The organism is Priestia sp. Y58 (assembly GCF_029522095.1).
GTDB lineage: Bacteria > Bacillota > Bacilli > Bacillales > Bacillaceae_H > Priestia > Priestia megaterium_E.
Genome location: NZ_JAKWFL010000005.1, coordinates 173,015 through 403,700 on the forward strand (window position 1 = coordinate 173,015; position 230,686 = coordinate 403,700).

At 38.1% G+C, this 230,686-nt stretch carries 222 protein-coding genes, 1 tRNA gene, 2 riboswitches and 1 other annotated feature (2 of these 226 cut by a window edge); of the genes, 74 read left to right on the forward strand and 149 right to left on the reverse strand.

What is annotated here, in order from left to right; all coding sequences use genetic code 11:
* The 7 genes from MMB68_RS16745 to pdxR all read right to left on the reverse strand — a co-directional run.
* On the reverse strand, positions 1–1,196 hold the 5' portion of the coding sequence (locus MMB68_RS16745; RefSeq protein ID WP_221813039.1) for an ATP-binding protein. The gene continues 394 nt to the left of window position 1, outside the view; only the first 1,196 of its 1,590 coding nucleotides appear in the window; it begins with the start codon at positions 1,194–1,196; its stop codon lies beyond the left edge, outside the window.
* Positions 1,197–1,349: 153 nt separating this feature from the next.
* Positions 1,350–2,654: a CitMHS family transporter gene (locus tag MMB68_RS16750; RefSeq protein ID WP_028407583.1), complete on the reverse strand. Its 1,305-nt coding sequence runs from the start codon at positions 2,652–2,654 to the stop codon at positions 1,350–1,352.
* 328 nt (positions 2,655–2,982) lie between these two features.
* Positions 2,983–3,546, reverse strand: coding sequence for an ImmA/IrrE family metallo-endopeptidase (locus MMB68_RS16755; protein WP_074679049.1), 564 nt, complete (start codon positions 3,544–3,546; stop codon positions 2,983–2,985).
* A 228-nt stretch (positions 3,547–3,774) separates the two neighbouring features.
* Positions 3,775–4,281, reverse strand: a complete 507-nt coding sequence (locus MMB68_RS27545; RefSeq protein WP_014461445.1) for a CBO0543 family protein — start codon at positions 4,279–4,281, stop codon at positions 3,775–3,777.
* A gap of 144 nt (positions 4,282–4,425) precedes the next feature.
* Complete coding sequence (locus tag MMB68_RS16760; RefSeq protein WP_221813063.1) at positions 4,426–5,058, reverse strand: fumarylacetoacetate hydrolase family protein; 633 nt, start codon at positions 5,056–5,058, stop codon at positions 4,426–4,428.
* Between the two features lie 99 nt (positions 5,059–5,157).
* Positions 5,158–6,093 (reverse strand): homocysteine S-methyltransferase, encoded by a 936-nt coding sequence (gene mmuM, locus MMB68_RS16765; RefSeq protein WP_028412120.1) that lies wholly within the window; start codon positions 6,091–6,093, stop codon positions 5,158–5,160.
* Between the two features lie 134 nt (positions 6,094–6,227).
* The gene (gene pdxR, locus MMB68_RS16770) at positions 6,228–7,625 is read right to left on the reverse strand and encodes a MocR-like pyridoxine biosynthesis transcription factor PdxR (RefSeq protein ID WP_277549208.1); all 1,398 of its coding nucleotides are present in this window, start codon (positions 7,623–7,625) and stop codon (positions 6,228–6,230) included.
* Positions 7,626–7,736: 111 nt separating this feature from the next.
* Between pdxR and MMB68_RS16775 the strand changes: the two genes are divergently transcribed.
* Together MMB68_RS16775 and MMB68_RS16780 are read left to right on the forward strand one after the other, a co-directional pair.
* Positions 7,737–8,207 (forward strand): GNAT family N-acetyltransferase, encoded by a 471-nt coding sequence (locus MMB68_RS16775; RefSeq protein ID WP_028412118.1) that lies wholly within the window; start codon positions 7,737–7,739, stop codon positions 8,205–8,207.
* Between the two features lie 229 nt (positions 8,208–8,436).
* Positions 8,437–8,637: a YolD-like family protein gene (locus MMB68_RS16780; RefSeq protein ID WP_074893948.1), complete on the forward strand. Its 201-nt coding sequence runs from the start codon at positions 8,437–8,439 to the stop codon at positions 8,635–8,637.
* 76 nt (positions 8,638–8,713) lie between these two features.
* Here the strand turns inward: MMB68_RS16780 and ltaS are convergent, their stop codons facing one another.
* The gene (ltaS, locus tag MMB68_RS16785; protein ID WP_033578131.1) at positions 8,714–10,642 is read right to left on the reverse strand and encodes a lipoteichoic acid synthase; all 1,929 of its coding nucleotides are present in this window, start codon (positions 10,640–10,642) and stop codon (positions 8,714–8,716) included.
* 393 nt (positions 10,643–11,035) lie between these two features.
* Here ltaS and MMB68_RS16790 point away from each other — a divergent pair, with 393 nt between their 5' ends.
* The 6 genes from MMB68_RS16790 (at position 11,036) to MMB68_RS16815 (ending at position 14,172) form a co-directional block, all read left to right on the forward strand.
* Positions 11,036–11,218, forward strand: a complete 183-nt coding sequence (locus MMB68_RS16790) for a YolD-like family protein (protein WP_013081871.1) — start codon at positions 11,036–11,038, stop codon at positions 11,216–11,218.
* 148 nt (positions 11,219–11,366) lie between these two features.
* The gene (locus tag MMB68_RS16795) at positions 11,367–11,585 is read left to right on the forward strand and encodes a helix-turn-helix transcriptional regulator (protein WP_013081870.1); all 219 of its coding nucleotides are present in this window, start codon (positions 11,367–11,369) and stop codon (positions 11,583–11,585) included.
* On the forward strand, positions 11,575–12,045 hold the full coding sequence (locus tag MMB68_RS16800) for a DUF2178 domain-containing protein (RefSeq protein WP_033578130.1): 471 nt from the start codon (positions 11,575–11,577) through the stop codon (positions 12,043–12,045). Before MMB68_RS16795 ends, MMB68_RS16800 begins: the two co-directional genes overlap by 11 nt.
* Positions 12,046–12,257: 212 nt before the next feature.
* A complete protein-coding gene (locus tag MMB68_RS16805) occupies positions 12,258–12,680 on the forward strand; it encodes a hypothetical protein (protein WP_221813065.1) in 423 nt (140 codons plus the stop codon).
* A gap of 12 nt (positions 12,681–12,692) precedes the next feature.
* On the forward strand, positions 12,693–13,616 hold the full coding sequence (locus MMB68_RS16810; RefSeq protein ID WP_221813044.1) for an FAD:protein FMN transferase: 924 nt from the start codon (positions 12,693–12,695) through the stop codon (positions 13,614–13,616).
* Positions 13,591–14,172, forward strand: coding sequence for a ferric reductase-like transmembrane domain-containing protein (locus MMB68_RS16815; RefSeq protein ID WP_221813045.1), 582 nt, complete (start codon positions 13,591–13,593; stop codon positions 14,170–14,172). Before MMB68_RS16810 ends, MMB68_RS16815 begins: the two co-directional genes overlap by 26 nt.
* Before the next feature lie 32 nt (positions 14,173–14,204).
* Here the strand turns inward: MMB68_RS16815 and gdh are convergent, their stop codons facing one another.
* The 4 genes from gdh to MMB68_RS16835 all read right to left on the reverse strand — a co-directional run bounded on the left by gdh (position 14,205) and on the right by MMB68_RS16835 (position 18,355).
* Positions 14,205–14,990: a glucose 1-dehydrogenase gene (gene gdh, locus MMB68_RS16820; protein WP_013055546.1), complete on the reverse strand. Its 786-nt coding sequence runs from the start codon at positions 14,988–14,990 to the stop codon at positions 14,205–14,207.
* A 17-nt stretch (positions 14,991–15,007) separates the two neighbouring features.
* Complete coding sequence (locus MMB68_RS16825; RefSeq protein WP_098113702.1) at positions 15,008–15,868, reverse strand: RhaT/GlcU family sugar-proton symporter; 861 nt, start codon at positions 15,866–15,868, stop codon at positions 15,008–15,010.
* A gap of 219 nt (positions 15,869–16,087) precedes the next feature.
* Positions 16,088–16,774: a response regulator gene (locus tag MMB68_RS16830; RefSeq protein ID WP_115653111.1), complete on the reverse strand. Its 687-nt coding sequence runs from the start codon at positions 16,772–16,774 to the stop codon at positions 16,088–16,090.
* A 12-nt stretch (positions 16,775–16,786) separates the two neighbouring features.
* Complete coding sequence (locus tag MMB68_RS16835; protein ID WP_221785287.1) at positions 16,787–18,355, reverse strand: ATP-binding protein; 1,569 nt, start codon at positions 18,353–18,355, stop codon at positions 16,787–16,789.
* A gap of 108 nt (positions 18,356–18,463) precedes the next feature.
* Between MMB68_RS16835 and MMB68_RS16840 the strand changes: the two genes are divergently transcribed.
* A complete protein-coding gene (locus MMB68_RS16840; RefSeq protein WP_260507818.1) occupies positions 18,464–19,522 on the forward strand; it encodes a DctP family TRAP transporter solute-binding subunit in 1,059 nt (352 codons plus the stop codon).
* Between the two features lie 146 nt (positions 19,523–19,668).
* Positions 19,669–20,937 carry a dicarboxylate/amino acid:cation symporter gene (locus MMB68_RS16845; RefSeq protein ID WP_013055541.1) on the forward strand — a complete coding sequence of 423 codons (1,269 nt, stop codon included), beginning with the start codon at positions 19,669–19,671 and terminating at the stop codon, positions 20,935–20,937.
* Here the strand turns inward: MMB68_RS16845 and MMB68_RS16850 are convergent.
* Entirely contained in the window at positions 20,930–21,151 is a 222-nt protein-coding gene (locus MMB68_RS16850; protein WP_221813046.1) for a hypothetical protein, read from the reverse strand. The genes MMB68_RS16845 and MMB68_RS16850 overlap by 8 nt on opposite strands.
* 136 nt (positions 21,152–21,287) lie before the next feature.
* Positions 21,288–21,953, reverse strand: a complete 666-nt coding sequence (locus tag MMB68_RS16855; RefSeq protein WP_028412106.1) for a TerC family protein — start codon at positions 21,951–21,953, stop codon at positions 21,288–21,290.
* Positions 21,954–22,329: 376 nt separating this feature from the next.
* Here MMB68_RS16855 and MMB68_RS16860 point away from each other — a divergent pair, with 376 nt between their 5' ends.
* On the forward strand, positions 22,330–22,512 hold the full coding sequence (locus tag MMB68_RS16860) for a YolD-like family protein (protein WP_221785288.1): 183 nt from the start codon (positions 22,330–22,332) through the stop codon (positions 22,510–22,512).
* A gap of 79 nt (positions 22,513–22,591) precedes the next feature.
* Here the strand turns inward: MMB68_RS16860 and bioA are convergent, their stop codons facing one another.
* The 5 genes from bioA to MMB68_RS16885 form a co-directional block, all read right to left on the reverse strand.
* Positions 22,592–23,965: an adenosylmethionine--8-amino-7-oxononanoate transaminase gene (gene bioA, locus MMB68_RS16865; RefSeq protein ID WP_221813047.1), complete on the reverse strand. Its 1,374-nt coding sequence runs from the start codon at positions 23,963–23,965 to the stop codon at positions 22,592–22,594.
* Positions 23,946–24,668 (reverse strand): dethiobiotin synthase, encoded by a 723-nt coding sequence (gene bioD / locus MMB68_RS16870; protein ID WP_221785290.1) that lies wholly within the window; start codon positions 24,666–24,668, stop codon positions 23,946–23,948. The genes bioA and bioD overlap by 20 nt, the downstream gene beginning before the upstream one ends.
* Before the next feature lie 32 nt (positions 24,669–24,700).
* Entirely contained in the window at positions 24,701–25,264 is a 564-nt protein-coding gene (locus tag MMB68_RS16875; RefSeq protein WP_269870480.1) for a biotin transporter BioY, read from the reverse strand.
* A gap of 137 nt (positions 25,265–25,401) precedes the next feature.
* Positions 25,402–26,838 (reverse strand): amino acid permease, encoded by a 1,437-nt coding sequence (locus MMB68_RS16880; RefSeq protein ID WP_013055535.1) that lies wholly within the window; start codon positions 26,836–26,838, stop codon positions 25,402–25,404.
* A gap of 314 nt (positions 26,839–27,152) precedes the next feature.
* Entirely contained in the window at positions 27,153–28,346 is a 1,194-nt protein-coding gene (locus MMB68_RS16885; RefSeq protein WP_028412102.1) for a NupC/NupG family nucleoside CNT transporter, read from the reverse strand.
* A 138-nt stretch (positions 28,347–28,484) separates the two neighbouring features.
* Positions 28,485–28,586, reverse strand: a riboswitch (purine riboswitch).
* Between the two features lie 389 nt (positions 28,587–28,975).
* Here MMB68_RS16885 and liaG point away from each other — a divergent pair.
* Positions 28,976–29,845 (forward strand): LiaG family protein, encoded by an 870-nt coding sequence (gene liaG, locus MMB68_RS16890; protein WP_269870479.1) that lies wholly within the window; start codon positions 28,976–28,978, stop codon positions 29,843–29,845.
* A gap of 332 nt (positions 29,846–30,177) precedes the next feature.
* Here the strand turns inward: liaG and MMB68_RS16895 are convergent, their stop codons facing one another.
* The 3 genes from MMB68_RS16895 to folP form a co-directional block, all read right to left on the reverse strand.
* Positions 30,178–30,372, reverse strand: a complete 195-nt coding sequence (locus MMB68_RS16895) for a hypothetical protein (protein ID WP_013055532.1) — start codon at positions 30,370–30,372, stop codon at positions 30,178–30,180.
* A 241-nt stretch (positions 30,373–30,613) separates the two neighbouring features.
* Positions 30,614–31,747 carry a zinc-dependent alcohol dehydrogenase gene (locus MMB68_RS16900; RefSeq protein WP_269870478.1) on the reverse strand — a complete coding sequence of 378 codons (1,134 nt, stop codon included), beginning with the start codon at positions 31,745–31,747 and terminating at the stop codon, positions 30,614–30,616.
* A gap of 118 nt (positions 31,748–31,865) precedes the next feature.
* Positions 31,866–32,714, reverse strand: a complete 849-nt coding sequence (gene folP / locus MMB68_RS16905) for a dihydropteroate synthase (RefSeq protein ID WP_277448124.1) — start codon at positions 32,712–32,714, stop codon at positions 31,866–31,868.
* Between the two features lie 353 nt (positions 32,715–33,067).
* Between folP and MMB68_RS16910 the strand changes: the two genes are divergently transcribed.
* Positions 33,068–34,054, forward strand: coding sequence for a S8 family peptidase (locus MMB68_RS16910; RefSeq protein WP_277448123.1), 987 nt, complete (start codon positions 33,068–33,070; stop codon positions 34,052–34,054).
* Between the two features lie 97 nt (positions 34,055–34,151).
* On the opposite strand, the gene MMB68_RS16915 is transcribed toward MMB68_RS16910, so the two are convergent.
* From MMB68_RS16915 to yknW, 4 genes are read right to left on the reverse strand one after another with little or no spacing between them, the layout of a single operon-like run.
* A complete protein-coding gene (locus MMB68_RS16915; RefSeq protein WP_277448122.1) occupies positions 34,152–35,348 on the reverse strand; it encodes an ABC transporter permease in 1,197 nt (398 codons plus the stop codon).
* Positions 35,345–36,034, reverse strand: a complete 690-nt coding sequence (locus tag MMB68_RS16920) for an ABC transporter ATP-binding protein (protein WP_277549209.1) — start codon at positions 36,032–36,034, stop codon at positions 35,345–35,347. The genes MMB68_RS16915 and MMB68_RS16920 overlap by 4 nt, the downstream gene beginning before the upstream one ends.
* The gene (locus MMB68_RS16925; protein ID WP_221813054.1) at positions 36,031–37,161 is read right to left on the reverse strand and encodes an efflux RND transporter periplasmic adaptor subunit; all 1,131 of its coding nucleotides are present in this window, start codon (positions 37,159–37,161) and stop codon (positions 36,031–36,033) included. The genes MMB68_RS16920 and MMB68_RS16925 overlap by 4 nt, the downstream gene beginning before the upstream one ends.
* Positions 37,162–37,848: a YknW family membrane protein gene (yknW, locus tag MMB68_RS16930; protein WP_277448120.1), complete on the reverse strand. Its 687-nt coding sequence runs from the start codon at positions 37,846–37,848 to the stop codon at positions 37,162–37,164.
* Between the two features lie 344 nt (positions 37,849–38,192).
* Here yknW and MMB68_RS16935 point away from each other — a divergent pair, with 344 nt between their 5' ends.
* The 3 genes from MMB68_RS16935 (at position 38,193) to MMB68_RS16945 (ending at position 41,087) form a co-directional block, all read left to right on the forward strand.
* Complete coding sequence (locus MMB68_RS16935) at positions 38,193–39,500, forward strand: homocysteine synthase (RefSeq protein ID WP_221786078.1); 1,308 nt, start codon at positions 38,193–38,195, stop codon at positions 39,498–39,500.
* A 97-nt stretch (positions 39,501–39,597) separates the two neighbouring features.
* Positions 39,598–40,335 carry an ABC transporter ATP-binding protein gene (locus MMB68_RS16940; protein WP_221786079.1) on the forward strand — a complete coding sequence of 246 codons (738 nt, stop codon included), beginning with the start codon at positions 39,598–39,600 and terminating at the stop codon, positions 40,333–40,335.
* Positions 40,332–41,087 (forward strand): ABC transporter permease, encoded by a 756-nt coding sequence (locus MMB68_RS16945; protein WP_221786080.1) that lies wholly within the window; start codon positions 40,332–40,334, stop codon positions 41,085–41,087. The genes MMB68_RS16940 and MMB68_RS16945 overlap by 4 nt, the downstream gene beginning before the upstream one ends.
* Before the next feature lie 30 nt (positions 41,088–41,117).
* On the opposite strand, the gene MMB68_RS16950 is transcribed toward MMB68_RS16945, so the two are convergent.
* From MMB68_RS16950 to MMB68_RS16975, 6 genes are all read right to left on the reverse strand, one after another.
* Positions 41,118–42,125, reverse strand: coding sequence for an aromatic ring-hydroxylating dioxygenase subunit alpha (locus tag MMB68_RS16950; protein WP_221786081.1), 1,008 nt, complete (start codon positions 42,123–42,125; stop codon positions 41,118–41,120).
* 392 nt (positions 42,126–42,517) lie between these two features.
* The gene (locus MMB68_RS16955) at positions 42,518–42,961 is read right to left on the reverse strand and encodes a hypothetical protein (RefSeq protein ID WP_221786082.1); all 444 of its coding nucleotides are present in this window, start codon (positions 42,959–42,961) and stop codon (positions 42,518–42,520) included.
* 217 nt (positions 42,962–43,178) lie between these two features.
* Positions 43,179–45,947, reverse strand: a complete 2,769-nt coding sequence (gene ppc / locus MMB68_RS16960; protein WP_221786083.1) for a phosphoenolpyruvate carboxylase — start codon at positions 45,945–45,947, stop codon at positions 43,179–43,181.
* A gap of 459 nt (positions 45,948–46,406) precedes the next feature.
* Complete coding sequence (locus MMB68_RS16965) at positions 46,407–46,916, reverse strand: acyl-CoA thioesterase (RefSeq protein ID WP_013055518.1); 510 nt, start codon at positions 46,914–46,916, stop codon at positions 46,407–46,409.
* 151 nt (positions 46,917–47,067) lie between these two features.
* Positions 47,068–48,114, reverse strand: a complete 1,047-nt coding sequence (locus MMB68_RS16970) for a DUF5105 domain-containing protein (protein WP_277549233.1) — start codon at positions 48,112–48,114, stop codon at positions 47,068–47,070.
* Between the two features lie 182 nt (positions 48,115–48,296).
* Complete coding sequence (locus MMB68_RS16975; RefSeq protein WP_221813061.1) at positions 48,297–49,892, reverse strand: APC family permease; 1,596 nt, start codon at positions 49,890–49,892, stop codon at positions 48,297–48,299.
* Between the two features lie 56 nt (positions 49,893–49,948).
* Positions 49,949–50,027: riboswitch (ZMP/ZTP riboswitch) on the reverse strand.
* 385 nt (positions 50,028–50,412) lie between these two features.
* Here MMB68_RS16975 and MMB68_RS16980 point away from each other — a divergent pair.
* The 3 genes from MMB68_RS16980 (at position 50,413) to MMB68_RS16990 (ending at position 53,092) form a co-directional block, all read left to right on the forward strand.
* Positions 50,413–51,012: a cupin domain-containing protein gene (locus MMB68_RS16980; protein WP_081085187.1), complete on the forward strand. Its 600-nt coding sequence runs from the start codon at positions 50,413–50,415 to the stop codon at positions 51,010–51,012.
* A gap of 377 nt (positions 51,013–51,389) precedes the next feature.
* Entirely contained in the window at positions 51,390–51,593 is a 204-nt protein-coding gene (locus MMB68_RS16985) for a DUF3311 domain-containing protein (protein ID WP_013055514.1), read from the forward strand.
* On the forward strand, positions 51,593–53,092 hold the full coding sequence (locus MMB68_RS16990; protein WP_221786086.1) for a sodium:solute symporter family protein: 1,500 nt from the start codon (positions 51,593–51,595) through the stop codon (positions 53,090–53,092). Before MMB68_RS16985 ends, MMB68_RS16990 begins: the two co-directional genes overlap by 1 nt.
* 30 nt (positions 53,093–53,122) lie before the next feature.
* Here MMB68_RS16990 and MMB68_RS16995 read toward each other — a convergent pair whose 3' ends face one another.
* Together MMB68_RS16995 and MMB68_RS17000 are read right to left on the reverse strand one after the other, a co-directional pair.
* A complete protein-coding gene (locus MMB68_RS16995) occupies positions 53,123–54,553 on the reverse strand; it encodes an alanine/glycine:cation symporter family protein (RefSeq protein ID WP_221786087.1) in 1,431 nt (476 codons plus the stop codon).
* Between the two features lie 103 nt (positions 54,554–54,656).
* Positions 54,657–55,646 (reverse strand): glutaminase, encoded by a 990-nt coding sequence (locus MMB68_RS17000; protein ID WP_221786088.1) that lies wholly within the window; start codon positions 55,644–55,646, stop codon positions 54,657–54,659.
* A gap of 266 nt (positions 55,647–55,912) precedes the next feature.
* On the opposite strand from MMB68_RS17000, the gene MMB68_RS17005 reads away from it, so the two are divergent.
* Both MMB68_RS17005 and MMB68_RS17010 read left to right on the forward strand, forming a co-directional pair.
* Positions 55,913–57,163, forward strand: a complete 1,251-nt coding sequence (locus MMB68_RS17005; RefSeq protein WP_269870626.1) for an ATP-binding protein — start codon at positions 55,913–55,915, stop codon at positions 57,161–57,163.
* 4 nt (positions 57,164–57,167) lie between these two features.
* On the forward strand, positions 57,168–58,106 hold the full coding sequence (locus MMB68_RS17010; protein WP_164797132.1) for a response regulator: 939 nt from the start codon (positions 57,168–57,170) through the stop codon (positions 58,104–58,106).
* 39 nt (positions 58,107–58,145) lie between these two features.
* Here the strand turns inward: MMB68_RS17010 and MMB68_RS17015 are convergent, their stop codons facing one another.
* The 8 genes from MMB68_RS17015 to MMB68_RS17050 form a co-directional block, all read right to left on the reverse strand.
* On the reverse strand, positions 58,146–58,754 hold the full coding sequence (locus MMB68_RS17015) for a malonate decarboxylase holo-ACP synthase (protein ID WP_269870472.1): 609 nt from the start codon (positions 58,752–58,754) through the stop codon (positions 58,146–58,148).
* Entirely contained in the window at positions 58,742–60,442 is a 1,701-nt protein-coding gene (gene mdcD, locus MMB68_RS17020) for a biotin-independent malonate decarboxylase subunit beta (protein ID WP_277549210.1), read from the reverse strand. The genes MMB68_RS17015 and mdcD overlap by 13 nt, the downstream gene beginning before the upstream one ends.
* Positions 60,429–60,731, reverse strand: coding sequence for a malonate decarboxylase subunit delta (locus MMB68_RS17025; RefSeq protein ID WP_269870470.1), 303 nt, complete (start codon positions 60,729–60,731; stop codon positions 60,429–60,431). Before MMB68_RS17025 ends, mdcD begins: the two co-directional genes overlap by 14 nt.
* Positions 60,732–60,754: 23 nt before the next feature.
* Positions 60,755–61,612: a triphosphoribosyl-dephospho-CoA synthase gene (locus tag MMB68_RS17030; RefSeq protein WP_269870469.1), complete on the reverse strand. Its 858-nt coding sequence runs from the start codon at positions 61,610–61,612 to the stop codon at positions 60,755–60,757.
* A gap of 5 nt (positions 61,613–61,617) precedes the next feature.
* Positions 61,618–63,270, reverse strand: a complete 1,653-nt coding sequence (gene mdcA, locus MMB68_RS17035) for a malonate decarboxylase subunit alpha (protein ID WP_269870468.1) — start codon at positions 63,268–63,270, stop codon at positions 61,618–61,620.
* Positions 63,271–63,307: 37 nt separating this feature from the next.
* Complete coding sequence (gene mdcH, locus MMB68_RS17040) at positions 63,308–64,234, reverse strand: malonate decarboxylase subunit epsilon (protein ID WP_221786095.1); 927 nt, start codon at positions 64,232–64,234, stop codon at positions 63,308–63,310.
* A gap of 458 nt (positions 64,235–64,692) precedes the next feature.
* Positions 64,693–65,649, reverse strand: coding sequence for an LLM class oxidoreductase (locus MMB68_RS17045; RefSeq protein ID WP_221786096.1), 957 nt, complete (start codon positions 65,647–65,649; stop codon positions 64,693–64,695).
* A 57-nt stretch (positions 65,650–65,706) separates the two neighbouring features.
* Positions 65,707–66,906: an MFS transporter gene (locus MMB68_RS17050; RefSeq protein WP_014461498.1), complete on the reverse strand. Its 1,200-nt coding sequence runs from the start codon at positions 66,904–66,906 to the stop codon at positions 65,707–65,709.
* Between the two features lie 329 nt (positions 66,907–67,235).
* Between MMB68_RS17050 and MMB68_RS17055 the strand changes: the two genes are divergently transcribed.
* The 6 genes from MMB68_RS17055 (at position 67,236) to budA (ending at position 71,737) form a co-directional block, all read left to right on the forward strand.
* On the forward strand, positions 67,236–67,604 hold the full coding sequence (locus MMB68_RS17055) for a winged helix-turn-helix transcriptional regulator (protein ID WP_013055500.1): 369 nt from the start codon (positions 67,236–67,238) through the stop codon (positions 67,602–67,604).
* Positions 67,605–67,688: 84 nt separating this feature from the next.
* Positions 67,689–67,868 carry a hypothetical protein gene (locus tag MMB68_RS17060; protein WP_013055499.1) on the forward strand — a complete coding sequence of 60 codons (180 nt, stop codon included), beginning with the start codon at positions 67,689–67,691 and terminating at the stop codon, positions 67,866–67,868.
* Positions 67,868–68,065 carry a YwbE family protein gene (locus MMB68_RS17065; protein WP_013055498.1) on the forward strand — a complete coding sequence of 66 codons (198 nt, stop codon included), beginning with the start codon at positions 67,868–67,870 and terminating at the stop codon, positions 68,063–68,065. Before MMB68_RS17060 ends, MMB68_RS17065 begins: the two co-directional genes overlap by 1 nt.
* Positions 68,066–68,936: 871 nt before the next feature.
* Positions 68,937–69,101, forward strand: a complete 165-nt coding sequence (locus MMB68_RS17070) for an aspartyl-phosphate phosphatase Spo0E family protein (RefSeq protein WP_081731992.1) — start codon at positions 68,937–68,939, stop codon at positions 69,099–69,101.
* 226 nt (positions 69,102–69,327) lie between these two features.
* Positions 69,328–71,007 (forward strand): acetolactate synthase AlsS, encoded by a 1,680-nt coding sequence (gene alsS, locus MMB68_RS17075; protein ID WP_416234866.1) that lies wholly within the window; start codon positions 69,328–69,330, stop codon positions 71,005–71,007.
* 16 nt (positions 71,008–71,023) lie between these two features.
* A complete protein-coding gene (gene budA, locus MMB68_RS17080) occupies positions 71,024–71,737 on the forward strand; it encodes an acetolactate decarboxylase (RefSeq protein WP_221786098.1) in 714 nt (237 codons plus the stop codon).
* A gap of 111 nt (positions 71,738–71,848) precedes the next feature.
* On the opposite strand, the gene MMB68_RS17085 is transcribed toward budA, so the two are convergent.
* From MMB68_RS17085 to MMB68_RS17110, 6 genes are read right to left on the reverse strand one after another with little or no spacing between them, the layout of a single operon-like run.
* Positions 71,849–72,271, reverse strand: coding sequence for an NUDIX hydrolase (locus tag MMB68_RS17085; protein WP_264408893.1), 423 nt, complete (start codon positions 72,269–72,271; stop codon positions 71,849–71,851).
* Positions 72,272–72,278: 7 nt separating this feature from the next.
* A complete protein-coding gene (locus MMB68_RS17090; RefSeq protein WP_221785476.1) occupies positions 72,279–74,120 on the reverse strand; it encodes a 2-aminoethylphosphonate aminotransferase in 1,842 nt (613 codons plus the stop codon).
* Positions 74,113–75,243: a phosphonopyruvate decarboxylase gene (gene aepY / locus MMB68_RS17095; RefSeq protein WP_221785477.1), complete on the reverse strand. Its 1,131-nt coding sequence runs from the start codon at positions 75,241–75,243 to the stop codon at positions 74,113–74,115. The genes MMB68_RS17090 and aepY overlap by 8 nt, the downstream gene beginning before the upstream one ends.
* Entirely contained in the window at positions 75,236–76,753 is a 1,518-nt protein-coding gene (aepX, locus tag MMB68_RS17100) for a phosphoenolpyruvate mutase (protein ID WP_221785478.1), read from the reverse strand. The genes aepY and aepX overlap by 8 nt, the downstream gene beginning before the upstream one ends.
* Positions 76,754–76,766: 13 nt before the next feature.
* Positions 76,767–78,176, reverse strand: coding sequence for a Mur ligase family protein (locus MMB68_RS17105; RefSeq protein ID WP_221785479.1), 1,410 nt, complete (start codon positions 78,174–78,176; stop codon positions 76,767–76,769).
* Positions 78,173–80,794 carry a putative amidoligase domain-containing protein gene (locus MMB68_RS17110; protein ID WP_221785480.1) on the reverse strand — a complete coding sequence of 874 codons (2,622 nt, stop codon included), beginning with the start codon at positions 80,792–80,794 and terminating at the stop codon, positions 78,173–78,175. Before MMB68_RS17110 ends, MMB68_RS17105 begins: the two co-directional genes overlap by 4 nt.
* A gap of 245 nt (positions 80,795–81,039) precedes the next feature.
* On the opposite strand from MMB68_RS17110, the gene MMB68_RS17115 reads away from it, so the two are divergent.
* Positions 81,040–81,714 (forward strand): hypothetical protein, encoded by a 675-nt coding sequence (locus tag MMB68_RS17115; RefSeq protein ID WP_221785481.1) that lies wholly within the window; start codon positions 81,040–81,042, stop codon positions 81,712–81,714.
* A 3-nt stretch (positions 81,715–81,717) separates the two neighbouring features.
* On the opposite strand, the gene speE is transcribed toward MMB68_RS17115, so the two are convergent.
* Complete coding sequence (gene speE / locus MMB68_RS17120; RefSeq protein WP_071276775.1) at positions 81,718–82,605, reverse strand: polyamine aminopropyltransferase; 888 nt, start codon at positions 82,603–82,605, stop codon at positions 81,718–81,720.
* Positions 82,606–82,974: 369 nt separating this feature from the next.
* Here speE and MMB68_RS17125 point away from each other — a divergent pair, with 369 nt between their 5' ends.
* Positions 82,975–84,156: an MFS transporter gene (locus MMB68_RS17125; RefSeq protein ID WP_221785482.1), complete on the forward strand. Its 1,182-nt coding sequence runs from the start codon at positions 82,975–82,977 to the stop codon at positions 84,154–84,156.
* 49 nt (positions 84,157–84,205) lie between these two features.
* Here the strand turns inward: MMB68_RS17125 and nasC are convergent, their stop codons facing one another.
* Both nasC and nirB read right to left on the reverse strand, forming a co-directional pair.
* On the reverse strand, positions 84,206–86,356 hold the full coding sequence (nasC, locus tag MMB68_RS17130; protein WP_277549211.1) for an assimilatory nitrate reductase catalytic subunit NasC: 2,151 nt from the start codon (positions 86,354–86,356) through the stop codon (positions 84,206–84,208).
* 19 nt (positions 86,357–86,375) lie between these two features.
* A complete protein-coding gene (gene nirB, locus MMB68_RS17135) occupies positions 86,376–88,721 on the reverse strand; it encodes a nitrite reductase large subunit NirB (protein WP_277549212.1) in 2,346 nt (781 codons plus the stop codon).
* 348 nt (positions 88,722–89,069) lie between these two features.
* Between nirB and MMB68_RS17140 the strand changes: the two genes are divergently transcribed.
* A complete protein-coding gene (locus MMB68_RS17140) occupies positions 89,070–89,504 on the forward strand; it encodes a hypothetical protein (protein ID WP_153254193.1) in 435 nt (144 codons plus the stop codon).
* A 55-nt stretch (positions 89,505–89,559) separates the two neighbouring features.
* Here the strand turns inward: MMB68_RS17140 and lrgB are convergent, their stop codons facing one another.
* The 12 genes from lrgB to MMB68_RS17200 all read right to left on the reverse strand — a co-directional run bounded on the left by lrgB (position 89,560) and on the right by MMB68_RS17200 (position 101,127).
* Positions 89,560–90,240, reverse strand: a complete 681-nt coding sequence (lrgB, locus tag MMB68_RS17145; RefSeq protein ID WP_050689329.1) for an antiholin-like protein LrgB — start codon at positions 90,238–90,240, stop codon at positions 89,560–89,562.
* Positions 90,241–90,273: 33 nt separating this feature from the next.
* Positions 90,274–90,708, reverse strand: coding sequence for an antiholin-like murein hydrolase modulator LrgA (gene lrgA, locus MMB68_RS17150; RefSeq protein WP_028412310.1), 435 nt, complete (start codon positions 90,706–90,708; stop codon positions 90,274–90,276).
* 162 nt (positions 90,709–90,870) lie between these two features.
* The gene (locus tag MMB68_RS17155) at positions 90,871–91,611 is read right to left on the reverse strand and encodes a LytR/AlgR family response regulator transcription factor (RefSeq protein ID WP_221785485.1); all 741 of its coding nucleotides are present in this window, start codon (positions 91,609–91,611) and stop codon (positions 90,871–90,873) included.
* Between the two features lies 1 nt (position 91,612).
* Positions 91,613–93,364 carry a sensor histidine kinase gene (locus MMB68_RS17160; protein WP_221785486.1) on the reverse strand — a complete coding sequence of 584 codons (1,752 nt, stop codon included), beginning with the start codon at positions 93,362–93,364 and terminating at the stop codon, positions 91,613–91,615.
* Positions 93,365–93,484: 120 nt separating this feature from the next.
* On the reverse strand, positions 93,485–94,813 hold the full coding sequence (locus tag MMB68_RS17165; RefSeq protein WP_221785487.1) for a 6-phospho-beta-glucosidase: 1,329 nt from the start codon (positions 94,811–94,813) through the stop codon (positions 93,485–93,487).
* Positions 94,810–95,139, reverse strand: a complete 330-nt coding sequence (locus MMB68_RS17170; RefSeq protein WP_221785488.1) for a PTS lactose/cellobiose transporter subunit IIA — start codon at positions 95,137–95,139, stop codon at positions 94,810–94,812. Before MMB68_RS17170 ends, MMB68_RS17165 begins: the two co-directional genes overlap by 4 nt.
* Positions 95,140–95,152: 13 nt before the next feature.
* Complete coding sequence (gene celB / locus MMB68_RS17175) at positions 95,153–96,511, reverse strand: PTS cellobiose transporter subunit IIC (RefSeq protein ID WP_221785489.1); 1,359 nt, start codon at positions 96,509–96,511, stop codon at positions 95,153–95,155.
* 13 nt (positions 96,512–96,524) lie between these two features.
* Positions 96,525–96,830, reverse strand: coding sequence for a PTS sugar transporter subunit IIB (locus MMB68_RS17180; protein ID WP_013055477.1), 306 nt, complete (start codon positions 96,828–96,830; stop codon positions 96,525–96,527).
* Between the two features lie 160 nt (positions 96,831–96,990).
* Positions 96,991–98,940 (reverse strand): BglG family transcription antiterminator, encoded by a 1,950-nt coding sequence (locus MMB68_RS17185; RefSeq protein WP_221785490.1) that lies wholly within the window; start codon positions 98,938–98,940, stop codon positions 96,991–96,993.
* Between the two features lie 260 nt (positions 98,941–99,200).
* Positions 99,201–99,779, reverse strand: coding sequence for a TetR/AcrR family transcriptional regulator (locus tag MMB68_RS17190; protein ID WP_221785491.1), 579 nt, complete (start codon positions 99,777–99,779; stop codon positions 99,201–99,203).
* 4 nt (positions 99,780–99,783) lie between these two features.
* The gene (locus MMB68_RS17195; RefSeq protein ID WP_221785492.1) at positions 99,784–100,506 is read right to left on the reverse strand and encodes an MBL fold metallo-hydrolase; all 723 of its coding nucleotides are present in this window, start codon (positions 100,504–100,506) and stop codon (positions 99,784–99,786) included.
* Positions 100,507–100,788: 282 nt separating this feature from the next.
* On the reverse strand, positions 100,789–101,127 hold the full coding sequence (locus MMB68_RS17200) for a YflT domain-containing protein (protein WP_045291863.1): 339 nt from the start codon (positions 101,125–101,127) through the stop codon (positions 100,789–100,791).
* A 445-nt stretch (positions 101,128–101,572) separates the two neighbouring features.
* Here MMB68_RS17200 and MMB68_RS17205 point away from each other — a divergent pair, with 445 nt between their 5' ends.
* The gene (locus MMB68_RS17205; RefSeq protein ID WP_221785493.1) at positions 101,573–102,964 is read left to right on the forward strand and encodes an amino acid permease; all 1,392 of its coding nucleotides are present in this window, start codon (positions 101,573–101,575) and stop codon (positions 102,962–102,964) included.
* Positions 102,965–102,996: 32 nt separating this feature from the next.
* Here the strand turns inward: MMB68_RS17205 and MMB68_RS17210 are convergent, their stop codons facing one another.
* From MMB68_RS17210 to MMB68_RS17220, 3 genes are all read right to left on the reverse strand, one after another.
* Positions 102,997–103,626: a copper homeostasis protein CutC gene (locus tag MMB68_RS17210; RefSeq protein ID WP_221785494.1), complete on the reverse strand. Its 630-nt coding sequence runs from the start codon at positions 103,624–103,626 to the stop codon at positions 102,997–102,999.
* A 64-nt stretch (positions 103,627–103,690) separates the two neighbouring features.
* Complete coding sequence (locus MMB68_RS17215) at positions 103,691–105,136, reverse strand: DEAD/DEAH box helicase (RefSeq protein WP_221785495.1); 1,446 nt, start codon at positions 105,134–105,136, stop codon at positions 103,691–103,693.
* Between the two features lie 168 nt (positions 105,137–105,304).
* Positions 105,305–105,376: transfer RNA gene (locus tag MMB68_RS17220), tRNA-Val, on the reverse strand.
* Between the two features lie 270 nt (positions 105,377–105,646).
* Between MMB68_RS17220 and MMB68_RS17225 the strand changes: the two genes are divergently transcribed.
* Positions 105,647–106,402, forward strand: a complete 756-nt coding sequence (locus tag MMB68_RS17225; protein WP_221785496.1) for an arylamine N-acetyltransferase family protein — start codon at positions 105,647–105,649, stop codon at positions 106,400–106,402.
* Between the two features lie 27 nt (positions 106,403–106,429).
* Here MMB68_RS17225 and MMB68_RS17230 read toward each other — a convergent pair whose 3' ends face one another.
* Positions 106,430–106,879 (reverse strand): Lrp/AsnC family transcriptional regulator, encoded by a 450-nt coding sequence (locus MMB68_RS17230; protein WP_013055467.1) that lies wholly within the window; start codon positions 106,877–106,879, stop codon positions 106,430–106,432.
* A 172-nt stretch (positions 106,880–107,051) separates the two neighbouring features.
* Between MMB68_RS17230 and MMB68_RS17235 the strand changes: the two genes are divergently transcribed.
* Positions 107,052–107,672, forward strand: a complete 621-nt coding sequence (locus MMB68_RS17235) for a YitT family protein (protein WP_221812982.1) — start codon at positions 107,052–107,054, stop codon at positions 107,670–107,672.
* A 38-nt stretch (positions 107,673–107,710) separates the two neighbouring features.
* Here the strand turns inward: MMB68_RS17235 and MMB68_RS17240 are convergent, their stop codons facing one another.
* The 5 genes from MMB68_RS17240 to gnd form a co-directional block, all read right to left on the reverse strand.
* On the reverse strand, positions 107,711–108,322 hold the full coding sequence (locus MMB68_RS17240; RefSeq protein ID WP_221812983.1) for a DUF1349 domain-containing protein: 612 nt from the start codon (positions 108,320–108,322) through the stop codon (positions 107,711–107,713).
* A 154-nt stretch (positions 108,323–108,476) separates the two neighbouring features.
* Positions 108,477–109,805, reverse strand: coding sequence for a GntT/GntP/DsdX family permease (locus tag MMB68_RS17245; RefSeq protein WP_116076673.1), 1,329 nt, complete (start codon positions 109,803–109,805; stop codon positions 108,477–108,479).
* 268 nt (positions 109,806–110,073) lie between these two features.
* Positions 110,074–111,600 (reverse strand): NCS1 family nucleobase:cation symporter-1, encoded by a 1,527-nt coding sequence (locus MMB68_RS17250; protein ID WP_057239434.1) that lies wholly within the window; start codon positions 111,598–111,600, stop codon positions 110,074–110,076.
* 278 nt (positions 111,601–111,878) lie between these two features.
* Positions 111,879–113,420, reverse strand: a complete 1,542-nt coding sequence (gntK, locus tag MMB68_RS17255) for a gluconokinase (protein WP_269870460.1) — start codon at positions 113,418–113,420, stop codon at positions 111,879–111,881.
* Positions 113,421–113,445: 25 nt separating this feature from the next.
* Positions 113,446–114,345, reverse strand: coding sequence for a phosphogluconate dehydrogenase (NAD(+)-dependent, decarboxylating) (gene gnd / locus MMB68_RS17260; RefSeq protein ID WP_269870459.1), 900 nt, complete (start codon positions 114,343–114,345; stop codon positions 113,446–113,448).
* Positions 114,346–114,495: 150 nt separating this feature from the next.
* Between gnd and MMB68_RS17265 the strand changes: the two genes are divergently transcribed.
* Positions 114,496–115,341 (forward strand): MurR/RpiR family transcriptional regulator, encoded by an 846-nt coding sequence (locus MMB68_RS17265; protein ID WP_013055460.1) that lies wholly within the window; start codon positions 114,496–114,498, stop codon positions 115,339–115,341.
* A gap of 169 nt (positions 115,342–115,510) precedes the next feature.
* The gene (locus MMB68_RS17270; protein WP_025749861.1) at positions 115,511–115,990 is read left to right on the forward strand and encodes a GNAT family N-acetyltransferase; all 480 of its coding nucleotides are present in this window, start codon (positions 115,511–115,513) and stop codon (positions 115,988–115,990) included.
* 125 nt (positions 115,991–116,115) lie between these two features.
* On the opposite strand, the gene MMB68_RS17275 is transcribed toward MMB68_RS17270, so the two are convergent.
* Positions 116,116–116,652: a phosphatidylglycerophosphatase A family protein gene (locus MMB68_RS17275; RefSeq protein WP_013055458.1), complete on the reverse strand. Its 537-nt coding sequence runs from the start codon at positions 116,650–116,652 to the stop codon at positions 116,116–116,118.
* Between the two features lie 173 nt (positions 116,653–116,825).
* Between MMB68_RS17275 and MMB68_RS17280 the strand changes: the two genes are divergently transcribed.
* From MMB68_RS17280 to MMB68_RS17305, 6 genes are all read left to right on the forward strand, one after another.
* Positions 116,826–117,212 (forward strand): hypothetical protein, encoded by a 387-nt coding sequence (locus tag MMB68_RS17280; RefSeq protein WP_269870458.1) that lies wholly within the window; start codon positions 116,826–116,828, stop codon positions 117,210–117,212.
* 129 nt (positions 117,213–117,341) lie between these two features.
* Positions 117,342–117,554, forward strand: coding sequence for a hypothetical protein (locus MMB68_RS17285; RefSeq protein ID WP_269870457.1), 213 nt, complete (start codon positions 117,342–117,344; stop codon positions 117,552–117,554).
* A 124-nt stretch (positions 117,555–117,678) separates the two neighbouring features.
* Positions 117,679–118,404: an alpha/beta hydrolase gene (locus tag MMB68_RS17290; protein ID WP_028412337.1), complete on the forward strand. Its 726-nt coding sequence runs from the start codon at positions 117,679–117,681 to the stop codon at positions 118,402–118,404.
* 82 nt (positions 118,405–118,486) lie between these two features.
* A complete protein-coding gene (locus MMB68_RS17295; RefSeq protein WP_013055455.1) occupies positions 118,487–118,999 on the forward strand; it encodes a YjcG family protein in 513 nt (170 codons plus the stop codon).
* Between the two features lie 5 nt (positions 119,000–119,004).
* The gene (locus MMB68_RS17300) at positions 119,005–119,439 is read left to right on the forward strand and encodes a GNAT family N-acetyltransferase (RefSeq protein WP_013055454.1); all 435 of its coding nucleotides are present in this window, start codon (positions 119,005–119,007) and stop codon (positions 119,437–119,439) included.
* An 89-nt stretch (positions 119,440–119,528) separates the two neighbouring features.
* A complete protein-coding gene (locus MMB68_RS17305; RefSeq protein ID WP_221785504.1) occupies positions 119,529–120,206 on the forward strand; it encodes a DUF421 domain-containing protein in 678 nt (225 codons plus the stop codon).
* 77 nt (positions 120,207–120,283) lie between these two features.
* On the opposite strand, the gene MMB68_RS17310 is transcribed toward MMB68_RS17305, so the two are convergent.
* Positions 120,284–120,535 (reverse strand): hypothetical protein, encoded by a 252-nt coding sequence (locus tag MMB68_RS17310; RefSeq protein ID WP_221785505.1) that lies wholly within the window; start codon positions 120,533–120,535, stop codon positions 120,284–120,286.
* Positions 120,536–120,912: 377 nt separating this feature from the next.
* Here MMB68_RS17310 and MMB68_RS17315 point away from each other — a divergent pair, with 377 nt between their 5' ends.
* From MMB68_RS17315 to MMB68_RS17325, 3 genes are all read left to right on the forward strand, one after another.
* Complete coding sequence (locus MMB68_RS17315) at positions 120,913–123,231, forward strand: ATP-dependent helicase (RefSeq protein ID WP_277448104.1); 2,319 nt, start codon at positions 120,913–120,915, stop codon at positions 123,229–123,231.
* Between the two features lie 150 nt (positions 123,232–123,381).
* The gene (locus MMB68_RS17320) at positions 123,382–123,555 is read left to right on the forward strand and encodes a hypothetical protein (protein ID WP_260506937.1); all 174 of its coding nucleotides are present in this window, start codon (positions 123,382–123,384) and stop codon (positions 123,553–123,555) included.
* A gap of 175 nt (positions 123,556–123,730) precedes the next feature.
* Positions 123,731–124,519, forward strand: a complete 789-nt coding sequence (locus tag MMB68_RS17325; RefSeq protein ID WP_260506938.1) for a M48 family metallopeptidase — start codon at positions 123,731–123,733, stop codon at positions 124,517–124,519.
* Positions 124,520–124,566: 47 nt separating this feature from the next.
* Here MMB68_RS17325 and spoVIF read toward each other — a convergent pair whose 3' ends face one another.
* The 5 genes from spoVIF to MMB68_RS17350 all read right to left on the reverse strand — a co-directional run bounded on the left by spoVIF (position 124,567) and on the right by MMB68_RS17350 (position 126,040).
* The gene (gene spoVIF, locus MMB68_RS17330; RefSeq protein WP_013055449.1) at positions 124,567–124,824 is read right to left on the reverse strand and encodes a sporulation-specific transcription regulator SpoVIF; all 258 of its coding nucleotides are present in this window, start codon (positions 124,822–124,824) and stop codon (positions 124,567–124,569) included.
* A gap of 133 nt (positions 124,825–124,957) precedes the next feature.
* Complete coding sequence (locus MMB68_RS17335; RefSeq protein WP_013055448.1) at positions 124,958–125,080, reverse strand: YjcZ family sporulation protein; 123 nt, start codon at positions 125,078–125,080, stop codon at positions 124,958–124,960.
* A gap of 87 nt (positions 125,081–125,167) precedes the next feature.
* Positions 125,168–125,347 (reverse strand): hypothetical protein, encoded by a 180-nt coding sequence (locus tag MMB68_RS17340; protein WP_221785507.1) that lies wholly within the window; start codon positions 125,345–125,347, stop codon positions 125,168–125,170.
* A gap of 61 nt (positions 125,348–125,408) precedes the next feature.
* A complete protein-coding gene (locus MMB68_RS17345) occupies positions 125,409–125,585 on the reverse strand; it encodes a hypothetical protein (protein ID WP_164797097.1) in 177 nt (58 codons plus the stop codon).
* A 68-nt stretch (positions 125,586–125,653) separates the two neighbouring features.
* The gene (locus MMB68_RS17350; RefSeq protein WP_221785508.1) at positions 125,654–126,040 is read right to left on the reverse strand and encodes a hypothetical protein; all 387 of its coding nucleotides are present in this window, start codon (positions 126,038–126,040) and stop codon (positions 125,654–125,656) included.
* Between the two features lie 261 nt (positions 126,041–126,301).
* Between MMB68_RS17350 and MMB68_RS17355 the strand changes: the two genes are divergently transcribed.
* Together MMB68_RS17355 and MMB68_RS17360 are read left to right on the forward strand one after the other, a co-directional pair.
* Complete coding sequence (locus MMB68_RS17355) at positions 126,302–127,042, forward strand: BMQ_0737 family morphogenetic spore coat protein (RefSeq protein WP_221785509.1); 741 nt, start codon at positions 126,302–126,304, stop codon at positions 127,040–127,042.
* A gap of 140 nt (positions 127,043–127,182) precedes the next feature.
* A complete protein-coding gene (locus MMB68_RS17360) occupies positions 127,183–128,016 on the forward strand; it encodes an OmpH family outer membrane protein (RefSeq protein WP_221785510.1) in 834 nt (277 codons plus the stop codon).
* 47 nt (positions 128,017–128,063) lie between these two features.
* Here MMB68_RS17360 and MMB68_RS17365 read toward each other — a convergent pair whose 3' ends face one another.
* The 5 genes from MMB68_RS17365 to mgtE form a co-directional block, all read right to left on the reverse strand.
* A complete protein-coding gene (locus tag MMB68_RS17365; RefSeq protein ID WP_035334808.1) occupies positions 128,064–128,399 on the reverse strand; it encodes a DUF1360 domain-containing protein in 336 nt (111 codons plus the stop codon).
* A 77-nt stretch (positions 128,400–128,476) separates the two neighbouring features.
* Positions 128,477–128,989 (reverse strand): CotO family spore coat protein, encoded by a 513-nt coding sequence (locus MMB68_RS17370; protein ID WP_221812995.1) that lies wholly within the window; start codon positions 128,987–128,989, stop codon positions 128,477–128,479.
* Between the two features lie 217 nt (positions 128,990–129,206).
* Complete coding sequence (locus MMB68_RS17375) at positions 129,207–129,341, reverse strand: hypothetical protein (protein WP_255219837.1); 135 nt, start codon at positions 129,339–129,341, stop codon at positions 129,207–129,209.
* Positions 129,342–129,512: 171 nt separating this feature from the next.
* Entirely contained in the window at positions 129,513–131,372 is a 1,860-nt protein-coding gene (locus MMB68_RS17380; RefSeq protein WP_050689363.1) for a monovalent cation:proton antiporter family protein, read from the reverse strand.
* A gap of 158 nt (positions 131,373–131,530) precedes the next feature.
* Positions 131,531–132,907, reverse strand: coding sequence for a magnesium transporter (mgtE, locus tag MMB68_RS17385; RefSeq protein WP_014461563.1), 1,377 nt, complete (start codon positions 132,905–132,907; stop codon positions 131,531–131,533).
* A gap of 177 nt (positions 132,908–133,084) precedes the next feature.
* Between mgtE and prpE the strand changes: the two genes are divergently transcribed.
* Positions 133,085–133,825 carry a bis(5'-nucleosyl)-tetraphosphatase PrpE gene (gene prpE / locus MMB68_RS17390; protein WP_221812996.1) on the forward strand — a complete coding sequence of 247 codons (741 nt, stop codon included), beginning with the start codon at positions 133,085–133,087 and terminating at the stop codon, positions 133,823–133,825.
* Between the two features lie 18 nt (positions 133,826–133,843).
* On the opposite strand, the gene MMB68_RS17395 is transcribed toward prpE, so the two are convergent.
* The 4 genes from MMB68_RS17395 to MMB68_RS17410 form a co-directional block, all read right to left on the reverse strand.
* The gene (locus MMB68_RS17395; RefSeq protein WP_221785513.1) at positions 133,844–134,752 is read right to left on the reverse strand and encodes an RluA family pseudouridine synthase; all 909 of its coding nucleotides are present in this window, start codon (positions 134,750–134,752) and stop codon (positions 133,844–133,846) included.
* A 14-nt stretch (positions 134,753–134,766) separates the two neighbouring features.
* Positions 134,767–135,564: an NAD kinase gene (locus tag MMB68_RS17400; protein ID WP_025749877.1), complete on the reverse strand. Its 798-nt coding sequence runs from the start codon at positions 135,562–135,564 to the stop codon at positions 134,767–134,769.
* Between the two features lie 61 nt (positions 135,565–135,625).
* Positions 135,626–136,261, reverse strand: coding sequence for a GTP diphosphokinase (gene yjbM / locus MMB68_RS17405; RefSeq protein ID WP_014461566.1), 636 nt, complete (start codon positions 136,259–136,261; stop codon positions 135,626–135,628).
* 27 nt (positions 136,262–136,288) lie between these two features.
* The gene (locus MMB68_RS17410) at positions 136,289–136,675 is read right to left on the reverse strand and encodes a UPF0738 family protein (protein ID WP_028407485.1); all 387 of its coding nucleotides are present in this window, start codon (positions 136,673–136,675) and stop codon (positions 136,289–136,291) included.
* A gap of 216 nt (positions 136,676–136,891) precedes the next feature.
* Between MMB68_RS17410 and MMB68_RS17415 the strand changes: the two genes are divergently transcribed.
* The 4 genes from MMB68_RS17415 (at position 136,892) to MMB68_RS17430 (ending at position 139,742) form a co-directional block, all read left to right on the forward strand.
* Positions 136,892–137,482 carry a CYTH domain-containing protein gene (locus MMB68_RS17415; RefSeq protein WP_221785514.1) on the forward strand — a complete coding sequence of 197 codons (591 nt, stop codon included), beginning with the start codon at positions 136,892–136,894 and terminating at the stop codon, positions 137,480–137,482.
* Positions 137,483–137,486: 4 nt separating this feature from the next.
* Positions 137,487–138,167 (forward strand): lytic transglycosylase domain-containing protein, encoded by a 681-nt coding sequence (locus MMB68_RS17420; RefSeq protein ID WP_221785515.1) that lies wholly within the window; start codon positions 137,487–137,489, stop codon positions 138,165–138,167.
* Positions 138,168–138,453: 286 nt separating this feature from the next.
* Positions 138,454–138,864, forward strand: coding sequence for a globin domain-containing protein (locus MMB68_RS17425; protein WP_013055433.1), 411 nt, complete (start codon positions 138,454–138,456; stop codon positions 138,862–138,864).
* A gap of 26 nt (positions 138,865–138,890) precedes the next feature.
* A complete protein-coding gene (locus MMB68_RS17430) occupies positions 138,891–139,742 on the forward strand; it encodes a ClpXP adapter SpxH family protein (RefSeq protein WP_013055432.1) in 852 nt (283 codons plus the stop codon).
* 505 nt (positions 139,743–140,247) lie between these two features.
* On the opposite strand, the gene pepF is transcribed toward MMB68_RS17430, so the two are convergent.
* The 4 genes from pepF to mecA form a co-directional block, all read right to left on the reverse strand.
* Positions 140,248–142,065 (reverse strand): oligoendopeptidase F, encoded by a 1,818-nt coding sequence (pepF, locus tag MMB68_RS17435; protein ID WP_221785517.1) that lies wholly within the window; start codon positions 142,063–142,065, stop codon positions 140,248–140,250.
* Positions 142,066–142,228: 163 nt separating this feature from the next.
* A complete protein-coding gene (locus MMB68_RS17440) occupies positions 142,229–143,410 on the reverse strand; it encodes a competence protein CoiA (RefSeq protein WP_221785518.1) in 1,182 nt (393 codons plus the stop codon).
* A 119-nt stretch (positions 143,411–143,529) separates the two neighbouring features.
* Positions 143,530–145,047, reverse strand: coding sequence for a cardiolipin synthase (gene cls, locus MMB68_RS17445; RefSeq protein WP_221785519.1), 1,518 nt, complete (start codon positions 145,045–145,047; stop codon positions 143,530–143,532).
* A gap of 216 nt (positions 145,048–145,263) precedes the next feature.
* The gene (mecA, locus tag MMB68_RS17450) at positions 145,264–145,944 is read right to left on the reverse strand and encodes an adaptor protein MecA (protein WP_013055427.1); all 681 of its coding nucleotides are present in this window, start codon (positions 145,942–145,944) and stop codon (positions 145,264–145,266) included.
* A 360-nt stretch (positions 145,945–146,304) separates the two neighbouring features.
* Here mecA and MMB68_RS17455 point away from each other — a divergent pair, with 360 nt between their 5' ends.
* Positions 146,305–146,970 (forward strand): TerC family protein, encoded by a 666-nt coding sequence (locus tag MMB68_RS17455; RefSeq protein WP_277549213.1) that lies wholly within the window; start codon positions 146,305–146,307, stop codon positions 146,968–146,970.
* A gap of 96 nt (positions 146,971–147,066) precedes the next feature.
* Here the strand turns inward: MMB68_RS17455 and madM are convergent, their stop codons facing one another.
* The 6 genes from madM to MMB68_RS17485 all read right to left on the reverse strand — a co-directional run bounded on the left by madM (position 147,067) and on the right by MMB68_RS17485 (position 153,616).
* Entirely contained in the window at positions 147,067–147,828 is a 762-nt protein-coding gene (gene madM, locus MMB68_RS17460; protein WP_028407477.1) for a malonate transporter subunit MadM, read from the reverse strand.
* On the reverse strand, positions 147,825–148,238 hold the full coding sequence (gene madL, locus MMB68_RS17465) for a malonate transporter subunit MadL (RefSeq protein ID WP_013055424.1): 414 nt from the start codon (positions 148,236–148,238) through the stop codon (positions 147,825–147,827). The genes madM and madL overlap by 4 nt, the downstream gene beginning before the upstream one ends.
* A gap of 195 nt (positions 148,239–148,433) precedes the next feature.
* Positions 148,434–149,330 carry a LysR family transcriptional regulator gene (locus MMB68_RS17470; RefSeq protein WP_221785520.1) on the reverse strand — a complete coding sequence of 299 codons (897 nt, stop codon included), beginning with the start codon at positions 149,328–149,330 and terminating at the stop codon, positions 148,434–148,436.
* A gap of 201 nt (positions 149,331–149,531) precedes the next feature.
* Complete coding sequence (gene spxA / locus MMB68_RS17475) at positions 149,532–149,930, reverse strand: transcriptional regulator SpxA (RefSeq protein WP_013055422.1); 399 nt, start codon at positions 149,928–149,930, stop codon at positions 149,532–149,534.
* A gap of 418 nt (positions 149,931–150,348) precedes the next feature.
* On the reverse strand, positions 150,349–151,752 hold the full coding sequence (locus tag MMB68_RS17480) for an amino acid permease (RefSeq protein WP_013081760.1): 1,404 nt from the start codon (positions 151,750–151,752) through the stop codon (positions 150,349–150,351).
* Positions 151,753–152,251: 499 nt separating this feature from the next.
* On the reverse strand, positions 152,252–153,616 hold the full coding sequence (locus MMB68_RS17485; protein ID WP_221785521.1) for an amino acid permease: 1,365 nt from the start codon (positions 153,614–153,616) through the stop codon (positions 152,252–152,254).
* 445 nt (positions 153,617–154,061) lie between these two features.
* Between MMB68_RS17485 and MMB68_RS17490 the strand changes: the two genes are divergently transcribed.
* Positions 154,062–154,637: a GNAT family N-acetyltransferase gene (locus MMB68_RS17490; protein ID WP_277549214.1), complete on the forward strand. Its 576-nt coding sequence runs from the start codon at positions 154,062–154,064 to the stop codon at positions 154,635–154,637.
* Between the two features lie 281 nt (positions 154,638–154,918).
* Here MMB68_RS17490 and MMB68_RS17495 read toward each other — a convergent pair whose 3' ends face one another.
* The 5 genes from MMB68_RS17495 to MMB68_RS17515 form a co-directional block, all read right to left on the reverse strand.
* Positions 154,919–155,836 carry an ABC transporter ATP-binding protein gene (locus MMB68_RS17495; protein WP_074679255.1) on the reverse strand — a complete coding sequence of 306 codons (918 nt, stop codon included), beginning with the start codon at positions 155,834–155,836 and terminating at the stop codon, positions 154,919–154,921.
* A 1-nt stretch (position 155,837) separates the two neighbouring features.
* Entirely contained in the window at positions 155,838–156,908 is a 1,071-nt protein-coding gene (locus MMB68_RS17500) for an ABC transporter ATP-binding protein (protein ID WP_014461584.1), read from the reverse strand.
* A 14-nt stretch (positions 156,909–156,922) separates the two neighbouring features.
* Positions 156,923–157,849 carry an ABC transporter permease gene (locus tag MMB68_RS17505; protein WP_013055416.1) on the reverse strand — a complete coding sequence of 309 codons (927 nt, stop codon included), beginning with the start codon at positions 157,847–157,849 and terminating at the stop codon, positions 156,923–156,925.
* Between the two features lie 2 nt (positions 157,850–157,851).
* The gene (locus MMB68_RS17510; RefSeq protein WP_013055415.1) at positions 157,852–158,787 is read right to left on the reverse strand and encodes an ABC transporter permease; all 936 of its coding nucleotides are present in this window, start codon (positions 158,785–158,787) and stop codon (positions 157,852–157,854) included.
* 97 nt (positions 158,788–158,884) lie between these two features.
* The gene (locus MMB68_RS17515) at positions 158,885–160,531 is read right to left on the reverse strand and encodes a peptide ABC transporter substrate-binding protein (protein ID WP_277549215.1); all 1,647 of its coding nucleotides are present in this window, start codon (positions 160,529–160,531) and stop codon (positions 158,885–158,887) included.
* A gap of 666 nt (positions 160,532–161,197) precedes the next feature.
* Positions 161,198–161,402 (forward strand) — a binding site (T-box leader).
* A 79-nt stretch (positions 161,403–161,481) separates the two neighbouring features.
* Between MMB68_RS17515 and trpS the strand changes: the two genes are divergently transcribed.
* Positions 161,482–162,468, forward strand: coding sequence for a tryptophan--tRNA ligase (gene trpS, locus MMB68_RS17520; protein WP_042992329.1), 987 nt, complete (start codon positions 161,482–161,484; stop codon positions 162,466–162,468).
* 29 nt (positions 162,469–162,497) lie between these two features.
* On the opposite strand, the gene MMB68_RS17525 is transcribed toward trpS, so the two are convergent.
* The 9 genes from MMB68_RS17525 to MMB68_RS17565 all read right to left on the reverse strand — a co-directional run bounded on the left by MMB68_RS17525 (position 162,498) and on the right by MMB68_RS17565 (position 172,575).
* Complete coding sequence (locus MMB68_RS17525) at positions 162,498–163,247, reverse strand: YjbA family protein (protein ID WP_050689374.1); 750 nt, start codon at positions 163,245–163,247, stop codon at positions 162,498–162,500.
* 300 nt (positions 163,248–163,547) lie between these two features.
* Positions 163,548–164,462, reverse strand: coding sequence for an oligopeptide ABC transporter permease (gene opp4C / locus MMB68_RS17530; protein WP_277549216.1), 915 nt, complete (start codon positions 164,460–164,462; stop codon positions 163,548–163,550).
* A gap of 11 nt (positions 164,463–164,473) precedes the next feature.
* Positions 164,474–165,439, reverse strand: a complete 966-nt coding sequence (gene opp4B, locus MMB68_RS17535) for an oligopeptide ABC transporter permease (RefSeq protein ID WP_016763044.1) — start codon at positions 165,437–165,439, stop codon at positions 164,474–164,476.
* Between the two features lie 21 nt (positions 165,440–165,460).
* Positions 165,461–167,200: an oligopeptide ABC transporter substrate-binding protein gene (gene opp4A / locus MMB68_RS17540; protein ID WP_221785525.1), complete on the reverse strand. Its 1,740-nt coding sequence runs from the start codon at positions 167,198–167,200 to the stop codon at positions 165,461–165,463.
* A 43-nt stretch (positions 167,201–167,243) separates the two neighbouring features.
* The gene (locus tag MMB68_RS17545; protein ID WP_221785526.1) at positions 167,244–168,227 is read right to left on the reverse strand and encodes an ABC transporter ATP-binding protein; all 984 of its coding nucleotides are present in this window, start codon (positions 168,225–168,227) and stop codon (positions 167,244–167,246) included.
* Positions 168,227–169,249, reverse strand: coding sequence for an ABC transporter ATP-binding protein (locus MMB68_RS17550; RefSeq protein ID WP_221785527.1), 1,023 nt, complete (start codon positions 169,247–169,249; stop codon positions 168,227–168,229). Before MMB68_RS17550 ends, MMB68_RS17545 begins: the two co-directional genes overlap by 1 nt.
* A gap of 226 nt (positions 169,250–169,475) precedes the next feature.
* Complete coding sequence (locus MMB68_RS17555) at positions 169,476–170,249, reverse strand: DUF2268 domain-containing putative Zn-dependent protease (RefSeq protein ID WP_221785528.1); 774 nt, start codon at positions 170,247–170,249, stop codon at positions 169,476–169,478.
* A 106-nt stretch (positions 170,250–170,355) separates the two neighbouring features.
* On the reverse strand, positions 170,356–171,597 hold the full coding sequence (fabF, locus tag MMB68_RS17560; RefSeq protein WP_013055405.1) for a beta-ketoacyl-ACP synthase II: 1,242 nt from the start codon (positions 171,595–171,597) through the stop codon (positions 170,356–170,358).
* 39 nt (positions 171,598–171,636) lie between these two features.
* Positions 171,637–172,575 (reverse strand): beta-ketoacyl-ACP synthase III, encoded by a 939-nt coding sequence (locus MMB68_RS17565; protein ID WP_028407464.1) that lies wholly within the window; start codon positions 172,573–172,575, stop codon positions 171,637–171,639.
* A 258-nt stretch (positions 172,576–172,833) separates the two neighbouring features.
* Between MMB68_RS17565 and MMB68_RS17570 the strand changes: the two genes are divergently transcribed.
* Complete coding sequence (locus tag MMB68_RS17570) at positions 172,834–173,034, forward strand: hypothetical protein (RefSeq protein WP_221785529.1); 201 nt, start codon at positions 172,834–172,836, stop codon at positions 173,032–173,034.
* 28 nt (positions 173,035–173,062) lie between these two features.
* Here the strand turns inward: MMB68_RS17570 and MMB68_RS17575 are convergent, their stop codons facing one another.
* The 3 genes from MMB68_RS17575 to MMB68_RS17585 all read right to left on the reverse strand — a co-directional run bounded on the left by MMB68_RS17575 (position 173,063) and on the right by MMB68_RS17585 (position 175,141).
* Positions 173,063–173,257 carry a ComZ family protein gene (locus MMB68_RS17575; protein WP_013081746.1) on the reverse strand — a complete coding sequence of 65 codons (195 nt, stop codon included), beginning with the start codon at positions 173,255–173,257 and terminating at the stop codon, positions 173,063–173,065.
* 77 nt (positions 173,258–173,334) lie between these two features.
* Complete coding sequence (locus MMB68_RS17580; RefSeq protein ID WP_221785530.1) at positions 173,335–174,219, reverse strand: NAD-dependent epimerase/dehydratase family protein; 885 nt, start codon at positions 174,217–174,219, stop codon at positions 173,335–173,337.
* A gap of 181 nt (positions 174,220–174,400) precedes the next feature.
* Positions 174,401–175,141, reverse strand: coding sequence for a hypothetical protein (locus tag MMB68_RS17585; RefSeq protein WP_013081744.1), 741 nt, complete (start codon positions 175,139–175,141; stop codon positions 174,401–174,403).
* 209 nt (positions 175,142–175,350) lie between these two features.
* Between MMB68_RS17585 and MMB68_RS17590 the strand changes: the two genes are divergently transcribed.
* The gene (locus MMB68_RS17590; RefSeq protein WP_013055400.1) at positions 175,351–175,539 is read left to right on the forward strand and encodes a YjzD family protein; all 189 of its coding nucleotides are present in this window, start codon (positions 175,351–175,353) and stop codon (positions 175,537–175,539) included.
* A 204-nt stretch (positions 175,540–175,743) separates the two neighbouring features.
* Positions 175,744–176,628, forward strand: a complete 885-nt coding sequence (locus MMB68_RS17595) for an NAD(P)-dependent oxidoreductase (protein ID WP_221785531.1) — start codon at positions 175,744–175,746, stop codon at positions 176,626–176,628.
* A 42-nt stretch (positions 176,629–176,670) separates the two neighbouring features.
* On the opposite strand, the gene galT is transcribed toward MMB68_RS17595, so the two are convergent.
* Together galT and MMB68_RS17605 are read right to left on the reverse strand one after the other, a co-directional pair.
* Positions 176,671–178,194 (reverse strand): UDP-glucose--hexose-1-phosphate uridylyltransferase, encoded by a 1,524-nt coding sequence (gene galT / locus MMB68_RS17600; RefSeq protein WP_221785532.1) that lies wholly within the window; start codon positions 178,192–178,194, stop codon positions 176,671–176,673.
* A 30-nt stretch (positions 178,195–178,224) separates the two neighbouring features.
* Entirely contained in the window at positions 178,225–179,403 is a 1,179-nt protein-coding gene (locus MMB68_RS17605; RefSeq protein ID WP_221785533.1) for a galactokinase, read from the reverse strand.
* Between the two features lie 338 nt (positions 179,404–179,741).
* Between MMB68_RS17605 and MMB68_RS17610 the strand changes: the two genes are divergently transcribed.
* Complete coding sequence (locus MMB68_RS17610; RefSeq protein WP_013081740.1) at positions 179,742–180,635, forward strand: helix-turn-helix domain-containing protein; 894 nt, start codon at positions 179,742–179,744, stop codon at positions 180,633–180,635.
* 28 nt (positions 180,636–180,663) lie between these two features.
* Here MMB68_RS17610 and MMB68_RS17615 read toward each other — a convergent pair whose 3' ends face one another.
* The 11 genes from MMB68_RS17615 to argC form a co-directional block, all read right to left on the reverse strand.
* Positions 180,664–180,915, reverse strand: a complete 252-nt coding sequence (locus tag MMB68_RS17615; RefSeq protein ID WP_014461601.1) for a hypothetical protein — start codon at positions 180,913–180,915, stop codon at positions 180,664–180,666.
* Between the two features lie 201 nt (positions 180,916–181,116).
* The gene (gene clpB, locus MMB68_RS17620) at positions 181,117–183,720 is read right to left on the reverse strand and encodes an ATP-dependent chaperone ClpB (RefSeq protein ID WP_221785534.1); all 2,604 of its coding nucleotides are present in this window, start codon (positions 183,718–183,720) and stop codon (positions 181,117–181,119) included.
* Between the two features lie 114 nt (positions 183,721–183,834).
* A complete protein-coding gene (locus tag MMB68_RS17625) occupies positions 183,835–184,014 on the reverse strand; it encodes a YjzC family protein (protein WP_013055394.1) in 180 nt (59 codons plus the stop codon).
* Between the two features lie 129 nt (positions 184,015–184,143).
* The gene (locus MMB68_RS17630; protein ID WP_221785569.1) at positions 184,144–184,788 is read right to left on the reverse strand and encodes an SDR family oxidoreductase; all 645 of its coding nucleotides are present in this window, start codon (positions 184,786–184,788) and stop codon (positions 184,144–184,146) included.
* A gap of 102 nt (positions 184,789–184,890) precedes the next feature.
* Positions 184,891–185,841: an ornithine carbamoyltransferase gene (gene argF / locus MMB68_RS17635; RefSeq protein ID WP_221785535.1), complete on the reverse strand. Its 951-nt coding sequence runs from the start codon at positions 185,839–185,841 to the stop codon at positions 184,891–184,893.
* Entirely contained in the window at positions 185,838–188,948 is a 3,111-nt protein-coding gene (locus tag MMB68_RS17640; protein WP_277549217.1) for a carbamoyl phosphate synthase large subunit, read from the reverse strand. Before MMB68_RS17640 ends, argF begins: the two co-directional genes overlap by 4 nt.
* Positions 188,941–190,014: a carbamoyl phosphate synthase small subunit gene (locus tag MMB68_RS17645; protein ID WP_277549218.1), complete on the reverse strand. Its 1,074-nt coding sequence runs from the start codon at positions 190,012–190,014 to the stop codon at positions 188,941–188,943. Before MMB68_RS17645 ends, MMB68_RS17640 begins: the two co-directional genes overlap by 8 nt.
* 70 nt (positions 190,015–190,084) lie before the next feature.
* Positions 190,085–191,239: an acetylornithine transaminase gene (locus tag MMB68_RS17650; protein WP_277448086.1), complete on the reverse strand. Its 1,155-nt coding sequence runs from the start codon at positions 191,237–191,239 to the stop codon at positions 190,085–190,087.
* Positions 191,205–192,029, reverse strand: a complete 825-nt coding sequence (gene argB / locus MMB68_RS17655; protein WP_269870445.1) for an acetylglutamate kinase — start codon at positions 192,027–192,029, stop codon at positions 191,205–191,207. Before argB ends, MMB68_RS17650 begins: the two co-directional genes overlap by 35 nt.
* 12 nt (positions 192,030–192,041) lie before the next feature.
* Complete coding sequence (gene argJ, locus MMB68_RS17660) at positions 192,042–193,274, reverse strand: bifunctional ornithine acetyltransferase/N-acetylglutamate synthase (protein WP_416234867.1); 1,233 nt, start codon at positions 193,272–193,274, stop codon at positions 192,042–192,044.
* A 49-nt stretch (positions 193,275–193,323) separates the two neighbouring features.
* Entirely contained in the window at positions 193,324–194,367 is a 1,044-nt protein-coding gene (gene argC / locus MMB68_RS17665) for an N-acetyl-gamma-glutamyl-phosphate reductase (RefSeq protein WP_277549219.1), read from the reverse strand.
* A gap of 352 nt (positions 194,368–194,719) precedes the next feature.
* Between argC and MMB68_RS17670 the strand changes: the two genes are divergently transcribed.
* The gene (locus MMB68_RS17670; RefSeq protein WP_264408882.1) at positions 194,720–195,418 is read left to right on the forward strand and encodes a Crp/Fnr family transcriptional regulator; all 699 of its coding nucleotides are present in this window, start codon (positions 194,720–194,722) and stop codon (positions 195,416–195,418) included.
* A gap of 29 nt (positions 195,419–195,447) precedes the next feature.
* Here the strand turns inward: MMB68_RS17670 and MMB68_RS17675 are convergent, their stop codons facing one another.
* Positions 195,448–195,756, reverse strand: a complete 309-nt coding sequence (locus MMB68_RS17675) for a metal-sulfur cluster assembly factor (RefSeq protein ID WP_013055384.1) — start codon at positions 195,754–195,756, stop codon at positions 195,448–195,450.
* Between the two features lie 235 nt (positions 195,757–195,991).
* Here MMB68_RS17675 and MMB68_RS17680 point away from each other — a divergent pair, with 235 nt between their 5' ends.
* From MMB68_RS17680 to MMB68_RS17690, 3 genes are all read left to right on the forward strand, one after another.
* The gene (locus tag MMB68_RS17680; protein WP_277549220.1) at positions 195,992–196,804 is read left to right on the forward strand and encodes a Cof-type HAD-IIB family hydrolase; all 813 of its coding nucleotides are present in this window, start codon (positions 195,992–195,994) and stop codon (positions 196,802–196,804) included.
* 118 nt (positions 196,805–196,922) lie between these two features.
* Entirely contained in the window at positions 196,923–197,075 is a 153-nt protein-coding gene (locus MMB68_RS17685; RefSeq protein WP_013055382.1) for a hypothetical protein, read from the forward strand.
* Positions 197,076–197,078: 3 nt separating this feature from the next.
* Positions 197,079–197,840 (forward strand): DUF3813 family protein, encoded by a 762-nt coding sequence (locus MMB68_RS17690; RefSeq protein WP_277549221.1) that lies wholly within the window; start codon positions 197,079–197,081, stop codon positions 197,838–197,840.
* Between the two features lie 36 nt (positions 197,841–197,876).
* Here the strand turns inward: MMB68_RS17690 and MMB68_RS17695 are convergent, their stop codons facing one another.
* Positions 197,877–198,716: a YitT family protein gene (locus tag MMB68_RS17695; RefSeq protein WP_042992588.1), complete on the reverse strand. Its 840-nt coding sequence runs from the start codon at positions 198,714–198,716 to the stop codon at positions 197,877–197,879.
* Positions 198,717–198,971: 255 nt separating this feature from the next.
* Here MMB68_RS17695 and MMB68_RS17700 point away from each other — a divergent pair, with 255 nt between their 5' ends.
* Positions 198,972–199,832 (forward strand): DegV family protein, encoded by an 861-nt coding sequence (locus MMB68_RS17700; RefSeq protein ID WP_277549222.1) that lies wholly within the window; start codon positions 198,972–198,974, stop codon positions 199,830–199,832.
* 52 nt (positions 199,833–199,884) lie between these two features.
* Positions 199,885–200,016 carry a DUF3941 domain-containing protein gene (locus MMB68_RS17705; RefSeq protein ID WP_221785546.1) on the forward strand — a complete coding sequence of 44 codons (132 nt, stop codon included), beginning with the start codon at positions 199,885–199,887 and terminating at the stop codon, positions 200,014–200,016.
* Between the two features lie 34 nt (positions 200,017–200,050).
* On the opposite strand, the gene MMB68_RS17710 is transcribed toward MMB68_RS17705, so the two are convergent.
* Complete coding sequence (locus MMB68_RS17710; protein WP_013055377.1) at positions 200,051–200,914, reverse strand: CvfB family protein; 864 nt, start codon at positions 200,912–200,914, stop codon at positions 200,051–200,053.
* 255 nt (positions 200,915–201,169) lie between these two features.
* Between MMB68_RS17710 and MMB68_RS17715 the strand changes: the two genes are divergently transcribed.
* The 3 genes from MMB68_RS17715 to MMB68_RS17725 all read left to right on the forward strand — a co-directional run bounded on the left by MMB68_RS17715 (position 201,170) and on the right by MMB68_RS17725 (position 204,181).
* On the forward strand, positions 201,170–201,661 hold the full coding sequence (locus MMB68_RS17715; RefSeq protein WP_014461618.1) for a YajQ family cyclic di-GMP-binding protein: 492 nt from the start codon (positions 201,170–201,172) through the stop codon (positions 201,659–201,661).
* 139 nt (positions 201,662–201,800) lie between these two features.
* Positions 201,801–202,664, forward strand: coding sequence for an SDR family oxidoreductase (locus MMB68_RS17720; protein WP_221785547.1), 864 nt, complete (start codon positions 201,801–201,803; stop codon positions 202,662–202,664).
* Positions 202,665–202,768: 104 nt separating this feature from the next.
* Positions 202,769–204,181 (forward strand): sigma-54 interaction domain-containing protein, encoded by a 1,413-nt coding sequence (locus MMB68_RS17725; RefSeq protein WP_028407442.1) that lies wholly within the window; start codon positions 202,769–202,771, stop codon positions 204,179–204,181.
* A 27-nt stretch (positions 204,182–204,208) separates the two neighbouring features.
* On the opposite strand, the gene MMB68_RS17730 is transcribed toward MMB68_RS17725, so the two are convergent.
* From MMB68_RS17730 to asnB, 13 genes are all read right to left on the reverse strand, one after another.
* Positions 204,209–205,627, reverse strand: coding sequence for an amino acid permease (locus tag MMB68_RS17730; RefSeq protein WP_277549223.1), 1,419 nt, complete (start codon positions 205,625–205,627; stop codon positions 204,209–204,211).
* 23 nt (positions 205,628–205,650) lie between these two features.
* On the reverse strand, positions 205,651–207,330 hold the full coding sequence (locus tag MMB68_RS17735; protein WP_277549224.1) for a M20/M25/M40 family metallo-hydrolase: 1,680 nt from the start codon (positions 207,328–207,330) through the stop codon (positions 205,651–205,653).
* Between the two features lie 103 nt (positions 207,331–207,433).
* On the reverse strand, positions 207,434–208,639 hold the full coding sequence (locus MMB68_RS17740) for an ornithine--oxo-acid transaminase (RefSeq protein ID WP_013055371.1): 1,206 nt from the start codon (positions 208,637–208,639) through the stop codon (positions 207,434–207,436).
* A 23-nt stretch (positions 208,640–208,662) separates the two neighbouring features.
* Entirely contained in the window at positions 208,663–210,210 is a 1,548-nt protein-coding gene (pruA, locus tag MMB68_RS17745) for an L-glutamate gamma-semialdehyde dehydrogenase (RefSeq protein ID WP_269870439.1), read from the reverse strand.
* Between the two features lie 173 nt (positions 210,211–210,383).
* On the reverse strand, positions 210,384–210,512 hold the full coding sequence (locus MMB68_RS17750; RefSeq protein WP_269870438.1) for a hypothetical protein: 129 nt from the start codon (positions 210,510–210,512) through the stop codon (positions 210,384–210,386).
* A gap of 76 nt (positions 210,513–210,588) precedes the next feature.
* Positions 210,589–211,623, reverse strand: coding sequence for a LacI family DNA-binding transcriptional regulator (locus tag MMB68_RS17755; protein WP_050691051.1), 1,035 nt, complete (start codon positions 211,621–211,623; stop codon positions 210,589–210,591).
* A gap of 58 nt (positions 211,624–211,681) precedes the next feature.
* On the reverse strand, positions 211,682–213,196 hold the full coding sequence (locus MMB68_RS17760) for an alpha-amylase family glycosyl hydrolase (protein ID WP_098433395.1): 1,515 nt from the start codon (positions 213,194–213,196) through the stop codon (positions 211,682–211,684).
* A gap of 150 nt (positions 213,197–213,346) precedes the next feature.
* Positions 213,347–214,747: an ammonium transporter gene (locus MMB68_RS17765; RefSeq protein ID WP_277549225.1), complete on the reverse strand. Its 1,401-nt coding sequence runs from the start codon at positions 214,745–214,747 to the stop codon at positions 213,347–213,349.
* Between the two features lie 37 nt (positions 214,748–214,784).
* The gene (locus MMB68_RS17770; RefSeq protein WP_028412404.1) at positions 214,785–215,126 is read right to left on the reverse strand and encodes a P-II family nitrogen regulator; all 342 of its coding nucleotides are present in this window, start codon (positions 215,124–215,126) and stop codon (positions 214,785–214,787) included.
* Between the two features lie 185 nt (positions 215,127–215,311).
* Entirely contained in the window at positions 215,312–216,160 is an 849-nt protein-coding gene (locus MMB68_RS17775; RefSeq protein WP_221785554.1) for a phytoene/squalene synthase family protein, read from the reverse strand.
* 58 nt (positions 216,161–216,218) lie between these two features.
* Positions 216,219–217,676, reverse strand: a complete 1,458-nt coding sequence (locus MMB68_RS17780; protein ID WP_221813009.1) for a phytoene desaturase family protein — start codon at positions 217,674–217,676, stop codon at positions 216,219–216,221.
* Complete coding sequence (locus MMB68_RS17785; RefSeq protein WP_221785556.1) at positions 217,673–219,205, reverse strand: phytoene desaturase family protein; 1,533 nt, start codon at positions 219,203–219,205, stop codon at positions 217,673–217,675. Before MMB68_RS17785 ends, MMB68_RS17780 begins: the two co-directional genes overlap by 4 nt.
* Before the next feature lie 316 nt (positions 219,206–219,521).
* On the reverse strand, positions 219,522–221,369 hold the full coding sequence (asnB, locus tag MMB68_RS17790; protein WP_221785557.1) for an asparagine synthase (glutamine-hydrolyzing): 1,848 nt from the start codon (positions 221,367–221,369) through the stop codon (positions 219,522–219,524).
* A 171-nt stretch (positions 221,370–221,540) separates the two neighbouring features.
* On the opposite strand from asnB, the gene MMB68_RS17795 reads away from it, so the two are divergent.
* Entirely contained in the window at positions 221,541–222,101 is a 561-nt protein-coding gene (locus tag MMB68_RS17795) for a DUF2777 domain-containing protein (protein ID WP_013055361.1), read from the forward strand.
* 41 nt (positions 222,102–222,142) lie between these two features.
* Here MMB68_RS17795 and MMB68_RS17800 read toward each other — a convergent pair whose 3' ends face one another.
* Positions 222,143–222,490 (reverse strand): DUF1516 family protein, encoded by a 348-nt coding sequence (locus MMB68_RS17800; protein WP_013055360.1) that lies wholly within the window; start codon positions 222,488–222,490, stop codon positions 222,143–222,145.
* Positions 222,491–222,568: 78 nt separating this feature from the next.
* Positions 222,569–223,741, reverse strand: coding sequence for a DUF418 domain-containing protein (locus MMB68_RS17805; RefSeq protein ID WP_221785558.1), 1,173 nt, complete (start codon positions 223,739–223,741; stop codon positions 222,569–222,571).
* Positions 223,742–223,939: 198 nt separating this feature from the next.
* Here MMB68_RS17805 and MMB68_RS17810 point away from each other — a divergent pair, with 198 nt between their 5' ends.
* From MMB68_RS17810 to MMB68_RS17835, 6 genes are all read left to right on the forward strand, one after another.
* Positions 223,940–224,161, forward strand: coding sequence for a spore germination protein (locus tag MMB68_RS17810; protein WP_013055358.1), 222 nt, complete (start codon positions 223,940–223,942; stop codon positions 224,159–224,161).
* Between the two features lie 30 nt (positions 224,162–224,191).
* Positions 224,192–224,467: a spore germination protein GerPB gene (locus tag MMB68_RS17815; RefSeq protein WP_221785559.1), complete on the forward strand. Its 276-nt coding sequence runs from the start codon at positions 224,192–224,194 to the stop codon at positions 224,465–224,467.
* 89 nt (positions 224,468–224,556) lie between these two features.
* The gene (gerPC, locus tag MMB68_RS17820) at positions 224,557–225,273 is read left to right on the forward strand and encodes a spore germination protein GerPC (protein ID WP_025749933.1); all 717 of its coding nucleotides are present in this window, start codon (positions 224,557–224,559) and stop codon (positions 225,271–225,273) included.
* Complete coding sequence (locus MMB68_RS17825; RefSeq protein ID WP_013055355.1) at positions 225,270–225,446, forward strand: hypothetical protein; 177 nt, start codon at positions 225,270–225,272, stop codon at positions 225,444–225,446. The genes gerPC and MMB68_RS17825 overlap by 4 nt, the downstream gene beginning before the upstream one ends.
* A 12-nt stretch (positions 225,447–225,458) precedes the next feature.
* Entirely contained in the window at positions 225,459–225,890 is a 432-nt protein-coding gene (locus tag MMB68_RS17830) for a spore germination protein GerPE (RefSeq protein WP_221785560.1), read from the forward strand.
* A 60-nt stretch (positions 225,891–225,950) separates the two neighbouring features.
* A complete protein-coding gene (locus tag MMB68_RS17835; protein ID WP_013055353.1) occupies positions 225,951–226,169 on the forward strand; it encodes a spore germination protein in 219 nt (72 codons plus the stop codon).
* A 46-nt stretch (positions 226,170–226,215) separates the two neighbouring features.
* Here the strand turns inward: MMB68_RS17835 and MMB68_RS17840 are convergent, their stop codons facing one another.
* The 3 genes in view from MMB68_RS17840 to MMB68_RS17850 are tightly spaced (at most 14 nt apart) and all read right to left on the reverse strand, a layout consistent with a single transcriptional unit that may run on beyond the window.
* On the reverse strand, positions 226,216–226,521 hold the full coding sequence (locus MMB68_RS17840) for an HNH endonuclease (RefSeq protein ID WP_221785561.1): 306 nt from the start codon (positions 226,519–226,521) through the stop codon (positions 226,216–226,218).
* A gap of 14 nt (positions 226,522–226,535) precedes the next feature.
* Positions 226,536–229,928: an SbcC/MukB-like Walker B domain-containing protein gene (locus MMB68_RS17845; protein ID WP_277549226.1), complete on the reverse strand. Its 3,393-nt coding sequence runs from the start codon at positions 229,926–229,928 to the stop codon at positions 226,536–226,538.
* Positions 229,925–230,686 carry the 3' portion of an exonuclease SbcCD subunit D gene (locus tag MMB68_RS17850; RefSeq protein ID WP_221785563.1) on the reverse strand. Its footprint extends 423 nt past the window's final position, so 762 of the gene's 1,185 nt are visible here — the last part of the coding sequence; the start codon falls outside the window, past its right edge; its stop codon occupies positions 229,925–229,927. The genes MMB68_RS17845 and MMB68_RS17850 overlap by 4 nt, the downstream gene beginning before the upstream one ends.

The window sequence follows — 230,686 nt, forward strand, 5'->3', positions numbered from 1 at the left end:
TTTCCAATCTTCCCAAGCAATATTGCTTGGACTTTGGAATCTAATATCTGATCAAATAGAATACGGTTTTGTGTTTGGTGTACGGCTGATTCTTTTTGAATAAACTCAAATGCATCTTTGTACTGCCCTAACTGCAGCAAACCCGACAAAACATACAGCTTATTCGTAAACTCATGCGTTTGAGCTCGTAAATCCTCTGAATATTTTCGTACTTCTGAAATCGTATTGATTAAGCTTTTTAATTCTGTCTTATCACGAAAACTAGCGACCACTCCTACAATTCGCTGATGTTCAATAATGGGTGTTAAGTTTAAGATAAACGTTTTTTCATTCAAAAAAATCTCTTGGTCGCTTCGGGCTATTCCGGTATCTAGCACTTCAATCATATTCGTATAAGGAAATACTTCAATGATATGATGATGTAAATATTCCGTCTGTAGTCCTAGCATATTTTTAGCTGATGTATTCATCATCGTAATAAAGCCTTGATGATCAATAGCAATAATTCCTTCTTTTATCGAAAGTAAAATCGCATTTCGTTCACGGTATAAAGAAGCAATTTCATGAGGCTCAAGACCAAGAGTATCTTTTTTAATACTTTTAGCTAAAAAAATACCCCCAATCATACCAAGCAATAAAACAGCTAGTGAAAATAGGATAATTTGCTGAATACGCGTAATGAGCTGAGCATGAACATGTGACTTTAAAAACTCAACCGTCACCACTCCCACGACCTCCGTATACTTTCCGTGACTGATGACAATAGGCGCTTTGCCCATAATTGCAGGACCTGTGGTTCCCTCTCCGTCAAGCGTATAATATCCGCCGAATAATAGTGCTCTATCGTTAACCGCCTCTTTGTTTTTCTTTCCTATCCATTTTTGATCAGAATGAGAATAGATGATTTGCTCACGGTTTTGAACCACAATACTTGCTGCTCCGATTTGTTCCCTCACTTGCTCGGCAAGCGGCTGAATATAGCGACTCGGCTGTTTTTTTTGAAAAGCAGCTTTGACTTCCGGCATAAATGATATTGATTTGGCTGCTTGAAGAGCCAGCTGCTCGGCTTGCCTTTTAGATTCTACAAACTGCATGTAAGAGAAAATACTCGCTAAAAGAACAATAACAGTTATGATTAATGCTGCGGATAAACCTACGATTTTTGTTTGCAGCGATACTTGAAACCATTTTTTCATTTCATCGCACCTTTAGCCTTTACCTTATAGTTCTATTCTTCTTTTATTTTATCAAAATTTTTTGTATATCCGCTCCTTATTCCAAAAGCTTTTTAGACAAAAAAACTTATCAATCCCCAAAGCGGAATTGATAAGTTTTTAGGTTCATGATCTTTACAGCGTAATAACTCCTGTAATAATAGCTACTAAAAGCATCACCATCGCTGTTCCAATCGTCCACTTTAAAGTAAAGCGCTGGAATTCACCAAGCTCGACTTTTGCCATACCGACCAATAGATACGTAGAAGCAACTAAAGGACTTAGTAAGTGAACAGGTTGACCAATCAATGAAGCACGGCCAATTTCTGCAGCATCAATACCGTATGCTGAAGCTGCTTGAGCAATAATTGGTAAAATCCCATAGTAGTAAGCATCATTTGACATAAAGAACGTAAATGGCATACTTGTGATGGCTGTAATCACAGACATGTAAGGCCCTAACGCATCTGGAATTAATCCTACTAAACTATTACCCATTGCATCTACCATTTTTGTACCTGATAAAATGCCTGTGAATACGCCTGCTGCGAATACAAGAGATACAACAGCAAGTACATTACCAGCATGTGCTGTGATACGCTCTTTTTGAACTTCTAAATTTGGATAGTTAATCATGATAGCGATTGCAAATCCAATCATAAATAGAATTTGAAGCGGCATAACTGCTGTGATAAGTCCTACTAATAATAAAGCTGTTAAAGCAAAGTTTACCCATAAAAGCTTCGGACGCTTGTACTCGATTCCTTCAGCGGCTGCTGCTTCTGCAAAAGCTACTTGAGCATTTGTGACGTCTTGAATATCAATAACACCTAAGCGCTGGCGCTCTTTTTTTCCGAAATAGTAAGCTGTGAATAATAACCAAACAGCTCCACCAATCATGGCTGGAATCAGTGGTGTAAACACCTGTGAAGCATCTAACTTCAATGCACTCATCACACGAGCAGTAGGTCCACCCCAAGGTGTTAAGTTCATAACTCCACTACCCATAATAGCGATACAGGCTAAAATCATCGGCTTCATGTTTAGCTTTTTATAAAGCGGAAGCATCGCTGAGAGTGTAATCATATATGTTGTTGTTCCGTCTCCGTCTAATGAGATAATAAGAACTAAAATAGCTGTACCAATTGTGATTTTTAGTGGATCACCTTTTACGATTTTCAAAATTCTTCCTACAACTGGATCAAACAAACCAGCATCAATCATAATTCCAAAATATAAAATAGCAAACATTAACATAACGCCTGTAGGCGCTAATTCTTTTACACCATTTAAAGCCATTTCTCCAATATCACTTGTGAATCCCCCTATGATTGCAAACAATACTGGAATAACCATTAAAGCAATAAGCGGCGTTAATCGTTTTGTCATAATCAGAAACATAAATGTACAAACCATCAAAAACCCAAGAATAGCTAACATTATTACCCCTCCTATTTTTGAATCCGCTTTCATAACAGTGGAAGCGATTCGTTTGTATGTACGACCCGCATATGTATGCCAGTTTGTCTATACGATTACAACATCGCTTGTTCACTATTAAGTTGTACCTTAAAACTTTAAAATTTTCTGTTTTTTCTTAAAATAATCATAATTTACAGGAGGGTATAGTGTAAATAATTCGTACTATAAAAACTTTTAAAACTTTATGGGTAATTAAATCCTTTTTGTTCATTGAAAGGATAAAAGAAAGGAAGAGGAAAAAAGATAGGAAAATAAAAAACGGAGAGAGAGGAACTATTCTCATGAATTATTCAATTTGAACTCTAAGAGAATAAGCTCCAGGATGAGGAGTTTTATTCCATTGAGTAAGAGATTCCTCTAAAAATGGAATGTTTTTCAACTTCTTTGTTTGGAACTTTTCTATTTTTGAATATTTCTCTAAAGCATACGTATTAGCAAACATTTCTTGCGTTCTATTTCCTTCTTTTAAAAGTGTTCCATTTGTCATACGATCCACATGATGGCCTAATTCATGCAGAATGATAAAAGCAAATTGATGAGGCTTTTTATTTTTTGTTGTATCGATAAAGACAATCGGACATTCCGTTACTGTATATTTAATATAGTCAATTTCAAACTGAAGTTTGCGCTTCTCTTTTGGAAGGTTATCATTAAATTGGCCATAGTACACGCCTAGCACATCTTTTCCTTGCACCTTTACACTGCCTAAGCAATACACACCTTTTAGCCCATCCCAGTCTTTTTCGTCTGTTACATTAGCAATTTCCTGCAGGGCGGCTTTTTGCTTCGCACTCATGACTCCATGAAACGTTACGCCATGAATTTGGATTTTTTCACTACGCTTAAACATCTTCTTGCCTCCTTTACTAAATTCCTTCTACAACATATTATTTATTAATAAGTATATTCATTCACAATACATGGTTAAAAACATGAAGTTAATGTCAAGATTCCCGTTTTGATGTTTTTTAACCCTGCTTATATGCTGCTTCATTTATTTTCTATTTTTACTATATTACATATGTAGCCATTAATAAAATATCATTTTTTTATGATTTATCATTACTTTTTTTTATTTCTATTTTTGCTTATCGATAACCTGGAGCCTTCGTATCATTTTTAAATTTAAAACCATTGCTATATAAAGAAACGGATAGCAAAAAAACGAGTATAGAATCTTCCATCCATTATAATAAAACACTTCCGTTTGGGTAGAAATGTACTCAAACAATGTCGTAAGAATTACCCACACTGTAATATATAAAGCTTTTCTAAACAGGCTCTTGCCTTGTGGATAAAAATTCAAAAATACACTATTTGTCGCAGGATAAATAAAAATAAAAATTAAAAGATATTCAAAATCTACTCCTTTTGTAAAGAATCCATAAAGATCATATTTAACATCAAGATATATATCTGCTACCGATCCTAAAAACATGACAAACAAAGACGTTGTGTATATTTCTATCCAGCTGATGCGCTTTGGCATAACTAGTACACTCAGAATAGAAATCACCGTTGTAAGGATTAAGAGCACCATAATGAGGACCTCGTTTCCTATAGGAGATAAAAACAGCTTTCCCATTGGTTATTAAATTCATTCCGAAGCCTACATTCACCATCGCAATAAAAAATCCGAACAGGTTGGATTCTCTATCAAGAATCTCGATTCACCGTTCGGATTTTCCTTCAATTAAAACTACAAACTACTTTTTCTCAGCCTCTTTTTTTAACGAAAGGAAATGATGCAAGAACCAAGCTCTTGCTCTCCCCATTTAAGTGAAAGATGATCCTGATGTGAAAGCGGACCTACTCCTTCAGGTGTACCTGTAAAAATAAGATCTCCTTTATCAAGACCAAAATGTTTTCCTGTAAAATCAATAATCGTTTGTAAATCAAAAATCAAATCTTTGATATTTCCCAGCTGCACGCGTTTATTGTTTTTCACTAACGAAAAGTCTTTCTCCTTAGATGCTTCTACTCCTTCAAACGGCAGAAAATTTCCCACGACCGCTGAATGTTTAAATCCTTTTGCAAGCAGCCAAGGGTGCTTTTTTTGTTTTAATTTGCTCTGTACACCTCGAAGCGTCAAGTCTAATCCAATCGTCATCTCGTCAACAAGTTCATCCACTGCTATGCCTTCTTTGTAAGATTGTCCAATATGAAGAATCAGTTCGGTTTCAAAGTGCACCTCTCCTTGGTCGCTAGGAAGAGTGATTGATTGTCCAGCTGCTTCAACGAGAGCGTGAGTAGGTTTGGAAAATAAAAAAGGTGATGTTGGAATATCATTATGTAATTCTTTTGCATGCAGTGCGTAGTTTCGGCCTACACAATAAATATTTTTAATATCTTTCACTTTCATCATCCCTTCTTTCGTTAAAATAAACCCTTTTCAACTTTTCTTCTTTTATTTTACAAGAAGAAAAGAAGATTACAATGAATCTTCTTTTCTTTCAATCCGTTATTTTCTAGCCCATTTTGTAATGCCTTTGATATCATCTGGAGTTGTGCGACAGCACCCTCCGATTAACTGAGCACCTGCTTCATACCAGCTGTGAGCGCTGCAGCCATACGTTTCGCCTGCAGATGTCCCGTTCCATGTTTTAGATTCAGCATCATAATGCTCTCCTGAATTTGGATACACAATGACTGGCTTATCCGTTTGAGATTTAATTTCTTTAATAAGTGAAGAAATATATTGAGGCGGCGTACAGTTAACTCCAATAGCTGCTACTTGCTCATAGGAATCCAGATAGCGTGCACACTCCGAGATTAATGTTCCGCTGCTAATGTGCAGGTCATCTTTTGCGCTGAACGTAATCCATGCGTACGCTCCTTCAAATTCTTCTAGCAGCCTCGCAATGGCTCTTGCTTCCATTAGATTAGGAATGGTTTCACAAGCTAACACATCTGCTCCTGCTTCAATTAATGCTTTCATACGAGGACGATGAAATTCCATTAACTCTTCTTCTGTTACGTCATACTGTCCAGTATATTCCGATCCGTTTGCTAAAAATGCTCCGTAAGGACCTACCGAAGCGGCGACAATTGGTTTTGGGCGATTAAGACAATTCTCTTCTTGCTGCCAAAATTCATCTCTTGCTTCAGCCGCAATTTTTACAGATGCTTGAATTAACTCGCGCGCCTCTGCTTCACTTAAACCACGTTTTGCAAAACCTTCAAACGTGCTTTGATAGCTTGCAGTAATTGCACAGTCAGCTCCTGCTGCAAAGTAATCTTGATGCACTCTCTTAATCAATTCCGGCTGCTCCATAAGCACTTTTGCAGACCATAAGCTGTCATTTAAATCACAGCCATATCTCTCCAGTTCAGTTGCCATTGCACCATCTAGTACAATCACAGGAAATGTATGTAAAATTTGTTGGATAGGATTCATTGTTTAATCTAGGGTTGTCCACTAGCAGTTAGCTTCGATTACCCTATCCTCCTTTCAGATAATTTAAAATATATGCAAAAAAGTCTAAAGGACTAGGAAGCTTTTGTCAAGAAACCGAAGAAATGAGGAGAGGCTTATAACCAAGCATTTTTCAACCGCCTTATTCCTTCTTCTATTTCTTCTCTCTCCAAACTTCCAAAACCTAATAATAGATGAGTCTTTTGTTGAGGTGATTCCGTAAGCCAATAACGAGAAGTGCCGTAGACAGAGACATCTTGCTTTTGAGCTGCGTTAATTAACTGCTGTTCGTTCATATCGTTGTGCACGCGGACAAGGATATGCAAACCTGCATATTCACCTGATATCGTAATGTTTTTGTTAAACTCCTTCTGTAAAGCTGCTAAAAGAGTACCGTGTTTGAGTTGATAAGCAGTTCTCACTCTTCTTAAATGCTTACTCCACTCTCCGTTTTTCATCATCAGTCCGAGCGTCCACTGATGAAGGGCTGGAACAGCTTGCTCGTATAAAGAGAAACGTTCATGATATTCCTTTAGAAGCACTTTCGGTAATACAAGGTAGCTGATTCTTAAAGAAGGCATAAAAGATTTTGAAAATGTCCCTGTATAAATGACGCGCCCTTTAGTATCCAAGCTTTGCAATGAAGGAATGGGACTTCCTTTATAACGAAATTCTCCGTCATAATCATCTTCAATAACAAATCCATTGCAGTCATTCGCCCATGTAAGAAGCTCTATTCTTCTTGAAACAGGCATGATCATTCCGTATGGAAACTGATGAGATGGTGTGACATAAACAGCGCGTGCTTGGCTATCATAAAGCTCTTGAATGTTTATGCCTCTGTTATTAAGTGACACAGGTTTTAAGGAGAATCCATGCTGCTTAAATACAAAGCTAGCCCCGTCATAGCAAGGATTTTCAAAGGCAATATCTCTGATGCTTGGCTTTAACATCTGCGCTAGCAAACTGAGTGATTGCTGAGTACCTGTTCCGATAATAATTTGATGTTTCGAACAAACCACTCCTCTTGACTGATAAAGGTACGTCGCAATTTCTTCTCGCAGTGATTCTTCTCCTTGAGTTTCTTGGTACGTGAACAGCGCTTCTTTATAAGTTTGAAGACTTTCATTGTATCGTTTTTTCCACTCATTCAAGGGAAACAAACGGCTATCAACTTTTCCATACCGAAAATCATAGGTACACGACTTTGTTTCTGAGTGAGGTTGTAAAAATACAGTCGGCTTTCTATCTGTTTGCAGTAAATCAAACTGTGTATTCGTTACGTACAGTCCACTTTTGGGCTTGCTTTCTACATATCCTTCAGCTAAAAGCTGCTGATAGGCCATATCTACAGTATTTCGACTTACGTTTAAGTAATCAGCAAGAGATCGGATAGAAGGCAGTTTGTCATTTACTTTCACCCTGCCGGATACAATTTCTTTTTTTATATATTCATATAGCTGGTGATATAAAGGCATATCATTCCTTCGGTTTAATAATGGTGTGAACTTCACGCTAGCTCCTTTCATCTGTCCCTATCTTATTTTTTAAATCTGGCTCTTTTAGAGGGGATACATTTCTTTTACTATAAGTGTAGATCATCTAATTAAAAAGGAGAAGATTTAATGACTACTATTACAATTCGTCAAGCTAATGCTGCTGACATGGAAGCACTTATTTCATTAATGAACGAATACATTGTTGATTTTTACAAGCGCCCTCAGCCTGCCAAAAAACAGCTGAGAAATTTAATTGATCACTTGTTTCAACGTCCCGATACTGGCGTTCAGTTTATCGCGACTCAAAATGACGAGGCAGTAGGTTTTTCAACGCTTTATTTTACATTTAGCACCACGCGTGTAAAGCCTGTAGCGATTTTAAATGACTTGTACGTTACTGAAAAAGCAAGAGGTCAAAAAATTGGGGAAAAGTTATTTTCGATTAGTCACCAGTATACAAAAGAACATCAGTATGCAGCTATGTCTTGGGAAACGGCTTATGATAATACAAGAGCTCAAACGCTTTACAGAAAAATGGGAGGAAATGTAACGAACGGTGAATGGATTCACTACGACATTTCAAACGACATCTTATAATATTTTTCCATCCATAAAGTTTTAACACGTTCTTAACACTCCTTTCATAAATGTGTTTTATGATGAATACGACAAATAAATCAGTTTCTGTATGTATTTGTCACATTCTCTGTTAAAGTTTTCACAAAGTGTTCAAACTTTTAGTGAAAACGCTTTCTATTTTTGTGTATAATAAAAATATGCAAATGAAAATGAATGTTACAGCTCGTTAATCATACACATTTTAAATATGGAAGGAGTTTTGAAAATGATTTTAAAAGCATTAAGAAAAAACGGGGCCGTTACAATTAACTATTATAAAAACGGTTTGCTTCAAACGTTTAAAGGAAAAGTACAGCGCCTAGATTTAACAGACCAAACGCTTTCATTAAAAGATGAACAGCAAAATACTTTCTCTATTCGCTTATCGGGAATTAAAGAAATTTATTGATGAATAGTTTACAGTAAAAAAGAACATGATGCTCATTCTGCTTTGCAGAAGTCATCATGTTCTTTTGATTTTAGCTTTATTTAGCTGATGTTTCTGTTTCTTCTTTCCCGTACATATATTTCGAAGGGTCGACTGTTTGGAAATCCTTTAGCTTGTGGAAACGAAGTAAGTCTCCATAAAGCACTTGATCAGATAACTCCAGTTCTTTCGCTACCTTCTGTTTATAAGCTTTCATTTGATTATTTTCTTTAAGCGCTTGACCTGTCTTAGAATCATAATACGTTCCATCCACTAGTGTATATTTCGGAGATACATAGTTGCCATTGCGGAACGCTACTACATCATCATGACCTTTAGAAAATAAATCTGTACCAAATTGGATAAACTCTTTGCTGTCAATCCCTACTAAATGAAGAAGAGTTGGCACAACATCAATTTCTCCACCGTACGTATGATTAACTCCGCCTTTTACTCCAGGAACGTGAATGAATAGAGGTACACGCTGCAGCTGAGCATTTTCATAAGGTGTAATTTCTTTTCCCATTACTTTTTCCATTGCCGCATTATGATTTTCAGAAATACCGTAGTGATCTCCATAAATCATAATCACAGAATTATCATAAAGCCCAGAAGCTTTCAGTTCTTGGAAGAAAGATTGCAATGATTCGTCTAAATAACGAGCCGTTTGGAAATAGCGGTCAACTGTCGCATCGCCCGTGTTAGCTGGCTGTATGCTTGCCTCATTGTTTCCAAGTAAAAATGGAAAATGGTTTGTTAACGTAATTAAATGCGCATAAAACGGCTGTGGTAAAGACTGCAGCATTGGAACAGATTCTTTAAAGAACGGTTTGTCTTTTAAGCCATAATTAATTTTATTTTCACCCGTCATATTGTAATAACTTGCATCAAAAAACTTATCCACACCGAACTGCTTGTAAATTTCGTTACGGTTCCAAAACGTCTTATAGTCTCCGTGCAGTACAGCGCTCGTATAGCCAGCTTTTTGATCTAAAATAGCTGGTGCTGCCTGATACGTATTGCTTCCTTTTAGTACAAAGGCAGAACCTTGAGGAAGGCCGTATAGAGAGTTGTCCATCATCAGCTCAGCATCTGATGTTTTTCCTTGTCCTGTTTGATGAAAGAAGTTATCAAAATACGTAAAGTCATTTCCATGGGCCAACGAATTTAAGAACGGTGTCACTTCCTGGCCATTTAATTTGTAATCAATTAAAAAAGACTGAAATGATTCCAAATGAATTTTAATAATATTTTTCCCTTTAGCTTTTCCGAAGTAAACGGAATTAGGCTCCGCATAGTGACTGTTTTTAAAATTAACGACGTTCGTTAAGTCATTGCTGCTTGCAAAAGCTCGCTGTTTAGAGTTTTGAGCAGTCTGAACACCGTCATACATCGTATAATTATAGGCACCTAAATACTTTACTAGATAATTGCGGTCAAAAGTTCGAGATAGAAGCTGCGGGCGATCAATTTCTGCTAATGTTAAGTTTACAGAAAAAACCATGAATCCTAAAGAAAGAATGGTTACAGCATTCTTAACCGATACTTTTTCATTATGCCAGTCAATTTTTTTACTAAAAAAGAAAAAAAGATAAATAATAAAATCAACAAAATAAAAAACATCATGTGCTTTTAATAAATCCATAATGCTTCCGCCCATACTTCCTGCATTACTTGTCTGCAACAGTGTGGGAAGAGTTACAAAATCGTTAAAAAAACGATAATAGAGAATGTTGCTGTACAACAGCAGCGTCATAATGAAACTGCCTGCAAGAATCCAAGCTCCTGCTTTCTTTCCTTTAAAAAATAAGCCGATTCCTAAAAAAATCAGCACTGAACTTACAGGGTTTATAAACAGCAGCATTTGCTGCATTACGCCACTTACGCCTAAGTTAAATTCAGTTTTATAAGCCACATACGACTTTATCCACATTAAAACAGCGGCTAATATGAAATAGTGCAGCGGCTTAGAAACGATTCGCTTCATTTTGATTTTCCTTTCTCGATTAGTTTATGAGTAGATTCACAAAGAACATATAGAAAACCTTTATCATTATACTCATAGAAAATGAAAATTAAATGAAATCCTAGCCTTCACAACTATAGATAGATTCTTTAAATTCATCTACTAGTTTACCTAATACCCACAAATAAATAAACTAAAATCACCTTTTTTATCATAAAACCCCTCCTCTCCTCATATACTGTATTCTGTTGCAACACCCGCACTGCAAACTTGTGCATTTTTTCACAATTTATCTACAAACTATTCTCATCTTGCTGTATAATAATAATTCTGCCTTGAGCATTCTCCAAATTCTTATGCTTAAGCCACAGCTTTCTTTTCATAACAGATGCACACATGAAAGGAGATGAATAAATGATTTTAAAAGCGTTAAAGAAAAACAAACATGTAACCGTGAATTATTACGAAAATGGCCTGCTTCAAACCTTCAAAGGAAAAATCCAAAATTTAAACCTAACCGACCAAACCCTCTCCCTACGAGATGAAAAACAAAACATTTTTTCCATTCGTTTGTCTGGCATTAAAGAAATTTATTAACAAAAAAGATCCTGAAGAATTCTTCTAGGATCTTTTTTGTATTTTTTATCCATTATATATTGAAAAATCATCCAATTGATGTTAAATTAACTTTACATAATGTTAAATCAACTTAACAAATTTATTAAAAAGGCAGCGGGTGATCATATTGACTCTTATTAATCACGTAAAAGAGCTTAGAGCTAAACATGGATATACGCAAGGAGATTTAGCTGAAAAAGTTGGAGCCACTCGCCAAACCATTGCAGCTATTGAAAAGGGAAATTACGTTCCTTCCCTACTACTTGGTTTAACAATTTGTGATGTCTTTCAATTAAAAATGGAAGATGTTTTTACACTTCAAAAGGAGGAGAAAAATGTTGAGTAATGTTATTAAATCTTATTTGTTGAATGTAGTGTCTCTGCTATGCGTAGGTTGGTTTTTATATGATTTTTTAAGCCTAAATATTCAATTTAGTGAAGTTATGAACCACCCTGAACCCCCGTGGGAAATTACCATGTCTATAGGCTCTTTCGCTTCTTTAATTGTGCTTTTAATCGTGTCCTTTTTTTACTACCGAGCGCGTAAAAAGACGAAGAACGTTTCGCCTTTATTATTTCCTTTTGAATTTGCAGAGGAAGATGAACGTGAAAAGATGATAACAGCAGAAGCTTGTAAAAAAGCCTTTGTTTTTCTCCTATTTTCTATTCCTATAGGTGCTATATTAATAGCTTTTTATCCGCTGCTACCTAATTCTTTTAGCTTCTATCCCATTGCCGTTCTTTTGCTTCTTTCTCTTGTGCAGTTAACGGTTTATTACGTATCAATTAGTAAGATTTATCGCTGATTAAAAAAGGTTGTTCTAAAAAGAACAACCTTTTTTAATCTAATAATTTACTGAATTCCCTACAAAAATAATCCAACCTACATCTATTTCACTATTTTTTCATTTTCTCTGTCTATATTGAACTATAACAATTGAACGATGTGTGTTACCTTCTACTGCAGTTTTTCTTCAGTGTTCAGTTGCAAAATATGAAAGATAAAAGGAGCATATCAATGGCAGCTAATAAATGGACAAAATGGATGGTTGGTTTATCGAGCGTTGCTGCATTTACCACTTTTATAGGACTTTCTCAAAAATATGATCAAACAAATTCAACAACTACAGCACTAAATAACGATACATCAGCCGATAATTCATCTCAAACTCAAACGGAAGATGAGACGGACCTATTTCCAGATTCAGGATCCGGCTCCAATACGGACAATGGAACTAACGGGCAAGATCAATGGTCAAATGATAACTCTAATGAACAGGGCGATCAATGGTCAGACGATAATTCAAGCAGTCAAGATGATCAGTGGTCAGACGATGATTCGAGTAATCAGCAAGGTCAGTGGTCAAATGATGATTCCGGAAATAGTCAGGATAATTGGGGCAATAACGATGATTCTTCTATGCAATCAAGACCTTCTTAAGGATGTGATGTAATGAGCTACTCATTTAAAGCAATGAATACCGAATTTAACGTATATCAGCTTGAAACGCCTGTCAGCAAAAAAGTGGAGAGCTGGTGTTATCTTGTAGAAGAAACCCTAAGCCGCTTTCTTCCAACAAGCGAACTTTCACAGCTTAATTCGCTGAACGGAAGATTATTTTTACCGTCAAAAATGTTGTATGAAGCTGTAAAAACAGCCTCTTACTATTACAATGAGACAAACGGAATTTTCAACCCATTTCTGTATCATTCTATTCAAACTCTAGGATATGGCCAAAGTTTTGAGCAGTTGCCTACCGATCAGCTTCCTCAAAAAGTAGCAGCTTTTGATGCTGTTAACCCTATTATGATTCATAAAGGAATGAGAAGTATTCAACTTGCTTCTAATGTCGGTCTGGATTTAGGCGGAATCGCAAAAGGTTGGAGCATTCAGCAAATGGCTAATCAATTAAAGAAAAAAGGAACTTCACTTGGGGCAATCGATGGAGGCGGTGATATTGTAACATGGGGGCCTGCTAGCAAGCACTGGTCCATTGCGCTCTCTCATCCATTTGATTTATCAAAAAATCTCATGAGTATTAAAGTAAAGAGCAACAGTGGCATTGCCACAAGCAGTGTAGGCAAGCGATTGTGGAAAGTAAACGGACACACTCACCATCATATTATTGACGGCAGAATCAGCAAGCCTAGTTCATCAGAGCTTCTGCAAGCAACGGTTGTTTCAGAAGACTTGACCGTTTCTGAAGTCTATGCAAAATGCATGCTTATTCTCGGATGGGACGCCGGATTAAGATTAGCTAAAATGCATCACCCTTCTTTAGAGGTCATTGCGGTTACAAAAGAAGGCAAGGTGTTAATCGAAAAAAATGTGAAAGGTCAGGTATACCATTATGGCTACTCTCCTCGCGCAATTTAGTGCCCACTTTCCCGTTTGGAATACCATTCGGGCAGCCGGCTTAACCTCTTATTTACTCATGTTTGTATCGGTTGCCGCTGGCATTTCTCACAGCTTTTCATTTTTTAAACCAAAACGAAAAAAACAGCTTTTGCTGGTTCATCAATCATCAGGGTGGTTCGGGTTATTATTTGGTATGATTCACGGACTTGTTTTATCATTTGATCAATCTATTCATTTTTCACTTTCTGACATTTTAATTCCGTTCACTTCCGATTACAAACCAATTAGCACAGGTCTTGGTACTATTTCACTCTACATTTTATTCGTACTGATCATCACATCCGATTTTATAAAACAGCTGGGGAGAAAAACATGGAAAGCCATTCATTTTCTTGCTTTTCCAGGCTATTTGCTTGCACTGTATCACGGCATTACTTCTGGAACAGATACACAGCAGCCGCTTATTCTTGGGATGTACAGCATCACTGGCTGCACCGTTTTGATTTTGCTTTTTTTACGAATTCAACACCAGTCATCAGCTCCTAAGAATTCCAAAAAAGCTCAGGAAAACTAAAAAACGCACTCTATCATAGAGTGCGTTTTTTCTTATCCGCGTCCTGCTTGGAATGATGGGTACTGCGTCATACCGCCGTCAGCAAAGAGCGTAATTCCTGTTACATAACTTGCCTCTGAAGAAGCTAGCCATGCAGCAACCGCTGCAATTTCTTCCGGCTCTCCGATGTATCCCATTGGAATCATGCTTTCTACATCTGCACGCTGCTCAGGATCAGCAAATTTCTCAGCGTTAATCGGTGTATTAATCGCTCCCGGTCCAATGTTATTTACACGAATACCTTTTGGAGCGTATTCTAATGCAAGTGTTTCAGTCATGAGCTTCATTCCGCCTTTACTTGCTGCATAATGAACAAATAATGGCCAAGGAATTTTCTCGTGAACACTCGACATGTTAATAACTGTTCCCTTAATATCATTTTCCACAAAATATTTAATCGCTTCACGGCTGCCTAAAAATGCTCCCGTTAAGTTCGTATCAATGACTTTATTCCAATCGCTTAAAGACATTTCATGAGATGAAACCGGATTTTCCATTCCTGCGTTATTAATCATAACGTCTAACTTTCCAAATTCTTTAATAGCAGATTGAACTAAATTGATCACGTCAGACTCAACTGTTACGTCACCTTTAACCGCAATTGCCTCTCCGCCGACTTTTTTAATTTCTTCTAAAACGCTGTTAGCTTCTTCTTCTTTCGAACGATAATTCACAACTACTTTAGCTTTTTCTGTCGCAAAACGAATCGCCATTGCTTTTCCTAAACCGGTAGATGAACCTGTTATGACAACTACTTTTCCTTCTAAATCTTTATACATTGTTAATACCCTCCTAGTTAGCTTTTGGCGAGCCCTAACATGACTCCTGCTATGATGATCAGTATAATTCCAATAATAATCCCAACTAACTGACGCTTCGTTTTCTTCTCACCTAAAATAATGATCCCGCCTAATGTTGAAATGACGATTCCCATTTGGGAAAGCGAAAAGCTTGTCGCTACGCCTACTTTAGGTTGTGAGATGAATAAAAACATATTACCAGCGGCCCAAATAAGACCTGGGATAATGTTGCGAATTGCATATTTATTAAATGGCTTATGCTTAAATGTCAGCAATACTCCTCCAATAACCATACCAATTGCTTGAGGTAATAAAGCCGACCATCCGTCTACATTAAATAGACGGGCTACTACAACATAAACTAAATAACCAACGGTTGAAATTAATAAAATAACAATTCCTTTTTTGAAGTTTCCTTTTCCTTCTTCAGCCTCTTTCTCTTCTTTGCTTTGAAGTGATGTTAAAACAATCCCTACAATAATAAAGATAAGAGCGAGCACACCAAGAATGATTGAAGTTTTTGTAGACCACTCGTGAAACACAATTACTCCAAATAATGAAGTGGAAACTAACTGAAGCCCAGTTGAAATAGGCATCGTTTTAGAAACTCCAATTAAATCAATACTTTTCAGCTGATTACTTTGTCCAACTGCCCAAAATAACCCGGATACAACTCCAACGCCAAAGATTAAAGGTGTAAGCGTAGGGTGTACAAAAATATAAATACCGATGGAGAAAATCAAAGCTCCCAATGTAGTTCCAAGCGTTTGACTATAAGGTCCTCCGCCTAGTTTCACATTGAAAAGCACAATGCTTCCCCAAAATATGGCTGGTAAGACGGCTAAAAATATGTCCATGTTTCAAAACCTTCCTGTGCTAAAATTAAATGTCAAAGTGCATATTCCCCAATTTTTCCGCCATTAATCCTTTTTCAGGGACATTCTATGAATTAATGACCGCACGAAATATTCTTCGGATAGCGAAAACTGTATACCTTAATTTGTTCTAGGAGAGAAAAAGATATACTTTCTAACGCAAAAAAACAGCTTTTCCAAATAAAAGCTGTTCTGTATGATTTAATTTATTTTTAACATATAGCGATTAATAGGTCTCCCCACTCTGCCGTATTCAACTGATAATTTCAGCTCGTTTTCCTGTTCTAAAAACTCTAAATACCTTCTTGCTGTAACACGCGCAATTCCTACACCGTCCGCCACTTCTTCAGCAGAAATTGGATGATTTTGTTCGGAAAGATATTGTTGTATCCTCCTTAACGTAACCGCATTTAGCCCTTTTGGAAGCAAATCGGCTTTTTCTTCGAATTGCTGAAACAGCATAGAATCTAATTCAGACTGAGTAATATGTTCTTTTTGACTTATTTTAACTTGAAAAGAACGATACTGCTCAAGCGCTTGCTTCATTCGCTCAAACTTGAACGGCTTCATAATATAATCCACCGCGCCGTATTGAAGAACTTTCCGTACCGTTTCAATATCGCTTGCAGCCGTAACTGCAATGACGTCTGTTTTATAGCCATTTGCTCGAATTTGCTGTAAGGTGGTTAAGCCATCTTGACTAGGCATATACATATCAATGATTGTTAAATCAGGCTGATGCTGTTTAATGAGCTGTATACCCTCTAAACCATTCGAAGCTGCAGCGATAACGATGAACCCTTCAACTTGTTCAATAAATTGGCGGTTCACTTCTTGTACCATAGGATCGTCTTCTATGAGAAGCACCGTCCATTCTTTTTTATTCATTTCCCACTCCCCCTATAAAAAGAATGTAATGATAAAAGTCGTTCCAACATCTAATTCTGACTCTACTTCGATCTGACCGTTTCCTTTTTCAACAATTTGTTTTACTAAATGCAAACCAATTCCTCTATTTTCCTTTGCTTTGGTTGAAAATCCTTCCTCAAAGATTCTCTCTACTTGATCCTCATTCATGCCACATCCGTTATCTTCAACTAATATAGAAAGAATGCCGTCATTTTGTTCCATACTTATATAGATCTTCCGTTCACGACGCTCTATATGCTGATACGAATCAAAAGCATTCTCAATTAAGTTACCAATAATAATCACAAAATCATGATGATCTAAGTATGGAGGAAATGAGTGAAGCTCGCTGTGGCGATCGATAGCTAACTCAATTCCAAGTTCTTTAGCACGGCTGACTTTACTCAACAGCAATCCCGATATACTTTCATCTTTAATATGCTTATGAAGAAATTGCGTGAGCTCTTCTTGCTGTTCAGACACTTGAAAAACGTACTGAAGAGCCTTGTCTTTATTTCCAAGCTGGATAAGCCCTGCAATCGTATGAAGTTTATTCATGTATTCATGGTTTTGAACTCTAAGAGCGCTTACAAATGATTTAACTCCTGTTAACTCTTCAGCTAATTTTTTAACTTCTGTTCTGTCTTGAAAAATAGCGACCGCACCGACTGTGTGATTATTAACCTTAATCGGCACACGATTGCTTAAAATATTCAAATTCCGAACTTGAAGCTCTCTATTATAAACAGGCTGATTAAGCTTCAGAATTTCTGGAAGCCTTGTATCTGGAATCACATCATAGATCTTTTTTCCAATTACCTCATCGGGTACATCCATCATAACTTTCGCTTTATGATTAAAAATAGTGATGTTCTCCTCTTTATCAATGGCAATGACTCCTTCATGCATGGCATTAAAAGTCTCCGTTCGTTCTACGAACAAACGAGCAATTTCATGAGGTTCAAGCTCAAACATCTCTTTTTTAATACGAGATGCAAGCGCCCACGCTCCCCATCCTCCAAAAAAAAGAGCAAGACCTGAGATAAGAAAAATTTCTTTTTTTAAACTTAAAATAACCTCTGTAAATTTCGGAAGAAGGTAACCTGAGACAACGACTCCTACTTGTTCATGCTGATCGTTCACAACGGGCACAAAAGAGCGAATGACCATTCCACCTTCTCCTTTTGCTTTATCAGTATAGGTATGTTCTGCAAACGCCTGGCCCTCGTCCTCTCCTTTAGAAATTTTCCCAATCATGCTTTGCAAAGGGTGAGACAAACGTTCGTGATTCATATTCATAACTACTACATAATAAGCACCGTGAATAATGCGAATCGGCTCTACAATTTGATTAATGTTCTTGCTATCTTTTTCAATTTTTTCTCGAATTTCAGGCATTTCAGCAACTGTTCTCGAAGTGATCAAAGCCCTTTGCTCTAAATCATTTTCTTTTGACTGCACAAAATTATTAATCACCACGATACTTGCTAAAAACAACGAAAAGACCACGATAAAAAAGATTAACCCCGTCATTTTCGTTTGCATCGATAAGCGCATCATAGCGGAACACCTACTGCTGATTGAAGTTTATTTTAATTTTACCACGTTGAGAAATTGCGTGTTAGAATATTTGTAGAGAAAAATTATTGAATGGCGGGGTTGGACATTTTGAAGATGTTTATAGGGGCAAGTATAATTGTCAGCGTTTTCTTGATGATCTATGTTTTTTTGCAGTATACGGTTATAAATCAGGATAATGTGTATCATGACGATGAGCAAAAAGGATTAAATAAGCAAATTGTGATTAATTTTAGCCACGTTGTAGCTGAAAACACTCCAAAAGGATTAGCCGCTCAAAAATTTGCTGAAATCGTTAATCAAAAATCGGATGGTAAAGTTAAAATTGAAGTATATTCAAACGGTGTATTGTATTCTGACGACGAAGAACTTGCCGCCCTTCGCCGAAATGATGTACAAATGATTGCACCTTCCATTTCAAAGCTAAGCGACCTCTCCCCTACGTGGCAACTTTTTGATCTTCCCTTCATTTTCGATGATTACAGCGAGGCAAAACAAGTGTTTACCGGGAAAATCGGACAGGATTTGTTGAGTACGCTGCAAGAGAAAAATATTAAAGGGCTTGCTTTATGGAGCAACGGCTTTAAACAAATGACTAGCAATACGAAACCTTTGCTCCATCCAGCAGATTTTCAAGATCAAACGTTTCGGATTATGCCAAGTGAAGTAATCAAAAAACAATTCGAACTTCTTGGAGCTAAGCCCCAGGCTGTCTCGTTTAATAAAGTATATCAATCCCTTGAACGACAGGAATTTGATGGACAGGAAAATACGATTTCTAATATTTATTCAAAACGTTTGTACGAGCTGCAAAAATATATGACCATCAGCAACCATGGATACTTGGGCTATGCTGTTTTGATGGATCAAAAATATTGGGACAGCCTCCCTGAAGATGTAAAACAACTATTAAGTGATGCAATGGTAGAGACAACTAACTGGATTTGGACTCAATCAAAAATGATGAACGATGAACAGCTGCAGAAAATAAAAAATAAATCTGGCATGCGCGTTTATTACTTAAATGATACACAGAAAGCCGAATGGAAAAAGCAGTTTAACTCTCTTTATCAATCGTTTGAAAACAATGCAACAAAACAAACGCTTGACATCATTCAGCAAATAAAAAATATCGAAAGCAAAAAGTGATGACTATATGTTCATCACTTTTTTTGACCAAAATGACCAAAAAGAACATTATCACCAGAAATATAAATAGTTAAAATTATCAGTTAATATAAGGATAAGAATAATGTAAGCGTTAACAAAAAACATTCTCGAAAGGAGCATTACATATGAAATTAAGTTTTAAAAACCTAACTGTTCAAGTTGTCATTGGTATCCTTCTTGGTATTGCAATTGGCTTCATGTTTCCTGAATTTGGAGCTAAATTAAAAGTATTGGCTGATATCTTCATTAAACTAATTAAGATGGTGATTGCCCCAATTATTTTCTTAACAGTGGTCATCGGTATCGGAAGCATGGGAGATTTAAAGAAAGTGGGACGAATTGGAGGTAAAGCTCTTTTATACTTTGAGATTGTCACTACTTTTGCCTTAGCAATTGGAATTATTGTTGTAAACTTTATCAAACCTGGGGCTGGCTTTAATATCAATGGCGCAAGCGGAGCTGATGTTACTCAATATACGCAGCAAGCAGCTGAAGCGGAGCATGGCTTTATGGAGTTTATCATGGGAATTATTCCAGACAGCGTATTTGGCGCAATGGCAAATGGTGAATTATTGCCAATCTTATTCTTTGCCGTACTATTTGGGATGGCTACAGCTACACTCGGCGAAAAAGCGGCTCCTGTCATTACATTCTTTGAACGCTGTACAGATATTTTCTTTGGCATTGTTAATATGATTATGAAACTTTCACCTATTGCGGCTTTCGGAGCGATGGCTTATACGATCGGTAACTTTGGAATAGGCTCTCTTCAAAAACTCGGTTTCTTAATGGGATCTGTTTACATTACTATGTTCTTATTTATTGTATTTGTACTTGGAACCATTGCTAAGATTTATGGATTTAATATTTTTAAATTCATTGCTTTTATTAAAGAAGAAATTCTACTTGTATTAGGTACGTCTTCTTCGGAATCTGCACTGCCAAAAATGATGGACAAAATGGAGAAGTACGGATGTTCAAAATCTGTGGTAGGACTTGTCATTCCAACTGGTTACTCATTTAACCTAGATGGAACAGCAATCTACTTATCCATGGCTGCTATCTTTATCGCTCAAGCGTATGGAGTCGACCTGTCGTTAATGCAAGAGATTACGCTACTTGGTATTTTAATGCTAACGTCTAAAGGAGCTGCCGGAGTTACTGGCTCTGGATTTATTACACTAGCCGCTACGCTTGCTGCATTCCCGATGATTCCAGTTGAAGGAATCGCGCTGTTAATTGGGGTAGACCGCTTCATGTCGGAAGCTCGTGCCATTACAAACTTAATTGGAAATGGTGTAGCAACTGTAGTTGTATCAAAAATGGAAAATGAATTTCATCCTCCTGTAGAGACGATACAAGACGTTAATTCCGCACCTCCATTAGCTAAGTAATAAAAAAAAGAGGTTGAGACATAGCGAAATGAATCCAATCTAAAGACGAATAAATGGAATACATGAGCTGAACCGCTTGTGACACCGCAGTTGATTTCCATGCAAGGCTTCGCTTTCCGCGGGCGGCCGCTGAGCCTCCTCGTCGCTTGCGCTCCTGCGGGGTCTCATCCCTTCCGCTTTTCCCGCAGGAGTCTTCGCCTTGTCCTCCAATCAACTGCTAGAAGGATCTAAACAAATTAAGCCTACGTTCACCACAACAAAAAAAAAACGAACCACTAATCAAACATGTTGATTAGTGGTTCGTTTTTCACTTCTTCTTAAATACTTTTGTCCCAACCTCTTTTTTAGAATTAATGCGTTTCTTTTTTAGAACGTCCGCTAAGTTTCCCAACAACCACAACTAAAATAGCTAACAAAATAGGAACAATCGTATGCAAATGCGGATTCAATCCTTCTAATACATGTCCTACCGCTTTGTCTTTAAAGATCATTTCACCAGCAGTATAGCCAAGAAGCGCTGCTCCGGCAATGATGATAATCGGAAATTTCTCCATAATTTTCATTAAAAGCTGACTTCCCCAAATGATTAACGGAATGCTGATAACAAGACCAAGGATAATGAGTAGAATACTGCCGTTAGCCGCACCTGCAACCGCTACTACGTTATCTAAACTCATAACAAGATCCGCTATAATAATTGTTTTAATAGCACCTGCTAGAGTTGAATTCGCTTTAATATCTCCGTCATCTTCACCTTTTAAAAGACTAATCGCAATCCATAGAAGCAGCAGGCCTCCGATGAAATTTAAAAATGGAATTGTTAATAAATATACAGCGACAAACGTTAGCCCTACACGTAATACAACCGCTCCTAATGTACCGAAAACAACCGCTTTGTTTCGATGCTCGTCCGGAAGATTCCGACAAGCTAAAGCAATCACGACTGCGTTATCGCCACTCAGTACAATGTTAATCAGTAAAATTTCTAAAAGATTTAAAATAAAACTCTGATCCATAAAAAAACTCCTTGATTGATTTTTATTAGTCTATTTCTCTATCTCTTATTTCATTACTAGAAATAGAGAACTAAAACTCTATCAATATAACCAGTTCTTACCCTTTAATGAAAAGAAGTAGTTATTTCGCTAACAGTATTTTATCACTAAAAAGAAATTTGAAATAGGTATTTGTATAGGAAAAGTCAGTTCATTACAATAAATCAAACCTTATTCTTTATCTTTCATCTGTTTTTCACCATCATCCTCTACTATTAGTAGCAGGAGAGCATTTATAAAAAATAGAGTAATTTTTATAAATAATACAAGCCTCCAATGCTTCTTCATTATTTTGTAGTTTTTCGTCAGCTACGATATAAGAAGGGAGAAAATAGGTATGATTTTAAAAGCATTAAAAACGAATAAATTATTAACTATTAACTATCAAAACAACGGTTTTGTTCAAACGGTCAAAGGTTATATTCAAAACTTAAACTTGCTCGAACAAACTCTTCTATTAAAAGATGAAAATCAGCATGTGCGATCACTTCGACTATCAAGTATTCAAAACATTTATTGATTGAAAAAAGATCCGAACGATAAATCGTTCGGATCTTTTTTCAATTAAATAAAATATTTTTGTCTTACCATCTTTTTATTTAGCTCACTGTATAGCGTGCGATTACTTCTTTAATCGATTCATATACAATTTCAACCATTGTTTTTAATTCTTCGTCTGTCATTGAAAGAATAGGCATCATCGTAATCACAGGACCTAGCTCTCTAATGATTAAACCTTTTTGGCGAGCCGCTAAAATAATGTCTCCCATCACTTTTTTATCTTCAAAAATAGACTTTGTTTGGCGGTTTTTCACAACTTCGATTCCTGCCATTAATCCTCTTTGTCTAATGTCTCCCACGTTAGGCAGTTCATAAAGCTTTAATAGATAACGTTTAAAAACTTTTTCCTTTTCTTTTACGCTACGGATTAACTCTCTTTCTTCTATCAGTTCGATATTTCTAAGCGCTACTGTACAGGCTAATTGATTTCCCGTATACGTATGTCCATGGAAGAACGTTTTATTTTCATCTGGATGAGCTAAAAAAGCATTAAATATCTGTTCGCTTGTTAACGTAGCAGCAAGCGGCATATACCCTCCTGTTATCCCTTTTCCTACACACATAATATCCGGTACAACATCTTCTTGTTCACATGCAAACAGCGTTCCTGTTCGTCCAAATCCAACGGCTACTTCGTCACAAATGAGCAACACCCCGTACGCTTTGCACAGACGCTCTACTTGTTTTAAAAAACCGGGAGGATGTGTAATAATACCCGCTGCTCCTTGCACAAGCGGTTCAATAATCAAACCGGCTACTTCTTCTCCTTTGTTCTGCAAGAGCTTCTCTAGCTGGTGAATACAGTAAGCTGAAGCTTGCTCTTCCGTTTCGAACCCGTCCATACGGTAAGTATAAGGAGAAGGTGCGGGAATTCGGTCAAACAGCAAAGGCTTAAAGATGCGATGAAATAAATCCATACCTCCCACACTGACTGCCCCAATTGTATCTCCGTGATATGCCTCATTCAATGAGATAAATTTATTTTTGTTTTTGTACTTTACAGAGTCGAGATTTTGCCAATATTGATAGGCAATTTTCAACGCAATTTCGACAGCGGCGGAACCTGTATCGGAGTAAAAGACTTTCGATAAGCTGCCAGGAGTAATTTCCGCTAGCTTTTTGGCTAACAAAATGGATGGAACGTTTGCGGATCCAAGCAGCGTAGAATGCGCTAATTTTTCCACTTGTATATGTAAAGCTGTATTTAATTCCGGATCATTATGTCCATGCACGTTCACCCATAGAGAAGCGTATCCGTCTAAATATTTGTTTCCCTCTACATCATATAAATAGCTTCCTTCTCCTCTTTCAATAATAAGAGGACTCGATTGACGGTAAGCTTTCATTTGTGTAAACGGATGCCATACATATTCTTTATCCCATTTCTCCAGCTCAGCTTTTTGATACGGCACAGTCAAACACCTCCTGAATATGTTGAATAACACTTTTTTGCCTCATCATTTTCTCAATATATACATCTAACTCTTCATCGATATGTGTGAATACTGGAACGGTCATTAAAGATGATAGTTGAAGCAGCTTTTCAATTGTTCGAACATTATCGCTATGAATGATACTGCTGTGATTAAAACGATTAAAAATCAGTCCGTTGATTTTAAGCTGATGCTCACTTGCATATGAAAAGGTAGAAAGCGCATCATGAATAGCTCCTAATCCCGTTGTTCCAACAGCAATAACCGGCATTTGTGCATCTATGATCAAATCTTTTGTCATATAGAACGTTGTTTCCTCTTCAATTAAAGGGACGGCAAGACCTCCCGCTCCTTCCACGAGTACTATGTCAAATTCCTTTTTTAATTCATCAATGCGATTTAAGACGATTGAAGGCTCTACCTTCCTGTTGCTCAGTGCAATAGCCAAATGAGGCGATGTCTCCGGCTTTAACTGATAAATACCTGTATTTGCTACTCCTATCTTCGTTTCAAACCAGTGAATATCCGGATAACCTCCAATTTCTTCTTGGTAGCCGGTTTGAAATGGCTTACAAATTGTCGTTTTTATTCCTAGACGGCCAAGTATTTTATACAAAATACTTGTAACCAGGGTTTTTCCAATATCTGTTCCAGTTCCCGTAATAAAATACGCTTTGCCCATTTTCTTTTTTCCCCTTTTTTTCTATGTCTTAGTTACCCCGCTTTAACCCGCTTTGATGACAAACGGCTAAACTGAGGCTGCATTCGGTGAATCAGCACTGAACATAAAATACACAACAAAAGATCTCCAGGCATTGGCAAAACAGCTCCAAAAAGAAGTGTATCACTCAGTGAAAGTGGCTTTTCAATTATCCATTTCATTGCTCCGTAAAGCCAAACGCACCCGAATACGTACACAATAACCAATGTAGATAAGTTGGCTAAAAAGATAGAAAAAGGTTTCTTTAAGTCATATTTTTGAATAAGGTAGCCGTTGGTAAATGCACCTGCAGCATAGCCAATTAAATAGCCAAACGTTGGTTTGAAAATATACCCTAAACCTCCTCCTTCTGCAAAAACCGGAACACCAATTAACCCAATACCTATGTAGCATAGCTGACTATACAAACCTAAACGCGGACCTAGCAGCGCACCGGCTAAATAAACAGGAACAATTTGAAGAGTAAACGGTATGTAGGGAATAGGAATTTTTATAAATGCACCAATCGCTGTTAAAGCTGCAAATAAAGACACATACGCCATTGTTTTCGGTTTCATATTCACCCTCCTTTCTCTTTTCGCTGCTTTAAGTTTGCAATAATTTCTTTTTATTTGTCAACTTAATTTTATTTTAAGTTTACAAATAAACAATAAAAAAAGACGCAAAAACCTGGGCTTTTGCGTCTTTTTGATTTTTATAAAATTACTTTTTTGTCGTCTTTAAGCTGCACTTCTTGACGGCTAATAGATAAATCAACTTTCTTTTTTACACGTGCATGATAATAAGCATAAAACAGCAGCGCTAGTGGAATACCGACATACAGTGCCATTCGCTGTTCTGCATCAAATGCCATGCTTCCCAACACGATTGTATTTAATACTAATGCGATTAAAGGTAATACCGGGTAAAGAGGGACTTTAAATTTTAAATCCTCGATTTGCCCTCCTTGATTTATATATCTTTTTCTAAATGCAAGCAGTGATGCAGCAATCGTAATCCAGCCGATTTGTGCACCTAAACCCGCTGCAGAAATGAGCCATACAAATACTGTTTCTTGAGCAAAGAATCCTGAAAGTAGAGATAAAAGCGCAATGCCTAATGTTAAAAGCAAGGCGTTCATCGGCACACCGCGTTTATTTACTTTCATGAAAGCTGAACTTGCCATGTTATCTTTTGACAATGAATACAGCATACGCGTTGCTGCATAAAGACCTGAGTTAGCTACAGATAACAGTGCCGTTAGGATAACAAAGTTCATAATATCTGCTGCATATGGAATACCAATTTGGTCGAATACAACAACAAATGGACTTTCAACTACGCCTGCTTTTTCAAGCGGAATCATCCCCGCTAAGACAGCTACAGCTAGTACAAAAAATACAAGCGTTCTCCATACCGTTTGTTTAATTGCTCTTGGTACAGTCTTGTCTGGGTTTTCACTTTCCCCAGCAGCTACACCGATAAGCTCCGTACCTTGAAATGAGAAGTTAACTGTAATCATCGTAATCAACACGGCACTAATTCCGTGAGGGAACACGCCGTGAGCCGTATAGTTAGAGAAAAGCGGCGCGCTGTCTCCATTGCTTAATGGAAGAAAACCAAACATAGCAGCTCCACCAAGTACGATAAATAAAATAATAGCTAACACTTTAATGCTGGCGAACCAAAACTCCGCTTCACCAAACGCTTTAGCTGACAGTGCATTTAATGAAAATAATAAAAGCGCAAATATAGCACACCAGATCCATACAGGAGAATCAGGAAACCATCTTTGCATAAGCTGACCTGCTGACAAAAATTCTAATGCAACCGTTACAGCCCAGCCCAACCAATATAACCATCCAAAAGCAAAACCAACGCCAGGGCCAATAAATTTTGTTGTATATGTCTGAAACGAACCAGAAACTGGCATTGCTACTGCAAGTTCCCCTAAGCAAAGCATTGTTAAGTACATAATGAAGCCACCTACGATAAACGAAAGGATAGCTCCAATCGCTCCTGCTTGGCTAATCGTGTATCCTGTTCCTAAAAAGAAACCTGTACCGATAACCCCGCCGAGCGAAATCATAAACAAATGTCTGCTTTTCATCGTCTTTTTTAATTCATTTGTTTGCTGTTGTCCTTCTATCATATTAACGACATTTCCTTTCAACCTATTTATTACGAGATATTACCTAGAAAAAAATTAATAAACCTTTGTTTTCTATGCATATTTACTTACATATTTATGCGGCGTTCTCAATTTAAATGAAACAGCCTTTTGTAATCTTAACATAATGCTCACTAGATTTAAAATGTTTTTCTGCAAAAGTAAAATGAATTTTTCTTGAATAGTGTGATTTCCTTTTACTGTTGATATTCATAAGCGTTTTTCTTCAAATGAATAGATGATACAACAAGAAAAAAGCTGTGCTTTCGAAGACGAAAGCACAGCTTTTTCACTTTTTACCAAACAAACAATCCAACAATCATAGCACTTAATAAAGAAACAGCGATACCGCTCACAAGCAGTTTCCATACGTTTTTTCCAATAATCGTTGATTTACCTTCTGATAACGTAGAATTATACGTACCATAAATCATACCCACCGTACTGAAGTTAGCAAAAGATGTTAAGAATGTCGTAGCAACTGCAATCGTATGCGGTGGAAGTGTATCTAGATTTTTCTTCAAATCCATCATCGCCACGAATTCATTTGTTGCTAGCTTGATACCCATCAGCTGAGCTACGTACATGGCATCATGTCCCGTTAGCCCTAGTAAGAATGCAAATGGACTAAAGATGTAAGAGAAAATCTTTTGTACAGTCAAGCCGTCTACAATAACGCCTAAAATACCGTTAAGCGCAGATGTAAGAGCTACATATCCAATAACCATCGCTAAAATAACAATTACCATGTTCATTCCGACTAACATACTGTTTGAAATGGTAGAGAAAAAGTCTTTTTTCTCTGACTTTGGCGGTACGTAAATCATATCTTCTTCTTTTGTAACATGAACTGGATTCAATAAGCTCACTAAAATAAGCGCGTTTAAACAGTTCAGTGGAATTGCGGTAAACACGTACGTAGCGGGAACCATCGTTAAATAAGCACCGATAATAGATCCGCTAATACTGCTCATACTCATAATTCCAAACGTAAGCAAACGGTTGTCCTTTAACACAGAAAGCTGATTACGAATAACTGCTAATGCTTCCGTATTTCCTAAGAACATCATTTGGATAGCGAAAAAGCTTTCTAATTTAGGCAAGCGAGAAACTTTCGAAATGACCCACCCTACTTTATCAATAATCCACGTTAAAATACCAAAGTAAGATAAAATATCAAAGAACGTCACGACAAAGATGATAGGCAGTAATGCACTGAAGAAAAAGTCAACCGTTTGATTTCCCATTACGGATGGAAACGCAAAGGCAATTCCATCGTTGGCACAGGAAATCAGCCAAGTAAAGAACGAAGCAATCTTATTAATGATCCATGTTCCGATTGAAGTTCCTAACATAAACCAAGTAATGAGGACTTCAACGACTAATAGTGAAGCAATCGGACGCCACTTTATTTCTTTCTTTTTAGGAGAACATAAGAAGACGACGCCCATTACTACAAAAACGCCTAATAAATTTAATAAAAAGTACATGCAAGCCACTCCCAGGTGTGTATTTGAAAAACAAAAAAAGCTCTTACTTTTCATAAATTCTGACAATAACAGAAAGTATGAAAAGTAAGAGCTTTGAAAGAAGGCTGTATCTATGATAATACGCCCTTCTTTTTGCTGCTTATATCCAAACTTTCTTGTAGTCTAGTTTTTTACGGTTACTAGGTAGAGACTATCAGACCATATTACTGATAATATACAAGATCGTAATCTTAGCTGTATTCAATTGATATGAACAAATTCTACCCTTTATTTTTTTAATAATCAACACTTTAAAAGTTTTTCGGAATAATAAAATTGGTATGAAAATTCTATTTATTTACCACTTCTTTTGAACTACCCACCGGAAAATTACACAAAATAATTGAATTTAATCGTCCTTTTAACTCAATTATTTTCCTATTTTTGAAACAAAGAAATTGATTCTTTAATGAGTATGTTTAAATCTCTACTTCGCTTTTCATTTAACTCCTCACAAAAAATGTTTCGTTTTTACGACTTAAGACGTAGAAAAAAATAATCCTGTTGTTCGTTGAAGTTAACCGGTTTTCAATTTACACTTTATGGTAGAAGAAAACAAATTTAATTATATGTAGAAAGCGGGTTATAACGTGAAAAAAATATTGGCTTTTATTTTAGTGATAGGTGGTACGGCAGTCCTCTTTTCTACTGCGTTTGCGCCTTCCTCCTGGTCGTTAAGTTCATTCAAGACGTCCAAGTCTGAAGCGGCATTATCAAGTGATATTCAGCGTATTCAAATCGACTCTCCAAGCATTAGTACAACGGTCGTTCCGCAAGATCGTCAAGATATTAAAACAAAAGTAGAAGGTAAAGGAAAAGTAGATGTAAAGCAAAATGGAGACACCCTAGTTGTCGCGTATCAAAAAAGTCCCTTTCAATGGCTTTCTATTTTTTCAAACACAAAAGTAACAATCTACATTCCTAAAGATTATCACCATAACCTTGCGCTTAACGTAGGTTCGGGGGACCTTCAAATTGCTATACAGCCTGAGCAAGCGCTTCAGCTGAAAGATGTTTCGATTAAAGTAGGCTCTGGAAATGCAAATATTTCAAACTTGAGCAGCACCTCTCTTCGTACGGATGTCAATTCTGGAGATTTACAGCTGAGTAATGTTGAAAGCCAAACGGCTAAATTTGCTGTAGGATCTGGGGAAATTAAAGGAACAAACTATAAAGGAAAACTTCAGGCGCGCATTGGATCTGGTGATCTCTATATGGATTTTAAAAAGCTAGAAGAGGCCGTTTCTGTAGATGTAGGATCTGGAGATGCCGTGTTGGTTCTTCCGAAAAGCGCTGGTTTTAAAGTGAATGGAAAAGTAAGCAGCGGTGAGATTAACAACAATTTCAAGTTAAACAATGCAACGATAACAGAGAATGTATTAAAAGGAAAATACGGAAATGGAAAATACCCTATCGATATAGCTGTTTCAAGCGGAGAATTAACCTTGGAATCAAAATAAAGAGGCTGGGACAAAAGTATTTTAACCCAATTGCAAAACGAACCATTAATCAACATGTTTGATTAATAGTTCGTTTTTTGTTGTGGTGAACATCGTTTTATCTGTTTCGTTTTTTCTAGCAGTTGATTGGAGGGCAAGGCGAAGACTCCTGCGGGAAAAGCGGAACAGGTGAGACCCCGAAGGAGCGTAAGCGATGAGGAGGCTCAGCGGCCGCCCGCGGAAAGCGAAGCCTTGCACGGAAATCAACTGCGGTGTAATAAGCAGTCCAACTCATGTATCTCATTTGTTCGTCTTTAGGTTCGGTTCATTTAGTCATGTCTCAACCTCTTTATTTATGGTCTCACTGCAATATACCATGCTACTCCTACGATTGATCCTATGAATACGACTCCGTAAATAATAGATAAATTCACTATACTTTTCTTTTTAGATTTCCCGTAATCTTCATCTACTTTCTTTGCAGCACTGATCGTCCCTGCAAGGGCAGCAACGCCGATAATAATGACAAGAAGTAATGCTAATTTCATTCATTCTCTCCTCCATATTTCGGTGATTGAATAAAACTGAATACCAAGACGTTATTTATTTCATTTTAAGCAGCACGATTTAATCAGAATATGAAAGCGTTATATCTTCTCTTTCTATCATAAAGCTAAATTATGTAAAATCAACCATCCAATCGTGCATTATTTTCCTCCGCCACTTTATATACATAAAAAATTCCCGAGCTTCACTGCTCAGGAATCTTCACCTAATAGAAATGGCATTTTAAGGTTTTAAAATGACTTTAATGCAGTTATCTTGATGACCATTAAAGATTTTGTAAGCATTAGCTGCGTCTTCTAAAGCGACTTTATGAGTAATGATTTCTTTTGGATCGAATTCTTCTTTTACAATTTGATCATATAATTTCGGCATAACTGGAATGACAGGAGCTTGCCCCATTTTGAGAGTTATATTTCGAGCAAAAAATGCTCCTAACGGAAAACTGTTATAGTTGCTTCCGTATACCCCGGTGATTTGGACGGTTCCGCATTTACGAACGGCTTTTGTCGCAATTTGAATAGGCCCGAGCGTTCCACCTTGAAGTTTCAATTTTTGTTCAATGTATTCAAGAGGCGACTTTTTGCCATCCATACCTACACAGTCAATCACCACATCAGCTCCGCCTTTTGTGGTTTCTTTTAAATGCTCCCCCATATCTGGGTATTCTGTAAAATCAAAGGTTTCTACGGCATTCATTTTCTTTGCATGCTGCATTCGGTATGGAACATGATCTACTGCGATAACCCGTTTGGCACCTTTCATCCAAGCAAATTTTTGAGCCATTAATCCCACTGGCCCGCAGCCGAGTACGATAACGGTATCTCCTTTTTTAACATCCGCATGCTCTACACTCCAATAAGCAGTTGGAAGCACATCTGATAAAAAAAGAAGCGATTCATCTTCTAATTCGCACGATTCTGGAATCACAAACGGTGTGAAATTCCCAAACGGCACTTTTAAATATTCAGCTTGACCTCCTGGATGATTTCCAAACTTTTCAGTATATCCAAAATAGCCGCCAGAATCATAATGTGGATTAGAATTATCACATTGGCTCGTTAAATCATCCTTGCAGTACGCACACTGTCCGCACGCTACGTTAAATGGAATAATAACGCGATCTCCTTTTTTTACTTTTGTAACATCCGGTCCTACTTCTTCCACAATTCCCATTGGTTCATGACCAATAATATAACCGTGAGGCAATGGCATGTTTCCTTGATATAAGTGCAAATCAGAACCACAAATAGCGGTTGACGTTATTTTAATGACAATGTCATCTTTTTTCTCTAACTTCGCATCTTCTACTTCTGCTACTTTTACCTGATTAGGTCCTTGATACGTTACCGCCCTCATTTTCAACCTCCATTTTTACAACCTTCATATTACTTAAATTTATCTAAAAGCATGTATTCTATCCGGAGAAATCAAGGAAAATAAAAAAGCAGCGCTTACGCGTCTGCTTAAATGATTATTAAAACTGAAATGTATGTTTTCCTACCAGTACATCTGCCATCTTTACAAAACGTTTGATTTCTAATACGTCATGAACTCGAACCATTTGAACTCCTTGTGCAATCCCTGCATATACAGTAGCTGCAGTTCCTTCCATTCTTTCCGTAGGAGGAGCATCGACTATTTGTCCAATAAATCCTTTACGAGAAGTAGCAAGCAGCACGGGATAGCCCATATTCGTCAGCTGATCTAGATGCTGAATCGCTTCTACATTATGCGCAGCCGTTTTTCCAAAGCCAACGCCTGGATCTAAAATAATCTGATCATCTCGAACTCCTGCAGCTTTTGCAATTGATATGCTTTCTTCCAAATCACTTATCATATCTGTAATCAGATTTGTATAATTGGGCTCATGGCGATTATGCATTAAAATAATAGGAACATTATAGTCAGCTGCAACTTGAGCCATTTTGGGATCAGCCTTTGCGCCCCATATATCGTTAATAATATGTGCTCCTGCTTCTAGCGCATGCTTGGCCACTTCCGACTTGTATGTATCTACAGAAATCGGCACCTCTACGCGCTTAGCCACTTCAGAAATAACGGGCACAATCCGTTTAATCTCTTCTTCATCGCTAATTCTTGTATAACCAGGACGAGTTGATTCTCCTCCGATATCAATGATGTCTGCTCCGTGCTTCACCATTTCCTCAGCATGAGCAACTGCTTTATCTACATCGTAGTATTTTCCGCCATCTGAAAATGAATCCGGGTTTACGTTTAAAATCCCCATAATAAGCGTACGGTCCGCATAATTCAGTTCATACTTTCCGCATTTGATGACGGATCGAGACGTTAAAGTTGACACTATCCTCAGCCCCTTCGTAATTTGCAAATTAATGTATATTTATAAATATCATGTATTTTGAGAATGTCATACCGTTCGTAATTATATCAAAAGTCACCGGTCCTATGTTATTTTTCTTGGAGTTTCTTTCTTCTATAGTGTGAGATAAACATTAAAAGCGAATACACAGATAACATTAAAAATCTTTGTAGGGCTTGTCTTTAGGGTCTTTTTTCCTCTTCTCACATCTTTTATGAGTCTTTTTATTCAAAAAGAAAGGAATCCCATAAAAAGCGTTTAATTTATAGCAATAGTTGGGAATTTATAATTAAACAACTTCCATTTTTATGGAATTCATTTTAAGGAGGATGACTATGACTCAACAACCGTTACAAGTCAAATTAATTCCTTATACAATTGAGTCGATTATCGACTCAACAAACGAAACGCCTAAAGGAGTAACCTTAATTCAAGCGCCGTCTATTTGGGAACAAAGCAATCAAGGGGAAGGCATTGTAATTGCAGTTATCGACACTGGTGTTGACACAAATCATCCTGACTTAAAAGATTGTATTATCGGAGGAAGAAATTTCACTTCCGATCATAATGGAGATTCTTCTATATTTGAAGACAATAATGGGCATGGTACTCACGTATCTGGTACCATTGCTGCTGCGCTCAACAATGAAGGGGTAGTAGGAGTGGCACCCAAAGCAAAAATTCTCAGCTTAAAAGTACTTACCGGTGAAGGATCGGGAAATTACGAATGGATTATTGACGCTATTAACTACGCCGTCGAATGGCGCGGTCCTAACAATGAGCGAGCACGAGTTATTTCCATGTCACTCGGGGGACCACAAGACGTTCCAGAACTGCACAAAGCTGTTCAAGATGCTGTTAATAAAGATGTTTCTGTCGTTGTTGCAGCTGGAAACGAAGGCGATGACCGCGAAGAAACACTTGAATATTCGTACCCAGGAAGTTACAACGAAGTAATTCAAGTAGGAGCCGTAGACAGCAACCTAGACTTAGCTCCTTTTACCAATGTTAATGAAGAAGTAGACTTGGTCGCACCTGGTGTTGACATTATCTCTACTTATTTAGAAGGTAAGTACGCTACGCTTTCAGGAACTTCTATGGCAACTCCCCACGTTGCAGGAGCTGTAGCACTATTAATTAATTTATGTGAGAAAGAATTTGGACGCTCTTTAATTGAAGCTGAAATCTATGCTCAACTTGTAAGAAGGACGCTTCCTCTTGGATATCGAAAAAGCTCCGAAGGAAATGGATTTCTCATGCTTAATCTAGTGGAAAAAATACACGATATTATCAACGTAGCCCGCATCAATATTAGTAAGTGACAAATAAGAAAAAGCGGATCATATAATGGTCCGCTTTTTCAAAAATGATTGGAAAGCTTTTCGTCAGTTTGAAATAAAAACATGCAAATGAATGTCTCTATTCATACCTTAATGCTTCAATTGGATCTAGCTTCGCCGCTTTATTTGCAGGAAGCATACCGAATACAATACCAATCGTCATGGAGAACAATACTCCTCCGAGCACTACTTGCCACGAAATTAATGATGGCCATCCAGCAAATAATGAAACAAGAGCTGCCCCGCCTGCACCGAGGCCAATGCCAAGCAAACCACCAATAAGCGTGAGCGTAATGGATTCAATCAAAAACTGAGTTAAAATTTGTCTTTTGGATGCGCCTAGTGCTTTACGAATCCCAATTTCCCTTGTGCGTTCCGTTACAGAAACCAGCATAATGTTCATAACGCCAATTCCTCCAACAAGCAGTGAAATTCCTGCAATTGAACCAATAATTGTGGTCATAATGCGCGTTACATTTCCAATACTATCTGCTATTTCTTCTAAGTTCTGCACTTGGTAAGCATCTTCCGCATCATGCAAGTTATTTAACAAATCCGTTGCGTCATTGCCTACTTTTTTTAGCTGATCAGAGCTTTTTGCTTGAACGCTAAGGTTTGTGTAGTCAAGCTTACCGAAGCTTGATTTATACGTATTATCTGGAATATAAATAGTTGGTATTTCAAATGCCAAAAACCCCGTTGGCTTTTTTGTCACACCAACAATTTTGATAGGCTGTCCTTGAACCCATACTACTTGTCCAAGGGCTTCTTTTTTATCAAATAACTCTTTTTTCATATCGCTTGTGATAACACCTACTCGATTACCTGATAAAAAGTCAGAGCTGTCTAACATTCTTCCTTTTGAAACTTCCAGCTGATTAACTTCAATATATCCTTCGTTAATAGCATTAACAGTCGTATCAGATTCCTTGTCTCTATATCTTACCCCCATTCCCATTGAGCTAGAAGCCACCACATTCTTCACTCCGGGAATAGTCGAAAGAGCTTTAATATCATCCTCTGTAAAGATAGGCTCACCCGTCATTGAAAGGTCATCAGCTTGCATCTCGTCTTCAGGAGGCTGATAATATACATCAACTGTATTGCTTGCTCCTGTTATTTCCGACTTAATCATTTGTTCTCCGCCTTGACCAATGGCTACAACGATAATAACAGCCGCTACGCCAATGATAATACCAAGCATCGTCAAAATAGAGCGCATTTTATGAGCAAGAACCGAAGAGAGAGCCATACGCATATTTTCTATTAAACTCATAAGCTATCGTTCTCCTTATCGCTATGACTTAACACTTTACCGTCACGAACGATAACTGTACGCGATGTGTATTCTGCCACTTCAGATTCATGGGTAATGACTACAACCGTTGTACCATCTGCATTAAGCTGAGAAAATTGCTCCATAATATCAGCACTTGTTTTTGTATCTAGAGCTCCTGTTGGTTCATCTGCTAAAATAAGCGTCGGATTGTTAACAATAGAACGAGCAATAGCAACGCGCTGCTTTTGCCCTCCTGATAGCTCGCTCGGTAAATGTTTCATCCGTTCACTCAGCCCTACTTTTTCAAGCGCAGCTTCTGCTCTGGCTCTTCTTTCCTTACGCGTTACGCCGGCGTATACCATTGGAAGCTCTACGTTTTCTACCGCTGTTAAACGCGGCAACAGCTGAAATTGCTGAAAAACAAAACCGATATGAATATTTCTTACTTTTGCCAGCTGCTCATCACTGTAAGTGGAGATTTCTTGTTCATTTAATAAATAGGAGCCTGAAGAAGCGCGGTCTAAACAACCGATAATGTTCATTAGCGTTGATTTACCTGAGCCAGAAGGTCCCATAATCGCAACAAATTCACCGTCATAAATCTTCAAATTAATATCTTTTAAAATCGGCACTTCCTCTTTGCCCAGATGATAACTTTTATGAATATTTACAAGTTCAATCATTGAACAGTCACTTCCGCACCGTCAGTTAAGTCCTTTGAAGGATTTGTAATGACTTTGTCTTTAGAAGTTACGCCACTTTTGATTTCAATAAATTTATTTGTTGTTTCTCCAATCTTTACTTCCTTACGAACCGCCTTCTTATCTTTCACTACGTATACATATTTTTCTCCGTCTTCATTTACAACTGCTTTTATCGGCAGTGATGAAGCTTTTTTACTGCTTGTTTCAATTTCAAGCAGCAGCTTAAATCCCGGCTTAATCATCGTGATATCCTGGTCATCTACTTTTACTTCAACTGGATATTGATTAGCCGCATCATTGCCGGCTTCTGCTGATGCCTGCTGCTGAGGTAGATAGTCAATTTGTTTGACGCTCCCTGCCCATTCTTTATCAGGCAAAACATCTGATGTAATTTTGACAGCTTGACCGGTTTTAATTTTTAATGCATCATACTCAGACAGCACGCCAGTAGCTAAGTATTCATCGGTATTACCAATATGTATAAGCGGTTTTTGAACGTCACTTGTGTTATTAACCGCTTCTTTATCTACTTCTAGCACCGTCCCATTAATATCACTCGTTACCTCTAAATTACGTTCTTTTTTAGCATTTGATTTGGTTTCTAGTTTGTTTCGTTCTAAATCAATTTTAGCCGTTTCTAAATCGAGGTTGAGCTGCGTACGCTCTGTATCGATTTGATCTCTCGCTTCTTGCTTACTCATTTCTTTTTCCAATTCTTTTTGTTTTTTATTTAAATTAGAAAGCTGTTTGCTTACTGAGTCAATTTGCAGCTGACTGGATTTTTTTTCTAGCTTGTTTTGTTCTTGCTCTAAATCAAGCGTATCGCTTTCGTATGTTACAAGAGAGGTTCCCTGCTGTACACGAGATCCTTCTGTTACGTGAAATCGTTCAACCTCGCCTTTTTCAGCGTCGAAATAGACGTACTGCTCATCAGCAAGCTTTAACGTACCGGGAACCATAACTGTATTTCTTAACTTTTTTTCTTTTAGATTTGTCATTTGAACATTGACTGCTTTACCACTTACACTTTGTGCACGATATACATTAATTCCAATAACCGCAACAATAACCACTGTTACTGCTGTAATAATTATTCCTTTTTTCATTTACAACCCTGCTCCTTTAAGCGCTTCTGAAGCAGCTCCTACAACTCCTGAAATAGCGGCTCCTAAGATGAATAAAACAATTACGGTAATAATAGAAGCAGCTTTTGATACATTTGCCACTTTTTGTAGTCCTACTGCTGTCAGAATAAGTCCCCAGATAGAAAAGATTTCAATGGAAGTAAATACTCCTCCCATAGCACCTTTCGCACCAACTAGTCCATTTAACGAAGTCACATTCGCTGAAGTGTGCGCTAATGCAGCGACGCCCGTATTAATTAGCTGACCGATTACAGTGATGAACGTAACAAACAAATTCAAACTAAACATTTGGTGGTATGTTGTTTTCCCAGTCCCTAACTTTGCAACTAAAAACAAAATTAAACTCGTGAATGCCAGTGTAGCAACTATTGCAATTACTCCTCCAACCGTTCCGCTGATCATGCTGAATATAGGATTCACTTCAATCCCAGCTTCTTTTTGCTGCTGTAATGCCTCTTGTGCCTGAGGGGTATAGACGGCTAGAATCGTTGTTGCAGCTGTTAAGATGAGGATAAGTAAAAGAGGTCCCAAAATGACCGGGTTGCTTTTCATTTTCTCAAACTGTCCAACTGGACTCGTAATAAAACCAAAAATAGAGGGCTTTCCTTTCTCTTGGACTTCCGAAGATACATTAACTTCTGTGCTCATAATCAAACTCCTTTTATTTTGTTTCGTTATTAGCTCTTAAGACCCGTCTTTTGCTGTTTTTTAAAGTTTTCTAGCAAAATCGTCTCTCTCTAAGAAACTCTCAAACACCTAATATTCTAACATAATTATACAAATTAATTGACATTTTTCTTACATTTTATATTTTTTATGGTATTTTTAACAATTAAAGAGATATATTGACGCTGAATTACAGTATTAATCTTACTTATAATTTCTAAATATTCTAATTATTATTTGACATCATTCAATAGAATTCGTATATTATGATTAAAGTTTATTATTCCTATGTTTTTTATAAGTTTTATATCTAAGGAGGAGTTTCAATGTCTGCTAAGAAACCATTTCGCCCTGAAACACAAGCCATTCATTCTGGCCAACAGCTTGACCCCGCTACTTTTTCGCGTGCCGTACCTATTTATCAAACAAGCTCATTTGGATTTAAAGATACCGAACACGCTGCGTCCTTATTTAATTTAAGTGAACAAGGCTATATCTACACTCGAATTGTAAATCCTACTACGGACGTTTTTGAACAGCGAATTGCTGAGTTAGAAGGCGGAGTAGGTGCTCTTGGAGTAGCTTCGGGTCAATCAGCTACTACCTTTTCCATTTTAAATATCGCTTCTGCAGGAGATGAAATTGTATCAGCAAGCAGTTTATATGGGGGAACATATAACCTCTTTTCGTCTACGCTTCCTAAACTGGGCATTACTGTCAAATTTGTAAACGCCGATAATCCAGAAAATTTTAGAAGTGCAATCACTTCCAAAACAAAAGCAATTTATGCTGAATCCGTTGGAAACCCGCAGGGAAACGTGCTAGACATTGAGGCAGTTGCAGACATTGCCCATGAACATGGAATTCCTCTTATTATTGATAATACGGTTCCAAGCCCTTACCTTCTTCGTCCCATTGATTTCGGAGCAGATATTGTCGTTCATTCTGCTACTAAGTTTCTTGGAGGGCATGGAACAGCAATTGGGGGTGTTATCGTAGACAGTGGAAAATTTGATTGGGAAGCGAGCGGAAAATTTCCAGACTTAACAACTCCAGATCCAAGTTACCATGGCCTCGTATACACAGAAGCTGCCGGTGAAGCTGCTTATATTACAAAAGCGCGCGTTCAGCTTTTACGAGATATTGGAGCTGCTTTATCACCTTTTAATTCCTTTTTACTCCTTCAAGGGGTAGAAACACTCCATCTGCGATTAGAGCGTCACAGCGAAAACGCATTAAAGGTAGCGAAATTTTTAGAGCAGCATGAATTAGTAGACTGGGTAAATTATGCGGGGCTTCCTTCCCACCCTTCCTATTCTTTGGCACAAAAATACTTGCCTAAAGGGCAAGGAGCAATTTTAACCTTCGGCGTAAGAGGAGGAAAAAACGCTGCGGCTAAGTTAATTGATTCGGTTCAGTTATTTTCTCATTTAGCCAATATCGGCGACTCGAAGTCACTCATTATTCACCCGGCAAGCACCACTCATCAACAGTTATCTGAAGATGAACAAAAAGCTTCCGGCGTGACGCCAGAACTCATTCGTCTATCGGTTGGAACAGAAGCAATCGACGATCTTCTTGAAGATTTAGATTATGCCTTAAAAGCCAGCCAAAAAGTGAATACAACTGTTTAAAAGCTGTGATTTTTCACAGCTTTTTTTATATCATCCAATAACTTTTTATACTTTCGCTTATGCTACAATAAACAAAACGAATAAAAAAGGAGTTACTATGAACACGTTCAATTCAATACCTGCCATTACATTTACCGACGTTCATAAAACATTTAAAGATAAAGAACATAGTGTTTTAAAAGGCATATCGGGTACAGTGGCCCAAGGCTCGCTTGTCATGATGGTAGGACCATCAGGATCCGGAAAAAGTACCCTTCTTTCCATGTGCAATTTACTTTCTGCACCTGACGAAGGAAGTATTGAAGTATACGGTAAAGACATTAGCAAATGGAATATTTCTGATTTACGAAAAAAAGTGGGCATCGCTTTTCAATCGGCTCCTGTTATTGATGGAACAGTGCGAGATAATATGATGCTTGTTCAAAAACTGCATGGCAAACAGAATATTATGCCTGAAGAACTCTGTGCCTTAACCGGCCTTTCCCCTGACTTGTTAGAGCAGGATGCAAGAGATTTATCCGGTGGTCAAAGACAAAGGTTATCATTAGCGCGCACGCTGTCGAACGGATCTGACCTTTTACTTTTAGACGAAATCACTTCCGCTTTGGATGCTACTTCTGCTCATGAAATTGAGCAGCTTATTTCTCATTTACATAAAGAGCAGAATAAAACGATTATTTGGGTTACCCATAATTTAGATCAAGCGAAACGTTTAGGAGAGGAAGTCTGGCTTTTAATGAACGGAGTGATTGTAGAAAAAGCCAAGACGGAGACCTTTTTTCATGCTCCTGTAAAAGCTGAAACAAAACAATTTATTGAAGGAGCCTTTCTATGAGTTCACTTTCACTGATTTTTACCATTGTTTTTGTTTTTATTGCTCTTTTTTTATCAAAATCTTTTCGTATAGGGCTCGAAAAAGATATTATCATTGCCAGTATTCGAGCAGCCGTTCAGCTGTTAGTGATAGGATATGTTTTATCCTTTATTTTTGACGCGAATCACCCTGCTTTTATGATTTTCATTCTATTCCTTATGCTGACGGTCGCTTCCCAAAATGTTGTAAAGAAAAAAAAGCAGGGATTTAAATCTTTTTTTCGTGTATTTGTCACTCTTTTTATTGTAGAAATCCTGACCCAAAGCGTTATGCTCGGACTACATATCATCCCTGCTACTCCGCGATATGTCATTCCTGTCAGCGGTATGATTATTGGAAATTCGATGATTTTGGCCAATTTATTTTTAAATCGGTTAGATGCTGAAGTAAATAGAAGACGAGACGAAATTCAATTGATTCTGGCGCTTGGCGGCACTCCTAAACAAGCTATTCATAGTATTTTAAATGCCGCAATCAAAGCTAGCATGATTCCTACTGTAGAAAGTCAAAAAACAATTGGACTCGTTCAACTTCCGGGTATGATGACAGGCCAGATTATTGGAGGGGCAGATCCGATACAAGCTGTCAAATTCCAGCTGCTTATCGTTTTTACTATTCTAGCGTCTGCTACGCTTTCCTGCGTCATATTAAGCCGCTTAACATACCCTACCCTTTTTAATAGCTATCAGCAGCTTATCCGTGAACATACATAAAAAAGAAGAAAGGAGACTCCTTTCTTCTTTTTATTGAGCAGCTTTTTTTAACCTTGTTCCTATGTCACTTCCAAAGGTCACTCCTAAATCACCGAGCCATCTTCTATAGGCAATACTCAGTCGGTCCGGATTCAAATGAAGCTCTGCTTGTAAGTCAAGCGGCAGCTCTTCCGGTTTTTGACTTTCTACAATGCTAGTATCTTGTTCAATAATAAGCTGCTGAAAATCACGGAAATATTGATCAGGTGCATCAAACGAATAGTTTCTAGAAACCAATGCAAACACGGTCGACTTTCTTTCCTCTTCAGGTAAAACCGCAAACAGCATCGAAAAGATTTCACCCGTTTCGTAGTTCACTTTTTTCAACCTTGCAACGGTAGGACGAAGAATTTCAAAAGTATAATAAATAGTTGCAAAGTTACCCGTACCATCTGCATCTGCGTACACAGCGATTTCATCAGAAACGTATCGGTTATCTTTCCAATGTACCTTATAATCAGGAATTTCGGCGTAGTCCGAGTGTCCAAGGCTTCCTTCGTGAACAAAAGCCAAATGGCTTACATCTAAAAAGTTTTCTACTACACGAGGAGCTGCTGCCTGCAGAGTATGAGGGTTGGCGAAAACCGTTTTAAATCCGGGGTTAAGGTATTCGTCATACTGAGGAAAAGGAGTATCACTTGCCTCGCTGTTCATCTTCACCCATATAATCCCGTACTTTTCAACGCAATCATATACCTGTGCTTTTGCTTTTGAAGGAATAGCTCTTCCCGGCGGCTGTTGTGGAATTTTCACACAAGCCCCGGCTTCATCGTATTTCCATCCGTGATAAGGGCACACAATGCAATCATCTACCACTTTTCCAAGAGATAACGCTGCACCGCGATGGATGCACAAATCTTTAAACGCTTTAATGGCATTAGTTGTGCGAAAAAGCGCAACCCGCTCTTCTAAAATCGTTACTTGCAAGGGCTGATCCGTTAAATCATGGGAATAAGCTGCAGGCAGCCATTCCTTAGCCAATACTAAATCTTTAATCATCTGCATCGCCTCCGTACGATAAGTGAATTTGTTTCTTGTTTATAAAAAAAACCGCAGAAATAGAAGGAGTTCTTCTAATTCCGCAGCTTTTTCGTTCCGTAAAACAGACTATAAGCGCGCGAAGATTCTACATGATTGCAGATAGAGCGACCTTAGCACTTCATCTACAATGACAATACGTATTCATCGCTATTTTTTTAACCTTAAAACCTAACCCTTATATATTGAATAAAGAGCGGCCAGCCGCTAAAAGCTTTTCTGTCCACTGATTTCTCTTATTTTTACTTTATCAATTTCCCATTGAAAAATCTCTTGCTTTGTAAGCATCTCTAACATAATTTTTTTGGTTAAACGAATAAAAGCTGCGGTTTTAAAAACCGCAGCTTGCTTTATTATGAGCTCATATAACTGGCTGTATATTTTTTCGTATGCTTTTGTATTTCTTGATTTAAATGTTTGAAAAATGAGAGGGTTTCTTCATAATCCGTCGCTTTTTCATGAAACTTCAATGTAAGATTTTCTTCAAACAACGTTTCTCCTTGATGACCGACCGCTTTCAGCTGAACATCTGTAACAATACCTTGCGAAATCGAACATAATAAATAATTAAAGCAATGAACCGGAACGATATGCATCAGATGAAAATCGTCGATAGTTCTATCACTTTTTGTTTTCTTAAATTCCACAGTGAGTTCTTCTGGATGAATAAACACATTTATATGCTGTTTGGACAAACAAGTAGGATTCATTTTTTGTGTATACTCACAAAATTCCAGTCCAATAAATATAGAATTCTCGGAGTCAGCTTCAATGAAGATTTGCGAATTCTTTACCATTGTCCTCGTCCTCCATATTCAATCTAGTTATCCCGTCACCCGCACCCATTTGTAGAATATTTCCATTCCTTCTCTATTCTATCATTGATTTTTCTCAATGCCTATTTCGCAGGCAGAAGTTCTCTTTAAAAGAGAGGGAACTGAAAGGCAGTTCTTTATGTGAGAATAATAAACAAAAGACACCTCTTTTATTTTCTTGAGGTGTCTTTTGGTATCATCAGCCTGTGTTACGCAACCCTGCTGCAATGCCGTTAATCGTTAATAACGCTTCTTTTAAAAGTTCTTCATTTAACGTTCCAGCCTCATCTTCACGCAGCTTGGAAATGACCTTAACTTGTAAGAATGTTAGAGGATCCACATACGGATTTCGTAACTTAATAGATTCTTTAATTGTAGGAAGATGATCCATTAATTCTTTTTGACCTGTGATTTGAAGAATCATTTCTTTTGTGAGATTATACTCTTTTTTAATGGCGGTAAAAATCCGCTCTGAAATAACCGGATCTTGTACCATTTCCGTGTATTCTTTTGCTGCCATTAAATCTGCTTTTGTTAAGGCCATTTGCAGATTATCGACGGTCGAGCGGAAAAATGGCCATTCTTTATACATTTGCTGAAGAAGCTGTATATCTCCGGATTTCTCTACTAAATGCTGTAAGCCCGTACCTGCAGCGTACCAGGCTGGAAGCAGCTGTCTACTTTGCGTCCATGCAAATACCCACGGAATTGCTCGCAAGTCTTCAAAACGATCACTTCCTTTTCGACTCATTGGACGTGACCCAATATTTAAAGCCCCCAGCTCAGGAAGAGGTGTAGCTTGTTTAAAGTACGTTAAAAAGTCTGGATCTTTGAAAACAAGCTCTTGATACTTACGTAAAGAAGCAGTTGAAATCTCGTCCATTGTTTCTTCCCATTCATGTGTACGAATATCACATTGTTCAGCTTCTTGAGAAACATTTGCTGCCGCTGTAAGAAGAGCTGAGACCGCTTGTTCAAGGCTTCGGTAGGCAATGTCATATAAAGAGTATCTAGAAGAAAGAACTTCTCCTTGCTCTGTAATTTTCACACCGTCTCCTAGCGTCTCAACAGGCTGAGATAAAATGCTTCGGTTTAACGGTCCACCACCTCGGCCTAGTGAGCCGCCTCGGCCATGGAAAAACTTCAGACGAACTTGATACTTCCTCGCCATATCATGAATTTCCTGCTGCGCTTTGTAGAGCTTCCAATTAGCAGTAAGCGTTCCTCCATCTTTGCTTCCATCTGAGTAGCCAAGCATAATTTCCTGCAAATCCTGCTGTTTCCTTAAGTGCTCACGATAAAAATCTAATTGAAATAGCTGTTCCATGATTTTAGGACCCGCTGTGAGATCATCAATCGTTTCAAGCAGCGGAGCTATATTTAACTTACTTTCAATGCGGCCATCTGCATGAAGGCGGTAAATGCCCGCTTCTTTGGCGAGTACCATGACTTCTAACAAGTCACTTGCAGACTGGGTCATGCTGATTAAGTAGACTTCAATAGATCTTTCTCCAAATTCTTTATGTGCTCGATGAATCATGTTAAATACTTCAATTACTTGCTGCGTTTCTCTAGAGTAATTCTCTACAAACGATATCACAGGTCTTGGATCTTGAAGAACTTTCCCTAGCAGCTCAACTTTTTTCTCTTCTGTTAACGCTGAATAATCTTCAGCTAAAGAAACAGCATGGAAAATTTCTTTGATCGCCGCTTCATGTTCTCCGCTGTGATTACGGATATCAAGCGTTGCTAAATGAAAACCAAACAGCTCAACTTGGCGAATTAATTTGCATAAGCTTTTTAACTGATAATCCTGAGGCTGGTGCTTTTGCAAGCTATCTTTGATTAGAAATAAATCATGTAGAAGTTCTTCCGACCTTTGATAACCTGCTTCTGACTCTCCAACTAAATTTAATTTATGAAGCATAATCGTAAGCTTGCAGCGGTATACTTCGTGTTTGATTCTCCATCGCTTTTTCTCAGGGAGCAGCGATATTTCTTGATTAATAGAATCAAGAAGGTTATCTGAAACTGCAACTCTTTTTGTAGACTGACTTAACCTTTGTCTCAATTGAGTAAGCGACTCTTTATATTTACGAATAGCTAACTTCCTTTGTTTGACAAGCGTTTGCCACGTTACTTTGGGAGTTACGTTTGGATTTCCATCTCGGTCTCCGCCAATCCATGAACCAAATCGAAGAATATTAGGCACCTTCCAATTTTCTTCTGGGTAATTCTCCTGCAAGGAATTTTCCAACTCCTGATGAAGTTGAGGAAGCACTTCAAATAACGTTTCATCAAAATAATATAATCCATTCGATACTTCATCCATTACGGTTGGCTTGCGATCTCGCAATTCATTTGTTTGCCATAAAGTTAATACTTCGCTAAACAGTCTTTCTTCAATTTCCGTACGTTCACGTTTTGTTATCGTTGGATTATCCAAGTTTTTCAGAAGCTCAGCCATTCGTTTATGAATATCAAGAACACTTCGTCTAGTGGCTTCTGTTGGATGAGCAGTGATGATGAGCTCTAGAGATAAAGTTTGAAGCAAGTTAGCAATTAGGTCTGGCGCCACGCCGTTATTTTTAAGGGAAACAACGGCACTTTCCAATGAGCCCGGCTGCATAATAGAATCTTCTTGCTGCTGATATTCCCGTCTGCGACGAATTCGATGATTTTGCTCTGCAATATTAACTAAATGAAAATAAACTGCAAACGCCCGAATAACCTGCTCGCGCATCGGCTGTTCAAGAGTAACGATTTCATTTTTTATTTCTTTATAGATAACTTCATCTTTGTTTTCTCTAAGTGATTTTGCCACTTCGCGTATTTTTTCTACTTTGTTGAGCAGTTCTTCTCCACCTTGGTGAACCAGAACTTTCCCTAACAATTGACCGAGAAATTTTACATCACGGCGCAGGGCAGTGCTGCTGTTTTGTCTTTCTGCTGCTTCTACTGTTACCATTAGACACGACACCTTCCTTTATAAATGTTGTACTTTTTAAACTTTTTAGAAAATTATATTAAATTCATATTACCATGAACGAAAATAAATTTCATATAATTTTATTTCCTCCTCTTGTTCAGGAGAGAAGATTCATCAAATATAAAAAAGAGGTTAAGACATGACTAAATGAATCCAATCTAAAGACAAACAAATGGGATACATAAGCCGGACCGCTTGTGACACCGCAGTTGATTACTGTGCAAGACTTCGCTTTCCGCGGGCGGCCGATGAGCCTCCTCGTCGCTTCCGCTTTTCCCCCTGTAGTGTTCGTCTTGCCCTCCAATCAACTGCTAGAAGGAACGAAACAGATGAAACCTACGTTCACCATAACCAGAAAAAACGAACCACTAATCAAACATGTTGATCAATGGTTCGTTTTTCATTTGAGCTAAAATACTTTTCAGCCTCTCTTTTATGTTACCAAGGTTGTCCTAAATCCAATACCGAGGCTAGTTCATTGCTTTTTTTACGTACTTGTTTACGCGTGGCAGCGCGATCTGCCCCCGTTTGAAACAGGTATTTTTCTTCTTCTGTTTCTGGAATAAGCTCCGGTACTGCGCGGGGCTTTCCATCATCATCCATTGCCACAAAAGTTAAAAATGATGTAGCTGCAATTTGACGCTCCCCGGTTTTTAAATTTTCTTTAATCACTTTCACAAATACTTCCATGGATGAACGACCTGTCCATGATACGTATGACTCCAAACATACAGAATCCTGAGGCGTAATAGGGTGCAGAAAATGAATAGAGTCTGCTGAAGCTGTCACACACTCTGTACGACTGTGACGATAAGCTGAAATGGACGCAATCATATCAATATCACTCATTAACTTTCCGCCAAATAACGTATTGTGATTATTAATATCATTAGGAAAAATGCGGCTCGTTCGAACGGCCTTTGTATCTTTACAGTAATTTGCTTTCATTAGTAAGAACCTCCATTGATGCCTGTCATAATAAGAATAAAAGAATGAATGAACCTATACTAGCATATTTTGATGAATTTAGCTTTACAAAAAACTCGTTGATTTATTTACAGAAAACAAAAAAGAGAAGAAAAATTCTTCTCTTTTTTGTCTATCGAATATAGCTTGATCCAAACGTTTTACCTAAAGAATCACTGTATAGGTCACTTGACTTTACAGTCCATTTCCCATCTTCTTTCACCATAAAAATTCGTAGGGGACGACTTCCTTCTTTCGTTTCTAACTCATTTACAATATCTTTGAATTTAGAAGCCGCAAACTCTTCAGAGTGTTCTGTATCGTAATCTTTCGTTTCATTTGTATATGCTCTCTTAAGCTGCGATACGTATGAATATAAGTCTGATAAATTAAGAGTCGTGTACTCCACTTCTACTACGGCTTTATTATTTGCATTCGCAATCACATTTGTTTTCACGCTTGCTTTTTCTTTCAAAACATCTTTATACATGTTAAAAAAATCTTTTTTTGCTTTGTCGGTTAAACTGTTAGAAAAAGCACCTTTTAATTCCTCATTAAACGCTTTTTTCTGTTCTTCTATGACAGCTGTTTTGTCTGCCGTTACATATTTATCATAGTCTACGTTTTCTTTATTTAAGTAAAGGACTTCTGTATAAGCTTGCAGAGCTTTTTCTGGGTCTTGCAGCTTATTATAGCTTTTCGCGTATTTCTTCGTATCCAGTGTTAATGTCACTTCGTCAATTTCTTCATTATAATCAGATGATGTTGGCTGAAGCCCAATTTTGTACTTTTTATCTTTTTTGACTTCAAAGACAAACGTTAAATTTTTTTGCTTTCCAGCGCCAATCTTGTCAGATGCACTGCTTTCTAGTCCGAGCTCACGACTGTTCACTCCCGTTTTTGGAGACAATTGCTCATCTCCTTCGTATAAATACACACCGTCATAATCCGATAAAGATATACTGTTTTTGGATACATTTTTCACTTTCAAATCAACTTTCAACAGCCCTTTTTCTTCACTTGCAGCTCCTTCATCGCTATCTACTAAAATATAAGAAGCGCTGTCAATGGATGCTTCAATCGTCTTATTTTTAGCCGAAGTGGATCCTCCCGTTTCCTTAGAACTGTTGCAAGCCGCTAATACTAGCATAAGTACAAAAGCTAAAGCCAAAACATTCATTTTTTTCACAGCTGCCTAATCCCCTTTATTTTGTTTTTTTAGAACTTTATCCCAAATAAAGGTTCCCTCTGTATAAATACTTAAACCTTAAAATCTATATTTTTTACAATATTTTGATAAAAACTAAGTCTAAATTCTCTACTGACCTAAATAAAAAAACACGAGCATCAGCTCGTGTTTTTTTATTTAGATTTAAAATTTTCTTGATTGATTTGTTCAGCTTCTTTCATATATCGATTAGATTTGCCACTTTTAATTCCCCAGTAATAAAAAGCTAATGATACGCAAGCAATCACTAGCATATCCCATCCGAAAGGCAAAATATTTTTGCCTCCGAATTTTTCGCTTCCTATGTAGGAAATAAAAATCATGCACGCTAAATAGATAAGCATCCAAGCCCCGGTTAAAAATTCTTTTTTAAAGCCCACCCATTTATTTTTCGCTTGGTAATAAAAATAAACAGGCAGGCCAATTGCCATAATAAAGATCACTTCACCTGTAAGTGGCCACCTTGCCCAGTAAAGCGTCAAGGAAGCAAAAACGAAGCCGCATGGCGCAATAATTGATGCCCCTTTTAAATAAAATGGACGGTAAAAATGTGAACCCGTTTTTCTTAATGTTATCAGTGCTACAGGGCCCATAATATAAGAGATAAGCGTCGCTACTGAGATCACTTCTGCTAAGACACCCCATCCTCTAAATAAAAAGAGAAACAAAAAGCAAGCTGCTAAATTTAGCCACATAGCTGGGCGCGGGACATTGTAAAGTGGATGAAGCGTACCAAAGATCTTTGGCAAATATCCATTTTGCTGCATCCCGTATAACATTCTAGAAGTAGTTGCCGTATATGTAGCACCTGTGCCGGAAGGAGAAACAAATGCATCTGCGTATAACACAATTGTTAGCCAGTTAATTCCAAGCGCAATCGCTAAATCAGCAAAAGGAGAATTAAAATTCAAATGATTCCATCCATCAGCAATTGATGACGGACTTACTGCTCCGATAAAAACAATTTGCAATATAATGTATACAATTCCTGCAATAAAAATTGAACCAATTACAGCTATTGGAATCGATTTATTAGGTGATTTTGCTTCTCCTGCCATATTTACAGGACTTTGAAACCCATTAAATGCAAACACAATACCTGATGTTGCCACTGCCGTTAAAACACTGGCCCATCCGTAAGGTGCTACCCCATGCTCACTTGAAAAGTTTCCACTATGAAAACCAGCAAAAAATAAAGCCCCTGCCGTTAAACCAGGAATAATTAATTTAACAATCGTAATAAATGAGTTTGCTTTAGCAAAGAGATTTACCGTCCAATAGTTCACAAAAAAGTAAATGAATAATAACAGAGACGCAACTGCCAACCCCTTGGACGTTAAAATGCCATTGTCTACTAATTCATGAGTCCAGCGAGCCCATTTCCATGGCCAAGTACTCATATATTGTACAGATGCAATAGCCTCCACTGTTATCGTTGAAGCGATTGAAATCCAGTTAGCCCAAGCAGCCAAAAATCCAATAAATGATCCGTGTGAATACTGAGGATATTTAACCATCCCCCCTGCTTGTGGAAACATCGCACCCAGTTCAGCGTACGATAGGGCAATGGTCAAAATAACTACCATTCCAATCACCCATGAAAAAATAGCCGCGGGTCCTGCAATTTGAGCTGCTTTCCATGCTCCAAACAGCCATCCTGAACCGATAATCGAACCTATGCCTGTCATGGTTAAAGCAAATGTTCCCATCTTCCTTTGCATATTGCTCATCCAAATCTACTCCTCTTCCCTAGGAAAATAAAAAAAACACTTGCGAAATTTTCTCAAGTGTTTGCCCAGGCGCGCGGCTTATACGCTATATGCTCCCCCATGGTCATCCATGTTGCGCCAGTCACATATAGGAATATATTTTTTATCAGTATATAACATTCATTTCTATTACTCAATACACAAAAACGTTTACATTACTTTTATAAAGATAATAAATTATTCGTAAAATTCCGAATAAACCTTATAAAAATCTCTTTTTAATTACAAAAAGAACTAAAATCCTAACCTTTCTTGTTGTTTGATTCTTTTACTTCACGAGCAGATTACCTTCTAAAAGTTATACTAATATATAATATTCATTTACAGAATAAGAATTAACATCTATATATCCATAGAATTCTTGCACTGGACCCTTTACTTATATACAATATGAAGAAAAGATACTAAAGTGAATTGCCCACCTCTTAGCTACGCTTGAAGTGGGAGACTTCTTTTAGGAAAACGTTAAAACCTACATATCATGCACTTCGCAACAAATGAAGTACTTCGAGCAAACTTCTCTGTTTACGCAAGCAAAAAACAGGGAAAATTACGAAAAAAGATTGTTAGAGGGATGCTTATGAATTATGCAAATGTAAAAGTTCTTTATTTTGATGACGACGGAACCATTCCAAATCACCCTCGTCTTCCAGTTTTGTTGTATGAACACGTATTTATTAGTAAGAAAGAGAAAGTGGAGAGCATTTTTAATTCTCACAACTGGAAAAACAGCTGGGTAGGCGGCATACATGATTTTCACCATTACCACAGCAATTCCCATGAAGCACTAGGTGTAATTAGCGGATCTGCACGTTTAAAACTAGGTGGACATATGGGGGAAAATATCGTGGTGCATGCTGGCGATGTGCTCGTACTTCCTGCAGGAACAGGGCATATGCGTCTGCAGTCAACTGCTGATTTTAAAGTGGTTGGAGCTTATCCAGAGGGCATGGATTACAATTTACGAACAGGAAAACAAACTGATCGCCCTCACGTATTTGATGAAATTGCACAAGTACCTATTCCTACAACAGATCCTGTTTATGGCGACAAAGGACCATTGACAGAGTGGTGGAACTAGACAAGCACTTATTGTCTAGTTTTTTTATTTGCTCTGTTTTATTCTTTCCATGAATCTCTATTTGAACATATAAATTCTTTTCTTATGATGCAATAGCAATATACTTTATCTCAGCGAAATAACAAAAACTTCCCGGTCAAAACTAAATTTCTTCTTTTCCGTTCTCTTTTTGCTTCAAGAGCAACTTCGCTTAGATTATTCCCCTTTTTTTCTTTCATAATTATTTCAAATATACTCTCATCATAAGCTCTTTTTTGTTTTTCTAAAAAAATTTCCATAGATTATAACGAAATTTTCAAAAAACTTATTGCTTTACCATGTCAGACTTGCTATCATAGTGAACATTGTTAGATAAATTTTTAGTAGGAGGAGTAAAATTGAACAGAAAATTCATAATTTTTATTTTATTCATCATTCCATTTATTGCTCAATTCGCTTTTTTACCTTTTGTAAATAACATTCATCCAATTATTTTTGGATTACCTCTTTTGCATTTATGGTTATTTTTATGGGTCTTCTTAACGCCTGTGTGTACATTTATCATTTATCGTTTACAAAAATCTTGGGGGGACATTGAATAATGCAAGGAAATTTAACGGCACTTTTAATCACATCAGCAATTGTTCTTGTTGTTATCGCAATTGGCTTTATAGCGGGACGTGACAAATCATCTAGAAGCTCAGTTGAAGAGTGGGCTGTAGGTGGAAGACGTTTTGGAAGCCTGCTCGTCTGGCTTTTGGTAGGAGCAGATTTATATACTGCTTATACTTTTCTAGGTCTTACAAGTACAGCTTATCAGGGAGGAAGCATCGCATTTTTTGCCATTCCTTACTCTGTTTTGGCCTTTTTAATTTCATACTTTTTTCTTCCAAAGCTTTGGACTGTTGCTAAAAAGCATAAACTTACTACGCTTGCTGATTATGCCAGAGAACGTTTTAGCAGTAAATTTCTCTCCTCTTTAATTGCTATAGTAGGTGTATTGATGCTCATTCCATATATTGATCTTCAGCTTAGCGGTATTCAAGATACTCTTCGCGTTGCAGGAACTGGCTACATTAACGTAAAAGCTGTCGTTATTCTTTCATTCTTTCTTGTGGCTCTTTATACCTTTTTCAGCGGAATTAAAGGTCCCACATATACGGCAATTATTAAAGATATTTTAGTATGGGCGATTATGTTATTTATGGTTGTTTCTCTGCCAATTATGCATTTTGGAAGCTGGGGCAACATGATCGACAATGTTGCAAAGGATGCGCCTCAGCTATTAACGGTCCCAACACAAGGACCTAAAGGCATTCCATGGTTTATTACAGCATCACTCGTATCTGCTTTAGCTTTATTCATGTGGGCCCACGCCGCTACAGGTGTTTTCACTGCTAAAAGTGCAGATTCGCTTCGTAAAAATGCTATTTTCTTACCGCTTTACAATATTGTTTTAATTCTAGTCATCTTCTTAGGATTTATTGCTTATCAAGTATTGCCTCAAGATACAACGGATCCTAGATTAGCATTATTAACCTTAATTCAATATTCATATGGCGGCATTGGCCAAGGGTTAGCTTATGCAACGATTGCTCTTGCTTCATTAATTCCATGTTCTATCATGGCTATCGGAGCGTCTAACTTATTTGCAAATAATATATTCAGAGATTTAATTAATCCAAATGTACAGGGTAAAACATTAACAATGGTTACTCGTTCTATGGTTTTCGTTGTTATTGGACTGGCACTTTTATTCGGTTTATTATTCCCTCAAGCACTTGTTTCCCTACAGTTACTAGGGGTATCCGGTATGGTACAAATCTTCCCGGCTATCGTTATCAGCCTGTTTTGGAGAAATCAATCGAAAGAAAGTACGATTGCTGGATTAATAGTAGGGCTGGTTGTAACGTTTACCGTCCATGCCACAGGAAATTCATTTGGTCTTTATGAAGGGTTCTGGGGATTGTTATCTAACTTACTGGTAGTTGTTATTTTAAATCCAATCTTTTCGGCAAAAACGAAAGCAGCAGCTAACGGCGTGAAAGAAACATTGTTTTCTAAAGGCACTCCGCAAACTGAATTAAAGAAAAACGCATAAAAAAAGTTCAGCCAATTGGCTGAACTTTTTTTAGATAATATTCTCTTTTTCAGAAGGGGGTGGAGTAGATTCTCTTTCCCAACATTCGATATTTTGATTGTTCTCTAACGCATCTCTATAAAAGACTGGATTTTTCCCTTCCTTTTTCTGCTCAGTATAGTCATGCAAGGCGGAAAATGCCACTTTCGATAATAAAAAAATAGCAATCAAGTTCACGACTACCATCATCCCCATAAATAGGTCTGCCAAATTCCATACAAGCTGAAGCTGAGCGACTGATCCAAAAATAACCATCGCTAAAACACCTACACGATAAGACCAAAGCCACACCTTATTTGAATTTAAAAATTCAATATTCGTTTCTCCATAATAATAATTCCCAATTAACGTACTAAAAGCAAATAGAAATACCATGATAGCTAAAAACCCTGATGCCCAAGAGCCGATATGGGTACTAAGAGAAGCCTGCGTTAATTCAATGCCGCTTAGTCCCTGCTTATAGGCGGGGGATAAGAGAACGATAAATGCTGTGCTTGTACAAATTACGAGTGTATCTGTCAAGACACCAAATGCTTGGATAAGACCTTGTTTAACTGGATGACTCGTTACCGCAGTTGCCGCGGCGTTGGGAGCACTTCCCATTCCTGCTTCATTTGAAAACAGTCCGCGCTTTACTCCGTTGATTAACGTTGCACCAATTGATCCCCCAAGCGCCTGTTCAAACCCAAATGCATTTTTCACAATTAGAGATAGAACCGCAGGCATTTGATCAATATTTTTAAAGATAATGAACAGAGCCATTCCAATGTATAAAACGGCTAATACGACCACGATGTATTCCGATATCTTGGCGATGCGTTTGATCCCGCCAAAAATAATTACCGCAAATATAACCGTCATAATAATTCCAACCAACAAGCGGCTCGTTCCAAAAGAGTTCTCAAATGCGAGCGTAATCGTGTTAGACTGCACAGCGTTAAACACCAGGCCAAATGATAGTGTAATGAGTACAGCAAATAGACCACCCATCCACCTTTTATTTAACCCTTTTTCCATATAATAAGCGGGTCCTCCTCGAAACCCGTTTGATCCTTTTACTTTATAAATTTGAGCGAGTGTACTTTCTACAAAACTTGATACTGAACCGATAATGGCAATAATCCACATCCAAAATACAGCACCCGGGCCACCAAGTGCAATAGCAATCGCTATCCCGGTAATATTTCCCGTTCCTACCCGAGCTGCCATGCTTATGCAAAAAGCTTGAAACGGGGAGACCCCCCCATCTTTAGCCGCTCTTCCTTCTTTCAAAACAAGTACCATTTCTTTCAACATGCGAAACTGCAAAAAACGAGAGCGAACCGTAAAATAAAGACCAATTGATACAAGTAAAATAATCAATAAATTCGACCAAAAAAAATCATTGACGACGCTAATCACACTTTCGACTGCTTGTTGCATGCCTATCACCTCATTAAAAAATTTGGTAGAACAAATGCAAAACATGAAAGTTTTTTCTCTTGGTGTTTATATTATTGAAGCGAATGAAGAGTACGTAAATAGACTAAAAAATACTCAAATCCCATTCTTTTGCGATTTTTTTTAGCAGCGTAACGCCTTTTACGCTATTCCCGTACTCATCAATAGCTGGACTGTATATTCCGATACCGCATCCGCCTGGAAATGGAGACTGTTTTTTCGTATTAGGTGGCACCAATGACATGATTCCTCCCGATACACCGCTTTTAGCTGGCATACCAACAAATGCGGCAAACTTTCCTGAAGCATTATACATACCGCATGTAAGCATGAGTGCTTTTGTTAATTTAGCTACTTCTTTTGGAATTACTTGTTTTTGAAACACTGGATGGTATCCGTCTAATGACAGAATTAATCCAATCAGCGCAATATCTTCAGTCGTTACTTCAATTGAGCACTGCGTTAAGTAAACCTCTAGAACTTCTTCTACTTCTCCTTGCAAGTAGTTCGTTTCTTTTAAATAGTAGGCAAGCGCACGATTTCGATGAGACGTTTGCCATTCTGATTCAAAGACCGTTTCATTAATGAGTGGTGTTTTACCGGTAAGCATCGTTATCACATCAAACAAATAGTTTAATTTTTCTTTTGCCGTCTCCCCAGATAAAAGAGATGAAACCGTTAAAGCACCGGCGTTAATCATAGGATTGAACGGCTTTCCTGGTTTATGCATTTCCAGTCTTATAATAGAATTAAATGCATCTCCAGTTGGCTCTACATCCACTCTCTCTAGCACATAAGGAATGCCGCAGCATAAGCAGGCTGCTATAAAGCTAATAACTTTAGAAATGCTTTGAAGAGTGAATACCGCTTCATAATCTCCAGATTGGATAACTGTTCCGTCAGCACCAATCAAACAAATACCTAATTGAGACGAGTCCATATCTTTCAGCGCCGGAATGTAATCAGCCGTTTTTCCTTCTGACGAAAATTCTTTTATTTGTTGCACCCACTCATGTAACCGGTCTTTTGCAGTGAGCTGTAAGTAAGACATTTCCTGTTCAATTTCTCTTTTCATTAAAATCACCTCATCACTTAATTAACTTTTTATTTTAAAGCGCTTTCATAAAGTGCGATTTCATTTTCATTTTTAATGTACAATGCAACCTACGAGAGCATACAAAAACCTACAAAACTTTTTAAAATTATATTTTGATCTTTGGCACTCTTCTCCATTGTGCTGAACGCTGTCACAATGTATACTAATTCACGAATCACTTCAGGAGGTGAAATTATCTGAATTTTAAATCTTTCATTCGAAAAGATCCGTACATTTTATTGCTCATGCTCATTACTGTCCCGCTGGCGGGAGAGTTAAAATTTTATCCGTTAAATGAAACATTTCGAATTACATTTGGAGCTCCTACATTTTTCTTTTTTCTGCTGCTTTTAAAACGGAAAACCGTTTTAGCCGGGGGCTTGTTTACCGCTTTAAGCGTTGTTCTCTTTCGCATCATTCTCGATTATATTATGCTCGATCATTTTCAATTTGCGGCTTCTGCACATACGCATTACCCTACGTTTTTCTTCTACTTTACGTATGCACTTTTATTTTTTGTATTTAAGGTAAGCCGCATGAACTATAGTGCTATTGTAATTGGATTGATTGGACTCATCATTGAAATTGCTGCTGATGTAGTGGAACTAACTGCGCAGTATATAGTGTTGCACACAACAATCCATGTCGATTCATTATCTGACATGGCCGTTATTGCTTTTGCTCACAGCTTCATTGTACTTAGCTTTTTTAATATGATGACGATTTATGAATCACAGTCACGAGAACGTCAAATTCGCAAGCAAAATGAGCACATGCTAATGCTTATCACAAGCCTTTATGAAGAAACCGTTCATTTAAAAAAGACCCTTCATAATACAGAAGCGATTACAAAAGCTTCGTACGATTTATACCGTATATTAAATCAGCAGGAAAAAGATCATTCTGTGCTAAACCAAACGCTCAGTAAAAAAGCGCTTCGGATTGCCGGGGATATTCACGAAGTAAAAAAAGACAACCAGCGTATTTTTGCGGGCTTATCTAAAACAATTTCAAATGAAAGTTTCCAAAATTATATGAAAGCAGAGGAATTAATCGAGCTGATCGTACGCATCAACAAAAAATATGCCGATTCTCTTCACAAGCAAATTACCTTTTTTTCTTCTGTAAACGGGGAACATTTCAGCTACCACGTTTATACCATTTTATCGATCATTAATAACTTGGTAGCCAACGCAGTGGAAGCGATTAAAGATGAAGGAAGGATTGTTTTATCGGTACATAGACAAGCTGAACATGTAGAATTTCATGTACAAGACAACGGTCCTGGCGTGCCTTTGAAGTACGAAAAAGCTATTTTCGAACCTGGTTTCACCTCAAAATACGATCAATTTGGAAACCCCTCTACTGGCATTGGTCTTTCTTATGTAAAAGATATTGTTCAAGAACTTGAAGGTACGATTAAAGCTACACAAGAAGACAGCGGAATGACGTTTATCATTCAAATCCCCCTTCGTAATCTAATTCAGAAAGGATGAGTTTATGCGATTTTGTATTACAGATGACGATTCAGCTATTCGTTCAACACTTAGTCAGCTGATTGAAGATGAGGATTTAGGAGAAGTTGTAGAAGAAGTCGTCGACGGAAGCTTTCTAGATGCTTCTATGTTAAATTTAAAGCAAATTGATATTTTATTTATCGATTTACTTATGCCAGGACGGGACGGAATCGAAACGATCCGTCATTTAAAAGATTCATTTAACGGAAAAATGATTATGATTTCACAGGTAGAATCCAAAGAATTGATAGGAGAGGCCTATTCATTAGGAATTGAATACTATATTACAAAACCAATCAATCGAATTGAAATTTTAACGGTTATTCGAAAAGTAATGGAACGAATCTCTCTTGAGAAATCAATCGATGATATTAAGACCTCATTGAATAGTTTAGCGACAGCTCATCACGCTCCCCCTTCAAGCCAGCCAATAACGAAACAAGCCCATCTATACGATGTAGGAAAATTCTTATTAGCCGAATTAGGTATTGTAGGAGAAAATGGGGCAAAAGATTTACTGGATATTTTACAGTTTCTATACACTTATGACCAAAGAGAAAGTGTGGAAAAACATTTTCCTTCTCTAAAAAATATTTTTGTGAATGTGGCGGAGAAAAAATTAGGAGCTCACGCGTCTTCTATTGAAATTAACCGTGAAACCAAAGCTTGTGAACAGCGAATAAGACGAGCAGTTACTCACTCACTAAACCACTTTGCTTCTATTGGATTAACAGATTTTTCAAATCCAAAGTTTGAAAATTATGCTTCTAAGTTTTTTGACTTTACAGCCGTTCGTAAAAAAATGAAAGAATTGCAGGGAGATTCTAAAATTTTGCCGATTCGCATTAACACCAAAAAGTTCATTCAAATATTCTTTTTTGAAGCAAAACGCTTGTTAAGCAAGGAAAAAAGCTGGTATTGATAGAAAAGACGGAAAAGGTGCACATACCTCTTCCGTCTTTTATACTAATTGATTCAGTTTTACTAAGGAAGGTCCATATATAGTACGCAGAAGCAGGGTCTTTTCTCCCCTTGCATATTCCACCAGAGAAAATGCTCCTTTTTCTGTTTCTACCTGTACATCTACAGAAACTGGACACTCTTTTAACTGATTAACTATCAGTTGCGCTTGTTCTACCGACAAATAAAAAGAAAGTCGGATAAGTATATCCAAATCACTAGTTGTTGTAACAACTTCGACACCACTTGCAAATTCGAATCCCACACTGCCAGTTGGTCCCCACGCAAAATCTTTTAAAATAATAGCGACTTCTTTTAAAGCACCTATGGCTGGCATGTTTCTAAAGTGGCCGTTTTGAAAAATAGAAACGAGATCTTCCGGCCTAATTCTTCGTTTAACGGCCTGCTCAGATACAAATGCTCCAAAACGCTGATTTCTTCTTTCTCCTCTTACTCCAACAGGTATCAGGCTATCTCGGTGAACAGCCCGCCTTACAACTACAAACGGAGCCTTCGCTAAAGAATGCTCCACCCAATCGGGGATGGGTGTATAACCGATAAGCTTTGCTTCCTCTTTTAACTGAAGCAAATCATGAGCTATATATTCCATTGTCTTTCCAACTCACCTCTTACTACTAAAGAAGCTTTACGCCCTTCCTTCCTTGCTTGCTCACTGTATAGCCGGCTGCTTAAATCGTACACACCTTCACGGCGTACATCTTCTACCGCTCCAGTCAAAATATCTTGAATCGTTTGAACGTCGCGATCTGTGGGCTGCTCTGCTTGAATACCGCTAACCAGCTCATATAAAGCGCCAAGTGAGGCAAATGATTCAATATCATAAGCCATGGACGGAACTTTCTTTGAAGCTTCTTCAAGTTCTTTTATACTTCTTTTAGTAATGCGCGCTGCCGACTGTTTGGACATGGCGTGAACATTCACTCCTTCGTCTTTTAAAGCCACAATTCGATTTGATTGGTATCCATGAGCCAGAAATGCTCCTGAAATTGCTTTTCCGACAATTAGCGTAATAACCGGATGACCTGCTAAGCGCGCTACTGCATAAGCATCAGCAGCAGCACCGCAAGCATAGTGAATACCTAGAAGTTCTTCATGATAGCCATACGCTTGACTCGGTACGTCCACAATGGCGATTATAGGGCGCGGAGATTGATTTCGATCTTCTTTTATTACTTCACGAACGTGCTTGGCAATTGCCCAGCCTTCATCTAGTCCTACTTCCCCTTTTCGTGCACGTAAGAAACGATTATAAGGATTAGGTACAACCGATATATATCGGACCTTTTCTCTTCCTAGCAATGCGTCTTTATAAAGAACGGAAGGAATTTCAAAATCTGCTTCTTCATCATTTATTAAGGCGTTGATCCACACGCGACCGCGGCTGTTGGGCATGTTACCTGGAACTTCATTCAGTGAGTAAGAGACTGTTGAAGGGATAGGTTCATTTTTTGTTGCTTTATACAATTCTTGAAACTGATCAGAAGCCAGTTTTTCTGAAGGATCAACCTTACTAAGCAAATGTCTGTAAAAATCTACTTGTTTTGTTTTACTAGTTACTTTTTCTTTCTTCTGAAACGTCTCTTGAACCGCTCGTTGAATAGCAGTGACATCATCCTGTGCTAAGGCATCTGCAAACCCGGTTTCGTAGCGTTGAATACCGCCAATCGTTTTCCAGATTAAGCTTCGGTCTCTTGCGTCAAACTCTTCAACCCCTGCTTCTTGTTCGATCACTTCAGGGCCGTTAAGGCCAAACCTTGCTTCTTTTGTCATAATGAGATAACTAAAGAGTGAAGCAGTGATGGACATTCCTCCAAAGCAGCCTACATTTCCTGAAATAACTCCGACAACAGGTGTATGCTCGCGCAAAGCAACCACAGCTGAGCCAATTTCAGATATCGACAAAAGTCCATAATTCGCTTCTTGGAGCCTTACTCCTCCTGTATCGAATAGAAAAACAGGTCTAACAGGAACACCTTTTTTGTGATTATTAAGGGCTAGTTCTAAAGCTCCTGCAATTTTAGCTCCCGATACTTCACCAATGCCTCCCCCTTGAAATCTTCCTTCTATTGAAATGACAACGGCTGGCTCTCCTGCTATCAGCCCACCTGCTATAATGACACCGTCGTCGCTTTGAGGAACAATATTTTGCTTAGGTAAATGAGGCGATTCGATTCCGTCAAAAGGGCCAAGCATCTCATAGAATGTTCCTTGATCTAAGATTGCCTGCGCTCGTTCTCTTCCATTTAACTCAATAAAGCTTTGATTATTCACTCCCATTTTCACTCACCTCCAAAGCTTGTGCAAGACGCAAGGCGACTACACCAGGTGTAGCACCGAAATCATTAATTACAATTTTCGCTTGAATGGTATGAACGCTAAAGAACCTGTCTAATACGGCTTTCCAGGTTTCACTAAACCCGTCACTTCCTGTTCGTACTGATACGTGAGCATGTTCTTCATCCGAAGGAACCAATAAAATTTCTAAATCCCCTGAACCAACAACACCTACATGTGCGCGCTGAGTTAACTTTCGATCGGCTTTATATTTAAACAATAACGTTTCCATTAGCCACTCCTCCCTGCAGACGTTTACGATTCTTTAAAAAGAGATATTCGATCTAAAAATAATACAGCAGCCAGCAAATCTGCACTTCCGCCTGGAGAAGCGTTAGATGATAGAAGTATATGATCTAACGCTTCTAGCCGCTGTTTTCCCATTGATGTAGATACCCCTCCAGCTTCTAACACATTGGATGCCGCCATTTTAACCTCCTCTAACACAACCGGACCAGCACGATGCAAAATACACGTATCATCAAGGTTGGCAATTAATGTTACTAAAGTATCAATCCTTGCTGATGTTTCATGTATGCCTAGCTTGCGAGCTTTCTGTAAAGCAGGCAAGCCTATATGAATCACGTGGGGAAACCCTTGCTTCGCCTCTCCAGGTGCTCCTTTTGCGCCATACTGTTTCTTTACACGAAGTCCATTAGATGAATGCAGAGGACAAAAACGATCTGCATAACGAGCAATTTGTCCTGCAGCTTCTGTGATGGATGCAGGTGATGCTTGAACGCCGCAAACTGCTGTTGCAGAAGCAAGTAGACCTAATGCCCAAATGGCTCCTTTGTGTGTATTAACACCATTCGTAGCCGCGTACATAATTTGTTCGCCCTCGCGTCCAATTTGAGCAATTTCTTCCCTTAGCATCTGACTTGGCTGCTTTCCTTGACTGTATAATGCAATCTGTAAAAAGGTCGGTTGTAAAGCATAAGCAGAAGTTAACAGCGTCTCAATATTCATATCTTGATGAGATCCAGTTGTTGCTGCATCTACAAGCCCCGGCTTAGGTGTAAGTACCGCTTCATCAACCAAAGCGGTAACTGCCATTTTAGCTATCAGGCATGAAGAAAACACAGTTGTTTTTGGCTCTTCTTGAATACGCATATTTTTTACCAGCTCCTAAATTTAGCAGGCGGATTATATAAACCATCTGACCATTCTACTAAATCTTCTACACTTTTCGCCGCTAACAGCGAACGCTTTGCTTCCGTACGGCGAATCTGTAAATCTTCCGGAAAAGCCACTAAGCCATCTCTTCGCATTCTTTCCACTTTATTTTGGTTGTGCAGTAACCCTATAGGCGTTACACCCGCTACTGCTTCAAGCGCTGCTTTTCTTTCTTCCAAGCTTTGTGCTTTATATAAATAAGCAATTCCTTCTTCAGTCACGACATGTGTCACATCATCCCCGTAAATCATGACAGGAGCAGTGGCTAAGCCTGCTTGTTTCGCTACCTTTATCGCATCCAAAGACTCCACAAAAACAGGCTCATTTCCTGATTGAAAGGTTTCAACCATTTGAACAACTAGCTTTTTGCCTCTTGCTAGTTCGTGCTGCTCGTTTATCATATCCAGCCAAGCAGGGGTAGAATGTCGGCGGCCTCTAGGGTCATGCCCCATATTAGGCGCTCCGCCAAACCCTGACAAACGTCCAGATGTGACGGTAGAAGAATTTCCTTCTCCATCTATTTGCAAAGTTGATCCTACAAAAGCATCTACCGCATATTGACCAGCCACTTGACACATCGCACGGTTTGAGCGCAGACTGCCGTCGCGTCCTGTAAAAAACACATCTGGACGCGCTGCTGTGTATTGTTCCATTCCTACTTCTCCCCCAAAGCAGTGCACGCTCTCGATCCATCCGCTTTCAATAGCCGGAATTAACGTAGGGTGAGGATTTAGAGCCCAATGCTTGCATATTTTACCTTTCAGTCCTAACTTTTCTCCATAAGTAGGCAGCAAAAGCTCAATTGCAGCGGTATTAAAGCCAATGCCATGATTTAATGATTGTACGCTGTGGCGTTCATAGATTCCCCGAATTGTCATCATACCCATTAAAATCTGAAGCTCTGTAATATGACGAGGATCTCGCGTAAATAAAGCTTCCAATTGATAAGGCTGATCCGCCACGACGATACAATCAATCCAAGAAGCCGGAATATCAACTCGCGGAAGTTCTTCAACAAGTTCATTTACCTGCACAATAACAATTCCATCCTTAAACGCCGTTGCTTCGATAATGGTGGGTGTTTCTTCCGTATTTGCTCCTGTATATAAATTACCTTGTGCGTCCGCTTTGTCAGCAGCTACTAAGGCAATGTTCGGAATTAAATCAATGAAAAGGCGTCCGTAAAGCTCTAGATATGTATGAATTTCTCCCATTTTCAACGTCTCATCTTCAATCATTTGAGACACGCGAAGGCTTTGAGCACCGGCGTACGAAAAATCAATTTTTTCAGCAATTCCTTTTTCAAATATGTCGAGGTGTTCCGGACGTGAAATACTAGACATAATCATATGAAGGCCGTTTACTTTATCAGCGCTTACTTCATTCAGCGCCTTTGATAAAAAAGATGCTTGCTTTTGATTGTCTCCTTCAAGCACTACTTTATCTCCGGGTGATATAAGCAATTCTAACGCTTCAATAATGTGTTCATTACCCAATAACTTTCCTTTAAGAAGATGGTCTATTTTCGCAAGGCGAGCTGCTTTTTGATCTCGGCGAGTTGTCCATGATTTTGAAGTTTTTTTTGTGCCACTCATGTTCTAGCTCCTTTCTGACATTTCTAAATTGATGCGCTTACATTTTTTCTTTTTCCATTAAAATCAGCAAAGTTTTTATCGTAGATTCGCCTGCCGAAATAGCCCTTGCTTCAGGGAAGCTCTTAGCAGCCAAATCGGTTAGTACTCTTCCTGGAGCCATTTCAATATATAATCTTGTGCCCATTTCATACATAACTTCCGTCGTATCATGCCAACGAACGGGCAGGGCAACACTTGCTGCCAAGTCTTCCTTAACATCAGCAGCTTTCCATAATTTCCGAGCTTTACAATTACCTATAAAAGGAACGATTGGGTCTTTTCCTTTCACTTCAGTTATTGTTTTTCGTAATTCATTCGAAACTTCTTCCATAAGAGGACAGTGAGAAGGCACCGTTACATGAAGCATTTTAGTTTTTCTAGCCCCTTTTTTAGATGCTTTTTCAAGAACTTTCTCGATTGCTTTTAAGGTGCCAGAAATCGTTATTTGATCAGGAGCATTTAGATTCGCTACGTACACAGGAGCTGAATCAGTTGATAGTTCATGTACAATAGAGAGAAGCTGATGCTCGCGGAGTCCCATTACAACCCCCATACCATAACCATCAGGATAAGCATTCTCCATCAGTTCCCCTCTTTTTTTCACAAGAAGAAGAGCTTCTTTAAAAGATAACACTTCAGATGCAACTGCTGCTCCAAACGCCCCTATTGAATGCCCCCCTACTACGTCTGGCGAGTATCCTTTGTTTCTAAACGACCTAGCCGCAGCTACTCCTGCAATAAAAAGACATATCTGAACATTTTTATTATATTTCAATTTTTCTGACGAATCTAACGAGAATACGTCTTGATTTAATGCCTCACTTGCTTCTTCAAACGTAGTCGCTAATCCCCATTTATTTTTTATATCATGAAGCATACCAGCATATTGTGCACCTTGTCCTGGAAATAGAAATGCAACACTCATCGTGTTTCTCCTTTCGACTTTATATCATCCAAGGAGATAATGGATAATTTTATTATAAAGAACATAGGATCAATAACTCTAATACATATTTCTTATATATCCTATAACTTGAAATCTATATAAAAAGAGGTTGGGATATAACTAAATGAATTCAATCTAAAGACGAAAAAATGGGATACATGAGCTCATATCGCTCGCTTGTTCCATCACGGTTGATTTCCGTGCAAGACTTCGCTTTCCGCGAGCGTCCGGTGAGCCTCCTCGTCGCTAAACTTCTGCGGGGTCTCACCTATTCCGCTTTTCCCACAGGAGTCTTCGTCTTATCCTCCAATCAACCGCTAGAAGCAACTACATACATAAAATAAATCTACATTCATCCTATCAATAAAAAATCCGAACGAGTTAGATTCTCCATTAAGAATCTAACCCGTTCGGATCTTCAACTAAAGTACTTTTAGCTACAGGTGAGCCGGAAAATGCGGAAGCACTTCTTCGCCAAGCTCATGTATAACTTCTTCAGCCGGACGCTTACTATCAAAAAGAGCAAAAAAAAGATGATTAACTCCTATTTCTTTATAAATAGAAAGAAGCTCAACTAATGCATTGCGCCCTGCTCGAAATCCTAAACGAATTGGCGTTGGCATTTCATTTGGATCTTCTGCCAAATCTAGATGCATAGGTTGCGTAAAAGGTTTAAAAACGCCTGGATGATAGATGCCAACCAGTTCTCTCCATTCTTTAATGGCCTCTGCTTGAAAATGAGGATGACGAGGATAATACATCCAGCCGTCTCCATACTGGGCAAACCACTCCATATTTTGCTGACTGTATCCAGTAATCATCGTCGGAATACGTTTCGTTGGCTTAGGAACGACATTTGCTCCTTGAACAGAACCCAAAGTAGACTGGATAGATGGAAAATCTTGATTTAACGCTTCTTCTAAATAATGAAAAGCCTCTACAAATCGCTTTCCTCTTTCTTCATGAGAAATACCTAGTCCTCGAAAATCTGCTTGACGGTCTCCAGAAGATACGCCCATGATCAACCGCTCAGGAAAAAGCTGATCAATGGTTGCCATTTCTTTAGCTATGCGAAGCGGATGACGCAAAGGCAGCACAATAGCAGATGTACTAAGAGCAATTTCTTTTGTTTGACTGGCAAGGTAAGTCAAATAAATAAGCATATCATAAATTTGACCCGTTGCTGGATCGCCAAATGATGGATCTTGAAGAAGGACATCGCGGAACCATAAGCTTGTAAATCCATATTGTTCTGCAAGCTGCGTGAGCTCTACTTGTTTCTCCATCGTAGGCGTGGCATACTGATAATTTTCAAGCGGGATATGCAAACCTAACGTTAACTCATTCTCCTTGTACATACGGCGATACGCCTTATGATGTTGAAATGTAGTCATTTGCTTCCTCTCCTTTTATAGATAAGAGATCATCGCAAAAGGCGATGATCTCTTGTTTTATTTTGCTTTTGCTTCTATTGAGCGGCTCCATGCTGTTAATAAGACCGCTCCTAAAACCATAACTCCTCCAATCCAAGGAGTATGAACAAGACCAATTGAATCAACAATCAGGCCCCCTACAAAAGAACCAATAGCAATTCCAACGTTAAATGCAGCAATATTAAGCGCAGAGGCTACGTTCACTGCTGAAGGAACATACTTTTCAGCTAAGTTCACGACCAGCACTTGCAGTCCAGGTACGTTCATAAATGCCAATAAGCCCATGGCAAAAATCGTAATCGTTCCCGCTACTTTAAACGATGCAGTAAACGATAAAATAACTAGGATAACTGCTTGAATTAGAAACATCCAAAATAATGCTTTTAACGGGTTTTTATTCGCAGCTTTTCCTCCGATTGTATTTCCGATGGCTACCGCTACACCGTATACCAGCAGTAAGATACTAACCGCGCTTGGTGCATATCCTGTTAGTTTTTCAAGAATAGGTGCTAAATACGTATAAGCTACAAACGTTCCGCCATATCCTAAGGCAGTAATAGCAAACGATAGTAAAAGCGGCCCGTTTTTCAAAATTTTCAATTGATCACTAAACTTTGCCGGGGGCGCTTCTTTTAAGTTTTTAGGCACTAAAAGAGCACTTGCAATAATAGCAATAACCCCAAGTAACGCTACTCCCCAAAATGTTGCTCTCCAGCCGAAAGCTTGTCCGATAAATGTACCAAGCGGAACGCCTGTAACAGTTGCAACTGTTAAACCTGTAAACATTAAGGCAATGGCACTTGCTCGCTTATCTTCCGGCACCAAATCAGCAGCGATAGTCGCACCGATGGAAAAGAAAATTCCGTGTGAAAATGCAGTAATAATTCGTGCTATAAGCAGCAGCCCAAAGCTTGTTGATAAAGCTGCTACTGAGTTTCCTACGATAAAAATAACCATTAATAGCATCAACAGTGATTTTCTGCTCATTTTACTTGTTAAAGCTGTTAATACGGGAGCTCCAAATGCAACTCCCATTGCGTATCCTGAAATTAATAACCCTGCTAGTGTAATGGAAATATTTAAATCATCTGCAAGCGATGATAATAAACCTACTGGAACAAACTCTGTAGTCCCGATTCCAAAGGCGCTAATAGCTAGCGCTAATAGCGGCAAAGCACCGCTTTTTTTACTTTGTTGTGTTTGTGAAAGTGTGTTCACTTCTTAACGCCTCCTGTTCGTTATAATAACTTCTTCATAATAACTTCTCTTACGGCTGATTAGCTTAGGTACCTTTCATATATTCGCTAACTCGCCATCAACAATTGTTATTATGAGCGATGTAAAACCAAAGAAAAAGTACGCACTTTCAAGTGATATAGGTACCTGGAGGTTACAATAAGCGTAAATACTAAAGTCATGAACTATTGGGTATTCTAAAAAAATGCTTACACCTAGAAAATTTTGCTCTATAGTGATATGATAAACATCAGAAAAAGTGCGAAAACATGCATTTGACCGTTATCTCTAGAACAAGGAGAGTTGTTAACGTGAAAAAATATAATATTCCAGTGGAAGCGGCACTAGAAGTCATTGGAGGCAAGTGGAAAGTCGTTATTCTTTGCCACTTAATTAAAGGGACAAAGCGCCCTGGAGAATTAAAAAGAATTATGCCGCGCGTTACACAAAAAGTATTAACGCAGCAGCTTCGCGAACTTGAAGCAGACGGCATCATTGTTAGAAAAATGTACAACGAAATGCCGCCTCGAGTGGAATACTCTTTAACAGATTACGGATGGTCTTTAAAAAGCATTCTTGATTCATTATGCTCTTGGGGAGAACATCATATTGAAAAAACGTATCCTGATAAAGAAGCTGTACTTATGCAGCCAGTAGAAGAAGTCACTGTTTCTAATTAAAAAAAGCTGACTAGATAGTCAGCTTTTTCATTCCCTTACTTTCTTTGTTTTTTCAGACGATGTACGTATTCAGGAGGAACCCATATGACAGAACAACTTAAAAAGAAAATTAGTCTTCAAGATGCTATCAAACAGCAGCTTGCTAATAAGAAAAATCAATCTTCAAGTAAAGCTCAAAATAGCAGCACGAATCAAGCAACCAAAAAGCTGACGAGTCAACAAACAAAAAAAACGAATAATCAGCGAAAGAGAACAGGTGTATAATGAACGGACAAAATAGAAAAGACGTAGCTCCTGGAATTGAAGTCGACATTGTTTTAAAAGCAGATCAGCGTTCTGGAAAACTTACACACGGAACGGTCAAAGACATTCTGACCAATTCAAGCTTCCACCCGCACGGCATCAAAGTTCGTTTAACAGATGGACAAGTCGGACGCATAAAAGAAATTTATCCAAATTAAAAAAGCATGTATTCTACATGCTTTTTTAATTTACACTTTAAATAAATCTACTTATCATTTCCTACTTTTGTTAAAATAAAGAAGCACTGTCGTCCCCTTTCTTTCCCTTGGGAACTCACGCAAGGAAGAAAAAGGTGGTGGATAGTCTGAGACGAATCCTCAAGTCATTTTTCCTAGATGCTGAGAATGTTCAGCTCCTAACGGCTTACGTCGAGCTTTTAGGAGCCATAGTCGCTCTTATTTTGCTATTTTTCCAGTAGTAAAATAAGTAATCACCGATAAGTATCGTCTAAAAGGTTCTTCATCCATAAGGCTCATGTGCTGATTGTCTTTAGGGAATGGTGTTTGGCGGCACTTCCCTATAGTAAAAAGACAGCTTCCTTGCAGAAATGGACAAGGTGTAATCAACTACGGCCGATTATGGGTGCGGGACCTTTTTCTTTATTAGTCTATGTCTTTTTTTCCCTTCCCATACACAAAAATAAAAAAACCTCCGAGTTGGCGGTCTCGAAGGTTTTTTCTAGTGAATCGTTTTCGACAAATCCTCATCCGGGCTAACAAGGTTCAGATCTAATAAGATTATGTGATGAATTTCTTCACCTTACAAGCTAAACTTGTCAAAGCTAAGAATTCATTCGCTTGTTAAGAATAACTGAACGTGCGCTCCAGATTGTCATTTTTCCTAGTCTCAGTATATCATACTTGTTGAAAACAAGTAAAAAAAAGTGTTCGACAAAGCTTGTCAGCAGCTCTTCACCTATGTCATATTTTTCAAAACAAAAAACATTTTACAAATATGAAGGAATTTCATACTATTAGATAAAAGATAAAACATAGAAGATAGAAGTATTCTGACTTGGAGAGGATTTCAATGAAGCAACCTCAGTTAGAAAAAGAAATTCGAGCCTTACAATCAGATATTTACCAATTAGCTAAGAAAACAAGCAGCTATTCTCAGGGTGAGATTTTAAAATTAAGTCAAAAGCTAGATCAAAAAATTGTTAGTTACCAAAAGCTTTTTAACCATACCAAATAAGAGCCGCGTAGAATTTTCACTTGCTATCCCTCAAGTACCATAAACCTACAAATAAAACAGATATGTTTTATTCGCAATAGGTACATCTCTGCTTCCCTAATTAATAGGGAAGTTTTTTATTTAGAAAATTAAAACCTTCTCCTTTCCTTTGATTAGTTGTCATACAAATTGGGTACTCAATCAGTAGGCCTTAAAACCTATCTAAGAAACATAAAGGAGAGAATGCATGATGAGTAATGCTGATACTACCGAAACAAAAAAAGGCGCTGACTTACTAGTAGAAAGTTTGGCAAGTCAGAATGTGCCTTATATTTTTGGCATTCCAGGAGCCAAAATTGATGGCGTATTTGATGTTTTGAAAGAAAAAGGACCAGAAGTAATTGTTTGCCGCCATGAACAAAATGCTGCGTTTATGGCAGCTGCTATGGGAAGACTGACAGGTACGCCGGGCGTTTGCCTTGTCACATCGGGTCCAGGTGCCGCTAACTTAGCCACTGGCCTTGTCACTGCTACTTCTGAAGGTGATCCAGTGGTAGCCCTAGCAGGAGCCGTTCCAAGAGCAGATCGATTAAAAAAGACACATCAATCAATGGATAATGAAGGACTATTCAAATCTATCGCCAAATTCAGCGTTGAGGTAGAAGACGCTGCAAACGTTCCAGAAGTGATAACAGACGCCTTTCGCAAAGCTGTTTCTTCTCCTTCAGGAGCATCTTTTGTCAGCTTGCCGCAGGATGTAATGGATAGCGAAACACCAGCTTCCACTCTATCCGTTTTAAAAGCTCCTACGATTGGGACTGCTAATTTAGACGCTGTTGCCCAAGCTATACACACTATTCGCACAGCAAAACTACCTGTCTTGCTTTTAGGTATGAGAGCAAGTAGATCTAAAGCAGTGGAATCAATCCGTCAGCTTATAGCAGAACATGACCTTCCTGTGGTGGAAACGTTCCAAGGTGCGGGAGCTGTTTCACGAGAGCTTGAAACTCACTTTTTTGGGCGAGTAGGCCTTTTTCGCAATCAGCCTGGAGACGTGTTATTGAAGCATGCTGACGTCGTCTTAACAATCGGATATGACCCAGTTGAATACCCTCCTTCTCTTTGGAACTCAGAAAGTCAAAGAAGCATTATTCATTTAGATGATTTACAAGCACAAGCTGACCACCATTATCAGCCGGAAATTGAGTTAGTAGGGGATATTCCAAGCACAATTGACATATTAGCGGATAAACTCCCACATTTAATACGTTCAAAAGAAAGTGCTTCTTTTTTAAAAACGCTAAAAAGCAAACTTGAACAACCTGACGATCAGTACGAGTTTTCTAATGACACTCACCTTCATCCCCTACAATTAATTGAAGCTCTGCAGAACTTTGTTGAAGATGATACTACCATCACATGTGACGTTGGTTCGCATTACATATGGATGGCTCGTTATTTTCGTTCCTATGAACCTCAGCATTTACTATTCAGCAACGGCATGCAGACACTAGGTGTTGCTTTGCCTTGGGCTATTTCAGCTGCACTCGTTCGCCCCCATAAAAAAGTTCTGTCCATGTCTGGAGACGGCGGGTTTTTATTTTCAGCTATGGAGCTCGAGACAGCCGTTCGGTTAAACTTACCAATTGTTCACATTATCTGGAACGATCAAACCTACGATATGGTTGGCTTTCAACAGCAGATTAAATATGGCCGAAAATCTGCAGTAGAGTTTGGCAGTGTAGACTTTGTTACGCTTGCTGAAAGTTTTGGTGCCAAAGGATTTAGAGTTAACTCACCAGAAGAATTTTCGGACACTCTAGCAAGCGCTTTTCGTGAACAGGGCCCCGTTATCATCGATGTTCCTGTAGATTATAAAGATAATGAAAAATTAAATACACAGCTACTGCCAGATCAAATTAACTGAAAGGACTGAGTAAAGAATGAGCAATAAAGAAAAATTAACGATTCACCAAACTTCCACTATGATCGCTTTATTAGACGGAGTATTTGACGGTGTTGTCACATACAAGGATTTAGCTAAGAAAGGGGATTTCGGCATTGGTACCTTTAATCAATTGGATGGTGAAATGATTGCCTTTGACGGAGAATTTTATCATATTGCTGATGGTAAAGCTGCACCTATTAGTGAAGATGCAAAAACACCTTTTGCCATTATGACAACCTTTTATGAAGATATCTCTTATCGTGTAAAAAAGGAAATGAATCGTGAACAACTAGAAACCTTAATGAATGAGCTTATTCCTAGCCCGAATTTATTCTATGCAGTTCGCATTGACGGCAAGTTTAAAGAAGTAAAAACTCGCACGGTTGCAAAGCAAGAAAAGCCCTATCCTTCTATGGTAGATGCGGCTGCTGATCAGCCTACATTTACATCTTCAGATGTAAATGGAACACTAGCAGGTTTTTACACGCCAGAATATTCTTCAGGCATCGGTGTTCCCGGCTACCACCTGCACTTTATTGATGAAGATAAAAAAGAAGGGGGGCATGTTTTAGATGTCTCCGTTCAGGATGTTACAATTCAAATCTGCAAAAAAACGAAATTAAATCTCAATTTATCGGAAACAAGTGAATTTTTAAGTGCTAATTTAGAAGACCATGATGTAGAAGAAGAAATTGCCACGGCTGAATAAACAACCATACTTTTACTGATAAAAAAACGCTCATCGTCACGCATGACGATGAGCGTTTTTTATTTAATCGCGTTCAGGCTTCATTTCTAGCACAACATAGAAACCTTCCGCCTATACGTAAAAGGAGCCCGTGTCTTTTAAAACATAGAAAAATGGTGTTTCAGTCTCTTTTAGACATCTAGCCATTCGATCCTTAAAGTTATCTAATTTAATTATATTTTTTGCTTCTTCTAACGTAAAATATCCCACATCCTGTGTTTCATTGGAGACAGAAATTTTTCCGCTAATCGCTTTTCCCTTTAATAAAATAACAGTAGTAGATCGTTTAACATCTTGTTCTACTCCTAGAAAGTTGGTCACTTCAATAACAATTCCAGATTCTTCTTTAACTTCTCGTATCCCCGCATCTTTTATTGATTCACCTGCTTCAACAAAACCGCCTGGAAATTCCCATCCCCGTCTATGGTTCTTGACTAGAAGCACGTGATGATCTTGATTTACCACCATAACTGCTACAGCTAATTTTTGATTCAACTTTTTCTCACTCTCCTTTTAAAGCTTTAAGATATTGTTCAAGAAGGTGAAGAAATCTTTCTATATCTCTATATGTGATATCACCAATATTTGCTATTCGAAACGTTTCTAATTTATCAATTTTACCAGGATAAATGGTGAATCCCTGTTTATAAAAAAAATCATGCATAATATCAAAATTATACTTTCTATTGGAAGGCTCGATGATAGAGGTAATAATTTTAGAATGATGTGTTTCAGGAACCAAATAGGTTAACCCAAGCCGAGTAATTCCATCCGTTAAAGTAGTCCATGATTTTGAGTAGCGTTCATATCGTTTCTCAATTCCTTCCCACTGAGTTTCTATAATTGCCTGCTTTAAGGCGTACATAGTCTGAACAGGAGGAGTAAAACGCATTTGTTTATTCATTTGGAAATATCGATACTGATCATATAAATGAAGATAAAGGTTACGAGGCTTTATTTGCTCCGTTTTTTCTAACCGGTCTTTATTTGCTATAACAAACGACACGCCTGCCATTCCTTGAAGGTTCTTATTTGCACTTGCGGCCAGATAGCTTATATTCATTTTTTGCATGTCAATTGGAACAGCTGCATACGAACTCATTGCATCCACAATCATTTCGATATTTTTCACTGCACAAAATTCCCCAATTTGTTCAATATCATTAAGAAGCCCCGTGGAAGTTTCACAGTGAACAAGCGCCAGATAAGAAACGTTCGTTGAAATCTTTTTTATAAAAATTTCTAAGTCGTTCATATCAATAGCCTGCTCGGCGGAGCTTTTATATTCTAAATAATTCAGTCCATAAATTTCAGCGATTTTACACATTCTTTCACCGTATGGACCATTATTGATAATAACAACCGTACTGTTATCAATTACTGAACTTAAAATCGATTCCACTGCAGCCGTTCCAGATCCGCCGAATAATACCGTAGTATACTTCTCTGGATTCCCAACAAATTTTGTTAGTTCAGCAGAGATAAATTCCATTGTCTCTCCAAATTGTTTTTCTCTCGGGCAAATGTCTTCCACTATTTGAGCATATTTGACGGTATCTGTTGTAGTTGCCGGTCCGGGGTTTAGGAGTATATTTCTCTTAACTGTATGTGGAATACCTTCTCGAGCTTTAATAATCGGATAAACAATAGTAGTTGCTCTTGCCCAGTGATCTTCATCATCCACTTCACACCATGCCAAATTATCCAGTTTATGAACATACACATTTGCTTTTTCGGAAATTTTAACGAGGCCATATTCATAATCGATCGTTTGATTAAACTGAAACAACGTATTTGCTTCATCACAAAGTCTCTGAAATGTAGCATAAGAGAGTTTGGTTAAACCAACTAGTTCTGCATAGATACTATTCAACTCTTCTTTTTGTTTTGACATATTCTTAAGGTTATTATCTTTATCAGCTTCAATATAAACTTCGTCGCCAGCACCGTTCAATTTACTCGCTAGTATGACATCTGATCTCGAATGATTTACTAATGTTTCCAACGCATTCTTTTCATAAATTACATCCGATTCCAATAGTAAAAAATCTTCTTTAATATAATTTTTAAATTGATACAGCGTAAACAGACTTCCCGTTGTTTCGTATCTAGAATTATAAACACATTTTATTTGAGGATATCTAACCATTAGCTTTTCATATTCTTCTTTCATATAACCTGTTCCAATAAAAATCGTCTTAACTCCTGCTTCTATTAACTTTGAAATGGAATGTTCAATAATCGATTTTTCATCAATCATCAAAAAACCCTTGGGACGGTTTCCAGCTCTTTTACGAATCCTGCTCCCCATCCCCGCAGCTAGAATAACAGCTGTTTTAATCATCTAAAAACACCTGCATTCTTTCTCTGACTTCATAAGGCTTCATTTCAGGACGCCCCAGGTTCTTTTTAGATCCTTTCGCTATTTTAAGATATAAAAATGTTAATTTTTTATCATTTTTCCACTGTTTGATATACGTCTCTAACTCATTTAAGTTATGAACATGAATGGAATTTTGATACCCACAGGAAGAAGCAATATCTACAAAATTAATGTGATGAGAGACCGTATGTTGTCCCCCAGTAGAATCATGGGTGTGGTTGTCTAAAAGAATGTGTAATAAATTTTCCGGACAATAGTATCCGTTGGTTGCTAGATTTCCCATGCGCATAAGCAACGCTCCGTCTCCATCAATTGTAATGATGTTCTTTTCCTTTCTGCTCAAAGCTAAGCCTAAACCAATGGAACTAACGCACCCCATAGATCCAACCATATAAAAATTATTTCTTGCGTCTTCTATTTCGTAAAGCTCTCTTCCTGTTTTTCCTGTAGCGGCCAATTGAATAGTATCGTTGTCTTTTAATGAATTAACTACTTGTAATGCCTCATACCTTGAAGGTAACTCGTCGGTTGTTATCTGTTCACTTTTCATTTTAAGAGTAACGTTTTTCATTGATTTTTCTAAGAGCTTAACTGGCTCAAACGTTCCTTTTTTTACAATAAAGAAGTAGCTTTCATTATTTTCAACAGCTTGATTAGCCCGCTGTAATTGTTTTTTAACTTCCGCAAAATCAAAAGATAAATATTCCCATTTTATTTTCATCGTATTTAGTAGGGCAGGAGTAATTTCTCCCATTAATTCATGCTGCGGTTCATCTGGACATCCAGGTTCTCCGCGAAAACTGACAAATCCAAGGACAGGAATTTTAAACGGATGAATAAGAGAGGTTAAAGGGGAAACAGCATTTGCTAATCCGGAGTTCTGCATTAAAACAACCGCTTTGTTGCCAGCAATTGATGCTCCAGCAGCAATCGCTACCGCTTCTCCTTCGTTTGCTGCTGCAACATATTCACATTCGTTGATAGCGTAGTTAATGAGATGTTTAAGATAGGAACAAGGAACCCCGCTATAAAATTGAAAACCTAGTTTTTTTAATTGAGTTCCAAATACGGACGTACTAATCATTTTTCCCACCATCTTTTTGAATCTTCGTATACGTTTCGGTATCTATCCATGACCCCATCGTATATTTAACAGCAACTGGGTGAATTAGATTAATATAATTAAAGAAATCAGAAAACGTGAGCTGAGCAAAATCTTTTCTTTGTGCCAATTCTTCCAAAGCTTTTTTTACAACCTCAGTGCCTTTTCCAGAAACTTTCCAAAGACCAATGAATTCACCATGAATGTTGTTAGAGTTTGGATTGCACGACATTTGAATCAAGTCTACTGTTTTAGAATACAGCTGCTTGGAATAGGGAAGTTTAGCAGTTACATAAGATGTTTGATTCCCTTTTAACTCATAATCAGCTCCTGCTACGATAGTGATATCGCCACTTTCATGAATTAACTCCTCAAAAACATGTGTTTTATATACGATGTTACTATCGCTTATTAAAGTAGCCGTTCCTAGCTTATCTCTTGCAGCATAGAGATGATATAATTCTCCTTTATTAGGAAATGCCTTATCTTCCATAGCTTTATCGGAACCTGCTTTTATACTATTTGTCACGCCGACTTTTTTTAACTGATTTATCTGCTCAGTTATCAAAGCTTCATTTGCTGATTCTTTTACCAGGATCATAGCGTTCGTGCTATGATTGGCAGAGCTTAAATAAAGTTTCTCTGCCATATCGAGCTCTTCAGCTTTTTGAAGACGGAAAACTTCCTCAAGCGGAGAGACATTTTTTTCTACATTAATCAAACTTTTATCGCAATAAATCTGAGCGGACGTTTTCTGCATAGCTGTAATGGAAGATCTTAAGTTATGGTTGGCCCAAATGCTCAAGCTAATTCCTAAATCACTAAATTTATCAGTTGGAACCGAATAATATTTGGTTGGAACAATAATAACCGGAAGCCTGTTTCCCCACTCTTTCATAAAAGCTTCAATCTCTGTCATATCTGACCTTTTACTATGAATCAAAACGGCGTCGGTTCCTGCTTGGCGATAAGCTTCTGCACGCTTTAAAGCTTCCTTCAGCCCCCACCCTGCAATAAAAGCTTCTACACGCGATACCACTACAAAATCTTCGTCATTTTGGCTATCTTTCATTGCCTTAATTTTGCCGCAAAATTCATTAATATCTGCAAGCGGCTGTGCTTCACCTTTAATAAATGAGTTTGTTTTTGGAAACAATTTATCTTCAATACATACGCCTGGAATGTCTCGCTGCTCCAATTTCTTAACTAATCTTCTTGCATTATTAAAATTCCCATACCCTGTATCACCATCAAGAAGAATTGGAACGGACGTTGCGTCACTCATAAACTCTAAGATGTCTAATACCTGTGTCCATGAAGCCTCGTTATTATCTCTTACACCCAGTGCTGCGGATAAAGACAGGCCGCTAGCCCATATCCCTTTGAATCCTGCTTCTTCTACAATCTTTGCAGATAGCGCACTGTGAGCCTCCATAATAAACTCTAGCTGTTTACTTTCTATCAACTCTCTTAGCTGTTTAGTCTTCTTCATGTCTATCCTCCTTTTACTCTTCGTTGTCTGGAATAAGTTTATTTCTTAATTCTTTAAAAGTAGGTTTTGTCATAACACGGTGCGTTACTTTTAATAAAATTATTGTATTTTCATTTAAATATGGCGCTAGCACATTGTATACTTCATCACCAGTCTTACAAAAATAGACTTTATTAGGATCCATTCCACATTTTAAAGCTCCTGTCCTAATAGCTTTCGCTTCTTCTCCTACTACCACTAAAACATCAATCTTTGATTCCGCTGCTTTTTTTCCCATATCTTCATATTGTTTAATTGCATAAGGTCCTTCTCCTAGCTGAGGCATGTAACCTAATAAAGCGATAGACTGTTTCTCTTTTGACATATCACTGAGAACTCCAAGAGCTGTAGCCATCGATAAAGGTGAAGAGTTCCATGTATCATTAATTACCGTACACTCATTCATTCCTCTTTTAAATTCCAAATGTTCTTCTACTTGTTCAAATAAGCTAAGTCTTTGTATGGCAACGGAAATATCAACGCCCACATAAAATACTGCAGCAATGGCAGCCAGTGCATTATACACATTATGTTCACCATATCCAGGGATAAAGGCATTGTACTCTTTGTTTTTGTGTTTTAAGGTAAAGGCCATTCCTCCGTTAGCATATTTAATATCTTTTGCTTGAAATTGGGAACCATCATTTTTACCTATATATACAACACCTTTAAAAGGACTCACATCAAGTACTTTCTTAATATTTTCGTCATCTGCGTTTAAAATCAAAATGCCGCTATTTGGATCTAAGCCTTCTACAATTTCAGCTTTTGCTTTCATGTATTCTTCAGGCGTTTCACAATCAGCGAGATGGTGTACGCCTATATTTAATAAAATTCGTATTTGTGGCTGAAAGTAGCGGCACGCAACTTTTAAATAACCTGGATAAGCGACCGGCATCTCAAAAACTGCTACTTCTGTCGTATCATCAATACCTGTTAAATAACGTAGATTTACAGACATAGAATTCATACTCATCCACGTAGCTTTCACTTTATAGTCTTCAATTAATATTTGTCGGATCATCTCTTTCGTGGTCGTTTTTCCACAAGTTCCTGTAACTCCAATAACAGGAAGATCAAAAAGCCCTCGGTAGTATTGGATAAATTTCCAATAAGCCTCTTCTAATTGAGCTGTTTTAACAAGAATAATATCTCCCTCTAAGTTCGTGCACAGCTCAGGGTGATCTGTTATAACGACAATTGAATGATTTCCTTTCCAATACTTCCCTCTAATCGGTTCTCTATCTAAATGAAAGATGAGTGTATGATCCTCTATATCCTTTTTAGCGTAGTTTATAGCATGTTTAATAACAGGATTTCCTGATCCATAACAAAGGTCTCCCCCCGTTTGTTTAAGGATTTCATTTAATGTGAAGTGCTTCATGTTAAATCCTCCTTTTCTTCTTCGTAACCAGCCAGTGAAGACGCATAATTAAGCAGACGAATCCCCGCCAAAGTACGCAGCTTATAGGCTCTAATTTGTGAGAACAGACTATCTGGTTTTGCATTTATTTCAAGCAACTTTATGGAACCGTACTGATCTATACATAAATCTACCGCCAGCTCCCCAAAAGACCCTACTTTCTCTTCTACTGTTGCCACAATATTTTTAGATATTTTAGCTAATTGGTTTATAACTAGCCTTCTGTCTGTTGGATCAGGGTATAAACTATTAAATATTTTACTGAGGCGCATATTCGTTTCTGAATCTTCCGTTAGCACATCTTCACCGGTGAGACGCGCAACCATACCCGTTCGAAGCCAAATTTGCTTTTCATTTTTTTGCATATAAACCCGTATTTCTAAATTTTTATCTTTATGCTGTTTTCTGCGAATTCCTTCTTGAACAAGATAAGGATTGTTTTTCATCAAAGGAGCGAGCAAAGTAAATAATTCTTCCATATTACTGAATTGATGCAGCTCTTTTTTATTAAGATCAAACCAAAAGATGCCTGTTGGTCGGCGAACGATGCGCATGACTCCTTTACTTAAGGCCCCGCCAAGCGGTTTTAAATAAACTTCTCCGTAGCTATCGAGCATTTCTGCAATGTCAGCAGGATTTTGTACGAGACGTGACTCTGGAAGAAATTCTTCATATTCTTTCATAAGAAGTTCATATGTTGCCCACTTATCTCCCGTAAGCTGAAACAAGTTTGAAGAATTAACAAAAGGAATTTTATAAATCGCCTGAAGTTTTGCCCTTATTTCATCTATTAAAATATTTTTTCTGCCATCTATGAAATAACGGTCATAAATAACAGCAGGAAAAGGAAAGAGCCCTTCACCGTTAATGGTTGTTCCTTTAACCAATTTTTTCTCCCAATCAATATCTTCAGGTTCAAACACATATACAAGCATTCGCTTTTCATTTGCTAAGCGACATAGGTGGTGGAAATAGGTTGTTTGTCTTTCAAAAGGACGGTTAGCAAGAATGCCAATGATAGGACCTAAAGTTATGATGCCTTCTGAAGCTGATAGCTTGGGGCACCAATCTTTTGGGAGAGATAGTTTATCACGGAGAGATTTAGAGAGTTGAACCATATTTGGATGGCGAAATGAAAAAGGATAAGAATGCACAGTTGCAGTTGATATTGCCTTTCCTGCACTAACAATCGTAGACTGCCCCTCTTTGAGGCCGTATTTTAAACGGAGCTTTTTGGGGATTTGGATAATATGACCACGGTCATAGATTTCTTTAGAAATCTTTACATTCCAATTTCTGCGAATATCATTTAATTCATCACAAGGAATTTCTTTTTCTATCATTTCAAATAGAAAAGATAGTTCATTTTGATAGTGTGGATAGCTGGACGTTTTCATAAGGTTGGCCTTGATATCTTTCCACATTCGTTTAAGAAAGATTTTATTCCCTTGATAGTAGGCACGCTGCATAAGTGGATGAAATAAAAATTCGCTTTTTAATTCATGATGATGGGTAGCAACTAGCTGAGCAAGAGCTAAAGTGGAGAGAGTAATTCTAGGGTCGATAATCCAAGAGCTTAAAGTTAAATACTCAAATCCATACGGTTTCTCACGATAGCGTCCAAGACCTCCATGGTTCGTTTTCCGTCTGAGTTTAGCGGTCTTAGATTCTTCTATCAGCGCTACTGGAATAGCAAGGTAGTGGTCAAGAGCTCTTAATAAGGATAAAGAAAGCGGAATACCAAAATGAATATGTCCTCCACATTGATACCCTGAAAACGGCATGCTGCCTGCCCGAAAATGAATATTTTCATATGGTACCTGTGCAGATGCTTTTTCTATTAACTTTTGGATATTCTCAAATAGTTCTGTTGATGAATTTGCTTTTTCAGGCCTAACTTCTACTAATGCATACTCACCGCTATCTTGCTCTATTTGTCTTTCATCACAGCCTACCGGACCTTCAACAGAAAAAAAAGTAGAAGCTGGTAGAAGCTCTCCGTCACAGCTTAACATAAACTCAACGTCAGCACCCATGCTAAAAGGAACACTAGGCTTTAATGGATTTTCTATCCATTCACTTTCTGATGAGTTAATATCTGTGACGATACACTCTCCATTTTCTAATACCCCCATTTTGACAAAGCCGTTTTTAGCTCCCGTTACGTAGAGCGCTCGAATGGCTACGTTCATCAGCATTTCCGGTACATCCATAGTGTTTACCTGTTCTAATTTCCAGCCGAAGGCTTGCGTTCGAATGGGTATTTCATTAAATACAACATGTTCACTGGTCACTACTTGTACTGTTTTTACGCTCAGTCCTTCTACTTCTAGACAATATTCTTTGTCTATTGCATATATTTTCGTAAAATAGTCATATCCTTCATACATTGCTTGATCCTTTGTATTTACGATAACAATATCTCTTCCGCTATGGTGACCATACTTCCTCCCTATCACTGGATATGAACAGGTTTTGGGGTCAACTAATTCAACAGACGGTATATTATTCAGATTAAGAGTTTGCAACGTCATTTCTTTATCAGATAATATCCCTAACTCTTCTCTCATTGGATCCATTTTAAAGCCTCCTAATTAGAACTTTCTATCGTATTTTGCTACTTTAATGCCTTATAACAACAATCAGCTACTCATATAGTATGTAACTATCCAAAATAATCCTGTACATTTATCTATTTATCTCCACCATCTCTAAAAACTTTTTATGTATGTATTTAACACGTGTAATAATTCACCGATTTTATTTTTACTGCATTTATTATAGAAAGGATAGATTTCAAACGATATAAAAGGAGAAATAATCAATGACATTAAAATTCATTCATGGAAACTACTTAAAATATAACAAAGGAACTGGTTTTATAAGCTGTCATGTAGACGCACTTCATGCAGAACCACCCGCTGCTGATTTATTTACGGATAAAATCGTAGAGAATGTAGTAAAGAACACAGGATGTGCTGGAATTATTAGCACGGTTTCCAGAACCGTAGCAGATTTAAATAGAAATCTAAATAAAACGAACTATGAGGGGATACAAGAATATAGAAGCACAATCCAAGAAATTATCAAATCTTTAAAGATAATAGATAGTAATAATTGCCTTCTAACACCCTATCTGCATTTATCTTTTCATGGAATGAAGGATACACATTACGGGCCTTATGCAATTGAAGTAGGAACCTTATATGGACAATCTTGCTCAAAGGAAGTTAAGGATTGGTTTCAACAAGCGCTGACTAAAAAATCCGAAAATTCGTTTCCAAAAATCCATGTAGTATTTGATAATAAATTTATTGGAAACGAATCAATTGCTTTTCACAGACAAGGTGACAATAGGAACTATACAGGTTACAGCCATAATTTTAATACGTTTCAAATTGAATTATCCCGAACTCTGCGCAGCAAACATAGATCTGCTATAACAAATATATTTTCCGAGATTATTCACGACTTTCAACAAACATTCGTCGCTACTTAGTTTTTAGGAATCTTTTCCGTCTACTATTTCTTTTATATATTTAGGTAAAACAAATGATGCGCGGAAAATTTCAGGGTCAACATATTGAGTATGTGTATGCTGCAGCTTCGTCAAATCGGCCTGAAGAGGATCCATTTTTTTAGAAGCAATCGTAAAACTCCAAATGCCGCAAGGGAACAGAGGTATAGTCACTAGATATGTGCGGACAATGGGAAATAGCTCCTTTAAATTTTTAACTGTGCCTTGTAACGTAGAAGTATTGTAGTAAGGAGAACCTGATTGAAAAACAACCACGCCATCATCTTTAAGGCTGTTGTAGACATATTGATAAAAATCAGGTTGAAATAGTTTTTTTCCCGGTCCAACAGGGTCAGGTCGATCAATTATGAGAACATCATAAACTCCTTTTTGTTCTTGAATCCAATCTATTCCATCTCGATGTATCATATTGAGCCTGGTTTCACCATCATAACAAGAAGCCGGAGTTAGCCAGGTGCGGCAGATTTCTGTAACTTTTGGATCAATTTCGACTACATCAATTTGTTGAATTCCATCATACTTCATTGCCTCCCGTGCAGGACCACAGTCTCCTCCGCCAATCATCGCAACTTTTTGGGGATTTGAATGCGTTATAATTGGCACATGGCTAATCATTTCATTATAAATAAACCCTTCTCCTGTTGAAATTTGTGGAGTACCATCTAGCACCAGCATTTTCCCATACCATTTTGTATCCACAATACTGATTTGCTGATAGGAAGATTGCTCATAGTGAAGCAGACTTTTTACTTTATACCCCATTTTCACTCTAGCCTGTCCAACGTAACTCCAGATCCAGAGAACTCCATTATCATCCTTTTTATAACCTGAAAGAGGATGCTTTTCTGTCACTTTTTCCACCTTCTATTTCAAAAATTTGTGTTCTATATAAAATATGAATTATTTTTCATTTCGCTATAATTCGATAGCACAAATTTATAGGTGCTTACTCTATTAATCTCTTCTAATTTCAATGTTTCTTCCATTCTTCCCACAATATTTCTACTTACTGTTCTTTCGAAGCTTTTTAATCGTTTCTTCATCAGCACTTAGATAGAGTACAACTCTAAGTTATCTCTCCGCCTTTATCTGCGTCCGTTCTTCAGCAAAAGTACGGAAGAAAGCCTAACACAGAATGATACATAAGAAAGAAAGCGTAGTATCATAATTACCATATTGCAACAGCTTTACGCTGTATATAAAAAAGGAGGTTTTTAAGCAATGTTTTCTAAACGGCCCTTATCTGTACTTCTTATCTCGACTTTATCTATGATTATTGCTTTTTCAGTATGGTCTGTCTTCGCGCCTATCGCCGCAGATATTCAAGTGATGTATTCATTAACCAATGCTGAAAAAAGTATCTTAATTGCCACTCCCGTCTTATTAGGTTCACTCATGCGGATTCCGATGGGAATTTTAACAGATCGCTTCGGCGGAAGAAAAGTGTATTCGTTAACAATGCTTGCTCTTTTACTCCCTACCATTTGTGCAGGCTTTACTCATTCTTACTCCATGCTGCTCTTTTGGGCATTTTTTATCGGCATGGCTGGAACAACATTTGCTATTTCCATTACATATGTCTCTAAATGGTATTCACCTCAAAAGCAAGGTTTTATTTTAGGAATTGCCGGGATGGGCAACTTAGGATCAGCGGTAGCAAGCTTTAGTATTCCACTTATCTTTTCTTCTTTTGGCTTGCCTTGGGTATTTTGGAGTTTAGCAATTGCGGTAGCTTTAATGGCTCTTTTATTATGGGTAGGAACTTCAGACCACCCTTCTGCTGCTTCTCCTAAAACGCTGCAGGAATCTTTATCGGTATTAAAATTTAGAGAAACGTGGTTTTTGTCCGTTTTCTATTTTTTAACATTCGGTGGATTTGTCACATTCAGCATCTATCTCCCTACCATTTTGCACGATCAATTTAATGCATCAACCGTAGACAGCGGGCTGAAAACAGCTATTTTTGTTGTATTAGCAACGTTTGTACGGCCTCTTGGAGGATATTTATCGGATGTATTCGGAGCAAAAAAAGTACTTACCTTCGTCTTTACCGGAATGCTACTAATAGGGTTATTTATTGCATTTACCATCACTGCCTTCTCCCTATTTAGCGTAGGTTGCTTACTTGCAGCCATTACTCTTGGTATCGGAAATGGAGCTGTTTTTAAAATGGTTCCATCTGTTTCAACAGGAAATATTGGAGCTGTTACCGGGATCGTAGGTGCATTCGGAGGAGTAGGCGGCTTCTTTCCCCCTATTGTGCTAGGCTTTATAAAAGATACAAGCGGAGATTACGTTGTGGGTTTTTCCTTACTAGCGCTTTTTGCCCTATTCTGTCTCTTACTGAATTATTCTGGATTCAAAAAACAAGATGTACGTATTAACCAAAAGCACCTTGCCTGATTCCATGTAAAAAGCCTCTTTTTTCAAGAGGCTTTTTGCATCAGCATTTTTAATAGGTGCTTCTTTTTACAGAAGGGCTAATCTTCACAGCGCTTACTTTAAACCCCGGCATCTTACAGGCGGGATCTAATTTCTCAGAGACAAGGTTATTAACATTTTGAGAATCCGCCCAGTGAAAAGGAACAAATACGGTATCTGGCCGAATGCCCTCTGAAAATTTGCTTCTTACCACAATCCTTCCATATGAAGATTCAATTTGTACTAATTCTTGATTCGAAATTTCATATTTTTTCGCTGTTGAAGGGTGGATTTCCATAAAAGATTCGAAATTTCTAGCAGATAAAGACGCACTTTTTCGCGTTTGTACACCCGTTAAATAGTGCGACATCACTCTTCCCGTTGTTAAATAGAGAGGATATTTTTCGGTTATTTTTGCTTTAGGAACAATAGCTTGATTCGAGACAGGGACCATCATCGCTTTTCCATCACTATGAGCAAAACGCGTTTCAAACAGGCGCTCGGTTCCTTTATCTGTTAAGCTTCTACATGGCCATAAAATCCCTTTTTCCTCTCGTAATCGTTCGTACGTAATACCGGAGTAATCAGCGATCCCTCCTTTACTTGCCATTCGCAGTTCATTGAATATTTCTTCAGCTGATGAAAACGAAAAATATTCCTCTTTCCCTAAAACTTTAGCAATTTCACATAGTATTTCCCAGTCGTGTTTGATTTCGCCGCGGCATGGAAAGCTAGCTTCGCGTAATGTAACTCTTCCCTCTACATTTGTCATGGTTCCTTCATCTTCCAAATAGGAAGATGAAGGTAAGATCAAGTTTGCTAATTTTGCTGTTTCTGATTCAAACATATCTGCTACCACTAGAAATTCAAGCTTTTCAAAAGCCTTCTTAACAAAATTAGCGTTTGGATTTGAAACTGTTGGATTTGAACACATCAAAAACAGCCCTTTAATCTCACCATCATGAATTTTTTCAATCATCTCATATGCAGAAACACCTTTTCTAGGAAGATCTTTCTCCTCTATGTTCCACACATCTGCTATATGCATCCGGTGCTCATGATTTTCGATTGAACGGTAGCCTGGAAGCTGATCCGCTTTTTGACCATGCTCTCGGGCTCCTTGCCCATTTCCTTGACCGGTAATGGCCCCATATCCGCAGCGAGGTTTACCGATTTTCCCAATAGAAAGTAGAATATTCAAAAAATTTCGCACCGCAGCACTTCCGTCTGTTTGCTGCTCTACCCCTCTAGCAGTAAAAATCATTCCTGTTTTGCTTTGACCAAACATACGGGCAGCTTGGCACATCTCTTCAAGTGGCACTCCCGTTATTTCTTCAATGATATTAAATTCTAGAGACGCCACATATTGAATTACTTCTTCAAATCCATTGACACGTTCTTGTAGAAATCGTTCATCTAGATAATTTTCTTCGATAAGGACCTTCAAGATTCCATTGGCTAATGCCGCGTCGCTCCCCGGCTTAAGTTTCAAGTGTAAATCAGCTAGTTTAGTTGTAGCTGTTTCTCTTGGATCAATTGCAATAATAAAAGCTCCGTTTTCTTTTGCTTTCTCAAAATAAGGCATAATCGTTGGCTGACATTCCGCAATATTTGTTCCAGCTAACATAATACATTCAGTAAACGGAATCTCTTGCAAGCTATTCGTAAATCCTCGGTCCATGCCAAATGTTTTACTAGCAGCAGAAGCAGCAGCCGACATACATAAGCGTCCATTGTAATCGATATACTTTGTTTTTAACGCAACTCGAGCAAATTTCCCTAATAAATAAGCTTCTTCATTTGTAATAGAGGCACTTCCATAAACACCTAGCGCATCTGCTCCATTCTTCTCTTGAATCTCTGTAACGTTTTCTTTAATATAGTGAAGAGCTTCTTTCCAAGAAATCTTTACAAACTCTCCGTTTACTTTTAATAAAGGATATTGAATCCGATCTTTATGCAAAGGATGCTGATGCGCATTCATTCCTTTGATACATAACCTTCCTTGAGAAGTAGGGTTGTCTGTTCCAATTGTTTTATACGTTTTCCTTTTTACATGTGTTTGTTCAACTAACTGCATTTTGCACTGCATGCTGCAGTAAGGACACTGAGTATCATAGATACGCTCGGTTTCAACTTGCTTTTGCTGCTCACGAAAATATTTCAATAGCATCTCAGTCAACTTAGATCACCCTTCTTTCCTATAATAAATATGTGATTGTACGAGAGCGTTCTGAGCTGAGCTGCTTCATTAAATACTCTCGATTGTCTACCTCAAACAAAACTTCTCTGACATGAACAATTCCCACTCGTTCGATCCAGGTCCCCACAGTTTCTAAATAGTTCCCCGTTTCACGGTAATATTGAATCAAAGAACAGCTGATTTCTACTGCTTCTTCGTTTGTTTCGGCCACATAAAACAGCTCGCCGCTTCTAGCTTCTGCGCTGCTTCCGCCGGCATATATTTCCCATCCTCTGTCTATTCTTCTTAATCCTATATCACTTGTTGTTACGCTCTCTGCAATGTGCGAACACGAAGCAATGCTGATTTTGATATCACATGGAGTCTTTACATATTCAAGCTGTTTATCTAATTCATTTGATAAAGCAAGAGCAGGTTCATACTGACAAATACACGTTCCTTTTCCTATATAAACAGATACATTTTTAACTGTACGTTCATATAGCTGCTGAAGTCCTCTATCTATTTCCTCCCTTACCAACGGAAGATATTCTTTTTTCACTCCAATGAATTGAATGCGCTGATCATTTGTTAAACGAATAGTAGAGATGTTGTACTTTTCAGCTACATTTGCTAGGTTTCTTAATTCCTGTACATTTGTCAGACCACCGTGAATTTGCGGTACCACTGAGTAAGTCCCGTCATGAAGCAGAACGGCCTGTTCATTCTCGGTAATAAATAAAGAATGTGGATCGTTTTCATGATGAGGATTCATCATTTCTAAATAGTAATGAAGACCGCCTTCACATAACGAGCAGCCTTTTATGTCTTCAAATTTTAACACTTCTCTCACTTGCTGAACCGTTTCAAATTGATATCGCTGCATCTCTCTTACCAGCTCATCTTCTGATAAGTGTGTACACGCACAAAAAGTCTTTTCTTCAATAACTTCATCAAACTCATCGCTTTGAATATATGTTAAAAGATCTGTTACAAGAGGTTTGCATCCTCCACATGAACCTGAAGCTTTTGTACAATTTTTTATTTCATCTACTGTCGTTAAATCATTTTTCTGGACAGCTTCAATAATAGCTCCTTTTGTTACACCGTTACAGTTGCATACGATATCTGGAAGTGACATGGAAGCTACTGCATTTTCTTTTTCATGTTGAGAAGGAAATAACTGTACTTTTTCTGCTTGCGATAAATCCTTTTTTTCACTAATCATTTTTGATAGCTTTACAGCATCACTGGTATCTCCAAAAAGAACAGCTCCCACTATTTTCCCTTCGCGAAAAACTACTTTTTTGTATATGCCATCTAGCATATTCGAAACCGTAATAGCTTTTGCACCTTGATTTTCCTTAAACTCTCCGACTGAGTACACGTCTATTCCTGATATTTTCAGCTGAGTGGAAAGAACAGAACCTTGATAACCTTCGCTTTTTATTTGGCAAAGAGTGCGGGCTAAAACTTTTCCTTGTTCGTAAAGAGGCGCAACAAGACCGTATGTCATCCCTCGATGTTCAGCGCATTCACCTACTGCATAGATATCTGGAATGCTCGTTTCCAAATAATCGTTTACGATAATTGCTCTATTTGTTTCTATTCCGCTTTTTTTAGCTAAATTAACATTGGGCCTTACCCCTGTAGCCATTACAACTAAATCAGCTGCAATTTTACTGTTATCATCAAACCGGATGCCTCCTACTCGGCTTTCCCCTATAACCTCATCCGTACGTTTGTTTAATAGAAAACTCATGCCTTGCTGTTCCAATTCTTCTCTTAACATATTAGATGCTGCTTTGTCTAACTGTCGTTCCATTAAGAAACCCGAATGGTGAATAACTTGAACATCCATTCCTAAATTCAATAGCCCTCTAGCAGCTTCCAGTCCTAACAGGCCGCCTCCAATAACCGCTGCTTTTTTATACTGTTTGGAAATTTCAATCATTTTTTGACAGTCTTCAATGGTACGAAAACCGAGAACACCTTCTTTTTCAAGCCCTTTAACGGGGAGCATATACGGGCTCGAACCAGTAGCAATAATAAGCTTGTCGTACCTCGTCTCTCTGTTTTTATCTGTTTTTATTATTTTTCTCTTGGTGTCTATGTGCGTAACGCTTTCTCCTTTAAATAAAGTGATATTATTTTCCTTGTACCATGCCAAAGAATGAATATTGATATCTTCAAGCTTTGTACTGCCTTGTAAAACGGTTGATAATAAAATTCGATTATAGTTAACGTGAGGCTCACTTCCAAAAACAGTAATATCAAAACAATCTGGAGAATGAATAAGAATTTCTTCGATACAGCGCATTCCCGCCATTCCATTTCCAATTAATATCAGCTTTTGTTTCGTCATATAAAAACCTCCAACACATAGATTCAGACCGTAAAATATACATTTTTTATTATTTCATAAACTTCTCTAAAAGAAATGAACCTTGTTATAACTTCTAACATTAAAATCTGTTTAAAGCGTAGGAGTACGCCGATAGCATTCGTTGAAAGCAAGCTTTTATATAGAAGATTAATATGCTTTAAAAATGGGTAGAAAAAAGGATGCTGTGCTTATATCACCTTTCCCTACGCCTTATAAGTAATCTATATAAAATTTTGTTATCTTCTTTTTGCCTACTATTTATTTATTTTGAAATCAATTATGATAAAAGTATGATAAAAGAAAGAGTCTGAATTGGAGGTTTAAAACATGTCAATAACCGTTCACGCCACTCAGTGGATTCATTTTCAAATTAAATTGTATAACCTTCATTCCAAAACGAGATCGCTTAAAGATCAAAAACTAGAACTACCTCTGCCAGAATTCCATCAAAACCTGATCATATTTACATCAGCAGCTCATCATGGCCTTACGTTTGGATATCAAGCCATTCAATGGGATACACCCTATACTTCCTTTCCGATTTACATAGAGCATCAGTCTATTCCATGGTCCACTTTAGAACAACGTTCCCACAAGAAAATAACTGAACATATTACAGCTATTTTCTTAGAGACAATGTTTTATAGACAAAGTCAATTCAAACAATGTCAATTTTGTTTTGAATTTATCATTCCTGAGAGTCTTTTTGACCATACAACCTGTCAAAACTGCGCATCACGACATTTTGGAGTGGTGTATTAATTAACAAACAAAAGCCTGAAGGAGTCAGAAAATCTCTGACTCCTTCAGGCTTTTGTTACATGACTAGCTGAACAAAAAGTGGAATAACGGCAACTGTGACGACGCCTACAATAACAACTGCAATACTTGCCATGGCTGCCTCTACTTCTCCCATTTCAATCCCTACGGCTACTCCTAGCGCATGTCCAGAAGTTCCAAGAGCTAATCCTTTTGAAATTGGATTCTTCACCTTGAATACTTTTAAAAATAAAGCGCCCAGCGCATATACGATGACTGCATTAAAAATAACAGCAAAGGAAGTAATAGCAGGAATACCTCCAATATCTTGAGACAATGGCAGCGCAATCGCTGTTGTAGCTGCTTGTGGAAGCATTGATTTCATCACGACTTCATCCATATGAATACCTTTCGCAATCGCAAAAATAATCGCCACTGAACAAATTGATCCTACCGCAATAGAAGAAAGGATTTGCCACCAGTACTTTTTTAATTTATCAGCTTGTTTATATAAAGGGATGGCAAAAGCAATCGTTGCTGGTTCTAAAAAGAAGCTGATAATTTTTCCGCCGCTACTGTATTCCTCATAAGAAAAGTGTCCAATTTTCAAAAAAGCAATCCCGAGTACCATTGCCACAAATAAAGGAGTAAATAAGAAAAACCCTTTTGACTTTTTAAATAAATACGTTCCAATACCGTACGCAGCTAAAGAAACCACGATTCCAAAATACGGATTCATCTTTCCAACCACCTTGTCTCTTTATAATTAATATTAAGCAATGCCCTGTTTTTTTGTTTTTTCACTCATATCTACATCTTTTATTTCTTCTTTTGCTTTATTATCTTTTGTCATGCCAAGTATAAGCTGTGAAAATAAGCCTGTAACGCCTAACAAAATAATCGTTGCCACGATGATAACTAAACAAATTTGAATGCCGTACTGCTGCATAACACCTAATGAATTCATAACAGAAATACCTGCTGGTACAAATAAAAATCCGATCAAAGAAGTTAAAGCCGTTCCCAGTGATTCAACTTGCTCTAGTTTAATAATCTTCAAGCAGAGTGCAAGAAATAACAGCACAAGCCCAATGACTGAAGCAGGCATTGGAAAAGGCAAATGCTCTGCAATAAAATCTGAAATCAACATAATTACGGAAAAAATAAATGCTTGTGTTAAAAAGCCATACACTTTTTTAGCACTCATTTCTTTCACCTCTCTCTGTTTGTTGACTTCATTATATAAAATGAAAACACATTAGAAAGCGTTTTCAAATCAAAGAGTCGAATATTTGTGCTCACTTACAAAAATCGAGCCTTGAAATGCAAAAAACAGCCTGCTAAAATGCATACGCAAGCTGCTTTTTCCTTAAATTCCTAAACGCTTCTTCAATTCTTTAGCATATGTACGGCTGACAGGAACTCGCTCATCGTTTTTCATCACTAAATTATATGTAGAATTAAACCATGGCTGTACCTCGGAAATATGATGTACGTTGACGATATAACCACGGTGCACACGAATAAACGACTGAGAAGGGAGCTTTTTTTCTAGCATAGCCAGCGTATCAGCAGTATGATAGGATTCGGTTATAGTCTGAATGGTGACTTCTCCTTCTATTAACCCTACAAACAAGATGTCCTCTATATTTACTAACACAATCGAATCGTCTACAGAAATCGCTAACTTTCCAGTTTGAGAAGAAGACTCTCCTATCAATTCTTCTTCTTTCAAAGCAGGATGAGGAACACGCATTTTTTTATATTTATGAATGGCCTGCACCACTCTTTCTTCATCAAAAGGCTTCAAAATGTAATCAATTGCATCTACTTCAAAGGCTTGTAAAGCGTACTGATCGTACGCAGTTGCAAATATAATAGCTGGCGGATTTTTCATTTTTTTAAGCCTTTTAGCAATATCAAAACCGCTGTCATCTGACAATTGTATATCTAAAAATAATAAATCCGGCTTTTCATCCATCATTTTATCCAACGCCTCTTCGATACTTTCAGCTTCTTCAATTAAGTCTACTTCTTTCGTTCGATGTAATAAATATTTTAATTCATCTCGCGCTAACATTTCATCATCTACTATTAGTACCCGCAGCATATTACATACCCTCGCTTTTTAATTCAATTGGTATAACAAACGAAACCGCTGTTCCTTCTGTTACGTCAAACTCCAGCTTTGTTTCTTTTCCAAACAATCCATGCAAACGTTGTTTAATATTGTAAAGAGCCGTCCCCGTTCCTTTTTCTGAAAAAACGGGCTGATTGCCAAGCATTTGCAATCGTTTTGCGTCTATACCTTGTCCGTTGTCTTTTACCTTTACGTATACATATTTATCTTTTGTCTCAATATAAACTTCTACACGACAGTGCTTTTGTTTACGCGGAAATGCGTGACGAATGGCATTTTCCACAAGCACTTGAAGAATAAACGGGGGAAGCAAGACATCATCTAGTCCTTCTTCAATATACATGTCAATTTCGTATTTATTAGGGAACCTGGCTTGTTCAAGCGATAAGTATGCGTGAACATGATCAAGCTCTTTTGATAACGGAATCAACAGCTGCCTTGCACCTTGCAAATTAGAACGAAAATAAACGCTTAGCTGCAAAAGCAGCTTTCTGGCTTTTTCTACGTCCTGTCTGCACAGCGCCGATATCGTATTAATGGCATTAAATAAAAAGTGAGGATTCACCTGTGCCTGTAAAGCTTTAATCTCCGCATCTTTTAGTAATTTACTTCGAAGCTCCGCTTCGCCGAGCTCCAGCTGAGTTGAAAATAGTTTAGCCAGTCCTTCTGCCAGCTCTTCCTCTACCCGACTTAACCCGCTTGCATCTTTAAAATACATTTTTAATGTTCCGATTGTGGTACCGTGAGAAGTGAGCGGCATCACAATGGCAGCATGAAGCGGGCAGTCTTTATGCTGACAATCAATTTGTTCTCTCGATTTTGCTTTCATAATTTTTCCTGTCTTCAGTACTTCGTGAGACAGCCCGGTAATTAAACTATGCGAAGGAACGTGATGATCAATTCCTTCCCCTACATGAGCTAAAATTTTGTGCGTATCAGTTAGCGAAACAGCATCCGTACCTGTGAAGCGATGAATAATATTTGCAACATTTTCACATGATTCACTAGTAAGACCTTGACGAAAATGTGGAAGCGTTTGATCCGCGATTAATAATACTTTGTGTGTCTGAAGCGCTCTCATTTGTTCCTCTTGCCGTAAAATGGACTGAATAATAGATAAGAAAATATAGCTTCCCGTTCCATTTACAATAATCATTGGAATAGCAATAATACTCACTAGTGTCCATGCCGAATCAAACGGTTTAGCAAATAATAAAATAATCAGCATCTGAAGCGTTTCCATCGCTATGCCTACAAGTGCAGCAAAGCGCGGTGTAATCGTTCGATGTTTTTTCCGGTAGGCATAGCCGATATATCCAGTTAACACTCCTGCTAAAACGGACGAAACTGCACAGCTAAATGCCGTACTCCCTCCTAACATAAAGCGATGAACACCAGCAAGTAGTCCTACTCCTAAACCGACAAAAGGACCGCCAAGCAGACCGCCCATTTCTACACCCATAATTCGCGTATTTGCAATCGAGCTTGATGGATCTACTTTTAATAATAAGTCTTCATTTCGAATAATGGTTCCTTGAATTTCAATTCCCGTGTAGTTGCTAATAATGCTAAAAAGAGAAAAAATAAAAATAAGTACAGCTTTTCCTTTATACCCTTGCTGTTTGCGGAGAAATTGCCGAAAAACTTTTGTATGTGCCAGCAAAAAACCTAAAATGACAATAACTCCGACTCGTTCTACCATCATAATTAATAAGTGAATCATTTTTAGCCACCCTTTGCTGTCTGTTTCTATTTTATATTGTTACACTGATGGTGGCAGAAATCTAGCTTTACACATATAAAAAAGCTGTTCGAATACGTACTGTATTCGAACAGCTTGACTTTAAGCTTGAACCGTTTTAAAAAATTGAGGCAAGTAATCTTTATGAGCTTCTAGCATCTCATCGACAATTTGCTTAGCTAGTTTATCAGAAGCCACAAGAGGATTAATAGTTAATGCTAAAATAGCTTTGTCATAATCTCCTGTCACTGCTGCTTCAGCAGCAATCCGTTCAAATGACTTAATTGTTTGAACAAGACCTCTGACAGGTACAGGAAGGTCGCCGACTGAAATTGGTTTTGGACCATCTTTTGTAATGATACAGCTTACTTCTACGGCAGAATCAGCTGGAATGCTTGCTATAGCACCATTATTGATAGTATTTACAGGCTGAATATCACCTTTATCCGTGTAAATGGATGTAATCAGTCGAACGGCTGCATCACTATAATAAGCGCCGCCGCGCTGTTCTAATTGAGGAGGTTTAATGTCTAGATTAGGATCTTTATACAGTTCGAACAGCTCTTTTTCCAACTGTTTTACGACTTCTGCTCTCGTTTCACCTTTTTCATAATTAACAAGCTCTTTTTCTACCATTTCACGCGTTTTGTAATAGTACATGTGATATGGACACGTTAACGCATTTAGCGCTTTTGTGAATTCTGGCTCCCATCCAAGTCCTGCTACATTTTTCACAAAGCTGCTGTTAGTTGGATCACTCAATAAATCAATAACTTGATCTTTGACACTTACACCATCTACATATACATCTAATCCGTAGACCATGTGATTTAAACCAGCAAAATCAATTCGAATGCGAGAGTGGTCTACATCAAGCAGCTTAGCAATCCCCATTTCCATTCCGATTGGCACATTACAAAGTCCTACAATCTTTTTAATGTTACTATAGCGAAGCACAGCTTCTGTTACCATGCCAGCAGGATTTGTGAAGTTAATCAGCCAAGCTTCTGGACATAACTCTTCAATGTCACGGCAGATATCTAAAATAACGGGAATGGTGCGAAGTCCTTTAAATAATCCTCCCGGTCCGTTTGTTTCTTGACCAAGCACCCCGTATTTAAGCGGGATTCTTTCATCTTTCGCTCGTGCATCTAACAAGCCAACGCGAAATTGAGTTGTTACGAAATCCGCATCTTTTAGTGCTTCTCTTCGATTTAACGTTAAATGAACCTCGATTGGCAAACCTGATTTTTTCACCATTCTCTTCGCTAAATTTCCAACAATCTCTAATTTTTCTTTTCCTTCTTCCACGTCTACTAGCCACAGTTCTCGAACTGGAAGTTCATCATATCGTTTAATAAAACCTTCTATTAGTTCAGGCGTATAGCTTGAACCTCCGCCAATCGTTACAATTTTAATACCTTTTGTCATAATGTAATCCCCCCAGAAATTTTGATTGCTTCATATAAATCTACAAATTCAGTAGCCATTTCTTTTACCGTCATCGCATTCATTAAATGATCTTGAGCATGAATCATGAGCAGAGAAATTTCTGTGCTATCCCCTCTAATTTCTCCTTGAATTAACGACGTTTGGATATGATGAGCAGCATTTAATTCTTCTGCAGCCTGTGTAAGCTTTTCACGCGCTTCTGAAAAATTTCCGCTTTTGGCAGCCGCTATCGCTTCCATTGCTGAACTTCTGCCGTTTCCACCGTGTAAGATTAATTTAAAAATATATTCTTGAATGCTTTCCATCCTTTATCCCTCCTCACACAATATCTTTCTTTGTATCACTTGGTACCCCTTCAGCTGCAGGCTGTATACCGTTCTCTTCAGTGAATTTTTGTTTATCCCACATTCTAAAGAAAGGATAGTAGATGCAAACAGAGATTCCAATGTTAATAGCTTGCATAACTGCACCCGATAATTTCCCTCCTGTTGCCAGATAGCCAGAAATAATCGGAGGCATAGTCCAAGGAACGGCAATACCTGCTGGTTTTGCTACCAGTCCTGTCGACATGGCAATATAGGTTGCTACTACCGTCACAAGAGGGGTAATAATAAACGGAATAAGCATCATTGGATTCATCACCATCGGAAGTCCAAAGATGATTGGCTCATTGATATTAAAAAGAGCTGGCCCTATTCCTAATTTACCAAGCTGCTTCATTTGTTGACTGCGCGCTTTTAAAATCATCGCAACGACTAAAGCTAACGTTGCTCCGCTGCCTCCGATATTAATCCAAATATCAAAGAACTGCTGTGTAAAAATATTTGGTAATGCTTCATGGTTAGCAAAAGCAATTCGGTTTTCATCCATAGCTCCATACCAAATGGGAGCCATAATTCCACCCACAATATTCGCTCCATGAAGTCCACATGACCACATGAGCATAATAATAAGCTCGGCAACTAGCGTACCACCTAAACTGCCGCCTAGCACACCTAAAGGCTTTCCAAGCAATTCTCCAACAATATTGTGAAGACTTCCAAAATGAGTTTGTTCTACTAACAAACGTAAAATCCAAATAAATGCTATTACCGTAAACCCAGGAATAAGAGCAGCAAACGATTTTCCAACAGCAGGAGGAACTCCATCAGGCATCTTGATGATAATGTCTTTTTGAATAAACCATCTGTAGATCTCGGTAGAGAGAATCGCAACAATCATCGCTACAAAAAGCCCTTTACTTCCCATTAAAGCGGTTGGAATTCCGCCGTCTACTAAAATAGCTTCTTTGGCTCCACTTGGGAGAAAGGACACTTTATACGGAGTAGCAAGTAAAAAAGCAGCAAGTGAAATAGCCCCTGCGGACAAAGCATCTACTCCGTATTTTTCAGCTAGCCGATAGGCTATTCCAAAACAAGCAAGCAACGCCATAATATCGAATGTAGCTCCAACTGGATAGGCCATTTTCGTTGCCCATTCTTTTCCGAAAATCCCTGCCATAAAGTCGTTGTAGCCTGGTATCGGTAAATTCGACAGTATTAAAAATACTGAACCGATAATAATGAGCGGCATTGTCAGAACAATACCGTCTCGAAGTGCTTGTAAATGGCGTTGACCCGCCATTTTCCCCGCGATAGGCATTACTTTGCTTTCAAGCATACTATTAAATTTGCTCATGTAGTCCACACTCCTATTTTGAAACTAGTTGAACTGCAAATTTTAACACTTGTTCTCCATTACACGTTCCGTAGTGAACAGGATTTATAACGTCAACTGGCACTCCTTTTTCTTCACCTAGCTTCTTAAGCTGCGGCAATAAGTAGCGCACTTGAGGTCCTAATAAAAGTACATCCGCTTGATCAATATGGTTGCGAACAGAGTCACCAGGAACCGCCCAAATTTTATACTCCGTGCTTTGCTCCTGAGCGCTCTTTTCCATTTTTGTTACTAGTAAACTTGTAGACATTCCAGCTGCACAACATAATAGAATATTCATTTGTCATTCCCCCGTTTTTTTATTTTGCTATCTGTTTTGTTGATAGTTTTATCTTAAAATAAAAGCGCTTACATTTATACACAACCTTTTTCCGCTACTAACGGAAAAATTATGTTTGAACATTCAGATAAAAAAGAAGTCCCTCTCTCAGACTTCTTTTTTATCTAATATTTTTCATAAACACCTCGACAAATTCCTCATAATCCTTGCACTTTACTAAGCGCTGCACGACCTGCTTATCATCTACAACGCGGACTAACAAACTGTACATCTTCTGCAAATCGCCTTGATTATTCGCTTTTACACTTAAAAGGCAAATAAATTGTACGAGGTTTCCTTCCCACATAATCGGTTTTTTCAACGTGCAAATGGCCCAAAACGTCGTATCCGTTTGAGGAACCATAGGATGAGGAATCGCAACGAGATTGCCAAAACTTGTTGGTGATGCAGCTTCTCTTTCAAAAACAGATTCTATAAATTGAGAAGGAACTAGTCCTAGATGAGTTAATTTCTCTCCTAAAAAATGAAGTACTTCTTCTCTCGTTTGAAATTCTTGCTGCAAATATACTAATTCTTTTTTTGTGTATTCTAAGGAAGGCTGCTGTTTGTTCTTCATTAAACAATCAATTTTTTTAAAATCACTGTTTCCTAGAATCGTACTTACTTGTACTACAGGAACAGGAAGATGATCTGGAATTGGAATGGTACTAACAATAAAATCTATAGAGTGCAGCGACATTTGGTGAAGCTTATAATACTGCGTTGTTCCTAAAATAGTCAGATTTAATCCAAAAGTAGCCTGCAGCTTATATGATAATAGCTTGGCACTCCCTACTCCCGATGCGCATACAATCAAACAGCGCTTAGGTTGATTGATAATTTTCCGACGTTCAATGGCCCCTCCAATATGTAAAGCTAAATAGCCAATTTCCGTTTCATGCATGTCGATTTCAAGGCGATTTTTCAAAACCTTCCCAGCTATAATCCCAGCTTCAAAAGCCAGAGGATAATGACTCTTAATTCCTTCAAGCATCGGGTTTCGCAGATTCATTCCATATTTATAGCGATTGATAGCCGGTTTCAAATGCAAGCTCATGCCAAGGATCAGCTCTGAATCTTCACTAATTCCTAAATGAAGCTCTTTTTCAATTGCTTCTAATATAGCTGCAGTTAATTCATAGATATTTGTGTCAATAAACTGCTTCACTTCTTTTTCTTCATGATTACTATTGTTGAGCATTTTTGTACCTAACAAATGAATGGCGATATATGCCGTTTCTGACTTCGGAAAACGAATCTTGAATGCATTTTCAATCTCTCGCACAATTTCAGCTGCCACTTCATATTCTTTATGCTCCATAATCTCAAGTAGATCTTCTGAATACAAAGAGATAAAATTTTCTTCTTGTATTCGCTTACAAGCTATCGCTAAATGAATGATTAAGTTGTTTAATCCAATGTCTGAAACCATAATATTGTATCGTTTTATTTGATTTAAAATGTGGGCTTTAATCGTTAAGATTGATTCTTGGGGCAGGATAGATATTTTATTGTATACCATATCTATTTCTTTATCTTTTCGGTTGAATATGTACTCAGACATACAGAATCTCATTTTCATTTCGTCTCCTTTAGCTTTCAAGCCATAGTTAGGACGTTTTTCTAAAAGAATATCATATTTACACAGCTGTTTTTTAACATCTCTTAAATCGTTTTGAACCGTTGACTTGCTAATATACAACTCGTCTGCTAAATCTTCGAGCTTCAAATATTCGTCTGCTAGCAGCAACCTTTTGATTAAATAATGCACGCGGTCATCAGGAACGGTTGGAATAGAAGTTGCATCAAATAATTGATTAGCCGAAAGTTCTTTTAATAGATGATGGAACTGTTTTTCATCTAAAACGCTAAGTTCATATCCTGTCCCACGAGCTGATTTAATTTTAGCTCCGTACTGAGACAAAATGTCATCTAGCTGTTTTATATCCGTTCGAATAGTTCGAGAAGATACTTGATTTACTGTTGCTAAATATTCACTCGTAACGGTTGATAGTGTAGACTGTACGGACATTAGTTCTCTTAATATGACGATCATTCTTGAATTAAGCATGTTTGCTTCTCTCCATTCTCAGAAGATTTCTCCCTTATAAAATAAATGAAAAGGGCTGGTTATTTTAAACAAAAACAAAAAATACCTAAACAGCAACAAACAGAAACTACCTTTTTCTGTCCTTGCAGCTTAGGTTTTGCCTGCTTCATCAGTAACAACCCTAAAACAATAGGAATAAATGTCTTTATTTGTAATCTATCATTCTTTCTCTTTTTTTTCAATTTCAACTAAAGCATTAGGCTTAGTGGCATTAATGAAATTTATGTGGTCTGTTTATACCGGTGTAGCCCCAATGCAAACGTACGGATTAAAAAGTCTAGCGTCTCATCAGTGCTTAATGACATTCCAAATCCCCTTTTCTGCTCCAAAGAAGAAAACCCATGTAAAATACTACGAAGACTTCTAACAGCATGAAGGGCTTCATTTTCCGGAAGCTGATACGGTTTCAACACATCTAGCACTAAAAACAAAATGTTATCAGATGCTTTTTGTACTTCTTCATCCTGTATCCTTGGTGCTACCGTTGCCGTTGCTTCGTATATTCCCGGAGACTTTCTTACAAATGAAACGTACGCTTTACTTAGATGATAAACAGCGTCTTCTGCGGAAGCATGTTCAACAGTACTTTTTAAAAGATGATATAGCTGCTGCAGTCCACTTAAAGCCAGTTCTTTGCGCAGCTCTTCTAATCCTTTTATATGGTTATATAAAGACGGTGGACGAACATTTAGTTCTTTTGCTAATGAAGCAATTGTAACAGCATAAAATCCTTCACGATTGGCCAAATTTTCACCTGTTTGAATAACCTTTTTGAAATCTAGTCCTTGTCGTGGCGACATCCCTTCATCTCCTTTTTTCTATTTTTACTTTCGCTTGTTGTATTGCTTTTTCCATCAATTTTAGCGGCTGAGAAAGAATTTTTCCGTGTCCAACAGCAAGAAGTGACGGGTTTAGTTCATGTAGCTTTTCTGCACTTTTAAGCGCTAGCTCTTTGCTCCACGTTCCAAAGGCAGGAAACGGAAACAGCGGTTTTAACTGACCTGATACCGCAATTCCTCCTCGCACTTGGAACGAATCTCCGGCAATTAATGCGTTCGTTCTCTGGTCTAAAAAAGACATAGATCCAGGTGTATGTCCAGGTGTAAAAATAGGAGCAAGTGAGCCTATATAAGAATCTTCTTCGATGAAATGATCAATTTTAGTTGAAACCTTTCCTAGTTTTGGTATTCCTCCACGGATTGGATTTTGAGGTTCTTCAGAATCGAGTGTGAAATCTCCTGAAAATAATCGATAATCTCTTTGCGACATATAAACAGAAGCATTCGGCAAACTTTTTTTCAAATTATCAATCGCTCCGATGTGATCTTCATGAGTATGTGTAAAAACAATTCGAGTAATCGGTTTTCCAATTTGATCTGCAGCTTTCAAAATACCCGACGCGCTGTAAGGAAGAGCTGCATCAATTAATGTAAGACTGTCTTTCTCTTCGACTAAATAACAATTCACTGGAAAAAAGCGAGGCAAAAACGTCAGTTGATACAACATTTTCTCACGAACTATTCTCATTTCCTCATCCCCTATTATCAAAATTAAAACTAATGGTATTAGTTTTAATTTTAACTAATATCATTAGTTTTATCAATCATATATTGGAAAAAACAAAAAAGTGTGAGACATAACGAAATCATTTAAATCTAAAGACGAACAAATGGGATAAAGAAGCTCGTATAGATCACTTGTTACACCGTCCCCACAAAAAAATCCGAACGCGTTTGATTCTCTATCAAGAATCAAACGCGTTCGGATCTTCCTTTAACTAAACTACTTTTTTCATAGCCTCTATTAAACTTAAACGTCTTTTCTTTCCCCAGTAGCAGCCACTACAATCGCACTGCCTTTCTTTAACTCTTCTTCATATTTTTTTGTTTCGTCTTTTGATAAGCCTAGTGAAGCCATTTTTGTTCGAAGCTCATCTTCTCTTGTTAAAAATAAACTCGCTGCTGAATGCAAAGGACCTTCTTCAGACAGTCGAATAATATTTGTGTCCGTTACTTCTGTTAAATTTTTAGAGTTTTCCTTGTCATAGGTAAACACGTATACTTCATTTTTCTCAAAACCTTTATCTGCAAATTGATTAACTGCTTCGTTAATGTTTGCTCCTTTTTCTACTACTTCAACATGTTTCATTATTTATAACCTCCTGTTTCTATCGCACATCTTTCTTTTATACTTAGCAAAAGAATAAACTTCTTACTACTATATATACCCGTTTTCAGAAAGGAAAACCCGCATTTAGCGCTTTACAGAGAGTTTGAATATTATTCCACATTATTCTTTAATAGGATGTATACCTCTTTTGATTAACGTATCTAAAACAATCATTCAGCTTATTTTCAGCTACCATTCATAAAAAATTCATCTGCATTACTTATTATAATAAAGAAAAAAGACACTAATCAGGTACTTTATACGCATAATGAATGTCTGTGTCAGAGTAAGCCGGGTATGAATGCAACCATTCATATCCGCTTTTTGTATGAAAGAACTTCTAACAACATCCTGTCCATACGTCTTACAACATACTATAATTCTTCATATTAACTAAAAATTCAGATTATATAGGAGGTTACAAATGAACAGCCATCCACAGCCACAGTTAAAAAAAGAGTTAAAGATCCGGCATATCACCATGATTTCTCTTGGAGGAATTATCGGGGCTGGATTGTTTATCGGAAGCGGATCACTCATTAACACCGCTGGACCGGGATCTATTTTTTCGTACGCATTTGCTGGCTTGCTCGTTATTTTAGTCATGCGAATGCTTGGCGAAATGTCTACTGCAAATCCTTCCAGCGGTTCTTTTTCCACTTATGCAAAAGAGGCATTAGGCCCTTGGGCCGGCTACACGATTGGCTGGCTCTATTGGTTTTTCTGGGTTATCGTTATTGCTGTTGAAGCCATTGCAGGTGCAAATATTATTCAATACTGGTTCCCGTCTTTGCCGTCTTGGGGAGTAAGCTTGGCTCTTACTTTTTTATTAACGATGACCAATCTGTACTCCGTTAAATCTTTCGGAGAATTTGAATATTGGTTTTCCCTCATTAAAGTCGTCAGTATCGTTCTTTTTTTACTTTTAGGTATAGCTATTATTTGTGGATTCATTCCAGGAATTGATTCTCCCGGCACTTCCAACCTTTTGCACAAAGGCGGCTTTTTACCGAATGGAATTAGCTCTGTATTTTTAGGAATTGCCCTTGTCATGTTCTCCTTTATGGGAACAGAAATTGTTGCAACCGCGGCAGGTGAATCTTCTCAACCTGAAAAAGCCATTACCATCGCGACCAATACCGTTATTTATCGTATTTTATTTTTCTATTTAGGATCTATCTTTATTTTAGTAACCGTTCTTCCGTGGAATTCATCAAGCCTAATGAAAAGCCCATTTGTCTCTATTCTTGAATTAGTGAATGTACCGGCCGCAGCTCAAATTATGAACTTTATTATTTTAACAGCCGTTCTTTCCTGTCTGAATTCTGGTCTGTATACAAGTTCTCGCATGCTGTTTTCCATGTCTCAAAACGGTGATGCGCCAAGAAGCTTTTCAAAATTAAACAAAAAAGGCGTGCCGGTTAGTGCGATATTAGCATGTACAGTTATCTCGTACGTTAGCGTTATCTTTAACTACATTTCACCGGACAAAATCTTTTTGTTTTTAGTGAATGCATCAGGCGGCGTAGCGCTTCTTGTCTATCTTGTTATTGCATTTTCACAGATTAAAATGAGAAAAAAATATGAAAAAGAAAATCCCGAAGCATTAAAAATTAAAATGTGGTTATTTCCTTACTTAACTTACGCTACAATCCTTGCCATCACGAGTATTTTTATTGCTATGGCATTTATTGATTCATTACGTTCTCAGTTCTTCTTAACTCTTTTAATTGCTGTACTCGTCGTAGGTTCTTTTTTCTTTCAGCGTACCAAAATGACGAGCGGCTTAGCAGCAAAAGAAAATACATCAAAATAAAAAAGCTGTTCCTTTTGGAACAGCTTTTTTATTTAACGAGATAAATCTCCTACAATTTTTGTTCCGTGTAATTCAGCTGCTTTTGTTTCTTTCATAACCCGCTCTGCGTTGCCTTCATGAATTCCTCCGCCGGGCAAAATAATAATACGTTCATTAGCATATGTGATCAATTCTCGGAGCATATGCAGATTTTGCAAAGCAGATCCTTTCCCTCCTTTGGTCAAAATACGGTCTGCTCCCAATTCGATGAGTATATCAATGGCTTTGTATTTATCTTTAATCTCATCAAATGCCATATGAAATGTAATGCTTAAAGGACGAGCTTCTGCTATTAACTCTTTAGTGCGTCCGCAATCGATTTCAGCTTCTTCTGTTAAAATGCCGAATACTACTCCGTTTACTCCAAGGTCTTTACATGTTTTAACGTCTTTTTTCATAATTTGATATTCTGCTTCAGAATATACAAAACCACCAATTCTTGGACGAATAATCACGTTGATATCTGTATCAAGATGTTCGCTTGCATATTGAATGGTGCCGTAACTTGGCGTAGTGCCTCCTTGACTGAGATTGTCACATAATTCAATGCGGTCTGCTCCTAGCTTTTCTGCTTTTTTTGCCTGCTCATACCCTTCTACACACGCTTCTTTTATGTACTTCATACTCTCAACTCCTTTATTGTCTCTATAAATAAAGCCCATCTTTAAAAAGATGGACTTCCTTCTGCTATTTAATTGCCTTATGAACTTTTAGTTTCTTTCCTTTAATCGTTTTGTTTTTCATTGCTTGTAACACTTTTGGACCTTTTCCATTCAAAATCTCTACATAAGAGACATTTTCTTGGATCGTAATAATTCCAATATCGTCTGCGGTTACTCCGTCTAACTTTGCAATTGTTCCCACAAAATCAACCGCTCTAATTTTCTTTTTCTTTCCTCCGTTAAAATACAGCTTCATAATGTTTTTATTTAATGACTCGCTTTTATCTTTTTTAACTTCTGGACGCTCATTGATTTTTTCAGTAAAAGCGGATGCTGCCTGCTGTACTTCTTCTTTAGAAGGAGGGGTAGATGTTGGAATTGAAAAACCGATATATTCTTCAATTTCCGATAGCATTCTCTCTTCATAAGGCGTTACAAATGTGATGGCTTTCCCGTTTTTACCGGCACGTCCCGTTCTTCCTGTACGGTGAACGTAGCTTTCTTTTTCTAACGGAAGGTCGTAGTTAATAACGTGTGTGATATTATCAATATCAATGCCTCTCGCAGCTACATCTGTCGCCACTAAATAGCGAAATTTACCTTTTTTGAAATCATTCATAACCTCAAAACGGTCTTCTTGCACCATTGCCCCGTGAATTTTATCACAAGGATATCCAAGATCATCTAAATCGTCTAACAGCGTATTTACCTGCTCTTGCGTGCGGCAAAAAATGATGCAGCTGTCCGGATTTTCTACTGTGGTTACGTCTTTCAGCAGTTCAAATTTACGTTCGTTTTCTACTGATATAACAGAATGGTCAATCGTACTTGTCGTTAATCCGTTTGCTTTGATTTCAATATCAACCGGTTTTTTCATATACTTGCGAGAAAGCTCTTCAATATCTTCAGGAAGCGTAGCGGAGAAAAGCATCGTTACACGCTCACTAGGAAGATGTTGAATAATTGCTTCTACTTGGTCAATAAAACCCATATTTAGCATTTCATCTGCTTCATCAATAACCAAATAACGAATTTTTTCTAATGCAAGCGTTTCTTTTTCTATATGATCAAGCACTCGTCCAGGCGTACCTACAACAATATGTGTTTTTTGCTTTAATTCTACTTTTTGCTTGGCAAACGGTGATTTTCCGTAGACAGCTGCTGCTTTAATTCGCTTAAAACGGCCGATATTTGTAATATCTTCTTTTACCTGCGCAGCCAGCTCTCGTGTAGGTGTTAACACTAAGGCCTGGGGCTTATTTTCTTCCCAGTTAACTAATTCACACAGTGGAATGCCAAAGGAAGCCGTTTTTCCACTTCCTGTTTGAGACTTCACGACAACATCTCTTTCTTCTAGCGCGATAGGAAGCACCTTGCTTTGTACTTCCGTAGGATGATTGTATTGCAGGCTAGAAAGCGCCTTAGCTACCTTGTCACTAAGACCATATTGACTAAAACTTCTTTGATTCATTTTGTACCCTCATTTATTTTAAATTAGTGATTATCTTTATCATGACCTGATGCACTATGTTTCATTATACTTTAATTCTTCTATACGCGCTCAAGATTTAATATAGCATTGATTTGTCAAACAAAAGAGAAAAACCGCTCTCTTATTAATAAGAAAACGGCTTTGGTATGAGCGATGAGGGATTCGAACCCCCGACCCCATCCCTGTCAAGGATGTATTCTCCCACTGAACTAATCGCTCGTGATATGTATTGACTATATTATAGAAAGAGTTATCCAATTTTGTCAACTATTTTTCCATAGTTCCGAAGTTGGAAGGACCGCCGTTACTTTTGATAAAATAAAAACATGCCATAAAGGAGCGTGACGGGATGAAAGTACCAACTTTAAAAATTGGCAGCCGTGTACTTCAAGGATTCGCTTCCAAAAAGACAATTGAAAAAACGCTGTTACATGAACATTCTTCTAGGCCTGAAGACAGAGAGAAATGATTTACTAAGAGGTGTATTTGATGAATATTAATTACTATTTTAGCCGGTTTTTAGCTAAGAGACCAGATAGTCCAACCTATGAAAGCTTAGCCGCTTTACAGAACAAGCATATGCTTCATATTCCGTTTGAGAACTTAGACGTTTTGTCTCAAACCCCTATTATCATTGATTTAGAACGAATTTTTCAAAAAGTAATTGTAAATTTGCGTGGAGGGTTTTGCTACGAATTAAACGGTCTATTTGGCTGGCTGTTAAAAGAAAGCGGATATGAAGTCTCTTACGTTTCAGCTACCGTCAAAAAACCCGACGGCACGTGGACCATTGAAGGAAGTCACGCTACAAACCTTGTAACGATTGAGAATCAGTCTTACATCGTAGACGTTGGATTTGGAGATTCTGTGCGCAAACCAATGCCTTTAAATGGCGAAGTAGTAAGAGATGTAAGCGGCTCTTATCGTATGACAAACGTTGCTGAGCATATGTATGAGTTGCAGCGATGGGAAGATAATGTATGGAAAACACTCTACCGTGTGTCTACGCTTCCTAAGAAACTGACTGACTTTACTCCTATGTGTGAGTTCAATCAAACGTCAGCTGATTCTCCGTTTGTACACAAACGTCTTGTTACGATCGCAACACTTACAGGGCGCATTACCCTCTCCGGTGAAACGCTGACTGTAACAGATGGTGAAAAAAAGACGAAAAGGAACGTTTCAGAAGAAGAAATACCTGATATTTTACAAAATCATTTTTATATTATTAAAGGATTTTATTAATATGTCTTTATACGAAAAACCGGCCTCTTATGGGGCCGGTTTTTGTACAGGAGTAATCATCCTGTTTTCTACAGGCGACTTTAAAATAATTGAAGTATTTACATTTCCATAAGGAATCAGTTCATCCACCAGCATTCGAAGTCCATCCATTCCGGACACGGCTGCTTTGATAAAGTAAGAAACCGGCCCCGTTACGCGATGACATTCAAGCACGTCTTCATTTTGCTCAATAAAGTCTTCAAACTCCTCTGGTTTTCTTTTTAATTCGCTTACTTGAATAAATAGCTGTGTATCTCTTCCTAAAGCTTTCGGAGACACCGTAGCGCTGAAACGCTGGATCACTCCTCGTTCCTGAAGACGCTGCAGTCTTTCTGATACGCTTGGACGGCTAAGAGCCAGCTTTTTTGATAAATCACTAATCGTCATACGTCCGTCCCTTTGCAAAATAGACAATAGTTGTGCATCGATTTGATCCATCCAAACCTTTCCTTTCAAAATGAATATAATAAATAAAATCTTTATTCAAGTTGATAACAGAACAAGTATTATTTCCTTCATTTATACATGTGTTTTCTTTATTTAATATCCTATCATTAAAGTAGATAATTGAAAATGAAAATTCCGAAAAAACAAACAGAGGGGTTTATTTATGCGAAAAGTTTTATGGATTATTCTTGGTTGTACGATTGCAAGTATTGGTGTTCTTATCTTGCGGCACTCTCACGTAGTGACGGGGGGAACAGCTGGTCTGTCTCTCAGCTTGTCGTATGCCCTTCCCTTGTCGTTTGCGGTGATCTTTTTTCTCATTAATATTCCTTTTTATCTCTTTTCCTTCTTTCAAATGGGATGGAAATTTACCGCTACAACTATAGGATCAGTGTCTTTGCTATCGCTTCTCACTTCACTCGATCACTTGCTTCCTTCTTTTACACTTCCTAGCCTGATGGGTGCTGTTACCGGCGGACTAATTGCCGGCCTTGGCTTATCCATTTTATTTATGAACGGAGCTTCTCTCGGCGGTGCTAATATTCTAGCGTTATTCGCACAGCGAAAATTCGGCTGGGATCCTGGAAAAGTGAATTTTTCATTTGATTTTCTTGTCGTGCTGTCGAGCATGTATTCAATTGGACTTTCAAAAGGAATTTTCTCTGTTATATCCATTGCGATTACAGGTTTTGTCATCAGCTACTTCAAGCAAAAAATTGCTTTACGCAATCAACCGACATCCGCTTCTGCCACACAGCCTTTAGATAATGCGCTTTCTAAATAAAAACCACGATTTAGCTGTGGCTAAATCGTGGTTTTTATTTACATTTTTTCTACTTTTATAAAATCAAATTGGGCTTCATACCCTTCTCCTTGAGGACTACAAGCATAAATACCCACTTGAACAGATTCTTTGGTTGAGTTCATTAAGTGAGCGAGTCGGAGCTGAGTCCAAGAATCTCCATCACTTGAATAACAAACGGTGTAATCATCGTTTTTGCGCTGAATTTTAAAATAAAGCGCTGATTTGTTTTGGGTAAAATTTTGACTGGACCAATCTGAGAAGCCCTGGTTGGTTACGACTGCTCCTAATTGGTTAGGACCATCGGGATTGTATTCAACTGACGTTTTGATCCACGTATCTTTTGATACACGAATCATGAGACCTGCTTGATCGTAGCGATTAACTGGATATGTATGCACCTTTGTCATGATTTCAAAGTCGCCTTCTACTTCACGGTAAAGAAAGTGTCCATTGTCCGCTTCAAAGCCATAATGAGTACGCTGCCAAAAATCTGTTTTAGCGTCCGTTTTAATCACTAATCGATTCGTTTCTGTATCAATTTGAAATTGAGCTGGTGGACAATACCAAGAAACGTCTGAATCTAATTTTCCTTCTGAAAAGTTTGTGAAAAATACTAGTTGATTACTCACTCTCTGTCATTCCCTTCTTAGAAGCTATTATTCTTCTATTTCTATTTTGCCATAATTTAACGAATAAAGAAAATATTTTGATTATTTTTCTTGTAAATTCTTTTCTTTCATAAAAAAATAAGACTCTTTTACATAGAGTAAAAGAGTCTTATTTTTAAATTAATGCATTTAGGATAAGTGCTCCTGCAAAAGCAATAAAGGATAGAAGCGTTTCCAGAACGGTCCATGTTTTGAACGTTTCTTTCACTGTTAATCCTAAATACTCCTTCACCATCCAGAAGCCAGCATCATTAACGTGAGAGAACATTAGTGAACCTGCACCCGTAACGATAACAAGCAGTTCTAAGTTAACACCGGACATGTGCTCAATGATTGGTGAGACAATACCAGCCGCTGTTGTTAATGCAACTGTTGCTGAACCTGTAGCAATACGGATTAATCCAGCAATTAAAAATGCAAGTACAAGTGGCGATAGAGATAGATGTTCAGACATTTGACCAATCGTTGTACCTACTCCGCTATCGATTAATACTTGTTTGAAACCACCGCCTGCGCCAATAATTAAGACAATGGATCCTACAGGAAGCAAACATTCTTCCGTTAGTTTTTTAATCACATCTTTTGTCATACCTTGACGTTTTCCAAGCAGGTAAAACGCTGCAAAACAAGCAATTAAAAGTGCAATTAATGGACTTCCTATTAATTCTACAAACTTCACTACGCCGCTTGGCAATCCGTTAATAACAGGTGCTATAGCTGCTAAGACCATTAATAGAACGGGCAGTAAAATGACAAAAAATGAAACGCCTGTACCAGGAAGATCTTTTGATGTTGTCGTAATACGAATTAGATCAGGTTCTCCTTCTGGAATCACTCGTTTGTGAACCCATTTTGCAAAAACTGGTCCAGCAATGACTGCAGCTGGAATTGAAATGATTAATGCGTATAAAAGCACTTTCCCCGTATTTGCTCCGTAAATACTAATAGCTGCCATCGCTCCTGGATGGGGAGGAACGAGACCGTGAACAATTGATAATCCCGCAATAACCGGCAGAGCAATCAATAATATATTTTGTTTTGTCGTTTTATGAATGGAAATAACTAAAGGCAGTAGAATTAAAATTCCTACTTCGAAGAAAACAGGAATACCAATAATGAAACCTGCTACTAGCATCGCCCATGGCAGTCTTTTCACACCGAATATTCTTACGAAATAATCCGCTACCTGCATGCCGGCACCTGAATCGGCCATCAACTTACCTAAAATTGTTCCCAGCGCTAAAATTCCTACTAAGTGGCCTAAAACACCGCCCACTCCCGTTTCGTAAGCGGCAACAATTTTATCCATCGATAATCCAGAAGCAATCGCTAAAAACAAACTTGCAACCGTTAAACTAATAAACGCATGCCATTTAAAAACTGAAACACCTACAATAACAATAACAATTGCGGCAACTGTAATAGCTAATAAGTATGCATCCATCTTGCTTTCCACCTTCCCCTTAAGTAAACGCTTTCTCTATGTAGCAAAAAAGCTCTACACCCTGTAAATTTAAAAAAATAAGTTCAAATCATCGAAATCGTTTACATTAATTATTTTAGAAAACGATTTCATTTTTTTATTACTTAAATTATATGAAAAAAAAATTCTTAAATCAATAAAAAAACTCAAAAAAATTTTATCAATTTTCTTCCATAGAGTTTCAACACATAAAAAAATCCAATCATGTTAATGATTGGATTTATCTTATTTATTTGGTGATGGTTGGATCAGCCGTTTGACTGTCGATAATTGGTTTTTCGCTTGTTTTTAACGTTATTTCTTCATATTCCCCCGGCGCTAATACACTTTTATCTCCTCTCATGAGATACGTATAGGCGATGATAGAAATAAATAGACCAAATGTCCAGGCATTATCCCATAAAAAGCGCAGTCCAGGAATCAGTAAGCCTAAAACAGGTATGGCCACGCCAATTACTAATGCATAAATACCGTTTTTATTAAAACCAGTTGAATAACTATAGCGACCGTTTACCTCGTATAAATCCTTTAATGCCATCTGTCTCCTTCTTACAAGCCAGTAGTCAGCAATAGCGATGCCGTCTATAGGGCCAAGCAGCGCTCCGTATGTTCCAAGCCAGCCGAAAATATAGTTCCCGAAATTAGACATGATGTACCATGGCTGAAGTAAAATAGCAAAAATACCGGTCACTAGCGCCCCCATCGCAAACGTGATTTTCTTTGGATTCAGATTCTCAATTGCACGGGCTGGCGCAACAATATTTGCTCCCACATTAATCGTTAAAGAAGAAAGCACGATAACGATTGTTCCTAAGAAAATGATAAACGGAGGGAATTTAGCTACTAACGCCACTGGATCCCAAATAGCTTCTCCAAATATAACGATTGTTGCTGAAGTAACGGCAATTCCAATAAATGAAAAAATACTCATCGTCAATGGCAAGGAAAAGGTTTGCGCAACCATTTGAGATTTCTGACTTCTAGCATATCGACAAAAATCCGGAATGTTCAAAGCGAGCGTCGCCCAAAAGGCAATAACTCCTGTTAAAGCTGGGAAAAATACGGCTAGAAATTCTCTGGTTGATGTAAATTTAGAAGGCGTAGATAAAATGGGGCCCCACCCTCCCGAGTTTGTATAAGCCCATATGAAAAGAATAATAGCTGAAATACCAATAACAGGAGCCGCAATCGCTCCTAATACTTTAATCGCTTGCGGTCCTTTATATGCCACTCCTACATTTAAAAGCCAAAAAAGAGCAAATACAATGGCTGTATGACCAGCTAACCCATTCCAAGACGAAAACGAAGCGCTTAGCAGTGTATCAATTGCTTCCGTTCCAATCCATGTATTAATTCCAAACCACCCAGCAGCCACAATGGCCCTAGCCAGTGCTGGGATATGTGCTCCTTTATCTCCAAACCACAGGCGGGCAAATACTGGATAAGGAATGCCAAACTTGGTTCCAGCGTGAGAATTAAGCAAAATAGGAATAAGAACAATAACATTTCCTAAAAAGATTGTACCAATTGCTTGCCACCAGTTCATTCCAAGCGTCATCATTCCGCTCGCCATTGTGTAAGCTGGAATACACAGACACATCCCAATCCAAAGCGTGGCAAAGTTAACTCCTTTCCAAGAATGCTCTTTCATCGTAGTCGGACGTAAATCCTCATTCCAAAGGTCACTGCCGCTCAGCTGATTGTGCGTCTCATCTGTGAGCGTCACAATTCCATCTTGCTCAATTTGTGTTTTCATTCATAAAACCCCTTTTCATAAAATAAGTTCATTCCAAAAAACAAATTTTATTTGAATTTTCTGAAATATAAAGGCGTTTGTGACGATTCCTTCTAGTATGTGATAAATACTAACGTTATCCCTTATTATATTTAATGCGAAACGGGGATACACTGGACAAATTGTAACATTATTTGAAGGAACTTTTATATATTGTGTAGTGTCAACTCTTTTGATTGTTAGATAACCTAACACACAAAAAATCATCGCTTGAAAACTTCAAGCGATGATTTTTGAACTTAATGTACGTATTTTTTTTGAAAAGCCGTAATGCTTTCGTATTCTTCTTTAAATAAGCGAGCCAAACGAATATAGATAGCCGTTAACTCTTTATATACTTCACTGTTTTCTTTAATTGGATAATGATGATTAGTCGCTCCAACCATATCAGAAACAACGTTTAATGAGTCAACTTCGCCAAGGCTATATAAGCCAAGGATAACTGCTCCTAGACATGAACTTTCAAAACTTTCCGGCACGGATACTTCTTGGTTAAAGATATCTGCCATCATTTGACGCCAAAGTGCGGAACGTGCAAATCCGCCTGTTGCCTGAATCTTTGTAGGCTCTCCAATTAACTCTTCAAGTGCCAATAATACCGTATACAAGTTAAAAATAACGCCTTCTAATACGGCACGAATCATGTGTTCTTTTTTATGATGCAAACCTAGGCCGAAAAATGAACCTTTCGCATTTGCATCCCAAAGCGGCGCACGCTCTCCTGAAAGGTATGGGTGAAACAATAAGCCGTCTGCTCCCGGTTTCACTAAAGCCGCAATATCCGTTAATACTTCATACGGATCTTTTCCAAGGCGTTTAGCTGTTTCTACTTCGGACGCTCCAAACTGATCACGAGCCCATCTAAAAATCATGCCTCCGTTATTTACAGGGCCGCCAATTACCCAGTGGTCTTCTGTCAACGCATAACAGAAAATACGACCTTTGGGATCAACTACTGGCTTGTCAGTCACTGCTCGAATCGCTCCGCTTGTCCCGATCGTCACAGCAACAACGCCTGGTTCAATTGCATTTACGCCTAAATTTGATAATACACCGTCGCTTGCGCCTACAATAAAGGGCGTATCTTGAAGTAAATGCATGTCAACTGCAAGCGCTGGGTTTAACCCTTTTAACTGATGCATGGTTGAAACAGGAGTGGATAACTGATCGGTTGTAACACCTGCTACTTTAAGTGCTTCTTCATCCCACGCAAGATTTTTCAGATTAAACAAACCCGTTGCTGATGCAATCGAATAGTCGATAACATATTCGTTAAACAACTTAAAGAATACATACTCTTTAATCGAAATGAACTTATGTGTTCCCTTCACTAATTCAGGCTGTTCATTAGAAAGCCATGTTAGTTTGGAAAGAGGCGACATCGGATGAATAGGCGTACCCGTACGCAAATAAATCTCATGACCATTGTATTCATTTTTAATTTTTTCCGTCCATTCTGCACTTCTATTATCCGCCCACGTGATACATTTTGTCAGCGGTTTTCCCTGCTGATCAACGGCAATAACACTGTGCATAGCTGAGCTGAATGAAACGCATAAAATATCCTCAGGTTTTACATCGCTCGTTTTTACAACCGTTTGAATGGTACGTACAACTGCTTGAAAAATTTCTTCAGGATCTTGCTCAGCCATCGCGGGCGTCGGCGAGTATAATGGATACTCAATCCCATGATTCGCAATGACTGTACCGTCTACTGAAAACAATACAGACTTTGTACTCGTTGTTCCGATATCTACACCTATTGCATATTTTTTGCTCATGCTGCTGTCCCCCTACTTTACTACTTTACTTATTTACAACACCGTGGCCGCCGAATTCATTTCGAAGTGCTGCTACAACTTTTCCTGTAAATGTATCTTCCTCTAATGAACGATAGCGCATCATTAGCGATAAAGCAATAACAGGAGTTGCCGTTTGAAGATCAAGGGCAGTCTCTACGGTCCATTTCCCTTCGCCAGAAGACTGCATGATCCCTTTAATACTGTCTAGTTTAGGATCTTTTGAAAACGCATTTTCTGTTAGTTCCATCAACCAAGAACGAACAACAGATCCGTTATTCCAAACGCGCGCTACGGCTTCATAGTCGAAATCAAACTGACTTTTTTCCAGAACTTCAAATCCTTCAGCAATGGATTGCATCATTCCATATTCTACACCATTGTGAACCATTTTTAAAAAGTGACCGCTTCCACTTTTACCTGCGTACATAAATCCATTTTCTACGCAAATATCATTAAAAATCGGTTCAATTGTACGGAATACTTCCGCATCTCCACCGATCATTGTACACGCTCCGTTTCTCGCGCCTTCCATTCCGCCGCTTGTCCCTACATCAAAGAAGTAAATACCTTTTTCCTGAAGATCATGAGCACGTCGAACAGATTCTTTATAATTAGAGTTTCCTCCATCTATTATAATATCTCCTTCTGACAGAAGTTCTTTTAGTTCTGTAATAACATTTTCCGTTACTTCTCCAGCCGGAACCATAATCCATACAACTTTAGGTGAAGGAGGAAGTTCATTGACTAACTCTTCAACAGTAAAGGCGCCGGTTGCTCCTTCATTTGACAGTTTTTCTACCGCTTCTTTATTTACATCATAAGCTACTACTTCATGATGGTTGTCCATTAAATTTAATGATAAATTATATCCCATTTTTCCTAAACCGATTAATCCAATTTTCATTTTACAAACTCCCTTTGAAAAAAAATTTCACATTACCTCCATTATACGAATTATTTTTCATTTTGCAATCGTTTACAAGAAAATTTTTTTCACTCATATTTTTGTGCTATACTCTTTTTACTACTAAATTCGTGGAAAGGAACATCAGTTATGACGCAAAATTGCTTAGGAAAAATTCGTTCTCACTATGCTAGATTCAGTGAAAAAGAGAAAAAAATAGCAAATTATATTTTAGAACAGCCGGAACAAATTATTCACAGTACCATTAACGAAGTGGCAGACGATTTAAATGTAGCTGATGCAACAGTCTTTCGCTTTTGTAAACGAATTGGCTTCAAGGGCTATCAAGCGATGAAAATAGCGCTGGCTGCTGAAATTATGACGCCTATTCAGCAGATTCACGAGGAAATTGCTGAAACGGATAATGAAAAAACGATTGCTGAAAAAATCTTTCGCTCCAATGTGCGAACGCTTGAAAATACATTACAAATACTAGAAAGCAACGCTATTGAAAAAGCTGTCAAACTTCTTATGAAGGCGGATAAAGTTCAGTTTTATGGCACGGGTGGTTCTTCCGTAGTGGCTATGGATGCTTTTCATAAATTTGTTCGAACAGGAATTAAAACGTTTGCATTTATTGATTCCCACTTCCAGCTTATGTCCGCTTCTCAATTAACAAAACAGGATGTAGCGGTAGTGATTTCTCATTCTGGAACAAATAAAGACACGATGAACATTTTAAATACAGCAAAAGCGAACGGTGCCAAAACGATTGGTATTACGGGTTTTCCAAAATCTCCATTAAGCCAAAATGTCGACGTTTCTCTTTATACGAGTTCAGAAGAAACAGAATATCGATCTGAAGCTCTTGCCTCGAGAATTGGACAGCTAAGCCTCATTGATGCTTTGTACGTTAATGTAATGATTGCGAATAAAGATGCCTCTAAACACTCGCTTGAAAAAGTACGCGATGCCATTGCTGAAACTAGAATTTAACGTTTCGCTCTTATATATTCCTCAACTATAACACCAAACAGAGCATAGAATATATGCTCTGTTTAGTGCAGTTCTTCGCTTAAAATTTTCGGATTTTAATTCTCATTTAACATTTTCTAAGTTGCTACATATGATAAAGCACAACTTTTAAAAAGTAGGTGAAGTGTGTATGGAGATTATCTATCGCACTGCAAAACTCGATGATTATACAGAAGTAAATAAAATATTAGGGGAATCACTAGAACTCCACGCAAATGCGCTTCCTTCTATGTTTGATAATCAGATGGCTGTTTTATCTCCGGAACAATATCAAGCTACTCTTTATTATGCAACCATTGATATTCTTGTAGCTCAATATCGAAATCAAATTATTGGGGCGTCTGTTGTTGAATTAAAATATAACCCTCCCACTACATTAGCTCCTCTTTCCTACACAGCGTACATCCAATATTTTGGCGTTAAGAAAGGCTTTCAAAATTATGGTGTAGGAAAAAGTCTTTTTTCTGCTACGAAACAGTGGGCTGTACAAAAAGGAGCAAATGACCTCCAGCTTACCGTATGGGCATTTAACGAGAAAGCACGTGCTTTCTATGAAAGTCTTGGGCTGAAAAACTTAAGCTACCTTATGACTACTTCACTACAGCCATAAATCGTTCCATTAACGGAGACTAGACACGCAGGTGATACGTGCCTAGTCTCCGTTATTCAAATAAAAGACTAAATCATTTCGACGTGTTAATTTACGCAGCTTATATACATACTAAAAGAAGTTCATTACGTAGCCGGATTGCCTTCTTGCAGCTGTTCTTGTTCATCACGCTGACGGTGAGCTAAACGACTTGCCGCACTAGAAGCTACGCTCGCTACTAAATCATCTAAAAAGGTATTAACTCCTTTTTCTTTTTTACAGTCCAGCTTTTCAATAATGCCTACTTTTACTTTATCTAAATAGCCAAAGGTCGTAACAGCGATACTGCCATAGGTTAAAACGGCACCTAAAGCAATCGTTTCGTCAACACCAAACAACCCTTCGTCTTGTTCTACAATACTTTGAAGAGGTTCTGATAATTTATTTTGCTCAGCTAACTTATCAAGTTCGATTCCAACTAGAAGCGCATGCTGAATTTCTCTTTTTTGCAGTACTCTTTCTACGCTTTCAGCGCATTCCTGAATGGTTAGAGCCGGATGATAAGGAAGCTGTAAATCATACACAATTTCAGCAATATCCAAAACTGTTACGCCACGCTCTTCCAGCAAATCAAATGTTGCCTTTGCTACTTCTTTGCTCGTTGGGATTTTTTTCGCTGTCATGTCTCTCTCTCCTTTTCAAGTTGTTGTCTCTCTTTATATTAAATTCGATGAAAGGCGCTAAAAACCTTTTTTGTTTCATCCACCTGAATTCATAAACTCGTCACATATCTCTTTAGGCGCTCATTACATTTACTTGCTATAATAAAATTATCGAATCAGGAGGTTTGTCTACTGTGGAAGAAAAACAAAGTAAATTTAGCAGAGGCTTATTATTATTCTTCATTGGCGCAACAGCCCTTTTCTTTATCGTCTTAATCGTTCTGTTCCTTATGTCTACGTTTGGAAAAAGCGAAAAAGAAGCCGTAGCTCTTCTAGCGGGGAATCACTACGCTATCGTTAAGGAAGAGAATTCATATACTCTTTATGATCAAAAAGAAAACAGGCCTATTTTAGAAGATGTAAACGGCTATTTCGGTGCTCGCAATATCCGAAGTTATGTAAAAAATGACACAGAATTGGTTTCCATTGATGAAAAAGAAGAAGAATATACGAAGAAGCCGCTAAAAAAAGCCAGCCAAGCAGAAAAAGCTATGTTTAAAAAAATGAAAAAATTAGATTAACGAAAAGAGGCTTGGACAAAAGTAGTGGAGCCGAAGTGAAAAACGAATCATTAATCAAACTGTTTGATTAGTGGTTCGTTTTTTTGTTAAAGTAGACGCAGATTTTATCTCTTTCGTTCCTTCTAGCAGTTGATTGGAGGGCAAGGCGAAGACTCCTGCGGAAACAGCGGAACAGGTGAGACCCCGCAGGAGCGCAAGCGACGAGGAGGCTCACCGGCCGCCCGCGGAAAGCGTAGTCTTGCACGGAAATCAACTGCGGTCGAGCAAGCTGTCCAGATTCTATATCCAGATTGTTCGTGTTTAGATGAAAGTCATTTCGTTATGTCCCAGCTTCTTTTTTAGCAACGTATGCCTCTTTCTCGTCATTCGCTAAAAAATTCGTTACAATAAAATAAAGAACGGTTATTAGAAAATGTGTTACAATAAAGGTAACGCTTTCATTCAAATGCATAGGAGTCGATTATTCATGTCAGAAAGTAAGCGGAAGTTAGAAGAAATTTCTTTTTATAGTGACGCACTGCAAGAAGATGTCACGTTACTAGTCTATTTGCCGTCAAACTATTCTACGCTCTATAAGTATTCCTTACTTATTGCCCAAGACGGAAAAGATTATGTTATGTACGGACGTACACCTCGTTTAATCGATGATTTAATGAACGAGTCAGAAATCGATCGTACTATTTTTGTTGGAATTCCATATAAAAGCGTGGAAGACAGACGCGATAAGTATCATCCAGAAGGAAAGCAGGTAGATGCTTACATTCGCTTTTTAGCACATGAACTTGTGCCATTTTTGGATAAAACATATCCTACATATCAAATGGGAAAATCACGTGTTCTAATTGGTGATTCACTTGCTGCTACAGTTTCACTGCTGACGGCCATTGCGTACCCTCACACGTTCGGGAAAGTAATTATGCATTCTCCTTTCGTGAACGATGCTGTATTACAAACGGTCAACTCATTTGCTTCTCCTTCACTTCTTGATTTGTATCATGTTATTGGAACGGAAGAAACGGATGTCAAAACAACACAAGACGGTATATTGAACTTTATTGAGCCTAACCGCCTGTTGCACGAACAAATGAAGCAGCGTGGATATTCTGTTTTCTACGAAGAATTTAATGGAAATCATACGTGGAAATACTGGCAAAAAGACGTAAAGCGGTCGCTTCAATATATGTTGAAGTAGAAAGATATCATATTTTTTGAAAATTTGTTATAATAAGCTCGCTTTATACATATTTTATGATCTTACTTTGGAGGGATTTTTTATGAAATTTGGCGTTGTACTTTTTCCATCTAAAAAATTGCAAGATGTAGCGAATTCTTATCGAAAGCGCTATGATTCTCACTATTCATTAATTCCGCCTCATCTTACATTAAAAGAAGTCTTTGAAGCTACAGAAGACCAAATTGATGAAATTGCGGCTAACTTGCGTAAAATTGCCGAAGAAACAAATCCATTTACATTAAATGTAACGAAAGTAAGCTCATTTTCACCAGCCAATAACGTTATTTACTTAAAAGTGGAACAAAAGCCAGAACTAACGTCACTTTACAATAAACTTCATGAAGGCAATCTCGAACAGCCAACTGAGTATTCATTTATTCCGCATATTACAATTGGTCAACGCCTTTCAGATGATGAGCACTTAGATGTGTATAGCCAGTTGAAGCTTGTAGATGTCGCTCATGAAGAAACAGTGGATCGCTTTCATTTAATGTACCAGCTTGAAAATGAAACATGGACTGTGTTTGAAACATTTCGTCTTGGAAAGGGATAAGTTACGTGAACATCAAAGTACTAACGAACAAACAAGATCATTCTGATGCTTACTTCGTACGTCAAAAAGTATTTGTAGAAGAACAGCAGGTTGATGTAGAGCAAGAAATCGATGAATACGATTCCGAAGCCCTGCATTTAGTTGTATACAAAGGAACTGCGCCAATTGGGGCAGGGCGCTTCCGTATGGTAGAGGACTATGGAAAAGCTGAACGAATCTGCGTTCTTTCTTCTTATCGAAAAGACGGTGTAGGAAAGCTTTTGATGGATAAGTTAGAAGAGCTCGCAGCAGAGCATGAGATTGAAAAGATTAAGCTGCATGCTCAAACGCATGCGGAAGGATTTTATAAAAAGCTAGGCTACGTAACGGTTTCAGGTGAATTTATGGATGCTGGAATTCCACATGTAGAGATGGTAAAGAAACTAAGTAAAAAACACTAGGAATTGAACCTAGTGTTTTTGCTTTTTTAAAGGATAAGAACCTTCGCTTTGCTTATACTAATACCTAATCATGTGAATTAGGTGAAAATATGGATGAACTTATCGGAATCGCATTAGAACTCTTTATCGGATTTATCTGCTTGTTTATTTTAACTAAATTTTTAGGCAGAGCGACGATCACTCAGCTTACCACTTTTGATTTTATCTCTGCTCTTGTATTAGGAGAGTTAGTAGGAAATGCACTATATGACTCAGAAGTAGGAATAGGAAAAATTTTATTTGCTGTTATCTTTTGGGGAGCGCTTATTTATGTCACCGAAGTTATTACTCAAAAAAATATTCGCCTGCGCTTGTTTTTAGAAGGACGGCCATCTATTATTATTCGAAAAGGGAAAATTTCGTACAAAGAACTTAGCAAAAATCGATTGGATATCGATCAGCTTCTTCATATGCTTCGTTCAAAAGACATATTTTCCATTCGTGAAGTTGAATATGCGATTTTAGAAACAGATGGATCACTAAGCGTATTGCCAAAATCTGATTATGCTAAGCCAACAAGAAGCGATCTACAGCTGCCTCCTTCTGAGCCTGTTTTATCTATCGCCTTCGTCAGTGATGGACGTTTGCTTTTGAAAAACTTAATTCAGTCAGGCTTTGATGAAGAATGGTTAAAGACACAATTGAAAAAACAGGGATTTACCGATTATAAACAGGTGCTTTATGCTGAATGGCAGCAGGGCAGTACTCTTTTTATTGAATCTTACTAAAATGTTTTTTACGTGTTCATTACTTTTATTAAAAAATCGTGAGCGCATTCATTCTGCTGCGTTCACGATTTTTACTATTAGACACGTGTATTAATCACTAGGCCCTTATTTGTTAGCTTGCTGTATACACGCTCTGCTGCTTGAGGTTTTTTTCGCTTTTGTACTGAACTTGGCGTCAATTCCAGTGAGTGAGAACGCGATTCAAACCCTTCGTCAAAGCTTTTTTTCTCAATAGGCCAAATACGATTTGAAAAAGAAGCATTATTTTTTTGAAGGCGATTTGCATATTGAATAGATTGATAAGGTGTGACGGGCAGGATATATCCCATATGAACCCTCCTCTTTTTCAAGATACCTTCTACTCCCAGACCTCAGTATTTTTCGCAAGAAGTATCCACATTGAAACAGCTCACTTACGCCCTCTTCTAGACTTGTTCAAAACAGATGGCACTTTGTATCTATACCGCCTTTTTTTGAACATATGTGATCTCTTACTCAATATATACCCTTTTTTACATCCTATCCCTTCAAAAATATCCGTGCTCTTTTTAAAAAAAGATGATTTTGATATGATAGACTTTGATTATAAAATAAAAACTGTGCGTATATACACATCTATATCGATGTAGAACGAGAGCGGCTTCTTGCTTTAACTCCCTCTTATTTACTATTGATTGTTCATGTTTTACAAAGGAGGCCATGTTTTTTGCAACGTGCACTTTATCAAAATCAGATACTTAATCTTGCTATAACGGCTAGAGACCGATTTCAATATTTATATGAAGCTAGTCTCAGAGGAGAAATGACGTGTGCTCACTGCGGAGAACCAGTTAAATTATATCTGGGGATTGAGCATTCTCCTTACTTTTATCATGCTCAAGTTCCCCATGAAAGAGAAGAGTGTTCAGACACACTATCAGAAACAACAGCTGTACAACAAATAAAAGAAACTCCGGCTGAATACAGAGAAACCAATGGATTTCGTATTCCTAAAGGACGAGCTATTGGGGAGAAAAATTCAACTGTAAAAGAGAAAGCGACATGGAGGTCTTCCGTACCTTTTTCAAGTGTTCCTGCTTTTCGCTCAAAACTACCTGTTCCTAAACACTCTGACTCTCCTTATTTAAATGAATTTAAAGAGAGCGGTATTGAATTAGATTCGAACCAATGGAAAGCTGTTACACATTCAGAAGGACCTCTTCTTATTCTAGCCGGTGCGGGAAGCGGAAAAACGCGTGTGTTAACAGCTCGCACCGCATATATGATACAAGAAAAACAAATTGATCCAAAATCCATTATGCTGGTGACTTTCACGGCTAAATCAGCTAAAGAAATGAAAGAACGATTGGCTACATATCCAAAGATGTCCGGCTTACATCTTCGTCAAATGCTAGTTGGAACTTTTCACAGCATTTTCTTACGTATGATTGTTCATCACAATCCTCAAGCGTGGCAAATGGATCGCCTGCTAAAATGGGATTGGCAAAAAGAACAGATTGTGAAAGAAGCAGCAAGAGAGCTCCACGTGGATGAAAAAGATTTTCCTTTTGACCAGGCACTTCAGCAAATCGGCTATTGGAAAAACACACTTGTTGGGGTGCAAGATGTTCGCCCAAAAGACAAATGGGAACAAGATGTGCACTTTTTATATCGTCGCTATGAAGAAGTCAAAAAGCAAAAACAGCTATTCGATTTTGATGATATGCTGTATGGATGTTATGAAATGCTAAAGCAAAATCCCGATTTACTAACTCGTTATCAAAAAAGGTTTCGCTATTTTTTAATTGACGAATTTCAAGATATCAATAAAGTTCAATATAAAATTATGAAAATGCTAAGTGAAGACTCTAAAAACTTGTGTGTCGTAGGAGATGATGATCAATCAATTTACGCTTTCCGCGGAAGCGACCCTTCGTTCATTTTAAACTTTGAAAAAGATTTTGCTAATACAACTGTTATTACGTTAAACCAAAATTATCGTTCAGCTCACGCCATCGTTTCTTCCGCTAATAAAGTCATTGCACGAAATACAGCGCGCCGACAAAAAGAAATGGCTGCCCAGTTTGATAATGAGTTGCGACCTACCTTCTTCTTTCCATACGACGAAGAAGAAGAAGCAACAATGATTGTAACGGATATGAAAGAAAAGATTAAGCAAGGGGCTTCTCCAACTGAATTTGCGGTTTTGTACCGAACTCACGCTTCTTCACGCGCCATCTTTGAACGTTTATCGCAGTCAAACCTGCCATTTTCAATCGAACAAGATGCGGATTCGTTTTATAAAAGACGCATGGTTCGAAGTTTACTTTCATTTCTACGCTTGAGCGTGAATCCAAATGACGCAAGTTCGCTGCAAGATTTAGTAAACGCACTCTTTTTAAAGAAAACAGCAGTCAATGACTTAAAAGCAGCAAGTATTCTTCATGATGGTACATTTATTGATGCGCTTGAATATCTTCAAGATTTAAAACCGTTTCAGCAAAAAAAGCTCAAGAAAGTAATTCCTTTATTCAAATCGCTAAAATCAATGTCTCCTTCTTTGGCACTTGAGACAATTTCTAAAGATATGGGATTCGATGATTTTGTCAAAAAACGCGGAAATGAAGGAAATACGATGGAAAAAGGTTCAGATGACGTGCGGGATTTAAAAGTTGTAGCACGTAAATTTAAAACCGTACCTGAACTCTTAGAGCATGTGGATCATATGATTGCCATGAACACAGAGATGAAAGCTTTAAGCAAGCAATTTAATGAAAGTATTCAGCTAACCACAATTCACCGAGCAAAGGGTCTTGAATATAAGCATGTATACGTACTGAGCAGCGTAGATGGCGGTTTGCCTCATGATTATGCACTCGAAGCTTATCGAGGGGGAGATGATGTGCCGCTTCAAGAAGAACGCCGTCTTTTATATGTAGCAATGACGCGTGCACAGAATTCACTTTATTTATCTGTTCCGCAAACTAGAAGAGGTAAAACCGCTTATCCTTCAAGATTCCTGAAGTCATTTATAAAAAAAGTGTAAAGGAAAAACAGGCTGAAACAAAAATATTTGAGTTGAAGGAAGAAGCTGGGACAAAAGTAGTTTCATTAAAATGAAAAACGAACTATCTATCAAAAACGGATAAATAGTTCGTTTTTTTATAATCATGGTGAACGCAGGTGCTTCTAGCTGTTGGTTGGAGGGCAAGGCGAAGACTCCTGCGGGAACAGCGGGACAGATGAGACCCTGCAGACCGCAAGCGACGAGGAGGTTTATCTGCCGCCCGCGGAAAGCGAAGCCTTGCACGAAAAGCAACAGCGGTCGAGCAAGCAGTCCAGATCATGTATCCAGATTGTTCGTCTTTAAATTGGATTCCTGTAGTTATGTTTCAACCTCTTTTTCTTACTTCATGCTAGCGTCCATAACTAATATTCTCACCATCTATTATTAACCAAATATTCCACTAAGAGGTAGATATTCATAAGTGGATGCGTTACACTACGTTATGTACTGTACTACTATATTTTAGGGGGCTCCATTATTGAACGCAAAGCTTATTCATGAAAATGAAAAGATTTTTTTCATTCTGTGTATGGTTATCAGCTTATTAACCTATTTCTTTTTAATTATTTCACTCGTTGGTATTATTTATCTTGTAATCGGTTTTTTAATTACATTTATACTCCACGGTTTCTCTATTGCTCAAATTCGCAATAATGGAGTTAGATTGACAGAGAAGCAGTTCCCGCACACTTATCATCAGGCAAAACATTTATCTTCAGAGCTGGATTTAGAGCTGCCCGATATTTATATTGTTCAATCAGGCGGCTTGTTAAACGCGTTTGCTACACGTTTTTTTGGACGTCACTTTGTCGTTTTATACTCCGACATTGTTGAAATGATTGAAGATAATCAAGAAAAAGAACTTTCTTTTATTATTGCCCACGAATTAGTTCATATCAAACGTAAGCATACATTCTACCACTCACTTATTCTACCTGCTCTTTGGGTTCCTTTTTTAGGAAAAGCTTACTCTAGGGCCTGTGAATATACGTGTGATCGCATAGCTTCCGTTGCGATTGGTGATGCAAAAGCTGCCACTCAAGCACTCACTATACTTGCGGTTGGTCATTGTCTAAATAAAAAAGTAAATCAGGAGGAATTTGTTCATACGCACTCACAGGAAAAAGGTTTTTTTATGTGGTTGACTCAAGCTACTTCAACTCATCCCCCTCTCGCTCATCGTATTAAAGAAATTAATTACTTAGCACAGCATCCGGAACTGTTTGATCTTGATTCTAACGCATTTCAAACAAATGAAATTGCATAAATAGAAAAAAGCCCTGACACGTCAGGGCTTTATATAAAAACATTAAATTATTTTTTCTCATTTAGCATTTTAGCGATGGTCGCAAAATCAATGGATTGATTATTGTTTGCAATCGCCTTAACAATTTGTTCTTCTTTTTGTTTTGAAATTGGTTTATTCGCAATTTGTGCTACTCGCTTCACAATATTACGCACCGTTTGCTCATCTTTAAAATTAGCATTTTGTACAGAATTCGCAAGTTCAAAAATATCCTTCATATTAACGCCTGTTTTCTTTTCTATATTTTTAAACATATTATTATCCATTTTGCATGACCTCCTTTATTTATACTTCATCGTATGCACCATGTGCCTAGATGGTGCCCTTTACATTTAATAAAAAAATAAAGTGCGAGTGAAACTTCACCCGCACTTTTCGGTGCCTTATTCATAGAAGGGATTAATTGTAAAAACAAACACAACCAACAATAATTAATAGAATGAATAATACAACGATTAACGCAAAACCACCGCCGTAGCCACCACCGTAACCACAACCACCGTAGCCAAATCCGCAGCCCATAATATTACACCCCCTCTGTTTTACTCTCTATACTGTATGTTCACTCAAATGATTTTGTATGGGCTTTTCAACTGTGTACATTAAATTTCATTGTCCAAACGGATCTTCAGCATCTTGCTCATCAAGTCTTTTTACATTTTGCTGCAGTTTCCTCTCTTGCTGTTCCATCTGCTTTTCTTCGTTTTCTACTTCTTTCATTCTCTTTCGATGTTCTCCCATCATATGCTGTTCAAAAAAACGTTCAAATTCATCGAAAAAATCCGGCATCTCTACACCTCTCTCCACTCTATGTAAAAAAGCATTGTCCGAGTGACAATGCTTCTATTGCTTATCGCTTTGGTAACTTTGAACCACAGCCGCAACCACCTTGTTTTGGAGAAGGGTACTGGACTGGCTTAGGAATAGACTGCCCTTTCTTTACCGATTGTTTTGTCATTGGTTGTGGATGATAAGGCAGGGGCTGAGGGTATTGATTAGGATTATAATTATAATGATAATACATCATGTTTTCCCTCCTTTTCACAGCATCCTATCTATAACATTATATTCAGGACTAAAGAAAGACGTTCTATCTTATTTGTCCATTTTGCGCTGCATGGACAAAAATAAATCCGTGCTGTTTTTTGGCTTTCTTACTCTTGATCTTTCTCCTCCCTTTTGTTCTGTCACTTCACGCAGCCGTTTTTGCAGCTCTTGAATGGTTCCTTGTGCTTCATGATTGTACTGTACAATGGACTGTTCGATTTTTGGTTTTTGTTCATTGACGCATGCTTTAAGCCAATCTATTTTTTCCTCTAGCTTCTTTTTTTCTTCTTCATGCTTTTGCTTTAATTCCGCTAACTCTTCCTTAATATCTTCATATTCAAATTCTTGATGCTTGAATTTTTGATATTCTTCTTTATAAAAAGCCAGTTCTGACTTCAATGAAGCAATATATTGTTTTGTTTTTTCCTCACTCATGCCCTTCACTCCTCCATTATAAATAACCCACTACTTCTAAAAAATCAGTTAAAGATGAATAACACTTTTTATTAACATGAATATGCTGTAATTGAGTTTATTATTTCCTTCATTTTTTATGCTCGCTTCACCTAGAATTTATTCCGATAAATTCCGCTTTTACTAAGGAACATAAAAGCAGGTCATTCATACACTATAGTAGTCCGATACCTAGTAACGAAAAGCGTAAAGGAAGGACAATTACAATTAGGAGGTTTAAAAATGGGAGAACTTTTTGAATCATTGTGTATCCGCGTACCTAAAGTGTACGACTGGGTTAGACGTCAAGTCGTTTTACCACAAATTTTTACCCATGACACTTCGTTATTTAATGAACATGTGCTTAAAGGTTTAGGAGATGACGTAGAAGTTGAAATCATTTTAACAGATTGCCATGGTAATCCTGTGGATCCTTCAGATGAAAACGCACTGGATAAAGTAATTGAACTTGTGCCGCACGGAGGTCGCCGCCCTCGAACAATTATTTTACCCGATGGAGAAAGTGTTGTTCTTCATGAAGTTAAATTATCAATCAGTGGCTTTTACAAGATTAAGTTAATTGATTTAGGTAACCATCAAAAACATCATGAATTTACTTCTTGCAATATTCCATGGAAAACACATCAAACGTTTTATCTTTGTGCTCCTGAAGGCACTGACCCAGTTGTACACCTAGATTCTTTTGAAGGAACAAGCGGTTCTATAAGATTATCACACGGACGTTTACAACTGCTAAGCTTCGACATCGTATTATGTTTAAGTGTACAAATTGAAAAAGACGTGAAAATTGAAGTGGAAGGCAGCTTCTGCTACCCTCGACCTGAAATCATCGATCCATCCAACGTTGGTTGCTTACCTGTCGAATATCCACCTCAATGTGAAGCTATCTTCCCTGGAAAACATCATCACGATGAATGTGATGAAAGAAGCTATGAAAGTTCCTTTGAAACAGATTTCGATTAATTAAATACTCTATCAGAGGAGAATATTTCTCCTCTTTTTTCATCGTTTACAAGCTTTGTGCATACATATAAATAAAACTGCTGTGGGCAGCTCAGGTTTACAAACTTAATTCATAGCTCAGCAGGAAAGGAGACTACTAGATGAGTCGTAACTCCCCTTCCCCTAAAGATGATTTAACTCAATTAAAACAAAAGCTCATTCACTATAAATCGGAAATTCGGCACGTACAAAACCAATTAAAAAGCTATGAACGAGCTTTAGAACGAGAAAAAGAAAATACATCGTTTTGGAAGAAAAAACACGCTGAGACGCTTTCTACATCTGAAAAAGAAGTAGAAATTGAAGGATTAGAAAAAGAGCTGGATTTACTAAGAAACGAGCTTTCTGAACAAAAAATTATTGCAGAAGCATTTCGGGAAAAAGCCTCGAGAAAACAGCCCGTTATTGAAGAAAAGATTGTGGAAAAAGTAATCGAAAAAATTGTGGAAAAACCTGTGGAAAGGTTCGAAAAGAGTGATATCCTCTGTTTCTTTCAACATTCTATACTGCTGCCGGAACAAGATGAAAGCGAGCTGATGATATTCGGCAACGTAATTATTCAAAATCAAACGAGCAGTACTTTACGCTCTCCGGTGCTTTGCTTAAAAATGAAACCCACTGCTTCGGCTATATTAAGCGGGAAGATCATTGATGAAAAAGACATTGAAGTTTCCAGTATCCCCTCTTCTTCTTTAGAATGGCGCTATGCTCATCCAAAATGGAACGAAAAAATTCAAAATGACGGTGAATATTGGATCAAACCTATTAAGCAAACCGTATTAAAGCCGAAAGAAAAATTACTATTTGACTCTTTTCAAGTAGTCATTCCGCTGTCCTCCGATACGAGTTCATTTATTCTAGAAGGCTTTTTTTATAGCGAAGAGTGGCAAGAAGGCATTCCTTTTTTTAATAAAGTAGTGCTAAATTTCCCTTAATTATTAAAAGACATATTGATGTTCAATATGTCTTTTAACTCGTCCATTTATTTCATAAACGATTCTATAATTCCTGCACATCCTGCAATAGCTAAGATTGTAATGATAGGAATAGCAATATGCGGGAACGCTACATAACTAAAATAAATCCCTACCGCACACCATATGCCCGTACACCAATAACAGCTGAGCAGCTCTCCAATCCATTTTTGCAGTCCCTTCCCTTTTATCTCTAAATAAGTTACGGTATTTCCTTGTTCATCTTGATCCTCTACGATTTTATGAAACGGTTTACGAATAAACGCTGTAATTTTATCAAAAACAATTAGACGAGTAAGTCGAAACGTCGCAAAGACAAATAATGTTAGGTAAATCCATGTCATCTTCATTCCTCCGTGCATTCACAAACTTATGAAAATAAAAGCTAACGTGCTTCTTCACTGTTAGCTTTTAGAGTTACTTAAATTTTAACGATAGATATAGTCTGAATATCATGAAATGTCAATACTGTTTTCTCTTTATTAGGAGGAACGCTTACGTATAAACTTCCTTCTTTTAATTCTAAAATTGTCCCTATATATTTTTGGTTTTGACACGTAATTTCACAAATTGGCTGAGACATATGAGGCGGGAAGCTGCATAGAAATTCAACTTTTTCTTTAATCGTCATAGACTGAAACATTTTATTTGGCTTTTTAGTCTCTGATTGTGGTATATCTACGGGAACAATTGAACGCTCTTCCTCTTTTTCTTGCTTAATCTCTTCCACTTTTTCTACGTCAGGCTCTCTGACTTCTTGAATGGAAGAAAAGCTGGGCTCTTCTTTTAACACGTGCTCTTTCTCTATTCCTTTATTGTCTTGGTGTTTTGAACTAAAATAATATTGCATAGAACGCTGATTTTGCGTAGCGTTTGGCTGGACAATGTACATTAGCGGCTCGTTTTCTTCTGACTTAGATTTTGAGTTAGTCATGAAGCATACCTCCAATTGCTTGTTATCGTTCTTTTAAAAATGTATGCTTGAACACGGAAAAACTTGTTTATTTTTTTGCTGTAGCCTTTTTAACACCAAAAGCAGCGCTGTACTTTTATTTCCAGCATTTGAGAAAACACAATAAAAGAGGTTGAGACATAACGAAATTAATTCAATCTAAAGACGCACAAATGGGACACATGAGCTGAACCGCTTGTTACACCGCAGTTGATTTCCGTGCAAGACTTCGCTTTCCGCGGGCGGCCAATGAGCCTCCTCGTCGCTTGCGCTCCTGCGGGGTCTCATCTGTTCCGCTTTTCCCGCAGGAGTCTTCGTCTTGCCCTCCAATCAACTGCTAGAAAGAGCTAAACAGATGAAACTTATTTTCAAAACAACAAAAAAAAACGAACCACTAATCAAACATTTTGATCAGTGGTTCGTTTTTTACTTGAGCTAAAATACTTTTGTTCCAGCCTCTTTCTCTCATTCAATAAGATAGAAAACTAAACCTATCTAGATACCTTTATCTAATTTTATACTCAAGAAGCATACGCAATTCATTCACATACGAGCGAGATCCCGTTACAATTAAACGATCATCAAATTCAAGCTCTGTATCGCCATGAGGTACAATAGAATCTTTGCCTCTAAAGATTCGAACAAAAATCACATCTCCTGTAAATGGAAACTTACGAAGCTCTACCCCCTCGTATTTAGGGTTACGCATATTAATTTGATAAAGTGCTGTTTCTTGATTCGTTAAGATATTTAAAATATTTGGCGATTCGATTAAAGCTTTTAGCAATGCAGTCGTAGATAACAGCACAGAAAAAACTTCAATGTTATTTTCTTTCATCTTTTCATCTAATACAGGACTTTCTACGCGGGCAATAACCCGTTCTGTACCGTATTCTTTTGCAAATAGAGCAATATCGCTATTTCTTTCTTCTTCCCCTGTTGTTACAACTAATACATCCGCATCTAAAATCCCCATACGTATTAAAGTTTCCTTACTATATCCATCGATGTCGACGATATTAAAAATGGAATCCGACGTACGGTTTTCAATTTTGTCCTGAGTAGGATGATAAATCGTAACATCATATAAATCAAGATCCATTTCTCGAATAACCGGGAGTGTAAATTGATTTGCACCGAGCATATTAACCTTCAGCTTTCTGTCACTGATTTCTGGCTTTGGAAACAGCTTTCTAAAGATAATAGGTGTAATAATACATGTAATAATCGCCACCAAAATCAGCGCACCGGACATTTGTGAATCAATAACACCAATATTTTCACCAACCGTTGCTGCTGCAATAACAAGTGATAGAGTCGATGTTAAAAGAAAACCCGATGCTAAAACGGTTTTCATATCATACCATTTTCTTAAGATTAACGCTGGGACTAGCTTGGATATTAATAATGCAATGAATAATAAAGGCATTAAAATCAGCACTTTTTTATCACTGAACAATGACCAAACGTCAAGCTTCACTCCTACCATCACAAAAAAGATAGGAATTAAAAATCCATAGCCAAACGAATCTAATTTATGAACTAAGTTTTTGTTAGGAGCTAGAAGAGAAACGAGTGACCCCGCTAAAAAAGCGCCTAAAATGTTTTCAACACCAATTGACTCCGAAAGACCCACCAGAATAATAATGAGTGCAAATACCGCGCGCGTGTCGATTTGAATTGTACCTTTGGACATTGTCTCAAGAAACGATCGGTTTTTAAACTGCTTCCCTATGAAGTATAAAATCACTCCTACTCCAAATAAAATTAAAATCAACCATGTATTGCTATTTCCTGATTTATCATAGACAGAAGCAAATACGGCTAGTAAAATCATCGTGACTAAGTCCGCAATAACCGCAATCAATAAAATGGTTTGTCCAATCGGCTTTTTCATAATCTGTGCATCTTTTAAGGTCGGCACTACTACTCCTAGTGAAATGGTAGAAATAATAAGCGTCATCAAAAAAGCATTATCAATAAAACCGGTCCATACAAAAACATAGGACAAAAATAGTGAAACCGCAAAGATAGCTGCAAACACTAGTATAGAAATGGAAAAAGCATTTGGCACCTTCGCTCCTGATGCCTTTTTGTCTTTTGAATTTCCTCCAGCAAAAGCAGAAAAATCAATTTCTAAACCACTTAAAAACATCAAAAAGATAAAGCCTAGAGTGGAAAGTGTTTCAAGCCACATATCCTGCTCCACAAGGTCAAAACCACTTTTCCCTATAATTAATCCCATAATAATTTCAGCTACGACTACAGGTATAATGTTGAGTTTAAACCGATGCAACAGTATAGGCGTTAAAAAGGCCAAACTAATGACGATAACAAGTGATGTAAAGGACGCGTGCTGTTCCATTAGATTCCCCTCCTTTTACCTTCGCTATTTATAAAACGAAGACGTTAGTATTCAAAATTAAAGGTTAATCATAAAAGCTTGAAGGTTCTCTGTCAACTATATGAACTGATAATGAAAATCCGACATGATTACTCATGTCGAATTCTAAAGTCCCTTCATTATTTTAAATAACTCATAAATGTTGTCGCTAGACCGAAGTAAATTAAAATACTGATAAGATCATTGATCGTTGTAATAAATGGTCCTGATGCGACTGCAGGGTCAATTTTGAACCTGTGCATGAGAAGCGGGATAAACGCTCCTGCTAGTGTAGCCACAATCAATGTTGAAAATACAGAGACTCCTACCAAAGCGCCTAAAATCAGATCTCCTTGCCAAATATAAACAATTAATACAACTAAAAGTCCACATGATGCACCCGTAATCATGCCAGTAGCTGCTTCTCTGATTAACAGCTTAAATTTGCTTTCTTCTTCGATTTCTCCCGTGGCCAGTCCGCGAACCGCAACGGCTAGTGCCTGTGTTCCTGTATTACCGGCCATACCGCCAATCAAAGGTATAAATACAGCTAAAATAGCTACTTGATTCAATGTATCTTCAAAACGTCCAATTAAACTCGCTGTCATCATTCCTAAAAACAGCAAAATGATAAGCCAAGGCAGCCTCTTTTTGGCCGCTACTAAAGGATTGTGGTCAATCGTATCATCTACATCACTAATACCGGCTAATTTAGAATAGTCATCCGATGCCTCTTCATCAAGAACATCCATCACATCATCAACCGTAATAATCCCGAGAAGATGCTGCTGAAAATCAACAACTGGAAGCGCAAGAAAGTTGTAATCGCGCATAATACGGGCAACTTCTTCTTGGTCTTCTGCTACTGACACGGATACGACTCGTTCATTCATAACTTCGCTTATCATCGTATCTTCATCTGCTATAATTAAATCACGAAGAGAAATAACACCTGCTAGATGCTTTTGTTCATCAATAACAAATACATAATAAATCGTTTCCGCTTCTGGAGCTTCCCTGCGTAGAATGTGCATGGCTGAATGTACGGTTTGATTTTCACGAATGGCTACAAATTCAGTCGTCATAATACTTCCAGCGGTATATTCCTCGTAATGAAGCAGCTCTTTAATTTCATCGGCTGCTTCTTCATCCATAATCGTTAAATAGCTCGCCACTTGTTCTTTATCCAATTCATTTAATACATCAACGGCATCATCCGCCGACATTTCCGACAGCATGTCTGCTGCAAAATTGGGATGCATTTCTGAGAGAATTTCTTGATAATCTTCTTCTCGTATCTCTACATTTTCAAAGATATCCGCCATTTCTTCCGGAGATAACATCTCGTACAGCGCAAATCTAGAAGGCTCATCTAATTCTTCAAAAAATTGAGCTTGGTCATACGTATGCATATGTAAAAATTCTTCACGAAATGCATCGATTTCATTTTTTTCTAAAAGTGATAGTAAATGTTCGGCGAACCATGCCTTTTCTTCTTTTTCAATTGAATCTGTCATGTCTTCAACCTCCCTGTCGCACAAAACTCATTTAACTTTATGATGAATTTTGTTTTTTTTCAACTCACAGCTCTTTACTCTTTTCCCAATAATATATAAGTTCTACACATAGTTTGCTCCATATAAGGGTAATTTTATATCGTCAAAGGAAAAACCTTTTAAGGATGTGGACAAAAGATGAAAATAGATATAATAGGCGATATCCATGGGTGCTATGATGAATTAAAAGCGTTAATAGAAAAACTTGGGTATGAGTGGCAAGATGGGATTCCTGTCCACTCTGACGGACGGCGCCTTGGATTTGTAGGTGATTTAACAGACCGAGGACCTCATTCACTAAAAGTGATTGAACTCGTATGGTCACTTGTAATAAAGCATCAGCAAGCTTACTACTGTCCAGGCAATCACTGCAATAAGCTATATCGCTTCTTTTGCGGTAACAAAGTGCAAATTACTCATGGGTTAGAAACGACCGTTGCCGAGTACGAAGCTTTACCTTCAAGAGAACAGAAATTCATTAAGAAAAAGTTCATTGAGCTTTATGAACAATCACCTCTATATGTGCAGCTTGATCAAAACCAATTAATTATTGCTCACGCCGGTCTTAAAGCTGAATACATCGGCAGAACGGATAAAAAAGTAAAAACCTTTGTGCTATACGGAGACATTACGGGCGAAAAACATCTAAACGGCATGCCTGTCCGACGGGACTGGGCCCAACATTATAACGGAAAACCGTTTATCGTGTATGGGCATACACCCGTAGTAAAAGCCAGAAAAATTCATAATACCATTAATATTGATACAGGCGCAGTTTTTGGAGGGGCTTTAACGGCGTTTCAGTATCCTGAAAGGAATATTATATCGGTACCTTCATCTATGCCTTATGTAGAGGAAAAATTTAATCACTTCGTGTAAAAAGAAAGTCGCTTTTTATTAAAAAAAGCGACTTTCTTTTACGATTTGAAGTTTCTGCATATCCGGCGGCAAAGGTGCTGTAAAAGACAAAGTTTTTTGTAAAAAAGGATGAAAAAAAGTGAGCTCATAGCTGTGAAGAGCTTGACGAGAAATAAGATGATTCGTTCCGCCATATAAGGTATCTCCAAGCAGTGGATATCCTTTATAAGCCATATGAACACGAATTTGGTGAGTTCTCCCCGTCTCAAGCGAAAGAGCAACTTCTGTAAAAGAAGAATACTGACAAAGCGCCGTATAGTGTGTAATAGCACACTGCCCATCTTCTCTTACTTCCCGTTCGATGATACTTGACTCTTTTCGGCCAATCGGTGCCTCTATCGTTTCTTTGCCAACAAGCTTACCATGAACAAAAGCTCGGTACACGCGTTTAATTTCATGTTCTTTTTGTGCTTTAGAGAATAAGTAATGAACGTGCCTATGTTTAGCGACAATAAGCAGCCCAGATGTGTCTCGGTCCAATCTATTTACAAGATGAACAGTCGAGTTAATGTTATTTTTCTCATAATAATAGAGCACAGCATTACTTAGTGACCACGTGAGATGTTCTCGAGAAGGTATACTTGGCATGTTTGGCTGCTTATTCAAAACTAAAATATACTCATCTTCGTATACAATATCCAAAGGTATAGCTTTAGGAAGAAGACTTTCACTTGCTTTTTCTGGTGGAAACGCCACCTTGATTTCGTCACCTTTTTGCAGAATATATCGAACCGTTGCATGCTTTCCATTTACTTCAATTGCTCCTCCTCTGAACTTAATGTCCGTCAGAGAAGCTTTGGAAATATCATGTTCTTTTAAAAATTCACGAACCGCTACACCCTCGAAAGAATTATCTACGGTCCAACTCAACGTAAAAACTTGTTTCATTCTCTTCCCTGCCTTTAATCATCACATACAAAAGAGTCTCTGACACGCTGCCAGAAAGGAAACGCACGAAAGCGAGCAAATCGAATTTTTTCGCTTGCTACCCGAAATTGAATCGACTTTACATCTTTATGTAAAAGAGTTAAATGATCAATGGTAATTTGGAAGTCTGCGTCGTTGACAGGCTTTAACAGCGCTGTATGATGTCCAGGAAGAACCAATGGAGAACCTATCGTACGGAACACTCGATTGTTAATAGAAGCCATTTCAGCAATTTGAATAGCTTGAAGCGAAGGATGTAAAATCGCGCCTCCCAGGGATTTGTTATAAGCTGTACTTCCCGAGGGAGTGGATACGCAAAGGCCGTCTCCTCGGAATGTCTCAAATCGCTGCCCTTTAATTTCCACATCCATTACTAAAGAACCTTCTACACTTTTTACCGTACATTCATTCAGAGCTAAGTATCGAGCTTCGCGTCCACCGTTTGTGTAGCGAATAATCACTTCGAGCAGTGGATACTCTACAGTCTGATAGGGTGTCTTTGCAATAGCAATCACCAGCTTCTCAATCTCATCAGGTGTCCAATCTGCGTAAAAACCTAAATGGCCGGTATGAACCCCAATAAAAGCCGTCTTGTCAAGTCGATTTCGATAGCGGTGAAACGCATAGAGAAGCGTTCCATCCCCTCCTACTGACACTACAATATCAGGCTGGTTTTCATCATATTCTAAATGAAAATCTAATAAATACGTTTTCATTTTTTGCATAAGCGTATTTGATATTTGGTTGCCTTTTGATGTAATAGCAAATTTTATTTTCTCCACCTAATTCTCTCCCCCTATCCATCCAATGTACAAAGCTGTTGCTGAGTCATACCTAAGATTCTTCCGCCGATTCTTTTTTTCGTGAGAAAATAGCCTGAGCTTCTTGAATCTCACCTCGTATTTGAGACATTTCTTCATCGAGCTGAGTAGCCGCTTCAGAAGCACGCTGAAGTCGCTTTTTGATATTCTCAGGAAATTTCCCGCTGTACTTATAATTTAAAGAATGCTCAATTGTAGCCCAAAAATTCATAGCCAGTGTACGAATTTGAATTTCCACTAAAATTTTCTTTTCACCTTTAATTGTTTGAACAGGATAACATACGACCACATGATATGAACGATAGCCGCTTTCTTTTTTATGAAGAATATAATCTCTTTCTTCAATCAATTCAAAGTCTGTGCGCTGACGCAGGAGCTCTACGACCGCTTTAATATCGTCCGTAAATTGACACATCATACGGAGTCCCGCAATGTCCTGCATCTCTTCCTCTAAGCGATCGAGAGAAATTCCTTTTCGAGTCGCTTTATCCAAAATACTGGCGATAGGCTTTACTCGTCCCGTCACGAACTCAATAGGTGAATGCGTAGACTTCATATCATACTGTGAACGAATTCCTTTTAATTTCACCTTAAGTTCTTCAACGGCTTGTTTATACGGTGCTAAAAATAAATCCCAATGCCTGATCATTAATAACACCCCCCTCTTTTCTCTCTATTACTTATTTTCTTTATCTAAAAAAACTTCCTCTACTCTTGCTACCATCTCGTCTCCATAATTCACATTTCCTTCGATGTTACTGATGAGATAAGACAGCTCTTCTTTAACGGCTGATAGCTCAATTACTTCCTTATTAATTTCTAAAAATACTTTCATATCTTTATGTAAGACGTGCTTTAAATTTGCCCAAATATTATCACTAAGGCCAACATACATAAATTGATCATTAATATCTACAACATATACAAATGACATGTTATCTGAGTCAACAAGCATTTGTTTTGTATCTTCCAATTGTTCAATTTTCGTCTCAATAGGGTCTGCTTTTAAATGTAATTCATTTGATTTCATCACACAGGTAGTGATGTCAATTCGATTGTGCATAAATAAACTCCTTCCAACTATACAATTCGTTACTATTTTAACACATTCCAGGAACGTTTAATAAAGGTAAAACCTAAACAATCCGTATTTCTTCATTTTCCAAGTTCCCCATATGGATATTCCTGTTAGGAAATGTAGTTTTACTGTCTTAAAAAGTGTGATAAATTAAGATGGAAAGTACCTTACCAAAAGACCTAAATTAAAAGGATGATTTCATTGAAACAAGAAATTGAAATTGAATTTAAAAATATAGTAACGAAAGAAGAGTTTGATCGTCTCCGCTCACACTTTCAATTAACTGAAGATCAGTTTGGTTCTCAAGAAAATCACTATTTTGATACACCTGCTTTCTCATTAAAAGACTGCGGGGCTGCCCTGCGAATTCGAAGCAAAAAAGATAAGTTCGTTCTCACGCTCAAACAGCCTCATCAAGAGGGTCTTTTAGAAACACATGAAGCATTAACAAATGAACAAGCTAAAGAATTGCTAGATGGCAGCGCCAAGATTCCGTCAACAATTCAACAGCTTATTACTGATTTACAAGTTGATAGCCATGCGCTAACTTATTTTGGGACTTTGCGTACAAGTCGAGCAGAAATTCCATATAAAAACGGGTTACTTGTACTCGATCATAGCTTTTATCTAGGTGCTGAGGATTATGAACTTGAATACGAAGTAACCGATGCCAATGAAGGAGCAAAATATTTTGAGCAATTGCTTACGGAGCTTGATATTAAAAAGAAACCAACGGAAAACAAAATTCGACGGTTTTACAAGCGAAAGTATACGTTAATGGATGGAGAATAAATTTATGAGCATGAATATTAACAATTACATGTCTTCCGTTCAATTTCCTGGAACTCAGCCACTTTCAGTTAACAACCAGCTGCCAACAGCTAACGTGATGCTTGGTACAGCTTTACTCTCTGTATTTGCTCAGCTTTTTCAAGACTACGTCAATCAAGAACCTCAAATGAGTACCAATCTTTACTTGAAATCAGCGCAGATGTTTCCATCTACGGCGGTCCAAATGCAGTCCGAGCCATCTGTTTCTTCCTCAGGTGAGGCAGCAGCTTCAAATGCTGCCTTACCTGCACAAACAAAAGAAACGGTATCTCATGATGTACAAACGATCATTACAGAAGCAGCTGCACACTATCAGCTGGACCCTAAACTTATTCGTTCTGTTATTAAACAAGAATCAAACTTTAATCCATCTGCCAAAAGTTCTGTAGGAGCGGCTGGGCTTATGCAGCTAATGCCAGCAACCGCTAAAGCTCTTGGTGTAGAAGATCCGTACGACTCCAAACAAAATGTATTTGGAGGAGCCAAATATCTTCGACAAATGTTAGATAAATACAACGGAAACGTGAAATTAGCGTTGGCAGCCTATAATGCTGGACCAGGTAATGTCGATAAATACGGCGGAGTACCTCCTTTTCAAGAAACGCAAAAATATGTAAATAAAATTATGTCTTCTTATCTTGTGTAAAGGAGCCAAATCATTCGCCACTCGAACATGGAATGGCTATAGTTTGTCGAGGTTACACTATATAAATAGAAGGAAACGTTTGTGAAAGTATTCCTTTGTTTCTCATAATTAGTGATTCGCCACAGCATGATAGACTTTTCTTATGTAAAATTCCACTTTATCTCTTTTCCAATAGAAGAAGTAAGCGGATAGTTTGAGTTAACGAAATGACACTGCTAAAATTAAGGAAAGTAAAAAACACCAAAGAGTTAAGACGTATATTTCTTATAACAAAGGAGTTATCAACATGAGAGAAAAAATCCACTCCCCTTACGAATTATTAGGCGGTGAACATACGATTTCAAAACTTGTTGATGCTTTTTATACACGCGTTGGACAACATCCTGAGCTCGCGCCAATTTTTCCTGATGATTTAACAGAAACAGCACGAAAGCAAAAGCAATTTTTGACACAATATTTAGGAGGGCCTTCGTTATACACTGAAGAGCATGGTCACCCTATGCTGAGAGCTAGGCATCTTCCTTTTGAAATTACACCGTCAAGAGCCAAAGCCTGGCTGACGTGTATGCATGAAGCAATGGACGAAATTAATTTAGAAGGCCCTGAGAGAGATGAACTTTATCATCGTCTTATTTTAACTGCCCAACACATGATTAATTCACCGGAACAGACAGATGAGAAAGGATTTTCACATTGAGTAACCTAAATAGCCAATACCCATCCTTGCATCAGCTTTGTCAAGGTTCAAATAAAAAACCGCTTGAAATCTATGTATTTGTTGACCCTCTTTGCCCGGAATGCTGGGCACTCGAGCCTATTCTAAAGAAGTTACAAATAGAATATGGTCAGCTGTTATCCCTCAAGCATGTGCTTGGCGGAAACTTACAGCAATTAAATATTGGAGCACAGCAGAAATTTGAACATATTGCAAAATCGTGGGAGAAAACTGGAAGCCGCTCCGGTATGTCATGTGACGGCAATCTGTGGCTTGAAAACCCAATCGATACTCCTTACGCTGCATCAATTGCGATTAAAGCGGCTGGTCTGCAAGGAAAGAAACAGGGCATTCGCTTTTTGAGAAGACTTCAAGAAGTAGTATTTTTAGAAAAACAAAATGTTACAGAAGAATCTGTTCTAATACAATGTGCAAAACATGTGGGGCTAGATGTTAATGAATTTGTAAAAGATTTGCATTCAGATTACGCTGCGAAAGCCTTTCAATGTGATTTAAAAATCACGTCGGAAATGGATGTCGATGAGATTCCAACTCTTGTGTTCTTCAACGAGAAAGTTGAAGAAGAAGGCATTAAGATATCAGGATACTATTCGTACGAAACATATGTACACATTATTAAAGAGATGTTAGAAATTGACCCAGATCCAGCTTGTCTTCCGCCTCTTCGTTCATTTTTAAGCTATTTTCAATTTGTTGCTTCAAAAGAAGTTGCAGTTGTGTATGGTTTATCATTAGAAGAGGCTGAAAAAGAATTGAAAAAACTTCAGCTTCAGCAAGTGGTTGAGAGAGTTCCTGTCAAATACGGAACCTTTTGGAGAAGTACTGAAAAGAGCTGTTAATCATTACATGTTGATGCTTATCCTAAGCATCAACTAAACAAAAAAGACTTGGCTTTCGCCAAGTCTTTTCGTTTGTCTTAAGACAACAAGGGGATGGGAGAAATTTTTCACGGTCAAACAAAGGGGTATATGTTTGTTTTGTGATAAACTTCACGATTAATACTATAGCAAATTATGTCGACTTTTGGCAACCCCTTTTTTCAATTTTATTCACTTTTTTATAAAAAAACTTCATAAACAGCCAGATTCACTCATATAGTACAACCAATTATGCTTTTAATAGAGGTGTTAACTATGAAAATTGCTGGAATTACTCTAGGGGTTGTTATTCTTTTGTTTTCTTTTTTATTCTATATTTTATCTCTTATGCAGCTTGTTCCTCTCCTTATCGCAGGCCCTCTCTTATTTTTAGCTATTCTTATTATTTTTACATTGCTTAACAATCACAACAAGTTTCGAGGATTTAAAAAATGAAGCAGGATACAGCTCCTGCTTCATTTTAATTTTATTGATTTAATAAACGTTCCATTTCCGTTAACTTCTCTTCAAATACGGCTAGCGCTTCTTCAATAGGCTGAGATGTTGTCATGTCCACCCCTGCCTTTTTCAGCACTTCAATTGGATAATCAGAGCTTCCTGACTTTAAGAAACCTACATAGCGCTCAACAGCTGCATCTCCTTCTTCAAGGATTTGCTTGCTTAATGCTGCTGCTGCACTGAATCCTGTAGCATATTGATAAACGTAGTAATTGTAGTAAAAATGCGGGATACGAGCCCATTCTAACCCAATCTCTTCGTCAATTACTAAGTTGTCTCCAAAATACTTTTTATTTAAGTCATAATACAATTTTGTTAACAATTCAGGTGTAAGCGGCTCTCCGTTTTGAGCACGCACGTGCACATCGTGCTCAAATTCAGCAAACATCGTTTGACGGAATACCGTACCGCGGAACCCTTCTAAATAATGGTTAAGCAAGTACAAGCGCTGCTTTTCATCATCAATTGTTTTTAGTAAATAATCGTTTAGAAGCGCTTCATTACACGTGGAAGCTACTTCTGCCACGAAAATTGAATAATCTCCGTAAGGATATGGCTGCGTTTTTCTTGTGTAATAACTGTGTACAGAATGGCCAAATTCATGGGCTAGTGTAAACAAGTTATTTACATTATCCTGCCAGTTCATTAAGATATAAGGATTGGTACCGTACGTTCCTGAAGAATACGCACCGCTTCGCTTGCCTTTGTTCTCATGAACGTCTACCCAACGATTTTCAAATCCTTCTTTTAACACATTAAGGTAGTCTTCACCTAGTGGTTTCAGACCTTTTAAAATATAATCTTTTGCTTCTTCATAGGTTACTTCCATTTTTACGTCTTTTACTAAAGGCGTATAGAGATCATACATATGAAGCTCTTCAATTCCCAATACTTTCTTACGTAAATCAATATATCGATGCAACAAATGCAAATTATCGTTCACTGTTTTAACTAAGTTATCGTATACTTCTTCTGGAATATTATTTGTGCTAAGAGCTGAGTGACGAGCTGAATTATAGTGACGAACGCGGGCGCTAAAATTATCTTTCTTCACCGTGCCGCTTAATGTACTTGCAAACGTATTTTTAAATTTACCGTACGTTTCGTACACCGCTTTAAACGCTTCTTCTCGTACGCGGCGATCGCTGCTTTCTAGGAAACGAATATAGCGTCCGTGCGTAATTTCTACTTCTTCTCCATTTTCGTCTTTAATGGAAGGGAATTCTAAATCTGCGTTATTTAGCATTCCAAACGTGTTGCTTGAAGATCCTAGCACTTCAGAAGCCTGAGCAAGAAGCGCTTCTTCGCTTTCTGATAAAATATGCGGACGCTCGCGAGTAATTTCATCTAATGCATGAGCATATAACTTTAGCTCTTTATGTTCCCCCATGTATTGTTTAATTTTTGATTCTTCAATAGACAAAATTTCTGGTGTTACATACGATAGTGCACTTGCAATTTGGGTATAAAGTGTTTTGATACGATCATTTAACCCTTGATAAAAAGAGTTAGTGGTATCTTGATCGTAGCGCATATGAGCATATGTATAAAGTTTACTAACGCGCATTGTGAGCTCGTCTTGCTCTTGAAGAGCGTCGTATAAAGTTTGAGCGGACTCTCCAAGTTTCCCTTTGAATTTTTCCATTTGCGGAATAAGAGCTTTTACTTCTTCAAATTCTTTTTCCCATGCGTCATCTGAAGCAAAAATATCCTCTAGTTTCCACGTATCTTCTACTTTTATCTCGCTTCTACTTGGTAACTTTTTTACTTTTGATTGTTCACTCATGGTCATCCCTCCATCTTTTTCTACCTGTCTATAACTGTTCGCTTTTTCTAAGACGAATCCTTTTTATTTCTTTCGTTATTGTATGTTGTTTTAAAAGAATTAATCAAAAGTCAGTACGCTTTTGAAAAAAGGCTTCTTTCTTAAGCGTACTGATTTTCAGTGGTTATGTCACTTCTTTTGCTTGATTTAACCACCTTTTCATCATTTGTCCATCTTCTAAAAAAGCATCAGATGTTTGCTTTGGAATCGTGTAGGGCCTTCTGATTTTGTATACCCCAGAAGTTATATACGTTAGCATCCCTAGCCGGCATAACACCTCTATATACTCAAACAGGGGCTGTTCCACAGCAACAGGGGCCATTGGCAAAGACCGAAATATAATATGCCTCTTATGAATTCTGCAGAGCCATAGCCGGCATAACTCTTGTTCTGTAACTAAATCCCCTACTTGCTTCTGCTGCATTAAATCAAGAAGCAGCCACGTTTGCCATATAGTAGCAGACGTTTCAACCATGTATAAAGAAGGCAGCGGCATGCCTGCTTCTGCTGGAATATGGGAGGGAGGAATATTGTTTTCATAAAGAGCGTGTAAAAAAGGCTGAAGCTTCTGATTAGGATAGAGGATATAATGCGTTCGCCATGCCTTCTTTTTCTTTATCCATGAAGAGAAAAATTGAGGTTGTGTATGTGTAGAAAAAAGATCATGAAAGGTATGCTCGTGAGGAGAGAGCACGACAAGCTGTGCATAACAAATCTGAGACGAAAAAGGAATAAGATGTTCAAGTTTCAACAGTTGATTAGTAGAAGGTGAAAAATAAAGAAGTGTGGGCGTATAATCGGAAACAGTAAGAAACTGCCACTCTTGAAAAGAAAGTTGATACATATAAGTGGATAAGCGCTTCATTCTTTTTGCCCCCATAATCCAAAGGGGCATATAATTTCCTTTCTCATAATGAATAGAACGTTTGGTTAGCACTGAGGAAGATAAGGAAGCACATTGAAATTCGATTGCATATTTTTGCGAGGGCGTATCTACAAGGAGATCTGGACGCTGCATAATGTCAGGAAGATAACTTTCTAACTCGACTTCAAGATGAGAACTAAACCAGTGAAACAGCTTTCGTTTTCCGTCGAGATGATAATCTGTTTCACCTTCATGCTGAGCGACGCACGTTTTTTTCAGGTGAGCAAAATGAGGGATTTTTTTTGTACCTACCTTTAACTGTACAGGGGATTGACAAGAGGGACAGTAGAACTGCTTTTCTTTTTTCCACAGCTTAAGCTGTTCAAGCGAAAAGCGCTGAGCTAGTGAAATGAGGCCTTCTTCTGTTTGGGCAACTAACAATCGTACATTTCTCCTTCCTATAGTAGCGAGCTATATCCTTGTATTCGACACCTTTCTACTAAACCCTTTTCTTTCAGAAAAAAACCACATTGCAGCATACACAATGTGGTTTACAGCGATTATAATAGCGGTGAAAGCAAACGGGCCGTTGATTCAAATAGCCGCTGTATAAATGGCCGCTTTTCAAAGTCTTTAAAGTGAAGCTCACTCGTTTCTTCTAAATCTTGCATATATTCATATACGAGCTTTTGGGTACTAGCTGTGCGATATAAAAAAGCATTTACTTCAAAATTCAAATGAAAGCTTCTCATGTCCATGTTAGCTGTTCCAATAGAGGCAATTTCTCTATCAACAATCACAATTTTGCTGTGCATAAATCCTTTTTTATACTCGTAAATTTTCACACCTGCTTCTAGCAGCTCAGGAAAATAAGAGCGTGATGCATGAAAAACAATTTTTTTATCGGGCTTCTGAGGTACAAGAAGCCTTACATCTATACCGCTTAGAGCAGCTACTTTGAGAGAAGTAAAAATATCTTCATCAGGTATGAAGTAAGGAGAAGCAATCCAAATGGACTCTTTCGCAGACGTAATCATCGAAAAAAATAAGTGTTTAATAATTTCCCACTCACGGTCTGGTCCGCCAGCAATCATTTGAACACCGCCGCACTTTTCCATATCAATGTCAATTAAATCCGGCGACAGATACGTTTGAGTAAGCATCGTCTGACCTGTCATATAATACCAGTCTTGCAAGAAAATAAGCTGCAATGAACGGACTGCCTCACCCTTCACCATCAAATGGGTATCTCTCCAAAAGCCAAAATGCCGACTTTTCCCGAGATATTCATCACCAATGTTCAAACCTCCTACAAATCCAATTGTTCCATCAATGACTACAATTTTACGATGATTACGGAAGTTGATTTTATTATTAAGAAATGGAAGTCTGACCGGCAAGAACGGAATCATTTCTACGCCCGCGTTTCTTAACTCGTGAATATAATGCGGTGAAAGCTGAAAACTGCCCACGGCATCATACAAGAAACGTACATAAACTCCTTCTTGTACTTTCTGAATTAAAATATCTTTAATTTGTTCTCCTAAGTGATCATGTCGTACGATGTAATACTCTAAGTGGATATGATGCCTTGCATGCTTTAATGATTCCATAATTTCGTGAAACGTCTCTTTTCCATTCGTCAATGCGCGCGTATCTGATGAAAAAGAAATTGGACTCTTTCCAAGCCTGACGGCTAGCTTCAGCATTTGCTTTCTACTGGTGCCCAACTGTTCAAAGTGATTTTCTAATACACCGGAATCTCTTTCCATCTTTAAAAGCACCTGTTCATCCAGCTTTGCTTTTTTAGCAAATAAACGCCGTTTTCGCGTATTGCGTCCAAATAACAAATAAAAAAAGAACCCTATTACCGGGAAACCGCCTAATACTACGAGCCACGTTAGCGTTTGAGTTGGATGACGGTTTTCTAATGAAATAACAAGACCGATGAAAACAACACTAATCGTAATTAAGATACTTAGCACGCCAATAAATTTACCGTCCCAATACCCTTTTGTAAAATAAAGCAAAGCAATAATACCAATAACAAAAATTAAAAGCTGTAATCTATTTTTCAACTTGTTTTCACCTATCCTAAAACCAATCTTTCATCATTAACAACGGACCCATGTACCGTTATTATCCTCAAACTGGGAATTTTAACCCTACACTTTTCTCGTTCAGAAACTAGTTTCCTTCTTTCTCCACTTATGTTCGTTTCATACAAGCAGAGAGCTTTTCCCAAAATGAAGACAAAACAAAGACCGATTTCATATACATGAAATCGGCTGCTATTATCGTAAAGGAAAATACTGTTTTACTTGTTCAAGTGCATTTTCACTGATTAATTCTTTTCCATATTCCATTAAACGATGAACTGTTACATTTGATTCATTTGCATATTCTAAAATGATACTTAAAATGTTATCAATTTCAGCTACAAAATCTTCATCATCTGTAAACTCAACGTATAAATAATATTTCCCTTCAAACACGTACATGCTGTTGATGATATCATCTAACTCTAAATGGTGACTTAAGGAAATTAAATGTTCTAAGTCTTGAAAGCGTGCGACGAACTGTAGCCCTTCGTCTTCTATAATTTCTTCTTCAAAATCAGCTTTTTTATTTTGATTCGCTTGATGATCAAGCAACGCTTCAATTTTTCCATCTACAGGGATATCGATTTTATCATTTTCACCAACAGGTACTTCGAACTTTTGACCGTCTTTTGAAACTTGTGCTCTTGTTACAATAACCTCTAGCCCCTTCTCAAGCGCATGTACTTGAATCCAAAGAGGACCTTCTGCTACAAACTCTTCTTCTTGATGAATTTCGTCCATCATCTCCCAGAATAGCTCTTCACTGCGCTCTCGGCTAAACCAAATTTCATTGCGATCAAATCCACGTTCTTCAATATCTACGTAAGTGACAAAGAATTTTACTGTGTTTTCATTAATGCGTTCGATTTCCATTATCATCTCTCCCTTCGGAAAAATCAGTGAAGGTAATCCGGCCATTTCGAACATTACCCCTAAACGATGAAGGGACTATTTTACCCCCGTGTTAAAGCAATATTACATGTACTTTCTCACTTTGTAAAGCATTCTAACTTGGGATATACAAGCATACACTATTTGAGTGAACCTTGTATATCTATTTTATGACAAAATGCGAAAGAAAGGAAATAAAAAATACTCTGACAACTCATAGCCACCTTACACCTTACTTTGTTATATACATAATCTCTTTACCCTATGAACGCTTTTTTTTAAAAGTGAACACAGATAAAGCAATATGAGCTACTTATCCTTACATATTGGGAGGGAAGACTATTGGATTTAGAATTAATAACCTCCATTCTTCTTATTATCGGTATCGATATTGTATTAGGTGGAGACAACGCTATTGTTATTGCCTTAGCAAGCCGCAACTTACCTGAATATCAGCGAAATAAAGCTATTTTTTTAGGGACTGGCTTAGCTGTGATCGTTCGCATTGTACTTACTATTTTAGCTGTTTATTTACTAACTATTCCTTACTTGCAGCTCATCGGCGGTTTTTTATTAGTGATCATTGCCTTTAAGCTTCTTGTATCAGAAGGTGATGATGCATCTTCAATCCGTGCAGGTGTGACATTAGGGGCCGCTGTAAGAACGATTGTATTTGCTGATATTGTAATGGGACTAGATAATGTAATAGCTGTAGCAGGCGCAGCTCATGGAAATATTATCTTGGTTGTTACCGGATTACTCGTATCCGTCCCCATTATTGTTTGGGGAAGCAAGCTCATTTTGTATTTGATGGAGCGATTTCCCCTGCTCGTTTATGGTGGGGCAGCTATTTTAGCTTATACTGCTGGAAATATGATTGGGCATGAAAAGAACTTACATTCATTCTTTACAGACCATACATCTCTAGGAACATTTATTCCGTTTATAACAATTGCTGTCGTGCTGATAAGCGGCATGGTTGTTAATAGCTTTCGTTCAACTAAATGATAAAGAAAAGGCCATACTAAACATTTTTATTTAGTATGGCCTTTTCTTTAGTTTAATGAGCACAGCAGTCTTTTATTCATAAAACACTTTGTACACTTAAAAAATAATCTCTGTGAGTAAAAAAAGAATAGATGGTACGAGTAAGCAACCAAGACCTGTATAAAATGTAGCTGTCATGGCTCCGTAAGGTACAAGTTTTACATCTGTTGCGGCTAAACCAGCTGCTACACCGCTCGTCGTCCCCATAACTCCTCCATAGATCATTGCTGTACGAGGGTTGTTTAATTTGATTTTCTTAGCAAATACCGGTGTTAAAATCATAACTGAAATGGATTTAATTAATCCTACAGCTATACTTAACGCGATAATATCAGAAGAGGCCCCAATCGCAGTTCCAGAAACCGGCCCCACAATATAGGTCACGGCTCCTCCTCCGATTGTGGTCAAAGCAACGGGATCTCTATATCCAAAACAAAGAGCAATAATTACACCTATTACAAAGGAATAGAAAACCCCAAAAAACAAGGCCGTAATCCCGCTGATTCCCGTTTTTTTGACTTCGCTAAAATTGGCACCGAACGCAGTAGCAATAATGGCAAAATCTCGCAGCATCCCTCCGCCCATTAAACCAATTCCTGAAAATAACTGTATATCAGAAATTCCTTTCTCTCCTCCTGTGTTCACTCCACCGATATAAGCAAGGATTAATCCAAACATAATAGCAATAGCAGATCCGTGAACTCTTCCTTTTGTTAATTTATCTGATAAAAAGTAAGCAATATACATGACAATCCCAATAATAGCAAATGCCGTAATCAGCCCGTTATTTTCTAATCCTTCTTTGATCATATTCATCATTTGATCTGCTCCTTAGGTAAAATAGAAAGCTCTATTTCTTGTTCTTTCACCTTCGCTTTCTCTCCTATTCTGCTGATAAATGGTATGGATAAAAAGCCTACTACGACTACTACCACCCCTGCAAGAAGCGCCATGCCTCCTCCATCAAGAGCAGCTACAACATTTTGCTGTGCAGACATTGCTACCACGATAGGAATATAAATACCTCCCCAAAAAGCAATGCCTTCTTCGGATTTTACTTGGAGTTTATTTTTCTTCTTTAAATAATCCACCGCTAGTACAAGAAGAAGCATGGATACCCCTACTCCTCCAACGTTGGCTTCTACTCCCATCAGCCCTCCTAATGCGTCCCCTACAATTACCCCTATCAACATGCAAATAGATAGCAGTGCTACACCGAAGATTATCATATTACTTCCTCCCCACTCCATCATTGAAAACGTTTACTTTATAGTTTAAAAATAGTGTAAAGGAAAGAAGTTGAATAACCTATGCATTTTTAGTTATATACTTATATCAAAAATGACATAATGCAGTTTTTCTCTACTGTTCACTTTAGATTTATTCGAAAAAGAAATAAAAATCATGACATTTAGTCATGATTTTTATATGTATTCATGAGACATACCGGAGGGTAAATGTTTAAAATAATCGATCACAAACTGCCTGAAGATTTGTTGTAAATCCGTCACATAGCCTCCATTGTTCCAAGCTAAAAAGATAGTACGTTCAAATGTTTCCTCTTCAATTTTCAGCAGTTTTACATCTTTGCCTGTAGAACCTCCCCAAGTTACTTCAGGAATAAAACCTATTCCTTGCTTCGCTCTAATCAAACCTCTCACTGTTGCTGGGTCATCGCTTTCAAACGTAATTTGAGGTGCAAAATTCTGTTCCTTACAAATTACATCCGTTATTTTCCTTAGCTCTTTTCCTTTCTTTAGCACAATGAATTTCTCATTTTTAAGTTCATTTAACTTTACACGTGATTGCTTGGCTAAAGGATGATCAAGAGGCACTGCAAGCAAAATCGATTCACGAAGCAAAGGAGTATGTTCGATCTGACGGGTTGTTAATGGAAAAGCTGAAATACATAAATCAAAATCAGGCTGTGAATTAGAATTAGTCAAGTGCTGCATCAATCGAAAACGCACCTGAGGATATTGCTCACGAAATCTGCTTAATAGCTCTGGAAGTAAATGTGAACTAGCTAATACAACAAGACGAATTTCTTCACATGGATCGTTCGACATATCCTTTAGCTCGTGCTTTGCGTCTTCCAATGTTTTTAAAGCAAGTTCTACTTTGGCACAGAATGCTTTACCATACCGATTTAATTTAATGTATTTACCATTTCGATCAAATAAACGAATGCCTAGCTCTTTTTCTAACTGTGAAATCGTTTTGCTGAGTGCAGGCTGAGATACGTATAGCTCTTCGGCCGCTTTACTGATATGTTCTAGTCTAGCAACTACTTGGAAATATTTTAGCTGTAAAAGCTCCACTCCGTTCACCACCACTTTTATATGTTTAGTTACTCTCTTTCTTTACTAATTACATATATACTTCATTTTCCCTGCTATTTCGACAAAAAATAAGCAGCAGGGAGCCACTAGCTCCCTGCTGCTTATTTTTTATATACCAACTTCAAGCAAACGTTACTTGGTTGGTTTCGTATTTAAATCTTAAACAGACAAATATAAAAATTAACCATTCACAAGTCTTTGAGCTTCGCGAAGTTGGAAAGTACGCACTTTACGTGGTAAGAAACGACGGATCTCGTCTTCATTGTAACCAACTTGTAGACGTTTTTCATCAATGATAATCGGACGGCGCAATAGGCCAGGATTTTGCTGAATTAATTCATACAAATCTTGCAAAGGCATAGCGTCTACCTGAACGTCTAGTTTTTGGAAAGTTTTCGAACGTGTTGAAATGATTTCATCTGTTCCATCTTCTGTCATACGTAAAATTTCTTTAATCTCGTCGATTGATAACGGCTCTGAAAAGATATTACGCTCTGTATATCCAATATCATTTTCCTCTAACCAAGCTTTCGCTTTACGACAAGATGTACAACTTGGTGATGTATATAATGTAACCATTTACTCCTTCACTCCTTCTATCATAATCGGTCATAACATTTAAAACATGAACTGTAAATCATGTTGTTTTATACAAACTTCAACGAGTGTAAATATTTAATGACTGATAATGAAAATCGATACTACTTTATAATTACTTTTAAAAAATAATATCTATTTGCATTATACTATAAACTTCATCGGAATGATATACTTTTTGAAGTGAACTAGTACATTAGTTCGTTCCTTCACTGTCATTATTTTCATTGCCGATTTTCTTCATTATTTATTTACCACACTACTATTACGAATAAACCTGTAGATTAGTTTCATTTTTTTATTATTTTTTTCTTTCACAAATTCCTCAAATTTTTCAGTCACTAAAAAAGCCTTGCAGAAGAACTGACTTTTCTGCAAAGCTTTTGAGATAACCTCTTATTTATTTAATAGCTGATGTGCTTTTTCCTCGTCTCATTAAGATAGGATACAGTAACAGCCCGATTACAAATAAGCCAATACCTAAGAAAAATGTTTTTAAATCAGCTGTCCCTGTCTTAATCACCCAAAGTGAATAAATAAGTGCTAACGAGGCAATGATTCCGTCTTTTACTCGCGATCCTTTAATCGTGTCGTACGTCTCACCCGTCACAATAAGCTTTAATTGATAAACTGTCGTCACGAAATAAGGAACTAAATAAGCGAGAGTAGCTACAACAATAGCGAAATTATAGGCTTGCGAAACTGTACCTGAAATAGTCGCAAACAAAAACAACTGTGTTAAGCCATTTGTTAATGTTAGTGAGCGGGCTGGACTATTGTTCTGATTTGTTTTAGCAAACCACTGTGGAAACAACCCTGATTTTGCTGCTTGATAAGGGACTTCTGCACTAACAACAATCCATCCAACAGTAGAACCTAATAAAGAAATAAGTGCTAAAATGGCCATTACGTAAGCACCTTTATGTCCAATCACCATTTCTAACGTATCTACCAAAGGTTTTTGAGACTGCTGAAGCTGAGCTGTTGAAAGAATCCCCATAGCTAGAAGCGTAATCCCCACATAGATAACCATTGAGATCAATAATCCAAGCAGAGTTGCTTTCTTCACTACTTTTTGTGATTTTGCACGGTTAGATAGCAGTACAGCCGATTCAATTCCGATAAACGCCCACAGCGTAGCAATGGCTGCCCCATTGACCTGACTTCCTAACCCTACATTTATACCTTTTGAATTAACAAATTCTGTACTGACCAGGTTGGATGCGCTAAATAGCGATAGCGCCACAACAATAAATAAACCGAATCCAATAATTTTAGCTGCCGTTGTGATAAAATTAATATTACCGGCGCTATTGATATCTCGCTGCAAAATAGCTTGAATTCCCCATAGGACAATAGAACATACTAAAAACGTAATGAATTTTCCAGCTTCTAATTGAAAATTTCCAACTGAAAATAAAATATCCTTACTCTCCATTACTGGAAAGAACGTTGTTAAATATCCCGCAAACGATATGATGACAGATGCTGTTGCAGCCCAGTTGGCTGCCCAGTAGCCCCAAGCCATGCTATACCCTGCTACTTTACCTGCTTTAGGCGATGAAAAAAGATTCGCTGCATAACTTTGAGGCCCTCCTTTTAATTCGGGCTTTCTCATGACTAAGTTCCCGAATACAAGAGCAATCATGAATACACCAAGACCTGTTGCAATCCAAGCAAGTGTTGAACCGACTGGACTTGATACGTTTGCTAAGTTAGAAGGAAGCATAAATACTCCGCCGCCTACCATATTACCAACTACAAAGGCTGTTAAAAACCAAAGTCCCCATTTTTTATCTTTCATTTGCTGTGTCTCCTTTTGCTTTCTAAAAGCTTAAACTTTTGAGATAGAAAGCTCGATGCTAATCTATTAACACGTAAAAATTATTTGTTTCTTCATTCATCTCTTCATTTGTTTAACAATATAATATATTAGCACACTAAAGCAAAAAGTGAAATAATAAATCCTTCATTTTCTTTTGGAAAAAAATGCGGCTGGGACACAACTAGATCAATCTAAAGATGAACAAATGGGATATATGAGTTCGTATGAATCACGCTTGTTACACCGCTGTTGATTTCCGTAGAAGACTTCGCTTTCCGCGAGCGGCCGGCGAGCCTCCTCGTTGCTTCCGCTCCTGCAGGGTCTCGCTTTTCCCTAGGAGTCTTCGCCTTGCCCTGCATACAGTAAACCTATGTTCACCATCACCATAAAAAAATCCGAACAAGTTGGATTCTTAATCAAGAATTCAACTTGTTCGGATCTTTCTTCAACGAAACTATTTTTGTCCGAGCTTTATTTTTTACCTTTTATGAAAACCTTTTGAATAGTAGACAACAACCAATAAAACAAACCATACCGGACCTACAATAAGGGCTATTCTTGTATCAGAGGAAAAACCCATCACCACTACTACTCCCGCTAAGAAGGCAAGAGAGAGATATGACGTATACGGGAAAAACGGAAGCTTATATTTTAAATCACTTACCTGCTGATCGCTTAATCTCTTGCGGAAGCGAATTTGAGAAAGTAAAATAATTCCCCATGTCCAAATCGCTCCGATAGTAGCAATACTTGTCACCCACGTGAACACCTTATCAGGAACAACATAGTTTAAGCCAACTCCGAGTAGCAGTACAACAGCTGAAGCAATAACTGCTGCACCAGGCACGCCGCCTTTTGTTAAGTTGGCATAGCGTTTTGGAGCTTCCCCGTGCTGAGCTAAATTAAATAACATACGGCCTGTACTAAAAATTCCACTGTTACAAGAAGATAAAGCCGCTGTTAACACTACAAAGTTTATAATCCCTGCTGCAGCGGGAATTCCAGCTTTATCAAAGGTTAAAACAAATGGGCTTCCTTGTGTTCCGATCTCTGGCCAAGGATAAATAGACATAATAACAAACAAAGCTCCGATGTAAAAAATCAAAATTCTCCACAGTACATTATCAATTGCTTTTGTTAATGTCTTTTCTGGATTTTTCACCTCTCCTGCTGTTACCCCAATCATTTCAATACCAAGGTAAGCAAACATAACCATTTGAAGTGATAAAAGAACACCTTTCATACCATTCGGGAAAAAGCCCCCGTGATTCCATAAATTACTGATCCCTGTTGCTATACCGCCATTTCCAATTCCAAAGATAATCATGCCTAGTCCAAGCACAATCATAAGGATAATCGTTACTACTTTAATAAGAGAAAACCAAAACTCTAGTTCGCCATATGCTTTTACAGCTAAAAAGTTAACCCCTGTCATGATAACGAGTGCTGCAAGTGCCCATATCCACTGAGGTACACCCGGGAACCAAAACTCCATATATACTCCAACAGCTGTAATTTCAGCCATACATGTAATAATCCACATAAACCAGTAGTTCCAGCCTGTTAAATAACCAGCAAGTGGCCCCAAATAGTCGTTAGCATACTTACTAAAAGAACCGGCTACTGGATTTTGTACGGCCATTTCACCTAGCGCTCTCATAATAAAAAACATAATAAGACCACTGATTCCATACATGATAAGAATACCAGGACCCGCTAACCGAATAGCGGATGCAGAACCTAAAAACAGTCCAACTCCGATAGCTGCACCTAAAGACATTAAGCTAATATGTCTTTCCTCAAGTCCACGGCTTAATTCTTTTTCTTGCGTGTTCCCTTGCATAATTCTCTCTCCTAACATGTCCATTTCATTTAATAGCGGCTAATTGTGTAGCATTACGTTATTTTTCAGCCAAATAATTCCAGAGATTGTATGTACTAAAAATCTGATGCTGCAAGTTCCAAACCTGCACTTTTACCGCTATTACATCTATAAAATACAATATTAAAAAAACTTCACTTTGTTCATTTTATCAAAAATCACAAAAAATGCGATAGTTTTTTGTGTTTTTCACAAATAAACTTACGATTTAAATATAATTAAACTTATTTTTACCATTATATGTTCTTATACCACTATAATTATTTAATTATTGTGAATAATCTATCTTTTTTCGGTCTATATTTTCAATTATAGATGCTTACTTTTCCCTAAAAAGGGTAAAGATAAGATAACTGTTTAAACACTATTATGAACATCATCATGAAAAGATCAGTAGGAGGGTGCTATGAATTGGTACGAAAAACTCAGTCAATATTTTCCCATTGAAGAAATGAAATCAAAGAAGCATATCGAAACGCTTTTACAAGAACGCAGCGATATTTATCATAAAAATGAAGGACCTCATCACGTATTAATGTACGTGGAAACAGACCAATTTATCTTTATTGATTACCTCTTTGTTTCAAAAGACGCTCGAGGTCAAGGGCTTGGCGGTAAATTAATTGATGAGTTAAAACAGCATAACAAACCAATTATCTTAGAAGTAGAGCCTGTAGACTATAAAGATTCAGACTCAACAAAACGACTGCATTTTTATAAACGTGCAGACTTTAAGCACGCTCAAACAATTGGCTATAACCGCCGGTCATTAGCTACAAATGAAATTAACCAGATGGAAATTCTATATTGGTCTCCTACCTCTGAAACAGAGGAAAGCATTTTAAATAAAATGAAAAAAACGTACGAGTTAATTCATACGTACAAAGACAAAGAAATATACGGTGCGTCCTATCAGCCAGCAGATCAAGTACTAAAAATTGATAAGAATCGTAAAGACGGCGATATCTTAGCAGATTTATAAAAAGAAGGTAGACATGCGTCTACCTTCTTTTTATATTTTTGAATTATTATTCATAACACAACATTATTAATCAATTATATTCCTTTAGTTATAAGGTTTATACATAGATATTTTGTCTTAAATATAAAATTCTGAAAATTTTTAATAGTATTTTTCAATCCTTTACTGTATAATACCTGTAAAGCGCTAATGTTACTTGTTCTTACATATTTTTTGCAACTTGAAGCTTAGTGTTCTTTGATAATTAAATAAAAAACGACCTCGTTGTGAGATCGTTTTTGTTATGTTGTATATGTGGCAAACTCTGCTTGAGAACAAGACACGTAGTGACCTGGAGATACTTCTCTAAGCTCCGGTTCTTCACCGTTATAGTCATGGATACTTGGATCATAAATTTTGCGCTGACGTGTTTTTTCACTGTCAGGATCGGGAAGCGGAATAGCTGAAAGCAACGCTTTTGTATATGGATGAACAGGGTTTCGATAAAGTTCATCACTTGGTGCAAGCTCTACAATCTTACCTCTGTACATAACGCCGATGCGGTCACTGATGTATTTTACCATTGACAAATCATGGGCGATAAATAAATATGTTAGTCCACGTTCACGCTGTAACTTCTTCATTAAGTTAACAACTTGAGCTTGTATAGATACGTCCAAAGCTGAGATTGGTTCATCTGCGATGATAAAATCAGGTTCTACTGCCAGTGCTCTTGCGATACCAATACGCTGACGCTGGCCGCCACTAAACTCATGTGGATAGCGATTGGCATGTTCTTTGTTAAGCCCCACTGTTTCAAGAAGCTCGTGAACCTTTGCCATACGCTCCTTTTTGGTCTTGGCTAAGCCGTGAATATCAATGCCTTCTGCAATGATATCTGCTACGGTCATACGAGGGTTAAGCGACGCATATGGATCTTGGAAAATCATTTGCATTTTACGATTGAATTTTTTAAGCTCTGAGCGAGATTTACGACCATGTACATTTTCACCATTGAACAGCACCTCACCGCTAGTAGCATTGTATAAACGAATAATCGTTCTGCCTGTTGTTGACTTTCCGCAACCAGATTCACCTACAAGCCCTAATGTCTCTCCGCGGAAGATGTCAAACGTCAGACCATCAACTGCTTTAATTGTCCCTTTGCTTGTGAAAAAATGTTGCTTTAACCCTTTAATCTCTAATAATTTATCTGTCATATTATTCACCATCCTTCGCTACGAGTACAGGTGTGCTGTATACATTATCAACTTTACGCATGCGGCGCTGAACTGAAGCAGGCGGCTCTACTTTTGGTGCATCTGGATGTAACAGCCATGTTTTCGCATAGTGCGTATCAGATATTTTGAACATTGGAGGTTCTTGCTCAAAATCAATTTTCATTGCGTATGGATTTCGCGCTGCAAATGCATCTCCCTTTGGAGGGTTCGTTAAGTCAGGCGGTGTTCCAGGAATAGCAGCCAGCTCTTCTTCTGCCTCGTTATCTAAACTTGGCATAGAGGCTAGCAGTCCCCACGTATATGGATGTTTTGGATCGTAAAACACTTCATCCACTGTGCCCATTTCGACAATTTGACCAGCGTACATAACGGCTACTCGATCGGCTACGTTCGCTACTACACCAAGATCATGGGTAATAAAGATAATAGATGTATCCGTTTTTTTCTGAATGTCTTTCATCAACTCTAAAATTTGAGCTTGAATTGTTACATCCAGCGCCGTTGTTGGTTCATCAGCGATCAAGAGCTTCGGATTAGAAGCAAGAGCCATTGCAATGACAACACGCTGTCTCATCCCGCCGCTGAATTCATGCGGATATTGATTCACACGCTGTTCTGGAAACGGAATGCCTACAAGCGTTAATAACTCGACTGCACGCTTTTTTGCTTCCGCTTTAGATACTTTAGAATGCTTGATTACGACTTCACCAATTTGAGCTCCAACTTTCATCGTTGGATTTAAAGAAGTCATTGGATCTTGGAAGATCATACCGATATCTTTACCGCGAATAGCTTCCATTTCTTTATCCGTTTTCTTTGCTAAATCAATGCCGTCAAACAGCATTTCACCACTTTTAATTTGGCCAGGAGGCATCGGAATAAGGCGCATGATCGTTTGTGAAGTTACACTTTTACCAGATCCTGATTCACCAACAATTGCTAGTGTTTCACCTTTATTTAAGTGGAAGTTAACGCCGCGAACAGCTTGAACTTCTCCGCCATATGTTTTAAAGGATACAGCTAAATTCTTTACTTCTAATAAACGTGACATATGAGTTCACTTCCTTACTTACGTAGTTTTGGATCTAACGCATCTCGTAATCCATCACCAATTACGTTGAACGCTAAGATTGTTAAACAGATAAACAAACCTGGGAAAAATAAGCGCCAAGGATAGTATTCCAAAGCAGGTAAGCCCTCTGAAGCCATTGTTCCCCAGCTTGCAAGCGGCGCTGGAACACCTAGTCCCAAGTAGCTTAAAAACGCTTCTGTAAAGATTGCTGAAGGAATCGTTAGGGTCATTGTTACTAAAATTGGACCTGTTGCATTAGGAATAAGATGTTTAAATAAAATACGTTTTGTTGTTGCTCCTAATGTTTGTGAAGCCATTACGTATTCTTGGTTTTTCAATTGTAAAACTTGTCCACGCACAATACGTGCCATGTTAATCCAGCCGGTAATGGTCATTGCCAAAATCATTGTACCCAATCCCTGGCCAAGCATAACCATTAAAATAATAACCAGTAAAAGGTAAGGAACACCGTATAAGATATCCGCAACACGCATCATTGTTTCATCTGTACGTCCACCGCGGTATCCAGAGATGCTTCCCCAAACTACGCCGATGAATAAATCAATTAAAGCTGCTGCTAACCCGATAAATAATGAAATACGAGCGCCTTCCCACGTACGAGCAAACACATCGCGCCCTAATTCATCTGTGCCGAACCAGTGCTCAGAAGATGGTGCCTGATTGGCATTTAATAAATCATTGGTTGCATAATCGTATTTCACCATCAATGGACCAAATATCGCCATAAAAACAAGGAGAACCATTAGTACTACACCAAACATAGCAAGCTTATTTTTGCGAAAACGAATAAAAACATCTTGCCAGAACGAAAGACTCGGTTTTTCAATCTTTTCTGCCTGAGCGCGGTCAATCCCTGCTGTTTCAAACATTTCTTTAGGAATTTTCGGAAGTTGCTGCATAGTTACTCTCCTTTCTTAGCACCTGTAAGTTTAATTCGAGGGTCAATGAAGCCGTATGCAATATCTACAAGCAAGATACAAAAAAGTAGTAAAATACTGTAGAACACCGTTACGCCCATAATCGTTGTATAATCTCGGTTTGAGATACTGAGTACAAAGTGTGAACCTAATCCCGGGATACCGAATATTTTTTCAATAACAAAGCTACCCGTTAAAATCCCTGCTACTAAAGGTCCCATATAGGATACGACTGGAAGCATTGCATTTCTCATGGCGTGTTTAACTGTAATAACGCCTCTGCTTAAACCTTTTGCTTTCGCTGTACGAATATAATCATTGCTTAATACTTCCAGCATACTCGAACGAGTTAATCGTGCGATAAACGCCATAGGGGTTGAAGCAAGCGCGAGAGCTGGTAACACCGTGTGTGCCCAAGATTCCCAGCGTGCAACCGGAAAAATTTGTAGTTTCATAGCCAGAACGTATTGTAATACCGCTGCCATGATAAAACTCGGAACTGAGATTCCTAGAACTGCAATAACCATCGCCGTGTAATCTTGCCACTTATTATGTTTTAAAGCAGCAATAACACCAAGTACTACACCAATAGCAATTGCTATTAAAATAGCTTCCATCCCTAGCATGAATGAAACAGGGAATCCGCCGTTAATCAAATCATTTACCGTTTGGCCTTTATATTTGAAAGATGGACCAAAATCCCACTTTAAAATTGATGTTAAATAATCAAAGTACTGATGGTACCAAGGCTGGTCTAAACCGTAATACTGATTTAGATTTTTTTGAATTTCAGGGGGAAGCTGCTTTTCTGATGTGAATGGACCTCCTGGAACAGCACGCATTAAGAAAAAGGTCGCTGTTACGATCAGCCATAATGATAGAAACATATAAATAAGTCGTTTTCCTATATATTTGAACACCCTGACACACCTCCATATTTTTACAAAATTCGCGCACAAGAAAGAAAAGTATATGGAGCACCAGGCCCCATATACCCTTTGTCATAATTGATGTTACTTACTCAAAATGAGCCCACTTAATCTGAATGTCTCCAAGTCCAGACATCACAACATCTTTCAGCTGCTTGTCTTGTACCCAAGCGTTTGTATAGAAGTAGATTGGTGCCACTGGCATTTCATCCATGAAAATACCTTCTGCTTTTTTCAACATTTCCAGACGTTTTTTAGGATCTGTTTCTTTTTGAGAGTCAATTAATAACTTTTTATATTCTGGGTTTTCCCAGTTTGTATCATTGTTTCCGCCTTTTTTATCACGGAATAATTCTAAGAAGTTGATTGGATCGTTAAAATCTCCTAACCAGCCCATACGTCCAACTTGATAATCTCCTTGGTGTAATTTTTCAATGTAAACAGCCCACTCAGAGTTGTCTAACTGTACTTTAATACCAAGGTTTTTCTTCCACATATCTTGAACAGCTTGTGCAATTTTTGCATGTTTTTCATCCGTGTTGTATGAAACCTTAATTGCTGGTAGTTCTGAAGCATCTTTAAGGCCCATTTCTTTCAAGCCTTTTTCTAAATATTCTTTTGCTTTTTTCACATCATTGTCTTTGAAGTAACCTTTTTTGTTATCTTCAAACATTGTTGGTGGTACAGCCGCCATAGCTGGAACTGAACCGTCTTTTGTAATTTGTTCTGTAATACCTTTACGATCAATTGCATAAGCTAATGCTTTACGAATGTTCACGTTGTCTAAAGGTTTTTGTTCTGTATTAAACTTGTACCAGTAAGTACCTGCAATCTCTTGAATGTTTAATGAACCGTCTTTCTTCAATTCAGGAAGTGCATCAGCTGGTAATTGACCAGTAGGCATACCCGCCCAGTCTAATTCACCGTTTTTGAACATTGAAAGTTCAGTGTTGTTATCATTGATCATGTACATTTCAACTTTTTTAAGTTTTACAGCATCTTTATCCCAATAGTTTTCATTAGGAACTAACTCGATTTTGTCATTATGTTTCCAAGCTTTAAGCTTGAAAGGACCGTTTGACGTATAGTTTTCGCCTGCATTTGTGTACCATTTTTCATTTGATTCAGCAATTTTCGTATTCACTGGGAAGTACGTATAGAAAGCTGTTAATTCTAAGAAATATGGCGTTGGGTTTTCTAATGTTACTTCAAGCGTTTTATCATCTGTTGCTTTAACCGCAACATCATCTAATGAACCTTTTCCTTCATTAGCAGCTTGTGCATTTTTAACATAGTATAATTGATATGCATATTGAGATTCGTTTTTAGGATCTAACGCCCATTTCCATGCATATTCGAAATCTTTTGCTGTTACAGGGTCACCATTTGACCATTTGGCATCGTCGCGAATCGTGAACGTATATTTAGTTTGATCATCGCTGACCTTCACATCTTTCGCCATTGCATTTTCAGGCTTTCCATCTTTACCGATACGAGTTAAACCTTCAAATGTTTGTAATAATACGTTTGATGACGTTGAATCATTAGCTAAGCCTGGGTTTAGTGAAAAAGGCTCAGTTTTAATGTTTACGCGAAGCTCTTGCTCTTTTTTCTTGTCGCCACCATCACTGCTAGCATTTTCACTGCCACCAGATTCCTTGTTAAACCCACATGCAGCTAAAAACAAGCTCATGACAAGCAGCAAACTGAAAAGAATCGACAACCTTTTCTTCATTGCGTGTTACCCCCTATTAAATTTTGTTTGTGTGGCAACCATATTTTTTTGATATGTACTAATTTCTTAATCCTCTTTCAATACAAAATAATCAGTTATTTTTTCACATAGTAGAGCATTAAAGACCTCACTGCAAAATTATTCTTCTACCCTATGAAACTGTCATCAATTGTTTACATGCTGTAAATCCAATGTATGCGCTTAATATGTAGAAGACTGATTCATTACAAAATTCGCTAATTGAAACAAAACATTGTCTATTTTGTGTTTTCTGAAAAATTAAGAAATTGTAATACCTTTGTAAAAAATATGTTTGTTACGCCTATTATAAATATTTTAAAAATTTATTGCAATACTATTATTTAATGGTATTTTTTTGTCATAAGGGAAAAAACCTTATCTTATAAGGATTGTGCCTACTTGTCTGACGTCTAAAATCTTTTTTGTAGTATAGGTATTACAATAGTATTACAAAGTTATTAGAAATACTAAATAAAAGATTTTTACCAAATCCTCCACCAAATTTTCATCAAGAAATGCTTTAATTAAAAGGTTCTTGTCTTTTTTTGCCGCAGAAAAATTCCAGTAAATTGTCTTATAAAACTTTTTAGCGATAAGATGTTTAAATTCCTGCTTTTTCGCGTTATAATAACGAATAACTATATAATTAAAGCTGTGAAAAAGAGTAGTATGCAGAATTTTCATTTTTAGAGAGTTTGTGGTTGGTGGGAACAAACATTGAAACCTGCAGAATGGACTTTGGAGCTTTCAAGTGCAAAGCTTGAACGTTGACCTCAACGTTACATGAATAAAGATAGTTCACAATTATGTGTGCTAATTAGGGTGGCAACGCGGTCCATTCGCCCCTAGCTTATGCTAGGAGCGGGTGGGCCTTTTTATGTTGTATCCGTAAATTAGCATCATATATGTGCAGATGAAAGGAAGATTTGATGAAAACAATTTTTTCAGGTATTCAACCAAGCGGTACAATCACTTTAGGTAACTACATTGGAGCGATGAAGCAATTTGTTGAACTTCAAAATGACTATAACTGTCATTTTTGTATTGTAGATCAGCATGCGATTACAACGCCTCAAGATCGTTTAGCACTTCGTAAAAATATTCGCAGCCTTGCTGCTCTGTATGTAGCGGTAGGAATTGATCCAGCAAAATCGACTTTATTTATTCAATCGGAAGTGCCTGCCCACACAGAAGCGGGATGGATGTTACAGTGCGTAGCGTATATCGGTGAACTTGAACGCATGACTCAGTTTAAAGATAAGTCCGCTGGAAAAGAAGCAGTATCAGCAGGATTACTAACTTATCCTCCATTAATGGCAGCTGATATTCTTTTATACAACACCGATTTGGTTCCAGTTGGTGAAGATCAAAAACAGCATTTAGAATTAACGCGTGACTTAGCTGAGCGCTTCAACAAAAAATACAATGATATCTTCACTATTCCTGAAGTACGTATTCCAAAAGTGGGCGCACGCGTCATGTCTCTTCAAGATCCTACGAAAAAAATGAGCAAGTCCGATCCAAACCAAAAAGCTTTCATTACTCTCTTGGATGACGCTAAAACAATTGAAAAGAAAATTAAAAGTGCCGTAACGGATTCAGAAGGTATTGTTCGCTACGATAAAGAAAATAAGCCAGGTATTTCAAACTTACTAAGTATTTATTCAATCCTAGCTAATAAATCGATCGAAGACATTGAAGCAATGTACGAAGGCAAAGGTTATGGGGACTTTAAAGCTGACACAGCTAAAGTAGTAGCGGAAGCACTCGCTCCAATTCAAGAAAGATATTATGAATTAGTTGATTCTAGCGAGCTAGATGATATTTTAGATCAAGGTGCCGATAAAGCAAATGCAACGGCTAATAAAATGCTTCGCAAAATGCGAAACGCAATGGGAATTGGCCGTAAACGTTAAAAAAAACGACTGCTATGCAGTCGTTTTTTTTAATTAACTTTTGGTTCTTGTTCAATTTCCCAAAGTTTTTCAAAGAAAGGTTGTCCTTTTACTAAGCGCTCGCATAATAATTTATGCTTCGGTGACCACCCTGACTTCGTTTCATCGTATAGCTGGCTCCATACGTCTTGAAACGACATCTCTTGAATGTCTTCGTACTTCGTTGGATTCCACTCCGTGTACCAGTAGCGGATTTGAGCTGTATTTTTTGTGGTATGTAGCTGATCAAGTGCCATAAATAACAGCTGTTTTAGCTGACGTTCTTTACGTGTTAGTCCTCTCATCGTTTCAGGAGACGGTGAAAGAATATGATGCTCTTTTTTATTTAGCTCGTCTTCACTGAACTTATATTCTAGCTCTTCTTGATCCGCAATCATCTCATAGACTAACTGTTCCTGTCTTGGAATTAAGCGGCTTTTTCGAATCGGAATATGATATCCCATCGTATCAATTGCTAAAATATTCGTTCCATCTGTAACGATAAAACAATATTCAACCTGCGTGCGTTCATGATTTTTCCGAATGTATGCTTTCTGATAGACATCTTGTAGTAGTTGTTGAGGTAGCTCGGAAAGATCATTTTCAATGTAATGAAATAAAAGCGGATTTACTTTTAATAACGGTGCTTGATCGAGCAGTTCTACACAATCGTCTTTTCTCCACTCATGGAAATGACACACATTATAACCGTTTTCTTCGCCTTCAAACCAATTAACCCATACATCATGAAGATATAGCATAATTTACCCCTCACTTACTATCTGTTTGTTATCCATCAGTATAGGCAGAGAAAGGAATTTTTATTCCAAATGATGTTATTTTTCTAAAAATTAATTGTAAAACACCTTCGTTTTTGGCTATTATTCAAATGCACTTATTTCGAAGCTCAGATATAACGCCAGTGCTAATGATTGCTAAAGGCTTCATGAGCTATATCTACCCCTATAAGCAGAAAAAAATCCGAGTTTCTTCTATAGTAATAGGTTTGTCAGGAGGTCTGACAAACCTAAAAAAATCTATCACACTTTTGTGATAGATTTTTAACGAAGAGATTTTGGATTCAAAGCATCTTTTAATCCTTCACCAATGAAGTTGATAGCTAGGATTGTAAATGTAATAGCTAAACCTGGCGGAACCCACATCCATGGCTTATTCTGCAGTACATCTGATTCCCTTGCTTCTGTCAGCATATTCCCCCAGCTTGGCGTATCAGCCGGCACGCCAAAACCGATAAAGCTAATCGCTGACTCAAACACAATAAGGATAGCCATCTGCAAACTGGCTTGAACCACAATCGTTGAAAACACATTTGGCAGCAAATGTTTAAAGATGATTTTAAACGGGCTGCACCCAATGGAAACAGCTGAAAGCACATATTCATTTTCTTTTTCAGCCAAGACTTTGCTTCGAACCAGCCGGGCTGTACTTCCCCAGCTTAGGAAACTAACAACTAGGATGAGGGTCCAAACGCCTGAGATCTTTCCAATTAGGATTGTATTTAACACTACAACAAAAACAATGAGCGGAAAGTTTAAGACAAAGTCTGTAAAACGCATTAAGAATTGGTCCACTTTGCCTCCGTAATAACCCGCAATCGAACCAATAAGAGTTCCGATTAAAATAACCAGTGTTGTACAAGCAACTCCAATCAGTAACGAAGTTCTTCCTCCATACAATGTACGTGCAAATACGTCTCGCCCATTAGTGTCCGTTCCAAACCAATGATCACTAGAAGGCGCTGCATTCATCGCCATATAGTCAATACGTGTAATATCTGCTTTTGTAAGCAGCGGTGCAAAAATGGCAAGAAGCGTAATCACAATCATGAAAGCTAAACTTATCATGGCTAGTTTATTTTTAACAAACTTCTTTCGCGCAATCGCCCATGGAGAAAGGTTTTTAGGAGCTTTGATATTCACTTCTGGCTGTACATCTTTTTTCGTTACAATTTCCATACTTTCTCCTCCTAATCCAAACGAATACGCGGATCTGCTACGCCGTATAACACATCTGCAAGTAAATTCCCAAGTAGCGTAAGTACTGAAAATAGCATCGTTAGTGACATCATTACAGAATAATCCCGGGTAGACACAGATTCTACAAATAACATTCCAATACCTGGGTACGTAAAAATTGTTTCTGTAATAATAGCTCCTCCAATTACTGTTACAAGGTCAAAACCTAAGAAGGTGATAAGAGGAATCATCGAATTGCGTAAGATATGAACATTATAAATTTTAGATTCTTTTGTCCCTTTTGCTCTGGCTGTGCGCACAAAATCTTTGCGACTGTTTTCAATAATATCATTACGTAAAAACTGCGTATATTGAGCAGTTGACATCAGCCCTAATATTAAAGCTGGGAGAATAACATGATGTATTCTACTTTGTATATATGCCCACGTTCCTTTTTCTAATCCAACTTCTACTGAACCGCTAAATGGAAACCAATCTAGCTGAAAAGAAAAGAAATAAATTCCTACAATTCCGGCAATGAACGATGGAACTGCTAATGCAAAATAGTTATACCCTGCAATTAGATTATCTCCTAAAGTATACGGTTTTTTCCCTGCATACATCCCCAGTATAAAAGCAAATACATAAGTAATAAATAATGAAGTTAGCGCTAAAAATATAGTATTAGGCATACGTTCTTTTATAATTTCAAGTGTCGGCAACTTATGTGTTGTTGATTTTCCAAGATCTCCTTGAAGCACCCCTTTAATCCAAGTCCAATACTGTACATAGATAGGATCATTATATCCAAGCTTATCACGCATCTCTTCGATATATTTTGGATCTGTCTTACTTGGGTCAATCATGCCCCCAAAAGGGTCCCCTGGCATCATTTTTGCCAGGGAAAAAACTACAAAGGAGATTAGAATCAACATAGGAATCATTCCTAAAATACGTCTTAATGAGTATTGTAGCATCGTTGATTCTCCTTCTTTTAATTATTCTGTCACTGACCACTTATGTGAATCTAGGATGATTGTGTCTGGATCCATCGTTACATTTTTCAGACGTTTATTAACTGCATAGATGTTAACATTTTCCCATAAAGGAAGGGCTGGGAGCTCTTCGTTAAATAACTTCTGCCACTTCACAGAAACATCTTTACGATATTTATCATCAAATGCCTTTTTACTTAACGAATCTTTAATCAGCTGATCAGATTCTTTATTAATCCAACGACCATGGTTCCACTCTGCATTTGATCCCCACGTAATACTTGGGTCTGGGTCATATCCTGTTCCCCATGAGCCAAAAAATGCATCTAACGATTTGTCATCGTTTTCTTTCATTTCATTGTATAAGTTAAATTCAATTAATGAACCCGATGCTAATTCAGTTTTCACACCAATATCATTCCATGCTTGAATAATGGCTTTTGCACGCCCCTCAAAGTTTGCTGGGCCAGCGTAATGTCCAAACGAGATCTTATATGGCTTACCATTTGGATCTTCAACAAATCCATCTCCATTCACATCTTTATAACCTGCTTCTGCTAATAATTTTTTAGCTTTTTCTGGGTTATATTTATACTGGTTTAAGTCTTTTGGATCTGCTGCTAACCAGAAAACAGACGGAATAACCGTATTTGAAACCGTTGCTTTATCATTCATGAACGCTTTAATCATAGCTGGTCGATTTAATGCATACATTAGCGCTTGACGCACTTTTTTATCTTTAAACTTATCATAATCGTCTACACTGATACCTTTGTCCTTATCTCTATGACCAAAACGAAGGCCTATATAAGAATAGATAGATGCTTTTCCTTCGAGAAGTTCAATGTTGTCCAATTTATTGATTTGTCCTAGATCTGCTGGGCGTACACTTAATACATCGATTTCATTTTTCTTTAAAGCTCCGGCCGCAACAGATGGATCAATAACCTTTACGACAACTTTATCCAAGTGAGGCTTCCCTTGCCAATAGTCATCATTACGCTCTAACTCCACGTACTCTCCTGATACTACTTTCTTTACTTTAAAAGGACCTACACCAATTGGCTCCTGACGAACTTTTTTCGATTCTTGAAGATCCTTCACAGCAATACCTTCATAATATTTCTTCGGCATTGGATATGCCCATAACGTGTCTAGGTTATTCACTCGAACGTCTTTAAACGTTACTTTAAACGTATGAGGATCAACAACTTCTACTCCAGAAATAGAGTCCGCTTTGCCATCGTGGTATTCTTGAGCACCTTTAATAATTTCTACATTAGCATAACGTGGTCCTGTGTAATCTTTATTTGCTATTGTTTCATACGTATACTTAAAGTCATCAGCTGTTAGCTCATCGCCATTATGCCATTTAACACCTTCTTTTAATTTAAAGGTATACGTTAATTTATCGTCACTAATTTTCCAAGTAGCTAAGTTCGGCTGAATTTTTATTTCTTTATCGTAATCATAAAGACCTTCATTAATGAACTGCAGAACGTTAGCGTCGTATTCACCTTGATAAAAACTAAAATCGAATACTCCTTCCGGCGCTCCATCAATCCCATACGTAATCGTTCCGCCATCTTTTGGCTTGTCTGTTTTTGCACCTTCAGTTTTTGTTTCTCCGCCTTCTTTATTACTAGAAGATGAAGAACTGCTTCCACCGCTGCATGCCGCTAGAAAAAGCGATAGCACAAGCAAAATGGAAACAAGTGATAAAAACGATTTCTTTTTCATCATGACGTTCCCCCTATTTAACTAATAATCTGTTCGTATGTAGCTTTTACGAGTTATATAAATGGCAAGCTACTTGATGGCCAAGTCTCACCTCCTTTAAGGCAGGTTTCGTTTGGCTGCACTCTGCCATTGCATGTATACAGCGAGGATGAAACGCACAGCCTTTTGGCGGATCAATTGGACTTGGCACATCTCCCTGTAAAATAATACGCTGTTTTTTCTTTCGTGGATCTGGTTCAGGTATAGCCGATACAAGCGCTTGCGTATAAGGGTGCAACGGCTCTGCGTACAGACTTTTCTTATCAGCAATTTCCACTAAACCGCCTAGGTACATAACACCGATACGGTCACTCATATGTTTAACAACACTCAAATCATGGGCGATAAATAAAAAGGTTAGGTCAAATTCTTGTTGAAGTTCTTTTAGAAGGTTTAAAACTTGTGATTGGACAGAAACGTCGAGTGCCGATACCGGTTCATCAGCAATAATAAGTTTTGGACGAAGTGCAAGTGCACGTGCAATTCCAATCCGCTGACGCTGTCCACCGGAAAATTCGTGAGGATATTTATAGTATGCATCTTCCGGTAACCCTACTTTTGTAAGTAGATTCATAACTTCTGATTTTAATTGATTGGTTGATTTTCCTGTAAAATTCCGAATTGGTTCAGAAATAACATCTCCAACCATTTGCATTGGATTGAGGGAAGCATAGGGATCTTGAAAAACCATTTGAAAATCTTGTCTAATTTTACGGAGAGAAGTTCCTTTTGCTTCTGTGATATCTTTACCATCGAAAATAATTTTTCCGCTAGTTGGTTCCAACAGTCTTAGAATCGTTCTTCCTGCCGTGGATTTTCCACAGCCAGATTCTCCTACTAGACCGAGCGTTTCTCCTTTTCGAATAGCAAAAGAAATACCGTCAACTGCTTTTACATCACCAATTTTCTTTCGAAAAAATCCGCCGTGAATAGGATAGTAGGTTTTTAAATGCTGAACTTCTAGCAATACATCTTTCACCGCTTTAGTCATTAGCTTGTCTTCACTCCTTTTGACGGATAGCTATTTTTATACAGCAGACATGCGACATCATGCCCCTGTGAATCCTGGTGAAGAACAGGCGTAACGGAACTGCAGTCTTCCATTGCATGAGGACATCGGTTAACGAAACGACAGCCTGTCCGCGGCATGTTTACAAGAGAAGGCACAATTCCTTTGATCGTATTTAATACTTCTACATCATCTTCCATGCGTGGAATTGAGTGAAGAAGCGCTTTCGTGTACGGATGTTTCGGGGCATAAAATAACGTATCAACATCTGTATTCTCAACAATTTTTCCGCCATACATGACAATCACTTCGTCACACATCTCAGCAACTACTCCCAAATCATGTGTAATCATAATAATAGACATATCATTGCTTTCTTGAATTTCTTTTAGCAATTCTAAAATTTGAGCTTGAACCGTAACATCTAGGGCCGTTGTCGGCTCATCAGCAATTAAAAGTTTAGGCTGACAAGCTACCGCCATGGCAATCATGACACGCTGCCTCATTCCTCCTGACAGCTGATGCGGATATTCATCGATGAGCTTTTCGGATCTCGAAATACCAACGCTTTTTAAAAGCGCAATGCTTTTTTCACGCGCTTCCGCTTTCGATATATTCATATGGTTAAACAATACTTCCTGCAGCTGATACCCAATAGTTAACACAGGATTAAGGGATGTCATCGGTTCTTGGAAAATCATTGAGATGTCTTTCCCTCGAACATCATTCATCTCATCTTCTGATAAATGCGTAAGATTCTTTCCGTTAAATAAAACGCTTCCGCTTCTAATTTGACTATTTACTTTAGGTAATAGCCCAATAACGGATAAAGACAATACGCTTTTTCCACAGCCAGATTCTCCTACAACTCCTATAATTCGCTTTCGTCCGACTTGAAACGACACGTCGTCCACAGCATTATGCCAGGAATCATTAATGGAAAAAGCAGTTTGTAAATTTCTCACTTCTAGTAAAGGTGTTGATTCGACGGGCTTTTTATCCATTTATAGTGCACACCTCATTTTTCTAAAAATTGTTATATTTGAATAAGATATTATTACAATTTCATTACAAAATCAATATATTTTGAAAATTAATTATATTTTTTATTTTTAAAATAATGATTTCTGAATATCTCTTCGGCACTTTAACGCATAAACCTCCTAATTTCTTGTTGAAAATAGGATAAAATTTACTATTTTTAATTTTAGGTATATAGAACTTGTTTTTTTACAGTTGGAACGCAGATTTTTTTAAGATAGTATTGGTGCTAAGAGGAAGCAGCTGGATAGTAGTTAAAGTGTGAGGCTTCATACATGAAGTAACAAGATGATAACCAATATTGTAGCCCATCATTTCTGGATACCAATTTTGGCCGAATAACAGTTGATCATATTTTTTTTCGTCAGCGCGCAGATTGTAATAAGGTTTAACGTGCTTTTCCCACATTTTTTTAGCTTCTTCAATGGTATAATAATTTGTCCAAGGAGCTAAATATTTTTTACCACAATACTCCTCTACTGCTCTTTCAGCTAACCCTTCCATCATCATAGCGTCTAACAAAGTAATCGTTTCATCAGATTTATTAATGGCTTTTAGCCTGCAAACGTGATGGTATTCATGGGTAAGTACCGCTAACATTTCTTCATCGGATGTATGACTTGTCATAAACACAAATAATTTATCGGTAAAAGCGACACCTGCTCTTCCGTTAAATTCACGCTGCATTTTTCGATTTCTAGGATTGCTTGGAAGCACTAGCACCGCTACATCGGGCCCATTCCATGCTTTTTTGAGCTTCTCATAATGAGCTTTAACTTTCTTCCAAACCTGTCTTTTCTTCATTTCTTCTAATTCTTTTATAAACATTAAAGAAGGCGGACACATTCCGTAGTTAAAAAGTAATTCCATGTATTCTTTTTCTTTTAATTTCTTAAAATAACGCGCAAGATAACGGCTTATTTCTTTCGGCTCCGTCCAAGTAGAAGTTGAAACAATCGGCATGTTTTCCCCTCACTTTCTTCATCCTTTTGTTTCATGATATGTTCACAGCTACTCTTTTGGTTATTAAAAATAAAAAAAATTCTAGGCATCAGCCTAGAATTTTTCATTATGCTTCGTATTTTTTAAAGATGATTGTTGCGTTGTGACCGCCAAATCCAAGTGAGTTGCTTAGCACCGCTTTTACTTCTTGCTTACGCGCTTTGTTTGGAATGTAGTCTAAATCGCACTCTTCATCAGGTGTTTGATAGTTAATTGTTGGAGGAAGAATACCGTCTTGAATTGCTTTCACACTAAAAATAGCTTCTACTCCGCCAGCAGCTCCTAACAAGTGGCCAGTCATTGACTTTGTTGAACTAATTGCTACTTTTTGAGCGTGGTCACCAAATACTTCTTTAATAGCCATTGTTTCAAATTTATCATTGTATCCTGTACTTGTACCGTGAGCATTGATGTAATCAATATCACTTGGCTGTAGGCCTGCATCTTCAATCGCATGACGCATTGCACGAACGCCGCCTTCTCCTCCTGGAGCTGGCGCTGTGATATGGTGAGCATCTCCAGTTGAACCATAGCCCACAATTTCAGCATAAATACGTGCGCCGCGCGCTAGTGCATGTTCAAGCTCTTCAAGCACAATAACCCCCGCACCTTCTCCCATAACGAAGCCGTCGCGGTCTTTATCAAACGGACGAGATGCTGTTGCAGGATCTGGATTTGTAGAAAGTGCTTTATTCGCACAGAAACCAGCAATAGATAAACGCGTGATTGGCGCTTCCGTACCGCCCGTCACCATCACGTCTGCATCTCCGCGTTGAATGACTTTAAACGCATCACCAATAGAGTTTGTACCTGTCGCACATGCCGTTACCGTACAAGAGTTCACACCCTTCGCCCCTAAAGCAATAGAAACTTGTCCTGTTGCCATATCAGGAATCATCATCGGAATAAAGAATGGACTTACACGGCGGGCACCTTTTTCTAATAACGTTGAATATTGGTTTTCAAACGTTTCCATACCGCCAATTCCAGAACCAATCCAAACGCCGACGTTTGGAGCAATTTCTTCTGTAATAGTCAAATCCGCATCTTTAACAGCCGCCAATGCAGCTACCATTGCATATTGAGTAAAGCGATCCATCTTACGAGCCTCTTTGCGGTCAATAAAATCTTCCACGTTAAAATCTTTTACTTCAGCCGCTACTTTAGCCGGGAATTCATCTGCATCTAGTCTTGTTAAAGGACCAACGCCAGACACGCCTGCTACTGCGTTTTTCCAAGCTGTTTCTACGTCATTTCCAATTGGTGTAAGCCCACCAAGTCCTGTTACAACTACACGTTTTTTATTCATCGTACATTCATCTCCTTCAGTTGCTTTAAAAATGTAGTGTTATTTTCCCCATCTAATAGCAATAGCTCCCCATGTTAAGCCGCCTCCGAAGCCAACCATTACAATTAAATCATCATCTTGAATTTTCCCTGCTTCAAGCTCATGAACAATTGAAATTGGAATCGATGCTGCTGATGTATTGCCGTAGTATTGGATTGTTTTAGACATTTTTTCTTCAGGCAAATCTAATCGCTGTCTTGCAGCTTCCATAATACGAATATTCGCTTGATGAGGTACAAGAAAATCAACATCTTCTTTTGTTAAACCTGCTTTTTCAATTACATTAACAGCAGATTCCCCCATTTGTCGAACAGCAAACTTAAATACTTCACGTCCGTTCATGACAATATGATCAAGCTCGTTTTGATACAAGTGCTTGCCTCCCGTACCGTCGGATCCTAATTCAAAGGATAAAATGCCTCGTCCTTCTGATACTGGTCCCATTACAACCGCACCTGCACCGTCTCCAAATAAAACAGCCGTGTTACGGTCGTCCCAATCTGTAATCTTAGAAAGCTTTTCTACACCAACTACTAAAATATGCTTATAAGCATTGGTTTCGATAAATTGCTTAGCTGTAATCATGCCGTACATAAATCCTGCACATGCGGCACTCACATCGTAAGAAGCTGCTTTTTTTGCGCCCAATTTTTCTTGTAGCATACATGATACTGTAGGAAATGGTTGGTCTGGCGTTACCGTAGCAACAATGATCATGTCAATATCTTCTGCTTTGACGTTAGCTTTATGTAAAGCTTCAACTGCTGCTTTATAAGCTAAATCAGATGTGTCCTCGTTATCGGCTGCGATTCGGCGCTCTTGAATACCTGTGCGCGTACGAATCCACTCATCTGATGTATCCATTACTTTTTCAAGATCTAAATTTGTTACAACTTTCTCTGGTACATAACGTCCAATTCCTAGAACACCAGCGTTCATATCAACCTCTCCTTTAAATAAAAGGCTTATATTCCTATAAAACCTATATCCGTCATTTCATTTATCGATTATATAATCAATTATTATGAGTTGGTACTAATTTTACTTCATTTTTTATTTTTTGTCTATATAGGTGTTCGTCCTACTCAGGTATCTATCATGCTACATATAGTAATCATACGGGACCCTCTTACTCTAGTATGGGACATTAGGTAAGAACTTACCCACCATTAAAAAATAGTGAAAGGAATGAGTATCATGGCAAGAAGACAAAGAAATGAAGATTTTTCTGATTTTATGTTTGGAGCTGGGCGCAGAAAATCAAGAGAAGAAAGAGAACGAGAGGAGTGGGAACGATTATTTAAACAAATCGATGAAATTGTACTCGCCGTCGAAGAACTAGCTCCTCTTCTTAAACAGTTTACCCCTTTAGTCGATTTATTTTCCAAACAAAAATAACAGCTCGGATTCTACCGAGCTGTTTTCTTTAGTTGTTTTCATTTTCAGCTAATGCATCTTGCTTGCCAAGCTCATAAGCGTCGTTCATTACTTTTGTTAGTAATGTCAATACCGGCTGTACGTGTTCCATTGATAACTCAACGCCTGTTTCATCTAAGATCTGTTTTGCTTCTGGCAAGTACTTCATTGCAATTTGCATGAATTGCATATTTTGCTCTTCCATAGTGAAATCTCCTTTATTAAAAACATTTATTCCTCCTTATATTAGCGAATCTATTCTATAAGTACAACTTTCTCCTTTTAATGAAGAGGTAAAAAGAATGTTCTCATATGTTTTTTTTGCAGATAAATCCCTTCTTTAGCCGTTACTTTTGAAGAAAAATGCAGCAGTTCTTTCGCTTTCCTGCTGATTTTATATTTTTCTTGAGCCGCTTCTTCCTTCACCTCCATATGAGTAATGTTTGCTCCTGCGCTCCAAGGCTGTAACTTTTCTTCAACTAAATGAACCACTTCATATGAATATGCAGCAGTTTTACAGCGTCTAAGTGCACTGACGGCATCTTCAATATAAATAATAAAATCTGTGCCTTCCATAATGTTAAATGCCTCTTCGTACCCGGCAATATTTTTGGAATAGCACATTGACAAAGGCTGCCAAGGTCCGTAAAGAGTCGGCGTTCTGACAATTATAATGGGCCATCCATCATCTTTATATTTCTCTATCATTCGCTCAAAATGAACGTATAGCCTTCCTTCACTACTGTCCGGTTCTGGAATCGTTGTTTCTTCAATCTTTCGCTGCTGGTCTCCAAATACGCGCATGGTAGAAACAAACACAAATCGAATGTTGAATTGACGGCATTTGTTAAGCGCTTGAATGAGCACTTGCTGCGCTTTTTGCATTTCTTGTCTTAAAAAATCAGGATGATAAAAATCTCCTCCATCGAAATACGTAAAGTAGACAATATCCGTTTCTGAGGTAATCATATCTAATGACTCTCCTACTTCAGTCGATGCATAATTAGCGTTTCGCCCTAAGAAAAATTTCATCTCTTCCTGCAAATCATCTTCTTCTTTATGAGCAGAATGTGTATACCCTTTTACTTCTGTACCTTCATCTAAAAAAGCCATACATAAATGAAAACCAATAAAGCGGTTTGCTCCTATTACTACTACATTTCCCATATCGCTTCCTCCAATTCTTCATTCATCATTTATTCAACAAAAAGCTTAAATCCCTATAGTTATAGAGGGCACTCATTCCTTATTTCAAAGAAGCCCACCTGTAAAAGCATCATGAACTCTTTTTTCATTTTATCTCTTATACAAAAAGCCCCTATGATATGTATAATCATAGAAGCTTTGCTTATAACACTTTTTCATGCTGTTTATAAAATTGGAGAAGGGACCGTTCAAACAAATAGTTTTTTTCCGGTAAATAAAGTGAAAGCATAATCGGAGAGTGAAGTTCTTCACGATGTAGTTCATATTTTTTACTGTGTGCAATTGGATAATGAGTAGAGGCATTAGGCGCGGTCCATATCTTCACGGGCAGCGTTGATTTTAATTCTGTAACAGAAGGGTACTCCTTAATTAACTTTGATACTTGCTTCCGCTCCACTTTATAAGCTTGAGTCAAGTCCTTCGTGAATTGTTTATAAAAAAATTTATTATTTTTTTCATGTTCTGCATGCGTATGAAGATCAATACATGGATTTAGTAAACCAGCTGATCGAACGAACGTATTCCCGTCATTTTCCATTAGCTGCAGCGCTAACAGAGCCCCCATTCCTTCAGCTAAAATATGAATTCGTTTATTTAAAATTTCTTGTTTCATTACTAAATGATAAAGTTGTTTTGCAAGGTGATATGCTTCAGGAGACCCCCAATGCCGGCCATATAAATTGGAATAAAATACTGTGTATCCTTCATCTTGTAAACATTGCAACAGCTGTGACCTTCCGCCGTGCTGAATCCATAAGCTAGTTGAACTTTCAACAAAATGATCTTTATCACCCAATACTAACACACCGAAACCATTCGGCCGTTCAGGGACATGTACGACATTCCATTGCGTATCTAAGCTAAAAAAGCGTCGATGTATCATAGCTCTTCCTCCGTAACTTACTAGTTGTTCCATACAGTGTATGATAGAACCATCAAAAAGCGCACTAGAATAATGCCTATTTCTGACTTATTGCTCTTTTGTTTCTGCATGGGAACACGCCCCTTATTTATTCATAAAAAATTCAATTTCTTATTTGACTGCTATATGCTAAAATGAAATCAAACTGTACTGTAAACGAGGTGAATAGAATGCGTGTCGTAATGGCTTTTGTTTGGGGCTTTTTACTAATGAATATGGCAGTGTACGTAATCTCTGCAATGACGGGCGGTACTTACAGTTTCGCAACCGCTTCCATCCTTGGAGTAGTTTTCACGCTAGTTGTAATTTTGATTGGAGAACTGGGTGTACCGAATAAACCAGCAAATAATCACCACTAAAAAGTGTTGGCTGTAAAGCCAGCGCTTTTTTTTATCTTTTGGCATAGGCTCTTCTCAGTACTTTCTTTCCTTACCTCGTATTCAAGACACAGGACTGAGAGTACTTTTCTAGATTTGTATATAGTCGGAATCATTGATTATCCCAAACTTTAACTATATAATTTTAGAATAATCAAACTATTAATTTTAGGAGTGAATACTGCTGTGACTAAAGAAAAAATTGGTTTTATCGGAACAGGCGTTATGGGTCAAAGCATGGCCGGGCATTTAATTGACGCAGGATATGAAGTCCTTGTTTATACACGAACAAAAACTCGTGCTCAAGCATTACTTGAAAAAGGGGCCAAATGGAAAGAAACCGTTCGAGAAGTGGCCGAACAATCTGATGTTATTATCACCATGGTAGGCTACCCTCACGATGTAAAAGAGATTTATTTAGGCAAAGACGGCATTATACATAATGCAAAGAAAGGCTGCTATACAATTGATATGACGACATCGAGCCCTATACTTGCTCGTGAGATTTATCAAGCAGCAAAAGAGAAGCACATTCATGCGCTTGACGCTCCTGTTTCAGGAGGCGATATTGGGGCTCAGAAAGCAACATTAGCGATTATGGTAGGAGGCGATTCTGAAGCATTCTCTGCCGTTACACCTATACTTGAAAAAATGGGGACAAATATCGTTCTTCAAGGAAGCGCAGGTGCTGGTCAACATACAAAAATGTGCAATCAAATCGCTATTGCCTCCAATATGATGGGTGTATGCGAAGCTATACTTTATGCTGAAAAAGCCGGATTAGATCCGAATACTGTTCTAAAAAGTATTGAAACAGGCGCAGCGGGAAGCTGGTCGTTAAGTAATTTAGCTCCTCGCATGATTAAAGGAGACTTCGAACCAGGTTTTTATATTAAACACTTTATTAAAGATATGAAAATTGCCATTGAATCAGCTGAAGAAATGGAGCTGTATACACCAGGGCTAAAGTTAGCAAAATCGCTTTATGAACAGCTCGAAAAACAAGGCGATGATAATAAAGGAACACAGGCTCTGTATACCCTTTTAAAACAGCATGCCCTAACTGTATAAAAACAGGCAGCTCATTACGAGCTGCCTGTTTTTATTAATGATTTACGCTTCATTTAACGAATTCATAAAACGACTGAATGCGAGCTGCCCTTCAGCAGTTTGTTTAAACACACCTGCATGTTCTAAAATAGTTGCAAAGACCAAACCAAGCTCTTGTTGGAGAATACTTTGGACATTTTGCTCTTCAATATGTGGATATCTTTTCTTGATTTGTTCCGCCCACTTCACGTGTTTTTGCACTTGATCATGTCTGCTGGCTAACTCGCTCAGGTTATTCTGAACTAACCCTTTGGCCACTAGACTCATTTCGTCTTTCAAACGACCGGGTAAAACCGCAAGCCCCATTACTTCGATTAAACCTATGTTCTCTTTTTTGATATGGTGAACTTCTGCATGCGGATGATAAATGCCATCTGGATGTTTGCCGTTTGTTCGATTGTTTCGCAGTACTAAATCTAATTCGTACAAATCTCCTCTTTTCCTAGCAATAGGCGTGACCGTGTTGTGAGGAGTTTGATCTGTAAAAGCTAAAATACCAGCACTTTGATCACTATATGATTTCCATTTCTTCAAAATGAAATCCGCTGCTTCCACTAATGGTGCAAGGTGCGAACTTTGAAGACGAACGACCGACATCGGCCAATGAACAATTCCAGCTTTCACGTTTGGATATGCTTTAAGAGAGAACAATTTATTTATTTTTGCTTTAGCCATAGGAAAATCATGATAGCCGCCTTGAAAGTGGTCATGAGTTAAAATAGATCCTCCTACGATGGGTAGATCTGCATTTGACCCTAAAAAATAATGTGGAAATTGTTCAACGAAGGCAAGCAGCCGCTTAAACGTTTGCTTTGAAATATGCATGGGTGTATGTTCACTCGCAAAAATAATGGCATGTTCATTATAATAAACATAAGGTGAAAACTGCATGTACCACAGCTCTTCCTGCAATTCCACAGGAATAATCCGGTGATTTTGACGAGCTGGGTGGTTAATACGACCTGCATAACCAGCATTTTCTTTACATAGAAGACACAGCGGATAGTTGCTTTCCTTCAATGATTTACTTGCTGCAATTGCTTTTGGATCTTTTTCCGGCTTTGATAAGTTGATAGTAATTTCAAGTTCTCCAAAGTCAGTGTTTGTTACCCATCTTTCGTTTTTAGCAATTCGATCTCTGCGAATATAGTGAATGTCTTTTGACAGCTTATAATAATAGCTTGTGGCTTTTTGGGGGCTTTGCTGATAGTGATCATAAAATGTCCGATTAACCTCTGAAGGCATGCTTGCAAAGCATCCCATTATTTTGGTATCGAATAAATCTCTATACGTGATAGAATTCTCGGCGATTCGATTGTTTTCTGCAGCCCAATCAAGCATGTTGTCTAAAATAGCAGCTGGATGTTCCAGACGTTCTTCTTTGACTTCTACTATAATACATTCGTCGAGCTTTAACACTTCCAGCAGTTTATTTCTCACCACATCTATATCCCATTTTGTTAATAGATTCTTTTGTAAACCATATTGAATAAGTCGGGTGATTTCTTCATGAATGTTGACTGACATACACTCGTTCCTTTCTCTATCTGTTTTCTCTTATACTGCTTCTAATGTGAGTTCACGCGCTCCTTCTCCAACCGTAACCACATAAAATTCAGCTTCTAAACTTGTTTTCTTATAGTAGGCGTCTTTTACTTCCTCAATAAACCTATCAACCTGTGCTTTTTTTACGATGCTGATTGTACAGCCGCCAAAGCCTGCACCTGTCATGCGTGATCCAATCACACCTTCTTGCAGCCAAGCTGCTTCTACAAGAGCATCTAGTTCTTTCCCGCTTACTTCATAGTCATCTCGCAGCGAGCAGTGCGATTCATTCATCAATTGACCAAACCCTTTTAAATCACCGTTTTGCAATTTAGCAACCGCTTCTTTTGTGCGTTCATTTTCATATACCGCATGTTTAGCGCGCTTACAATCTACTTCGTTTTGTATCAAAGATTTATGCTTTTCAAATTGTTCTTTGGTTAAATCACCAAGCGAATTAATGGAAAGTGACGTTTGTAAATCTGCCAGCGCTCTTTCACACTCCATACGGCGCTCATTATATTTTGAATCTGCCAGCCCTCTTCGCTTATTTGTGTTAGAAATAACGAGCACAGCATCCGTTAACTGCAGCGGGCTATACTGGTATTCAAGAGTTTGACAGTTTAACAATACGGCTTGATTTTCTTTTCCCATTCCAATTGCAAACTGATCCATAATCCCGCAGCTTACGCCGATAAATTCATTTTCAGATTGCTGCGCCATTTTCACAAGGTCCATCATCTCAATATTCAATTCAAGAATTTTATTTAAAAGTACGCATGTGACTAACTCAATTGATGCCGACGATGAAAGCCCTGCTCCATTAGGAATGTTGCCGAAAAACAAGATATCAAAACCAAAAGGAAGGTCATATCCGTGCTTTTTAAAGGTATCCATTACTCCTTTTGGATAATTAGCCCAATCATCTTCGGTTTTGTACGTTAATTGCTCTAAAGAGGATTCAATAACGCCTGCTTCAGAGAAGTTTTTAGAGTACATACGTATTTTTCGATCATGACGTTTTTGTACTACCGCATACGTTCCTATACTCAATGAACAAGGAAAAACATGCCCTCCATTATAATCAGTATGTTCTCCAATTAAATTGACACGCCCTGGCGCAAAAAAGCAGCGAATAGCTTCTGACGAATGAAATATTTGTTTGAACTCTTCGATTAATTTTCCCAGCATTTATTATCACCTATTTTAAGTAGTTTTTTGGAAACGGATTCATATGTACATTGTAAAGTCCAATTTTCCTTGCCTCAATGGTAAAATTACTATCGATAATCGGTACTTTTTTGCTTATACCTTTAAAAATGATTCTTTTGAATTGACGATGAACTACTCTTGCGCCAAAAAGGCGTTATCTTTATGTGAGCCTTGACTTGCAAATTATAAGAAAATAATAGATTTAAAGACATTCCCTAAAAATAATCACGATATTTTCAAAAAATTATAGAAAAATGAAAGCGATTACGTTAAAGTAAGAATTAAGTACTACTTTATTTCAAAAAGAAGGTGAAAATTTGCTCTCACATTTCCAAGCTCAAGAATATTCAACGTACGCATACAGGTTTTTAGAATCCCGCACAAATGAAGTTGCGCAGCTATGGTCTGTTGGGTGGGATGAAGTTTTCTCTCCCCTTTATAACTGGAGCGGAAATCAGCGAAAAGACGTAGGGAAATATATTTTTCAATACACGGTTTCTGGGTACGGGATGATTGAAATAGATGGACAAGAATATAAAGTGGATGCTGGGAAAGCATTCATCGTCAATATACCTGGAAATTATCGCTATTACTTACCAAAGGAAAGTGAAAACTGGGAGTTTATTTTTCTTACATTATACGGAGATGAAGTACAAAAATGCTGGGATTATATTCAGTCAACCCACTCCCCTGTAATTAGATTTCATCCTGAATCAGCACCTGTTCAGCTGCTTGCTCAAATATATAAACGGGCAAGTGAAAAACATATAGCAGATCCATTTCATGCCTCAAGCTTATCTTACCGCTTTGTAATGGAGCTGTACCAATATATTAAAAGCATGGACAGTTTTACAGAAGATTGGCCTGAAAGTATCATTAGCTCTATTTTATTTGCCCGTAATCACTATCATGAAGAAATTGGTCCGGATGAAATGGCAGATGCAGCTCATTTATCTCGCTATCATTTTAGCCGATTATTCAAACAAACAACTGGGATTACGCCGATTCAATACTTAACGAAGCTTCGCATTCAAAAAGCGGCCGAGCTATTGCATCAAACCAAGTACTCAATTGAAGAAATTGCTGAAAACGTCGGCTATGCAAATGCCAATTATTTAACAAAAGTATTTCGCAAAACAACCAATATGACACCCGGGCAGTATCGAAAAAGTGATGCATCCATTGATGAGCACTTTGCATTGCCAAAATAAAAACGACTTCCATAAAAGGAAGTCGTTTTTATTTTTTATCGGGAATTTCTACTACCACAGAACCTTTTTCGTAAATAAAAGTCAATTTTTTACCCGGGATAATCATATTTTCTAAAATATCTCGTGCAGCTTGAAGTGCAAACTCTGTCCGTTCTGCCTTTTCCTGCACTTCTTCATTTTCAGCTTGAAGATCATTTTTATCCAGCGCTCTTATTTTAGTTAATGCTTGATCTATAAAATCGTATGCTTCGTCATATATAAGCTCTATACGGTCCTTCATGTGCTCATTCATGCTCCTTTGCCCATTTTGTATTATCATAAATGAATTAGATATATTCTACAACCTAAAACTGAATAAGTTTTTACGCTTAGCTCTCACGTATTTTCTTTCATTTCTTTTTATTTATTTTAAAAGGAGAGCTGCTTTTAATAGCAAAAAAAGACCATTCAATTTATATCATGAATGGTCTTTTTAGAAAACTTATACGCTGACAACAAACTCATCATCTTTTACATCAACTGTCACTTGACTATAATCTTCAATTTGCCCTGCAATTAATTCTCGGGCAATTTTTGTTTCAATATATTTTTGAATAAACCTTTTTAAAGGGCGAGCTCCGTATACCGGATCAAACCCGGAGGCTGCAATATAATTTTTTGCTTCTTCTGTTAACGTTAACGAAATATGACGATCGGATAAACGCTTTTCAAGCTGAAGCAATAGCTTATCAATAATCCCTTTTACTTCATGAACAGTTAGCGGTTTGAATAAAATCGTGTCGTCTACTCGATTTAAGAATTCTGGACGAAAATGCTGTCTTAATTGAGCCATCACTTGCTCTCTAGCTTTTTCAGTAATCTCGCCTTCACTTGTTAAACCGTCTAATAAAAATTGAGAACCGATATTCGACGTCATAATAATAACTGTATTTTTAAAATCAATGACTTTTCCTTTTGAATCTGTTGCTCTTCCATCATCTAGTATTTGAAGGAGCACATTAAATACTTCGGGATGGGCTTTTTCAATTTCATCCAACAAAACGACTGAATAAGGCTTGCGTCTTACCGCTTCCGTTAGCTGCCCGCCTTCTTCGTATCCTACGTAGCCAGGAGGCGCTCCTATAAGCCTAGAGACCGCATGCTTTTCCATGTACTCAGACATATCAATACGAACCATTTGTTCTTCACTGTCAAATAAAGAATGTGCCAACGTTTTGGCTAGCTCCGTTTTTCCTACTCCGGTAGGTCCTAGGAAAATAAATGATCCAATCGGACGGTTCGGGTCTTTAATGCCTGCCCGTGCGCGAATCACAGCATCCGTCACTAAGGATACGGCTTCGTCTTGTCCAATCACACGCTGCTGTAAAATTGACTCAAGCTTCAACAGCTTTTCTCTTTCCCCTTCAACTAGTTTTGATACCGGAATTCCCGTCCATCTTCCTACAATTTCAGCAATTTCTTCTTCTGTTACTTCTTCTCGTAACAAACGGTTTTCTTGTGCTTTTTCAGCAGCTGTTTCTTCCAGCTGTTTTAGTTCTTTTTCAAGAGCTGGAATGCGTCCGTGGCGAAGTTCAGCTGCTTTATTTAAATCGTATTTCCCTTCAGCTTCTTCTAGGTCTCGCTTCGCTTTTTCAAGCTTCTCCCGAACATCTTGCACCGTTTGAATCGACTGCTTTTCTTTTTCCCACTGCAGCTTCATTGTATCTGCACGTTCTTTTAAATCAGAGACTTCTTTTCGAATTGCCTCTAACCTTGTGATGCTTGCTTGATCTGTTTCTTTACTTAATGCCGCTTCTTCAATTTCAAGCTGCATGACACGTCGTGTTACTTCATCTAATTCTGATGGCATCGAATCAATTTCTGTTCGAATGGTTGCGCATGCTTCATCAATTAAATCAATTGCTTTATCAGGTAAAAAGCGGTCTGAGATATAACGATCAGACATAACCGCTGCTGAAACAATCGCTCGGTCATGAATGTTTACACCGTGATGAATTTCAAATCGTTCTTTTAAACCACGCAAAATAGAGATTGTATCTTCTACTGAAGGTTCTTCAACCAGCACCTGTTGAAAGCGTCTTTCAAGCGCTGGATCTTTTTCAATATACTGACGGTACTCATCAAGAGTTGTAGCTCCTATACAGTGAAGTTCTCCTCTAGCAAGCATTGGTTTTAAAATATTCCCTGCATCCATCGCTCCATCCGTACGGCCTGCTCCAACGATTGTATGAAGCTCGTCAATGAATAAAAGAATTTGGCCGTTGCTTTTCTTAACTTCTTGAAGAACAGCTTTTAAACGCTCTTCAAATTCTCCCCTGAATTTCGCTCCTGCTACTAAAGCTCCCATATCTAATGAAAAAATGGTTTTATCTTTTAATCCTTCAGGCACATCTCGGCGAACAATACGCTGTGCTAGACCTTCAACAATCGCTGTTTTACCAACGCCAGGTTCTCCGATCAACACTGGATTATTTTTTGTTTTTCGCGATAAAATGCGGATAACGCGGCGAATTTCTCCGTCTCGTCCAATGACTGGATCAATGTTCCCTGCTCGTACTTCTGCTACTAAGTCTCTTCCATATTTAGCTAACGCTTCATATGTAACTTCTGGGTTTTGGCTTGTAATACGCTGATTCCCTCGAAGATTAGTAAGCACATCTTGCAGAGCTTTTTTTGTTATACCGTGACTTGAAAATAACTTTCCATATTCACTAGAAGAAGGTTCCTGTGCTAACGCTAAAAAGAGGTGCTCAACTGAAACATAATCATCTTGCAGACGAGATGCTTCTTCTTGAGCTTTCACAAACAGCTGCTGAAGTTTATTTGTAATATAAACCTTCCCTGCTTCAGCTCCACTTCCGGTAACGGCTGGTTTTTTCGCAAGCAATTGATTTACCTGCTGCTGAAAAGAGTGATAATCGATATGTAAATGATCTAATATGCGAGGAGCAATACCATCTTGCTGATGAATAAGCGTATAAAGCAAATGAGCAACATCCACTTCCTGCTGATTTCGTTTAATTGCTTCAGACTGAGCTTCCATCACGCCTTCTTGCAATTTTTGTGTCATTTTATTTATATCCATTGAACATCCTCCTTCGATGCATTTGACCTTTATTGACCTTTATTTTATTATACCCAGCAATGGGAAAACAAGTAAAGCCATTCAATTTAGAATGGCTTCTTTATTTTTTACTATTTAAGGCTTGCGCATGTATGTCCAGTGGCGATCATCGTTTGCTGTCTCTGGAAAACGCTCTCCTGCTTTTAATTTAACCTTTTGAGGATTATTTACGTTGCTTCCTGTTTCACCAATTTCAATATACACTCCGTTGTTCGGAGCTTTTTGACCCGGTGTGAAATGACGATTTTGTCCCATTGTCCTGCCTCCTCATTCCTGAAATGAAATGTTCTCCTATACTATTCCCTTAAGATTTCTGTTTCATAATGGAGATGTTTTCATATTAGGAAGAGAAAAAGAGCAGACCTTTAGATCCGCCCTTTTGTATCAATGAGTAAATTTGATAGCTTGTTCGATTTCAGTTTCTCCAGCTAACATTTCAAATGTTTTTCCTATCGTAGCTTCTTCGTTTAGACATTCCACAAGCACAGTTGCTACATCTGCTCGGGGAATCGTCTGAGATTTATCTTCAATATCATTATTGATATCAATTTTCCCAGTAGCTTGATCATTCGATAAAGTTCCTGGTCGTACAATTGTATACTGTAGATTAGACTGCTTTAAGTATTCATCCGCTATCGCTTTCGCACGCAGGTAAAGCTGTAAGCCTTCTGGTCCTTGTTCAGGTGCGTCTGTTCCCATTGAACTTAACATAACAAAGCGCTTCACACCTTGATTTTTCGCTTCGTCAATGACGTTTTTAGCACCGTTTTGATCTACAGCAATCGTCTTTTCATCTCCTGTATGCCCTCCAGAACCTGCTGCAAATATGACTGCATCCATACCTCTTAAAGCATCTGAAACATCTTGCTCCAAGTCACCAAGTACAACGTTAGCGCCCAACTTTTTTAAAGCGTCTGCTTGTTTTTCGTCGCGAATCATCGCATAAGCTTCGTGCTGTTTGCTGTTTGCGACTTTTTCTACCACTTGTTTTCCCGTTGTTCCGTTTGCTCCAACAACTAATACTTTCATCATAAATCACCTTTCGTTCTGTTTAGTATACAATTTGTGTTCCCACAATTAATTCCCTTTAAACAAAAAAACCTTTCTGATATTCTCAGAAAGGTTTTTTTCTTAGCCTAAAATTGCTTGAAGCAAGGCTTTTTGTACATGCATACGATTTCCGGCCTGCTGGAAAACAACCGAATTTGGTCCGTCAATAATGCTTGCTGTCACTTCTTCTTCACGATGTGCAGGTAAGCAGTGGAGAAATAAATAGTCTGAATTCGCATGGGCAGCTAGCTCTTCATTTACTTGATAAGGAGCAAATATTTTCAAACGCTGCTGTGCTTCTTCTTCCTGTCCCATACTTGTCCATACGTCTGCATAAATAGCATCGGCATTTTTCACAGCCTCTACAGGATCTTTTGTAATCGTAACTTTGGAGCCCGTTGTAGCAGCTATTTCATGAACATAATCTGTGACAAAGGCTTTTGGCTCATATCCGTCAGGGCATCCAATTGAAATATCTATTCCCATTTTTGCACATGCAATCATTAACGAATGCGCTACATTATTTCCATCTCCAACATAAGCTACTTTTAGCCCATCGAATGATTTCTTGTGCTCGTAAATCGTTAATAAATCAGCTAGAGCCTGACAAGGATGATAATCATCTGTCAAACCATTAATAACGGGAATGGATGCGTAGTCTGCAAGCTCTTCGATCTTGCTGTGTTCAAACGTACGAATCATGATAGCATCGATGAATTCAGATAGTACGCGTGCTGTATCAGCAATCGTTTCTCCGCGTCCAATTTGTAAATCCTGGCTGCTTAAAAAGAGGGCGTTTCCTCCAAGCTGCATCATTCCCGCTTCAAATGAGACTCTTGTTCTTGTTGAAGATTTTTCAAAAATGAGCCCCAGCGTTTTTCCTTTTAACGATGTTACGATTTCACCATTTTTATGCTTTTCTTTCAGCTCAATGGCGCTTTCCAAAAGTGACATAATATCGTCTGATGATAAATCTTTAAGTGTAAGCAAATCTTTTCCTTTTAAATTCGTATTTACCGATACTGTACTCATGATACTGTCACTTCCTTTTTAATTTTTTGAAACCATTCTTGCAGTGATGAAACGTGATATTCATCGACTTGGAACGATTGGAAAAATAGCGAAGCCGTTTCTGCCTCCGTCATAACCATTAAACCGTGTTTTAATGCTGACATACGGCTTTCTTTATCTTCGGGCTGTAAACTTACATATAATAAAGCTTCTTTCGTTTTCACCCATTCACTGACTTCTTTATCTTTAACAAGAGTTAATCCCGCGCTTTGCGCAAGTTCTTCAAGACCCTGCGCTTCTCCGTTGATATATACTTCCTTAGCACCTTTTTTACTTAACACATACTGATGGAATACTTTTTTTGCTGCTTCTTCAATCGTTGAAGAAATCGCAATACCTTCACCAGTTGACTTCATTTCCGGTCCAACAAGTGGATCAACTCCTGATAATTTACTTGTCGAAAACACTGGAAACTTGATAGTTGTGTAAGCCGGATCCGGCAATAAACCTAGCTTTTCACTAATTTCCGACAATGATTTCCCAAGCAATATTTGAGTTGATAGCGAAACAAGCGGCGTGTTGCACACTTTGCTTACTACAGGCACTGTACGGCTGGCACGCGGATTAACTTCCAGCATGTAGACTTCATCGTTGTAAATAACATATTGGATATTCATAATCCCTTTATATTGAAGTTTATTTACAATTTTTTGAGCGTAGCTCACCATTTTTTCTTTATGTGCTGCTTTTACTGTTTTTGCTGGTAAAAGCGCATAGCTGTCTCCTGAATGAACGCCAGCTTTTTCAATATGTTCAACGATTGTCGGAATCAACACATCTTTTCCGTCTGCTACCACATCAACTTCTGCTTCTTTTCCCGGGAAGTAAGCATCAATAAGCATTGGGAAATGAGACGCTTTAATAGCCGGTAAACAAGCCTGCAGCTCCGTTTCGTTTTGAATTGTCAGCATTCCTTTTCCGCCAATCACGTAAGAAGGACGAATAAGTAATGGGAAGCCCATAGCTTTTGCTTTTTGTACAAGTTCTTTCGCATCTTTCGCCATTTCACCTGGGATATGCGGAATATCACAGTCATCTAAGAGCTTATAGAACAGGTCACGATCTTCAAGTGCATCAATGACATCATTTGTAATACCTAATAAATTAACGCCAGCTTCTTCTAGACCTTTAACAAGCGAAATAGCCGTTTGACCCCCGTATTGAACAATTACATCCGTCACATTTTCAGCATCAAGAACGTTTAGCACATCTTCTACTGTTACAGGTTCAAAATATAAGCGATCTGCTACTTCAAAATCCGTACTTACCGTTTCTGGATTATTGTTAATTAAAATCGTTTCGTATCCTTCTTTTTCAAGAGCTAGCACACCGTGTACAGAGCTGTAGTCGAACTCTACTCCTTGCCCGATACGAATTGGTCCAGAACCGATAATCGCAACTTTTTTATTCGTTGATGGTTCAATCTCACTTTCGCCGTAGTAACTAGAGTAGAAATAAGCCGTTGAAGATTCAAACTCCGCTGCACATGTATCCACCATTTTATAACTTGGCGTAATATGTAGTGCTTTACGTTTCGCTCTTACGTCAAGTTCTGGCACATTCCATACGTTTGCTAGATACGCATCTGTAAAACCATGTTCCTTCACTTGCTTGAAGTGTTCAGCTGTAATCGAATCAAAACGTACTTCTTTTAAAGAGGCTTCCATTTTAATCAGCTGTGCAAAGTGTGTTAAATAGAAATAATCAATTTGTGTTACTTCATGGATATACTCAGGCGTCGTGCCGCGGCGTAAAAGCTCAAGGATAACAAAAATACGCTCATCGCTTTGTTCGCCTAGCTTGCTTTTTAATTCATCCGTTGAAAGTTCTTGCAGTTCTTCTACTTCTAATCCCTGTAAGTCAATTTCTAAAGAAGACAATGCTTTTTGGAAGCTGCGTGTAAAGTTACGGTCAATAGCCATTACTTCTCCAGTTGCTTTCATTTGCGTACCAAGCGTTCTTTCAGCGTAGAAAAACTTGTCAAAAGGCCATCTTGGAAATTTCACTACTACATAGTCAAGAGCAGGTTCAAAGCTTGCATATGTGTCTCCTGTCACAGGATTTAATAACTCATGAAGCGTGTAGCCTACCGATAGCTTTGCAGCAATTTTGGCAATCGGATAGCCAGTTGCTTTTGATGCAAGAGCAGACGAACGGCTCACACGCGGATTTACTTCAATTAAATAGTACTGCTTGCTTTTTGGATCAAGCGCAAACTGAATGTTGCAACCGCCAATAATGCCAAGCGATGAAATAATTTTAACTGAAGCAGAGCGAAGCATTTGATATTCCACGTCTGTTAGTGTTTGAGAAGGAGCAACGACTACCGAATCTCCGGTATGAACGCCTACGGGATCGATGTTTTCCATATTACAAATTGTGATGCACGTATTGTTCACGTCACGCATAACCTCGTACTCAACCTCTTTAAATCCAGCGATGCTTTTTTCAATTAAGCACTGAGTAATAGCACTTTCACGCAAACCTGACGCTGAAAGCTTTTCAAGCTCTTCCATAGAATGAGCAATTCCTCCGCCCGTTCCGCCTAACGTATAAGCAGGACGTACAATAACAGGAAAACCAATTTTCTCGGCAAAAGCTAACGCTTCTTCTACTTTTGTGACAACTTCACTTTCCGGCACCGGTTCATTCAGTTCATTCATCAATGCACGGAACTCTTCACGGCTTTCACCTTTTTTGATTGATTCAATCGGTGTTCCTAAAAGTTTTACATCGTATTTCGGCAAAATGTTTTGTTCATGAAGCTCAAGAGCTAAGTTTAAACCCGTCTGTCCGCCTAGCGTGGCTAACAAACCATCCGGCTTTTCTTTTGCAATAATTTTCTCTACGCAGTCTACTGTTAATGGTTCAAAATAGATTCGATCTGCTACGTGAGTGTCCGTCATAATTGTAGCTGGATTATTATTGATTAAGATAACTTCATAACCTTCTTCTTTTAATGACAAGCATGCCTGAGTTCCTGAATAATCAAATTCTGCTGCTTGCCCAATTACGATTGGTCCTGATCCGATTACTAAAATCTTTTTTAATGTTTGGTCTTTAGGCATATACTTTTCCGCTCCCTACTTGCTGTACTTTCGTCATAAATTCATCAAAGATATACGTGCTGTCACTTGGTCCAGGATGTGCTTCTGGATGATATTGAACCGACATAACAGGAAGGTCTTTATGCATTAAACCTTCAACCGAGCCGTCATTCACATTTTTAAATCGAACGCTTAATGGCGTAGAGGTAATCGTCTGTTCATCTACGACATAGCTATGGTTTTGAGACGTCATGCACACTTTATTAGTCGTTAAATCAATTACAGGCTGATTAGCTCCTCGGTGACCGAACGCCAACTTTTTGGTTTGTGCTCCAAAAGCGAGCCCAATTAACTGATGCCCAAAACAAATTCCCAAGGTTGGGTACGATGAAATAATTTCTTTTAATTCATCCAGCTGACTGCTCACTTGAGTTGGATCTCCAGGTCCGTTTGATAAGACAATGCCATCCGGCTGCAGCTCTTTTACTTTTGAAGAACTTGTAGAATAAGGAACAACTGTTACTTTGCACTCTCGATTTAACAGCTCGTGTAAAATTGATTTTTTATAGCCAAAGTCCATTAATACAACGTGTTTTTCACCGTTCCCATAAGTAACAGGTTCTTTTGTTGATACTTCTTTTACTACATATCCATCGCATTCAGCAGTAAATGCTGGCGGTTCAGTAGATGTCGAAAAGGCAGATTGCATCGTACCTTCTTTTCGAATTCGTTTTACGACCGCTCTCGTATCCACATGTGTAATAAGCGGAATGTTCCATTTCTTTAAATATTGTTTAAAGCTGTACATCGCTTCGTAATGGAACCCTTCATCTGAACATTCGTATACGACAACGCCTGCTACATGAGGCTTTTTGCTTTCATAATCTTTTTCATTGATACCATAGTTCCCAATCAAAGGGTACGTAAAGACGATAATTTGATCTTTGTAAGATGGATCAGTCACAACTTCTTGATAACCAGTCATTCCAGTAAAGAAAACAATTTCTCCTTCTGCCTGGTGCGTTGCTGTATGTTCAATGTGTCCGGCGAACGAATCGCCGTTTGCTAAGTGTAAATATCCGTTCATTGTGCATCCCTCTTCGAATAATTATTTATAAAACAGAATTTTTATACAAACATATTCAAAAAAATTTGTATTATGAAGTAATTTTTGTTTGGCTAAACGCTTCTTCAATGATATGAATCGCTTGGTCCAACTCTTCTTTTGTTACAGTTAAAGGCGGCAGCAATCGTACTACATGCGGTCCTGCTCCCAGTGCTAGCAATCCTTTTTCACGCATAGCTGCAAGCAATGCTGACTGATGTTCTCCGCATTCAATTCCAATCATAAAACCTTTTCCACGAACATCGATAACAAATGAATAATCTGCTACGCTATTTTTCAAAGCATTGGTAAAATAAAGGCTTTTTTCTGCAACCTCTGCTAAAAATGCTTCATTAAAAATAATGTTTAAAGTTGCTTTAGCTGAAGCTAGTGCAATTGGGTTTCCTCCAAAGGTTGTTCCGTGAGTACCAGGTCCAAATGCTTCTTTGAGATATCCTTTTCCAATCATCGCACCAACCGGCATTCCGCTTCCTAATCCTTTAGCTGCTGTAATAATATCTGGTGAAACGTTAAAATGCTGATAAGCGAACGGTTTTCCTGTTCTGCCGATTCCAGTTTGCACTTCGTCAACTATAAACAGTGCTTCATGCTTTTTACACAGTTCTTGAATGGTTAATAAAAATGCTTCGGTTCCTGGAACCACTCCGCCTTCTCCTTGAATGACTTCAACCATAATTGCTGCTACGCTATCGTCCATTTCTTGTTTTAATGCTTCTTCATCATTGTATGGCACGTAAACAAACTCATTAACAAGAGGACCGAAGCCATCATGAATTTTTGCCTGCCCTGTAGCTGTCATTGTAGCAAATGTACGTCCATGAAATGATTTTGTAAACGTAATAATTTTGTGTTTTTGCGTGTACTTGCGCGCTAATTTAATCGCCGCTTCGTTGGCTTCTGCACCGCTGTTACAGAAAAATACTGCATCACCGTTTGAGTGTTCCACAAGCTTACCTGCTACGTCTTCTTGAATCGATTGATGAAATAAGTTTGACACGTGCCACACTTTATTTAACTGCTCTTCGACCGCTTTTTGAACATCAGGATGACGATGACCTACGTTACAAACAGCGATACCTGAAATAAAATCTAAATACTCATTTCCTTTGTTATCTATTAATTTTGTTCCTTGCGCCTCTTCCACATGGATATCAAACCGTTGATATGTTGGAAACAATGAACTCATCGCTATCTTCTCCACCTTTTCCACTATATTTAATTGCTGTACCAATCAGCTTTCCTTCCTTATCTAAAAATCCATCAGTTCCGCTAATGATATGAACTTCTTCAAGCAAAGGAGATAACGCATTTACCGCTGATGTTACTTTCGGAATCATTCCGCCGTAAATTACTTTTTCTTCAATAAGTGCATCAATCTCTGACTTTGTAAGCTCAGGAAGCAATGCTCCATCCTTTAACACACCTTTTACATCCGTTACAAACATCAGCTTTTCAGCATTTACTGCTTGTGCAACGGCTCCGGCTGCCACGTCAGCATTAATATTATAGCTATTACCTTCTTCATCGGCTCCAATGGAAGAAATAACTGGAATATACTGACTGTCAGTTAGTTGTTTTAATAATATATCATTTACGCCTTTTACTTCTCCAACGTAACCTAGACGTTCAACATCAATAGCCTCTGCTTTGAGCAATAATCCATCAATTCCTGATAGTCCTACCGCTTTTAAGTTCGCTTTTTGTAGTTCTTTTACAAGTTGCTTATTAACCTTACCTGCTAATACCATCGTCACAACTTCTAATGCTTCTTTGGACGTTTTTCGAAGCCCATCTACAAATTCCGTTTCAATGTGAAGTTTGGTAAGCGTATCTTGAATATCAGGCCCGCCTCCGTGCACAACAATGATCTGATATCCACTCGCTTTTAACTGCTGAATACTTTCAAAAAAAGCGCTTGTTAACTGATTGATAATGCTGCCTCCGCATTTTACAACGACGATTTTTTCACTGCTCATTTCACTCTCTCCTTACGTTCGATAACTGGCGTTGATTTTGACATAATCGTAAGTCAAATCGCAGCCCCACGCCTTGCCAATTCCATTTCCCTCCTGCAAGTCAACATAGACTTCGACCGTATCATTTTCTAAATAAGCCTTTGCTTCTTCTTCACTAAATGAAACAGGCTGACTGTTTTCTAACATCTGGATATTGCCTAACGAAACATTCACTGTTTCTGGATTAAGCGTTACTCCGCTGTACCCAACTGAACAAATAATTCGTCCCCAATTGGCATCGGCTCCATACATGGCCGTTTTCACTAGGTTCGAGCCCACAATTTGTTTAGCAATCACATTTGCTTCTTCATTTGTATGAGCCCCAGATACGTTTACTTCAATTAGTTTTGTTGCTCCTTCACCGTCGCGTGCAATTTGTTTGGCTAAATCTTCACACGTCAAGCGCAGTGCTTCATAAAACGAATTCCATTCAGGATGATCTGGTGTAAGCGACTGGTGATCAGCTTTTCCATTTGCTAAAACAACAACCATATCGTTGGTTGACGTATCACCATCCACTGTAATTTGATTAAAGCTTTTATTTGTAATAGAACCTAGCGCATCTTGTAACACTGAAGCTTCAACCTTAGCATCCGTTGTGATAAAGCTAAGCATCGTAGCCATATTTGGGTGAATCATGCCTGATCCTTTCGCTGTACCGCCAATGGTGACTACTTTGCCGTCAATTTTTGTTTCATAGCAAGCTGACTTCATCACTGTATCTGTTGTTAAAATAGCCGTTTGAAATTCTTCTGCTTTTTCTTTGTTCGACGAAGGACTTAACAACCCAATGCCTTTCACGATTTTTTCCATATCTAGAAGCTCTCCAATTACGCCTGTAGAAGCTACCGCTACATGATGAGGTAGGATATTAAGCTTTTTTGCACATGTATTTCGCATCTGGTATGCATCTTTTAATCCTTGTTCCCCAGTACATGCATTTGCACATGCGCTGTTCACAACGATCGCTTGCAGCTTCTGCTCCACTGCTACACTTTCTTTTGTAACAGCTAAAGGCGCTGCTTGAAAAGCATTAAGCGTGTAAACAGCTGCGCAATTAGCTGGCACATCGCTTACAATAACTCCTAAATCTTTTTTAGCATAACGTAAACCAGCGTGAACGCCGTCTGCTGAAAAACCTAGCGGCGTTACAATTGTACCGTTCTCTATTTTCTTTATTTTTTCTTTCGTTTGTTTAACCGTAATCACTATACGTTCCCTCCTGCTTTTATCGTGATTAGTGATGCTGTTGACTTTATGGGAAGACAGGCAATAGTCCGATACCCGCTTGTTGTTCAAATCCCATCATGATATTGGCATTTTGAATGGCCTGACCGGCTGCCCCTTTTACTAAGTTATCAATGACAGAAACGATCGTGACACGCTTTGTTCGTTCGTCAAATGTAATACCGATATCGCAATAATTTGATGCACTTACTTCTTTAGTAGAAGGAAATTCACCAGCTTTTCGGACGCGAACGAACGGGGAGTTTTGATATGTATCTACATATAGCTGATGAAGCTCTTGTACTGAGCTCTCTTCAGAAAGTTCAGCGTATACTGTAATCATAATCCCTCGCGTCATTGGAACTAAGTGCGTACTGAACGTAACATGGCCAATTTCCTCATCCCACTTTTCTAAAATAGATTCGATTTCTGGGATATGCTGATGTTGATTAACTTTGTATATTTTCATATTTTCATTGATTTCAGCATAATGAGCCATTTGCGAAAGACCGCGCCCTGCTCCTGAGATTCCGGACTTTGCATCAATGATAATAGAGTTTGATTTCACCATTTGTTTACTAACGAGGGGAGCTAGCCCAAGCAGTGTAGCTGTTGGATAACAACCCGGGTTCGCAACGAACGTACTGCTTTCGACTTCGTCTGCAAACCATTCTGATAGTCCATACACAGACTGCTGTAAAAATGCTTCGGCTGCAGCAGGCTTTTTGTACCATTTTTCATAAAGAGCTTCTGTTTTTAATCTAAAATCTCCAGATAGATCTACCACTTTTATTCCTTCTTCTATTAATTGAGGTACAAGCTTGCTAGAAACACCGGACGGAGTTGCTGTAAACACTAAATTTAATTCTTCAGCCATCTTCTTAGGGTTTATATCTTGCAGCGTATATACAGTATTAGAAAGGTGAGGATAAACTTCTGCTAGTTCCATCCCATCCTGAGAGGATGAATAAACTGCATAAACATGAAAATGTGGGTGATTCGCTAACAAACGAATCAGTTCTACTCCTCCATACCCTGTTGCTCCAACAATTCCTACCTTGTATTCTTTCATTTTAAAACTCCTTTTTCCACGTATCTATTTGAATTATTTATCATTATAATACCGTATAAAAATAAAATCAAATGAATATTTAAAAAATCCAACACTTTATTCTATATTTTTAAACATTTTTATTTATTCATAAGTTTTTATTTTTATAACTATCTTTCTATTTTTGTTTAGAAATTGTTCACAGATAGTTTTGGAAAACACTGGTTGTTTTTGTGTATAATAAGAATATCGATAAAATCATCCGTATGACATTTTTTTCATACGGTTAGTGGACGTACAGCATATACAGACTGTTCTAACTTAATAGATTAATAAGTAACAGTCGCAAAAATTTTAATTAAAAGGTGATAACATGATGAACATCACAACGGATTCTTTTTCAAATGAGCTGCAGCAATTTTTTATGAACTTTGATCATAAACTTTCGTTTAAAAAAGGTGACTTTCTCTTTCAAGAAGGTTCGACTTCAACTCATTTATTTTTTATTACGTCAGGGGCCGTGCAAGTGGGGAAAGTGACGCCGGAAGGACGCGAGCTGACGCTTCAGCTGGCGAGTGCAGGAGACTTAGTCGGGGAAGTCATGCTGTTTTGCGGATCCACTCCCCATATGCTCCAAGCAAAAGCCATCGAACCTTGTACAGCGATCAGCATTCAAAAACGGGTGTTAGAAAACGAACTAGCACAATACCCTGCTCTTTCTATGGAGTACATGAAGTGGATGGGACTCCAAATTAAGCGAATGCAGACAAAATTCAGGGACTTAATTCTAAATGGAAAGAAAGGAGCTCTCTATTCTACTCTGATTCGCATGTCCAATAGTTTTGGGGTAATGAAGCCAAATGGTATTTTATTAAACGTAACGTTAACAAATCAAGAGATCGCTAATCTATGCGGGACCTCCCGAGAAGTGGTCAATCGCATGCTCGCTGAGTTGCGAAAAAATCAAGTAATTTCAATGACAGATGGAAAAATTATCATTCATCAGCTCTCTTTTCTAAAGAGAGAAATAGACTGTGAGGACTGCCCTTTGGAATTGTGCAGAATTGAATAAGAAAAAAAGCCATCGTTGATGGCTTTTTTTTATTGAACACCTAATGCAATTTTAGCGTAGCGCGTCATGCGATCTTTATCCCATGGCGGATTAAATGTGATATTCACTTCTACATTTTCTACTTCTTCAAGCGAAATTAATTGTTTTTTCACTTGTTCGCCAATCACACCAGCTAGCGGGCAGCCGATAGAAGTTAACGTCATCGTCACAATAACCGTGTTGTTTTCTTCCATTTCCACACCGTAAACTAAGCCTAAATTTACGATATCAACGCCAAGCTCTGGATCAATTACTTCTTCTAGTGATTCCATAATTTTATCTTCTAACTGTTTATCCATATTCATTCTCCTTTCTTTTACTTCCGTAATTATCTTCACGTATTAAATATACCCTTAAACAATTTATCGTAAGCAATCAATAACTATGTCTTACACCGTAACAAGACAGCTTTTGCATGTCAATCGTTCTGCTTTGCTCCTAAGGAAAAGTTGTGTAAAATATGGGAATACAAGCATGAATATTAGTAGAATTCAATATAATCGTATAACTACTTCAATTTAAAAGGAGCCCTATATGAGAAACGATCAACACTTAATCGCCTTAGATCTGGATGGAACATTGTTAACGAATGAAAAAACCATTTCACCTAAAACAAAACGGGTATTAGAAAAAGCCAAACAAGAAGGACATATTGTAATGATTGCAACTGGAAGACCTTATCGTTCCAGTGCTATGTATTACAGCGAATTAGATTTATCCACGCCTATCGTAAACTTTAACGGAGCGCTTGTCCATCACCCCCTTCAGCCTGATTTCGGCACGCACCACGAACCTTTAAACCGCCGCACTGTCCATGACATTGTGACAGCTATGCAAGACTATCGCATCAACAATATCATGGCAGAAGTACAAGATGATGTGTATCTTCATTTTGAAGATCGAAAATTAATGGATGTACTTAGCCTAGGGGATCCTAAATTACAAACGGGTGATTTGCGTCATACGCTGCAGCACGATCCAACGTCTATTTTAATTCACGCAGATGAAGAACATGTACAAGATATACGCTCTCACCTTTCAGATGTTCATGCAGAAGTACTAGAACATAGACGCTGGGGAGCACCTTGGCATGTCGTTGAAATTGTAAAAAAAGGACTTAATAAAGCTGTAGGTCTTGAGCGCGTAGCTAATCATTATCAAATTCCACGCGAACGAATTATTGCGTTTGGAGATGAAGACAATGATTTTGAAATGATTAAATTTGCAGGACACGGCATCGCCATGGAAAATGGTATTAACGAATTAAAACAGCTAGCGCGTGAAGTAACAAAATCGAATGAAAATAATGGTATTGCTTATTATTTGGAAAAAACGTTAAATTTATAACTTAGCTTTTTTTGAAAAGCAAGGTAAATTTTTATCGCTATCATTTTTTTTATTTAGCACACACTATAACCGACACTTCTTAAGGTGTCGGTTTTATTTATATTACGAGGAGGAATTTATGATGGGCAGAGGCAATCGATCAAAACGTTTTGTGAAACAAGGTGCAGACGCAGTTCAAAAACATGATGAACGAATTCCTTATCATATGACTATGGCAGAGGCAGAAGCATTTCAAGCTCAGCAGCGCCAAACTCCTCATGGAGGACAGTAACTTATGAAAAATTCACTTTTTGGTCAAGTAAAAGATGCGATTCGAAATGCAGTATCCGGCCATTCAGAAGATCAGCTTCATCGTCAAAAGCACGGCAACGGTGAACTTGATATTTCAGAAGGCGTATTAAATAGTATTGCTTCTAACGCTTCTCCGCAGGAGCAAGAGCAGCTGAAGCAATTCCAAAACTCATTGCATCAAGCGTATGATACAGATGGAGAATCACATTCACAAGAGAAAAGCGCAGACATTACGTCTGATACGCTGTCTCATATCGTTCAGAATGCTTCTTCCGAAGAGAAGGCACAGCTTGAACAGCTTCAAAGCACTTTAGAAGGCGGTCAGTCTCACGCTCACGGTAAAGCTCACACGTCCAGTGAAAGCGTGGCAGCTGATATATTATCTCATGCACAGCAAAATGCTTCTCCTGAAGAAAAGAGCCAGCTTGAACAGCTTCAAAGTACTTTAGAAGGCGGTCAGTCTCATGCTCACGGTGAAGCTCACACGTCTAGTGAAAACGTAGCAGCTGATATGCTGTCTCATGCACAGCAAAGCGCTTCTCCTGAAGAACAAGCTCAGCTTCAGCAGCTTCAGAATACATTGGGAGCTGCTGGTCAAAATCATCAAACGTCTCAGGCTCATACGTCTGCAGCTTCTGATGAAAACATTGCAGCTGATATGCTGTCTCATGCGCAGCAAAATGCTTCTCCTGAAGAACAAGCTCAGCTTCAAGAGCTTTCTAATGACTTAAAAGGCACACATTAATAAAAAAAGTCCAGGTAATGAATACCTGGACCTTTTTTAATCCTTGCGAAACAAACCAAAGATTCCCGTTGTCTGAACGATATTGGTAAATGCTTTAGGATCTACCTCTTTAATCACTCGCTCCAAGTCAAATAATTCATATCTAGTCAAAACAATCATTAGCATTTCTTTATCTTCGTTTGTAAAGCCGCCTTTAGCCGGTACCGCCGTAATCCCTCGCACAAGTTTGGCGTGAATCGCCTTTCTTAGCTCCACTCCTTTTTTCGTTACGATCATTGCTGTGAGTTTGACATGACGCGTATGAATAACATCAATGACGCGAGTAGTTGTATAAAGCGTCACAAGCGTATAGAGTGACTTCTCAGCACCATATAAAAGACCTGCTAGCACGATAATAATTGCGTTTAATATGAACATATAAGTGCCAATTGGTCGGTCTTTTACTCGAGACAAAATCAGAGCAATAATATCGAGCCCACCAGTTGAAGCTCCAAATTTTAACGTAATTCCTACCCCTACCGCTAAAATAACGCCTCCAAAAACTGCGTTAAGGATGATGTCTTTAGAAAGTGCTTGAATAGGAATAATTCCAAGAAACAAAGTTGTTGCAGCAACGCTGATAAAGCTGTAAACAGTAAATGACTTCCCAACTTTTTTCCACCCTAAAATAGTTACAGGAATATTTAACAACAACAGCAGCACTCCAGTGGAAATAGTAAAAGGGGTGTAATCTGTCACGATACTCGAAACAAGCTGAGCTACTCCTGTAAAGCCGCTCGAATATACATTAGCAGGTATCAAAAACAAGTTGAGCGCAAGCGCATTCAATAATGCTCCTACCAAGACGACTATCGCTTTTTTTGCTTCAAGCCACATATTCAAATGACCGACCTCCGCTTTTTAAAACTTCTTACTTTCTTATACCCATTTATAAAATGAATAAAGTCAGCATCTTTAAAATAGTTAGTACATATAGTATGTACGATTTGGCAGAATTAAAAAAACTTATTCAAAAATTGTATTTTCCTCAAAGTGCTTATACACTAATACTATGTCGTATATAACGCTTCTCAATGTTTATACATCAAATTCATTTAATATTTTATAAATGCAATTAGGAAGGTGACATTTATGTCAATTAAACTTTTAACCGATAGTGCAAGCGATTTGCCTTTATCTTTTTTTCAAGAAAATAACGTTGGCTTTTTACCGCTTCGCGTAAGCCTGGATAATCAAGAATTTTTAGATCTACAAACGATTGAGCCAGCTTCTGTCTACGAAGCCATCCGTAAAGGCAAGATGCCAAAAACATCTCAAGCGGCTCCAACTACTATGTATGAAGTCTTTGAGAACATAGCTAAATCAGGTGATTCGTGCATTTATTTAGCTTTTTCTTCAGAATTATCCGGTACATATCAAACAGCAATGATGATTCGAGAAGAACTCCTAGAAAAGTATCCCGATTTCCAATTAGAGATAATCGATACGAAATGTGCATCTCTTGGCCAGGGAGTAGTTACTTATTATGCAGAACAATTACTACAACAAAACCTCTCACTAGTAGAGATGACAGAAAAAATAAAACAATACGCGCTGCATATGGAACATATTTTTACGGTCGATGACTTAGATTTTCTTGCTCAAGGAGGACGTGTGAGCAAAGCTTCTGCTTTTGTAGGAGGTCTGCTTAATATTAAGCCGCTGCTTCATGTGGAAGATGGAAAATTGATTCCAATCGAAAAAATCCGCGGCCGTAAAAAAGTATTTAAGCGCATGCTTGATGTAATGGAAGAGCGAGGAGAAAATCTCTCTTCTCAAACCATTGGAATTAGTCATGGAGATGATTTAGAAACAGCTCTTCAGCTGAAAGAGATGATTCAAGAACGTTTTGGAACCAAACATTTTATTATTAATATTATTGGTGCAGCCATAGGTTCTCACTCTGGCCCAGGGACGATTGCAGTCTTCTTTTTGAACGAAACCATCGAATAATTTAAAGAAGTCAGGGCATTCTAAAGGTACGATCAAAAAGGGGTGTATCACAATGCCAAAAACGAGCGATAACGATAAAAAAGCAAAAGATAATAACGCAAAGCTTCACGAAAAGAATCTGCAAGCTAAGCATAACCGTGAGCTTGGAAAACATTCATTTTCTAAAAAATCTGATCACTTATAAAAAGAAGCCGCTGAATTTTCAGCGGCTTCTCCTTTTAGTTTTCTTCTTTTTTAAAATATGTCCATCCTTCTTCTTGATAAACTTTTCCTTCTTTCATCAGTTTACCAAGCGCACGTTTGAACGCAGCTTTACTCATATTAAAGCGCTCACGAATATCTTCTGGATAGCTTTTATCCCAAAATGGCATAACGCCGCCGCGGCTTTCCATGTAATCGTATAGTACTTGTGCATCTTCATCCATGCTTTCTTGCTTGCGCGGAAGAAGCGATACGTTTAGCGTTCCGTCTTCTTTTACATTAATTACGCGGCCTGTTACATACGTACCAAGCTTTGGTTCTTTGCGTCTCTCGCTTTCATGAATAAATCCAACATATCCTTCATCTGTCATAATAAATGAACCTACGCGCAGTACGCGATAGATGTATCCACTCACTTCACGATTAAAAAGTTCGGGGGGAGCATCTAATGCCATTGCTTTCATCACATCATCTGTAGCAATTTTTCCGTACATCTTACCGCGCTTTGAAATCTTCATTGTACAGTAAACCTTGTTTCCGACTTCTGGCCACAGATCCTCTAGCGCAGGTAAGTCTGTTGAACCAATTAACATATCTTTGTTCATGCCGATATTTACAAACACACCTAAACCCGGATTAACATCTACGACCTCGACCCACTCATAAACACCTTCTTCAACAAGAGGTAAGTGCATCGTTGCCGTTAAACGGTCATGCTGATCAAGGTATAGAAAAACTTCTACTTCTTCCCCTTCAGCAAGTTCTCTTGTTGTTTCATTTTTATGTAGCAAAATTTCTTCTTCGCCTTCTGCTAACATATAACCAATCGGCGTTTCCCGGTTTACTGTTAAATACGCTTTCATCCCAGCTTCTACATTCATCGTTCTATCCATCCTTTATATAAATTAGTAGTGATTGTTCCTTCACCACATACCTTCTCACTTTGCATCAAACAGCATTCTAAAGTTCAAATTAACTTAAATGCATACGTTTTGTTAAAAAGCTGCTTCTATAGCTTACAACAAAAAGCATAACTTGTATTGTATCAATTACCGGCTCTCTATTCAATATCAGTTGTATACAGTTTGTGTTTTATTTATAATAAAAGAACAAACTCTTTACATATGGAGGTTATTATGGCTAAAGATAGTTCATTTGACGTTGTGTCACAAGTCGATTTATCAGAGGTAACAAACGGCATTACCATGGCAACAAAAGAAATTAAAACCCGCTACGATTTTAAAGGCAGTAAAAGCGAAATCTCGCTTGAAAACGAAGAGCTTGTTCTTATTTCTGATGATGAATTTAAGCTTGAACAGTTAAAAGACGTACTGATTTCTAAGCTCATCAAACGCGGCGTACCTACACGCAATATCTCCTACGGTAAAATTGAAAATGCTTCTGGAGGAACGGTTAGACAGCGCGCTAAGTTAATTCAAGGTATCGACAAAGACAACGCTAAAAAGCTAAATACAATTATTAAAAATACCGGTTTAAAAGTAAAAAGCCAGATCCAAGATGATCAGCTTCGCGTAAGCGGTAAAAATCGTGATGACCTGCAGCAAATTATTTCAGCTATTCGCAGCGCTGATTTACCTATTGACGTACAATTTATTAATTACCGCTAAAAAAATGGATGCCCTGGCATTCATTTTTTCTTTTAAGGCCTTTTTTATTCGTTCAGTCTTATTCCTATGCATAGATACACTCTCTTAACAAATACTAGTATACGCTTACATACTCATATTAATTAAGGAGTGTATACCAATGAATCAAAATCAAAAACAAAACTTCCCTCCTCAGCATCAGCAAACTCAGCCAGGTATTGAGAAAGATATGCATCCAATCCCTACCTCTATCGCTCCAGACTATAAGGCAAGCGGAAAATTACAGAACAAAGTAGCCGTTATCACAGGAGGAGACAGCGGAATTGGGCGTTCTGTCGCTTACCATTATGCGAAAGAAGGTGCAAACGTTGTTGTAACCTATCTTAATGAACACGATGATGCAAATGAAACTAAAAAACAAGTTGAACGAATGGGAGCTTCTTGTTTGTTGCTTGCTGGTGACATAGGAGATGAACATTTTTGTCAAGAAGTCATCTCAAAGGCCATTCAGACTTTCGGAAAAATAGACATCTTAGTCAATAATGCAGCTGAACAGCATCCTCAAAAAAGTATTACGGATATCACGACTGAACAGCTTACCCGTACGTTCCAAACAAATATTTTTTCAATTTTCCATTTGACCAAAGCTGCATTGCCTCATTTAAAACAAGGAAGCGCTATTATTAATACAACGTCTGTGACCGCCTATCATGGGCATGATCAGCTGATTGATTACTCTTCAACCAAAGGTGCTATCGTGGCTTTCACACGTTCTTTGTCAGCTTCGCTCGCAACAAAAGGCATTCGCGTAAACGGCGTAGCTCCGGGACCCATTTGGACACCTCTTATTCCGTCTACGTTCGACGAACAGCAAGTTGCGACATTTGGGTCTAATACACCTATGAAACGGGCTGGACAGCCTTCTGAGCTCGGACCGGCCTATGTATACTTGGCAAGCTCTGATTCTTCTTATATGTCCGGGCAAGTTCTGCACATTAATGGGGGATCCATTGTAAACGGATAACATTTCTCTTCGGTCATTCATTTATTTTTATGTGGAAACACTATCAGAATTCAGCTATTTTTGTTTAAATAGAGATATGAACACCGCTAAAGGAGAGTATTTGAATGACCGATACATTAAGCACTCTTAAACATATATATGAAACCATTTTAAATAAAGTCGATGCCGGTATCCACGCGGTCGATGAAACAGGAAAAACCATTATTTACAATGAAAAGATGACAAAGATGGAGCTGATGGATGAACAAGACGTTTTACATAAAAACTTGTTAGATGTGTTTATGTTCAAAGAAAATCAGCAAAGCACGCTTGTACAGGCACTGCAAAAAGGAAAAGAAACGGTTAACGTCAAGCAAACGTATTTCAACAATCAAGGACAAGAAATCACGACAATTAATAATACCTTCCCTATTTTAAAAGACGGAGTCATTCAAGGAGCGGTGGAAATTGCTCAGGACGTGACGAAACTAGAGCGTCTAATCCGGCAAAACATTAGACAAAAAGGAAACACACGCTTTACGTTTGATAGCATCATCGGAAACAGTCAAGCCGTTCATGATGTGATTGAAGACGCCAAGCGCGCTACTAGAACTCCTTCTTATGTCTTAATTATTGGAGAAACAGGCACGGGTAAAGAACTGTTTGCTCAAAGCATACATAATGGCAGCAGCCGCTCTTCTGCTCCTTTTATTTCACAAAACTGTGCTGCGCTACCGGATAATTTAATTGAAAGCCTTTTGTTCGGTACGAAACGCGGAGCTTTTACAGGTGCAATGGATAATCCTGGTCTTTTCGAACAAGCACAAGGAGGCACATTACTGCTAGATGAAATCAACTCGTTAAACCCAAATCTGCAGGCTAAGCTTCTTCGAGTTCTGCAGGAAAAAACCGTACGAAGAATTGGGGATACAGTGGACAAACCGGTTAACGTTCGAGTGATCGCGAATATGAATGAAGATCCAATCGATGCGATTGCCGAAAACCGATTACGCAAAGACTTATATTACCGACTTGGCGTCGTGACGCTTTTTATTCCTCCTCTTCGTGAACGAAAAGAAGATATTATTGAATTAACAAAGTTTTTCATCAAAAAATACAATGATTTGTTTCAGATGAATGTAAAAACCGTAGATCACCAAGTGATGTCTTCTTTTCTCTCTTATGACTGGCCAGGGAACGTACGGGAATTAGAACACATTATTGAAGGCGCAATGAACTTGGTGATGGATGAAGACGTTATTCACTATTCTCACCTTCCTTTCCAATACAGAACGAAGTTCCAGCTAAAGCAGCATGAACATTTTGAAAATAAAGCAAGCAGTGACGCACCTTCTTATCCAAGCGCTTTTCACCCTTCTCTTCCTTTAAAGGAACAGCTGTTAGCGTTCGAAGCAGAATGTATTAAACAAACGCTTGAACAACACAGCCACAACATCTCAAAAAGTGCTAAGATACTAGGGCTGACCAGACAAAGCTTGCAGTATCGTATGAAACGATTAAACATCCGCTCTAAATAAAAAAGAAGTGCACTGTGCACTTCTTTTTTATTTTGCTTTATAAACCGGTGAATCCGATTGTTTTTGATTAATATTTTTCTTGATTCCTACGTGATAATACACGTAGAGTACAATAATTAAAGGGATCCCGCAGTAAAGACCAATTCGTTGATCCGGAATAAAAATTAAGCTGATTAATACAAGTCCATACAAACAAAAACCTAGAATAGGAACGAACGGATAAAGCGGCGTTTTAAATTTTAATTCCTTTATGTCTCCTCCTTCCGCTAAAAAACGACGGCGGAACATAAATTGAGAGGCACAAATGGACATCCAAACAATAATGGTCACCATTCCTGAAATCGAAATAAACCAAAGATATACGGTTTCAGCAGCCACGACGCTTGTAATCAACGAGCATCCTGAAATAATCATCGTCACAATTAATGCGTTAATTGGAACACCTTTTGAAGATAATTTCTTCAAAGGTTTTGGCCCCATATTGCTGTTTGACAATGACCAAAGCATACGAGAAGCAGCATAAACGCCGGAGTTCGCCACTGATAACACAGCTGTTAAAATGACAAAGTTCATGATATCTGCTGCGTATGGAATGCCAATTTGATCTAATACGGCAACAAACGGACTTTCAATGACTCCTGCTGTTTTGTATGGCAGAATAGAAACTAAAACAAACATAGCTAACACAAAGAAAAACAGCGTTCTCCAAATGACATTTCGAATAGATCTCGGCAACGTTTTCTCAGGACTTTCACTTTCTCCTGCTGCAATGCCGACAAGCTCCGTTCCTTGAAACGAAAAGTTAACCGTTACTAAAGTCAGTAGAACTGCCAGTATTCCATTTGGAAAAAGACCTGCGCCTTGAGTGAAATGCGAAAGAAACGGTGCAGGTTCTCCCCCTTTGAAGTCGATAAAACCAAAAACAGCAGCTCCTCCAATTAAAATAAATAGAATAATAGCCGTAACTTTAATACTCGAAAACCAAAACTCAGTTTCAGCATAGCTTCGAGCAGAAAGAGCGTTAATTAAAAACGTAATGACGCCAAAAATTAAGCACCATGACCATACAGGTACATCGGGAAACCACCTCTGCATTAAAATTCCTGCTGACGTAAATTCAAGCCCTGTCGTATTTGCCCAGCTGAACCAGTACAGCCATCCAATCATAAAGCCTGTAGAAGGTCCTAAAAACCTTGTAGCGTATTCTTGAAAGGAACCTGAAACGGGCATTGCTACCGCTAGCTCTCCTAAACAAAGCATAACTAAGTACATGAGGAAGCCGCCTATTATATATGCAAGAATGGCTCCTCCCGGCCCTGCCTGGCTAATAGTAAAACCCGAACCTAAAAATAGGCCTGTCCCAATCACACCTCCTAACGCAATCATAAATAAATGTCTGCTTTTCATTGTTCTCTGTAATTGGTTTTGTTCTGTATGTCTATTCATCGGTACCTCCGTTCTTCATTTTCTTATATGTGGTTTGTACAAGCATACCTACTTTTTAACATCTGAACAGTTGTTTCTTGAATCAACTTAGGAAGGACGCCGAACGAATAAGGCTTGTACACTCGCTCTGTCCACTTATGTCCGTCTTTCCCATATACCCCCATATTAATGGACGGAATATCTAATTCTCGAATTTCACGGAAAGGAATCGCCCCCGCAATCCCCCACCCTGGAAAGTTACGTGTAAAAGCATCGATTTCCTCATCTGTCTCATGAAGAGATAAAAAGCTGCCATCCGCTAGGTAGGGGAAAAATTTTTTAAACTGAAACGTCTCTCCCGTCTGTTTTCCAACCTTCTCCACAGCCGCTTGCAAGGGATAAAGAAGCTGCTGATCTCTGCTTTCGTCTTTCTTCAAGTGATTATGAGGCAAGTAAGGCGGTGCAAAAAAGACAATTACGCGCGGACTTTGATGCGGATCTAACCTTTGAAGTTCTTCAATTACTTTAAAGCACCTCGTTCTAAGTTCTAAATGCGCATACTGTTCGAAAGCTTGTTCAACACAAGCCTGAGCATTTATCCCTTTTTGATCCAATTCTTCCAGGTAATCTTCTAAACTCACAACATCCACTTTCCAAGACAAGCTTCGCTTTGGTAAATTCGTTCTTTGAACAAAAAGTTCGTAATAATCAGAAAGTTTTTTCTCCACTTTTTCACATGCTTCGATTGATAATCCAATTAATTGACTCATCACTTCTTTTGCCGTTCGTTCATAGATGAAATAATTAAAATACAAATGACTGCTTACAGCGGTTTGTACATTATAAGCCTCTTTATTATCTCGTTGATACAGACAGGAAGGTGGCAGTACCAATTCTCCTTCAATATTTTCAGCTAGATTAATATTGTTATGAATGCTTCCTGTAATCTCAGATGCAATCAAATTAGGATCTATACCAGCAAGCGTATCTCCTACATGTACTTCTCTTCCGTAAATATAAAAACATGGAAGCAGCTTCCCAGCGGCTCCTGTATAAATATAACGCGTGGAATCTCCATCGTAAAGAGGTGTAATAAAATCGGTATTAATCGCTGCTACATATGAAAGATTTTTTTCTTTTTTCAAACGGTTCAGTTCAGAAACAGCAGAAATAATTCCAGCATGCTGACTTTCCTCATCTGGGTTGACCATAAAAAGCACGTTTCCTTCTAATTGATTTGGATGCTTAGTAAAATGCAGCACATTGGCTAAATGTACAGCAATTCCACTTTGCATATCAACGGCTCCTCTTCCAAACATCCATTCACCTGAGCGAGCATCTCGCTGTACATCTTCATTAATATTATGCATAGAGAAATATCGCTGAAGTTCTTCTGGATCTAACGCTATGTCTTTTAATGAACCAAAATCTTCAATGCCAACCGTATCTAAGTGAGCGTGATAAATCATTGTTTGAGCATTTTTTTTGCTGCCTTGAATAAAAGCAAATACATTTTTTCTACCTAGCGTGTCGCCATTAATTTTCTGTTCCCAAACGTGAAGGGGATTTTCTTTGAAATAAGGAAAACTTTGAAGCATGTTTTTAATGAAATCAGCAATCTTTACTTCGCCGCTTGTCCCATTGATACTTTTGATTTTCACTAACGCTTTTGTTAAACATTCAACTTGCTCTTCCATGCTTAGCTGTGAGAGTTGGATATACACTTCTATTCCTCCTGCCTATCAAATAAAAACGTTATTTAGCTGCATATGAATAAAAATAGTACGATATATACATATCGTACTATTTTTATTTATTTTAAACCGATTACTCAGCAAATACTTTTTCAATTCGTTCAATTGCCCAGTCTAACTCTTCTTTTGAAATCGTTAGCGGCGGAGCAAAACGAATAACCGTACTGTGCGTTTCTTTACAAAGCAAACCTTGGTCTTTTAATTTTTCACAATAAGGACGAGCTTCTTCGTGTAATTCTACCCCGATGAATAGACCTCGGCCGCGCACTTCTTTAATAACTGGATTGCTTAAGCTTTGGAGCTTCTGCTTGAAATAAGAACCTAATTCTAATGAACGCGCTGGAAGTTCTTCATCTTCAATTACTTCCAAAGCAGCTAATGATACGGCACAAGCAAGCGGGTTTCCTCCAAATGTTGAACCATGAGAGCCAGGGTTAAAGACACTTAAAATGTCTTCGTTAGCGACTACGCAAGAAATAGGGAAAACTCCTCCTCCAAGCGCTTTACCTAAAATCAGCATATCTGGTTCTACGCCTTCCCAATCACAAGCAAACATTTTGCCTGTACGGGCTAAGCCAACTTGGATTTCATCAGCAATAAATAGCACATTATGTTCTTTACATAAATCAGCTGCAGCTTTTAAGAAGCCTTCTGGAGGTAAAACAATACCTGCTTCGCCTTGAATTGGCTCAATTAAAAATGCGGCTGTATTTGGTGTAATAGCAGCTTTTAACGCTTCTAAATCACCATAAGGGATGGTTTGAAGCCCTGGAAGCATCGGTCCAAAACCACGTTGATATTCTGCTTCAGACGATAAGGAAACAGCTGTCATTGTACGACCGTGGAAGTTGCCCACACATGCGATGATTTGTGCTTGATTTTCAGCAACGCCTTTCACATCGTAAGCCCAGCGGCGTGCAGCTTTAATGGCTGTTTCCACCGCTTCTGCTCCCGTATTCATTGGAAGAGCCATATTTTTATTTGTTAATTTACAAATCTTTTCATACCATGGACCAAGCTGATCATTATGAAACGCTCGTGACGTTAACGTTACTTTATCAGCTTGACGTTTTAATGCTTCAATAATTTTTGGATGACGATGTCCTTGGTTAACAGCGGAATAAGCACTTAGCATATCCATATATTTATTATTTTCTGGATCGTGTACCCATACGCCTTCTGCCTTTTCAATTACAATCGGCAGCGGATGATAGTTGTGTGCCCCAAATTTTTCTGTTTGCTCAATGATTTTTACCGTTTTTTGTGTTTCAGTTGTCATATTTACTCCTCCTTATTTTTCAATTAGAATGTTTCAGATGTTGTTTTTGCTTGCATGTGAAGAACAAGATAGTCCGGTCCGCCTGCTTTTGAATCCGTTCCTGACATATTAAATCCGCCAAAAGGCTGGTAACCAACAATCGCTCCTGTACATCCTCTGTTAAAATACAGATTTCCAACATGGAACTCTTCACGAGCGCGCTCAATATGCGCGCGGTTGTTTGATAATAAAGCGCCTGTTAATGCATATTCCGTATTGTTTGCAATCTCCATCATATGATCAAAATCTCGCGCTTTAGAGAATGCTACTACCGGACCAAAAATTTCTTCTTGCATGAGACGAGCTTTTTCATCTACATCCGCAAAAATAGTTGGCTGAATAAAGTATCCAGTTGAATTGTCTGCTTCTCCTCCCGCAACCAGCCGTCCTTCTTCTTTTCCAATTTCAATATACGATAATACTTTGTTATACGACGCTTCGTGAATAACAGGTCCCATATAAGTTGAAACTTCTTCTGGGTTTCCAACGGTTAATGTTTTGGTTAGCGCAACTGCTTTTTCAAGCACTTCATCATACACATCTTGATGCACAACAGCACGAGAACCAGCGGAGCACTTTTGCCCTGCAAAACCAAATGCAGAGTATACGATTGAAGAAGCAGCTAAATCAAGATCCGCATCTTTGTCTACAACCACCGTATCTTTTCCGCCCATTTCAGCAATAACGCGTTTTAACCATTTTTGGCCTGGCTGTACTTTTGCTGCTCTTTCGTAAATGCGGCAACCTACTGCGCGCGAACCGGTAAATGAAACAAAGCGTGTTTTTGGATGTTCTACTAAGTAGTCACCGATTTCAGGTGTAGCACCAGGAATAAAGTTTAATACGCCTTTCGGTAAACCTGCTTCTTCCATTACTTCTACAAATTTCGCTGCTACTACAGGAGTGGCATCAGCTGGTTTTAATAAAATCGTGTTGCCTGTTACGATAGCTGCTACTGCTGTTCCAGCCATAATAGCTAACGGGAAGTTAAATGGTGAAATGATAATACCTACGCCAAGCGGAATATAATTGTACTGATTATACTCACCGTCTCGACTCTGTACTGGAGAACCATCTTTTAACGTCAGGACTTGACGTGCATAGTACTCTAAAAAATCAATTGCTTCTGCTGTATCAGCATCTGCTTCGTTCCAAGGCTTTCCTGCTTCTTTTACAAGATAACTAGAAAATTCATGCTTTCTGCGACGGATGATGGCCGCTGCACGGAAAAGAATATCTGCTCGATGTTCTACTTTCCATTTTTTCCACGTTTCAAAAGCTTTTAAAGCTGACTGCATCGCTTGCTCTGCTAGATCTTTATTTACTGTAGAGACATATCCAATCACTTCTTTTATATTCGCTGGGTTAACAGACGTAATTTTCTCTTCAGTTTCCACTTTTTCACCGTCGATCACAAGCGGGTACGTTTTGCCAAGCTGTGTATTTACATATGTTAATGCTTCTTGAAATGCCTTTTTATTGTTTTCGTCCTTAAAATTTGTAAATGGTTCATGAGAATAAGAAACTACCATGATATATACCTCCTAGTATGCAAATCTTTGTTTACTTTATAGTTATGCAAATAGCGTGCCAACTTTTAATAAAACTTTACAGTCTATTTGTCATCAAGGTTTTCACCACTTATATTATTCTTTCTTTTTAATAAAGGAAAAAATAATTGGCATATGTATATTTTTTTTGCACTTTAAATGCCAATATCTTTGGCATAAAGAATATATTGAGACATACCTAAATCACCCCAATCAACAGCTAAGAAGCAGCTACCTACGTTTACCCTCCCAACGAAAAAATCCGAACGAGTTTGATTCTCCATTAAGAATCAAACTCGTTCGGATCTTCCTTCAACTACAATACTTTTGTTCCAGCCTCTTTTCTATTTGTATATAAAGTTATCTCTTCGTCATTTGAATAGTTTTACAGGACTGTCTTTTAATCATTTTGTGAGGCACGCGCACTTGTTCTGCAACAGCATATGGCGTTTCAATCTGCTTAATCAAACAGCGTACAGCCTGATAACCAAGTTCAAAAATATTAATATCAATAGATGTGAGAGCAGGTCTAGCCATTTCGGCGATCAAAACATTATTAAAACTGACAATCGAAATGTCTTCAGGAACCGAAATTCCCAGTTCATCCAATGTATTTAAAACGCCTAATGCCATTAGATCGTCCGCTACTACCAGAGCCGTTGGACGTTCTTTTAGAGATAAAAGTTCGCAAACAGCTTCTTTTCCTCCCTTCTGTAGAAATTCTTCATGAATTACATACTCGTCCCGGTAAGGAATGTTTGCTTTTTGAATCGCTTTATCATAGCCTGTTAAACGGTCAATGGTAACGACTAATTCAAGACTTCCGCCAATAAACGCAATACGCTCATGTCCAGATTCAATTAAATATTCCGTCGCTTCTTTTCCAGCTTTAAAATTATCATTATCAACAAACGTGATGCTTTCACTATGTTTAAACGGCTTTCCAATAACTACAAACGGCACGCTCTGTTCTTGCAAGTAAGAAAGTACTTGATCATCAACTTTGGAGTACAGCAAAATTAATCCATCCACTCGTCTTCCCTGTACCATTTGAACAACTTCTGCAAAAATCTCTTCTTCCGTTTCTCCAGTGGACATATAAATCGCTCTTTTGTTTTCGTGAGCTCCGGTGCTGATTCCTCTTAGCACTTCGGGAAAGAATGGATTTTGAAACACCTTGTCTGCTGAGCTCGGCATCACTAGGCCGACTGCCTCTGTCGTTTGATTTGCTAGACTTCGCGCAATAATATTTGGGTGATAACCAAGTTCTTTCATAGCCGATCGCACGCGCTGTTTTGTTTTTTCACTAATTCTTGAGCTGTCTGCAATGACGCGAGATACCGTCGAAGGGGCTACATTTGCTAAATTTGCCACATCTTTTATTGTTACACCCATAATTCCACCTCTTAATTATGTTTTCTTCATTAATACTTATCCAATTATAATTTGACAACTACGACGCGCTGTCCTTTTTACGTGATTGAGAAATTTTCTTTTCTTTTCTTCTTTTTGAAGATGCTTTGTACAAAAAGATGCCAAATCCCGTATAAACAGCAGCAACCGCTGCGATATATCCAATATTAAACCCTGACTTTTTCACTACTTTATATACATTTGTGGTCTCAGGCTCCAATGAAATGTTGTATACATCGTCAACGGGTCGTATAATTCCTTCCGTTATTAACCCTCTTAGTTCATTTTCTTTTCCAACTTTTTTGAGCGGGACATTAATGTCCGACGTTTCCTTTGTATTATTAATCACAACAAACGTCGTTTCGTCCTTATACCTTCTCTTGTATACAGCCACACCTTTTTGCTCAGACACAAGGGTAAAGCTTCCTTTTCGAAGAGAAGGCGACTTTGCTCTAAGTTCAGCCAGTTTTTTTAAATGATCTATAATATCGGGATTAGCTAAAAAATTCATCATCCCATAATTTTCTGCTCCCTTTCCCCCATTCAGCGCAATTTCCGTTCCATAAAAAACGATTGGTACACTCGGCGAAGTATAAAGATACGAAAGCCCTTGCTTTGTTCGGGCTCCAGGATGATTTTCACTCTTCAATGCTTGTGCTGTAAAACGTGTGCTATGAACATCATCTAAAAAATTGGCTAAAGGCTGATTACTTCCTTTCCTCCACTTGTCATACAACATTTTCTGCGGACGATTAGTACCGCTAAACGTAGCAGCAGTGGCTTCGGCTAGCGTTCTATCTACAAGCAAATCTACTCCTAACGAATCAGCCTGCTCATTTTTTTTAAATGGTTGCCCGTTTATTTCTCCTATTAATAGAAAAGAAGGATTCATGCTTTTTAGCGTCTTAGAAAAGGATGAAATAAATGCAGAAGGAGCTTGATCGATATCTTTAACGTAATATCCGTCAATATCTGCTTGTTTGCTCCACCAAGCAGCATTTTTAATAAGGTATTTCTGCACAGCGCTTTCTTTTAAATTAAGGTGAGGCAATGCTTTAATTACTTCGTTATCTGTACCGGATTCATTACTTATCCATGTTTGTTTTTCTTTATCTGCTACCCAGGAATGATTGTTACTGATTGTCAAAGGAAATTCGACCATAATTTTTATATTGCGCTCATGTGCTTTCTTCACAAGATTTTGTAAGTCTTTTAACGTTCCAAAATGATCGTCTATTTTATAATGGTTGGTCACCGCATATCCATGATAGCCTGTCTCATCATTTTCCATAAACGGAGTTAATAAAACAGCGGTAAATCCCATCTCTTGAATATAGTCTAACTTTTGTGCTATTCCCTGTAAATCGCCTCCATAATAGGCATCTGAACGTTCATAGTTAACATTTCGATCATTCTGTTCACTTCCGTTATAAAAACGGTTGATCATCAATGAGTATATTACCTCATCACGTATATCTTTATGATCTTGCGCTGAGGCACTGCTTCCAAAAAGCAATAATAGTATAAGCAGCATACTTATCCTTTTCCATTTCATCTATTCCCCTCCTATAGACGAACTGTTTCAAACTCACTTTTGTTTCCATTATAACGTTAACGCTTACATTATTGTTAAATAAGTTGATAAAAACAAAAAAAAGTGATTAAAAGTTTTTACTTTTAATCACTTTTTTTCATCTATATACTGCTATACCGTCTCATTTACGTTCGAGATATGAGATTTATCCGATACTTTACCAACTTTATTTAATCGATCAATCAATCCAACACCAAATTCTGGATGAAGGTTACCATCTCCTGTCGCTACGAAACTTTCACGAAATTCGTATGCGGATGAACCGTGTTCAGCAAAATCTAAACCAGCAATTTCTTCTTCGCTTGATACTCGAATAGAAGAAAAACGCGTAAGAGCAAATAAGAATAACCCAACCGTTCCAATTGTCCAGCCCATCACAGCTATGATTCCAAGAGCTTGAATACCTAATAGCTGTACGCCTCCGCCATAAAATAAACCATTAGCCGTATCAAACAGCCCCACTGCTAACGTCCCCCAAATACCGCAAATTCCATGAACAGTAATAGCACCAACTGGATCATCTAACTTCATTTTGCTATCGATAAAATGCACAGCTTCTACTAGAATAATTCCTGCAATTAGCCCAATGACGATTGCACCTGGAATCGATACGTTTGCTGTTCCAGCTGTAATTCCTACAAGTCCAGCTAAAGCACCGTTTAATGTTAAGCTAGCGTCAATACGTTTGTAGCGAAACTTTGTATATAAAGCAGAAGACAGGACTCCGCATGACCCAGACATTAATGTAGTTGCGATGATTCCTGGTACAAGGGCAGGATCCGCTGCTAATGTACTTCCTCCATTAAACCCAAACCAGCCAAACCAGAGGATAAATACACCTAATGCGCCAAGTGGAATATTATGTCCTTGAATAGCATTGACTTTTCCATCGCTTCCATACTTTCCAAGACGTGCTCCTAGAAAAGTAACTGCTACAGCCGCACCAAGAGCTCCAGTCAAATGAACAACTGTCGACCCTGCAAAATCTACGAAGCCTAGTTTAGACAACCATCCTCCTCCCCACACCCAGTGACCTACAACTGGATAAATAACAGCTACCATAGCAATTGTTAGCATCATATAGCTCGATAATTTCATACGTTCTGCTACCGCTCCTGAAATAATCGTAGCGCATGTTGCTGCGAAAACAATTTGAAAGACAAAAAAGCTCATTTGATCGCTTTCTCCATTTAAAAAGAAACCGCTCGAACCGATAAATCCTCCTTTAGAATTTCCAAACATGAGCGCAAAACCAACCACAAAATACAAGACGGAAGACACAGCTACCGTTAGCATATTTTTCATTAAGATATTAAGCGAATTTTTCGAACGAGTGAAGCCTGTTTCAACCATCGCAAACCCTGCGTGCATTAAAAACACAAGTACTGCCCCAAACATTACCCACATCATGTCAATTGATGCACTGACTGATTCAACAGTTGGGTCAGCCGCATTAACGCGTGTTGCCGCCAACAAACTAACAAACAAAGCCGCACTAATTTTCTTTTTCAACGCTTAACTCCCCCTCTATTAAAATAACACTCTCTTTTTATAAAATAGCCTCTACACCTGCTTCTCCTGTTCTAATTCGTACAGCATCCTCTACCGGATAGACAAAAACCTTTCCGTCGCCTATTTGATTCGTAGAACAAATTGATTGAATGATCTTAATGACTTCATCAACTTGTTCTGCTTCTAAAATCATTTCTACTTTGACTTTAGGTACTAATTTGATTTCAAAACTTTGTCCCCTGAACAGCCCCTGCTCTCCTTTTTGCTGACCGCAGCCTGCCACTTCTGAGACCGTTAATCCGTTTATTCCTACTTCCTCTAATTTTACGCGCAGTGCTTGAAATTTTTCTGGACGAATGATGGCTTCTACTTTTTTCATCGTAACCCCTCTTTCATGTTAGTTTTATTAACATTTAATGTTATGTATTTTATCATATAGGTAATTTTCTGAATATTCAAGTTAATATACGATAAAAATGAGACTTTTTTCTTATTTACATAATAGTTAACGCTTTCATATCTTTTCAAAAAAAAGTAACGCAAAGGAAAAGTAATTCCTTTGCGTTACCCCGTAGAAATAGATGTCATAATTTTCTTTTTCACTTGACTTGTGACAAAGTGCTTTTCTGTAAATACGTCATAATTTTCTTTTCGAATTTTATCAAGAATCGCTCGGTATAAATGCGCCGCTCCTGTAAGAGGTAAGCGAGAAGCCACGGGATATTTTTGAATCGACTGAAGCCCTTTTATATAATACATTTCCGCTTCTTTGGCCAGGTGCTCCCACATCTCTATAAATTCAGAAGTGACCCACCGGTTCTCCAATAGCATGCGCGTATATCCGTAAGAATTCATAAGGTCTTTCGGTAAATAAATGCGCCCTCGCTCTAAGTCTTCCCCAACGTCTCTTAAAATGTTGGTCAGCTGCATCGCAATGCCTAATGCAACTGCTTCTTCTTCTAATTCTTTATGAGTAGTTGGAGCTAAAATCGGTAAAAGCATTAACCCTACCGTACTCGCTACGTGATAAGAGTATGTTTTCACTTCATCAAGCGTATCGTATTCTTTTTTTACTAAATCCATTCTCTGGCCGGTAATCATATCATCAAACGCTTGAACATTCATCTCATATTGTTCAAATACATTGCGCAGAGCTACCCACATGGCGCTTTCGTTTAATAGTTCTCCATTTTTAAATCGGGCAAATTCTGATTCGAATTGCTGCAGCTCTATTTCAGGGTTGCATCCTTCATCTACAATATCATCGACTTGACGACAAAATGCATATACCGCCCATACTGCCTTTCTTTGTTTTGACGGCAACATGGAAAAAGCTTTGTAAAACGTTTTTGAGTTTTCTTTAATAATTTCTTCACACTGATTGTACGCTTTGTCTAACGAAATGTTCATCATATAGGACCCCTTTCTCTATTAAAGGATAAACCATCATTTCCTTATGGCTTACAAGATCTTAAGAAAGCTTTGCAATCGTTTGAACAGATGATTGTTCAATAAGATGATCAGCTAACATTTTTGCTCCTTGCATAACAATTGGCACGCCTCCGCCTGGATGAATAGATGCTCCGACCGCAAAAACATTTTTATATTCGTACGGCTGGTACTGGGGTCTGAATACGCCCGATTGAAACAGCTCAGGAGCAATACCAAAGCTTCCTCCTTCGTAAAGTCCAAATGCTTGAGCATCATTTGGCGTACGTACTTTTACCCACTCTATTTCTTTACGAAGCTCTTCAAACCCTTTTTCTTCTAAAGTTCGAATGATTCCATCAACAAAGTCTTGCTGATTGCTCCAATCAATGTGGCCACCTGATGGAACCGGTACAAGTGCATATAGCACACTTTTCCCTTCAGGAGCTAACGATGGATCAATAACAGAGGGATTAAATGTATAAATAGCGGGATCTTCAGGAATCGTTTTATGCTTAAACACTGCTTCCATATGTTTAGCCAAATCATTGCCCATAAAGTATTGATGTACATTGTGATGATCATATTTTCTCTTCAAACCAAGATAAAGCAGCAGACAGCTGGACGAAGGCACATACTTCTTTTCTTTTTTTTGAGCAATTTTCGCCATATTAGGAAAGTCGCCGTTTAAAACAACTTGATCAAATGGATAAAGTTGTTCGTCAACAATAACCCCTTCCGTCTTGTCTCCTGATATAGAAAGCTCTTGAACCGCCTTATTCAAATGAATGTTTACACCTTGCTTTATCAGCGCCTTTTCAAGAAGCGGCACAAGACTTGCGTATCCGCCTTTTACGTAATAGATGCCATGAGCATGCTCACTGTAAGGAACAAGGGAATAAATAGCTGGCGCCGAATAAGGATTGCCTCCAATATAGAGAGATTGCAGCGAATAGGCATCTACTAGACGTTCATCATGGAAATACGTTGAAACAAATTTTCTCATTGATTTATTTGCATTCATTTTTTTTAATGCCTTGATGTTTTGCCATGTCCAAAAATCTCGTTTATTTACAAATGTTTTTTCCAAAAATGCCTTACTTCCTAATTCAAATCGCTTTTTTAATTCAGTCATAAAACGCCGGTAGTTTTGCTCTTCGCCTGGAAATAAACGGCTAATCTCCTCTAACTGATCTTTTTCAGTCGCTTTTTTTGTATAGGTCGTACCGTCTGGAAAATGAATATCATAAAGTGGATCACAGCGTATTAGTTCATATTGAGAAGCAGAAATGCCCGCTTCATCTAAAATACGCTCAAGCATTAAAGGCAGTAAGACAATCGTGGGACCTTCATCAATTTTATAACCGTCTTTTTCTACGAACGCCAGCCGGCCGCCCAGCTTGTTTTCTTTTTCGAAAATATCAACAGAAAATCCTCGTTTGCTTAATAACAAAGCAGTGATTAAACCGCCTATGCCGCCTCCAACAATTGCTGTTCTCATAATGCACTCTCCATTTCTTTCATGGTTTTAAACGGCTCATTCAGTAATTGTCCGTCTCTTTTTAAGATGAGCTTTGTCGTAATGCGCGATGATTCCAGAATAGTTGGTAGACCGCTCCCTGGATGAGTTCCTCCTCCAACTAGCCAGCAATTTTCTAATTCTTCAAATTTATTATGCGGACGCAGCACCATCATTTGAGTGAGCTGATGTCCAAGGTTAAACGTCGCTCCTTTATAGACCAGCACGTCTTCTTCCCACTGCTTCGGTGAAATGATTTTTTCAACTTCAATATGACTCTCTAAATCTTTGAAACCCGTTTTCTTTTCTACAATTTTTAATACTGCATCTCGAAAATCTTTTTGTTTTTCATCCCAGTTTACACCGCTGAAATTATTTGGAACCGGCGCTAAAATATAAAGAGCAGACTTTCCTTCCGGTGCTAAAGTTGGGTCTGTTACCACAGGGTTTTGAATGTAGATAGAAGGGTCTTCTGAAAGAGCTAGCGTTTTCGTAATTTCTTCTACATTTTTTTTATAATCTTCAGCGAACACAATCGTGTGATGAGGCAGATCTTTGTACTGTTTGTCTATGCCTAGATAAATCATGAAAGTAGAACAAGAGTATTTTTTCTTTTCAAGTTTTTTAACTGCATACTTTTTAAGGGTACCTTCATCGATTAAATTCGTCATCGCATGAGCAAAATCTCCATTGATAATGACGTCGTCTGCCCCTATTCGCTCTCCATTTTCTAGAATAATTCCTTTTACTCTCTTATTTTCAATCCATAGTTTTTGGACACCTTGGTTTAAGTGGATGTGCCCTTGATGTTCTTCCACTACTTTTGCCATTGCTTGAGATAGTTGGTTTACTCCTCCTATTGGATGGAAGATACCGTAAGCGTGTTCCATAAACGATAAAATAGAAAAGGCTCCTGGACATTCCCAAGGGGACATTCCCAAGTACTTCGATTGAAAAGTAAAAGCTAATTTCAATTTCTCATCAGTGAAATACTTGCCAAGTACATCATAGAGCGTTTTACCTAAGGATAAATGCGGCAGTGCTCGAATTGCTTCAGGCTTTAAATAGTGATGAAAACGGTCCATCTCGCCCTGCAATAAAGGCAGCAAAGCCGCCATCTTTGCTTCGGTGTCTTTCATAAAGCGCTCATAGCCTTCTCCGTTTCCTGGGTATAAACGTTCGATTTCTTCTTTCATCTTTTTATGGTTATCCGTCATCTGAATCTGCGCGTCATCGAAAATAAGCTCATACATGAGATTTAGACGTTTTAAGTCCATATAATCATGCGCATTGCGATTAGCAGCTTGAAATAACTCTTCAAAAATCTGTGGCATGCTCAAAAATGTAGGACCCATATCAAACGTATAACCTGACATTTGAATCGCTGAATTTCGCCCGCCCACGTATCCTTGCTTTTCATATACATCTACTTTATAGCCATGACTTGCTAACAGCATCGCTGCCGCTAATCCTCCTGGACCTGCTCCAATCACGATTACGTTTTTTTGCATACATACACTCCTAATCCTATACAATAGTTATACAAACATTATACAAAGCTTTATTATTAAACACAACGATAAACTGCTTGTCTTTATTCGAATCATAAAATTACCAATAACTAAACCATTAAAATATGACGTTTGTACCATTTTTCCGGGGTTTCAGTACACTTTCCCTTTATTCGGTGCTTTCAAGCGTTTATTTTATATCTATGTAAAGTTATACAAAAATAGACTGCGGTCTTCTTCTCTACTTAAACGTACAAAAAAGAAAAATAGATGACTAATGTCATTAAAAAAAACCCTCTGTACTGAGAGGGTCCTGTCATTCCACAATTTGAATATTATTGTGAGTAAACCAGACGTGAATTTGAGCTAGATGAGCTAGCAGCTGAGGCCCTGTCATTAATTGACCAAACCACGGTGCTTTAAACCCTTCTCCGCCTGTATCAATAATATGCTTTAACTGCTGCTTATCAAAAAATTCATGAAGAGGTGACTGTTTATCTTGTAAAAGAGATTGAAGCCATACAGTTACAGCTTTTGTATAAGCTGGGTTATGCGTTTTAGGGTAAGGGCTTTTCTTGCGATAAAGAACGTCATGAGGCAAAATTCCTTCAAGCGCTTTTCGTAAAATCCCCTTCTCTTTATTGCCCGTCATCTTCATCTCCCACGGAATATTCCATGCATATTCCACAAGGCGATGATCAGCAAAAGGTACGCGTACTTCTAAGCTCGCGCCCATGCTCATACGATCTTTACGATCTAATAAAGTTGTCATAAACCAAATCTGATTTAAATAAAACAGCTTTCTCCGCTGTGCATCTTCTAACGATTCACCCTCTAATTCAGGCACTTCCTTTAATGTTTCTTCATATCTGGCACGCACATAATCTTCTAACTGTAATTTCTTTCTCCATGAACTTTGCAGCAAATCAATTCGAGCATCTAATGAACGCATCCACGGGAAGGTATCCGAAGACAAATCATGTTTTCGGTGAAACCATGGATATCCTCCAAAAATTTCATCCGCACATTCTCCTGATAAGCTCACAACAAAATCTTGTTTGATTTCACGGCAAAACCAAAGCAGCGATGAATCTACATCAGCCATTCCAGGAAGGTCTCTCACCTCTACAGCCTCTGTTAAATGCTGCACAAGGTCCTCCGTTGAAATAATGCAGCGGTGATGATTTGTTTGAAACGTATCCGACATGAGCTTGATATAAGTTCCATCAGAATTTGGCTGAAACTCATTTGCTTTAAAAAATTTATCATTGTCTTCATAATCGATAGAATACGTATGAAGAGAGCCCTTGCCGTTTTCTTTGAACGCATTTGCAGCAATTGCTGTAATGGCGCTTGAATCTACTCCACCTGATAAAAATGTACAAACCGGGACATCCGACACTAGCTGTCTTACAATCGCGTCTTGCACTAAAAATTTAACTTTTTCTGTAGTTTCACCTAAATCATCTGTATGCTGCTCACTTTTTACGTTCCAGTATCGCCAAATCTTCAACCCGTTACGCGTAAGCGTGAGCGCGTGAGCCGGGCGCAATTCATTTATTTCTTTAAATACGCCGTGGCCAGGAGAACGAGAAGGTCCTAAGCCAAACACTTCTGCTAATCCATCTAATCCTACTTCCGCTTTGACCTCAGGATGAGCTAATATCGCTTTTAATTCCGATGCAAATTGAATTCCACCTTCATAAGATCGATAGAATAAGGGCTTCACTCCCATTCTGTCGCGTGCTATAAATAACTTTTCATTGGCTTCATCCCAGATTGAAAAAGCAAAGATACCGTTAAAATGATCTACGCATGATTCTTTCCATTCTATATAAGATGTGAGAAGTACTTCCGTATCTGAATGTCCCTGAAATTGATAACCTCTTTTTAGTAATTCTTTCCGAATATCTTCCGTGTTGTAAAGCTCTCCATTATAGCAAAGCGTATAGAGCTGTTCATTTTTTTCTCTTGTCATGGGCTGTCTTCCGCCTTGAGGATCTACTACAACTAAGCGTTTGTGCCCAAAAGCAACATGCTGCTGTGTCCATACGTTGGTGTCATCAGGACCTCTTTTCGATAAAGTCTCAGCCATTTTTGTTATTGTTGCTGTTTCATTTAAAAGCGATCGCTTTAAGTCGACCCAACCCGTTATACCACACATCGTTTATCATCCTTTCTTTCACGCTCTTGTTTATGAATGAAATAATGCCATTGTATGCACGCAGTAGTTACAGTTGAATTGTCCTTATATTTTATTTTCACTTTCGAGTTATAAAGAGAGCTTTTTTAGGCAATAAAAAAATATGGATAAATTTCACACGGAGGTTTGATTATGAACCATTATTCTAAACAACAAGCTCTGAACAATCAGCCGCGTTCCTTCGTGATTGGTACGGTTGAATGTGTTGATTCACAGTGGATTTTCTTTGAAGATGAAAGTGACGAAGCTTCCATGCTCCATGAAGTAATGGATGATACCTTAGAACTTCTTATTGATACACGCTGGGAAAAAGCCATTATGGTTGATGACCGTCAAATAAAGCTTCACGATGGAACGTATTTATTGCGAAATGGGGATAAGCTAAGACTGACTAAAAAGCTACCTTATGCATACGAACAGCTTCTTCAATCACTACCGAAAGAGACCTTTTTATCATTCACTCAGCACTTAAATTCATTAAAATTCTCTCTTTATGATTGTATTTACTGTCACAACACATTATGTTTTTTACCGACAGACGGTGATACAAAAGGTGCTAATTTTATCATTTATGACAATGAGGAAAAAATTTGTGCCGTTCAGCATTTATTCGAACGAGGCACGCATCACCTAGATCGATTTGAATATACCGTTAATGATGGAGAACGTTCAATGAATCTTTTTTTAGATTAAAGCAAAAGAAAAAAGCTATCTTATCCAAGATAGCTTTTTTCTTATCCTAGTACGACATATCCGTAATAGAATACTAAGATAAGCGCAATTACAAGAACTGCCCAAGCAACGCCTGTACGCTTTCTTTTTTCAGTACGAACAAGTACCATTTCCATTCCCACAAGCACTAACACTCCAGCAATTCCTTTAATGAGCGCTGCGCCTTGAAAATGGTACCAAGCTGCTAACATATGCAGACCTGATACTAATACTAATAAGTATAGGAGTCTCGCCACCATATGTAGGATTTTCTGACCTTTAGCTTTACCTGCTCGATGTAAAATCAACGAAACCACAAACGAGATAATTAATAATGTCCAAAGCGTTACATGAATATGTAGTGGAGCCATTCATCTCACGTCCTTTCTGAAAATATCATATCATGAAAACCTTTCCTTCACCAATAATATAAGGAAGGAAAAGGATTTTTAGCGGCTGCGTCCATAAGTAGCATACCGAATGAGTTTTTCAAGCGGCCCATCTGAAAATAGGCTCATCCATATCCAGCTTCCCAGCAGTTGAATAGAAAGGATAATCCCCGCAATAGCCAAACCTTCTACAATTGAAATATGTCCGTAGTATCCTAACCCATATGAGTAAAAAAGAAATGTACATCCAATGGACTGGACAATATAATTAGTTAAAATCATTCTCCCCAAAAGAGCAAATGGCTGCATGACTTTTTGAATAGATACACTTCGCATAGCTAATGTGACCAACGTCACAATAAAAATTGCTCCTGCCGTTCCTCCGATTGTATCGTGAATATAGGATGTGGCTACGTTGTGATCTAAAACATACGGCAATACAGATGATGCTGCATACACGATGAATGAAATAAGACAAAGCCACTTTGTCTCCAATATATACTCTTCTATTTCTTCGAACCATTCGCTTTTTGCCATAAAACCACCTAATAAAAACAGTGGAAATAGCGATAAAAACAGAAAAGGAACCGTATTTAAATTATACGCATAGTACCAATCAAGCAAGCGCTGATGAAAGATTGATGCAAAACTTCCGTGTCCATATGTTTGAAGCGCTTGGTCAATAATAGGCTGGTGAATTCCCGCTGCTGTATCTCCTTCATTAACCAAAGCCGCTACTGTTAAAATAACAATCATAATCACAGCGTAAATACTAAATATTCCGGTTCCCCACGCTAATAACACTTCTTTCTTTGCTTCTTGAAAAAATAGCATGATCAAAGCAAAGAAGCTGTACATCACAATCATATCACCGTGCCAAATAAATAAAGCATGAATAGCCCCAACGAGAAGCAAAGCCGTGATTCTTCGTACATAAAAAGGAGTAAAGCTTACTTGCCTTTCATATGTACGCTGGAACATTTTCATAAAACCAAATCCAAACAAAATAGCGAGCAGCGCGTATCCTGTCCGCCCTACAACTACATCAACTAATCCATTAGCAACATAATTCATTCTTGAACCGTCCAACAAATTATTGTCGTAATAGGAAGCTGGTGAATAAAAATCCGGCATGTTTATGAGCAAAATACCAATAAGCGCGATTCCTTTTAAAACATCTGCTGCTTCAATACGCTGTTCTTTATCAGCTGCGTTCATTTTGAAACGTTTCATTCTTTCACACCTTACATGATTTCATTATTGCTTTCACATTATATCGAACGCAAAAGTTTTTCTTCAATGTTTACTATTTCCATTCCTCTTTTTAATGTTTTACTTCCTCCCTGCATATAGATAAGAAAAAAGCATTAATCACCTTTTTGTCTAGGCTTCATATACTGTTACTAGACTAAATTAAAAGGGTGTTTGCCTATGCCTGCCATTGTTGGTGTTGTTAATCTTAACAGTGTTGGTTCAGCCAGCGTCTTTCATATTGGAGATGTTTATACAATAGCCCCTATTTCCACTGCTAAAACATTTGCTGGCGCAGGTTCGTTTAATACAGGCGACGGATTATATGTTGTGAATCAGCAGAGCTCAACCAATACGTCAGACAATGATGTAAATGACCAAAATGTTGCTGGAAATCTATAATAGAAATGAAGCTCATACAGGAGGATGCTTATGAACTTTTACGTGAATCAAAGTATCTGTATTCAAAGCATGAAAATCAGTGCCGTAAGTAACTCTTCAGTACTTCAAATTGGAAGCGTAGGTGTTATTAAACCGAACTCAAATCTCTTTAATACAGGAGGGTTTGCAGGCGCTGCACCTACTGAAACAAAAAAAGGCATTCTTGGATCTGTTTCTCCTTCTACCTTTACTCCCGGAACCGGTGCGGGCGCTGCCCCAGCTCCTTTTTCACAGTCGTTAACTCCCCCAGTTCGAGACAACGACTGACATGTTACAACCTTCATCGCCATATGTATATATATAACTATTTTCTTTATCAGAAGATAAGGGAATCGAGGTGATTGAAGGTGGATAACATGGACTATATTCAGCAGGTACATCAGTATGTTCAGCAAATGTCTTCGTATATTCAGCAGCAAGAAGGACGCATTGCTCAACTTGAAAAAAACGTACAAGAACTTCAGAAAAAAATAAAAGAGTTAGGTGAACAGCCACCTATTAAAATCGATAAAATTGAATATAAATTTGAACAGTTAAAAATCGATTCTTTAGACGGAACATTAAATATTGGATTAAACCCTCTTACACCTGATAATTTAGAAGATATCATTATTAATGAGAAACCAGAAGTAACATTTTCGCAAGGAGCTCAACAACAAGGGCAGCCGCCTCAAGGTGAGCAGCCGGGACAACCCGGAGGTCCTGGACCCCAAAATCCTAGCTTAAAACCGTTGAACCGCCAGCTAGAAAAACAGTGGGTCTCTGATATTCATGAAACGATTTTAAATGAGCTTAATCAATATGGATTTTCTATGGTTCAACATGTGCTTGATGAGCGCTCAATGATGATTGATGAGTCGTACTACGAGTTTATTTTAGAAGATATTAAAAAGCAGCTGCAGCAGCGGATTACTTTTTATATACAGCAAGTTCAACCGGAGGAAATGGAACGAAATTTTGAACAAATCAAACCTCAGATTATCGGTAAACTTTATGAAGATATGAAAAAAGGAATTGACGCATTTTTAACGTATTTACCTGAATCTTTAAAGAAAGGTGGACCCCCTTCATGAACTTTAACGTTGTAAACCGCGAATTGCTTGTTGGAGACGTTAGTATTACAGGCGTATCTTCTTCTTCTCTTTTTTTAATTGGTGATGCAAATTACATCTCTCTATCCTCAACATTTGATACGCCGGCTGAATCTTTGATTATCGGACCTTATGTGCCACTATCGTTATCATAAAGGAGCTTACGTATGCTTTCACGCACATCTTCTGTTAATTATATAGAAATTAATTCCTTGTCGGCGAGCTCCTTTTGCCAAATTGGAGATTCAACAGAAATTCATCTACTTAATAAAGCGTTAGCTGATCGGAGACAGTATCCGTTTTTCTACGGTAGAGAAGGAAACTTTGATGATTACGCTATCTTTAATGAGCCTATTCCTCATGGCGATTACGAACCTATTCCCGTTCAAACATGGAATGAAATACCTTTGATCCGCGTTAACAGAATCGATATAAAAGGTTGCTCATTCTCGTCAGTTATTCATGTTGGATCGACGTGCAATGTGTATGCAGAAGCCCGCATTAAGCATATTCGTGAACTAATCAACGATGAACCTTCACAGGAAGCTGAAGCTGGAACATCGAAAAAAGCTGCCTCAGCATCTAGCGGCAGTGAGTGAACCTTTTAAGAAACGGCTCATATACTAAACTAATACCACGAAAAAAAGGGTGTGAACCTCATGCCAGCAATAATCGGACCCGTTAGTATCACGAGCGTCGGAGGCGGTGTCGTAACGTTTGGAGATACGTTCTACGTCTCTCCAAAAAGCGCTGCTAAAACAGCCTCAGGCTCTGGTTCCTTAAATACAGGTAACTTTGTTAATACCAATAACGGCATTTCAGGAACAAATACGTTAGATCCAGATTTATTCGATCAAAATATAGCAGCAAATGCTTAAAAAAACCCCTTATCTTTGCTATTAAAGCGGATAAGGGGTTTTTTATTCATCTGGATTTTCGGCTGTTTGATTTCTTGGTTTTAGGTAATTTAGAAGAAGGCTGTTTACGAATCCATTTAATAAAAGAGCTAATTTTAGAATCAACTTGTAATAAAGAAATCGTATTAAGACGAATGGCTAATTCATCATTTGTGTATAACGCATGAATTTGTTTATGACACGGAATACATAAGTTTGCTGTTGGTTCAAACGCTCCGCCCATTTCCTTTGGCGTTAAATGATGTACGGTCGTCAAGACATCCTGCCTTCCACATAATTCGCATGTTCCTATCCGCCTGTCTTTTTTCTTCATATAGATTTCCTTCCCTATAAAGTTTCTACTCTTACACTAGTTCCTTTGCCAGAAGGCTCGGACGGCTCAACAATCAAACGTTTTGGCAGGCGAGCACGGAGTTCTTGCACGTGACTGATGACTCCAATTGATAAATTATTGGACTGAAGTTTTTCAAGCGCTGTTACCACGGTATCAAGAAGCTCTCCATCAAGCGTTCCAAATCCTTCATCTAAAAAGAAAAACTGCAGCGGATATTCTCCTCTTAGCTGAATTTGTGCAGATAATGAAAGGGCCAAAGCCAGGGAAGTTAAAAACGTCTCTCCACCAGATAAAGTTGAAACCGGACGTTTTACTCCTCCATTTGCATCATCTCTCATAATAAAGCCGCCTTGGGAATCAACTTCAATCGCATAGCGCTGACGTGTTAATATACCCAGACGCTCTGAAGCATCTCGGCTAACGGACATCAGCTGTTCTTCAGCAATATATTCCACGAAAGCATTTCCTTTAAATACTGTTTGAAGCTTTTGATACTGTTCAAATAACGCTTGTTTTTCTTCACGGTTCTGTTCAAGCACTAAAAATCGCTCATGCCGTTCTTTGACGCTTTTTAACGTTTGCTCAGCTGCTCCCTTGAGCTGAACCGCTTCTTTCACAGCCGCTTTTATATCATGAAGCAGCTGCTGAGTTTCTTCAAATTGCTGCTCTTCTATGGACTGGTGATTCAGCTGGATATTTAACTGTTCAATTGATGACTTCATCTGTTTTATGTTGTCCCAATAAGCCTGAACAGTTTCATCCAACAATTTCATCTCATCATGTGATAACAAAGCTTGCTGAACTTCTTTTCCTTCGCTGAATAAAGAATTCCCTATAGCTTCTTCCCATTTTTCAGCTGCTTTTTTATACTGGATATGAGCTGTTTCTAGAGATTCGCTCGCTGCTTTTTCATCCATTTGCAGCGTTTGATACGCTTTTTGAACAGTCTGCCAATGCTGATACGCCTGCTGTTCATTCGTCTCTAACTCCGTAAGTAAGTGCACTGTTTTTTGCAGCGCTTGTTCAATATCTTCTTGATCTGTAAGCGTACGCAAGCGTTCAATTTGCGAGTGAACAAGAGATTGTTTATGAGACAGCATTGCTTTTAATTCTGTAAATTCTTTTTCGCCCGCATATTTCTCTTCTTTTAGACCTTCGATTTTCTTTTGCTGATTTTCAAAAAATATGCTACTTTTTTCAATTCGAGCCTTTATTGTCTGCTCTTCTTTTTCTCGCTCATTTAGCTGTTCATTAATTTTTTCCATCTCTTCAAATACAAAGGAAGGATAATCTTGTTGAAAAGCTTCTTTTCCTGCTTGTAACGCTTGTTTTTGCTGATTGACTTTTCCTTCTAATTCAATTTGTTCTTTTTGATAATGAGCAAGCTCTAATTCAATCTTTTCAAGACTTTGCTGGACCTTTTGTACCTGCCCGAGAATTGCCTGCTGTTTTTCACTTACCTGCAAATAATCCTGTTCAAGAGATTTGATTTCAACTTCTATTTTCTTAGCATAATGGCCAAAAGCATCTGTATCCATTTCTCCTAAAGCAGAAACTTCGCCAGCTTCGTTCATAAACTCAGCTAACTCAGGTATTTTTTCAACAAGAGGTTTAGCTAGCTGTTCAAGCTGCATTTTGAGCGACGAATAGCTAAATCGCTGTTCACGCAATTGATTGACTTGATCTTCGAACTGATCCGCTGACTCAGTTGTGACGTCATCTTCTTGTTGGTGTAACACGGGGTTAGGATGATGCTCAGAGCCACAAACTGGACAAGGCTCTCCTTGGGTCAGCTGCTCAGCTAATTGATGAGCCAGACGGCGTGACCATTCTTTTTCTTTGCGTCTTTTTAGATCGCTCATTAAACGATCTGCTTGTTGAAAAAGCTGCTGAAACTCTTTTTCCCGCTCACATACAGTATGATACAAGCCTTGAATATCTGAAAATAACGCTTTACTTTGTTCTATTGTTTGCTGATCTCTCTCTTTTTGTGTTTGTTTTTGTGTGTGCAAATGCTTAAGCTGTTCGGCTTTTTCTTTATACGTTTTTTGACCTTCATCTAGGTTTTTTTTATCGTTATTCCATACTTGATAACGGTAAAATGCTTGCTGAACAGCCTGCCGATAATCAGGTTGAATCTCCACCTTTGTTAATGTTTCCTTTAACTCTTTTTGAAGAGTCAAACCTTGCTGATACCGCTGATCTGCTTCCATTAATTCATCATTTTTCGCTTGAATTGCCTGTTGCTTTTGCTGAAGAGAAACTTCCGCTTCTTTTATTTCTTGCTGACCTTCTTTAATTTGTTTTTGAAGATCAGAAGCTTGTTGAAGCTGTTCTTTTTGAACAACTAATTTGGGTTGCTGTTCATTTTTTTGTAAGCGAGCCTGCTCATATAAGCTATTCGATCGCTTATATTCCTCACTTTTTTGAACAATTTGTGCTTTTAATTTTTCTACTTTATCTTCGTAAAGCTTCTGCTGTTTTTCAGCTTGTTCAAATGTTTCTAAATAAGGAAAAAGACGCTCTGCCTGCTGAGCTTTCGTCAGCACATCCTGCTTTTGTTTAATCTCCTCTTCCTGCTTAGAAGCTTGCACTAGTTTTTCTTCTAGCAGTGTTTTTTCCTGCTGCGCTTTCCAAAGAGACGCCTGCTGATCGTATCTCTCCTGCAAATCAGACGCTTCTTTTTCTCGTTTTTCCAAAAGTACAATGCTATCACTTACAAGCTGCTCGGCTTCCGCTACTTTCTCTGTTGAAGCTTCACCTAACCCCGTTTGTTCTGCCGTGATCTTATCTAGGTCTGTTTTTAGCTGCTGAACTTGATAGCGTATTTTCTTACTAAGCTGATCTCCGTACTGCTCGAGATTAAAAAGACGCTGCAGCATTTGACGGCGCTCCGTCCCTTTTAATGATAAAAACTCTGCAAACTTTCCCTGTGGTAATACAACAGCTCTTGTAAAATCATCAATAGTTAAACCGAGAAGTTCCTGTACCTGCTGATTTACATCATTCGTTTTATCTGCTAATACGTACGTTTCATCTTCGATTTCAATCAATCGACTTGAAGCTGATTTCACACGCAGTTCATCCGTTCGTTTGAAGCTTCGTTCAACAGTATAGCGCTTTTTATGACTAGCGTTTTCCAGCTCGAACGTAAACGATACTTTTAGTTCATTTTCCCCGTGATTTAAAATTCCTTGTGTATTATTTGCTGCACGCTCTACTTTTCCGTATAAAGCTAGTGTAATGGCATCCAAAATGGAGGATTTCCCGCTTCCTGTAGGACCAAATATTCCGAAAACACCGCCTGAACACAGCGCTTCAAAGTCGACAGTTTGTTTTTCTCTAAAACTGTGAAGCCCCGAAACGGTCAAGTTAATAGGTTTCATTTTTCATCCTCCTTTCCCGATACTTCTTCATCGTTAATCAAGGTTAAAAACAGTTTGACTAATTCATCATCAGGTGCCCCTCCGCCGGTTTGCCTGCTGTAGAACTTTGTAAACAGTTCTTCGATCGGCACTTCGCGCTGTGAACGTGTTTCAAGTGCTAGTTCTTCTGCTTTGAATACCGGACGGATATGAATAAAGCCTGGATGAAGCTTGCGAAGACGATGGATTTCTTCTAGTGAAAGTGCATCTTCTACGTGAACTTCTAAATCAACCAATGCCTGCGCATCTTTCTGTTCATCAAGCCACGCATATACTTCTGCCAATCCGTTTTTTGCTTTCCAACGTGTCAAAGGCTTTCCGCTAGATAATGGAATTTCGGTCATTTCGACCTCTTTTCCTGGCTGAGCGTCTAAAATGGTAACAGACTTTGTATATCCTGACTCTGAAAAGCTATAGGCAAGAGGTGACCCAGAATATCTTGCAAAGGTGTTGGCGCGATTGATCATTTGCGGGCGATGCAAATGTCCTAGAGCTACATATTGAGCATTAGCAGGTAAACTAGTTGCCGCCACCGTATAAGCTCCTCCTACTTCAATTGGACGTTCTGAGTCCGTTGAACTTCCGCCTGCTACGTAAATATGACTCATGGCAATATTAACGGTATCTGTTGTGAACTGCTCACTCATTTTATCGAAAATACCTTTTACTCTGGCATCATATGAGTTTCGAAGAGCCAGCTCATCATTTTCTTCTGCTAA

Bases quoted from the DNA above. Each gene is read 5' to 3' on its own strand.
- MMB68_RS17155 (WP_221785485.1), bottom strand. From the start codon at position 91,611: ATGCTGCGGGTACTAATAGTAGATGATGAAATGTTAGCGCGAGATGAA.
- MMB68_RS17840 (WP_221785561.1), bottom strand. From the start codon at position 226,521: ATGAAGAAAAAAGACAGGCGGATAGGAACATGCGAATTATGTGGAAGG.
- MMB68_RS17515 (WP_277549215.1), bottom strand. From the start codon at position 160,531: ATGAAGAAAAGGTTGTCGATTCTTTTCAGTTTGCTGCTTGTCATGAGC.
- MMB68_RS17350 (WP_221785508.1), bottom strand. From the start codon at position 126,040: ATGAGTGAGGAAAAAACAAAACAATATATTGCTTCATTGAAGTCAGAA.
- mmuM (WP_028412120.1), bottom strand. From the start codon at position 6,093: ATGAATCCTATCCAACAAATTTTACATACATTTCCTGTGATTGTACTA.
- MMB68_RS17550 (WP_221785527.1), bottom strand. From the start codon at position 169,249: ATGGATAAAAAGCCCGTCGAATCAACACCTTTACTAGAAGTGAGAAAT.
- MMB68_RS17695 (WP_042992588.1), bottom strand. From the start codon at position 198,716: ATGTGGCTTGAAGCAAAAAAAGCGATAGTCGTCTTGGTAGGAGCATTA.
- MMB68_RS17645 (WP_277549218.1), bottom strand. From the start codon at position 190,014: ATGAACGGATATTTACACTTAGCAAACGGCGATTCGTTCGCCGGACAC.
- MMB68_RS17090 (WP_221785476.1), bottom strand. From the start codon at position 74,120: ATGATTAAAACAGCTGTTATTCTAGCTGCGGGGATGGGGAGCAGGATT.
- MMB68_RS16975 (WP_221813061.1), bottom strand. From the start codon at position 49,892: ATGAGCAATATGCAAAGGAAGATGGGAACATTTGCTTTAACCATGACA.
- MMB68_RS17825 (WP_013055355.1), top strand. From the start codon at position 225,270: ATGAACTTTAACGTTGTAAACCGCGAATTGCTTGTTGGAGACGTTAGT.
- MMB68_RS17685 (WP_013055382.1), top strand. From the start codon at position 196,923: ATGATGGGCAGAGGCAATCGATCAAAACGTTTTGTGAAACAAGGTGCA.
- MMB68_RS17755 (WP_050691051.1), bottom strand. From the start codon at position 211,623: ATGGGTGTAACAATAAAAGATGTGGCAAATTTAGCAAATGTAGCCCCT.
- MMB68_RS16825 (WP_098113702.1), bottom strand. From the start codon at position 15,868: ATGGACATATTTTTAGCCGTCTTACCAGCCATATTTTGGGGAAGCATT.
- MMB68_RS16815 (WP_221813045.1), top strand. From the start codon at position 13,591: ATGGCTACTCTCCTCGCGCAATTTAGTGCCCACTTTCCCGTTTGGAAT.
- mgtE (WP_014461563.1), bottom strand. From the start codon at position 132,907: ATGACAGATTCAATTGAAAAAGAAGAAAAGGCATGGTTCGCCGAACAT.
- MMB68_RS16950 (WP_221786081.1), bottom strand. From the start codon at position 42,125: ATGATTAAAGATTTAGTATTGGCTAAGGAATGGCTGCCTGCAGCTTAT.
- MMB68_RS17190 (WP_221785491.1), bottom strand. From the start codon at position 99,779: ATGTCGCCACGACAAGGACTAGATTTCAAAAAGGTTATTCAAACAGGT.
- MMB68_RS17420 (WP_221785515.1), top strand. From the start codon at position 137,487: ATGAGCATGAATATTAACAATTACATGTCTTCCGTTCAATTTCCTGGA.
- MMB68_RS17335 (WP_013055448.1), bottom strand. From the start codon at position 125,080: ATGGGCTGCGGATTTGGCTACGGTGGTTGTGGTTACGGTGGTGGCTAC.
- MMB68_RS17355 (WP_221785509.1), top strand. From the start codon at position 126,302: ATGGGAGAACTTTTTGAATCATTGTGTATCCGCGTACCTAAAGTGTAC.
- MMB68_RS17365 (WP_035334808.1), bottom strand. From the start codon at position 128,399: ATGACATGGATTTACCTAACATTATTTGTCTTTGCGACGTTTCGACTT.
- MMB68_RS17060 (WP_013055499.1), top strand. From the start codon at position 67,689: ATGACAGAACAACTTAAAAAGAAAATTAGTCTTCAAGATGCTATCAAA.
- MMB68_RS17225 (WP_221785496.1), top strand. From the start codon at position 105,647: ATGAATATTAATTACTATTTTAGCCGGTTTTTAGCTAAGAGACCAGAT.
- MMB68_RS17110 (WP_221785480.1), bottom strand. From the start codon at position 80,794: ATGGATCCAATGAGAGAAGAGTTAGGGATATTATCTGATAAAGAAATG.
- MMB68_RS16800 (WP_033578130.1), top strand. From the start codon at position 11,575: ATGTTGAGTAATGTTATTAAATCTTATTTGTTGAATGTAGTGTCTCTG.
- lrgA (WP_028412310.1), bottom strand. From the start codon at position 90,708: ATGAGTGCTAAAAAAGTGTATGGCTTTTTAACACAAGCATTTATTTTT.
- MMB68_RS17575 (WP_013081746.1), bottom strand. From the start codon at position 173,257: ATGGAAGAGCAAAATATGCAATTCATGCAAATTGCAATGAAGTACTTG.
- MMB68_RS17505 (WP_013055416.1), bottom strand. From the start codon at position 157,849: ATGCAGCAACTTCCGAAAATTCCTAAAGAAATGTTTGAAACAGCAGGG.
- MMB68_RS17615 (WP_014461601.1), bottom strand. From the start codon at position 180,915: ATGAAGGACCGTATAGAGCTTATATATGACGAAGCATACGATTTTATA.
- MMB68_RS17165 (WP_221785487.1), bottom strand. From the start codon at position 94,813: ATGACAAAAGGTATTAAAATTGTAACGATTGGCGGAGGTTCAAGCTAT.
- MMB68_RS17495 (WP_074679255.1), bottom strand. From the start codon at position 155,836: ATGACAGATAAATTATTAGAGATTAAAGGGTTAAAGCAACATTTTTTC.
- MMB68_RS16915 (WP_277448122.1), bottom strand. From the start codon at position 35,348: ATGAGTTTAATAGAAAATATGCGTATGGCTCTCTCTTCGGTTCTTGCT.
- MMB68_RS16925 (WP_221813054.1), bottom strand. From the start codon at position 37,161: ATGAAAAAAGGAATAATTATTACAGCAGTAACAGTGGTTATTGTTGCG.
- MMB68_RS17625 (WP_013055394.1), bottom strand. From the start codon at position 184,014: ATGGGACAAAATCGTCATTTCACACCGGGTCAAAAAGCTCCGAACAAC.
- asnB (WP_221785557.1), bottom strand. From the start codon at position 221,369: ATGTGTGGTATAACGGGTTGGGTCGACTTAAAGCGATCGCTTTTAAAT.
- MMB68_RS17115 (WP_221785481.1), top strand. From the start codon at position 81,040: ATGACATTAAAATTCATTCATGGAAACTACTTAAAATATAACAAAGGA.
- MMB68_RS17565 (WP_028407464.1), bottom strand. From the start codon at position 172,575: ATGAACGCTGGTGTTCTAGGAATTGGACGTTATGTACCAGAGAAAGTT.
- MMB68_RS17585 (WP_013081744.1), bottom strand. From the start codon at position 175,141: ATGATACATCGACGCTTTTTTAGCTTAGATACGCAATGGAATGTCGTA.
- MMB68_RS16845 (WP_013055541.1), top strand. From the start codon at position 19,669: ATGAAATTAAGTTTTAAAAACCTAACTGTTCAAGTTGTCATTGGTATC.
- argF (WP_221785535.1), bottom strand. From the start codon at position 185,841: ATGAGTACAGTATCGGTAAATACGAATTTAAAAGGAAAAGATTTGCTT.
- MMB68_RS16970 (WP_277549233.1), bottom strand. From the start codon at position 48,114: ATGAATGTTTTGGCTTTAGCTTTTGTACTTATGCTAGTATTAGCGGCT.
- MMB68_RS17705 (WP_221785546.1), top strand. From the start codon at position 199,885: ATGCCAAAAACGAGCGATAACGATAAAAAAGCAAAAGATAATAACGCA.
- MMB68_RS17775 (WP_221785554.1), bottom strand. From the start codon at position 216,160: ATGATGAACATTTCGTTAGACAAAGCGTACAATCAGTGTGAAGAAATT.
- MMB68_RS17770 (WP_028412404.1), bottom strand. From the start codon at position 215,126: ATGAAAAAAGTAGAAGCCATCATTCGTCCAGAAAAATTTCAAGCACTG.
- MMB68_RS17590 (WP_013055400.1), top strand. From the start codon at position 175,351: ATGCGTGTCGTAATGGCTTTTGTTTGGGGCTTTTTACTAATGAATATG.
- ltaS (WP_033578131.1), bottom strand. From the start codon at position 10,642: ATGAAGCGAATCGTTTCTAAGCCGCTGCACTATTTCATATTAGCCGCT.
- MMB68_RS17245 (WP_116076673.1), bottom strand. From the start codon at position 109,805: ATGGATGCATACTTATTAGCTATTACAGTTGCCGCAATTGTTATTGTT.
- yjbM (WP_014461566.1), bottom strand. From the start codon at position 136,261: ATGATCAGGCATTGGGATTTATTTTTAGCACCGTATAAACAAGCCGTT.
- MMB68_RS27545 (WP_014461445.1), bottom strand. From the start codon at position 4,281: ATGGGAAAGCTGTTTTTATCTCCTATAGGAAACGAGGTCCTCATTATG.
- MMB68_RS17580 (WP_221785530.1), bottom strand. From the start codon at position 174,219: ATGGGAAATGTAGTAGTAATAGGAGCAAACCGCTTTATTGGTTTTCAT.
- MMB68_RS17310 (WP_221785505.1), bottom strand. From the start codon at position 120,535: ATGGGATATATCCTGCCCGTCACACCTTATCAATCTATTCAATATGCA.
- MMB68_RS17025 (WP_269870470.1), bottom strand. From the start codon at position 60,731: ATGGAAACGTTATTGTTTAAATATAAAGCCGATCGAAAGTTAACTCAG.
- MMB68_RS17250 (WP_057239434.1), bottom strand. From the start codon at position 111,600: ATGAAAACACAAATTGAGCAAGATGGAATTGTGACGCTCACAGATGAG.
- gnd (WP_269870459.1), bottom strand. From the start codon at position 114,345: ATGAAAATTGGATTAATCGGTTTAGGAAAAATGGGATATAATTTATCA.
- pepF (WP_221785517.1), bottom strand. From the start codon at position 142,065: ATGAGTGAACAATCAAAAGTAAAAAAGTTACCAAGTAGAAGCGAGATA.
- yknW (WP_277448120.1), bottom strand. From the start codon at position 37,848: ATGAGCACAGAAGTTAATGTATCTTCGGAAGTCCAAGAGAAAGGAAAG.
- MMB68_RS16775 (WP_028412118.1), top strand. From the start codon at position 7,737: ATGACTACTATTACAATTCGTCAAGCTAATGCTGCTGACATGGAAGCA.
- MMB68_RS16910 (WP_277448123.1), top strand. From the start codon at position 33,068: ATGACTCAACAACCGTTACAAGTCAAATTAATTCCTTATACAATTGAG.
- MMB68_RS17480 (WP_013081760.1), bottom strand. From the start codon at position 151,752: ATGAAAGATAAAAAATGGGGACTTTGGTTTTTAACAGCCTTTGTAGTT.
- MMB68_RS17065 (WP_013055498.1), top strand. From the start codon at position 67,868: ATGAACGGACAAAATAGAAAAGACGTAGCTCCTGGAATTGAAGTCGAC.
- MMB68_RS17490 (WP_277549214.1), top strand. From the start codon at position 154,062: ATGAATTGGTACGAAAAACTCAGTCAATATTTTCCCATTGAAGAAATG.
- MMB68_RS16875 (WP_269870480.1), bottom strand. From the start codon at position 25,264: ATGAAACCGAAAACAATGGCGTATGTGTCTTTATTTGCAGCTTTAACA.
- opp4C (WP_277549216.1), bottom strand. From the start codon at position 164,462: ATGGAAATTGTAACGAAAAAAGATGTACAGCCAGAAGTGAATATCAAA.
- ppc (WP_221786083.1), bottom strand. From the start codon at position 45,947: ATGGTAACAGTAGAAGCAGCAGAAAGACAAAACAGCAGCACTGCCCTG.
- MMB68_RS16965 (WP_013055518.1), bottom strand. From the start codon at position 46,916: ATGAAAGCAAATTACTGTAAAGATACAAAGGCCGTTCGAACGAGCCGC.
- mdcD (WP_277549210.1), bottom strand. From the start codon at position 60,442: ATGGGAGTGAATAATCAAAGCTTTATTGAGTTAAATGGAAGAGAACGA.
- MMB68_RS16945 (WP_221786080.1), top strand. From the start codon at position 40,332: ATGAGTTCACTTTCACTGATTTTTACCATTGTTTTTGTTTTTATTGCT.
- MMB68_RS17380 (WP_050689363.1), bottom strand. From the start codon at position 131,372: ATGGAACAGCACGCGTCCTTTACATCACTTGTTATCGTCATTAGTTTG.
- MMB68_RS16980 (WP_081085187.1), top strand. From the start codon at position 50,413: ATGCACTTCGCAACAAATGAAGTACTTCGAGCAAACTTCTCTGTTTAC.
- MMB68_RS17270 (WP_025749861.1), top strand. From the start codon at position 115,511: ATGGAGATTATCTATCGCACTGCAAAACTCGATGATTATACAGAAGTA.
- MMB68_RS17185 (WP_221785490.1), bottom strand. From the start codon at position 98,940: ATGCTTAATTCAAGAATGATCGTCATATTAAGAGAACTAATGTCCGTA.
- MMB68_RS17500 (WP_014461584.1), bottom strand. From the start codon at position 156,908: ATGTCACGTTTATTAGAAGTAAAGAATTTAGCTGTATCCTTTAAAACA.
- MMB68_RS17650 (WP_277448086.1), bottom strand. From the start codon at position 191,239: ATGAGTTCATTGTTTCCAACATATCAACGGTTTGATATCCATGTGGAA.
- galT (WP_221785532.1), bottom strand. From the start codon at position 178,194: ATGTCAGTCAACATTCATGAAGAAATCACCCGACTTATTCAATATGGT.
- MMB68_RS17800 (WP_013055360.1), bottom strand. From the start codon at position 222,490: ATGGCTCCACTACATATTCATGTAACGCTTTGGACATTATTAATTATC.
- MMB68_RS17715 (WP_014461618.1), top strand. From the start codon at position 201,170: ATGGCTAAAGATAGTTCATTTGACGTTGTGTCACAAGTCGATTTATCA.
- MMB68_RS17125 (WP_221785482.1), top strand. From the start codon at position 82,975: ATGTTTTCTAAACGGCCCTTATCTGTACTTCTTATCTCGACTTTATCT.
- alsS (WP_416234866.1), top strand. From the start codon at position 69,328: ATGATGAGTAATGCTGATACTACCGAAACAAAAAAAGGCGCTGACTTA.
- MMB68_RS16760 (WP_221813063.1), bottom strand. From the start codon at position 5,058: ATGAAAGTGAAAGATATTAAAAATATTTATTGTGTAGGCCGAAACTAC.
- MMB68_RS17200 (WP_045291863.1), bottom strand. From the start codon at position 101,127: ATGAAACATGTTGAAGTAGTAGAAAAAGGAGCAAACATTAACGAAGCA.
- MMB68_RS17750 (WP_269870438.1), bottom strand. From the start codon at position 210,512: ATGGAGAATCAAACTCGTTCGGATTTTTTCGTTGGGAGGGTAAACGTA.
- prpE (WP_221812996.1), top strand. From the start codon at position 133,085: ATGAAAATAGATATAATAGGCGATATCCATGGGTGCTATGATGAATTA.
- MMB68_RS17160 (WP_221785486.1), bottom strand. From the start codon at position 93,364: ATGATTCACTTATTAATTATGATGGTAGAACGAGTCGGAGTTATTGTC.
- MMB68_RS17395 (WP_221785513.1), bottom strand. From the start codon at position 134,752: ATGAAACAAGTTTTTACGTTGAGTTGGACCGTAGATAATTCTTTCGAG.
- MMB68_RS17005 (WP_269870626.1), top strand. From the start codon at position 55,913: ATGCTCATTACTGTCCCGCTGGCGGGAGAGTTAAAATTTTATCCGTTA.
- gdh (WP_013055546.1), bottom strand. From the start codon at position 14,990: ATGTATAAAGATTTAGAAGGAAAAGTAGTTGTCATAACAGGTTCATCT.
- MMB68_RS16935 (WP_221786078.1), top strand. From the start codon at position 38,193: ATGTCTGCTAAGAAACCATTTCGCCCTGAAACACAAGCCATTCATTCT.
- MMB68_RS17845 (WP_277549226.1), bottom strand. From the start codon at position 229,928: ATGAAACCTATTAACTTGACCGTTTCGGGGCTTCACAGTTTTAGAGAA.
- MMB68_RS16805 (WP_221813065.1), top strand. From the start codon at position 12,258: ATGGCAGCTAATAAATGGACAAAATGGATGGTTGGTTTATCGAGCGTT.
- MMB68_RS17275 (WP_013055458.1), bottom strand. From the start codon at position 116,652: ATGACAGCGAAAAAAATCCCAACGAGCAAAGAAGTAGCAAAGGCAACA.
- MMB68_RS17010 (WP_164797132.1), top strand. From the start codon at position 57,168: ATGCGATTTTGTATTACAGATGACGATTCAGCTATTCGTTCAACACTT.
- MMB68_RS16880 (WP_013055535.1), bottom strand. From the start codon at position 26,838: ATGATAGAAGGACAACAGCAAACAAATGAATTAAAAAAGACGATGAAA.
- opp4A (WP_221785525.1), bottom strand. From the start codon at position 167,200: ATGATGAAAAAGAAATCGTTTTTATCACTTGTTTCCATTTTGCTTGTG.
- MMB68_RS17215 (WP_221785495.1), bottom strand. From the start codon at position 105,136: ATGAATCAAAGAAGTTTTAGTCAATATGGTCTTAGTGACAAGGTAGCT.
- MMB68_RS16830 (WP_115653111.1), bottom strand. From the start codon at position 16,774: ATGAATAAAAAAGAATGGACGGTGCTTCTCATAGAAGACGATCCTATG.
- MMB68_RS17785 (WP_221785556.1), bottom strand. From the start codon at position 219,205: ATGCAAAAAAACGTAATCGTGATTGGAGCAGGTCCAGGAGGATTAGCG.
- MMB68_RS16995 (WP_221786087.1), bottom strand. From the start codon at position 54,553: ATGCAACAAGCAGTCGAAAGTGTGATTAGCGTCGTCAATGATTTTTTT.
- MMB68_RS16790 (WP_013081871.1), top strand. From the start codon at position 11,036: ATGATTTTAAAAGCGTTAAAGAAAAACAAACATGTAACCGTGAATTAT.
- MMB68_RS16835 (WP_221785287.1), bottom strand. From the start codon at position 18,355: ATGATGCGCTTATCGATGCAAACGAAAATGACGGGGTTAATCTTTTTT.
- gerPC (WP_025749933.1), top strand. From the start codon at position 224,557: ATGGACTATATTCAGCAGGTACATCAGTATGTTCAGCAAATGTCTTCG.
- MMB68_RS16810 (WP_221813044.1), top strand. From the start codon at position 12,693: ATGAGCTACTCATTTAAAGCAATGAATACCGAATTTAACGTATATCAG.
- MMB68_RS17000 (WP_221786088.1), bottom strand. From the start codon at position 55,646: ATGAAAAGAGAAATTGAACAGGAAATGTCTTACTTACAGCTCACTGCA.
- spoVIF (WP_013055449.1), bottom strand. From the start codon at position 124,824: ATGGATAATAATATGTTTAAAAATATAGAAAAGAAAACAGGCGTTAAT.
- MMB68_RS16990 (WP_221786086.1), top strand. From the start codon at position 51,593: ATGCAAGGAAATTTAACGGCACTTTTAATCACATCAGCAATTGTTCTT.
- MMB68_RS17265 (WP_013055460.1), top strand. From the start codon at position 114,496: ATGACGCAAAATTGCTTAGGAAAAATTCGTTCTCACTATGCTAGATTC.
- MMB68_RS17640 (WP_277549217.1), bottom strand. From the start codon at position 188,948: ATGCCTAAAGACCAAACATTAAAAAAGATTTTAGTAATCGGATCAGGA.
- MMB68_RS17410 (WP_028407485.1), bottom strand. From the start codon at position 136,675: ATGCACAATCGAATTGACATCACTACCTGTGTGATGAAATCAAATGAA.
- MMB68_RS17710 (WP_013055377.1), bottom strand. From the start codon at position 200,914: ATGAATGTAGAAGCTGGGATGAAAGCGTATTTAACAGTAAACCGGGAA.
- clpB (WP_221785534.1), bottom strand. From the start codon at position 183,720: ATGGATATAAATAAAATGACACAAAAATTGCAAGAAGGCGTGATGGAA.
- mdcH (WP_221786095.1), bottom strand. From the start codon at position 64,234: ATGAGTGTTGCATTTCTATTTCCAGGACAAGGTGCACAATATGCTGGT.
- MMB68_RS17680 (WP_277549220.1), top strand. From the start codon at position 195,992: ATGAGAAACGATCAACACTTAATCGCCTTAGATCTGGATGGAACATTG.
- argC (WP_277549219.1), bottom strand. From the start codon at position 194,367: ATGAAAGAATACAAGGTAGGAATTGTTGGAGCAACAGGGTATGGAGGA.
- MMB68_RS17675 (WP_013055384.1), bottom strand. From the start codon at position 195,756: ATGGATAAACAGTTAGAAGATAAAATTATGGAATCACTAGAAGAAGTA.
- MMB68_RS17760 (WP_098433395.1), bottom strand. From the start codon at position 213,196: ATGAAATGGAAAAGGATAAGTATGCTGCTTATACTATTATTGCTTTTT.
- mecA (WP_013055427.1), bottom strand. From the start codon at position 145,944: ATGGAAATCGAACGCATTAATGAAAACACAGTAAAATTCTTTGTCACT.
- MMB68_RS17105 (WP_221785479.1), bottom strand. From the start codon at position 78,176: ATGAAGCACTTCACATTAAATGAAATCCTTAAACAAACGGGGGGAGAC.
- MMB68_RS17205 (WP_221785493.1), top strand. From the start codon at position 101,573: ATGAACAGCCATCCACAGCCACAGTTAAAAAAAGAGTTAAAGATCCGG.
- MMB68_RS16895 (WP_013055532.1), bottom strand. From the start codon at position 30,372: ATGAAATTAGCATTACTTCTTGTCATTATTATCGGCGTTGCTGCCCTT.
- MMB68_RS16860 (WP_221785288.1), top strand. From the start codon at position 22,330: ATGATTTTAAAAGCATTAAAAACGAATAAATTATTAACTATTAACTAT.
- MMB68_RS17340 (WP_221785507.1), bottom strand. From the start codon at position 125,347: ATGCCGGATTTTTTCGATGAATTTGAACGTTTTTTTGAACAGCATATG.
- MMB68_RS17730 (WP_277549223.1), bottom strand. From the start codon at position 205,627: ATGAATAGACATACAGAACAAAACCAATTACAGAGAACAATGAAAAGC.
- MMB68_RS17795 (WP_013055361.1), top strand. From the start codon at position 221,541: ATGAACCATTATTCTAAACAACAAGCTCTGAACAATCAGCCGCGTTCC.
- MMB68_RS17140 (WP_153254193.1), top strand. From the start codon at position 89,070: ATGTCAATAACCGTTCACGCCACTCAGTGGATTCATTTTCAAATTAAA.
- mdcA (WP_269870468.1), bottom strand. From the start codon at position 63,270: ATGAGTGGCACAAAAAAAACTTCAAAATCATGGACAACTCGCCGAGAT.
- MMB68_RS17690 (WP_277549221.1), top strand. From the start codon at position 197,079: ATGAAAAATTCACTTTTTGGTCAAGTAAAAGATGCGATTCGAAATGCA.
- MMB68_RS17295 (WP_013055455.1), top strand. From the start codon at position 118,487: ATGAAATTTGGCGTTGTACTTTTTCCATCTAAAAAATTGCAAGATGTA.
- MMB68_RS17720 (WP_221785547.1), top strand. From the start codon at position 201,801: ATGAATCAAAATCAAAAACAAAACTTCCCTCCTCAGCATCAGCAAACT.
- MMB68_RS17485 (WP_221785521.1), bottom strand. From the start codon at position 153,616: ATGCAAGGGAACACGCAAGAAAAAGAATTAAGCCGTGGACTTGAGGAA.
- MMB68_RS17230 (WP_013055467.1), bottom strand. From the start codon at position 106,879: ATGGATCAAATCGATGCACAACTATTGTCTATTTTGCAAAGGGACGGA.
- budA (WP_221786098.1), top strand. From the start codon at position 71,024: ATGAGCAATAAAGAAAAATTAACGATTCACCAAACTTCCACTATGATC.
- MMB68_RS17210 (WP_221785494.1), bottom strand. From the start codon at position 103,626: ATGAAGTACATAAAAGAAGCGTGTGTAGAAGGGTATGAGCAGGCAAAA.
- MMB68_RS16750 (WP_028407583.1), bottom strand. From the start codon at position 2,654: ATGTTAGCTATTCTTGGGTTTTTGATGGTTTGTACATTTATGTTTCTG.
- MMB68_RS17570 (WP_221785529.1), top strand. From the start codon at position 172,834: ATGGCAAGAAGACAAAGAAATGAAGATTTTTCTGATTTTATGTTTGGA.
- MMB68_RS17305 (WP_221785504.1), top strand. From the start codon at position 119,529: ATGGATGAACTTATCGGAATCGCATTAGAACTCTTTATCGGATTTATC.
- MMB68_RS17360 (WP_221785510.1), top strand. From the start codon at position 127,183: ATGAGTCGTAACTCCCCTTCCCCTAAAGATGATTTAACTCAATTAAAA.
- MMB68_RS17740 (WP_013055371.1), bottom strand. From the start codon at position 208,639: ATGACAACTGAAACACAAAAAACGGTAAAAATCATTGAGCAAACAGAA.
- MMB68_RS17425 (WP_013055433.1), top strand. From the start codon at position 138,454: ATGAGAGAAAAAATCCACTCCCCTTACGAATTATTAGGCGGTGAACAT.
- MMB68_RS16885 (WP_028412102.1), bottom strand. From the start codon at position 28,346: ATGTACTTTTTATTAAATTTATTAGGCGTTTTTGTAGTAATGGGCGTC.
- MMB68_RS16940 (WP_221786079.1), top strand. From the start codon at position 39,598: ATGAACACGTTCAATTCAATACCTGCCATTACATTTACCGACGTTCAT.
- MMB68_RS17045 (WP_221786096.1), bottom strand. From the start codon at position 65,649: ATGACTACATTTCAACATCATAAGGCGTATCGCCGTATGTACAAGGAG.
- MMB68_RS16780 (WP_074893948.1), top strand. From the start codon at position 8,437: ATGGAAGGAGTTTTGAAAATGATTTTAAAAGCATTAAGAAAAAACGGG.
- madL (WP_013055424.1), bottom strand. From the start codon at position 148,238: ATGATAATCTTCGGTGTAGCACTGCTATCTATTTGCATGTTGATAGGG.
- MMB68_RS17555 (WP_221785528.1), bottom strand. From the start codon at position 170,249: ATGCCGATTGTTTCAACTTCTACTTGGACGGAGCCGAAAGAAATAAGC.
- MMB68_RS16920 (WP_277549209.1), bottom strand. From the start codon at position 36,034: ATGATTGAACTTGTAAATATTCATAAAAGTTATCATCTGGGCAAAGAG.
- MMB68_RS17815 (WP_221785559.1), top strand. From the start codon at position 224,192: ATGAACTTTTACGTGAATCAAAGTATCTGTATTCAAAGCATGAAAATC.
- celB (WP_221785489.1), bottom strand. From the start codon at position 96,511: ATGAGCAAATTTAATAGTATGCTTGAAAGCAAAGTAATGCCTATCGCG.
- MMB68_RS17195 (WP_221785492.1), bottom strand. From the start codon at position 100,506: ATGAGAATAGTTCGTGAGAAAATGTTGTATCAACTGACGTTTTTGCCT.
- trpS (WP_042992329.1), top strand. From the start codon at position 161,482: ATGAAAACAATTTTTTCAGGTATTCAACCAAGCGGTACAATCACTTTA.
- MMB68_RS17015 (WP_269870472.1), bottom strand. From the start codon at position 58,754: ATGGAATATATAGCTCATGATTTGCTTCAGTTAAAAGAGGAAGCAAAG.
- aepX (WP_221785478.1), bottom strand. From the start codon at position 76,753: ATGAAGAAGACTAAACAGCTAAGAGAGTTGATAGAAAGTAAACAGCTA.
- fabF (WP_013055405.1), bottom strand. From the start codon at position 171,597: ATGAATAAAAAACGTGTAGTTGTAACAGGACTTGGTGGGCTTACACCA.
- MMB68_RS17345 (WP_164797097.1), bottom strand. From the start codon at position 125,585: ATGATGTATTATCATTATAATTATAATCCTAATCAATACCCTCAGCCC.
- spxA (WP_013055422.1), bottom strand. From the start codon at position 149,930: ATGGTTACATTATATACATCACCAAGTTGTACATCTTGTCGTAAAGCG.
- pruA (WP_269870439.1), bottom strand. From the start codon at position 210,210: ATGGTAGTTTCTTATTCTCATGAACCATTTACAAATTTTAAGGACGAA.
- MMB68_RS17180 (WP_013055477.1), bottom strand. From the start codon at position 96,830: ATGAATATTCTATTATGTTGTGCAGCTGGAATGTCTACAAGTTTACTA.
- aepY (WP_221785477.1), bottom strand. From the start codon at position 75,243: ATGATTAGTACGTCCGTATTTGGAACTCAATTAAAAAAACTAGGTTTT.
- MMB68_RS16855 (WP_028412106.1), bottom strand. From the start codon at position 21,953: ATGGATCAGAGTTTTATTTTAAATCTTTTAGAAATTTTACTGATTAAC.
- gntK (WP_269870460.1), bottom strand. From the start codon at position 113,420: ATGAGCAAAAAATATGCAATAGGTGTAGATATCGGAACAACGAGTACA.
- MMB68_RS17525 (WP_050689374.1), bottom strand. From the start codon at position 163,247: ATGCTATATCTTCATGATGTATGGGTTAATTGGTTTGAAGGCGAAGAA.
- MMB68_RS17605 (WP_221785533.1), bottom strand. From the start codon at position 179,403: ATGCTGGGAAAATTAATCGAAGAGTTCAAACAAATATTTCATTCGTCA.
- lrgB (WP_050689329.1), bottom strand. From the start codon at position 90,240: ATGAATCCGTATTTTGGAATCGTGGTTTCTTTAGCTGCGTACGGTATT.
- MMB68_RS17725 (WP_028407442.1), top strand. From the start codon at position 202,769: ATGACCGATACATTAAGCACTCTTAAACATATATATGAAACCATTTTA.
- MMB68_RS17830 (WP_221785560.1), top strand. From the start codon at position 225,459: ATGCTTTCACGCACATCTTCTGTTAATTATATAGAAATTAATTCCTTG.
- madM (WP_028407477.1), bottom strand. From the start codon at position 147,828: ATGATGAATATGATCAAAGAAGGATTAGAAAATAACGGGCTGATTACG.
- MMB68_RS17630 (WP_221785569.1), bottom strand. From the start codon at position 184,788: ATGAAAGTATTAGTTGTTGGAGCAAACGGAACAACGGGAAAACAAGTG.
- MMB68_RS17700 (WP_277549222.1), top strand. From the start codon at position 198,972: ATGTCAATTAAACTTTTAACCGATAGTGCAAGCGATTTGCCTTTATCT.
- MMB68_RS17670 (WP_264408882.1), top strand. From the start codon at position 194,720: ATGATGAACATCACAACGGATTCTTTTTCAAATGAGCTGCAGCAATTT.
- MMB68_RS17780 (WP_221813009.1), bottom strand. From the start codon at position 217,676: ATGAGAACAGCAATTGTTGGAGGCGGCATAGGCGGTTTAATCACTGCT.
- MMB68_RS17290 (WP_028412337.1), top strand. From the start codon at position 117,679: ATGTCAGAAAGTAAGCGGAAGTTAGAAGAAATTTCTTTTTATAGTGAC.
- MMB68_RS17235 (WP_221812982.1), top strand. From the start codon at position 107,052: ATGCGAAAAGTTTTATGGATTATTCTTGGTTGTACGATTGCAAGTATT.
- MMB68_RS17835 (WP_013055353.1), top strand. From the start codon at position 225,951: ATGCCAGCAATAATCGGACCCGTTAGTATCACGAGCGTCGGAGGCGGT.
- MMB68_RS17030 (WP_269870469.1), bottom strand. From the start codon at position 61,612: ATGCGTATTCAAGAAGAGCCAAAAACAACTGTGTTTTCTTCATGCCTG.
- MMB68_RS17810 (WP_013055358.1), top strand. From the start codon at position 223,940: ATGCCTGCCATTGTTGGTGTTGTTAATCTTAACAGTGTTGGTTCAGCC.
- MMB68_RS17805 (WP_221785558.1), bottom strand. From the start codon at position 223,741: ATGAAACGTTTCAAAATGAACGCAGCTGATAAAGAACAGCGTATTGAA.
- nirB (WP_277549212.1), bottom strand. From the start codon at position 88,721: ATGACGAAACAAAAGCTGATATTAATTGGAAATGGAATGGCGGGAATG.
- bioD (WP_221785290.1), bottom strand. From the start codon at position 24,668: ATGGGCAAAGCGTATTTTATTACGGGAACTGGAACAGATATTGGAAAA.
- MMB68_RS17070 (WP_081731992.1), top strand. From the start codon at position 68,937: ATGAAGCAACCTCAGTTAGAAAAAGAAATTCGAGCCTTACAATCAGAT.
- MMB68_RS17170 (WP_221785488.1), bottom strand. From the start codon at position 95,139: ATGGAAAGCATTCAAGAATATATTTTTAAATTAATCTTACACGGTGGA.
- MMB68_RS17545 (WP_221785526.1), bottom strand. From the start codon at position 168,227: ATGACTAAAGCGGTGAAAGATGTATTGCTAGAAGTTCAGCATTTAAAA.
- MMB68_RS16900 (WP_269870478.1), bottom strand. From the start codon at position 31,747: ATGAGGGCGGTAACGTATCAAGGACCTAATCAGGTAAAAGTAGCAGAA.
- opp4B (WP_016763044.1), bottom strand. From the start codon at position 165,439: ATGCTACAATACTCATTAAGACGTATTTTAGGAATGATTCCTATGTTG.
- argB (WP_269870445.1), bottom strand. From the start codon at position 192,029: ATGAGCAGTGAAAAAATCGTCGTTGTAAAATGCGGAGGCAGCATTATC.
- MMB68_RS17370 (WP_221812995.1), bottom strand. From the start codon at position 128,989: ATGACTAACTCAAAATCTAAGTCAGAAGAAAACGAGCCGCTAATGTAC.
- MMB68_RS16955 (WP_221786082.1), bottom strand. From the start codon at position 42,961: ATGGTAAAGAATTCGCAAATCTTCATTGAAGCTGACTCCGAGAATTCT.
- MMB68_RS16755 (WP_074679049.1), bottom strand. From the start codon at position 3,546: ATGTTTAAGCGTAGTGAAAAAATCCAAATTCATGGCGTAACGTTTCAT.